This is a genomic window from Pantoea sp. alder81 (assembly GCF_020179835.1).
GTDB lineage: Bacteria > Pseudomonadota > Gammaproteobacteria > Enterobacterales > Enterobacteriaceae > Pantoea.
The window spans coordinates 1-205,095 of record NZ_JAIUDA010000010.1 but is presented as its reverse complement, the minus strand read 5'-3'; the positions used below and the strand labels follow the sequence as shown (position 1 = coordinate 205,095).

Genomic DNA, 205,095 nt, shown 5'->3' with positions numbered 1-205,095 from the left:
TAGCAGAGCCGCCGTAGGTTTTAGCCAGAACGGTGGTGATTGCTGCAGTCAGAGTGGTTTTACCATGGTCAACGTGACCGATGGTGCCGACGTTTACGTGCAGTTTGTTACGCTGAAATTGCTCTTTCGCCATGGCGATAATTCCTTACGTTGTGCCTTCATGAGTCATGAAGGCATCAGTTCACAATTTTTAAACCGTAGCTTATTTGCTACGAGCTTCAATAACGGCCTGAGCGACGTTGTTCGGCGCATCATCGTACTTCAGGAACTCCATGGAGTAAGAAGCACGGCCTTTGGTCAGAGAACGCAGCTGAGTTGCATATCCGAACATTTCGGACAGTGGAACTTCAGCATGGATCTGAACGCCAGTAGCGTTAGATTCCTGTCCTTTGAGCATACCACGACGACGGCTAAGGTCACCGATAACGTCACCGGTGTTCTCTTCCGGAGTCTCTACTTCAACCTTCATGATCGGCTCAAGCAGAACTGGAGTTGCTCTTTTAAAGCCTTCTTTGAACGCGATAGAAGCAGCAAGTTTAAACGCCAGCTCTGAGGAGTCGACATCATGGTATGAACCGAAGTGCAGACGAACACCCAAGTCAACTACCGGATAACCGGCCAGAGGACCTGACTTCAACTGCTCCTGAAGGCCTTTATCAACCGCAGGGATGTATTCAGTTGGAATCGTACCGCCCTTGATGTCGTTGATAAATTCGTAGCCTTTCGGGTTAACGCCCGGCTCCAGTGGGTACATGTCGATAACAACATGACCGTACTGACCACGACCACCAGACTGCTTGGCGTGTTTACCTTCGATATCGGTAACTTTCGCGCGAATCGCTTCACGGTAAGCAACCTGAGGTTTACCGACGTTCGCTTCAACGTTGAATTCACGCTTCATGCGGTCAACGATGATGTCGAGGTGCAGCTCACCCATACCAGCGATGATGGTCTGGTTGGTTTCTTCATCAGTCCATACGCGGAATGATGGATCTTCCTTCGCCAGACGACCCAGAGCCAGACCCATTTTTTCCTGGTCAGCTTTGGTTTTCGGCTCAACGGCGATAGAGATTACTGGCTCAGGGAATTCCATGCGCTCAAGGATGATGACGTTGTCTGGGTCACACAGGGTGTCACCAGTGGTCACATCTTTCAGGCCGATCGCAGCTGCGATGTCGCCCGCACGAACTTCTTTGATCTCTTCACGTTTGTTAGCGTGCATCTGAACGATACGGCCCAGACGCTCACGGTTTGACTTAACCGGGTTGAACACGGTGTCACCAGTGTTAACAACACCAGAGTAAACGCGGAAGAAGGTCAGGTTACCAACAAACGGGTCGGTTGCGATTTTGAACGCCAGAGCAGCAAACGGCTCGTTGTCGTCAGAATGACGCTCAGCCGGCGTGTCTTTACCGTCGTCCAGCATACCGTTGATCGCGGTAACGTCAGTCGGTGCTGGCAGGTATTCAACTACCGCATCCAGCATCGCCTGAACACCTTTGTTCTTAAATGCAGAACCACAGGTAACCAGGATGATTTCGTTATTCAGCACGCGCTTACGCAGAGAAGTTTTGATCTCTTCTTCTGTCAGCTCTTCACCGCCGAAGAATTTCTCCATCAGCTCGTCAGAACCTTCAGCAGCGGCTTCAACCAGCTTCGCGCGCCACTCTTCAGCCAGTTCCTGCATATCAGCTGGAATCTCTTCGTATTCGAAGGTGACGCCCTGATCGGCATCGTTCCAGTTGATAGCTTTCATTTTCACCAGGTCAACAACACCGGTGAATTTTTCTTCTGCGCCGATAGCCAGCTGAAGTGGAACTGGGTTTGCACCCAGACGCGCTTGCATCTGATCAACAACTTTCAGGAAGTTAGCACCCATGCGGTCCATTTTGTTAACGAACGCAATGCGTGGAACTTTATATTTGTTAGCCTGGCGCCATACGGTTTCAGACTGTGGCTGAACACCACCAACCGCACAGTAAACCATCACTGCGCCATCAAGCACACGCATAGAACGCTCAACTTCGATGGTGAAGTCAACGTGTCCTGGGGTGTCGATGATGTTTACGTGGTGTGGCTCAAACTGCTTAGCCATACCAGACCAGAAACAGGTGGTCGCAGCGGAAGTGATAGTAATACCACGTTCCTGTTCCTGCTCCATCCAGTCCATGGTAGCCGCGCCGTCATGTACTTCACCGATTTTGTGGTTTACACCGGTGTAGAACAGAACACGTTCGGTAGTGGTAGTTTTACCGGCGTCGATGTGCGCACTAATACCGATGTTACGATAGCGCTCAATGGGTGTTTTACGAGCCATTTGATTCCTCTGATTCTGAGACGTTCTAAGTTAAAAAAGCCCAGCAGGTAAGTCACTGGGACGCCCGCTGGGTTAATAACAACTACGTGGCTGTTACCAGCGGTAGTGTGCGAACGCCTTGTTGGCTTCAGCCATACGGTGAACGTCTTCACGTTTCTTAACTGCAGTACCTTTGTTCTCTGCAGCATCAGAAAGTTCGTTCGCCAGGCGAAGAGCCATTGATTTATCACCGCGTTTACGAGCAGCTTCAACGATCCAACGCATTGCCAGAGCATTACGACGAACCGGACGGACTTCAACTGGAACCTGGTAGGTTGAACCACCAACGCGACGTGACTTAACTTCTACAGTCGGACGTACGTTTTCGAGTGCAACTTCGAAAGCTTCCAGACCGTCTTTACCAGCACGTTGAGCCAGGGTATCAAGTGCGGTATAGACGATAGATTCTGCGGTAGATTTTTTACCATCAACCATCAGAATGTTTACAAATTTAGCCAGCAATTCTGATCCGAACTTAGGATCTGGCAGGATTTTACGCTGACCAATAACGCGACGACGTGGCATGGAAATACTCCGTTGTTAATTCAGGATTGTCCAAAACTCTACGAGTTTATTTTGACATTAAAGTGAAAATGTTTGGCCTTACTTAACGGAGAACCATTAAGCCTTTGGCTTCTTCACGCCGTACTTGGAGCGTGACTGCTTACGGTCTTTAACACCTGAGCAGTCAAGCGCGCCGCGAACGGTGTGGTAACGCACACCTGGCAAGTCTTTAACACGACCGCCACGGATCAGGATCACTGAGTGTTCCTGGAGGTTATGACCTTCACCGCCGATGTAGGAGGTAACTTCAAAACCGTTAGTCAAACGCACACGGCAAACTTTACGCAGTGCTGAGTTTGGTTTTTTAGGGGTAGTGGTGTACACACGAGTACATACGCCACGTTTCTGCGGGCAAGCTTCCAGCGCAGGCACGTTGCTCTTTGCAACTTTGCGTACGCGTGGTTTGCGAACCAGCTGGTTAACTGTTGCCATTAAATAGCTCCTGGGATTTAGCTTTTTGCTTCGTAAACACGTAATAAATCGCCTCGTATTACTACGAGGAGGCAGAATTTTAGGGCTGTGTCAAAAGGGTGTCAAGAAATAACCAGGTTTTCCTTCTTACCAGGCCACTTGTTGTTGGTGCTTCACCGTCATCGCAACGAAACCAGTATAGTCCAAACGTGCTACTTTGGTTGAAATTTGCTCAACCAATCCGCGTGCGTCCACATCTTCCTGAAGGACCCAAAGCGCGGCCGGAGAGGCTTGTAGCTTGATTAACATCTGGCTGCCCTCAAGCGCGGCCGTTACTCCATCCTGCATCAGCAGCAAATCGTCGCCCTCCTGCATGAGCAGTAACAGGCTATCGATATCGCATTGCCAGGGTGATTGCAGTAACGTGTAGAGCATGTTGGATTCTCAGAAACGAAGGATTCGATGATAAGTGGCGAGTTTCTGGCGCAGTGTATCGGCATCCAGGACTTCAGCCGCCATCACGCGTTCAGCCGTTAAACTTTGCCCACGCGCCTCAAGTGATTCGCGGCAAACGAAACACTGGTCGATGTCGTACAAATCCAGCACACCAAAAGTCGCAATATAGTTACGAGCCAGAATCTGCTCTGGACGCTGATCGCGATGAAGTTGCAGGACGCCATCGCCAATAAAGAACAGTGCAATATCCTCGCTGAGCGCGCCGGTGGCCAGAACCGCATCCAGCCCTTCCCTGCCCGCGCTGCTGCCGTGGGGTGCCTGAGTGAACAGAAATGCCACGCGATTCATCAGAACTGCACCAGACGATCGCAGCTGAGCGCGGCTTCTGCCAGCGCACCTAAGCCACTGAGTTCAAAACCGGGTTGCAAATTACTGCCTGCCAGTTGCAAGCGCGTGGCTTCCTGCGTATCTGTCACGCCACGGCGCAATGCGGCAGCCACGCAAATATTCAGCGCTGCACCGCTCTCTTCACGTAGTTGCTGCCATGCGCGCACCACATCCACTTCATCGCTGGCGGGAGCACTAAGCTGGTTGGCATTCAGCACGCCTTCTCTATAAAAGAAGACACTCTCTAACTGGTGACCTTCTTTAATCAGCGCACGAGCAAACAGCAAAGCGCTACTGGCATGCTGCGTACCGTATGCCGGCCCTGTCACCAGCAAGGTATAGCGCATTAGCGATCCTGCCCCTGGAAGTCACCACTCTTAAACTGGCGGATATAGAGGTAAACCGTGTGCTTGGAGATATTGAGACGATCGGCAACCTGGTTAATCGCGTCTTTGATATCGAAGATGCCCTTCTCATACATATTGAGCACAATCTGACGATTCTTCGCATTGTTCGACACGTTGCGGTCGTTGCTCACTTCCTCAATGGTAAATTCCAGCGTTTGCATCACCAGGTCTTCAACTGAGCTGGCAAAGTTAACATTAGAATCCACCTGCTGCATTTCCGGCGGCATAAAGGTCGACATAATCTGCGAGAACGGCACATCGAGGTTCATATTGATACACAGCAGGCCAATCACCCGCTGCTGACGATTACGAATCGCGATGGTGACAGATTTCATCAGCACGCCGCTTTTGGCGCGCGTGAAGTAAGCGCGGGAGACGTTGCTGTCGGCGCCATGCATATCATGCAGCATGCGCAGTGCCAAATCGGTAATCGGCGAGCCTACTTTGCGGCCGGTATGTTCACCATTGGCGATGCGCACGGCGGAGCATTTCAGATCTTCCAGCGAGTGAAGCACGATTTCGCAGTGCGAACCGATCAGCATCGCAAGACCATCGACGACGGCTTCGTAAGATTTGAGAATATCGTAGTCTGCTTGCTCGAACGGACGTTGCTCCAGTAAATCGAAGTCAGTCAGTTCACCGGGATTGAATGGATTAGACATCGAAGACATTACCCTAAATGGCTGGAGCCTGTCTCGACAGCTTTGGGGCAGACTCATATTGTGATAGTTGTGCAGGCGCTAGTCTGGCAAATGTCGGGGTGTTTAGCCAGAGCTTTACTCATTCCCCTAAACAATTTGGTTTGCTGAAAGACAGCACGTTCGCTCAGCCCTCAGCATGAGTGAGGATTGCGAGCACAGCCAGCGCATCTTCAGTCTGACTGACAAATAAAAACGCCGCCCGGAGGCGGCGTCAGATAAGCAAGCAGATTACTGTGCTTTCTTATCAGCAGCGGCCGGAGCCTGTGCTTTCTCATCCGCTTTTGGTGCTGGCTTGATATCCAGCAGCTCAACATCAAATACCAGTGTTGAGTTAGCCGGAATACCCGGAACGCCATTTTTGCCGTAAGCCAGGTTCGGTGGGATCACTAACTTGATCTTGCCGCCTTTCTTCACGTGCTTCAGACCTTCGGTCCAGCCTGGGATCACGCCGTCGAGACGGAATGACAGGGGCTCGCCACGGGTGTAAGAGTTGTCGAACTCGGTACCGTCGATCAACGTACCTTTATAGTTCACGACTACAGTGTCGCTGTCTTTAGGTGCGTCACCGGTGCCTTCTTTCTCAACCTGATACAGCAAGCCAGATTCAGTTTTCTTCACGCCTTTTTCTTTGGCGAATTTGTCAGCGTAAGCGGTACCCTTGTCAGAGTTCTCTTTCGCGTCTTTTTCCATCTTCGCCTGTGCAGCGCCTTTCACGCGGCCTTCGAAGGCTTGCAGGGTCTGCTCGATCTCTTGATCAGACAGCTTGCTCTTGCCACCGAATGCATCCTGAACACCCGCGATCAGCTGATCTTTGTCCAGTTTGATGCCCAGTTTCTCTTGTTCCTTCAGAGAGTTGTCCATGTAGCGACCCAAAGAAGCACCCAGCGCATAAGCTGACTGCTGGTCTTCGTTTTTGAAGGCAGCATTCTTCGGAGCCTGCGGCGCAGCCTGAGCAGCGTCAGTTGGAGCGGCGGTGGTTTCTGCTGCCATTGCCAGCGGTGCATTCAGCGCGATGGCCATGGTGGTAGCTAACAATGTGACTTTAAACAGTGATTTCATCCTTTCTCCAAAACCGAAGCATCTAAACCTCGGGAATCATTGCGGACAGTGGCCCACACTATAACTTTACGTGGCAGCGGCGAACACTCCCACAACGTAATTACCCGCTTAACATCCGACCTTTTTTGCATCAGGAAGTTTCACCAGAGATGAAGGCATTAGCGCCGTTTTCAACCATCAAGCCTCATAAAGGTTAAAAATCGGGTGATTCTGGCGCCAAAGACCGTAGAATCACGCCCGATACGCGCCAGGCGCAGCACCGTAACCGGAGAAGAGATGATGCAACAGGAAGAGTGGGAACAACGCCTTGAGGCGCTGGAGAGCAAGCTGGCTTTTCAGGAGCACACTATCGATCAGCTCAATCTGACAGTGACTCAACACGAACTGGAGATGAGTCGCATGCGCGAACAGGTGCGTTTATTAGTGGATAAAGTAAAAGCGGCGACACCGTCACCGATTGCCTCGCAGTCCGAAGAGACGCCACCACCGCACTATTAAAACCAAAAGGCCACCCGAAGGTGGCCTTTTGTTGTTCAACGCAGAACTTAGTGGCTGCAGCCGCAACCGCCAGTACCACAACCACCCTGGCCGTGATCGTGACCATGGTCGTGATCGTGGTCATGATGATGACCATCCGCGCCATGCACATGGCCGTGTGCGATTTCTTCTTCCGTTGCTTCACGGATCGCCACCACTTCCACGTTAAAGTTCAGGTTCTGACCCGCCAGCATGTGGTTACCATCAACCACGACGTGCTCGTCTTCCACTTCGGTGATTTCAACCGGCACTGGACCCTGATCGGTTTCAGCCAGGAAGCGCATGCCAACCTGCAGTTCGTCCACGCCCATGAACACATCTTTCGGAACGCGCTGAACCAGGTTGTCGTCGTACTGACCGTAAGCGTCGTTTGCTGGAATATGCACATCAAACTTATCGCCTACATCATGATTTTCCAGCGCTTTTTCCAGACCAGAAATCAGGGAACCATGACCGTGCAGATAGTCCAACGGTGCACTCACCGGTGACTCGTCAACCAACACACCGTCTTCGGTACGAACCTGATACGCCAGGCTCACCACCAGGTCTTTTGCTACTTTCATGATATCTCCTAACCGTTGAGAACTGAGATCCTGTCTCATTGGTCTATTTTCGTGCAATAACCAACCAGAAAGGTTCAAGACTGAGAATGCCAACAAATGTGTTGCTGCATACTGCTCAGCGTTAATGGCGCCGATTGTAGCGGAATTCAATCCCGCTGTAAGTTTAAGCTTAAAAAAAGCTGCGCCATTCCGCTACTCAGGATGAAAAATGCCGATCACTTGCTCATTACTGCGCACCTTATCGCGAACTTGTTTATCCGCTTCGCGCATTTGATGGCCGCACTGCACGCACTCCACCACTTCGACATTATTCTCACGCCACAACGCCAGCGTGTCTTTTTCCTGACATTGCGGACATACCGCACCAGCAATAAAACGTTTACGCATACTCTTTCCTGCCCGCTATTAAGCAACGGATATGTTAAGTGTAGTCTTACTCGTCATCCCAACCGTCAATCTGGCGTTTTTCATGCTGCATTTCGCGCTGGAAGATGTCCTCCAGCTCGCGACGCGCTTCACGCACGCGTGAAACCTGCGCACTGTCATCATGACTGGGCACCAGTTCACGCAGCATGCGCATATCGAGGCGACGGAAATGCTGCTGCGCGCGCTGTGCCTGATGCGGATGCATCCCCAATGAGATCAGCGTCTTGCGTCCTAATTCCAGCGCACTGGAAAAGGTTTCACGTGAGAACAGCGTCACGCCAGCCTGCAACAACTCATGCGCTTCTACACGTCCCCGCGCACGCGCCAGGATTTCCAGCTGTGGGAAATGCTGCTGGCAGAGATGCACAATGGTCATCGAATCCTCAGGATCGTTACAGGTGATCACGATGGATTGCGCATTCTCCGCGCCAGCTGCACGCAGTAACTCAAGCTCAGTGGCATCCCCATAGTAAACCTTATAGCCATACTTACGCATCAGGCTTACGGCGGAGATATCGCGTTCCAGCACGGTAATACGTTTATTATTGGCCATCAGTAAACGGCCAACAACCTGACCGAAACGACCAAAGCCCACCACAATCACCTGCGGCTGATCGTCTTCGACAAACGGCTTTTCACTGTCATCATCGGGCTCGTTGAAACGCCGCGCGAGAATTTTATCCACGCCCTGCATCAGCAGCGGTGTGGTCATCATCGATAGCGTCACTGTCACCAGTAACAGTGGCAATTGATCGCCGCTAAACAGTTTGGCCGACGAGGCCGCTGAGAACAGCACAAAGGCAAATTCACCGCCCTGGCTGAGCACGCTGGCAAATTGCAGGCGCTCGGAACTGCGTAAGCCATAAATACGGCCCAACACATAGAGCACCAGGGTTTTCACCGCCACCAGAATCACCACACCAAGGATGATCTCCACGATATGGGTATAAAGCACACCCAAATTCAGCGCCATGCCGACGGAAATAAAGAATAGCCCCAGCAGCAAACCTTTAAAGGGTTCGATGGCCACTTCCAGTTCGTGGCGATATTCACTCTCTGCCAGCAGGATACCGGCGATAAAGGTGCCAAGCGCCATCGACAGCCCCAACGCATCCATAAACAGCGCCGAGCCCAGCACCAGTAATAATGAGGCAGCAGTGAATACTTCACGCACACCGGAAGCGGCGATAAAGCGGAAAATCGGACGCAGCAGATAACGACCGCCCACCAGCATACCGGCGAAGGCCAACACCTTCATGCCGACCTTCAGCCAGTCAACATGACCACTGTCGCCACCGGCCAATAACGGTACTAATGCTAATGCGGGGATGACGGCCAGATCCTGGAACAGCAGCACCGAGAAGCCGAGCTGACCCGCTTCGCTGCGATTCATGCCTTTATCGCGCATCAACTGTAGTGCCATAGCCGTCGAAGACATTGCCAGACCGATCCCGCCGATCACCGCCGCTTGCCAGCTAAAGTTTGTCAGCCACAGCAGCACGCCCAGAATGGCGGCAGAAACCAATACCTGCGCAGCGCCCACGCCAAAGATTGAACGTCTCAAAGCCCAGAGCTTGGCGGGATTCAACTCCAGCCCGATGATAAACATCAGGAACACCACGCCGAGTTCTGAGAAGTGCAAAATCTCGTCGACGTCGCTAATAAAGCCTAAACCCCATGGGCCGATGGCAATACCCGCCAGCAGATAACCCAGTACTGCACCAATGCCGAGGCGCGCGGCGATGGGCACCACGATCACCGCAGCGACCAAATAAATGACGCCAGCCGTCAGTAAGGTTTGTCCTTCCATCACACCACTCCCTGCGGCAAGGGTGAAGAGAGCCAATCGCGGTAAGCATGCGCATAATTACGCATCACTTCTGGCGTTTGGCGACGTGCCCAGTGGATCACCATCGGCGTCATCCAGTGCATGCGACACATTTGCGCTGTCAGCTCAAACGGACGCATGATATCGCTCATCGGATAGCGATTCAGGCCACTGTGGTGATAAGCCGTTTCCGGCTCTCCGGTGGTCACGACGCTGCGCCAGTATTTCCCTTCCAGCGCATTACCATCCACACCACTGGCGAATCCACGCGACAGCACACGATCCAGCCACTCTTTCAGAAGCGCCGGGCAGCTGTAGGTGTAAAGCGGATGCTGGAAAACCACGATCTGATGTTCAAGCAGCAACTGCTGCTCATGGTGAATATCAATAAAAAAGTCCGGATAGTGGGCGTATAAATCGTGCACCGTGACGTGGTCCAGTTCCATAGCCGACTGCAGCAAAACCCGATTAGCAATCGAATCCTGAGTTTCCGGATGGGCGTAAAGCAGCAATATTTTGGGTGGCTGCGACATCGTTCCCCTCCAAAGCGTCGTCACCGCAGCGGAATTCCGCTACCATGCTCGACGCAACTAACCATTATTGAATTATGTTGCCGATAAATTAACATATTCTGACGATACGGCGCTTATGATTGTATTTTCCGCATTACAAATACGCCGCGGCACCAACGTGCTGCTGGATAACGCAACAGCCACCATTAATCCCGGCCAAAAAGTCGGTCTGGTGGGCAAAAACGGCTGTGGAAAATCCACGCTGCTGTCGCTGCTGAAGGGCGAAATCAGCAGTGATGCAGGCAACTTCACCTTTCCCAGCAGCTGGGCACTCGCGTGGGTGAATCAGGAAACCCCGGCGCTCAGTAAAGCCGCGCTGGAATATGTTATCGACGGCGACCGCGAATATCGTCAGCTCGAATCTGAATTAGCCGCAGCGAACGAAAAAGACGACGGCAACGCCATTGCGCTGTTGCACGGCAAGTTGGATGCGATTCAGGCATGGAGCATACATGCGCGCGCCTCCAGCCTGCTGCACGGATTGGGCTTTAGCCAGGAACAATTAATGCGGCCGGTGAGCGATTTCTCCGGTGGCTGGCGTATGCGCCTTAACCTTGCGCAGGCGCTGGTGTGTCGTTCTGATCTGCTGCTGCTGGATGAACCGACCAACCACTTAGATCTCGATGCGGTGATTTGGCTGGAGCGCTGGCTGAAAAGCTATGAAGGCACGCTGATCCTGATTTCGCACGACCGAGACTTCCTCGATCCGGTGGTGGATAAGATTATCCATATCGAACAGCAAACGATGTATGAATACACCGGTAACTACAGCTCGTTCGAACGCCAGCGCGTGGCCAAACTGGCGCAACAGCAGGCACTGTTCCAGAGCCAGCAGGAAAAAGTACAGCACCTGCAAAAGTACATCGATCGCTTCCGCGCTCAGGCCACTAAGGCCAAACAGGCGCAGAGCCGTATCAAGATGCTGGAGCGCATGGAGCTGATTGCGCCCGCTCATGTCGATAACCCGTTTAGTTTCAGCTTCCGCGCGCCAGAAAGCCTGCCGAATCCATTACTGAAAATGGAGAAAGTCACGGCGGGTTATGGCGAGCGTATCATTCTTGATGCCATCAAACTCAATCTGGTGCCGGGTTCACGCATCGGTCTACTCGGCCGTAACGGCGCGGGTAAATCAACGCTGATCAAATTGCTGGCCGGTGAGATTGAAGCGCTGGATGGCAAAGTCGGCCTGGCAAAAGGCATCAAGCTTGGTTACTTCGCTCAGCATCAGCTGGAATATCTGCGCGCTGACGAATCGCCGCTGCAGCATCTGGCCCGCATCGCGCCGCAAACGCTGGAACAGCAGCTGCGTGATTATCTGGGCGGCTTCGGCTTCCAGGGCGACAAAGTCAGTGAAATCACCGAGCGCTTCTCAGGCGGTGAAAAAGCGCGACTGGTGCTGGCGCTGATCGTATGGCAGCGCCCTAACCTGCTGCTGCTGGATGAACCGACGAACCACCTCGATCTCGATATGCGCCAGGCACTGACCGAAGCGTTGATTGATTTCGAAGGCGCACTGGTGGTGGTGTCGCATGACCGCCATTTACTGCGTTCAACTACCGATGACCTCTATCTGGTGCACGACCGCAAAGTCGATGTGTTTGAAGGCGATCTGGATGATTACCAGCAGTGGCTGAGCGATCTGCAAAAGCAGCAGGCCCAGCAGGATGCAACGCCAAAGCAGGATAACGCTAACAGCGCCCAGTCACGTAAAGATCAGAAGCGCCGTGATGCGGAGTTGCGCTCGCAAACGCAACCACTGCGTAAAGAGATTGAGAAGCTGGAAAAGCAGATGGCGAAGTGGCAAAGCCAGCTCAGCGAAGCGGAAGCACAACTTTCAGACAGCGCGATTTACGACCAGAGCCGTAAAGCGGATCTGACCTCGGCACTGCAACGTCAGGCCGAAAGCAAGTCCGCGCTGGAAGATGTTGAAATGGCATGGCTGGATGCTCAGGAACAGCTGGAGCAGATGCTGGCGAGTTAGAGGTCAGCATCGATGCTGACCTCTACATGCTAAGCGCCTGCTGAAAGGTCAGCATAAGTGTTGCCCCTACATGTTAAGTGCCTGTTGTAGGGTCGGCATTCATGCCGACCTGGCTCACCACCGCACACATTTAAAACGGAACATCCCCTAACACCGTCGCCCGATGCATCACTCGCCGCGCCGGATAATAATCGGCATTCGCATAATGTTGCGTCACGCGGTTATCCCAGATCGCCACATCATTCTCCTGCCAGCGCCAGCGCACCTGAAACTCCGGCTTCGCCGTGTGCCAGAACAGGAAATTCAGCAGCGCCTCACTCTCCTTCTCGCTCAATCCCAGTAACCGCGTTGTGAAGCCTTCATTGACGAACAGCGCCTTGCGCCCGCTCACCGGATGGGTACGAATCACCGGATGCTGCACCGGCGGATGTTTGGCTACCGCCTGCTGCCAGCGCTGATGCTCTTCTTCCGTCTTACGGTACTTATATTCCTGAAAAGACTTCTTAAAATCGTGCTCCGCCTGCAAGCCGCTCAGTAGTTGCTTAAACGGCTCTGACAGCGCTTCATAGGCCGCAATGCCCGTAGACCACAGCGTATCGCCACCGCTCTCCGGCAGCAGCTTCGACGCTAAAATTGCAATCGCCGGTGGCGTCTCGATAAAAGTGACATCAGTGTGCCAGTTATCATTATCTGGCGGATTATCCTGATGGGTGTCCAGCACGATAATTTCTTCCACGCCCTCGGCATGCGGATACACCGGATGGATGTGCAGATCGCCGAAGCGAATCGCCAGTGCACGATGCTGTTCCGGCGTGATCACCTGATTACGCAGGAATAACACTTGATGGCGCAACAGACCATGATAAAGCTGCTCAAACTGCGCGTCGCTTAACGGGCGGCTGAGATCGAGGTCGCTGACCTGCGCACCGATATACGGGCCCAGCGCGGTAAAGGTGACACGTTCGTTCATTGCTGTTCTCCATTCCAGGGTGTCAGGCGTCGCTGCAAAGCGCGCAGACCCAGTTCTAAACTAAAGGCAATCAAGGCAATCACCGCGATACCGGCCAGCACCACATCGGTGGCAAGGAATTCACCCGCCGACTGCACCATAAAGCCGAGACCTCGCGTGGCGGCGATCAGTTCAGCGGCCACCAGCGTCGACCAACCCACGCCAAGACCAATACGTAAACCGGTGAGAATTTCCGGCAGCGCGCCCGGCAGGATGACAAAGCGCAGCAGTTGCCAGCGCGAAGCGCCTAGAGCCTGTGCCGCGCGAATCCGTACCTGCTGAGCATTTTTCACCCCTGCCAGCGTCGAGAGCGTGACAGGCGCGAAGATTGCCAGATAGATCAGTAAGATTTTCGAGGTTTCGCCGATACCAAACCAAATCACCATCAGCGGCAAATAGGCCAGCGGCGGCACCGGACGATAGAGTTCAATTAACGGGTCGAGCAGCCCACGAATCGCCGGGCTCAGGCCCATCGCAATCCCCACCGGGATGCCAATCAGCGCCGCGAAGAACAGCGCCACCAGCATGCGTGCCAGGCTGGCACCCAAATGCTGCCATAAGGTCGCATCCATAAAGCCTTGCGGGCTGGCGATCAGCAGTAACTTTTTCAGCACCTGCTGAGGCGGCGGCAGAAACAGCGGCGCCACCAAACCCAGTGCCGTCACGCCCCACCACACCAGCAGCAGCACGGCTACACTCAGCAAGCTCAGGGAAAACTGTGGGGAAAAGGGCCAGCGCAGCGTGCGTCGGCGTGCCTAGGTTTTCTCATCAATCACCGCGCTCATATAAACGCCTCCCGCTGGGAAAAGACCTGGTTCAACACGTATTCACGGCGTTCGATAAAAGCCGGGTCGGATTTGATGCTGCGGCACGGCTCACCGGCGGCAAAACGCTGACCAAAGTCGAGTTTGATGCGCTCCACCACGCGGCCTGGTCCCGGCGATAGCAGCACCAGCTCGCTGGCAAGAAACACCGCTTCTTCGATGTCGTGGGTAATCAGCAAAATCTGTTTGCCGGTATCCCGCCATAGCGTCAGCAGCAGGGTTTGCATCTGTTCACGAGTGAAGGCATCCAGCGCGCCAAAGGGTTCATCTAACAGCAGCAACTGAGGATCAGCCGCCAGCGCACGCGCAATCCCCACGCGCTGACGTTGACCCCCAGAGAGCTGCCAGATAAAACGCTTTTCCGCCCCTTCCAGCCCGACTTTGCGGATCAAGCGGCGGGCGATGGCATGGCGTTCCGCCTTCTCCATTCCCGCCAGCTGCAAACCAAACGCCACGTTATCGATCACGTTACGCCACGGCAGTAACCCTTCGTTCTGAAACACCACGCCGCGTTCCGCGCCCGGTCCCTTCACCGCTTTGCCATCTAACGTGATGCTGCCTGACTCCAGCGGCAGGAAACCGGCAATCAAATTCAGTAAGGTGGTTTTGCCACAGCCGGACGGTCCCAGCACCACCAGCAGGTCGCGTTGGTCCAGCTGCAGGTTGATATCCTGCAGCGCGGGTTGTCCGGCGTAACGTGCATTCAGGTTGGTGATGCTGAGCATACGGCCTCCGTTACTTCGTCAAAGGCGCAACAAAGCGCGTGGTGACGTAGCTGCTGTAGTCGTTAGCGGCATCCGGCACTTTGCCCTGCTCTTTCAGGAAGTGTGCGGTATCGACGATCGCTTTGTTCACCGGTTTACCCAGTTGTTCCACCTGCTGCTGTGCGGTCAGGTAGGTGTTCCCTTTTACCAGTACCGGTACATCCGCTTCGGGTACGCCACTCAAACGCGACAGCTTGCTAAGGTTATCGGGCTGCTTGAGCCACTGTTCTGGATTGGTGATGTAGGACTGCTGTGCCTCAATCGCGCTGCGGGCAAAGGCGGTGACGATCTCCGGATGCTGCTGGGCGAAATCTTTGCGCACTACCCACACATCCAGCGTCGGTGAACCCCATTTGCCCACCTGAGAAGAGTCGGTCAGCACCGTGCCATCTTTTTCCAGCTCGTTAACCGCCGGTGACCAGACGTAAGCCCCATCGATATCGCCGCGTTTCCACGCCGCGATAATGGCAGGCGGCTGCAGGTTCACTAACTGAACCTGCGAAGGCTTAATGCCCCAATGCTTGAGCGCAGACAGCAGGCTGTAATGGGTGGTGGAGATGAAAGGCACTGCGATACGTTTGCCGATCAGATCTTTCGGGTTGGTGATGGATTTCTTCACCACCAGCGCTTCGGAATTTCCGAGCTGTGAGGCCAGCAGGAAAGCCTCGATAGGCAGTTGCTGAGTCGCGGCGACCGCCAGCGGGCTGGAACCAATATTGCCGATCTGCACATCGCCAGAAGCCAACGCGCGCAGTACGCTGGCACCGCTGTCGAACTTGCGCCAGTCAACAGTCGCGCCGCTCTCTTTAGCAAAGGTGTTGTCGGCCTGCGCCACTTTGGCCGGTTCCGCCGAGGTTTGATACGCCACGGTGACATTCACCGCCTGCGCCTGAAAAGCCATCAGGGCCAATGCTGCCGCCACTGCTGTTACTGTTTTTTTCACTGCCATCATCATTCACCCCAATGTTATGTCGTGACGGCAGTTTCTCCAGCGGCGGTAATTTCATAAAGGAATTAAAAATTATCCCTAATGAAAATCCGTTCTTAGATCAACATCGGGCAAGGCTATGCGAAATGCGCAAATGCAAAGAAGGCGTAAAGACGGAAATATGTCACACGCTCACATAACGTCTGTGCTATTGATAGGCTTCTGATTTTTCACCTCTACTGGCGGTACTGAAATCCATGTCGATTGAGAAAGTTGCCCGTCTTGCTGGCGTGTCTAAAGCCACGGTTTCTCGGGTGTTGAACCAGCATCCCGGCGTGCGTACAGATACGCGAGAAAAGGTGTTGGCGGCCATCAATCACTGTGACTATCAGCCCAATCTGCTGGCCCGTCAGCTGCGTACTGCCCAGAGTCATATGTTGCTGGTGTTAATTTCAGACATCACTAATCCCTTCTGCTCACGCGTGGTGCAAGGCATTGAAGCTGAAGCCGAAGCACAGGGTTATCACATCCTGTTGTGCAATTCGGCTTCGCAACTGCCGCGCGAAGCTGCCTATCTGGCGCTGCTGAGCGGCAAAGTGGTGGATGGCGTCATCACCATGGATGCCGCCGCCTGTTTGCAGGAATTGAAAGGCATGATTGGCGACGCGCCCTGGGTACAGTGTGCGGAATATGATCCATCGATCCCGGCCTCCAGCGTCACCATTGATAATAAAGAAGCCGCATTCGAAACCGTGCGTTATCTGGCCATCAAAGGCCGCCGCCGCATCGCGCTGGTGAATTGTGATATGCGCTATCTCTATTCGCATCAGCGTGAAGCCGGTTATCGCGAAGCGCTGGAGCAGCTGGAACTGAGTTGGGGTGGCGTGGCTTACGCGGAAAACATTTCGTGTGAAGCGGGCAGTGCCGCACTGCGTGAACTGCTGGCGCTACCGGAGCGACCAGACGCCGTATTTGCCGTTTCTGATGTGCTGGCGGTTGGCGTGATCCATGCAGCGCTGGAAGCGGGATTACGGGTACCAGAGGATTTGGCGGTAGTAGGATTCGATGGCATTCCTTTCACCAGCAGCCTCAATCCGCCACTGACCACCATCGAACAACCAATGAATCGGCTGGGCGCACGCAGTGTTCAGCTGTTACTAAACCGCATCCGCCAGCCGCACAGTGAAGTGGTGCGTGAGGTGTTACCCTGGAAGCGCGTTGAACGCGCCTCCAGTTAACTTAACGCCAGATCAGCAGTACACAGGCTGCTGTCAGCGCACCCATCGCCAGATTGAAGATTTTCCACGCGCGCGGACTGCGCAGAAAACGGCCAATCATGGAACCAAATCCCATCCAGATAACACCGGAGACCACGTTGACCAGCGCCATGCCGATACTGATGGCAATCACCGAATGCAGATAGGCGTCACCCGCAAGGCTAAAGCTGGCCACCGCACCCAACGCCATCAGCCAGGCTTTCGGGTTGATCAGCTGTAACAGGCCACCCTGCCAGAACGGCATCTGTTTCACCGTCGCGTCTTCGGTTTCCAGCTTCTCGTACTCGGCGGTGGCGATTTTCCACGCCAGCCACAGCAAGTAGAGGCTACCGGCAATCTTCAGCACCAGATGCAGCGAAGGATAAAGCAGGATCAAGCCGCCGATGCCAAATGCCACCATCAGCAACATGACTTGCATACCAATCATGATACCAATGAGCAGCGGGATGGTGCGCAGGAAGCCAAAATTAGCACCTGAGGCGGTAAGTAACATATTATTGGGCCCTGGCGTGATGGCAGCGACCCAAAGAAAACCTAACATTGATAAAAAAAGACTCAGTTCCATGTATATTCGGGTGCTCCTCACCCAGTAAAGCGAACAACCCATCGAAGCTATCAGCGAGTTATGCATCAGACAAGCCTTTACCCAAGCTATTTTGATCGCCTGAACGGCGAGCGATTTACACCGCTGCGCGGATTCAGTAACGCGCATCTGCAAACACTGCTGCCGCGCATACTGCGTCGGCGCGTAACCTTGCGCCCGCACTGGCAGCGACTTGACCTGCCGGACGGCGATTTTGTCGATCTCGCGTGGAGCGAAGACCCGGCACAGGCACGCCACAAGCCGCGTATGGTGATGTTCCATGGCCTGGAAGGCAGCTTCCGTAGCCCATATGCTCATGGCCTGATGCAAGCGTGCCAGGCCCGTGGCTGGCTGGCGGTGGTGATGCACTTTCGTGGCTGCAGCGGCGAGCCGAATCGCCTGGAGCGCATCTATCATTCCGGTGAAACCGAAGACGCGACTTATTTCCTGCACTGGCTACAGCGCGAATGGGGCACGGTGCCTACTGCAGCAGTGGGCGTTTCACTCGGTGGCAATATGCTGGCCTATTTATTGGGCATGCAGGGGAATGATGTGCCTGTGGATGCAGCCGTCGCGATTTCGGCTCCCTTTGCGCTCGAGCCCTGCAGCGAAAAGCTCGATGCCGGCTTCTCTCGTTTCTATCAGCACTATTTGCTGACCAAGCTGAAACAGAATGCCACGCGCAAACTGTTGGCCTGGCCCGGCACGTTGCCCGTTGAACTGAGCCAGCTACGGGCATTCCGCCGTATTCGTGAGTTTGATGATGCGATTACCGCCCGCGCGCACGGTTTTCTGGATGCCAACGACTATTATCAACGTGCCAGCGCCATGCCCTTGCTCACGGGCGTGCGCAAACCGTTGCTGATCATCCATGCTAAAGACGATCCCTTTATGACTGATGCGGTGATCCCGCAGCCGGAACAGCTGTCGCCTTCGATTGAATATCAGCTGACGCAAAAAGGCGGTCACGTTGGCTTTGTCGGCGGTACGTTAATGAAGCCAAAAATGTGGCTGGAACAACGTGTGCCTGACTGGCTCTCAACTTATCTGGATGTGTGATCGTGATTATTCCCTGGCAAGAACTTGAAGTCGCAACGCTGGAAAACCTGATTGAAACCTTCGTGCTGCGCGAAGGCACCGACTACGGTGAGCAGGAGCGCAGCCTGGAACAGAAAGTGGCCGACGTGCGCCGCCAGCTGGAACGCGGGGACGTCGTTCTGGTGTGGTCGGAACTGCATGAATCCGTCAACATTATGCCGAAAGGCGAATTTCGCGGTTAATGCACCGCACGATAATTCGTGGTAACAATGCTCATCGCCCGACCTCACAGGGAGTTCTGTTATGTCAGCCAGGCATCCAATCATTGCCGTGACCGGTTCAAGCGGTGCCGGTACTACCACCACCAGCGTTGCCTTCCGTAAAATATTTCAGCAGCTGGATTTGCACGCTGCGGAGCTGGAAGGTGACAGCTTCCATCGCTATACCCGTCCCGAAATGGACATGGCGATCCGTAAAGCGCGCGATCTGGGTCGCCATATCAGCTATTTCGGCCCGGAAGCCAACGACTTCGGTCTGTTAGAACACACCTTCAAGCACTACGGACAAACCGGGTTAGGTGAATCGCGCAAATATCTGCACACCTATGATGAAGCTGTACCCTGGAATCAGGTGCCCGGCACCTTCACGCCCTGGCAGCCATTGCCGGAAAACACCGATGTGTTGTTCTATGAAGGGCTGCATGGCGGCGTCGTCACGCAGCAGCAGAACGTGGCGGAGCATGTCGATCTGTTGGTCGGTGTGGTGCCGATCGTCAACCTGGAGTGGATTCAAAAGCTGGTGCGCGACACCGGCGAGCGTGGCCATTCGCGCGAAGCGGTGATGGATTCGGTGGTGCGTTCGATGGAGGATTACATCAACTTCATCACGCCGCAGTTCTCACGCACCCATATCAACTTCCAGCGCGTGCCGACCGTTGACACCTCCAACCCGTTTGCCGCACGTGAAATCCCTTCGCTCGATGAAAGTTTTGTGGTGATTCACTTCCGTGGACTGGAAGGCATTGCTTACCCTTATCTGCTGGCGATGATCCAGGGCTCGTTCATTTCACATATGAACACGCTGGTGGTGCCGGGCGGTAAAATGGGTCTAGCGATGGAGTTAATCATGACGCCACTGGTGCAGCGGCTGATTGAAGGTAAACGGATTGAATAATCCAGAAATTCTGTAGCGGCGGCCGTTTGGCCGCCCGCTGATGCTATCGCTCAATCACTTCGTAACTGTGCGTCATTTTCACACTATTGCCGAGCATGATCGCCACCGAGCAATACTTCTCCGCCGACAGATCGACAGCCCGCGCGACCGCTTTATCGCTTAGCGCCTTGCCGCTAACGATAAAATGCAGGTTGATTTGCGTGAAAATACGTGGCGCTTCTTCACGGCGCTCGGAGGTGAGTTTCACCTCGCAGTCAGCCACGTCATTTCGACCCTTTTGCAGGATCGACACCACGTCAATCGCGCTACAGCCGCCAGCTGCCATCAAAACCATCTCCATCGGGCTCGGCGCTTTGTCGCCCGAGTTACCGTCCATTAATACCTGATGGCCTGATGAGGATTCTCCGAGAAAGGTCAGCCCTTCCACCCATTTCACTCGTGCCTGCATTATTCTTTCTCCTGAAGTGGCGGTTTTGCCGCCAGAGTACGCTTTCACTTGATAAACAGCAATCCAGACACATCTGCCCTTTGCTGAAGCGAGACAACAGAAGACAGCTTGCAAAAGCTGTGCTACAAACAGTGCTGAAAATATTTTCGTCATAACAGACGAAGGCGGGAAGAATCAAAAGCGTAGCTTAAGAATCACCCGGAAATAATTTTCCTTTACTGGAAGCGCTCTACGATTACACCGCCTGACAGGGAAAACTGCCCCCTGTATTTTGGGCACGATTACAACAGAGGATAATAGCGAATGGTTCTCGGCAAACCGCAAACAGACCCTACACTCGAATGGTTCCTGTCCCATTGCCATATTCACAAATATCCGTCCAAAAGCACGCTCATCCATCAGGGTGAGAAAGCGGAAACGCTGTACTACATCGTGAAAGGTTCCGTCGCGGTACTGATCAAAGATGAAGAAGGCAAAGAGATGATCCTCTCCTACCTCAATCAGGGAGATTTCATCGGCGAACTCGGCCTGTTTGAAGAAGGTCAGGAACGTAGTGCCTGGGTACGTGCGAAAAGTGCCTGCGAAGTGGCTGAAATTTCCTACAAAAAATTCCGTCAGCTGATTCAGGTAAACCCGGATATTTTAATGCGACTCTCGTCGCAAATGGCGCGTCGTCTGCAAGTCACCTCCGAGAAAGTGGGCAACCTTGCCTTCCTCGATGTGACGGGCCGTATCGCGCAAACGCTGCTTAATCTGGCTAAACAACCAGATGCGATGACTCACCCGGACGGGATGCAAATCAAAATCACCCGTCAGGAGATTGGTCAAATCGTGGGTTGCTCACGCGAAACCGTGGGTCGTATCCTGAAAATGCTGGAAGATCAGAACCTGATCTCCGCACACGGTAAAACCATCGTCGTCTACGGCACCCGCTAATTTCTTATCACCCACGGCGTGATGGCAACATCGCGCCGTTTTTGTTTACGATGAGCTGATGTGGCGCCGAATCATCTATCATCCTGAGGTCAACTACGCACTGCGGCAAACGCTGGTGCTGTGCCTGCCTGTGGCTCTTGGCTGGCTGTTTGGCGATCTGCAAAAAGGCCTGCTCTTCTCCTTAGTCCCAGCCTGCTGCAACATGGCGGGTCTCGATACCCCGCATAAACGCTTCTTCAAACGCCTGATTGTCGGCGGCTCCCTGTTTGCCACCGCCAGTTTTTTGATCCAATTTCTCACCAGTGACGCGATTCCTTTACCGCTGATCCTGTTCGTGCTGCCGCTGCTGATAGGCGTGACCGGCGAAATCAGCCCGTTGCACGGCCGTTTGCTGCCCGCCACACTGATTGCCGCCATTTTTAGCCTCAGCCTGGTAGGACGCATGCCCATGTGGGTGCCGCCGCTACTGTATATCGGTGGCACGCTATGGTACGGCCTGTTTAACTGGTTCTGGTTCTGGCTGTGGAAAGAGCAGCCGATGCGTGAAACCCTCAGCCTGCTGTATCGGGAATTGGCGGATTACTGCGATGCCAAATACACCTTGCTGACGCAGCTCACCGATCCGGAAAAAGCGTTACCGCCGCTGCTGGCGCGCCAGCAAAAAGCCGTCGATCTGATCACCACCTGTTATCAGCAAATGCATATGCTGTCGGCCAGTCGTGATAACAGCCACAAACGCCTGACGCGCGCGTTCCAGGTGGCGCTGGATTTGCAGGAACACATCTCGGTGAGCCTGCACCAACCGGAAGAGGTGCAGAAGCTGGTGGAACAGAGTCACGCCGAAGCGGTGATCCGCTGGAATGCGAAAACCATCTCTGCGCGCCTGCGTCTGCTGGCCGATGCCATTCTCTATCATCAGTTGCCCGATCGTTTTCACATGGAGAAGCAGCTAGGTGCGCTGGAGAAGATTGCGCGTCAAAACCCCGATAATCCGGTGGGTAACTTCTGCTATTACCACTTCAGCCGTATCGCCCGCGTGCTGCGCACCCAGAAGCCGTTGTACACCCGTGACCTGATGGCCGATCGCCAGCGCCGTTTGCCGCTGTTTCCGGCGCTGCGCAGCTATCTGTCGCTGAAATCCGCCGCATTGCGCACCGCCGCGCGTATCTCGATGATGCTGATGTTTGGTAGTGCGCTGGCGCTGTTCTTCAATATTCCCAAGCCCTACTGGATTTTGATGACCATTATGTTCGTCAGCCAGAATGGCTACAGCGCCACACGGGTACGCATTCAGCACCGTGCGTTGGGCACCTTTGCCGGATTGCTGATCGCGGCCGGTTCGCTGCAGCTGGCGGTGCCCGAATCGATCACCTTGCTGTTTATGCTGGCCATCACCCTCGCCAGCTATCTGGTGACGCGCAAGTATTACGGCTGGTCGATGATTGGCTTTACCGTGACGGCAGTGTATTCGCTGCAGCTGCTGTCGCTGAACGGTGCGCAGTTCCTGTTACCGCGCATGATGGATACGCTGATGGGCTGCCTGATCGCCTTTGCCGGCATGATTTGGCTATGGCCGCAGTGGCAGAGTGGCTTGCTGCGCAGCAACGCACATGATGCACTGGATGCCTACCAGGAAGCGCTAAGAATGCTGCTGGGGCCGGAGCAATCCCCCGAAAAGCTGGCGTATCAACGCATGAAGGTTAATCAGGCGCACAATGCGCTGTTCAACTCCCTGAATCAGGCATCCAGCGAGCCGGGCTTTAATGCGCAGTACCTGAAAGATATGCGCATGTGGGTGACGCACAGTCAGTTTATCGTTGAGCATCTCAACGCAATGACCATTCTGGCGCGTGAGCACACCATGCTGACGCCTAAACTGGCGGAGCGTTATCTGCAATCCTGTGAAATTGCGCTGCAGCGCTGTCAGCAACGTCTGGCGTATGACGGGCCAGGCAATGACAGCAATATTCTGGAAGCGCCGGAGAATCTGAATGAGGGGCCGGTGACGATTGTGGAACAGCATGTGAAGCGGATTCTGCAACATCTGAACGTCATGCACACCATTTCTTCACTGGCGTGGAGCCAGCGGCCACATCATGGCAGCTGGCTCAAAGTACTGCGCCCGAAAAGCTAATCAGGCAGCCAGCACTTTCTCAATGGCTTTGGCGAAGCGCGCCATGCCTTCTTCGATATCGGTCGGTTCGATCACCAATGACGGCACGAAACGAATCACATCGGTGCCGGCGGTCAGGATCATCAATCCTTCTGCGGCTGATGCGTTGAGAATGTCGCGCGCCTTGCTGGCGTGCTGCGGTTTCAGCGCTGCCCCAATCAGCAAACCTTTGCCCCGAATCTCACTGAACAGATCGTATTTGCTGTCGATCGCCTGCAGCGCTTCAACGAACTGCTGACGACGGGCTTCCACACCACCCAGCACTTCAGGGGTGTTGATGATGTCCAGTGCGGTTTCGGCAATCGCACAGGCCAGCGGATTGCCGCCGTAGGTGGTGCCGTGCACGCCGGGCGCCATCACTGAAGCGATTTCATTGGTGGTCAGCATCGCGCTCACCGGGAATCCGCCGCCCAGCGCTTTCGCGGTGGTAATGATGTCTGGCTTGATGCCGTAATGTTCGTAGCTGAACAGCTTACCGCTACGACCCATGCCGCTCTGCACTTCATCCAGCACCAGCAACGCGTTGTGCTCATCACACAGTGCACGCAGGCCCTGCATAAATTCCTGCGTCGCCGCCACCACGCCACCTTCGCCCTGAATCGGCTCGACGACAATGGCGCAGGTGTGATCATCAATCACCGCTTTCACCGCATCCAGATCGTTAAACGGCACATGCACGATATCCGCCGGTTTGGGACCAAAGCCATCGGAGTATTTCGGCTGGCCGCCGACGGAAACGGTAAACAAGGTACGGCCGTGGAACGCATTGTGGAAGGCGATGATTTTGCTTTTAAACGGGCTGTGTTTTTTGCAGGCGTAATAGCGTGCCAGCTTGAAAGCAGCTTCGTTGGCTTCCGCGCCGGAGTTACCAAAGAACACGCGATCGGCAAAGGTCGCGGCAATCAGTTTACTCGCCAGACGCAGCGCAGGTTCATTGGTGAACACGTTGCTGGTATGCCACAAGGTTTCGCCCTGCGTTTTCAGCGTTTCCACCAGCGCCGGATGGCAATGGCCCAAAGCAGTCACCGCGATGCCGCCGGAGAAGTCGATATACTCTTTGCCCTGCTGATCCCAGACTCGGCTGCCTTTACCTTTCACCGGCACAAACTGCGCTGGTGCATAAACAGGCAAAATCACGTTATCGAACGTTTCCCGGGTTACCGCTAGTTTTTCCGCTGCCATTGCCGACCTCATTGGGTTATTTATTGAGCTTAAGTGAAATTATAATCACAAAATATGCATAAAAAATCACACGAAGGCAAACATAAGTTACGCGTTGAGGAAATTAGCCAACAGTTGATGGCCTTGCTCGCTGAGGATACTTTCAGGATGGAACTGCACCCCTTCCAGCGGCAAAGTGCGGTGGCGGAAGCCCATGATCTCATCGGGCTCGCCATCACGCAGGCTCCAGGCTGTCACTTCGAATTCTGCGGGCAGCGTATCGCGCGCCACAATCAGTGAATGATAGCGCGTGACGGTGAGCGGATTATTAAGGTCGCGAAATACGCCTTGATGAGTGTGCTGGATAACAGAGGTTTTGCCATGCATCACCTGACGTGCACGCACGACCTGTGCACCGTAGGCTTGCGCAATCGCCTGATGGCCGAGGCAGACACCGAGAATCGGCAAGCGTCCGGCAAAATGGCGGATGGCGTCCAGAGAAACACCGGACTGATCCGGCGTACAGGGGCCGGGGGAAATCACCAAATGGGTGAGTGGCAGCGTCTCCATCTCCGCTAGCGTGATGGCATCGTTACGCACCACGCGCACTTCTGCGCCCAGCTCACAGAAGTACTGGTAGAGATTCCAGGTGAAGGAGTCGTAGTTATCAATTAACAGCAGCATAGTGCCCTCAGGCCAGTCAAACCGCCGCTATTCTACGCATTTTAGCGTGCAGGGCTCACCACTTTCGCAAACTGCGCCGTCAGCGATGCCAAATCCCCCGACACACCGTTAAACAACGCGGTACGCCACGTCTCTCGCTCCAGTTTGTCCCACGTCAGCAGGTAGCCGGCATGCAGCGCCAGCTGTTCGAAGAAAATGCGCTGCGTGCGGTCATTGCCCGCGCGGAACGGATGCAATACGTAGATCTCACAGTAATAATGCGCCAGCCGCGCGACAAACTCATCCTGCGTCAGGTTTGTCAGCTGTTGCTCATCTTCCAGCGCGCTCATCAACGCATTGCCCTCTTTCTCGATGTATTCGCAATGGCAATAAGGCGTCTCATCACGCCAGATATCGATGCTACGCAACTCCCCCGCCCAGCTGTAGAGATCCTGAAACAGCGTGCGATGAATGTGGCATAACCACGGCATGCCGGTACTGCGCGGGCCGAGTTCCAGTGTCGCCAGACGTGCAGCGCTAAAGGCCAACTCCGCTTTAAGCAGTTGCGCTTCATCATGAATATCGAGACGATTTTTCAGCACCGTGTCGTTGTGCCAGACGTAAGGGTCGCGCACCGCCAGACTGTTATCCGCCATATTGCCTCCTTAGTGACTCAAGTCGCTCTTCATGCTGCTCAGCGCTGATATCGCTGAGTACGTAGCCGGCAAGACGGCAGCTGGCCTGATAACTGGCCATGCGGCGCTGTTGCCACAGGGTGGCTTTCTGTTTTTCGGTGAGTTGGCTGGTCATTGCGCCTCCGACAAGCAATTTGCCCTAAGTATAAGAGCAAATTTTAGCTTTGCCGGAGAGCAGCAGAACGCGCCAGCGAGCAGCGGCGCGTTAAATCATTAAGGCAGGACTTTAGCAGACAGGATAACAATCGGTTTTGACGGCACATTTTGGTACGGGCCGACATCTTTGGTAGGCACCTGAGCAATCTTGTCGATCACATCCTGACCTTTCACAACTTTACCAAATACCGCATACCCGAAGTCACGTTGGCCGTGATCGAGGAACGCGTTATCCGCGACGTTGAGGAAGAACTGGCTGGTGGCGCTATCTTTATCTGCAGTACGCGCCATCGAGATGGTGCCACGCAGGTTACGCAAACCGTTATCGGCTTCATTCTTGATGGGTGCCACGGTCTGCTTCTGCTGCATATCCGTAGTGAAACCGCCGCCCTGAACCATGAAACCAGGAATCACGCGGTGGAAGATGGTGTTGTTATAAAAACCGTTGTTGACGTAGTCGACAAAGTTTTTCACCGAGACCGGGGCTTTCTGGTTGTTCAGTTCGAGTTCGATATTGCCCGCAGAGGTGGTGAGCAGCACATGAGTATCCCCTTTGGCTGCCAGAGCGGTAGCGGATACAGAAGAGAGCGCTAACAGGGCGACTGCCGCTGTCAAAGTACGTTTAAACATGAAAGATTCCTTACCATGGAGTGCAAGCTCAAAAACGAGATCGATTGTAAAGAGCAAGTTATACAAGAGCCAGCGTTTTACCGATATTTACGCTGATGTTGCGATTGTCATACTTTCTGGGGCGCGCAATCATTTGCGTGATGAAAATCACACTATTAATGAAATATTTCGCGCTCGTTACACTCGTTGTTTATTAAGATCACAGTTGCATTTACAATTCATGACACTTTTTGCCAATCCCGGCGCTTCACAGGTTCAGAACATGACAAACCGTAATCGCATTGGCCTTACCTGGATCAGCTTTTTCTCCTACGCGCTCACCGGCGCGCTGGTGATCGTTACCGGTATGGTACTGGATAATATTGCCCAATATTTCCAGTTGCCCATCTCAGAAATGAGCAACACCTTCACCTTCCTGAATGCCGGTATCCTGGTGGCGGTATTCCTTAACGCCTGGCTGATGGTGATTGTGCCGTTGAAACGCCAGCTGATCTTTGGCTTTGTACTGATGATCCTCGCGGTGGCGGGCCTGATGACCAGCCATAACCTGAGCGTCTTCTCGCTGTGCATGTTTGTGCTCGGTGTGGTCAGCGGTATCACCATGTCGATCGGTACCTTCCTGATTACCCATCTGTACGATGGCCGTCAGCGTGGTTCGCGTCTGCTGTTTACCGACTCCTTCTTCAGCATGGCCGGTACCATTTTCCCGATCATCGCCGGTGTGTTGCTGGCTCGCATGCTGCCGTGGTACTGGGTTTACGCCTGTATTGGTGTGATTTACATCGCCATCTTCGTCCTGACGCTGATGGTGGAATTCCCTGTGCTGAAAAGCGAAGCTGCCGTACAAGGTGGCGAGAAAGAGAAATGGGGCATCGGCGTGCTGTTCCTGTCGATTGCGGCGCTATGCTATATCCTCGGTCAGCTGGGCTTCATCTCCTGGGTGCCAGAGTATGCGACCAAATCGATGGGTATGGATATTTCGGCAGCCGGTCAATTAGTGGGTAACTTCTGGACCGCGTACATGGTCGGCATGTGGGTGTTCAGCTTCCTGCTGCGCTTCTTCGATCTGCAGCGCATCCTGATGGTATTGGCGGCACTGGCGACGGGTTTAATGTACTGGTTTGTCACCACCAACGACGCCAGCATGCTGCACTGGATCATCATGATTCTCGGCTTCAGCTCCAGCGCCATTTACACCACCATCATCACGCTCGGTTCGCTGCAAACCAAAGTCTCTTCGCCGAAGCTGGTGAACTTTATCCTGACCTGCGGCACCGTTGGCACCATGTTGACCTTCGTGGTCACCGGCCCGATTGTGGCGAAAGGCGGCGCACATGCAGCGCTCTCTACCGCCAATGGCCTGTATGCCGTGGTGTTTGTGATGTGTGTGCTGCTCGGCTTTGTGACTAAACATCGCCAGCACGGCCATGTGACGCACTAACGAGTGATATGCAGGGGCGTACTAAAGGTTCGCCTTTGTTGCCTGGTGCAGTATTAAGAGAGTGCGCAGTGATGCGCACTCTTTTTTTGCAGCGATTATCGCCGGAACGTCACTGCTTCCGTCTCACCTAAATAGATTTCGCTGCTCGCGGGCTGCGTTGCCGCCACCACACTTCCCTGACGGATCGAATAGCGCACGGGCACTTGTCTGCGCACCGCATCAAAGCCGCTCTCAGCTGGCAGAATGATCAGACTAGCATGGTCACCCACCGCCAGGCCGTAATCCCTCAATTGCATGGTTTTCGCGCTGTTGGTGGTGATCAGGCTCAGGCCGTTGTCGATCTGCTCGTAGCCCATCAACTGGCAAACATGTAATCCCATATGCAGCACTTGCAGCATGCTGGCCGTACCCAGCGGATACCAGGGATCAAACACATCATCATGGCCAAAGCAGACGTTAATATCGGCTTCCAGCAACTCCTTTACCCGCGTGATACCGCGACGTTTGGGATAGCTGTCAAAACGTCCCTGCAGATGAATATTCACCAGCGGATTGGCGACAAAATTAATCTTCGACAGCTTCAGCAAGCGGAATAAGCGCGAGGTGTAGGCATTGTTGTAGGAATGCATCGCCGTGGTGTGGCTGGCAGTCACACGTTCACCATTGCCATCACGATGTGCCAGTGCCGCCACGGTTTCGACAAAGCGCGACTGCTCATCATCGATCTCATCACAGTGCACATCCACCATGCGGTCATAGCGGTTGGCGAGCGCGAAGGTTTTGTGCAGCGATTCCACACCGTACTCGCGCGTGAACTCAAAATGCGGAATGGCGCCTACCACATCTGCGCCGAGTCGCAACGCCTCTTCCAGCAGGGCTTCACCGTTGGGATAGGAGAGAATCCCCTCTTGCGGAAACGCCACGATTTGGATATCGATCCATGGCGCCATTTCCGCTTTCACTTCCAGCATCGCTTTTAACGCGGTCAGTGTGGGATCGGACACATCAACGTGAGTGCGCACATGCTGAATGCCGTTGGCAATTTGCCACTTCAGCGTCTGCTGTGCGCGTTGCTTCACATCTTCGTGACTGAGCAGCGCTTTGCGTTCGGCCCAGCGTTCAATACCTTCAAATAGCGTGCCGGATTGATTCCAGGCGGGCTGCCCGGCGGTTTGGGTGGTGTCGAGATGGATGTGTGGTTCGATAAATGGGGAACTTGCCAGTCCGCCTTCGGCATCCAGCGCATCATCCTGCTGCGTGATTTGCGGTGGCTGGAGGCGTAATGCCGTTATTTTGCCGCCGTTGATTTCCATCTGCCACAGACCCTGCTGGCCCGCCAGACGCAGGTTGTTAATCCACTTCAGTGACCGGTTCGCCATGCCTTCCTCCTGTTTCAAAGCAACAAGTTAAGCTAGCACGAAAATCCGTCCGTCAGCCTCATAGGTTTTTGGACTGCCAAAATCACCATCCGAAAACGTCCTCTGCTCAGTTTGCTGGTGCAGCACTGATGGCGACCGACGCAGCACAATATCCAACCAAATAAGCCACTTATCAATTTCTTTCGAAATCAATTACATACCTCGAAATGGGTATATAGCGGTGCGCTTGATGTGCATCAATAAGCGCCTGATGCAGCGCGCTATCGTAAGCGCAGATACCGCAATTTTTGAGGCAAGCATGAGCAAGCACAGTGTCGTGATTATTGGCAACGGCATGGTGGGCCACCGCTTTATAGAAGAACTGATCGACAAAGCCGAGCCCGGCCAATTCGCTATTACCGTCTTTTGTGAAGAACCGCGCGTCGCCTATGACCGCGTCCACCTTTCCGCCTATTTCTCCCATCACACCGCTGAAGAGCTGTCGCTGGTTCGCCCCGGCTATTATGAAAAACATCAGGTCAACCTGCTGATCGGTGAACGGGCCATTACCATCAACCGCGACGAAAAACTGATTCACTCCAATACCGGTCGCGCGGTGCATTACGACACGCTGATATTCGCCACCGGCTCTTATCCGTGGATACCGCCGATCAAAGGCTCAGAGGGTAGCGACTGTTTTGTCTACCGCACCATCGAAGATCTCAACGCCATTGAAGCCTGTGCGCGCCGCACTAAACGTGGTGCGGTGATTGGGGGTGGATTACTCGGCCTGGAAGCCGCAGGAGCACTAAAAAATCTCGGCATCGAAACCCATGTTATTGAGTTTGCGCCGGGGTTAATGGCCGAGCAATTGGATGTGCAAGGCGGCGAACAGCTACGCCGCAAAATCGAGCAGATGGGTGTGCAAGTGCACACTGGCAAAAACACTCAACAAATTGTGCATCACGCCAAAGGCGGTAAGACGCTGGAATTTGCGGATGGCAGCGCGCTGGATGTCGATTTCATTGTGTTCTCCACCGGCATTCGCCCACAAGACAAACTGGCGAAACAGTGCGGGCTGGATCTCGGCCAGCGCGGTGGTATCGCCATTGACGATCGCTGCCAAACCAGTGATACCGCGATTTATGCGATTGGTGAGTGTGCCGCCTGGCAGAACCGTCTTTTCGGCCTGGTGGCACCCGGCTACAAAATGGCACAGGTCGCCAGCGATGTGTTGCTGGGACGTGAGAATGTCTTCTCTGGCGCCGATATGAGCGCCAAACTCAAGCTGCTGGGCGTGGATGTCGGCGGCATTGGCGATGCGCATGGCCGCACGCCAGGTGCGCGTAGCTATATGTGGCTCGATGAACAGAAACACATCTACAAGCGCCTGATTGTCAGTGAAGACAATCGCACACTGCTTGGCGCGGTGTTGGTGGGTGACACCAGCGATTACGGCAATCTGCTGCAGCTGGCACTGAATAACATCGCGCTGCCTGAGAATCCCGAAGGTTTGATTCTGCCTGCAGGCAGCGGTGAGAAGCCGGTATTAGGCGTCGATTCCCTGCCGGATAGCGCGCAAATCTGCTCCTGCTTCGATGTCAGCAAAGGCGATATCGTCAAGGCGGTGCAAGGTGGTTGCCACACCGTGGCGATGCTAAAAAGCGAAACCCGCGCCGGCACTGGCTGCGGCGGTTGTATTCCACTGATCACCCAGGTGCTCAACGCGGAGCTGAGCCGTCAGGGCATCGAAGTCAACAATCACCTGTGCGAGCACTTCCCCTACTCACGCCAGGAGCTGTATCACCTGATTCGCGTCGAAGAGATCGCATCCTTCGATGCGTTGCTGGCGAAATACGGTCAGGGTTATGGCTGTGAGGTGTGTAAACCCACTGTGGCGTCGCTGCTGGCCTCCTGCTGGAACGACTATGTGCTCAAGCCTCAGCTGGCACCGCTACAAGACAGCAATGACCTGTTCCTCGGCAATATCCAGAAAGATGGCACCTACTCGGTGATCCCGCGCTCACCCGGCGGTGAAATCACACCTGAAGGTTTAATGGCCATCGGTGCCGTGGCCCGTCAGTACAATCTCTACACAAAAATCACCGGTTCACAGCGCATTGGCCTGTTTGGTGCCCAGCGCGACGATCTGCCCGCCATCTGGTCCCTGCTGATTGATGCCGGGTTTGAAACCGGTCAGGCGTATGCCAAAGCGCTGCGCATGGCGAAAACCTGCGTTGGCAGCAGCTGGTGCCGTTTCGGTGTGGGCGACAGTCTGGGCTTCGGCATTGAGCTGGAGAATCGTTACAAAGGCATCCGCACACCACACAAAATGAAGTTTGGTGTCTCAGGCTGCACCCGCGAATGCGCGGAAGCGCAGGGTAAAGACGTCGGCATCATCGCCACGGAGAAAGGCTGGAACCTGTATGTGTGTGGCAACGGCGGCATGAAACCGCGTCACGCCGATCTGCTGGCGGCGGATCTGGATCGCGATACCCTGCTCACCTACCTCGATCGTTTCATGATGTTCTATATCCGCACCGGCGATCGCGTGCAGCGCACCTCGCTGTGGCTGGAAAGCATGGAAGGCGGTATCGACTATCTGCGCAGCGTGATTGTTGACGACAAACTCAGCCTCAACGCGCAGCTGGAGAGTGAGATGACGCGCCTGCGCGGCAAAGTCGAATGTGAATGGGCCGCAACCGTCAAGGATCCGCAGCAGCAAATCCACTTCAGCACCTTTATCAATAGCGATCAGCGCGACCCGCTGGTGCAGCACATTAACCAGCGCGATCAGCATCGTCCGGCACGCCCTGCCGAGCGTATTGCGGTCACCCAGATTGAGGAGATCGACGCATGAGCCAGTGGCACTCAGTATGTGAACTCGAGCAAATCCTGCCTGCCACCGGCGTCTGCGCGCTGGTGAAAGGTCAACAGATTGCCATCTTCCGTCCACGAGACGATGAGCAACTGTATGCACTCAACAACATCGATCCTTTCGCCGAGGCCAGCGTGCTGTCACGTGGCCTGATTGCAGAGCACCAGCACACGCTATGGGTCGCCAGCCCGCTGAAAAAACAACGCTTCCGCTTGAGCGATGGCGTCTGCCTCGAAGATGCATCCCGATCGGTGGCGAGCTATCCGGTGCGCGTCACTGCGGGCCTGGTCGAAGTGTGCGCCTGACAGAATGCCTTCACTTTATGAGACGTCACTATGTTTACTGACACCCTGAACACCTGCGCCAACAACGCAGCACGCATTGTGCGAACGGCGCAGCACAGCCCGCTGGCCTTCTGGATTAGCTCGGCGATGGCGGGCGCTTACGTTGGCCTCGCCATCATTCTGATTTTCACCCTCGGCAACCTGGCCGATCCTGCCTGGCGTCCGCTGATTATGGGCGCAACCTTTGGTATCGCCCTGACGCTGGTGATCATTGCCGGGTCGGAGCTGTTTACCGGCCATACGATGTTCCTCACCGTCGGCGTCAAAGCTGGCACCATCAGCCAGGGTCAGATGTGGTGCGTGCTGCCGCAAACCTGGCTGGGCAACCTGATTGGCTCGGTGTTTGTCGCCCTGCTCTACTACTATGCAGCAGGTGCGATGCTGCCCAATGCCAGCGCCTTGATTCATAGCGCAGCGCTGGCGAAAACTACGCAGCCCGCCATGGCGCTGTTCTTCAAGGGCGCACTGTGTAACTGGCTGGTATGTCTGGCGATCTGGATGGCGGTGCGCACCGAAGGCACGGCGAAATTCCTTGCCATCTGGTGGTGCCTGCTGGCCTTTATCGCTTCAGGCTACGAACACTCCGTGGCGAACATGACGGTCTTTGCACTGTCGTGGTTTGGTCAGCATAATGCCGATCTGACCTTAAGCGGCATCGGTCATAATCTGCTGTGGGTGACGCTGGGTAACATGTTCTCTGGGATGATATTGATGGGCCTCGGATACTGGTACGCCACACCACAGGCACAACGACCGCAAGTGGCGCCACAAGCCACTGCGCTTAAATCGGTTTAACGTTTCTAAGCCCGCACATTGCGGGCTTTTTTGAGGATGAGCGATGGACTATTTTCCGCTGTTTTGCCGCCTGCAGGGCAAACGTTGTTTACTGGTCGGCGGCGGTGATGTGGCAGAACGCAAAGCGCGCCTGCTGCTGGATGCCGGAGCCGATCTGCACGTCGGCGCACTGGATTTTTCCCCTGTATTTCAACAGTGGGCTGAACAGGGAAAGTTACATTTACTCCCCGGCAGCTTTGAAGAGCAGTGGCTGGATGAGTGCTGGCTGGTGATTGCCGCCACCGACGATGACGCCGTGAATCAACAGGTGGGCGATGCTGCCGAACTGCGCCGCATCTTCTGTAATCTGGTGGATGCACCGCAGGAGGCCACCGCCATCATGCCGTCGATTGTCGATCGCTCCCCGCTGATGATTGCCGTGTCATCCGGCGGACGCGCGCCGGTGCTGGCTCGCCTGATGCGTGAAAAGCTGGAGGCGATGCTGCCGCAACATTTAGGCCAACTGGTCTCACTCGCCGGGTCACTACGCGGCCGGGTAAAGCAGACATTTGCGAGCATGGGACAGCGCCGGGCATTCTGGGAACGCTTCTTTGCCAGCGATCGTCTGGCGCAAACGCTGGCCAATGGTGATCAGCCGCGCGCCGATCATATCGTTGATACGCTGTTCGACGCGCCGCGGTCTCAACAAGGTGAAGTGGTGCTGGTGGGCGCGGGTCCAGGCGATGCCGGATTATTGACGCTTAAAGGCTTACAGTGCATCCAGCAGGCCGATGTGGTTGTTTATGACCGTCTGGTATCTGAACCGATTCTCAACCTGGTGCGGCGCGATGCTGAACGCATCTTCGTCGGTAAACAGGCCGGACATCACTGTGTGCCGCAGTCGCAAATCAATCAGCTGCTGCTGGAACAAGCGCAGAGCGGTAAACGTGTAGTGCGTCTGAAAGGCGGCGATCCCTTTATTTTCGGTCGCGGGGGTGAGGAACTGGAAGTACTGGCACAGCACAACATTCCGTTCAGCGTGGTGCCGGGTATTACCGCCGCCTCCGGCTGTGCCGCATACAGCGGCATTCCGCTGACGCACCGCGATCACGCACAGAGCGTGCGCTTTGTCACCGGTCATCTGCAACAGCAGGGTGAGATTGAGTGGAGTAAGCTGGCAGCAGAACAGCAAACGCTGGTGTTCTATATGGGCTTGAATCAGGCGCCAGAGATTCAGCGCCAGCTGTTGCAGCACGGGATGGATGCCGCGATGCCGGTCGCCATCGTGCAGAATGGCACGACGTCAGAGCAACGGGTGGATACCGCGACGTTAGCCGAACTCAGCACCCTGGCGCAGCAGTTTGCCAGCCCGGCGTTGATTATCGTTGGCCATGTGGTGAGCCTGCGTCGCCAGTTACGCTGGTTTTAAACATAAAAAAACGGCGAGTCATGACAACTCGCCGTTCTTAGTTCACGCAGTTAGCTGATTAAGGCTGAGCCACAAAGCCCACCGCTTCGTAGACTTTCTTCAGCGTTTCTTGCGCCTGTGCGCGGGCCTTGGTGGCGCCATCACGCATCACCTGATTCAGGAAAGCTTCATCGTTACGGAAACGGTGATAACGCTCCTGCAACTCAGTCAGCATGCCGGAAACCGCTTCCGCCACTTCGCCCTTCAGGTGGCCATACATCTTGCCTTCGAATTCCTGCTCCAGCTGCGGAATTGACTTACCGGTGACACCAGAAAGAATATCCAGCAGGTTAGATACACCGGCTTTTTCTTTCACGTCGTAACGCACCACTGGCGGCTCGGCGGAATCGGTTACCGCGCGCTTGATCTTCTTCACCACCGCTTTAGTGTCTTCCAGCAGACCAATCACGTTGTTGCGGTTGTCATCCGACTTCGACATCTTCTTGGTCGGTTCCAGCAACGACATCACGCGTGCGCCTGATTTCGGAATAAACGGCTCAGGGATTTTGAACACATCGCCATACAGCGCGTTGAAACGACCGGCGATATCACGGCTCAGTTCCAGATGCTGCTTCTGATCTTCGCCCACCGGTACCTGGTTGGTCTGATACAGCAGAATATCGGCTGCCATCAGCACCGGGTAATCGAACAGACCCGCAGTGATGTTCTCGGAATAACGCGCAGACTTGTCTTTGAACTGCGTCATGCGGCTCAGCTCGCCAAAGTAGGCGTAACAGTTCAGCACCCAGCTCAGCTGCGCGTGTTCTGGCACATGTGACTGAACAAAGATGGTGCTTTTCGCGGGATCGATACCGCAGGCCAGGTACAGCGCCAGAGTATCCAGCGTGGCTTTGCGCAGTGCAACAGGATCCTGACGAACGGTGATGGCGTGCAGATCGACGATGCAGTAAATGCAGTGGAAATCATCCTGCATCTGCACCCACTGACGCAGCGCACCCATGTAGTTGCCAATGGTCAGTTCACCGGAAGGCTGGGCGCCGCTGAAAACGATGGGTTTGCTCATGTTATATCCTGATAATTACAGCCCGAGAGCGGGCAAAAGTTCGCTAAAAGTATCGAGAGTTAAATCGGGTTGGCTGATAGCAATCGGCTCGCCGTAGTTGTAGCCGAAAGTCATGCCGATATTCGGCACGCCAGCGGCCTGAGCCGCGTGAATATCATTGCGAGAATCACCGACAAACAGTAATTCTTTTTGCAGTACACCAAAGTGACCCAAAACAAGGAAGATCGCTGCAGGATGCGGTTTTTTCACCACCACATCATCACCGCCGATAATCAGCGTGAAGAGATCGGCAATGCCCAGCGATTCCAGCAGTGGCGCAACAAACGGCGTCGGCTTGTTGGTGACGATGGCCATCGGCAGGCCTTTGGCGTGCAAAGCAACCAGCGTCTCTTTCACCTGCGGGAACAGCGTGCTGCCCGCTTCCACCGTTTCGGCGTAGTATTTATCAAACAGCGCACGTGCGTCACGCTGCTCTTCGGCATGCGGTTCGCGGCCTAAAGCCCAGGTCAGCGCGCGCGTCATCATCACGTCCGCGCCATTGCCAATCCAGGTGGAAGCCAGCGCCAGGCCAGGAGGCGGCAACTGCAAATCACCTAAAGCATGATCGATCGCCTGCGCCAGACCCGGTGCGCTATCAACCAGCGTGCCGTCGAGATCAAACGCCAGCGCGCGGATATCAGTGAAATGAGCCATTAACTTTCTCCAGTTCGCCGCGCATTTCGTCGATCACTTTTTTGTAATCGGGGTGACCGAAGATCGCAGAACCGGCCACAAACATATCCGCACCTGCTGCCGCGATCTGACCGATGTTGTCAATCTTCACGCCACCGTCCACTTCCAGACGGATGTTATAGCCGCTCTGATCAATCAGACGACGCGCCTGACGCAGTTTGTCCAGCGTGCCAGGAATAAAGGATTGGCCGCCAAAGCCAGGGTTCACTGACATCAGCAGAATGATGTCGAGTTTATCCATCACATAGTCGAGGTAATCGAGAGGCGTGGCTGGATTGAACACCAGGCCTGCTTTACAGCCGTGCTCTTTGATCAGTTGCAGCGTGCGATCAACATGCTCACTGGCTTCAGGATGGAAGGTAATGTAGGTCGCGCCCGCTTTGGCGAACTCTGGGATCAGCGCATCGACCGGTTTGACCATCAGATGCACATCAATCGGTGCCGTAATGCCATAGTCGCGCAGTGCTTTCAGCACCATCGGTCCCATGGTCAGGTTGGGCACATAGTGGTTATCCATCACGTCGAAATGCACCACATCCCCCCCTGCCGCCAGCGCTTTCGCGGTATCTTCGCCCAGGCGAGCAAAGTCAGCAGCAAGAATTGAAGGGGCCAGCAAAAATTGTTTCATCCGATTCTCCCAATTTTGTGCGCCAGCCTGAGCTGGCGTAATGCGTTGGTCGCGGACGAAACAGGCTAGCGGAAAAGCGCCAGCAGTTCGTCAACCTGAGTGCGACCACTTATGCTTCGGCTGATGGAACGCCGGGCTTTGACTACGTGTAAAACCGCATTCTGATACCACTCACGCGTCAGCAGCGTGTCATGGTTGGAAATCAGCACCGGTATGCTGTTTTCATAGGCCAGTTTGTTGGCCAGCTCGGCCAGATGCTGCTGCTCGCGCAGACTAAAGCTGTTGGTGTGGTATGCGGTAAAGTTCGCCGTCGCCGATAAGGGCGCATACGGCGGATCGCAATAAACCACTGAGCCAGCAAGGGCGTTGTTCAGAGTAACATCGTACGATTCACAGACAAAGGTCGCTTTTTGCGCCCGTTCGGCAAACCACAACAGCTCCGCTTCCGGAAAGTAAGGTTTGCGATAACGACCAAAAGGCACATTAAACTCACCGCGCAGATTGTAACGGCACAAACCGTTATAGCCATGGCGATTGAGATAGAGAAACAGCAGTGCGCGCTGATATTCATCTTTGCTGGCGTTAAAGGCCAGACGTTGCGCGTAATAGGTCTCTGCGATATTACCTTCAGGCGTGAACAGCTGCCGCGCGTCTTCGATGAACTCAGCCGTGCGGTTTTTGACGATGTTATAGAGATTGATCAGGTCACCGTTGATGTCCGCCAGGTGATAGCGGTCATAATCGGTGTTGAGGAACACGGAACCGGCACCCACAAAAGGTTCGACTAAACAGTCACCTTGTGGCAAATGACGACGGATATCGTCAAGCAGCGGGTATTTCCCTCCGGCCCATTTAAGGAAAGCGCGATTTTTCTTCATGCTGTCGTGGTTATTACATCTTAATTATTGGCTGTGGTGGAACCGACAGCAGCTCTGCGCTTTAAACGGGGCCACACGATCGCAGCCCCACATCAATTACTGACTTTCTTTCTTCACCTGACTCAGCGGTTTAACCCACGGATTCGCCGCACGCACTTCAGCAGGCAATGACGCCACTGCGCGTTTAGCATCGGCTGGCGTGGCGTAAGCGCCGCTCACCAACACATACCAGGGCTGACCATTACGCGTGGTTTTATACACGTGATAACCGCTCAGATTTTGTTTCTTCGCCCAGGCATTCAGGCTCTCTTCTTTCGACGCACCGCTCAGCTGCAGCGTGTAGCTGCCACCGGTTGGCAGTGACTTACTGGCACCGCTGCTGGCGCTCACCGGCGCATTGTGTGCGGCGGTGGTATGGGTTTTGCTCTCTTTAGCTACAGCTGCGGGTTTCGACGTTGCTGGCGCTTTGTGTCCGGTGTTGCTGTGCGCTTCACGCGAGCCATTGCTATTGGTACGAGCAGGCGTTTCAGAGCGCATAGCCGGAGGCGTTATCGCTTTACCGTTACCGCTCACCGTAGCAGGCGCGGTAGGCAATGAACTGTTGCCTTGTGCACCCTGTGCAGCGTTATCAACCTGGCCTTGCTGGTTGCTCAACGCGCTGTTGAGATCGCCCGGCAGCGTCACACGTTGCTGGTTGGCTGGCGTATCGACAGGCGCAGCCTGCGTCGGCGTTGAAGACACCGCTGGCATTGAAATCGAGTTGGGATCGCTGCCTGCTGGCGAGGATGATGAAGCTGGCGTCTGTGGTGCGCTTCCTTCCGCTGAAGGCGTGGCGTTTTGCTGGCCGCTCATGGACGTCGAACCGGAAAGGTCGATGTTCTTTTCACCGCCGGTTGCCGTCGGCGCCGCGTTACCATTGCTGGCCGTAGTTGCTGCGGGTTTCTTCTCATCCGGACCGGTCAATGCCGAACCGATACCCAGCACCACCAACAGCAGAACCAGGATGCCGATCCCCATCATCATATGTTGACGAGAAACAGGTACCTTCGCTTTCGGCGCAGAAGACGTTTTGCGAGGCCGCGTTGGACGGCGGTCACTGGCATCAGGTTTTAACTCGTCTTCCGGTTTGAACTCATCCATCTAGCCTCCTCCGTAAAACGGCACGCTTCCCACGCACCGCATCACCACTCACTGCTCTACCCGTCATACTTCAAACTGAAGCGGCACTGGCGGCACTCCTCAATCATCCCGTCGCTGACGCATATCAGCCTCTGGAAAGCTTGTGATGACCACCTTGCTGCAACTCGAATTACTCAGGATATCTTCAGTATTTTATACAATCGTTAATCGCAGCCAGCACCATATCATGAGCCACACCTGCGCGCACTTCAGAGCGGCCAATTGCGAGAGGCAGCACCAAACGCATTTCACCCGCCAGCACTTTTTTATCGCGCATCATGTGCGGAAGATACTCTTCTGCTTTCATGCTTGCTGGGCCATGCACCGGCAAACCGGCACGCAAAAAGAGCGCGATAATGCGATCGGTATCCGTCGATGAGAACTGACCTAGCCGTTCAGCGGTTCGTGCAGCCATCACCATACCTGCCGCAATCGCTTCGCCGTGCAGCCAGTTGCCATAGCCCATGTGCGCTTCAATCGCATGACCAAAAGTATGGCCCAGATTAAGCAGCGCGCGTTGACCGTTTTCACGCTCATCGGCGGCGACCACTTCAGCTTTGAGTTCACAGCAGCGACGGATGCAGTAGGCCAGGGCTTGCTGATCCAGTGCCAGCAGAGCATCAAGATTCTGCTCCAGCCACTGGAAGAATTCCCCATCGAGAATAATGCCGTATTTGATCACTTCCGCCAGACCGGACGCCAATTCGCGCGCCGGCAGCGTAGCAAGGCAATCGGTATCAACCACCACAGATGCAGGCTGGTAGAAGGCACCAATCATGTTTTTGCCCAGCGGATGGTTGACGGCTGTTTTACCGCCTACCGAAGAATCGACCTGAGACAGCAGCGTTGTCGGCACCTGGATAAAGCGCACACCACGTTGATAGCTCGCAGCGGCAAATCCAGTGAGATCACCAATTACACCGCCGCCGAGCGCAATCAGCGTGGTATCACGTCCATGCGGTTTCTGCAGCAGCGCGGTGAAGACATCGTCCATCACAGCGAGCGTCTTGTACTTTTCACCATCAGGCAAAATCACCTGATCCACCTTCACGCCCGCCTGCGAAAGCAGTGCTGATAGCTTGTCGAGGTAAATCGGTGCAAGCGTCTCATTGGTCACCAGCATGGCATTATCGCCTGCTTTTAGCGGCCAAAAAGAAGCCGGATCGTTAAACAGTCCGGCAGCGATGGTGATGGGGTAACTACGATCCCCGAGTGAGACAGTGATCTTCTCCATGATGACCGATACCTATTGCTGAGCCGTCAGGGCGCTGGATTAATTTTTTTCCAGCATGTTGATGATCTGATTGGCGACAACTTTTGCACTTTGATCATCAGTGCGAATGGTGACGTCAGCGATCTCTTCATAAAGTGGATTACGTTCGCCAGCTAAAGCTTCCAGTACTTCGCGCGGCGGCTCTTCAACCTGCAACAGCGGACGTTTTTTATCACGCTGCGTACGAGCAAGTTGCTTTTCGATGGTGGTTTCAAGATAAACGACCACGCCGCGGGCGGAGAGACGATTGCGGGTTTCACGGGATTTGACTGAACCACCACCAGTCGCCAGGACAATGCCTTGCTTCTCGGTGAGTTCATTAATGATCTTTTCTTCGCGATCGCGGAAACCGTCTTCGCCTTCCACATCAAATACCCAGCCTACATCCGCTCCGGTACGTCGCTCAATTTCCTGATCGGAATCGAAAAATTCCATATTGAGTTGCTGAGCTAACTGACGACCAATAGTGCTTTTGCCGGCACCCATCGGCCCAACCAGAAAGATATTGCGTTTCTCTGCCATTTTATCGGTATTACTAAGAATTCGTTGATGATACCCCGCGTTCAGCATAGTGCTGGCGGGACAGGAACTGAGACCTCATGAGCATTAACAAGAGTCAGACGGAAAATTATCTCAACACTCATGGCCGTTTGGCAACCGAATAAATTGCCCCCGGCGACCTTGTAACAGGACCGGTCTGTGGTTCGCGAGACGGTAACGCCCCTCCTGTTTTCCCTCACACTTCAAGCTACATGCGCGCTGGCCGTGTTTTCGCGTCCCTGAAACTTACAGATATAAGCTTAGGAATTAACGCTTTCACCGCCGTGCATTAACTCGAATTATTTAGGGAAAATATATTCTGACGTCAGTATCGCTTGTGACTGACGCCCATCGGAAGGTTATCCTGCCGCGTTCCGCTACACCGTTTTAAAAATCGCTAAACCTTGTAAGCTAATTCCTGCCCTGCGTCAACGCAGATGGCAAATCAGAGTGAATTTTCCGCTTTATCCGGCTGTAAGCGCTGCTTCCCTGACCAGTCTGGGGGTAATGAAGATCACCAACTCCTTCTTTTTATGTTCTTTGGTTTGCTGACGAAACAGATTCCCCAACAAAGGCATTTCACCCAGCCACGGCACCCGCTGTTCAGTCTGCATGCGCTGCTGCTGAAAAATGCCGCCCAGCGCCAACGTTTCGCCATCACGCAGCGTCACCTGCGTTTCAATCTCCTGCTTATCAATACTCAGCACATTGCTTTCGCCCACGTTCAGGCTGCGCCCTGGCATGTTTTGGCTTAAGCGCAGTTTTAGCTGAATCCGTCCATTCCCCAGCACCACCGGCGTCACTTCCATCCCTAACACCGCCTCTTTGAACTCAATCGCCGTTGCACCACTGCTACCCGACTTCACCTCGTAAGGAATCTCGGTGCCCTGCTTGATGGAAGCGGTTTGCTGATGAGAAGTAAAAAGCCGCGGGCTGGCGATGATTTCGATTTGGTTTTCCTGCTCCAGCGCACTGAGCTCCAGATTCAGCAATCCGCCACTGACCTGACCCAGCGTAACACCGGCACGCAATGCAGGATTATTCACGGCCAATGGGATCTCCAGCTGTGGATGATGCAATGCCGCCGTCACACTTTGGACCGGTGCGGTGTGCCAGTTCACTCCCAACTCACGCAGATGTTCTTCATTGATGGTGATGATGTGGGCAGACAACTCGACCTGTTCGAGCGGCATATCCAGCGCACGCAACCAGCGCGTGGCGTCACGCAATGCAGCGGCGGTGTCACGCAGCAACAAGCTGTTGGTACGGCTATCGACCGTCACACTGCCACGTGGAGTGAGGAGTGAGCGCTCCGCTTGCAGACTACGATAGACATCGCCGGCATTGGCGTAATGCAGCGTGACGGACTGCTGTTCGAGGGGAACCTGCTGTTGCCTCTCTTCGTGTTCTGTTTTCGCCTGTTGCACCTGCATCTGTTGCCAGCTTTCGGGATAAACCAGCAGCACCCCCTCTTCCTGCACCACGGTCAGTTTTGCCAGCCGGGTCACCAGCGCCAGTGCGCGCTCCCATCCGACATTTTCCAGGCGCAGTGATAAGCGCCCTTCAACGCCGGGTGCAATTAGCAGGTTGGTTTGTTGATAATCTGCCAGCGCCTGCAAAATACGTTCAACAGGGGCATCATCAAACACCAGGCTTAAGCGATCTTCATTTGCCTGCAGGGGCAGGCTCAAACTCAGGCAAAGCATCAGGGCCATCCATTTCATAATATCCTCCTTTTATTGACCAGGTGATTTGCTGTGGTGGGCAGCTTTGCGCGACATGCAAGGTAATGCGATTCGCCGTCAGCTCTGCCACCTGCCAGCTTGAGCGCGGTAATAGAGCCGAAAGACCCAGCCGATGATTTTTTCCTTCTGGCGAACGGAGCCAGGCGACATAGCGCGTGGGGGTGCCGATAATGCCCTGCAATCGCCAGCCATCCGGTTCAGCCACCTGCATTAGGCATTGCACATCCGCCTGTGGTTGAAAGGGATCGCGGGCCAGGGCAAAACCGCTCCACAGCAATACCAGCCAGGCACTATTCCGCATTGTCATCCTCCAGCCACAGCTGCGTGTGCAGCGCTCCCTGCTCCTCTTTGAGTTCAAAGCGCTGCGGCACAGGCAGACGCGTCAGCGCCAGCTCAGAAAACAGCGGAACAAATTGCATCCAGCCGAGTCGCAGCTGTAACTGCTGAGGCTGATTATCTGGCAGCCAGCTTTCCAGTTGATCGCCGCGCGCGGTAATCAGAGCTTCAAGCGTGGCTTGTTCAGCAACTTCAACCGCAGGCTGCTGCAACCGTGCGATTTCCAGTTCCAGTTCGTTAATCGCAGGCCGTGCAGCCAACAGCTGCTGGCGCTGCATCACCTGTTGTGACATCGCCGCCTGCTGGTGTAATTGAGACGCGCGTACCTGCTGTTGCGGCCGCAGCAAAACCCACCACGCCAGTATCAGGAGAAGCAGTGACATGCCCAACAGGCAAGCCATGCGCCACATCAGGGCTAACGCGATCCAGCGCTGTAATACATCATTCACTGACGTTCTCCTGCATCCGCGCGCGCAAGACAAAGCGATAGTGCCCAGCGGTTTGGCGCTGCACGCTAGCCGGTTTAACCGTGGCAAATAGCGGCTGCCCCATCAGTTGATGACGAAAGTCCTGAACCGCCATCATGCTGTGCGCCTGTCCTTCGAACAGCAGGATACTTCGGCGCCGTTCAACGCGCTTAAGCCAGAGCGTGTCCAGCATCAGCATGGGCAAGCGCTGCCAGAATTGTTGCCAGCGCTGATGCTCCTCCTTTTTTTGCTGCCGAATAAGCTGTGCCTGTAGCAGTTCATCGCGTTGCTGTATCAGCAATTGCTGTTGCGCCAGTTGCCGTTGCAACGCTTCATGCTGTTGGCTGATATCGGCTAACACCCGCAGCCCCTGCCCCTGCGCCTCGCTGCCCCGCCACCAGAGCGTCAGCACTATGATCCCGGTAACCAGTAGGACACATCCCAGCAGGGTCAAACTTTGCTGGCGGCGACGTTGCTGCAGCTGCATACGCCAGGGCAATAAGTTAACGGCCAGCATCATGCATCCTCCGGGCGCAGCGCCAGGCCCAGCGCGATGGCAAACTCACCTTCGTGCGCCGGCAAGGGCGGTTGCCGGTAATGCAGCAATGAAAGCGGTCGGCATTGCGTCACGCTGGGTTCATCCAGGCTAAAGGTCGAGGTGCAAAAGATCGATGATGCCTGAGGGAAGGTTTCACGCAGTTGCGCCAGCGTTAAGGGTTCTGTGGCCGCGCCTGAGGTGCCCGGTTCACCGGCTAACGTCCACAGCCAGTGATCGCTAAGAGGATGAATCAAAAGTTGTCCACGATGCAGCGGCATGCGCATGGCGATTTGCGTCAACGCCAGGCTACTTAGTTCAAAGACATCGGGCCGCAGGCCAGCCTGCTTTAACGGCGCCAGCCACTGTGCAATCACTTCACGTCGTGCCGCCGTAATGCACAGTTGCGTCGCATTTCGCGCCGAGCGGTAGTCAATCGACAGCGTGGCGGGCTCAACCGGAAACAGACGCGGTGCTGAAGACGCCACATAGCGGCTCATTGCCGGTTCACTGAGCGAGGTTTCTGGCAGCGGTAGTGTCCGCTGCAACACCAGTTGCGGGGGCAAGCCAACCCGTAGTGAATAGCGTTTCGGCAGATGGCGCTGCCAGCGCGTCAACATCTCCTGTAACAGTGGGGTAGTTTGCAACACGCCGTTGCGTAACGTATCGTGCGGCAGCGGTTGTTGCCACCAGTGGCGTAACTGCCAGCCATGACGTCGGCGTTCAATGCCCAGGGCGCAGAGTTGCCCGTTTTGGATGTCCAATCCAATTTGCCAGCGCTGAAAAGCCATATGCGCGATCTCCTTATCTTTTAAGGTAAAAAAAGAGATACCCTCAATCATTCGAGTGGCGGCAAGGCGAAAAACGAGCTGATTTTCAGGCGCTGACTGAAGTCAGTGTCTTAGGTGAGCTCGCGCAGCCGCAGCAGCTGCCGCTCGAAGTATGACGGGTATATCAAAGCGTCAGGCTTGCCTTTATACTACCGCGCGATTGTTTATAAACTGCCCAAACGACAACAGATGGGAATTCTCAGGTGAAGTTCGTAAAGTATTTATTGATTCTTACAGTGTGTTGCATTCTGCTGGGAGCAGGCACGGTTTATGGTTTGTACAAATACATAGAGCCGCAGCTGCCCGATGTGAACACGCTGAAAGACGTGCGTTTGCAAACCCCAATGCAGGTTTACAGCGCGGATGGCGAACTGATCGCCCAGTACGGTGAGAAGCGCCGCGTGCCGCTCACCTTGCAACAGATGCCGCCTGAGCTGATCAAAGCGTTCATTGCAACCGAAGACAGCCGTTTCTATGAGCACCATGGTGTCGATCCGGTGGGTATTTTCCGTGCCGCCAGCGTCGCGCTGGTGTCCGGTCATGCTTCGCAGGGGGCCAGTACCATCACCCAGCAGCTGGCGCGTAACTTCTTCCTCAGCCCTGAACGCACGCTGATGCGTAAGATTAAGGAAGCGTTCCTGGCGATTCGCATCGAACAGCTGCTGAGCAAAGATGAAATCCTCGAGCTCTACCTCAACAAAATCTATCTTGGCTACCGTGCATACGGTGTCGGTGCGGCAGCGCAGGTTTACTTCGGTAAGCCGGTTGATCAGCTATCACTGAGTGAGATGGCGATGATTGCCGGTCTGCCAAAGGCACCGTCAACCTTCAACCCGCTTTACTCGCATGCGCGCGCACTGTCGCGTCGTAATGTGGTACTGGCGCGTATGCTCGATCAGAACTACATCACGCAGCAACAGTATGATGCCGCGCGCAACACGCCGCTGGTCGCAACCTATCATGGTCCCGAAATTGCCTTCTCCGCGCCTTATCTGAGTGAGATGGTGCGTCAGGAGATGGTGAAACGCTACGGTGACGCCGCCTACGATGATGGCTACAAGGTTTACACCACCGTGACGCGTCATCTGCAGGAAGCCGCACAGCAAGCGGTGCGCAATAACGTGATGGCGTATGACATGCGTCATGGTTATCGTGGTCCGACTAATGTGCTGTGGAAAGTGGGCGAAGCAAGCTGGGATCAGAGCCGCATTCAAAAAGCGCTGAAAGATCTGCCCGCCTACGGTCCACTGAATGCTGCCGTGGTTACCACTGCCTCAGCCGATGAAGCCACGGCGATGTTGAAAGACGGCAGCAGTGTCTCACTGAATCTGGCAGGCGTTCGCTGGGCGCGCCCTTACAAATCCGACACGCTGCAAGGCCCGACGCCACGTAGCGTGACGCAGGTACTGCAGGCAGGTCAGCAGATTTGGGTGCGTAAAGTGAACAACGACTGGTGGTTAGGTCAGGTCCCGCTGGTTAACTCAGCGCTCGTCTCGCTTAACCCAGAAGATGGTGCGGTACGTGCACTGGTCGGTGGTTTCGACTTCAACCAAAGTATGTTCAACCGTGCGACGCAGGCGCTGCGCCAGGTCGGTTCAAACATCAAACCGTTCCTGTATACCGCCGCAATGGATCGTGGTCTGACGCTGGCATCTATTCTGAACGATGTGCCCATTTCACGTTGGGATGCAGGTGCCGGTGCGGACTGGCGCCCGAAAAACTCACCGCCGACCTATGCGGGACCTATCCGCTTGCGTCAGGGCCTGGGTGAGTCGAAAAACGTGGTGATGGTTCGTGCAATGCGTGCGATGGGTGTGGATTACGCCGCAGAATATCTGCAGCGCTTCGGCTTCCCGGCACAGAACATCATCCATACCGAATCACTGGCACTGGGTGCGGCTTCGTTTACCCCAATGCAGGTGGTGCGCGGTTATGCCGTGATGGCCAACGGCGGCTTCCTTGTCGATCCTTACTTCATTACCAAAATTGAAAATGAGCAAGGCGGCGTGGTGTTTGAAGAGAAACCGAAGATTGCCTGCCCGCAGTGCAATCTGCCGGTGATCTACGGCGACACCAAAAAATCGCTGGCGTTGAATGAAGAGAGCGTGGAAAACGTCGCAACCTCCGATCAATCGCAGAATCAGGCGGTACCACAGCCTGAGCTGGAGCAAGTGCCTGCTCAACCGCAACCCGCGGGTGACCAGCAATACGCACCGCATGTGATTAATACGCCGCTGTCGTTCCTGATCAAAAGCGCGCTGAACTCTAACGTGTTCGGTGAGCCAGGTTGGATGGGAACAGGCTGGCGTGCAGGTCGTGATCTGAAACGTAATGATATCGGCGGAAAAACCGGTACCACCAACAGCTCGAAGGATGCGTGGTTCTCTGGTTACGGTCCTGGTGTGGTGACCTCAGTGTGGATTGGTTTCGATGATTCACGCGCGCTAGGCCGCTCGACCATGTCAGGCGCGATTCCGGATCAGATTTCAGGCTATGAGGGCGGCGCGAAAAGTGCTCAGCCAGCGTGGGATGATTACATGAAATCTGCGCTGGATGGCGTACCGGTACAGCCGCTGACACCGCCAGATGGCGTTGTCACCGTGACCATCGATCGCGGTACGGGCAAGCTGGCCAACGGCGGCGGCAATACCCGTCAGGAGTACTTCATCAACGGCACACAGCCAACGGAGTATTCTGTGCATGATGTGGGAACCACACTCATGGACAACGGCCAAAGCCACGAACTGTTCTGATCAAAAAAGCCGGCGCATTCGCCGGCTTTTTTATTGCGCACTTGTCGTAATCAGTAGGTCAATCGTCCCTGCTTCACCAGCCATTCACGCACCAGGAACAGCGCGCTGACATTTCGGGCCTCGCGGAAATCGGGCTCTTCCAGCAACGCCAGCAGGTTATTCAGCGGCCAGCGATGCACAATCAGCGGTTCAGGTTCATCCCCTTCCAGCTTCTCTTCATACAGCCCTTCCGCCACCACAATATTCATTTTGCTGGAGAAGTAAGACGGCGCCATGGTGAGTTTGCCCAGCGTTTCTAATTCTCGGGCACCAAAGCCGGCTTCTTCTTTTAACTCACGGTCTGCGGCTTCAAACACGCTTTCGCCTGGATCGATTAAGCCCTTAGGAAAGCCCAGTTCGTAACTCTCCAGCCCTACGGCATATTCCTGAATCAGGATCACATCATCCCCCAGAATCGGCACGATCATCACCGCTTCCCGGTTGGAAGGTTTCATACGCTCATAGACACGGCGTGCACCGTTACTGAAGGCGAGATCAACCGCTTCAATAGTAAACAAGCGGGAGCGGGCCACCGCTTCCACGTTGAGGATGTCAGGTTTTTTCATTGGAATTTTCATATCAGCCTCAAACTTAGCACAACCTTGTGAATCGCGATGACGCCAGCATACCGAAGCCCGCAGCAATGTGCGACACGCAGTACAGGGAAAGCAAGATGCCACACATTTGCTTACGCCTGCTAACAACTTCTTGTTATCTATACACTTAAATTTTCACAATATGTCAATGGGGTTTTGTTAAATTCAGAAAATACCGATATTTAATTGAGTGCCCTGTGGTTAACATCCCATTAAGGAATAATCTAATAAATTATAATTCAATGATTTTGTGCGTTATTTTATCTGAGTTTTTTCTTGTAAGAATGACTTCTGCTCGCCAAAATTGACTTGTATTAACGGGTTCCGTCGGGAGCACATCGTAAACGTGAAGGCAGTTTTTTGGCTGGATTGAGCAAAGCATGAGCACTTTTATCATCATTCTGGCTGTCATGCTGGCCTGCTCCTTAGTAGCAGGGATAGGTTATTGGTACGCTATGCGGCATCGTCCGCCGTTGGCGAAACCTCTGCCGTTCATTAGTCCCCCCTGCCGCAAACTCACTGATGAAGAACGTCTCGCCGTTGAAGCGTACATTGCGTCTCTGGCGAAACAGCAAAAACAGAGCACAGCCCGCTCCACAAAGAAGTCGCGTGAGGCAGAATCCCTGACGCTCACGGCGCAGAGCAACAACGTCTATCCCGTCACGCGTTCCATTACTCGCTATGGCCTCTCAACCGATGATGCGCATCAATGGCGCTACTACCTCGATGAAGTAGAAGTGCATCTGCCGCCGTTGTGGGAGCAGCACATTGCGGAAGAGAATTATGTTGAGCTGATTCGCACCCAAACGCTGCCGCTGGTGATCTCACTTAACGGTCACTCGTTAGTGAACTACGCTGTAGAACAACCCGCCTTGCCACCGCTGGTGCGCTCAATGTCGACCAACGCCTCCATCCGTAAAGAGGAGAGCGAAAATGTCGAGCTGCTGCAGGTCCGTAAAGAATCGCCGGAAGAGTATCGCCTGTCGCGCGCGGATGGCACGCGCGAAGCCATCGCCATCTGTTTTGCCTTCCTGCTGTTCTTCCTCAGCCTGGTACTGCCCGGCAGTTTGATGGTGTGGATTGCGCTACCCGCCTGCGCCATGATCGCGGTCAGCCTGTGGTTCCTTTACCGTTTCCCCGGCGAAAAAGGGCTGCGCGATGTGCACTGCCTGCGCGGAGCACCCAAGCGCTGGGGCCTGTTTGGTGAATCCAATCAGGAGCAAAGCAATATCTCGCTGGGCATTATCGATTTGATTTATCCCGCCCATTGGCAGCCCTATGTGGCGCACGATTTGGGTCAGGTCACGGATGTCGACATCTACCTGAATCGGCAGGTGGTGCGCCAGGGGCGTTTCCTCTCCCTGCATGATGAAGTTCGCAATTTCCCGGTTCAGCGCTGGCGCAAAAATCTGGTGCTGGCATGTGGTTCATTGCTGGTGCTGGTGATGCTGTTTACCTGGATTCCGCTCAGCATGCCGATCAAGCTTAGCCTCGCGTGGGTGAAAGGCACCGAAAGCATCGAAGTGAATAGCGTGGATAAACTCAACGCCCTGCCGCTGCACATTGGTGACAACCTGAAGGTGAGCGGTACCGGTATGTGTTCCGTACCTGGCAACTATCAGAGCAACCGCAGCTATGCCTATATGCCGTTCGACTGCTCAGCCATTTACTGGAATAACGCAACGCCTCTGCCGCAGCCGCAGTCAGATATCATTGATAAAGCCGCCGCACTGCTTGATACCACCACGCGTCAACTGCATCCGGAAACCAACACCGATCCGAAACTCAACCCACAGCTCGCCTCAGCCATCCAGAAATCGGGCATGATCCTGCTGGATGATTTCTCCGACCTGGTGCTGAAAACTCAGGATCTGTGCAGCCAGCAGCAGGATTGTGTTCGACTAAAAAATGCATTGGTGAATCTTGGCAATGCGAAGGATTGGGATTCCCTGATTCACCGTGCAGACTCCGGCAAGCTCAACGGCATGAATGTGCTGCTACGCCCGGTCAGTGCGGAAGCGCTGGAAAACCTGGTGAATACCGCGACCTCAACCTTCTTCTCGCGTGAAACCCGTCGTGCAGCAGAAAATCTGAATAGCCCACCACCAGGCGGCTTCCTGATTATCAGTGATGAAGGCCGTCAGATGGTGACCCAGCCGCAGCCTTCCGTGTCGCTGTTTGATCTCGATGCAGCGTCTCAGTGGCGCGAATTGCAACGCATGTCCGGCATGCTGTTGCACACGCCATTTGCTGCTAATGGCATCATTACCAGCATCACCACTGACGCCAATGGCACTCGCCACATTGCCTTGCACAATGAACCGGATGCGATGGCGCAATGGCGCTACCTCGGTACCGCGTTATTGATGCTGGTGCTGCTCCTGTGCGGCGTCACCAATGGCCTGCTGGCGCTGCGTCGTGTGCATCGTAATCGTCTGCGCATGGTGGAAATTCAGCAGTATTACGACAAGTGCTTCAACCACAATCTGAGCACTATGCAGAGCGTGCGCTCCCTGTTCTGACCCCTCCCCTTCTGTGCTACCCTGTCGCCCTATTTTTTAGGGCGAGAGAGAATACGATGACGCTAAACTGGTCCGGGATTGATACCGTGCTGCTGGATATGGATGGCACGCTGCTCGATCTCGCCTTTGACCGCCATTTCTGGCTGGAACACGTTCCGGAAACCCTGAGCCGCGAGCGTGATATCACCCTGGCCGAGGCCCATCAGCTGATTCAGCAAAAGTATCAAGCCGTGGTGCATACGCTAAACTGGTATTGTCTTGATTACTGGTCGCAAGAGCTGGACTTAGATATCCGCGCCATGACATGGGAAAAACGTCACCGTGCGGCCATGCGCGAGGATACGCTGCCGCTACTCCAGGCACTGCGTGCTGCAGGTAAACGCACGATCCTGCTGACCAACGCGCATCCTTACAATCTCGAGGTAAAGCTGGAGCAAACCGGTTTGGCTCCCTACCTTGATTTATTACTTTCTACCCATACCTTTGGGTATCCGAAAGAGGATCCACGTCTCTGGCAGGCCGTTCAGCAGCAAACTGCATTCGATAGCGATCGCACCCTGTTTATTGATGACAGTGAAGCGATCCTCGATGCGGCGGCGCGCTGGGGCATTCGCTGGTGTTTAGGCGTCAGCAATCCGGATTCCGGTCGGCCCGATCAATCTTTCCAGCGTCATGCTGCAGTGCGAGACTATCGCCAGTTGTGTGAAACGCTGCGTTAAAGCAGGAGCCGCAATGAAAGAGAAAACCAGCGAAGGTGTCCGCCTTGATAAATGGCTGTGGGCTGCGCGTTTTTATAAAACGCGCGCGCTCGCTCGCGAAGTGATCGAAGGCGGTAAAGTGCATTACAACGGCCAGCGCAGCAAGCCGAGTAAAATCGTGGAATTGCATGCCGAGTTAACGCTGCGCCAGGGCAACGATGAGCGAACGGTGGTGATCACCGCCATTGGCGATCAACGTCGCCCTGCTACTGAAGCGCAAGAGATGTATGCGGAGACCGCCGCCAGCATTGAGAAGCGTGAAAAAATGGCACTGGCACGCAAAATGAATGCCCTGACCATGCCGCACCCCGATCGCCGCCCGGATAAAAAAGAGCGCCGCGATCTGATGAAATTTAAATTGTCGGGCGATGAATAACCGTCGCCCCAACGAGAGAAACACTATGTCTGTTCAAGATCAACTGCACCGTTACCTGTTCGAAAATGTTGCCGTGCGCGGCGAGCTGGTCAACGTATCCGAAACCTGGCGTGAGATTGTCAAAAACCACGATTACGCCGAGCCGGTGAAAATCCTGCTGGGTGAGTTGCTGGTTGCGACCAGCTTGTTGACCGCGACGCTGAAATTCGATGGCGACATCACCGTTCAGTTACAGGGCGATGGCCCACTGACGCTGGCGGTGATTAACGGCAACAACAAACAGGAATTACGTGGCGTTGCACGCGTGAAGGAAGACGCCGAAATCGCACCGGACAGCAGCCTGAAAGATATGGTGGGTAACGGTTATCTGGTGATTACCATTTCACCGGAAAAAGGTGAACGTTATCAGGGCGTCGTTGGTCTCGAAGCCGATACACTGGCTGGCTGCCTGGAAGATTACTTCATGCGTTCTGAGCAGCTGCCAACCCGCCTGTTTATTCGCACCAGCGATAAAGGCGCCGCCGGCATTCTGCTGCAGGTGCTGCCTGCGCAAGAGCCAAGCCAGGATGATTTTAATCATCTGGCCACTCTGACCGAGACAGTGAAAAGCGAAGAGCTGATTGAGCTGCCCGCAACAGATGTGCTGTGGCGTCTGTATCACCAGGAAGAAGCCACGGTGTTTGATCCGACTCCGGTCAGTTTCAAATGCACCTGTTCACGCGAACGCTGTGGCGAAGTACTGAATACGCTGCCTGTCGAAGAAGTGGATGAAATCCTCGAAGAGGATGGCAAGATCGATATGCACTGCGATTATTGCGGTTCGCATTATGTTTATGATGCCGTGGACATTGCCGCCATTCGTAACGCACCGACTAACAACAGCGATCAATTGCACTAATCCCCCCTACGGGCGGCATCGCCGCCCGCATTTCTGTCAGGTATGAATTCATCACTTTTCGCGTAATTTAACTAACTTACACTGACTTTAGTTTCTTAACTGGCAGATTTCACTGCTTGTCACGTTCCAGCTCGCATTTTTAACTCTCATCACTTTTACGCCCTGCTCAGACGTGTACACTGCGCGCGATCTGCCCTGCCTGGCTATGCACGACAGGACGCAGAACCCCTCATAAAAATGCTATGAAGCATCGATCTAAGGAGCAGCCACATGCGCGTTCACGGCCTGACATCGCAAGACCTTGCCGCTTTGGGCATCAGCGGCACCACAGAAGTGGTCTACAACCCTGACTTTGACACGCTGTTTCAGGAAGAAACCCGCCCGGAACTGGAAGGTTATGCGCGAGGCACCCTGACGCAGAGCGGCGCGATTGCCGTGGATACCGGCATCTTCACTGGGCGCTCGCCAAAAGATAAATACATCGTGCGCGATGACACCACGCGTGACACCTTGTGGTGGAATGATGTCGGCAACGGTAAAAATGACAACCAGCCGCTGTCGCAGGAAACCTGGCAGGCGCTGAAAGATCGCTGCACAGCACAACTCTCTGGCAAACGTCTGTTTGTCATCGACGCCTTCTGCGGTGCGAATCCGGATACCCGCCTGAGCGTGCGCTTTGTGATGGAAGTGGCCTGGCAGGCACACTTCGTCAAAAACATGTTTATCCGGCCTGATGAGGCTGAACTGGCATCCTTTAAGCCGGATTTCGTGGTGATGAACGCCGCGCAATGCACTAACCCGGACTGGCAGGCTCAGGGTTTACACTCAGAGAACTTTGTCGCCTTTAACCTCACCGAACGCATGCAGCTGATTGGCGGCACCTGGTACGGCGGCGAAATGAAGAAAGGCCTGTTCGCCATCATGAACTACCTGCTGCCGCTGAAGGGCATCGCGTCAATGCACTGCTCTGCGAACGTGGGTAAAGCGGGTGACGTCGCGGTGTTCTTCGGCTTGTCTGGCACCGGTAAAACCACGCTGTCCACCGATCCGGATCGTCAGCTGATTGGCGATGACGAACACGGTTGGGATGATGATGGCGTGTTTAACTTCGAAGGTGGCTGCTACGCCAAAACCATCAATCTGTCGGAGACAGCCGAGCCGGAAATTTATCGCGCTATCCGCCGCGATGCACTGCTGGAGAACGTGGTGGTGCGGGCGGATGGCAGCGTTGATTTTGCCGATGCCAGCAAAACGGAGAACACGCGTGTTTCCTATCCGATTGAGCACATTGAAAACATCGTGCAGCCGGTTTCCAAAGCGGGCCATGCGCAGCGCGTTATTTTCCTGACGGCTGATGCCTTTGGTGTACTGCCGCCGGTTTCGCGCTTAACGCCGGAACAGACCCAGTACCACTTCCTGTCGGGCTTCACCGCCAAACTGGCCGGTACCGAGCGCGGTGTCACACAGCCAACCCCGACCTTCTCAGCTTGCTTCGGCGCGGCCTTCCTGACGCTGCATCCAACGCAATATTCCGACGTGCTGGTTAAGCGTATGGAAGCGGCAGGAGCGAAAGCGTATCTGGTTAACACCGGCTGGAACGGCAGCGGCAAGCGTATTTCACTGAAAGACACCCGCGCGATCATCAATGCGATTCTGGCGGGCGAACTGGATAATGTGGAAACGGAAACGCTGCCGGTCTTTAACCTGCAGATCCCCACCACTCTGGCGAAAATCGATGACGCGATTCTGGATCCGCGTCGCAGCTGGCCGGATCAAGACGCGTGGCAAGCGGCGGCGCAGGATCTGGCGCAGCGTTTTATCACTAACTTTGAGAAGTACACCGATTACGATGCAGGCAAAGCGCTGGTTCAGGCTGGCCCGCAGTTGTGAAGTGAATGAGCCGCCAAATGGCGGCTCATTGAGATCCTGTCGGTAGCGACAGGTTTTGACGCGTAGAACCGCAGCGTTGTGGCTAAGGGCTAAGCAGCCAATCGCATATAGCAGCAGCCGTGTTGCTTAAGGTTAACAGTCAATCACCCCGCATCGTTCTGAGCGAGGCGTTAACTGTGATGCGTCGTGATTAACGCCGTACCGTTATTTTCCGGAATCGGCAACCACGCGCGAATACGCAATCCACCATGCTCGCTCTCACCTATCTCCAGCGATCCTTCATGCGCATCGATAATACGCTGCACAATCGCCAAACCTAAGCCAGTGCCGCTGGTGCTGCGCGCGCTATCGCCACGCACAAAGGGCTGGAACAGATGCTGAAGCTGATCGGGCTTAATACCCGGACCATCATCTTCTACCTGGAACCAGGCGCGATTCAGCTCCTGACCACTGCTGACTTTAATCCAGCCGTTGCCATAACGCGCCGCGTTCACCACCAGATTTGCCACCGCACGCTTAATCGACAGCGGATTGATATCCAGCATCAACTCTTCCGGCATCACCGCATTCTCAATCTCGCGTTCATAGCCGCTTTCTGCCGCCACCACTTCACCTAACACACCGTTGAGATCGGCACGTTCGGTCTGCATCTCCTGGCCCGTACGTAGATAGTCGATGAACTGCTCGATGATGGCATTGCACTCTTCGATATCTTTATTAATCGATTCCGCCAGATAGCCATCCTGTTCACTCATCATTTCGGTAGCGAGGCGAATGCGTGTCAGAGGCGTGCGCAAATCATGGCTCACACCCGCCATCAATAGCGTACGGTCGTCTGCGAGCTGTTTGACGCCCGCCGCCATCTGGTTAAAGGCCCGCGTCACGGAACGCACTTCCGATGCGCCATATTCACGCAGCGGTGGAGGAATGATGCCTTTACCGACCTGAAGCGCTGCATGCTCCAGGTCGACCAGGGGTCGGTTCTGAATGCGAATAAATAGCCAGGCCCCACCGATCGCCAGCAACATAATCGCCAGGGTATAGCGGAACAATGGCGAGAAATCGCCCTGATGGATTTCAGTCAGCGGCACGCGCACCCAGATATCTGGCGACAACCAGGTTTTCAGCCATACCACAGGAGAATTTTTGTTAACCTCGACACGGACATCGGTCGGGCCACCTAGCTGTTGCGCCATCTGCTCGCTAAGGAACTCGTAATGCTGTGCCCAGCGCAGGCCGCTCTCTTCCGCCGCCGCGTTGGTGTACAACGAAATACCCAGTTCACGATAAATTTCACGCCGGAAGGCCGGAGGCACTTCCAGTTGCGTGCCATCTTCCAGCTGCAATCGATCGGTCATCAGCATACGCACTTCGTAGGCGAGGACTTTATTGAACTGCTGCAAACTCGGAAGAATGGCGAAATTCAACACCACCAGATAGGTCGTTACCAGGCTGACGAACAGCAAGGTAACGATCAATAACAGGGTGCGGGCAAACGAACTGCGAGGAGAGAAGCGCAATCGCCTCATGCTTTACTGCCGTCCGGAACGAAGACGTAGCCAAGACCCCAAACGGTCTGAATGTAGCGTGGATGCGCCGGATCTTCTTCTACCATGCGGCGCAGACGAGAGATCTGCACATCGATAGAACGTTCCATTGCACTGTATTCACGGCCACGTGCCAGGTTCATCAGCTTATCGCGTGATAACGGTTCACGCGGATGGCTCACCAATGCTTTCAGCACCGCAAACTCACCACTGGTCAACGGCATTGGCTCATCTTCACGGAACATTTCACGCGTGCCGAGGTTCAGTTTGAACTTACCAAAGGCAATAACCGCTTCTTCCTGTGAAGGCGCACCCGGCAATTCATTGGCCTGACGACGCAGCACGGCACGAATACGTGCCAGCAGTTCACGTGGGTTAAACGGCTTCGGAATGTAGTCATCAGCACCGATTTCCAGTCCGACAATACGATCCACTTCTTCGCCTTTTGCCGTCACCATAATGATCGGCATTGGGTTGCTCTGACTGCGCAGACGACGGCAAATGGACAAGCCATCTTCGCCCGGCAACATCAGATCCAGCACCATTAAATGGAATGATTCACGGGTCAGCAGACGATCCATCTGCTCGGCGTTGGCGACACTGCGCACCTGAAAGCCCTGCTCGGTGAGATAGCGTTCGAGCAGTGCGCGCAAACGCATATCATCATCGACGACCAGAATTTTGTAGTTCTCTTGCATTGTTCAACTCCCAAAGGCGCCATTGCCTGAGTCAATATTGTGTAAAAAAGATGCCTGCATGTGACAGTTATTAATGGTTTATATTCTAGCCGAAATTGTTACAAAGCATATTAAACAGCAGCTTATATTTAATTTAAGCCTTGAAATGCGCGTTGTCTCGCGCTTTTTATCGGGGCTTTCCAGCCGCTTAGCGCTAATCCGAAAATTTCCGCGGTTTTCTTTTCGAAAATGGATCATTCGGCCGCATGCCGCTCGTTATCTCGGCATTTTGGACCATTTGACTTAAGTCAGCAGGCCAGAATCGTTCGATGACCGATCATTTGCAGCATAAAATCTGGCACTTTCCATTTTCAGTGCCCATCTGCTCTCGGAACAATACGCCCTTCACGCCAGACAAGACCAGCGTTAAATAAAGTCTGATTAATCAGTGATTAATCAGCACTTTCTTCTCGTGCGACGATCTCAGAAACTGCAAGGGTTCCTGCTGATATTGCGCATTTTTGGAGAGAAAAAAATGAAAAAAACTGCGGTCTTGCTGAGTGCACTGGTGCTGGTCAGCCTTTCTCAGGCTCATGCTGCCACTAGCGCGGGTGAAGCGGCGGGTGCCCAGGCCTCCACCACTGCCAAAGGCAACTCAGACGCGATTGGCGTGGGTGCGGTAGGTGCCCTGCTGGGTGTGGCATTAGCAACCATGGGCGGCGGTGACAAAGGCACCAGCAGCACATCCACCACCACTGCGACCACACCAGGCAAATAATCCAAATATTTAAGGCGCGGCAAGGCTGCGGCGCTTCCCCCTCTTACTGCCAGCCCTTTTCGCCACCGGAGAATAAGTTGCACCCAAGGCTTTTTTACCCAAGCCATTATTCTCCGCCTCTTTTTACTCTGGGTTTTTCACGTACTCGATGCGGTTAACAAACCAAACCTTCTGTCCTTCTGGGGTATTCACCACCACTTCGTCATCCACCTCTTTCTTGATTAACGCGCGAGCCATCGGTGAATCGATAGAGATGTAATCTTTCATCGCATCACCGTAGATTTCATCCGGCCCCACGATACGAAATCGCTTCGCATCGCCCTGCTCGTTTTCCACCTCAACCCAGGCGCCAAAGAACACCTTTCCTTCCTGCTGCGGCGCATAATCGACAATTTTCAGATCGGCGAGGCATTTGCGCAGATAACGCACGCGGCGGTCAATCTGACGCAACAGGCGCTTGTTATAGGTGAAATCGGCGTTTTCCGAACGATCGCCAAGGCTGGCCGCCCAGGAGACAATTTTGGTGATTTCCGGACGCTTTTCGTTCCACAAATGGTCGTGCTCGGCACGTAATTTGTTATAGCCTTCGCGGGTAATCAGTTGGGTTTTCATAACATCTACTCGTGGCAACAATGGGTCTTTACAGCAAAGAGGCCAACAATAAGCGACTGGATTGTTATCAGCAAGGTGCGCGCAACGATGTGCGTGCTGCATTCAGAAAAAGACGGATTCGCCTGTCCCCGGCTGGCAATTTGCCGCCCCAATCCGTATAACTGTCCCCTATTTTCCAACCCTGTGTAAGCATTGTTAATGATGATGAAAGATTCACTGAGCCAGATTATCGCAAGTGAGCTGAAGGCACGCGCCGACCAGGTTGACGCCGCCGTTCGCTTGCTGGATGAAGGGAACACCGTGCCGTTTATCGCACGTTATCGTAAGGAAGTGACCGGTGGGCTGGATGATACCCAGTTACGTCAGTTGGAAAGCCGCCTTGGCTACCTGCGTGAGCTGGAAGATCGCCGCCAGTCGATTCTGAAATCCATCGACGAGCAGGGGAAACTCACTCCCGAACTCGCCACCGCCATCAATGGCACGCTGAATAAAACCGAGCTGGAAGACCTTTATCTGCCGTATAAGCAGAAACGTCGCACGCGTGGGCAAATCGCCATTGAAGCAGGCCTTGAGCCGCTGGCTGAGACGCTGTGGAGCGATCCTTCACAAGAGCCTGAGTCATTGGCCGCAGGCTATGTTGATGCGGATAAAGGCGTGGCCGATGTGCGCGCAGCGCTGGACGGCGCGCGCTATATCCTGATGGAACGCTTCGCCGAAGATGCCACGCTGCTGGCAAAAGTCCGTGACTATCTGTGGAAGAACGCGCACCTGGTGGCCCGCGTGGTGGAAGGTAAAGAGGAAGAAGGCGCGAAATTCCGTGACTACTTCGACCACCACGAAGCACTCAGCACCGTTCCTTCCCACCGCGCCCTGGCGATGTTCCGTGGCCGCAATGAAGGCGTGCTGCAACTCTCTCTGAACGCTGATCCCCAATTCGAAGAAGCCCCGCGAGAAAGTCATGGTGAGACGCTAATTGCCGATCATCTGCAGTTGCGACTGAATAACGCCCCTGCTGATAGCTGGCGTAAAGCGGTTGTTAGCTGGACCTGGCGCATCAAGGTGTTGCTACACCTTGAAACGGAGTTGATGGGCACCATCCGTGAACGCGCTGAAGATGAAGCTATCAATGTCTTTGCCCGCAACCTCAACGATCTGCTGATGGCAGCACCGGCAGGTATGCGCGCCACCATGGGCCTCGATCCGGGCCTGCGCACCGGCGTGAAAGTCGCGGTGGTGGATGCCACGGGGAAACTGGTGGCGTATGACACCATCTATCCGCACACCGGTCAGGCAGCGAAAGCTGCATCCGCTGTCGCGGCGCTGTGCATCAAACATCAGGTTGAGTTGGTCGCGATCGGTAACGGCACCGCTTCACGTGAAACCGAGCGTTTCTTCCTCGACGTGCAGAAGCAGTTCCCGCAGATCAACGCGCAGAAAGTGATTGTCAGTGAGGCCGGCGCATCGGTCTATTCCGCATCGGAACTGGCAGCACTGGAATTCCCGGATCTGGATGTTTCTATTCGCGGTGCAGTCTCCATTGCACGTCGCTTGCAGGATCCGTTGGCCGAGCTGGTAAAAATTGATCCGAAATCCATCGGTGTCGGCCAGTATCAGCATGATGTGAGCCAAAGCCAGCTGGCGAAGAAGCTGGATGCGGTGGTTGAAGACTGTGTAAACGCCGTTGGTGTGGATCTGAATACTGCATCGGTGGCGTTACTGACGCGTGTGGCGGGATTAACCCGCATGATGGCGCAGAACATTGTCACCTGGCGTGATGAGAACGGCCGCTTCCAGAATCGTCAGCAGCTGTTGAAAGTCAGCCGGCTGGGGCCGAAAGCCTATGAACAGTGCGCTGGCTTCCTGCGCATCAACCACGGTGATAATCCGCTGGATGCATCCACCGTACACCCGGAAGCTTACCCGCTGGTCGAACGTATTCTTGCCGCAACCGAACAGGCACTGAATGAGTTGATGGGCAATCCGGGTGGATTACGCGATCTCAACGCGCGCGACTTCACCGATGAGCGTTTCGGTCTGCCAACCGTCACCGACATCATTAAAGAGCTGGAGAAACCGGGCCGCGATCCGCGTCCGGAATTCAAAACCGCGCAGTTTGCCGAAGGCGTGGAAACGCTAAACGATCTGCTGCCGGGGATGATTCTGGAAGGCGCGGTGACCAACGTCACCAACTTTGGTGCCTTTGTGGATATCGGCGTGCACCAGGATGGTCTGGTGCATATCTCTTCACTGTCAGACAAATTCGTCGAAGATCCACATCAGGTGGTGAAAGCGGGCGATATCGTCAAAGTGAAGGTGATGGAAGTGGATATGCAGCGTAAACGCATCGCCCTCACCATGCGTCTGGATGAGCAGCCTGGTGAAAGCAATGCGCGCGGCGGCAATAACCGCAGCAATGGCAAAGAGAATGCACGTCCTGCGGCCAATAACAAAGCACGCGGCAAACCGGCTAGTTCACCTGCTGGCAACAGCGCAATGGGTGATGCACTGGCCGCCGCGTTCGTTAAAAAACGTTAAGTTCCTGCCCTGAATCACGCGCGGAGGCCATCTTGCTTCCGCGCGTTTAAAGTTGAAAAATCCCTCCCCGCGTCTACGCTGAAAAAATCCGTGTGAAAAAATGACCTTCCGCGTGGCCCAACGATCTGATGGACATTATTAACGCCCTACTTGATGAGATTTACGAAGGCCGCTTCCCCGTCGCCGCACGTGAGCGTTTGCTTTCCCACATTCGTGCTGCGCGTGATACCGCTAAACTGCCGCGCAAAGCACACTGGGATGAAAAGGATGTGGTGCTGATCAGCTACGCCGATCAGTTCCGTGAACCCGATCAGCCCACGCTCGCCAGCTTCTCGCACTTCTATCAGCAACACCTGCAATCCACTTTCAGCCTGGTGCATCTGCTGCCTTTCTTCCCCTACTCATCCGACGATGGCTTCTCCGTGATTGATTATCACCAGGTGAATCCCCTTTGCGGCGAGTGGCAGCATATTGCAGCGCTGCACAGTGAAACCCGGCTGATGTTCGATTTTGTCTGCAATCATATGTCGGCACACAGCCAATGGTTCCGCCACTTTCTGGCGCAGGACCCCGGTTGGGATGACTTCTTTATCAGCATGCCACCGGCCACCGATCTCAGCGCGGTGACGCGTCCTCGCACCTCACCGTTGCTCACGCCTTTTGAAATGGCCAATGGTGAGACGCGCTTTATCTGGACCACCTTCAGCGCCGATCAAATCGACCTTAACTTTGCCCATCCTGAAGTGCTGATTCGCATGGCGGGCGTATTGCTGGATTATCTGATCAAAGGCGCCGATTACGTTCGCCTCGATGCGGTGGGATATATGTGGAAGACGCCGGGTACGAATTGCATTCACCTGCCGAAAACCCACCAGCTGGTGAAGCTGTTCCGCGCCATCGCTAATGAAGTGGCACCGGGCACGGTGATCGTCACCGAAACCAACGTGCCGCACAAAGACAACATCAGCTATTTCGGTAACGGGCGCGACGAAGCGCAGATGGTGTATCAATTTTCACTGCCACCGCTGGTGCTGCACGCCATTCATTCGGGATCGGCGCGCGCGCTGCGTCAATGGGCCAGCACGCTCGGCACCGGTAACGGCACCACCACTTTTTTCAACTTCCTCGCCTCGCACGATGGCATTGGCCTCAATCCTGCGCGCGGCATTTTGTCCGAAGTGGAGATCGTCGCTCTGGTGCGAGATTTGGCGCTGGAAGGGGCGCTGGTGTCATACAAAAACAATCCCGATGGCACCACCAGCCCTTACGAGATTAACGTCACCTATTTCGATGCCCTCAACCAGCAAAATGATGACGATGACACGCGTTTGCGTCGATTTCTGCTGGCACACGCCATTCTGCTCGCCTTTCCGGGCGTGCCAGCGATCTATATCCAAAGTATTTTAGGCTCTCGCAACGATAACGAAGGCGTGCGCGCGGCAGGACACAACCGCGCCATCAATCGTCAGAAATACAGTTTGCATGAGATGGAACAGTGGATCAGCGGCGATGATCCATTGCGTCAGCAGGTGTATGAACGACTCAGCGCGTTGATCCAGCTGCGCACCCGCCAGAGTGCATTCCATCCCGATAATGCGATGACGCTGCTGGAGAGTGAAAATACCCTGTTGATGTTGCGGCGACATCCGCCAGGCAGTGAAGATGGCTTATTGTGCGTGTTTAATCTCAGCAGCCGGGAAGTCATCACGCATCTGCCGCAGGCGAGACATTTTCAGGATGTGATCAGTGGCGAGAAAATCGATGGCAGCCAGCCAATGACGCTGGCTGCATGGCAATTTATGTGGTTGCGTGGCTGATTATTTGTAAACATCCGCCGTGGCGCTGAACTTGCCATGTTCGCGGCCCGCAATCACCAGAAAGTATTTGCCGCCTTTCTCATCGGCCGCTTTGGAGAGTTCGCGCTTCGCATCCATCGGTGAAGTGGTCTCCGCCGTGGTGGTCACCGTGCCGATTTTCTCCAGATTCATTTTCTGCACTTCTTCTTTAGTCACTTCCTTTGCGGCGAACGCTGAAAACGACACCGCACTCATCACCAGAGAAGCCACAGCCCATTTCATCATCTTCATAACAATACCCTCATCCATTTTTTGCATTATTGAGATGTCAGCGGCCGCGAAGCACAACAGGCGAGATAGCAACAGAACACACCGCGAAGCAGCTCAGCTCACGTCAAAAGTATTACCGCTGATGAAGGAATTTCCACTGCCACAATAGATTTAACGGGTAACCGCTTGGATGAATTCGGTAATATGCTGGCAAAATGTGTCAGGATGCGAAACAAATGGCGCATGCGCCGCTTTTTCCATCACAACTGAAGGTGAGCGCGGTAACGCTTCATCCAACTGCTTTGCAATGCGCCGCGGGACTAACCCATCCAGCGATCCATACAAACGCAATAAAGGCATTGCCAACTGCGGCAGCTGCGCGCGCAAATCCACTTCGCGTAATATTTCCAGCCCGCCCTCCAGTACATCGACCGAAGGCATCGGCTGCGACAACACCACTTCTTTGAGCTGGCGTGCATCCTGGCGCGCGTTTTCCGTGCCCATGGTTTGCAACGCCAGAAAACGTTCTACGGTGCGTTGGAAATCATTGCTCAACTGCTGCTGGAAGCTCTCCAGCGTCTCTGGCTTGATGCCCGGCCAATCCTCATGTGCGGTAAAACAGGGCGACGATGCCACGCTAATCAGCGCCGTGACGCGTTCAGGCTGCGTCAGCGCAATCTGGCTGGCAACCAATCCACCCAGCGACCAGCCGAGCAGCACAGCACGTTCAGGAAGCTGCGGCAGCAGCTGTTGAGCCATTTCGGCTAAGTTCAGTGGGCCAAAACCCTGACTGCGGCCAAAGCCAGGCAGATCCACCAGGTGCAGACGAAAATGCGGGCTGAGTCGCGGAACAATGTTCTGCCATACCTCGGCGTTCAAGCCCCAGCCGTGCAGCAGCACAAGATCGCGATCGACCGTGCCTGTGGTGTGCCAGTAAAGCGAACTCATCGGTTACACTCCCGAAAAGTGAAAAAGAGGCCGCTATGCTATCAATCCCTGCCCTGTGTTGGCTATGCCGCCTGCCATTACAGATTGCCAGACATGGGCTGTGCAGCCTCTGTATACAGCAGATTCCGGCGCTGCCCGCGATCTGCCCCTGTTGTGCACTGCCGGCCAACGGCACCGGCCTGTGCGGCCGTTGTTTGCATCGTCCGCCGCCGTGGCGCAGTCTGACCTGCGTCAGCGATTACCTGCCGCCGATGAGTGATTGGGTCATCCAGCTAAAATTTTCTCGGGCAACCGCACTCAGAGTGATGCTTGCACGGCTACTTTTGTTAAAATTGTTAAATAGTCGCCGCGATAACCTATTGCCGCGCATCGATCTGGTATTAAGCGTGCCGTTACATCGGCGTCGTGCCTGGCAGCGCGGCTATAATCAAGCTGAACTGCTGGCAAAACCGCTGGCACGCTGGCTAGGTTGTGAATATCGTGCAGGGGTGCGCCGCAGACGACGAGGGTTGGTTCAGCATGTGTTGCGGGCTTCAGCGCGGAAAAAGAATCTGCGCGGCGCCTTTTCCCTTGAAATACCGGTGTGCGGACGCCATATCCTGCTCATCGACGATGTGGTTACCACCGGAAGCACGGTGGCAGAAATCAGCCGCATTTTGCTGGCGCAAGGCGCGGCCAGCGTGCATATTGGCTGCCTGTGCCGTACCTTGTAGAGCGTCGGCGTTGGGCGTATTATAACCAGGTAATTTAGTCAACTATTGAGCAATCGCCATGATCGTTATTACTGATGCTGCGCAAGAGCACTTCTCAAAATTGCTGTCCAAACAAGAAGATGGCACACAAATTCGCGTATTCGTCATTAATCCGGGTACGCCAACCGCTGAATGCGGTGTTTCTTACTGCCCACCCGATGCAGTTGAAGCCACTGATACTGAAATGAAGTTCGAAAAGCTGTCAGCCTACATTGATGAGCTAAGCGCGCCTTATCTGGAAGATGCTGAGATCGATTTTGTCACCGATAACCTCGGTTCTCAGCTGACGCTGAAAGCGCCAAATGCCAAAATGCGTAAAGTGTCTGACGAAGCGCCGATGGTTGAGCGCGTGGAATATCTGCTGCAAGCGCAGATCAACCCACAGCTGGCTGGCCATGGCGGTCGTGTGTCGCTGATGGAAATTACCGATGACGGTATCGCCATTCTGCAGTTTGGCGGCGGCTGTAACGGCTGTTCAATGATCGACGTCACGCTGAAAGATGGCATCGAGAAAGAGCTGCTGGCGGCTTTCCCAGAGCTGAAAGGTGTGCGCGACCTCACTGAACACCAGCGCGGCGAGCACTCTTACTACTAATTTAACTGCGGCAGCACACCCGAGCTGCCGCAGATTTTACCTCTCTTTGCGCCCGTCATTCACCGCTTTCAATACCTGCTTCACCGCTTTATCGGCAAACATCGCTTCCAGCGTGACGCACAACTTGCGCCGCCAGTTTGGATACTCATCCACTGTACCCGGCACGTTCACCGGCATCGTCATGCCCAGCCAATCCTCTGGCTGCAATCCCAGTAATGCGCTTTCCGTCCGGGCCAGAAAACGGTGCATCGCCACATTCAGCGCCGGCGTCAGCGGCTGTTTCTCGGCCAGCTGGCGACCGCGTGCCGGCATTGCCCCCGCCTGATGTAAGGCATCCAGTAATGCCTGCTTTTGTGAAGCGCGCTGCTGTTGCAGGGAATGCAGCACGCTATCGTGGTACATGCCGAGCTTTTCACCCAATGCCAAATCTTCCGCCTGCCAGAATCCGCTTAACGTGGGCAAATCATGGGTACTGGCGCTGGCAATCGACTGACGAGGATAAGCCGCAGGCAGGCGGTAGCGGCCATCGCGCTCCTGCTCGAAGAACAGCACTTTCCACGAGAAAATGCCGTGGCTACGCATCATGCGGACAATGGCCGGCGGCACAATGCCCAGATCCTCGCCAATCACCATACAGCGATGGCGCTGACTCTCCAGCGCCAGAATCGCCATCAAATCTTCCACCGGATACGAAACGTAAGCGCCTTTATCCGCTGTCTCACCGTACGGAATCCACCACAGCCGCAATAATGCCATCACGTGGTCGATACGCAACGCGCCGCAATCGCGCATATTGGCGCGCAGTAAATCGATAAAAGGCTGATAGCCACGCGCGCGCATCTCGTGCGGATCAAGCGGTGGCAACGCCCAGTTTTGCCCCAACGGACCCAATCGATCCGGCGGTGCACCCACTGAAGCACCCAGTTTATATAACTGCGGATCCTGCCAGGTTTCTGCACTGTGCTGCGCCACACCCACCGCCAAATCCCGGTACAATCCCACCGTCATGCCGAGCTGCTGGCTACGCTGCCAGCAGGCCGCGAACTGCTGCTGCGCCAACCACTGCAGCCAGCGCCAAAACTGAATTTCATCCTCATGTGCGGCACACCACTGCTGCACCTCTGGCTGATGGGCATTGCGCCAGGTTTCCGGCCACGACGCCCAACCCCACTCCTTCGCCTGCTGCGAACTGCGTTCTGCAAGAATGCCGTCAAAAGCCGCCTGATAACGCAGGTGATCGCCGCCCTCAGCCACAAATTGCTGAAACGCAGGATCAGGCTGCCAGGTTTTCCAGGCCAGACGCAGCGCCGTGATTTTCAACTCAGCCACCGCTCGATAATCGACATAGTCTGTCGCGCGCGCGGCTTGTACAGCCTTGCGCGTTTTGGCGAGTTTCCACCAGCGCTGTGCTTCAGCGCTTTGTGTGAATGCCACCACCTGATTGACGTCGATATAGAGCATATTCAGCCAGCGACGAGAGGTAGGGCTGTAAGGGCTGGCGTGCTCAGGTTGCGCCGGATAGAGCGCATGCAGGGGATTCAGGCCGACAAAATCCCCGCCGTGAGCGGCGACCTGCTCCAGCATCTGCGTAAGATCGCCAAAATCGCCGATTCCCCAATTGCCCTCGGATCGCAGTGTATAAAGCTGTACCAGCGCCCCCCAGCGTTTGTCGCCCTGCGCCAGCGGTTCAGATAAATAGCAGCGACGCGGTGCGATAATGATGCGCGAGTGCCACTGCTGACGTCCTTGCCGTAAGGTTAAACGGTGATAACCCTGCGGCAGACGCGGTGGCAATGTGAGGGGCTCTCCTGCCTGAAGCAGGCCACTGTAAGTTTTGCCCCGTTCGGTCTCAAGCTGCCAGCTAAACTCGCCTTTGCCCTGCGGGCAACATTGGCGCGGACGGCGCGGAGTGAAAACCAGCACCGGCGGCAACGGTGGCGCTTTACCTTCCGGCGTATTCATCACTGCCAGCAGTGCGCGCTTGGTGTCGTCGTGAATACGCACCTGCTCGCCGTTCGCGTTGGTAAAATCTATCGCAATGCCTGCGTCCTGCGCGGCCTGATCCAGTTTGCTGAGCGTCATCACGTCTCCTTGGGTGCGGTGCGCATCAATGCGCACCTGACGAATACCTTATCGAAACCATGTCGAGCGGCCATCAATAGCGAGCTGGAAATCAGCGCGCGGCCTGCCAGATACGCTGCTGGTAATCGCGAATCGAACGATCGGAGCTGAAGCGCCCGGTGCGCGCGGTGTTGAGAATCGCCGCTTTGGTCCAGGCTTCCGGGTTCTTCCACAAAGCTTCAACTTGTTGCTGCGCCTCGAGATACGCCTCGAAATCGGCCAGCACCAGCCAGGGATCGCCACCTCTGGTCAGGCTGGTGAGCAGCATATCGAATGCCTGCTTGTCACCTTCGCTGAACTTGCCCTTCTCCAAATCTTTCAGCAGACCATCCAGATACTTGTTCTGCTTGCGCAGTTTTTTCGGGCTGTAACCGTTGGCTTTGAGCGCCTTCACCTCATCCACCGTATTACCGAAGATAAAGATGTTCTTCTCGCCCACCGCTTCGGCGATTTCGACGTTCGCGCCATCCAGCGTGCCGATGGTCAGCGCGCCGTTCAGCGCCAGCTTCATATTGCCGGTGCCTGACGCTTCATAACCGGCGGTCGAGATTTGCTCCGAGAGATCGGCTGCCGGAATCATCAACTCGGCGGCGGTAATACGATAATCAGGAATAAACACCACTTTTAACCGATCGCCGACTTTCGGATCGTTATTGATCACTTCAGCGACTTTGTTAATGGCGTAGATGATGTTCTTAGCAAGGTAGTAGCCCGGCGCGGCCTTGGCACCGAACAGGAACACGCGCGGCACGAAGTCAGGGTTATCGGGATTGTCCCGCAGTTGACGATAACAGTGCAGCATATGCAGCAGGCTGAGGTGCTGGCGTTTGTATTCGTGCAGCCGCTTAATCTGCACATCGAACAGCGCATCGGGATTCACATCAATACCGGTCACGCGTTTGATGTACACGGTCAGGCGCAGCTTGTTTTGCTGCTTGATGGTGCGAAACTGCTGGCGGAAAACTTTCTTACGCGCATAGGGCGCCAGCCACTCAAGCGCATCCAGATCGTTGGCCCACTCCACCTGCAACGTTTCGTCAATCAGGTTCGACAGCAACGGATTGCACTGCTTCAACCAGCGGCGCGGCGTGATGCCGTTGGTGACATTATGGAATTTGTTCGGCCACAGTTGGTGGTATTCCGGGAATAGATCCTTCACCACCAGTTCAGAGTGCAGCGCGGCCACGCCATTTACCGCGAAGCAACTCACCACACACAGGTTCGCCATACGCACCTGCCCCTCGGCCACCACCGCCAGCTTTTGCCATGTCGCGCTATCGCCGGGCCACTGCTTCTTGACGATTTTTTTCAGACGCTGGTTAATTTCGCGGATGATCAGCATATGGCGCGGCAGCAGATCGCGCACCAGCGACTCATCCCAACGCTCCAGCGCTTCCGGCATCAACGTGTGATTGGTATAGGCGAAAACGCGGCTGGTGATATGCCAGGCTTCATCCCAACCCAGCTGATGCTCATCCAGCAGGATACGCAGCATCTCCGGGATGGCGATGGTGGGATGGGTATCGTTGAGCTGGATGACTTCAAAATCGGGCAAGGTGTGAATCGAGCGCCCGGCAAGATGGTGGCGGCGCAGAATATCCCCCACCGCACAAGCGCACTGGAAATATTGCTGCATCAGGCGCAGACGCTTGCCTTCGGCGTGATTATCGTTGGGATACAGCACTTTGGTGAGTTTGTCAGCATCAATACCTGGCTGTTCAGCCTGCAGGAACTTACCATCATTAAACAGAGTCAGATCGAACGGATGTACGCTGGTCGCTTTCCACAATCGCAGCGGCAGTGTCACGCCATTGCGATAGCCCACGACCGGCAGATCCCAGGCCTCACCTTTGAGATGAAATTTAGGCCGCCACTGCAGGGTTCCATCGCTGTTTTTCTTCACTTTACCGCCGATGCCAACCTGCACATCCTGCGCGGCGTTATGGCGGAACCATGGATAACTGTTGCGCTGCCAGTCGTCCGGCGCCTCTTTTTGCTGACCATCGTCAAAGGTCTGGCGGAACAAACCGTACTGATAATTGAGGCCATGCCCCATCGCGGCCTGCCCGACAGTGGCCATCGAGTCCATGTAGCATGCGGCCAAACGCCCTAATCCACCGTTGCCGAGCGCCGGATCCACCTCTTCCTCCAGCAACTCACTGAGTTCTACCTGATGCGCCGCCAGCGCTTCCTTCACTTCGTCGTACCAACCCAAATTCAGCAAATTATTGCCGGTCAGGCGTCCGATAAGAAACTCCATCGACAGATAGTTCACATGGCGTTGGCCTGCACGCGCTGTAGCGGGCGGCTGTGTGGCGAGCATCTCTGTTAGTACACGGCTTAATGCCTGCCACCACTGATGCGGTGTCATTTGCTGAGCGGAGGTGAGTCCAAGGTGCTGCCATTGGCGGGTAAGAGCGGCGTCGAAACGTGTTTTATTAAATTTTTGCTGCGACATATCAATCCCTTCGAGTCCGTTAACGGTAAAGACGGGCGAGCGCATAACCAGAAAGAATAAGTAAAGCCGGGGGCGAAGAAAAAAGCGACAGGGAAATGCGGATGGATGGAAAAAAAGTGGATTTATGCGTGGCGCTCAACCTCATGCGTCCACTCAACACTGCGGGCGACCCAATGGACGCCCAGGCAGAATCGATTAGCAGAGTTCGAGATGGACTTCGTGTTGCTCGATCACCTTCAGCACGGTGGCGGGTGGCGTTTGATCGGTATACATGTAATCAATCAGGCTCATGTTACCGAGGTTCACCATGGCATTTCGGCCAAATTTCGAATGGTCCACCACCAGCATCACGCAGCGGGAGTTTTCGATAATCGCGCGTTTGGTGCGGACTTCGTGGTAATCGAACTCCAGCAGTGAGCCATCCATATCGATGCCGCTGATGCCGAGAATGCCGTAATCGAGGCGGAACTGGGAGATGAAATCCAGCGTCGCTTCGCCCATGATGCCGCCATCACGCGTACGCACTTCGCCGCCGGCGATGATCACACGGAAATCCGGCTTCGCCATCAGCAAAATTGCCACGTTGAGGTTGTTGGTGACCACACGCAGATTGTTGTGATTCAGCAAGGCATGCGCCACCGCTTCCGGCGTGGTGCCGATATCGATAAACAGCGTGGCACCATCCGGGATCTGGCTCGCCACACGCTCGGCAATGCGCGCCTTTTCCGCCGACCACATCATTTTGCGGTCTTGCCATGCGGTGTTTTCAGAGCTGGAAGGCAGCGCCGCGCCACCGTGATGGCGCTGGATTTTGTTCTGATCGGCCAGATCGTTCAGGTCACGCCGAATGGTTTGCGGGCTCACCTCAAAGTGATCCACCAGCTCTTCCGTACTGACATATCCCTGGCGTCGCACCAAATCGATAATGGCGTCATGACGTTGCGTCTGCTTCACATCTCTCTCCTCGGCTCAAAGCCGTTTTCTTTTTATTTCTGCTAACGTCGCGCAACGTTGCGCGTATCGACAAACGCCATGGCCAGGCCCACCAGTAAGCCGGTGACGTGGGCAGCGTTAGCAATCGACAGGCCAAATGCGCCGTACCAGCCAATAATCAGCCATACAATAGCGAAGCCCATCAGACCGCGCTCCAGATAAATACCACTTTCGGGATCGCGCTCGCCTCGTAGCCAGCAATAACCCATCAATGCATACACCACGCCCGACAAGCCACCGAACAGTACGCCACTGAATTTGGCCTGCATCCAGCCGCTCAATAGCGCGGAAATGAGCATAATCACAAACAGCTTACCGCTGCCAATACGCTTTTCCACTGCCCCGCCGAGATACCACCACCACATCAGGTTGAAAAGGATGTGCAACAGCGAGAAGTGCAGCAGTGCATGGCTAAACCAGCGCCACACCTGGAAATACTGTGAGGAGTCGGCGGGCCAGGCCAGCCAATCCAGTGCCACATCATCACCAACAATCTGCATCATGATAAACACCGCCACACAGGCGATCATGATGGTCATAGTGAGCGGACCTGCGCGTTCGCGAATGTTGGTCCAGATATTGGCGCGCTCATAGCGTAAGCCGCTTTCGGTACTGCCGGTGTGCCAGCTGGCGGCCTGATAGCGTGGATGATTAGGGTCGCGTACGAACTGGGCAAGTTCGTTTTCAACCATCTCCAGCCTGGCTTCATCATCCAGCATAATCACATAGTGGCTTTCGCGCTCAATCCGCAGCGTGACGCCGCGCGTCGCCATGTAATCCACAAACGCCTGAGCCATACGTGGGTTGTTGAACTGAGTGATGCGCATCGTGCGGGTTCTCCTTCCTTTATGTGATCGTCTCAGACGCTGCCCGTGGCCACCTGCGTGGGGAACACGGCACGCCAGGCGTCAAAACCGCCATCAATGCTATACGCGGCGTTAAATCCCTGTCCTAGCAGGAACTGCGCAGCACCTTTACTGCTGTTGCCGTGATAGCACATCACCAGCACTGGCAAATCATGATTAGCCTGCGCGATAAAGTCTGCCAGATTGTCATTCGACAGGTGTAACGAGCCTGCTGCATGGCCCATGGCATAGCTTTGTGGGTCGCGAATGTCCACCAGCTGCGCGCCTTGTGCCAGGTGCTCGTTAGCCTGCTGAACCGAAATACATTCGAAATTTTCCATGGTGTCTCTCATAAGGTCGTCACAATTAGCGCCTAGTTTAACCTGAGAATCCGTCGCGATAACCTGACAAAAGTTATGGCTATGGATTTTTTTTCCTGCAGGAATGTTAGCTATATCACGCAAAAATGTTTTTATTGAGTTAAGCGCTGGCGTCAATGTTGCTTTCCGATTATTATTACGCTCGAAAACGAACATTTAAGAACTATTCCGAACATCGGAGGAGATGACGTGGAAACCAAAGACCTGATCGTGATCGGCGGCGGCATTAACGGAGCCGGCATTGCAGTGGACGCTGCAGGACGCGGACTGTCAGTGCTGATGCTGGAGGCGCGAGATTTGGCCTGTGCCACCTCCTCCAATAGCTCGAAGCTGATTCACGGTGGCCTGCGCTACCTGGAACATTACGAATTTCGCCTGGTGGGCGAAGCGCTGGCCGAACGCGAAGTACTGCTGAAAATGGCCCCGCACATTGCCTTCCCTATGCGCTTCCGTTTGCCACACCGCCCGCATCTGCGCCCGGCGTGGATGATTCGCCTTGGCCTGTTTATGTACGATCGCTTAGGTAAACGCACCACGCTGCCAGGCAGTAAAGGCCTGCGTTTTGGCGCGGAATCGGCCCTCAAGCCTGAAATCACGCGCGGATTCGAATATTCCGACTGCTGGGTGGACGATGCGCGCATGGTAGTACTGAACGCGCAGGAAGTGGTGAAACAGGGCGGCGAAGTGCGCACCCGCACCCGCGTGACGCGTGCATGGCGTGAAAGCGGCCTGTGGATGGTGGAAGCAGAAGATATTGATACCGGCAAAACCTTCACATGGCGTGCCAAAGGCCTGGTCAATGCCGCTGGACCTTGGGTAAAAGAATTCTTTGATGATGGCCTGAAGCTGAAATCGCCGTACGGTATTCGCCTGATCAAAGGCAGCCACATCGTGGTGCCGCGCGTGCATCGCGAAAAGCAGGCGTACATCCTGCAGAACGAAGATAACCGTATCGTGTTTGTCATTCCGTGGATGGATGAATTCTCCATCATCGGTACCACCGACGTGGAGTACAAAGGCGATCCGAAAGACGTGAAGATTGATGACAACGAAATCAGCTATCTGCTGAAGGTGTTCAACGGACACTTCAAACAGCAGCTGAGCAAAGACGACATCGTCTGGACTTATTCTGGTGTGCGTCCGCTGTGTGATGACGAGTCCGATTCACCGCAGGCGATCACCCGTGATTACACGCTGGATGTGCATGACGACAATGGCCAGGCGCCGCTGCTGTCAGTGTTTGGCGGTAAGTTGACCACCTATCGTAAACTGGCAGAACACGCGCTGGAGAAACTGGCGAAGTACTATCCAAACGCTGGTCCAGCATGGACTAAATCAGCAGTACTGCCAGGCGGTGATTTCTCGGGTTCACGTGAAGATTACGCTGCAGGTCTGCGCCGTCGTTATCCGTTTATCAGCGAAGGTATGGCACGCCACTTTGCCCGCACTTACGGCAGCCGCACTGAAGAGTTGCTGGCGGGCGCAAGCAGTCTGGCAGACCTGGGCGAGAACTTCGGTCACGAGTTCTATGAAGCCGAACTGCGCTACCTGGTGAAAAACGAATGGGTGCGTGAACTGGATGATGCAATCTGGCGTCGTACTAAACAAGGTATGTGGCTGACAGAAGCTGAGCAGGCGCGCATTAGCGAGTGGCTGGCAGAACACGGTCAGAAACCGGCGCTGTCGCTGGCATCGTAATCCTGGCCAAATAAAAGGCCGTTATCCTGAGAGGGATAACGGCCTTTTTTATTGTGCATCAATTAACTTATAAGCCGGTATTCTCGCGAATATATTTGCGCGCTTTCACCGCATATTCGAACGGGTTAGCCAGCGCCGGATCCTGTTCCGCTTCCACCACCATCCAGCCTTTGTAGCCGTAATCGTCTAGGATTTTAAACACCGGTTTGAAATCAATCACGCCATCGCCCGGTACGGTGAAGGTGCCTTTCTTCACACCATCGAGGAACGACAGGGATTTCTCGCGCACCTCAGCTACCACGCTGTCACGCACATCTTTCAGGTGCACGTGGAAAATGCGCGGCAGGTATTTGGTCAGCACGTCCAGCATCGCCTGCTGCGAACCTTCGGAGTAGTAGATGTGGCCAGTGTCATACAGCAGGCCGACATTCTGATTAGTCGATTCCATAAAGCGATCGATTTCCGCTGGCGTCTGAATGCCGGTGCCCATGTGATGGTGCAGCGTCAAACGCATACCTTTCTTCGCGGCGATCTCCGCCAGCTCGTTGTAGCCTTCCGCCGTCAGACGCCACTCTTCATCGGTGAAAATCGGCTTCTGCTCCAGCACCGCCAGCGTGGTGCCCTGAATGCTCTTACTCTGCTCAGAGCAGCCAATCACGCGCGCGCCCATAGCGTGCAGGAAGTTCATGTGATTGGTGAACTCGTCGATGGTTTTCGCCTTGTCGCCGTTGGCGAAGAAGGTACTGAACCAGGCGTTGCAGATCTGAATACCGCGAATCTCCAGCATTGGCTTCAGCACCGCCGGATCTTTCGGGTATTTGCTGCCCACTTCACTGCCGGTGAAGCCGGCCAGCGCCATTTCACTCACGGTCTGCTGGAATGTGTTTTCGCTGCCCAGCTCTGGCATGTCATCGTTGGTCCAGCCGATTGGCGCAATCGCCAGTTTTACATTGTCTTTGTTCATTTCAATTCCCTGATTCTGAGAGAGAAGTGTTAGCGCACGGGCTCAGTTATTTGGCGTAAAAGTCTGGACGCGCTGGCATGGTCACCGGCTCGATAGCGCCGCTGTTCTGCGCTTTATGGCAGGCATCCGCCGCAACGGAAGCGGCAAAACCATCCCAGGCGGAAGGCCCGGTCAACTTACCTGCGGTGGCGTCATTGATGAAGGCTTGCAGCTCAACGTCGTAAGCTTCGATAAAGCGGTCTTTCCAGTCAGTGAGCAGCGCATTGCCCAAACGCGCGTTTTTGCGCATTTGAATCGCGGAAGGCTCAGGCAGTTTGGCAATGCCTTCTTCGCCCACCACTTCACATTGAATGTCATAGCCGTAAGCGCAGTTCACGAAGATCTCGACATCGATACGAATGCCCTTCTGGGTTTCGAACAATACGATTTGCGGATCTTTCAATTTGGCGTGGGTCTTCGAGGTGGAGCGCGGGAACACTACCTGCACCGATTTGTAATCGTCTTCGGTCAGCCAGCGCAGCACATCCAGCTCGTGAATCAGGGTGTTGGTGATCGCCATATCGGTGGTGTAATTTTCGCCCACGCTCTGGTTGCGGTGCGCGCAGTGCAGCATCAGCGGCTCACCGATTTCACCGTCAGTGATCACTTTCTTCAGTGCGCGATAGCCTGAATCGTACGGACGCATAAAGCCCACCTGCACCAGGCGTTTACCGTGTTTGATTTCCGCATCCACGATGCGGCGGCAGCCATCGGCGCTCATCGCTAACGGCTTCTCGCAGAACACCGGCTTCCCGGCAGCAATCGCAGCGAGGGTGAACTCTTCGTGGGTGGGATCCCATGACGTCACCAGAATGGCATCCACGTCCGGCGAGTTAATCACCTGATGGCCATCCTGATACACCTCAGCTTCGATATTCAGACGTTGCAGCGCTGCACGAGCCCCTTCCACGTTGATGTCTGAAACCGCCACCACCTTCGCACCCTGCAACACATTGTTGCAGCGACGAATGTGATCCTGACCAATTGCACCGGCACCAATTACACCGAGTTTGAGCGTCATAATTACACCTGTAGAGTCGGATAAGTATCCCCTTCATACTTCAAGATGCAGATGCGTTGGCTGCTCTCATTCACCCGAATCACTGACTTAAGTCAGCTCATCGGGATTCTTTCGTTGGCCGCCTTCCTGCATCTCGAATTATTTTGGGTATACAGGGTTAATAAAAGCCGACGAACGCCGGCCTAAAGGGTGTTAGTACTTACGTGCTTGTTCGATATGCACGTTAAGGTTGTCGGCCACTTCCTGCGTGCGCTCGCAGGTGGAGGTTTGCGCCACGCCCACGTGCCACCAGCTGAAGTATTTGTGGATCATGGTTTTTGGCAGCACTTTGATGTCGAACAGCACCGAAACGGTCTGCTTCTGCGCATCGATCAGCGCGGCTTCTAACTGTGCCAGCGTGGTAATGCGATAAGTTTTACAGCCGTAGCCACCGGCAATCGCCGCGAAATCGACCGGCACAAAGCCGCCGTCCAGCTTGCCGCCTTCCGGGTTACGGAAGCGGAACTCGGTGGTGAAGCTGTCCATGCCGTGTTCCATCTGCAGATTGTTGATACAGCCGTTGGTCATGTTATCCAGCAGCACCACGTTGATTTTGGCCCCTTCCTGAATCGAGGTGACCAGCTCGGAGTGCAGCATCATGAATGAGCCATCACCGACCATCACGTAGACTTCACGCTGCGGCTGCGCCAGCTTCACGCCCAGTGCGGCGTTGACTTCATAGCCCATGCAGGAATAACCGTACTCAACGTGGTACGAGTTGTAATCTTTGGTGCGCCACATGCGTTGCAGGTCGCCCGGCAGACTGCCCGCTGCCGCGACAATCACTGCATCCTTTGGGAGCTGCTCGTTTAAGGTGCCCAGCACGCTGCTCTGCGTCAGTACCGATTGCGTCAGGCGCTCGAACTCCGCAAACAGCGCTTCACGATCGATGTGGTCGGCGATTTCAGGAATGAAATCGTCGGTGTTGTAAGTGGCGGCATACACGCGCTGCGTCTCTTTCAACAGCTTGCTTTGAGCCTGCTCAACCTGACCGCCCCAGTGGTTTTCAAAGCCTTTCAGGCCGCTCTCCAGTGCGGTCAGACCTTCACGCGCATCGGCCAACAGCTGCACTGCATCGAGCTTGTAGCTGTCGAAGTTGCTGACGTTGATATTGAGGTAGTTCACTTCTGGATTCTGGAAAATCCATTTCGAGGCGGTGGTGAAATCGGTGTAGCGCGTACCGATACCAATCACCAGATCGGCTTCTTTCGCCAGTAGGTTGGCCGCCAGACAGCCGGTTTCGCCAACGCCACCAACATTCAGTGGATGATCAGAAACGATGGTGCCTTTGCCCGCCTGCGTTTCAGCAAACGGAATATTGAAACGCTCGGCGAACTTCAGCAGCGCTGCGCCGGCGTCGGAATATTTCAGACCGCCGCCCACGATGATCAGCGGCTTATGTTTGCGCGCAATCAGCGACAGCGCATCTTCCAGCTGGGCAGCGGTGGGCAGACGGCGATCCAGACGATGTACACGTTTCTGGAAGAAGTATTCCGGGAAATCCCAGGCTTCACCCTGCACATCCTGCGGCAGTGCAATCGTGACCGCGCCGGTTTCTGCCGGATCGGTCAGCACACGCAAGGCGTTGATGCAGGCGGTCATCAGCTGTTCCGGACGGCTGACGCGGTCCCAGTATTTGCTTACGGCGCGGAAGGCATCGTTGGTGCTGATGCTGAGATCGTGGCTCTGTTCAATCTGCTGCAGCACCGGATCCGGCTGGCGCGTGGCGAACACATCACCCGGCAGCAGCAGTAAAGGAATACGGTTGGCGGTGGCGGTGGCCGCGGCGGTGATCATGTTTGCCGCGCCCGGCCCAACAGAAGAAGTACAGGCGATAATCTGGCGACGCAGTGACTGCTTGGCAAAACCAATGGCCGCATGCGCCATGCCCTGCTCGTTACGCCCCTGATGCACCACCAGATCGCCGCTGTCCTGCTCCAGCGCCTGTCCCAATCCCAGCACGTTGCCGTGACCGAAAATGGCAAAAATGCCTTTCACAAATTTGGTTTCAACGCCGTCAACGTTCAGATACTGGTTATCAAGAAATTTCACCAGCGCCTGTGCCGTGGTAAGTCTGATTGTGCCCATATGCTTCTTCCTTTACATGCTGGTACCTGACGTGAGGTACAACGCGGTTCGGGTTTTCGCTGCCGTTACGGCACCCGCGGATAAGTGAAACGTGAGGCGATTATAAACAAATAATTTTTTCATTAAACGAGATTACAGAAGAAACATTTCATTTTGCGATGGAGATCAAATTCAGCGATGAAACGTTGGCCACGAAGGCAGTTGCAGGGGTAAAAGTGGAACAACAAAATAGCATTTCAGTGAGAGAGTGAAATTTCATTTCACTTCAGTAGCTTCCTTTATTCCCAGCCATTTTCCTGCGACCTGGCTCACAAGCCAGAGCAACAGTGAAACTCATACCAAATAGAGTGCCGTTATACCGCATGGCACAGAGTTTTACCTGGCTCACAAAATCGCGATGAATGTTTCATTTCATATTGTATTTGGAATTTTCATTCCTCATACTGCATCCATAGCCAATCAGGCACCTTGAGAACCCGGAAGCATAGCGCTTGATGTTGGGCGTTTTCGCCCCAGTGTCTGCTTATCACAAAGGAAACCACAGGTATGAGTACACAACAGAAGCGGCTTGATGTGATTTGTATCGGACGCATCGCCGTCGACCTCTACGGTCAGCAAATCGGATCACGTCTGGAGGATATGACCAGCTTTAATAAATATCTGGGCGGTTCTTCCGGTAACGTGGCTTATGGAACGGCTATTCAGGGTCTGAAATCGGCCATGCTGGCGCGCGTAGGGGATGAACACAACGGCCGTTTTCTGCGTGAAGCATTGCAGCGCGTGGGTTGCAACACCGATGGATTGATTACCGATAAAGACCGTCTGACGGGGTTAGTGATCCTCGGTATTAAAGATGAAGACACCTTCCCGCTGATCTTCTACCGCGACAACTGCGCCGATATGGGTCTGGTGCCGGAAGATATTCAAGAGGAGTTCATCACCTCTTCCCGTGCGGTGGCTGTAACCGGCACGCATCTGTCACATCCGCAAACCCGTGCTGCGGTATTGAAAGCCCTGGATATCGCTAAACGGAACGGCCTGCGCACAGCACTGGATATCGACTATCGCCCGGTGCTGTGGGGTCTGACCTCCCTGGGCGATGGCGAAACCCGTTTCGTTGAATCCGGTGAAGTCACCAAACAGCTGCAGGAAGTGCTGCACTATTTCGATTTGGTGGTCGGAACGGAAGAAGAGTTCCATATTGCCGGCGGCAGCACTGATACACTGACGGCACTAAAAAATGTGCGTCAGGCGAGTAAAGCGACGCTGGTGTGCAAACGCGGTCCGCTTGGTTGCGTGGTGTTCGAAGGTGATATTCCAGACAGCTGGGAGCAGACTAAACTGCAAACCGGCGTGCGCGTTGAAGTACTGAACGTATTGGGTGCAGGCGATGCCTTTATGTCTGGCCTGTTGCGCGGCTGGCTTAACGATGAGAGCTGGGAACAGGCTTGCCGCTACGCCAATGCCTGCGGCGCACTGGTGGTGTCTCGCCACGGCTGCGCACCAGCAATGCCAACCAAAGAAGAGCTGGACGATTTCCTCGGCCGCGATAAAGATGTGAAACGTCCTGACCTGGATGCGCGTCTGAACCACCTGCACCGCGTTACCACGCGCAAACAGCAGTGGCCTGAGTTGAACGTGTTCGCCTTCGACCATCGCAAGCAGTTGGCCGATATGGCGCGCGAAGCCGGCGTCAGTGAAGATAAGATCCCACAGTTGAAACTGCTGCTGTTGCAGGCCGCGCAGGAAGCCGCTAATGAAGCCGGTTTAAATGAGAAAAGCGGCATCCTTGCGGATACTACATACGGTCAGAAAGCGCTGAATGCCATCACCGGCAATAACTGGTGGATTGGCCGCCCGATCGAGCTTCCAAGCTCACGCCCACTGCGTCTCGAGCACGGCAACATTGGTTCGCAGCTGGTCGACTGGCCGGCAGAACACGTGGTGAAATGCCTGGTGTTCTACCATCCGCACGACAGCGCCGAACTGCGTAAAGAGCAGGATGAGTTGGTACTCGACGTCTGGAACGGCTGTAACAAGAGCGGGCATGAACTGCTGCTAGAGCTGATTCTGCCTGAGAGCAATCCAGACCGTAACGAATCCTACTACTACGACATGCTGAGCCACTTCTACAGCCTCGGTATTCAGCCGGACTGGTGGAAACTGCCACCGCTGTCGGCAGAGAGCTGGCAGGCCATCAGCGGGCTGATCGAGCAGAACGATCCCCACTGCCGCGGCATTTTGCTGCTCGGCCTTGATGCACCAGAAGAGACGCTGAAAGCCGGTTTCGCCGCTGCAGCGCAGGCTCCGTGGGTGAAAGGCTTCGCCGTCGGCCGTACCATCTTCGGCCAGCCGTCACGCCAATGGCTCAACGGCGAGCTGGATGACAAAGCGCTGATTGAAACGGTGAAAGGCAACTATCTGCGACTGATTGGCTACTGGCGCGCGGCGCGTGGCTGATTGGTTATAAAGCAGGACAAAAGCGGCTCGTCAGGGCCGCTTTTTTATTGGCATCAGCACTGCCGCTAATCAATTCTTTTTGTGAGGCATTTCATAAACCGATGAAATAAGCGTCACGATAGCGTCAAACAAATGAAATTTTCCATCCATCTGGTACTATAGCGCTCATTATCCAGCCATATTTTCTTTTTTGACGGGCCGAAGTCATGACCAATAATCCAACCCAATTAACCCTGTTGCAGGACGATATCCGTCGTCGCTATGAGACGCTGAGTAAACGCCTGAAGCAGGTGGCTCGTTATATTCTTGATAACAGTAACAGCATTGCTTTCGATACCGTGGCTTCCATCGCGCAACAAGCTGATGTGCCACCCTCGACGCTGATCCGCTTTGCCAACGCATTTGGCTTCAGCGGTTTCAATGAAATGAAACAGGTTTTCCGTCAGCATCTGATGGAAGAAACCGTGAACTACACCGAGCGCGCGCGTCTGTTCCGTCAGACGGCGACCGATGACAGCGCCAGCTCACCGGAAAGCCCGGTTGAAATCCTGAACGTGTTCACTATGGTCAACAGCCAGGCATTGCAGCAGTTGGCGATGCAAACCAATCCGGACCAGTTGAATAAAGCAGTGAAAATGCTCGATGAAGCGGAGAACATCTACATCATTGGTCTGCGCCGTTCGTTTAGCGTTGCTTCCTATCTGGTGTACGCACTGCGCCATCTTGAGCGCCGCGCATTCCTGATCGACGGTCTGGGTGGCATGTTTACCGAGCAGTTGAGCATGGTGAATCCGAAAGACGTGGTGATTGCCATTAGCTATTCGCCGTATGCGCGTGAAGCGGTTGAGCTGGTGGAGCTGGGTGCCAAACGCGGTGCACACCTGATTGCCATCACCGACAGCCAGGTGAGCCCACTGGCCGCCTTCAGCGACGTGTGCTTCGTGGTCCGTGAAGCGCAGGTTGATGGCTTCCGTTCGCAGGTGGCGTCACTTTGCCTGGCGCAGACGCTGGCAGTTTCATTAGCGTTGAACAATACCAACACCGGCGAATAACCCCGCCGGACGTTGCAGATAAAAAAGGGCAGCCACATGGCTGCCCTTCTGCTTTCTTCGATACGGATTATTTGCTGCGCGGATACTTATCGCTGTTCACCCAGGCGTGATCTTTCTCCCAGGTGAACTTCCACAGACGTTCCGGACCGGCCATCACGTTCAGATAGTAGTTATCGTAACCCGCAATCGTCGCCACCGGATGATAGCCACGCGGGACGGTCACCACATCGCGGTTATACGGCGCCATGCACTCGTCGAGTGAACGGTCGTCGGTATACACGCGCTGCATCGCGAAGCCTGACTCTGGATCGAAACGGTGATAATAGGTCTCTTCCAGATAGGTCTCGTCCGGACTGGTTTTCTGATCGTGCTTATGGCTCGGGTACGAACTGGTCGCGCCCTCGTCGGTATACACTTCCACCACCAGCAGGCTGTCGGCTTCTTTATTGTCCGGCAGAATGTTGTGCACCAGACGCTGATTGCGTCCTTTACCACGCTGCTCCACGCCGACATCTTCCGGCGCAATCAGGCGCGCAGGCAGATTACCTTTGCTCGGCGCGTTACAGACGGCGAGCTCCAGATCGCTGTCCGCATACACTTCCACTTCATCGTTGTGCGGCACATATACCGAGTACGGTGGGATGCGCTCGAACGGTGACAGGCGCTTACCGAGGTTCGGGAACTCTGCATGGCGAGTTTTCACCGAGGCAAAACCCGCCACCAGCACCAGACACAGCTCTTTATCGCCGCTGCTGAGCTTCAGGCTTTGGCCCTTCTTCAGCAGGTAAGCATCAAAACCGACGTACTCCCAGCCCGCACTTTCTGGCGTGACGTGCTGGATACGACCGTTACTGTCTGGCTGCTGTGCTTTCGAAATCAAAGACATCATCGATCTCCTTGTTTGAGCGAGATTAGCCCAGCGTTGGCATGCTGAACTCTGAAACAGTCTGCTGACCGCTCGGCCAACGCACGGTAGCGGTTTTCATGCGGGTGTAGAAACGTACGCCATCTGGACCGTGCACATTCAGCGCACCAAACACCGAACGCTTCCAGCCGCCAAAGCTGTGGAACGCCATTGGCACTGGCACCGGCACGTTAACGCCGACCATGCCCGCTTCCACGTTCTGCACGAATTCACGTGCGGTGTGGCCGTTGCTGGTGAAGATGGCGCTGCCGTTGCCGAACTCATGGCTGTTGACCAGTTTCAGCGCGCTGTCGAAATCAGTAGAACGCATGATGCTCAGCACCGGTCCAAAGATCTCTTCGCGCCAGATCACCATGTCTGGAGTGACGTTATCAAACAGCGTGCCGCCAACGTAGTAACCTTCTTCGTGACCCGCGACTTTCACGCCACGGCCATCCACCACCAGTTTTGCGCCCTCGGCTTCACCTTTGTCGATGTAGCCCAGCACTTTCTTCTGATGCGCGGCAGAAACCACCGGGCCCATTTCGTTCTCTTCAGCACCTTTCTGGATGCCAGGACCGACGCGCAGCGCTTTGATCAGCGGCGTCAGACGCGCAATCAGTTTGTCGGCGGTGTCATTACCGACCGCCACAACCACTGGCAATGCCATGCAGCGCTCACCAGCAGAACCAAACGCACCGCCCATAATGGCATTCACGGTGGCATCCAGGTCGGCATCTGGCATCACGATGGCGTGGTTTTTGGCTGCACCAAACGCCTGCACGCGTTTACCGTGGGCGCTGGCGGTTTTGTAGATGTGCTCAGCCACGCCGGAAGAACCGACGAAGCTCACCGCAGCAATGCGCGGGTCTTTATACAGCTGCTCAGCATCTTCGTTTGAAGAGTGCACCACGTTGAACACGCCATCTGGCAGGCCCGCTTCTTTCAGCAACTCGGCCATGCGCACAGAGGCTGATGGATCCAGAGCCGGTGGCTTGAGGATAAAGGTGTTACCGCACGCCAGGGCGATTGGGAACATCCACAGTGGCACCATCGCCGGGAAGTTGAACGGCGTGATACCCGCGACCACGCCCACCGGTTGCATCAGTGAGTAGCTGTCTACACCGGTACCCACGGTAGGTGAGTTTTCACCTTTGATCAGGTGCGGAATACCACAGGCATATTCGATCACTTCAATACCGCGTGTCAGTTCACCCAGTGCATCCGACCAGACTTTGCCGTGCTCAGACACAATCAGCGCCGCCAGCTCTTCACGGTGCTTTTCCATCAGTGCTTTGAAATTGAACATCACACGGGCACGACGCAACGGCGCAGTTTTCGACCATTCAGGGAACGCGGCATGGGCGATCTCAATCGCTTTTTCCACTTCAGCAGCGGTGCTCTGCGTCAGTTCACGCGCCACTTTGCCAGTGGCAGGATCGTATACCGGGATGGTTTCATTGCTGGCGCTGTGAGTAATCTTGCCGCCGATAAAGTTTCCTACGATAGTCATGTCGTTGCCTCTTTGATGTGAAGTTCCCTGCAGGCAGTCGGTTAACACTGCAATGCTACCTGACCAGGCAATACGAAAAGCGTGCTATGAAGCTATTACAATGAAATAAATTTTTCAAATACTTCTTTTTGGAAAATTTCCTTTTAGCGGCATGGATCGCATTTTTCCCGGCTTCCCTGCAACATGGCGATAAACCCCGCTCGTTCGGCGCTCTGCCTCTCTTGCTGACACGCAATCATAACCCTCTGTGACCACACAATTTCCACTGAGATCACGCCAGCATGATGTTACGCGAAACGAAATATGAAATTTTTGCGAGAGAGATCCAATATCTGATATTTCATAATTCACTAACAATGAAATAAATGTTCTCTTTGTGGCATCTGATCCGTATCCTATTACAGGAGCCACTCATGGCCATCGATCCAACCCGTTTCTGTATCAACCGTAAAATTGCCCCTGCACTCTCCCTTGAAGCCTTCTTCCAGTTGGTTCAGCGACTGGGTTTGAGCAAAGTGGAACTGCGTAATGATATGTCGGGCGGCAAGGTGACCGATGACCTGAGTGCGGTGCAGTTACGTGCATTGGCGGACAAGTATCATATTGAGATTGAAACCATTAACGCGCTTTACCCGTTTAACCGCGCCGATGATGCGTTGCTGGCGAAGGCCGAGGCGATGCTGCAGGAAGCCAGGGCGATTGGCGCCAAAGCGTTGGTGATGTGCCCGCTGAATGAAGGCATCGCCATCGCGCCAGAACAGACGCTGGCAGCGCTGCAAAAGCTGGCACCACTGTTTGCCGAGTATGGTGTTCAGGGTTTGGTTGAGCCGCTGGGCTTCCCGGTCAGTTCACTGCGCTCTGCGGTGCAGACACAAAAGCTGATTAAGCAGTCCGGCGCACCGTTCAAGTTGCTGCTGGATACCTTCCATCATCATCTTTATGAGAACGCCGAGCAGGAGTTCCCTCAGGAGATTGATGTTAACCAGATTGGTTTAGTGCATCTCTCTGCCGTGGAGGATACCCGTCCCACTGCTGAACTGACCGATGAAGAGCGCATTATGCTGAGCGACCGCGATGTGCTGAACAGCGTGGCGCAGGTGAAACGTCTGGAGATGCTTGGCTATAAGGGCATTTACGCCTTTGAGCCGTTCTCCTCTGAGCTGGAGAAGTGGGGCGCAAAAGAGATTGAGCGCGAAATTCGCCAGAGTATTGAGTTGCTGCAAGCCTGATTTAAAACGGCGGCTGAGGGTCCGTGCCGCCGCTTCCCCTACCCTTATCTGTGTCCTTAACAAGACACACTTTGTTAGTGTTGGCCTCGGTCGGAGGCCTTTTTTTCCATCCTCGTCATATTTTACGCCATAGCTGCGTTGGCTGCGTTTGCGCGCCCCAGTCACTTACGGGCGTAAGCTCCCGGGGATTCGCGCGTTTGCCGCCTTGCTCTGACTTAAACTATTTAGGGTATGCCTGAGCGCCATAACAACGTTTGCTCTTACTTGCGGGCGTAAGCTCCTGGGGACTTACAAACTTGCCGCCTTGCTCTGACGTAAACTATTTAGAGGATGCCTGAGCGATTGAACACCCTGTTTAGAGGGTGCCTGAGCTATTGACATGAATAATTTGATGATGCCTTGTTAATTGAAAATCAGGCATTTTCTTTAATTTCTACACTCACTTCTTCCGGCATGCGTCTCATCATTCTGATAGTGCAGAACAGCGCCAGGCACACCAGCAGCGCGGTGAGCAGATAGACCAGCGAGACCCCAGCGTAACTCATGATAAAGCCCGCAATCGGGCCGGTGATGCCCAATGACAGATCCATAAACGCGGTGTAAGTCGCCAGCGCGCTGCCCTGGTTCTGCTGCGGCACCACTTTTACTGCCACCACGCCAATCGCCGGGAATACCAGCGAGAATCCTGCTCCGGTTAAGAACGCACCCGCTTTTGCCATCCACGGGTCAAACGATCCGGCCACCAGAAACAGCCCGACGGCCTCTACCGCAAAGCAAATACTGGCGACGCGCAGGCCGCCGAGCTTATTAATCGCATTGGGGAACAGCAGTCGCGTGCCGACAAAGGCTGCGCTGAACATCGTTAAGGCAAAGGCAGCACCATCCCAGCCCTTATCCTGATAGAACAGGGTGATAAAGGTGGCGATGACGCCAAAGCCCGCCGATCCCATCGCCAGGATCAGGCCAAAGCCGTAGATTTTTCCCAGCACATCGCGGAACGGCAGCGGTTTGGCTTTGCTGCCTTTCACCGGCGCACGCGGCAACGCCAGCGCAATCGCCAACACGCAAATGGCAATAATGATGCTGGAGAGCAGCAGTAAACCACCGCTGCGGAAAATCACCACGCCGAGCGGCGCACCGATCGCCATCGCGCCGTAAGTGACAATGCCGTTCCATGAAATCACTCGGCCAATATGCAGCGACCCAACGCGCGCCACGCCCCACAAGGAGGTGCCAGTGCCGGAGAAACTTTGCCCCACGCCCAATATCACGCGCCCCAGACACAGCAAGATCAGACTCAGTACCCCCTGCCCCTCAGTAAGCGCCGAGAGCAAGATGCAGATGCCACTGATCAGACAGCCCACCAATCCCAGCACCACCACTTTTTTCGGTCCCCACATATCGGCATAGCGCCCGGCATGCGGGCGGCTCAGCAGCGTGGCGATGTATTGCAGGCTGATCACTACCCCGGCCCAAAAGGCGCTGTAGCCCAATCCGTCATGGACAAAGCCCGGCAGCACCGCCAGAGGCAGACCAATAGTGAGATAGCTGGCGAAGTTGAACTTCACGATGGAGAGGATCAGGAGATTCAGGCGAAGTCGGCCGTGTTCTGGGGCGGCGGCAGGCTGGTCAGGCATGAGTGATTGCGCTCGTGGGTGACTAAATATTTGTATAGAAGGCTAACTATACGCCTTTTCCAGCGGACTGCATCCGGCGATCGCCCTAATTTATGGTCATCATTTCGTCATATCACCCACTTACACTCGCGCCCATCAAATCCCAAAGAGGATACACAATCTGATGCTGCTCCTGATTTGCTGTCAGGCGCGCGTGCCGCAGTGCCACTCCTTTACCGGAGGTGGCCAGTGACGCATGCCGTGCCTATCGAACTGAAAAATCTCAGATGGTCGGTGAACAACCTGACTATTCTGCACGATCTCTCCCTGACCATCTCTCCAGGCGAAATTGTCGCGCTACTCGGCCCAAGCGGCTGTGGCAAAAGCACGCTGCTAAAACTGCTGGCGGGCTTGCTGCAACCTACTGCAGGCGAATTGTGGATTGGCGAGCGCTGCGCCGCCTCCGCACGTCATTGCGATGCGCCGGAGATGCGTAACCTCGGCATGGTTTTCCAGGATTACGCTCTGTGGCCGCACATGACCGTGGCGCAGAACGTTGCCTTTCCGCTCAGGATGCGCGGAGTGAAGAAAGCCGCTGCGCGTGAACAGGCCGATGCCGCACTGGCGCAGGTCGGCCTCGCCGATTTTGGCGATCGCAAACCCGCCTTGCTCTCCGGCGGACAGCAGCAGCGCGTGGCCCTCGCCCGTGCTTTGGTCGCTAAACCGGCGATTTTGTTGTTCGACGAACCGCTCTCCAACCTTGACCGCGACCTGCGCGAAACCCTGGTGCACACCATGGCCGATCTGCTGCGCAGCGCGGGCATTACCGCTGTTTATGTCACGCATGACCGCGAGGAAGCCAACACGCTCGCCGACCGCATTATTCACCTGGCACAGGGCCAGATCGTTTCCGTTACTCACCTCTCAGGGGACCGCAATGCCATCTCTCAAGTCAGTTAAAACAGGAGCCATCAGCGCGATGATTTTGACCTCCGCCATGATGATCAACGATGCCCAGGCGCTGACGGTGTACACCGCCGGTCCGGGTTCGCTATCAAAAAGTCTGGCCACCGGATTCGAAAAGCAAACCGGTATCAAAGTGAATATCTTCCAGGCCACCACCGGCAAGGTGATGGCGCGTCTGGAAGCCGAACAGGCCAATCCGCAAGCGGATGTGCTGATCTCTGCCTCATGGGATACCGCTGAAGATCTGCAACATCGTGGCTGGCTGCTGCCGTACGAAAGTGCCAATGCGGCCAAAGTGCCGGATCAGTTCAAAACTGCCAACTACGTGGCGCAGGGCATTTCGGCGCTGGGCATCGTGTGGAATACCAAGAGCGATACCCCGGAACCTAAAACCTGGCAGGATCTCACCGCGCCCGCGTTTAAAGACAAAGTCACCACGCCGGACCCGGCCCTTTCCGGTGCCTCACTCGACTTGCTGATTGGCCTGCAAAACAGCGAAGGTGAAAAAGCCTGGCAGCTGTTTGATCAGTTGAAAGCCAACGGCATGGTGATGAGCGGCCCGAATGCCCAGGCGGTGACGCCGGTATTGCAAGGTGCGAAAGCGGCGGTGTTTGGTGCAGTGGATTACGTCACCTATAACAACATTGCCCAGGGTGAAAGCGTCAAAGTGATCTTCCCGGAGAACGGCACCGTGGTGGCGCCGCGTCCGATGATGATTCTGAAGAGCAGCCAGCATGCCGATGACGCGAAAAAGTTCGTCGATTATGTGCTGTCGGATGAAGGTCAGGAGCAAGTGGCTAAAGCCTGGCTGATGCCGGCGCGTACCGATATCAAAGCGCAGCGTCCGCTGTTCACCGAGATTAAACTGCTGCCAGCCAATAGTGATGGCAGCAGCGAGCGCTCGGCGGTGCTGAAGCGCTTTGGCGCCCTGTTCGGACAGTAAATGATGTCGCGTGCCCTGAATGGATTGATTCTGCTGGCGCTGATACTGCTGGTGGCGCTGCCGCTGCTGTTTATCGTGCTGCAGGCGCTATTTCCGCAGCTTGGCGAGGGGAACTGGAGTGGGGCTTTCAGCGCGTTACCGGCGCTGTTTGAGGACCCGCAGCTGGTGCCAATGTGGCTGGGCACGCTGAAAATCGGCGGCGGCGTGGCGCTGTGCAGTTTGCTGCTGGGCTTACCGCTCGGCGCGCTGCGCGGCCTGTTCCGCCTGCCGGGTGCGGCGATGTGGGATCTGCTGTTCCTGATCCCCTTCCTCACGCCGCCCTATATCGTGGCGCTGTCCTGGACGCTGGCGCTGCAACGCAACGGCTATCTGCAACAACTCACTGGCTTCAACCTTGATAGCCTGCTGTTTAGCAGCACCGGGATGACGTTGGTGATGACGCTAAATATCTTTCCGGTGGTCTATTTTGCGGTGTCGCGATCGCTGATGGCGAGCGGACAGCGTCTCGCCTGGGTCGCGCGCGTGCACGGTGCATCGGCCTGGCGTGCTTTTGTTCAGATCACACTGCCGCTGACGCTTCCGGCATTAGCAGGTGGCGTGCTGCTGGCGTTTACCCTGGCGATTGAAGAGTACGGCGTGCCTGCGGCGCTCGGCACTCAGGCGCATCTGACGCTAATGACCGTCGGCATCGAAACCAAACTGGCAGACTGGCCCATTGACTTACCGGGCGCAGCATCGCTCTCGTTGATGTTGAGCCTGGTGGCACTGACCGCCTGGTTCCTGCAACGGAAACTGACCGGCAGCAGCGATGTGACGGCAGTGAACGGCAAACCAGTGGTGCAGGAACTGGCTGAGGGCGGACGCTGGCTGCCACTCATGATGTTGCCGTTTATTCTCACCGTTTTACTCGCTGTGGTGCTGCCGCTGGGCGCGATGACGCTGAGTGGATTGCTGAACACGCTTTCCGGCGGCCTGCATCTGGATAACCTGACGCTGCGCCACTTCGGTGCGCTGTTCAGTCAACAGGGTGATGCGCTAGCGGCGTTCTCCACCAGCATTGGGCTGGCGTTGGGTGCGGCACTGCTCACCGGGTTGCTCGGCTTCCTGATCGCCTGGCGCGTGTCAGAAGGCAAAACCCGTCTTCTTGCAATGATGGACGGCCTGGCGCTGCTGCCTGCCGCCATGCCGGGCGTGGTGGTCGGCGTCGGTTTGATTCTGCTGTGGAACCGCGGCTTCTGGCCGGTTTCCCCTTACAACACGATGTTTATCCTGCTGCTTTCCTACAGCTGCCTGCTATTGCCCTGGCCGGTGCGCTATGTCAGCAGCGCGCTGCGCCAGGTGGCTCCTACGCTGGAACCGGCGGCACGCGTGCATGGCGCGTCACGCATGCAGGCATTGCGCTTGATTGTGTTACCGCTGGTGGCGCCGAGTCTGCTGGCGGCGATGATGATGGTGTTTGCCGTGGCCTCACGCGAACTGGTGACCTCGCTGCTGCTGGCACCCGCCGGCACGCAGACCGTGGCGATCTTTATCTGGCGGCAGTTCGAACAGGGCTCCGTGGGACAAGGGATGGCAATGGCCACCGTGACGCTACTCGCCAGCCTCACCTTGATGCTGGGTGCCACCGTGCTGATGCAGCGCCAGGGGAATAAATAGCGCGATGAATCGCGCCGCTACAAATCAGGTGCACATGCCAGTAGCGGCGCAATCTATTGCGCATTACACAGCACCTTTGCCGAAAGACGCATTCAACACGTTTCGCTTATTCCTAAATAAACAATCACTTAATCTCGTTCAACTACACTCTCCTGAGCCATTGATGACTCAGGAGAGTAAATGAACAACCTGCCCCAGGAAAAAATTGGCCAGAACATGCTGGTCAAGATGGCGATGCTGGTGATCATTCTGGCGGGCATTCGCGCCGCGTCAGAGATTCTGGTGCCCTTCCTGCTCGCCAGTTTTCTGGCGATTGTGTTGAATCCGCTGGTGACTCTGCTGATGCGTCGCGGCGTGCCGCGCGGTCTGGCGATCACTGCGGTAATCACCGTGATATTCATCGTTATCCTGTTGCTGGTTGGCGTGATGGCCAGTTCAGCCAGTGACTTCAGCGATACCTATCCGCAAATCCGGAGCATGCTGGAGCAAAAGCTCGGCGTGGTGCAGCACTTTGCCGCTCGCTTTCATATCAATATCTCCACGGAAGCTTTAGCCGCGCGACTCGATCCCAACGTGATGATGGATATGGCCACCACGCTGCTGAAACAGTTTTCCGGCGCCATGACCAACGTGCTGCTGCTGATCCTCACCGTGGTGTTTATGCTGTTTGAAGTGCGTCATCTGCCGTACAAAATGCGTAACGCTATGGTGAATCCACAAATCCGCATTGCCGGACTCCACAAAGCGTTCAAAGGTGTGACTCACTATCTGGCGCTGAAAACCTTAGTCAGCGCCATCACCGGCCTCGCGGTATGGCTGGTGCTGGAATTGATCGGCGTGAAATTCGCGCTGTTTTGGGGCGTGGTGGCGTTTATCCTCAACTTCGTGCCCAACATCGGTCCCATCATCGCCGGCATCCCACCGTTTATTCAGGCGCTGGTGTTAAATGGCGTCTACGATGCGCTGTTTGTAGTCGCGCTGTTTAGTGCGATTCATATGCTGTTTGGCAATATGCTGGAGCCAAAGCTGATGGGCCGCGGCTTAGGGCTTTCCACGCTGGTGGTGTTTCTGTCGCTGATTTTCTGGGGCTGGCTATTGGGACCGGTGGGCATGCTGCTGTCGGTGCCGCTGACCAGCGTCACCAAAATATTAATGGAGACCACGCCAGGCGGCAGCCGATTGGCGATTATGCTGGGCAATGGGCGGCCGGGATCGCGTCCGCGTTAAAACGACATTGACTCCCGATTTGGTGAAGGTGCGCCCGCGTGCGCACCGGCCAATTCGCCCCGCGCCTGATCCGCTGGACAACAGCCCTCTCCGAATTACCATTACCCTTTTTTAACCCGCATTTCGGTTCAATATGCTTTCCCAACATCGTGGCACAGCGCTTTTCCCGCTGGGAAATGCCAATAACGGCAAAACATTGTCAATTAACGCAAAGCGACGCCGATATTTGACCTGAGTCAGTCCAGAGCAAAATCAAAACGCTAATATGCACGGCCCCTGGAAGTGTTATGCTGCTGACGCCGCAGCTTAGCCCTCATCTGCTGCTTAAAATGACCGAGGAAAGTCAGGTGCCACCGCAAAAAAGAAATCGCGATTTTGGCTGGCTGTTAATTGTCTGTGCCGGGTTATTACCGCTGGTACTGGGCATCCTTTGTACAGCCATTGAAGCGCGGCACACGGTGAGCCAGCAGCAGATTTCCACGGCCAACTCCCTCTTAACGCAAGCTGAAAAGATGAGTGATAACGCCTGGGATATGATCACCCAGTTGCGTCAGTACCATTATCAGCCTTGCGAGAAAATCGAAGACCAGCTGCAGCGTGCTGGCACTCTTAACGCCTATTTCCGTTCCGTCGGTCTGTTGAATGGCGAGAACATCAGTTGCTCATCGGCCTTTGGTTTGGTGCATGGCACCCTGACCCAGATGATGATGCAACCGCCGCCAATCACCGGCAAAGCCTGGTGGAGTATCTCGATTCGTGGCACTTACGGCGTGCCCAATCGTCCTGCCGTGGTATTTGTGCGCCAGCTACCCGACAGCACCGGCTTCTGGGCGGTGATTGACGGTCAGTATCTGATGGACTTTATGCATGCGATCGGCGAGTCACGCGGCTACCAGATGAGCCTGCGCTTTAGCGGCGGTGCGGCGATCACCAGCGGCCCTGCCGATATCGAACCCGAGCTGTATTTCAAGAGTGAGCCTTATCAAGCGGAGTCGAGCCGCTACCCGATCAGCGTCAACGTCACGGTCCCCGCCTCCGAGTTGCTAAAAGCCTGGCGCCAGGCGCTGTTTATCTTCCTGCCGATGGCCGCGATTTTCTCTATTCTGCTGATGGTGCTGACCGCCAACTGGCTACGCCGCCGCATTTCCTGGGGCGATGAAATCCGTCGCGCCATACGTAATCGTCAGTTCTCGGTGCATTACCAGCCGGTTTACAGTACTGAGATCGAGCGCTGCAAAGGCGCGGAGGCCTTATTACGCTGGCAATTGCCGAATGGCGAGATGATTCGTCCGGATATTTTTATTAGCCATGCTGAAGCAGAGGGCGTAATTGTCCCGCTCACCCAGCATTTACTGGATCTGATGGCGGAAGATATTCAGGGCTGGCAGGTGGAACCCGGTTTCCATATCGGTCTGAACGTGGCAGCAGAGCATTTGCAACATGCCGATTTCGTGCAGGATATTCAGCGCTTTGCCCGCCGGATTAAAGATAAGCAAATGGTGGTCACGCTGGAGTTGACCGAACGCAGCCTGATTGATGACGGCGAACTGGTGGCACGCAAGCTGCGCCATCTGCAGTCACACGGCATGAAGGTGGCGATCGATGATTTTGGTACCGGTCACTGCTCTCTCTCTTACCTGCTGACCTTCCCACTCGATTACCTGAAAATCGATCGTGGCTTTATTAACGCGATTGAAGGTCTGGAGGTGGAAACGCCGGTGCTGGATGCCATCATTAACCTGTGCCACAAACTCAAGCTGGATGTGCTCGGTGAAGGGGTGGAAACCTCGTTACAATATGACTATCTGCGACAGCGTGGCGTGGTGCTGATTCAGGGCTATTATTATGCCCGTCCGATGGATAATGACCGGCTCCGCGCCTGGCTCAACGAGCAAGGGTGCCAGCCGCTTCTTGTTGAGGAACCCCATGAGCCTGCATTGCCTGATTCTTGATGATTACCAGAACGTTGCCCTGTCGCTGGCCGATTGGACATCGCTTCAACCTACCGTACAGACCACCGCACTGACCCAGCATTTTGACAATGAAGATGAGCTGGTGCGCCATATCGAACACGCCGATATCCTCGTTGTTATGCGCGAGCGCACACCGCTGACTGCGGAGCTGATTGGCCGCTTACCTAACCTCAAACTGGTGGTCACTTCCGGCATGCGCAATGCGTCAATTGATCTGCACGCCTGCGCCGAGCGCTACATCGCGGTGTGCGGTACCGCCAGCAGCAGCGCCGCGCCGATGGAGCTGAGCTGGGGCTTGCTGATCGGGCTGGCGCGTCACATCGGCGTGGAGAGTCAGGCACTGCGCAATAACGGGCCGTGGCAGCAAACGCTGGGGCTCGGTTTGCAGGGCAAAACGCTGGGCTTAGTGGGGCTGGGAAAAATTGGTGGCGAGATGGCCAAAGTGGCACAGGCTTTTGGCATGCGCGTTTGCGCGTGGAGCCAGAATCTCACCGACGCGCGTGCGGCCGAATGCGGTGTCGAGCGGATGGACTCGTTACATGCGCTAATGCGGATCAGCGATTTCGTTTCCGTGCATCTGGTGCTTAGCGAGCGCTCGCGTCATCTGATTGATAGCGATGCGCTGGCACAGATGAAGCCGGGTGCGCTGTTGATTAACACCTCGCGCGCCGCGATTGTCGACCAGCAGGCGATGATTGCGGCGCTGCAATCCGGCCAGTTGGCGGGTGTCGGGATCGATGTGTTTGAACAGGAACCGTTACCCGCTGATCATCCGCTGCGCCATCTGCCCACCGTGCTCGCCACACCGCATCTTGGCTACGTTGCAGATAGCAACTACCGCACCTACTTTACGCAGGCCGTGGAAGATATTCAGGGATGGGTGACGGGTGCTCCGCTGCGCTCGTTACTCTGAACGGCGGCGCTTCTCCGCGATGCGCAATGCCACTTCCAGGCTGTCTTCCGCCAAATTGGCGGACTGGCGTTGCGCGTTTAGGCGTTGGTTAATGCGCTCCAGCGTCGGCGTTAATTGCCCCACCAACTGCTGATACTCTTCAAGCTGCGTAATCGGTTGGTTACGCGCAATACTGGTTTGCGTCAGACGCTGCAACTGACGAAAGCTCTCCGCGGCCTGGCTGGTCAGCAATCCCGCCTGCCTCCAGCTTTTCAAACGCTTCACCAGCTCATCGGGCCGTTGTGCCAACAGTGTCAGCTGTGCATCGGCCCGCTCACCGCACTCAATCCACCCCACCGGCACGATGGAAACAGGAGCAATTCGCCGTGCATCAGGCGCATAATTGATAAGATTCCTTTCTACACTGTCGATTTGCGACAGCCAGGGATTCTCAAACAATCGGGCGTTTTTTTTCGACATGAACACTCCACCTGAGCCAGGCGGCAGAGTATTACCGAATGATGTCAGGCTGGCAAGCAAAGCTTGCCGCTTCGCTTATTGGTAAGCTTTTCTTATTTATTTGCGCAACAATCAGGTGTGGAAACAAAGCCACGATTTAGCAGAACAATGGATTAATTTAAAGGTGGTGCGCAGTTGATACCACTGATAACCATCAGGATTTCCTTACTCCGCAGGAGCGCTAAAATAATTTTTTCGTTATCAAAGCCCCTCGCCCCTCACCGCTTCGATAAAAAGCAGGCAATACGCGCCTCTTCGCCCCGTTTATGTGATTTTATTTGCTGCGTTTCGGCCCGCTTTCAACCGTATCTTTAGCCAAAAAATAGCCAGTTGCCGGCCGAAACATGACAAATATCACACAAAATCGGTATACTCTGTCGCGGGACGTAATCATTTCGCCCCTAATTATTACCCAAGCAACGCCGGATAAAACCATCTTTCACGGCTATGCTTAAATTTTCTCAACGCCGTTGACTGGCCACAAAATGTAGTCTGCAGCGTTGAGGATTTTTCGAATTCCAATACAGGGTTACATCATGAAACTACGTAGGAAGCGTGTAAAACCTATCGGGCTGGATGACGTCACGATTATCGATGACGCCCGTTTACGTAAAGCCATTACCGCCGCGTCTCTGGGCAACGCGATGGAGTGGTTTGATTTCGGTGTTTATGGCTTTGTGGCTTATGCACTGGGTAAGGTGTTCTTCCCGGATGCATCGCCTAGCGTGCAGATGATTGCTGCACTGGGTACCTTCTCAGTTCCCTTCCTGATTCGTCCACTGGGTGGACTGTTCTTCGGTATGCTCGGCGACAAATACGGTCGTCAGAAAATCCTCTCCATCACCATTGTCATCATGTCGATCAGTACCTTCTGTATCGGCCTGATCCCCTCTTATGCCTCTATTGGCATCTGGGCACCGATTCTGCTGCTGCTGGCCAAAATGGCGCAGGGCTTCTCGGTGGGCGGTGAATACACCGGTGCGTCGATATTCGTCGCAGAGTATTCGCCAGACCGTAAACGTGGCTTTATGGGTAGCTGGCTCGACTTCGGCTCGATCGCCGGCTTCGTGCTGGGTGCGGGCGTCGTTGTACTGATTTCCACCGTCATCGGTGAAGCGAAATTCCTTGAGTGGGGCTGGCGTCTGCCGTTCTTCCTTGCCTTGCCGTTGGGCCTGATTGGTCTTTATCTGCGTCATGCTCTGGAAGAGACACCGGCGTTCCAGCAGCACGTTGAGAAGCTGGAGCAAGGCGACCGTGAAGGTCTGCGCGACGGCCCGAAAGTGTCGTTCAAAGAGATCGCCACTAAGCACTGGAAGAGTCTGTTGGCCTGTGTCGGTTTGGTGATTGCCACCAACGTGACCTACTACATGCTGCTGACCTACATGCCGAGCTACCTGTCGCATAACCTGCACTATTCAGAAGATCACGGCGTGCTGATCATTATCGCCATCATGATGGGTATGCTGTTTGTCCAGCCGGTGATGGGTATGCTGAGTGACCGCTTTGGTCGTCGTCCGTTTATCATCATTGGTAGTATCGCGCTGTTTGCCTGCGCAATTCCGGCCTTCATGCTGATTAACAGCGGCGTGCTGGGTCTGATTTTTGCTGGTCTGCTGCTGCTTGCGGTAATCCTTAACGCCTTTACCGGCGTGATGGCTTCGTCGCTGCCGGCGATGTTCCCAACGCACATTCGTTACAGTGCGCTGGCGAGTGCCTTTAACATCTCAGTATTGATTGCCGGTTTAACCCCAACCTTCGCCGCGTGGCTGGTGGAGACAACCAACAATCTGTATATGCCGGCTTACTACCTGATGGTGGTGGCGGTGATTGGTTTGATCACCGGTATCTACATGAAAGAGACCGCCAACAAGCCGCTGCGCGGTGCCACTCCGGCGGCTTCGGATATTGAAGAAGCGCGTGAAATCCTGCAGGAGCATCACGACAATATTGAGCAGAAAATTGAAGATATTGATGATGAGATCGCCAAGCTAGAGGCGAAACGTAAAAACCTGGTGCAGCAGCACCCGGACATCAACGAGTAATCTTCCCCACTCCCGCCGTCCGGCGGGAGTTTTCGTTTCCGCACACAATCCTTCATCCCCGCTGGCGAAAAGGGGTAAACTATTGTCACTTTTTTCACCAGCAAAAGTTGTACGAACATGTCTGAATTCAATCTGCTCCAGCGTCCAAGAAGACTGCGCAAAAGCGCGTCAATGCGTGAAATGTTCCAGGAATCCAACCTCAGCCTGAACGATTTGGCCCTTCCGATCTTCGTTGAAGAAGGCGTGGACGATTACGTGCCAATCAACGCCATGCCGGGTGTGATGCGTATTCCTGAGAAACGTCTGGCGTATGAAATTGAGCGTATCGCTAAAGCCGGTATTCGCTCGGTGATGACCTTCGGTATCTCGCATCACACCGATGCGACCGGCAGCGATGCATGGAATGAAAATGGCCTGGTGGCGCGTATGTCGCGCATCTGCAAAGACACCGTGCCAGAGATGATCGTGATGTCCGATACCTGCTTCTGCGAATACACCAGCCACGGTCACTGTGGCGTGCTGTGCGATCACGGCGTGGACAACGACCAGACGTTGATTAACCTTGGCAAACAGGCCGTGGTGGCTGCACAGGCCGGCGCTGATTTCATCGCCCCTTCAGCGGCAATGGATGGCCAGGTGAAAGCTATTCGCCAGGCGCTGGATGCGGCAGGCTTCACCGATACCGCCATCATGTCTTACTCCACCAAGTTCGCCTCCTCGTTCTACGGTCCATTCCGTGAAGCGGCGGGAACGGCGCTGAAAGGCGATCGTAAAACTTATCAGATGAATCCGATGAACCGTCGTGAAGCGATTCGCGAGTCTCTGATCGATGAAGCCGAAGGGGCCGATTCACTGATGGTGAAACCGGCGGGCGCCTACCTCGATATTCTGCGTGATATCCGCGAGCGCACTACTCTGCCGCTGGCTGCATACCAGGTCAGTGGTGAATACGCGATGATCAAATTCGCCGCGCAGGCGGGTGCCATCGACGAACGTAATGTGGTTCTGGAGAGTCTTGGTGCGATTAAACGTGCCGGTGCCGACCTGATTTTCAGCTATTTTGCCCTTGATCTCGCCGAGCAAAAAGTGCTCTGATATCCGTTACGCTTGGCAGTGGATATCGCTACCATTGCCAGGCGCTTTATGCCTTTGTGGCACCAAAACACCAGTGTTGTTGTACCCGAATAATTCAAAAGAAAGAGTAACGCGATGAAAGCACCTGCACTGCCTGCGGACGAAGCGATTCGTCTGGCCCAGTTACGTGCGCTCAACATTCTGCACACGCCTGCAGAAGAGCGTTTTGACCGTTTAACCCGCCTTGCCCGTCGTTTGTTCGGCGTGCCGGTTGCGCTGGTTAGCCTGCTGGAGGAGGACCATCAGTGGTTCAAATCTGTCGCGGGGCCAGGCGCGGCGACCGCACCCCGCAATACGTCGTTCTGTGGCCACGCCATCTTACAAGATGATGTGATGGTGGTGGAGAACGCCCTCGAAGATGAGCGCTTCCACGATAATCCGTTGGTGAATACCTCAGACAGCCCTGTGCGCTTCTACGCCGGTTGTCCGTTGCGTACGCCTTCTGGCGCTAAAGTCGGCACGCTGTGCATCGTCGATCACCATGCCCGCGAGTTCAACGAAGACGATATGCATACGCTGCGCGATCTGGCAGCGATGGCAGAAGCCGAGCTGGTGGCGTTTCAAACCGCTACCTCAGATGAGCTGACCCAAATCACCAACCGTCGCGGCTTTATGACGCTCGGACAGCTTGCGCTGAATGAGTGCCAGGTGAAGCAACTGCCGGCGAGCCTGACCTTCCTCGATCTCGACCGCTTTAAAGCCATTAACGATACGCTGGGCCACCGTGAAGGCGACCGCGCGCTGATGGATTTTGCCGATGCGATGAAGGTGAGCTTCCGTCATGCCGATATCTTTGCCCGTCTGGGCGGCGATGAATTTGTTGTGCTGTTTAACGGCTTACAGCACCACGATGCCGAAGGTGTGCTCGCGCGCTTTGACCATTTCCTGCAGAAGCAGACTCAGGATCTCGACCGCCGCTACGCCCTGCACTTCTCTTCGGGCATCGTGGAGTTTGATCCTGACCAACCGCAATCGCTGGAGCAGTTGCTGGAAGGCAGCGATGCACGCATGTACGAAGCCAAGAACGGCAAGAAAAAACTGGCGCAGTAATGTGAGGGCGTGCCTGGGCACGGCCATTTGCCACCGTCCCTTACAGCGGACGCGCCAAATCGCTAATCAGTGTCTGATTAAATTTCTGCGGCTCTTCCATCTGAGGCGCGTGTCCCATACCAGGGAATTCCACTAAGCGCGCGCCAGGAATCATCTTCGCTACCTGCTTGCCCAAAACATTGTAATGACCCAACTGCGCTTTCACTGCCGGTGGTGCGATATCGCTACCGATCGCCGTGGTATCCGCTGTACCGATCATCAACGTCGTGGGTACTTTGAGGTCTTTGAATTCGTAATATACCGGCTGGGTGAAAATCATGTCGTAAATCAGCGCCGAGTTCCATGCCACCTTCTTGTGGCCCGGTCCGCTGTTGAGACCCGCCAGCATATCCACCCATTTGTCATACTCCGGCTTCCACTGACCGCTGTAGTAAGTAGCTTGCTCATACTTTTTAATGCCCGCCGCATTGAGCTTCAGCTCACGCTGATACCACTGATCCACCGAACGCCACGGCGCGCCTTTGGCTTTCCAGTCCTCCAGCCCAATCGGATTCACCAGCACCAGCTTCTGCGTCTGCTGCGGATACATCAGCGCATAGCGCGTGGCCAGCATCCCGCCGGTAGAATGCCCGACAATCACCGCCTTATCGATACCGAGCTGTTGCAGCAGTTGATGGGTATTCAGCGCAAGCTGCTGGAAGCTGTACTGGTAATTGGCGGGTTTCGTCGAACTGCAGAAACCAATCTGGTCCGGTGCAATCACGCGATAACCCTGCTGACTCAGCGCCTTGATGGTGTCTTCCCAGGTTGCGCCACAGAAGTTCTTACCGTGCAGCAGCACCACCGTCTGACCATTGGGCTGTTGAGCGGGCTTCACATCCATATACCCCATGCTCAGCGTTTGCTGCTGAGAAGAGAAATTAAAATGCTCAAGTGAATAAGGATACTGAAAACCTTCCAGCTGCTCGCCATACTCATTGGCCGCTAACGCGGAGGTGGTAGGTAGTACGGCCATCGCGGTCAAAATCACGGCAAGTGACTGTTTTAGCGGGAAACGAAAAGCCATGCGCACTTCTCCTGAGCTATGCAAAAGCCCTCAGTCTGGCACGGTATGCACCAAAGCGTATTGATGAGGTGTGCCAGCGGTATGCTTTTCTCAGACTGTTAAGCGCGACAAAGCGATGGAGAATTTGAGTTAAAAATAACGGGCGTGATTACGCCAAACATTCAACATCGGCTCAACAAAAAAGGCTTTAATTTCACTAAATACAAGACCCGTCTTGATGACAAATAATAAAACAGCCAATTCCTTATAAAACTTTACGTTAATCGGATGATTGGAAAGATTAATTATTTTACACTGTGTCCAGTTAATGGAGGATCATAAAGATGCCGCAAAAATACAACGAAGGGGTTATTGATTCGGTGACCAAATGGATTATGGACAACCTGGATCAGCGTTTAAGTATTGATGATATCGCAGTGAAATCTGGTTATTCCAAATGGTATTTGCAGAAATTATTTGCCCGCTATCATAACGAAACGCTGGCCCGCTATATCCGTAAAAAGAAACTGGCATGCTGTGTCAGCGAGCTGAAATACAGCAATGCACCGATCATCGGCCTGGCAGTAAAATACCATTTTGAAAGCCAGCAATCGTTCACTCGCTCCTTTAAGCAAGTGATGGGCTGCACCCCGCTCTTCTGCCGTAAGCGCCAGCTGGGGAGTGAAGCCCAGCAGCAACTGAAAGAGAGCGCTGACCCGTGCGTGATTTGCCGAAGGCATGAATTTAACAGCAGCGATCAATTGAAAGAGGTGAGAACGCCAACGCTGCGTTCAGGCCAATTCCCCTCGCGCATCGATTGTGTGATGCGTTAATAAACCGCGTAACTATTTTTCTTCACGCTATATTTATCACAACGGATGGTTCACCATCCGTTGATAAGATTAGCCATCATTTATGCAAAAATATGCACATCATCAGGCAACCTGCCAAAATCAATTCAGTGGATTATAGGATCCGTTATATTCTCACTGCATTTTATTAATGGATTGATTTAACGACCATTACTTCAAATCCGACCACGAAAAGTTTTCCGATACTGTAACGGAGAAGTATTCAAATTCTTTTTAAAATGTCGTCTTAACATTAACGGCGAAGAGAATCCGGCTTTTTCAGCGATCAGTTCAATCGGCTGATCGGTTTTTTCTAAAAATCGCTGCGCCAGCGCCAGGCGCTGATTGACTAACCAATCACTGAAACAACTGCCGGTGGTCTGATTAAAACGGCGTGTAAAGCTACGACGACTCATCAGCGCCCTTTCGGCTAGCTGCTCCAGCGTCAGTGCCTGCTGCAAGTTTTCCGTTGCCCAACTCAGTGCCGACATAAAGCGATCGTTACCCGCCGAGTGATACACCGGCTGCTCGATATATTGCGCCTGGCCACCCTGCCGATGTGGCGGCACCACCAGCATGCGCGCCACACTGTTGGCGACATCCACCCCGCACTGCTCACGTACCAGATGCAGGCAGCAATCAATGCTCGCCGCAGTGCCTGCCGAGGTCACAATTTGCCCTTCATCGATATACAGCACGTCGCGATCAATCGTTACATCAGGATAGAGACGTTCAAAATCGCTCATCCAGCGCCAGTGCGTGGTGGCGCGCTGCTGTTGCAGCAAGCCAGCCGCTCCCAGCACAAAGGCGCCCAGACACAAGCCCACAATCTGTGCACCGCGCTGTGCAGCTTGCTGCAGGGCCACTATCAGCGCTGCAGGCGGAGCCACCGCGGGATCGCTCCAGCTTGGCACCACCACCATATCGGCCTGTGCCAGTTGCTCCAGTCCATGTTCCGCCACAATGGAAAAGCCGCTGTTGGTTTTCAGCGGGCCGGGATGGGTGGCGCAGATCAGTAACTGATAAAACGGCGTACCATCGTCATTTTCTGCTTTTTCGAACACCGCGCAGGGCACTGACAGGTGAAACGGAATGATGTCGTCAAACACCACCACACCCACTTTAATCGGGGCATGGGCATGCGCGGTTTTTGGCGCAAAGTGAACGTTTTTTGTCATCAGCCGTACTCCTTCACTGTCGGTCAAATCGCCATACTGCTGAGTATCGGAGGTCAGCCTGACCTCTGGCATTCGCTCACTGACAAAGGATTATCATCGATGAAAAACATGATTGCTTCAGGAACCTTAGCACTGGCTATGGCCATTTCCGGCAATGCATTTGCGGAAGACCGTCAGGCCGGTCAGGCACCAACGATTCGCACGCTCAGCGGTGCCACCGCGACAACGCAACTCACGGCCAAACAAACGGCGGTCATCGTCATTGATATTCAGAATGAATACTTTCCAGGCGGCAAGATGCCGATCCCAGATGGTATGCAAGCCCTGCAAAACAGTAAACGTATTGTGGAACATGCCCACAAAAATGGGATGCCCGTCTTCTTTGTACAGCATCTTGGCGCGGCAGATGGTCCGCTGTTCGCTAAAGGCAGCCGCTTTGCCGATTTCCACAAGGATTTACAACCGGGTAAGAATGACCGGGTGATTACCAAAGCCACCCCCAGCTCCTTCGTCGGCACTGACCTGCAACAGCAGCTGGATGCGCTCGGCATTAAACAGCTGATTGTCACTGGCCTGATGACTCACATGTGCGTGTCATCCACCGCGCGTGATGCCGTGCCTCTCGGCTATGCGGTGATCATTCCGGAAGATGCCACCGCGACGCGCGATCTGGCGACCTGGGATAACAAGGTGGTCGATCACAAGGTGCTGCAGCAGAGCGCATTAGCAGGCGTTGCCGATGTGTTTGCTGAGATCAAAACCACCGACGCGGTATTAGCGCTGCCGCTGCGTTAATCACTGCACCGCTTTACCCGGTAATAACTTTTCCGACATCACCTTGCGGCAGGAAAGCGCTTCCTGCCGCGCCTGCTGCTGCTGCTCCACTGTCAAATCCTGCCACACTGTTTGCAGATGTTCTGCCAGCCCCGACTGGAAATGGATTTTCTGCAACGCGTAATCGGAATTACTGCCTTCAATGATCTGCTGCATCGCTTGTGGTGAGTTATCGCGCCCGTCATGCGTCAGGGTGCAGAACATGGCGATGTAATAGCCTTTGTCTTCATCGCTATAGTGTGGCATCAGCCACCAGACAGCCGCGCTGATGACGATAAGCACGGGCAGAAGGAATTTAAGTTTGAACATAGAATCATGGGCCGGTTAGAAAAAAACGCGGCGATCTTAACAGATTCGCCGGTCAACAGCCCTTAAACACCCGCTTCAACGGCACGCCTGGCAAACGCCGCCTGCGTATTCTCTTAAAGTGACGCTTTCAGCGTTTATTTATTGAGCAGTCCGGCGCTGTTTGTTAATTTTGAGGCACTTTTCGCGCCATTAGCGCTTCATCGTGCCCGCTGTCACAGGGCCAGTTTTTCGCCTGAAAGTGGCAAAAGCTGGGATAGCGGCCGACCGGGTTACAGGAATGACCATGTCTGACCATATACTTAAAATGCATTTGATTTCACTGGCGTTGCTGGCGGAAAAAAAGCTGACCACACGCAAGCGCCTTCCCGCCTATCACGCCTTGGCCGAGCAGGATATTAACCTGCAGGCTCGCGCTAATCCGCCTGCGCCAATTCCGCGACAAATTTGGATGTACTGGGAAAGTGAAAAGCTCCCGGCTGAAGTCCAGATTTTTGTCGATAAAATTGCCCGTGAAAATCCTGGCTATGCGCTGACGGTGATCAACAATCTCAATCTGCACGAATATTTGCCAGACCTGAAATTTGTTCACGCGGGGATGCGGGCTTCGCATAAAAGCGATGTTATTCGTCTGGAGTTGCTGCATCGCTATGGTGGGATCTGGATGGATGCCACCATCATCCTTAACTGCACCCTTGATGAGTTGCTGGCGGTAAATTCGGATGACGGTTACGACCTGATCGCCTTTTATCGCGATGAATCCACCCGCGATCGCGCCTATCCGGTGATTGAATCCTGGTTTCTTGCCGCGCCGAAAAACAATGCCTTTATCGGTCGATGGCTGCACTGCTTCCGCCCGATTGTCGAGTTAGGCTCAGAAGCCTTCTTCCAGCAATTGCTGGCGTTGCCGAACTACGACACGATTTTGCAGGGCATCAAAACGCCGGACTATCTGGTGGTGTATATCGCTCAGCAGCAGGCGCTGCGGGAAGAGAATCACTACAACTTCTACTTACGCAGAGCGGAAGCCGGTGCGTTGTTGTATCAAACCCTGAGCGGCTGGCGTCCGGTGAAATTGAGCCGCATGCTGATGGTGGATGCTTTACCGGAGGTTTTGCCGCCGGTGTATAAACTCACCAGCTTTGACCGCAAATATATCGTGACGCATCTTAAATATGGTGTGGTGAACAGCGATAGCCTGCTGGGGCAAGTGTTGCTGCACGACCAGTCGAAAACCCTGACACCCGCAGCAGCGTTAGCGGGCAAAGCCGCTCAATAATACCAGGTGCGCATGAATGCGCACCCTACGAAAATCCGCGCATTTGGGTTGTCGCGTCGCCATTACGCCAATCTACGCATTAGCCTTGTAGCGTCGCCATTACGCTGACCCGCGCATTAACCCTGTAGCGTCGCCATTACGCTGACCCGCGCATTAACCCTGTAGCGTCGCCATTACGCTGACCCGCGCATTAACCCTGTAGCGTCGCCATTGATGGCGACGTGATAACTCACAGCGCCTGCGCGCACGCCCAGGCTGAGCTCCATGCCCACTGGAAGTTATATCCGCCGAGCCAGCCGGTGACATCCACTACTTCGCCAATAAAGTACAAACCGGGCACGTCACGCGCTTCCATGGTTTTGGAGGAGAGCTGGGTAGTATCGACGCCGCCCATCGTCACTTCGGCAGTGCGATACCCTTCGGTGCCATTCGGCTGCACGCGCCACTGATGCAACGTGGTGACCAACTCGGCCTGCTGCTTGCTGTTAAGCTGCTTCAGCGTCACATCCGGAATCTGCTTCAACTCCTGCAACACTTCCACCAGACGCTTTGGCAGGATTTTCGCCAGACTATTTTTCAGGCTGAGATTCGGATGCGCCTCGCGCTGCACATTGATGAAATCTTCCAGCGAGGTTTCCGGCGACAGGTTGATGGTGACAAATTCCCCCGGCTGCCAGTAGCTGGAGATTTGCAGAACCGCCGGGCCCGACAAGCCGCGATGGGTAAACAGCATCGCTTCTTTAAACAGCATACCATCCTGCGCGGTGATGGTGGTGGGCAGTGCCACACCCGACAGCGTGTTTAACTGCTCCAGCAGCGGCTTATGCAAAGTGAATGGCACCAGCGCAGCCCGCGTCGGGAAGACTTTCAAACCAAACTGCTCAGCCACTTTATAGCCAAACGGTGTCGCCCCCAGGCCCGGCATTGATAAGCCACCGCTGGCGATCACCAGCTTCTCTGCCTGCACCTCTGAACCGTTCAGCTGCAGCGTGTAGCCATTTTCATCACGCGTCACACTCAGCACTTCACTGCGCAAACGCACCGTGACCTGCCCGTCTTCGCACTCTTTTAATAGCAGATCAACAATCTGCTGCGCCGAGTCATCGCAGAACAGCTGACCGAGGGTTTTCTCGTGATAGGCAATCTTGTGGCGATTCACCAGATCGATGAAGTCCCACTGGGTGTAACGCGCCAGCGCCGATTTACTGAAGTGCGGGTTGTGCGAGAGGTACGCCGCCGGTTCGGTGTACATATTGGTGAAGTTACAGCGACCGCCGCCAGACATCAGGATTTTACGCCCTGCCTTTTTGCCGTTATCCAGCAGCAGCACGCGGCGGCCCAGTTGCCCTGCCTGCGCTGCACAGAACATGCCGGCAGCGCCTGCACCTATTACGATAACGTCAAACTTGTCCACTGCGCTTAATCCACTCAATTGAAAGGCGGTGATTGTAGAGATCTGCGGCATTTCGCGCCAGCGTCAAAAAAATGCCGTAAATATGTCATATTGTAACTCGCTTATTTTTCAGCCTTTTTACCCAATCGCAGCGCTTAAATGGCAAATTTAAGTCAAAAAAGGACTATATTTTCCTTTCACATCATGCGGGTTGTCGCAGATAATGCGCCGCGTTCATGTCCTCCAAAAAATGGCGTAACGTTTATGCTACATCTGTTCGCTGGTCTTGACCTCAGTACCGGCCTGTTTTTGGTAATAGCTCTGCTGTTCGTATTGTTCTATGAGGCAATCAACGGTTTCCACGACACTGCTAACGCAGTCGCTACCGTCATCTATACCCGTGCGATGCGGGCGCAATTGGCGGTTGTGATGGCGGGTGTTTTCAACTTCTTAGGCGTTTTGCTGGGCGGCTTAAGCGTGGCTTATGCCATCGTGCATATGCTGCCAACCGATTTACTGCTGAATGTGGGTTCCGCGCACGGCCTCGCCATGGTGTTCTCCATGTTGCTGGCGGCCATCATCTGGAACCTCGGCACCTGGTATCTGGGTTTGCCGGCATCCAGTTCCCACACCCTGATTGGCGCCATTATCGGTATTGGTCTCACCAATGCGCTGATGACCGGCACCTCGGTGGTTGATGCGCTCAACCTGCCGAAAGTGATCAATATTTTCCTGTCACTGATTCTGTCGCCGATTGTTGGCCTGGTGATTGCGGGTTCGCTGATTTTCATCCTGCGTCGTTACTGGAGTGGAACCCCTAAACGTTCGCGCATCCATATGACGCCGGCTGACCGTGAAAAGATCGATGGCAAAAAGAAGCCACCGTTCTGGACGCGTATTGCCTTGATCGTTTCAGCGATTGGCGTGAGCTACTCCCACGGTGCGAACGACGGTCAGAAAGGCATTGGCCTGATTATGTTAGTACTGATTGGTGTGGCACCTGCTGGTTTCGTGGTCAACATGAATGCCTCAGGTTATGACATCACGCGTACTCGCGATGCGGTCAATCATCTGGAACAGTATTATCAGCAACACAGCGATTCACTCACGCATATCATCCAGATGGCACCGCCTGCTGTGCCTTCACCGGAAGAAGCCGTGGGCGGTCCGCATGAGTTCCATTGCGACAGCAGTCGCGCGCTGCAAGCCATTGACCGTGCGCAGGTGCTGCTGACTAATCTGAACAGCTATGACCAACTGACAGTTGATCAGCGCAGCCAGATGCGTCGCCTGCTAATGTGCGTCTCGGACACCGCCGATAAAGCCGCGAAACTGCCAGAGACCACTCCGGATGATAAGCGCTTCCTCAACAAGCTGAAGGGCGATCTGCTGGGCACCGTGGAATATGCACCAATCTGGATCATCATGGCCGTGGCGTTAGCTCTGGGCATCGGTACCATGATTGGCTGGCGTCGTGTGGCGACCACCATCGGCGAGAAAATCGGTAAGAAAGGCATGACTTACGCGCAGGGTATGTCAGCACAGGTGACCGCTGCGGTGTCGATTGGGGTTGCCAGTTATACCGGTATGCCGGTTTCCACCACGCATATCCTGTCATCGTCCGTTGCCGGTACCATGCTGGTAGATGGCGGTGGCTTGCAGAGCCGCACCATTAAAAATATCGCCATGGCGTGGGTGTTCACCCTGCCGGTGTGTATTGTGCTGTCAGGTTCGCTCTACTGGATCGCGCTGAAAATTATCTAGGCCGCTATCAGCAAACAAGAGGGCGACTGTTCACACAGGTCGCCCTTTTTTATTGCCGCTGATTAATGCCAAATCGCCAGACCAATCAGGCTCACCACCACCACAAAACACAGACCGCTGGTCAGGACAAACTGCCTGCGCACGCGTTCGCAGCGGCGAATAAATTCGTCGTCGTGGTGATCGCGATAGCGTTTATCCCAGATATAACGCACCAGCCGCACCTGCTTGCTCGGCTGACCATGAGACGTGAAGAAACCCGCCCCATCCACATATTGATACAACAGCGGATCGCATCCGCGCAGCACAGCCAATAGCGAGCGTAAAGAAGAGAAGTAGCGCGCCATATTCACCAGACAAACCACACACAGAGCCCAAAAAAGCGCGATAGTGCTGATCATGTTCCCCTCCCAGCTGGAGCCGTAATGACGTCGAAGGCAGCGGGGAAATGCTGCTGACGCCCCACGGGAAATTAACCAGCCACAGATGAATCGAATTGCATTGTTGTTATGCGAACCCGAGCGCGTCACCCAGACGGCAGTGGCACTCATTTTCAGTGTAGGAGATCTGTTCAATTTTTTTCCAGCGATGATTTTCGTTCACCGCGAGTGAAAATCGCGATAGCGCTTGATCTTCCTCACAAGCGAGCCGTGGATTGCAGCATTTGTTAACAACTCTGGCTATACTCAAAGCATAACAACATACGCCTGATGGCATAAATTATGGCTGGCGGCGCTTCATCGCCATTGTGCGCAAAGGACAACGCCTGCCGTGAAGGCAAACAACGGGTTGCCCCCAGAATCTTGAGAAGGAGTTTTATCATGGCCTATAAACACATCCTGATTGCCGTAGACCTTTCCCCGGAAAGCCAGTTGTTGGTTGATAAAGCCGTTTCACTGGCCCGCCCTTACGATGCAAAAATCTCGCTGATCCACGTTGATGTGAATTACTCAGACCTTTACACCGGGCTGATTGACGTCAATCTGGGCGATATGCAGAAACGCATTTCTGAAGAGACGCACACCGCGCTGAAAGAGCTTTCCACCAACGCCGGTTATCCGATCAGTGAAACCCTGAGCGGCAGCGGCGATCTCGGCCAGGTGCTGGTGGATGCGATTAAGAAATACGATGTGGATTTGGTGGTCTGTGGCCATCACCAGGATTTCTGGAGCAAGCTGATGTCATCAGCGCGCCAGCTGATTAACACGGTACATATCGATATGTTGATTGTGCCGTTGCGTGACGAAGAAGACGAATAAGAGCAGGGCCAGCTTAGCTGGCCCTGTTTTTTTTAAACCAACGGCGGATAGATATCAAAGCGATGGCTTTTGGTGACCACCGCCGATTGCGTTGCCACACCGGCTAACGGCGGCGCGTAATCCGGACGCTTCACCACGATGCGTTTCTTCGCCAGACGGCGCGCCGGTTCCAGCAGCGCATCGGCATCCTCATCGGATCCCACCAGCGACTGAAATACGCGCATCTCCTTCTTCACCATCGCGCTCTTTTGACGATGGGGATACATTGGATCGAGGTACACCACATCCGGCGCGGGCGTGATATCACTCAATGCCTGCTGGCTTACCACATGCAGCAGCGTCAGACGCTCACGCAGCCAGCCACCGATTTCCGCATCGGCATAACCGCGGCGTAAACCATCGTCCAGCAAAGCCGCGACCACCGGATGGCGTTCCAGCATGCGCACCCGACAGCCTAATGCCGCCAGCACAAAGGCATCACGCCCCAGTCCTGCCGTCGCGTCGATCACATCCGGCAGATAGCCGCCCTTAATGCCCACCGCTTTTGCCACCGCCTCGCCGCGACCACCGCCAAATTTACGGCGATGCGCCATGGCACCGGTGACGAAATCCACAAAGATGCCGCCCAGTTTAGGCTCATCCAGCTTACGCAGCTCAAGGCGCTCCGGCGTCAGCACCAGCGCCATCAGCGCCTGATCGTCATGCTCTAAGCCCCAGCGCTGCGCCAGATGTAATAAGGCGCCGTCTCCGGCGCCTGATTCATCGATTAAACCGATTTTCACAAGCAGGCTTATCCCTGAATTCCGTAGTGTTCCAGCATCGCATCCAGCTGCGGTTCACGGCCACGGAAGCGTTTGAACAGCTCCATTGGCTCTTCAGAACCGCCGCGCGTCAGGATGTTGTCGAGGAACGACTGACCGGTTTCACGGTTGAAGATGCCCTCTTCTTCAAAGCGTGAGTAGGCATCCGCCGCCAGCACGTCAGCCCATAGATAGCTGTAGTAGCCCGCTGCATAACCGCCGGCGAAGACATGGCTAAACGCATGCGGGAAGCGGCCCCATTCCGGGCTTGGCACCACGGCAACCTGCTTCTTCACTTCACGCAGGGTTTCGAGGATCTGCGCGCCTTTTTCCGGATTGAATTCGGTGTGCATGCGGAAGTCGAACAGGCCGAACTCCAGCTGACGCAGGATAAACAGCGCTGCCTGATAGTTTTTCGCTGCCAGCATTTTATCCAGCAGATCTTTCGGCAGCGGTTCGCCAGTTTCATAGTGACCAGAGATAAACGCCAGCGCGTCCGGCTCCCAGCACCAGTTTTCCATAAACTGGCTCGGCAGCTCGACTGCATCCCATGGCACACCGCTGATACCCGACACGCCCGGCGCTTCGATGCGCGTCAGCATGTGGTGCAAGCCATGGCCAAACTCGTGGAACAGGGTGGTGACTTCATCGTGGGTAAACAGCGCAGGCTTGCCCTGGACCGGACGGTTGAAGTTACAGGTGAGATAGGCCACCGGCTTCTGCAGGCTGCCATCGGCTTTACGCATCTGGCCGACGCAATCGTCCATCCAGGCACCGCCACGCTTGTGCTCACGCGCATACAGGTCGAGGTAGAAACTGCCGCGCAGCTCGCCGCTTTCATCGAACAGGTCGAAGAAGCGCACGTCCGGATGATAAACATCAACGTCTTTGCGCTCTTTGGCGGTGATGCCGTAAATGCGTTTCACCACTTCAAACAGGCCGCTCACCGCGCGCTCTTCCGGGAAGTACGGACGCAGCTGCTCGTCGCTGATGGTGTAGAGATGTTGCTTCTGCTTCTCGCCGTAATAAGTGAGATCCCACGGATTCATCTCGTCCACGCCACACTCTTTTTTGGCGAAGGCGCGCAGCTGAGCTAGCTCTTTCTCACCCTGCGGACGGGCACGTTTGGCGAGATCGGTCAGGAAGTCGATCACCTGTGCCGGATTCTCAGCCATTTTGGTCGCCAGTGATTTGTGCGCGAAGGAGTCAAAGCCCAGCAACTGTGCCAGCTCGTGACGCAGCGCCAGCTCTTCCGCCATGATTGGGCCATTATCCCATTTGCCGGCATTAGGGCCCTGCTCAGAAGCACGCGTTGAATAAGCACGATACATCTCTTCGCGCAGCGCGGCGTTATCGCAATAAGTCATGACGGGTAGATAACTTGGGATATCCAGCGTCAGCAGCCAGCCCTCTTGTTCTTTGGCTTCGGCCTGCGCTTTGGCCGCAGCCAGCGCGCTTTCCGGCATGCCAGCAAGCTCGGCTTCATCGGTGATCAACTTGCTCCAACCCATGGTGGCGTCAAGCACGTTGTTGCTGTAGGTCGAACCGAGTTCAGACAGACGCGCGGCGATTTCGCCGTAGCGTTTCTGCTTCTCTTTATCGAGGCCGATACCGGAGAGTTCGAAATCACGCAGTGCGTTATCCACCGCTTTCTTCTGCGCAATATCCAGTGCGGCGTAGTTGTCGCCCTGTTTCAAATCACGGTAAGCCTGATACAGACCTTCGTTCTGTCCCACCCAGGTGCTGTATTCAGACAGCAGCGGCAGCGTTTGCTCATAGGCTTCACGCAGTTCCGGGCTGTTTTTAACGGAATTCAGATGGCTCACCGGGGAGAAAATACGGCTCAGACGGTCATCCACTTCGGCCAGCGGCTGCACCAGATTATCCCAGGAGTAAGGCGCACCCTGGGCCACAACGCGTTCCACTTCGGCACGACAGTTGTTCAGCGCTTCAGTCACAGCGGGAACCACGTGCTCAGGTTTGATAGCGGAAAAAGGCGGTAGCGAATAAGGGGTGAGTAATGGATTGGTCATCAGCGCAGTCCTTTCATCATAGAGTTCGGGCGCGAGGTTTCGCGCGACGCAATGCTTCTAACATGCGGTCAGCATGCATGAAAATCAATGCCAGTAAGGATGGACTCGTTAAGAAAAAAGCGCGAGAGCCAAAACGTCAGCAATTTTTACGCAGCGCGGCTATAATCGCGCCACACACGATGTTTTATCTCCTTTGATCCAACCGCGGACCCCTCTTTTTTATGCTGAGTTATCGCCACAGTTTTCATGCCGGCAACCATGCCGACGTGCTCAAACATACCGTTGAAAGCCTGATCCTCACCGCCCTGATGGAGAAGGAAAAACCTTTCCTCTATCTGGATACCCACGCCGGTGCTGGACGTTACCAGCTGAGCGGAGAGCACGCCGAGCGCACCGGTGAATATCTGGAAGGCATTGGCCGCATCTGGCAGCAGCCGGACGCACCGGAACTGCTGAAGCCGTATCTGACGGCCGTTCGCAACCTCAACCCACATGGCACCTTGCGCTACTATCCGGGCTCACCGCTGATCGCCCGCTACTTGCTGCGTGAAGAGGACAAACTGGAATTAACCGAACTGCACTCCAGCGACTACCCACTGTTGCGTAATGAGTTCAGCAAAGATGACCGCGCGCGCGTGGCGCGTGGCGACGGTTATCAGCAGTTGAAAGCCAAGCTGCCACCGCTGAGCCGTCGCGGTTTGATTCTGATCGATCCGCCGTATGAAATGAAAAGCGATTATCAGGATGTGGTGAAAGGCATTCAGGAAGGTCACAAGCGCTTCGCCACCGGCGTGTTCGCACTGTGGTATCCGGTAGTGATGCGCCAGCAGATCAAACACATGGTGAGAGATTTGCAGGCGACCAATATCCGCAACATCCTGCAGATTGAACTGGCCGTTCGTCCGGACAGCGATCAGCGCGGCATGACTGCATCGGGCATGATCGTGATTAACCCGCCGTGGAAGTTGAAAGCGCAGATGGAAGAGCTGTTGCCGTGGCTGCATCAGAAGCTGGTTCCAGCGGGCACCGGTCACTATAGCGTGACGCAGATCGTTCCAGAATAACGTGCTGACAGGGTGCGGCTCCTGAGCCGCCCTTTGCCGTTGCCCTTCTAAGGACACTATTTATGTGGATCATTCTGGCTGGCGCACTCACCGTGCTATCGCCTGCCAAACGTCTTGCCGTATTGCTGTTGTTACTGGCAACGCTATTGGGCTTATTCCAGGATGTGCTGGACTGGCCTGCTCTCGCCATTTTGGGGGCCATCGCTTTGCTGGCGTGGGTGCGGGTGGAAAACCCTACCAACCGCGCGGTACTGCTGATCAGCGAGGCGTTGCTGGTGCTGATTGCCGGCGGCCTGTTCCTGCATCTGCTGCCGGGCTTTAACAACCCGCGCCAGATCGAGGAAATGCAGGTTGGCCCCAATAGCCAGCCTTTTAGCTTCTACTACAACTTCGATAAAGCACTGATTCCATTTGTGCTGCTGGCTGCATTGCCCACGTTGTTCCGTGCGCAGAAGTTTCCCGCGCCGCACAAGATTCTATGGCTGCTATTACTGGCGGCGATTCCGCTGCTGCTGTATGTCGCGGTGCTGTTGGGTGGACTGGCGATTGAGCCGCATTGGCCGGAGTGGCTCGGCAGCTTTATGTTGGCAAACCTGTTCTTTGTCTCGCTGGCCGAAGAGGCGTTCTTCCGCGGCTATGTGCAACAGCGCCTGCGCCAGAAAATCGGTGGCGTGGCGGCGCTGTTGATTGCGTCAGTGCTGTTTGGGCTGGCGCACTTCCCAGGCGGCATGATGCTGGTTGCCTTCGCTACCCTGGCCGGGTTGATTTACGGTCTGGCGTGGCATTGGAGTGGCCGCGTGTGGGTCGCCACCGGCGTCCATTTCCTGTTCAACATGACACACCTGCTGTTCTTCACCTATCCGGCGTTGCAGCACTAAATCTCGAACACCGCGAAATCTCGTGCCAGCTCGGTAGCCGCAAACACCGACTGGCACTCCGCCAGCAATCTTTCCCTATCGCCCGACAAATACCGCGAACTGAAGTGCGTGGCAATCATGCGTTTTGCGCCTGCTAGTTTTGCCACTTCGGCCGCCTGAATCGTGGTGGAGTGGCCGCGACCGTTGGCTTTCTCCGCCATCGCCGCTTCCATGGTAGTTTCATGAACCATCACATCTGCATCCGCCGCCAGCAGCAGTGCCACCTCAGTCGGGCCGGTGTCACCGAAGATCGCCACCACTTTGCCTTTGGTGCCGGGACCGAGATACTCCGCGCCGTTGATTTCACGCCCATCGTCTAACTGAATCTTTTTGCCGTCCTTCAGATCCTGATACCACGGCCCGCGTGGCACCCCTTCCGCTTTCAGGCGTGGCGCGTCGAGGAAGCCCGGTTTGTCATGCTCTTCGATGCGATAGCCATAGCACTCCACCACATGATTCATCGGATAGGCCGTGACGCGATAATCACCATCATCCAGCACTTCGCCAGCTTCAATTTCAACGATCTCCAGCGGGTAGCCGGTGTAAGAGCCACTGAGACTGAGGGTTGTTTCGACAAATTGTCTGATGCCTTTCGGGCCATAAATCGTCAGCGGCTCCAGCAGGCCGGCCATCGAACGGCTGGTGAGTAAACCTGGCAGACCGAAAATGTGGTCACCGTGCAGATGAGTAATGAAGATTTTTTCCAGCTTGCTCGGCTTGAGTGCGGAGCGCATAAACTGATGCTGCGTCGCTTCACCGCAGTCGAACAGCCAGGTGTCGCCACGTTTCGACAGCGTCAGCGCAATGGCGGTGACGTTACGTTGCAGGCTCGGCGCACCCGCGCCGGTGCCGAGAAAAGTCAGGTGCATAATGTCTTCCATGTTAGCGGAACCGAGATTTAACCCTATCATAATCATAGGCTGAACCTTTGCGCCGCTTGCGCAAGCAGCGTTACACTCTATGCCAATTTTCTTCCAACTGATGGACACAACGGATGACCAGACATTTTGACTACCTCGCCATCGGCGGCGGCAGCGGCGGTATCGCCTCGATAAACCGTGCAGCGATGCATGGCCAGAAGTGCGCGCTGATTGAAGCGAAAGAGCTGGGCGGCACCTGTGTCAACGTCGGCTGCGTACCGAAAAAGGTGATGTGGCACGCGGCGCAGATTGCTGAAGCCATCCACCTGTATGGCCCGGATTACGGTTTCGATACCACCGTGAACCACTTTGACTGGTCGGTGCTGGTGAAAAACCGCAGCGCCTATATCGATCGCATCCACACCTCTTACGACAACGTGCTGGGTAAGAATAACGTTGAAGTGATCAAAGGCTTCGCGCGCTTTATCGATGCGAACACCGTGGAAGTGAACGGCGAGACCATCACGGCCGATCACATCCTGATCGCCACCGGTGGCCGTCCAAGCCATCCGCAAGTGCCTGGCGCGGAATACGGTATCGACTCTGACGGCTTCTTTGAACTGGATACGCTGCCAAAGCGTGTGGCAGTGGTTGGCGCAGGTTATATCGCAGTGGAGCTGGCCGGTGTGGTCAACGCGCTCGGTGCCGAAACTCATCTGTTTGTGCGTAAGCATGCACCGCTGCGCAGCTTTGATCCGCTGATTGTCGATACGCTGGTGGAAGTGATGCAGGCCGAAGGTCCCACGCTGCACACCGAATCGATCCCGAAAGCAGTAATCAAGAACGCTGACGGTAGCCTGACGCTGCAGCTGGAAAACGGTCATGAGCAAACCGTCGATTGCCTGGTATGGGCGATTGGGCGCGAACCGGCGACCGACAATCTCAACCTGTCCGTGACCGGCGTGGCGCTGAACGACAAAGGCTATATCAACGTTGATAAGTTCCAGAACACCAACGTGCAAGGCATCTATGCAGTGGGCGACAACACCGGTGCGGTGGAACTGACTCCCGTCGCCGTGGCTGCCGGTCGCCGCCTGTCCGAGCGTCTGTTTAACAACAAACCGGACGAGCATCTGGATTACAGCAACGTGCCAACTGTGGTGTTCACCCATCCACCCATTGGTACTGTCGGCCTGACTGAACCGCAGGCGCGCGAGCAGTACGGTGACGATCAGGTGAAAGTGTATAAATCCTCGTTCACCGCGATGTACACCGCCGTCACCCAACACCGCCAGCCGTGCCGCATGAAACTGGTATGCGTCGGTGCAGAAGAGAAGATTGTCGGCATCCACGGTATCGGTAACGGTATGGATGAGATGCTGCAGGGCTTCGCGGTGGCACTGAAGATGGGCGCCACCAAGAAAGACTTCGACAACACCGTAGCGATTCACCCGACTGCGGCGGAAGAATTTGTGACCATGCGATAAGGGATTCCCTGGTACGCATAAATGCGCACCCTACAGCAGCACCTGACTGCTGTAGGGTCGCCATTAATGGCGACCAATGATGAGGCGGTATTAAATCCGCCCTTTTACTGCATCCGCAGCACCGGCACTTCCACCACCGTAACATCCTGCTCACCGCTCTCCATCAGGCGAAACACCGACTCCATCATGCCGGCCACATCCTGCTTCACCATGATGATGTCTTTGCACAACAGCGCGACAAACGGGTCCCAGTCGAAACAGCCAATCGCCGGATGCTTATCATCAGACAGTAGATCCGCCGCACGCAGAAACTGCACCACCCCTTCCAGCGAAATAGTCGAGTTCACAAACAGGCCAAATTGCCCCGTTTCATGCTGCTGAAAGTAGCTTTTCAACGCCGTTTGCGCTTTTTCCGGCTCATAGTCACACAACAGCAGGTTCTCCTCCGGCACCGAAACACCTCGCTCCTTATGTGCTGCCAAAAAACCGCGCAGACGCTCCTTACCGTTATGATCGCTGGCACGTCCGCCGACAAAAATCAGCGGCTGCGGGCATTTCTCCAGCAGGCTGCGCGTCAGGCTCAACGCACCCTGAAAGTTATCCGAAATCACTGAAGGTGCCAGCGAACCGGGCAGATCCAGATTCAGCGACGGCACGCCTGCGGCCTGGCAGAGTGCAGTGATGCGATCGGGATCGGTCGCTCCTGTCACCACCATGTAATCCACCTGCCAGGAGAGCATGGTGCGTGCCGCTTCCAGTTCCAAATCCGGATCGCGCTGCGTGCAGGTAATCACCGGGAACAGGCCGCGATCGCGCGCCATCTGCTCAAACTTCTCAACGATTGAGCCAAAATAACGGTTGTCATATTTTGGCACGATCATGCCGATGGTTTTCGAGCGCGTGCTGCGCAGCATGCTGGCCTGCCGATTCAGCGCATAGCCCTGTTCTTGCGCAATCCGGTTCACTTTCTCTGCAGTGCTGGCACTGATGCGCCGCTTCTTCCAGTTGCCACTCAAAATCGCGCTCACCGCACTCGCCGAAACGCCCGTGAGTTCCGCCAGGTCATAAATGGTGGTTTTCTTGTTTTTGCCGATCCCCGTCACAGAACCCATCCCTTTATTGCGCTTTTTGTTGCTGGTTAAAAGTCGGGGTGATAGTTGTGCTTCATCGATTGAGCATCACCTAAAACACCATTGATAAAGGATTATAAGATGAACTCTAACCTCTTCTCCATGCATAACCCTCTCAACGGAAAAGTCGCCGCCATTACCGGCGCAGCTTCCGGCATCGGCCTTGAATGCAGCAAAGTGCTGCTGCAAGCCGGGGCTAAAGTCGTTCTGATCGATCGCGACGGCGACAAGTTGCAGCAGCTGGTGGCGGAACTGGGCCCACAGGCATTGCCGCTGCAGATTGACCTGATGGACGGCAAACAGGTTGATGGGATTCTCGATGACATTCTCAAGCTGGCGGGCCGTCTGGATATTTTCCACGCCAACGCCGGTGCCTACATTGGCGGCCCGGTGGCGGAAGGCGATCCGGACATCTGGGATCGCGTACTGAAACTCAACACCAGCGCGGCCTTCCGCTGCGTACGTTCGGTGCTGCCGCATCTGATCGCACAGAAATCGGGTGACATCATTTTTACCAGCTCGATTGCCGGCGTGGTGCCGGTGATCTGGGAACCCATCTACACCGCGTCAAAATTTGCGGTGCAGGCCTTTGTGCATTCAACACGTCGTCAGGTGGCGCAGTATGGCGTGCGCGTCGGTGCGGTGCTGCCGGGTCCAGTGGTCACCGCCCTGCTCGATGACTGGCCAAAAGATAAACTGGAGGACGCGCTGGCCAACGGCAGCCTGATGCAACCGATCGAAGTGGCGGAATCGGTGCTATTTATGGTGACGCGTTCGCCGGGTGTCACGGTGCGCGATATCGTGATCCTGCCTAACAGCGTTGACCTGTAACCAGCCGAGGTGCAGCAGCATGAGTAACGAAAAATATCTGATAGGTGTCGATGTCGGTTCTGCCAGCGCCCGTGCCGGGGTGTTTGATGGCAAAGGCAATTTACTCGGCCATGCAAAGCAGTCCATCACCACCTTCCGCGCTCACGGCAATGTGGTTGAGCAATCCGCCAATGAGATTTGGCAGGCCGTCAGCCATTGCGTGCGCGAGGCGGTGACACAAGCCGCCATCGATCCGGCGGCGGTGGCCGGTATTGGCTTCGACGCCACCTGCTCACTGGTGGTGATTGATCAACAAGGTAAGCCATTGCCGGTCAGCGCGGATGGCGAAGCGGAACGCAATATCATTGTATGGATGGATCATCGCGCCACGCAGCAGGCCGATGCGATTAACGCGACGAAACATCCGGTGCTCGACTACGTGGGCGGACGCATCTCACCCGAGATGGAGATGCCAAAACTGTTGTGGCTGAAAACCCACAATCCACAGACGTTCCAGTCCGCCGCGCACTTCTTCGATCTCACCGATTACCTGAGCTGGCGCGCATCGGGCGATACGGCGCGCTCATCCTGCACTGTCACCTGTAAGTGGAACTATCTGGCGCACGAACAGCGCTGGGATGCCGACTATTTCAGCGCCATTGGTTTGCCGGAGTTTGCCCAGGAGAAATTTGCGCGCATTGGGCAGCGGATCGTTGAACCTGGCACGCCGTGCGGCAGCGGTTTAACCGCGCAAGCGGCCGCCGACTTTGGTTTGCCTACAGGCACGCCCGTGGCTGCCGGGTTAATTGATGCCCATGCAGGCGGCGTCGGTACGCTGGGCGCGGATGGCACCCCGGAAGATAAACTCGCTTACGTGTTCGGCACCTCGTCCTGCACCATGACGCCGACGCGTGAAGCCGCGTTTGTGCCCGGCGTGTGGGGGCCGTATTACTCCGCAATGGTGCCGGGATTATGGCTGAGTGAAGGCGGACAGAGCGCTGCGGGCGCGGCCATCGATCGCCTGCTGGAGATGCATCCGGCTGTCACTAAAGCACAGCAGGCCGCCGATGCCGCAGGCCTTGCACTGCCGGTGTATCTCGCGGAGCAGGCCTTGCAGCAAGCCCGCAGTGAGTCGGCAACGTTGGATTTAGTCGAAGGTCTGCATATCGTGCCGGAGTTCGCTGGTAATCGCGCCCCGTTTGGCGACCCTTACGCGCGAGCGGTGATTTGCGGTCTTGGAATGGACAACGATGAAGCCAGCCTGATCGCGCTGTATATCGCCGGCTTGTGCAGCCTCGGCTACGGCCTGCGCCAAATTATTGAGGCGCAAACCAGCAAAGGGATTACTACGCGTTCGATTGTGATCAGTGGCGGTGCCGGACAGCATTCGCTGGTGCGCCAACTGTTAGCAGACAGTTGCCAGCTTCCGGTGCAGTCCACCCACTGTCCTGAACCGGTATTATTAGGTTCGGCGATTCTTGCCGCTGCTGCCAGTGGCGTATATCCCGACGTAACCTCGGCGATGGCAAACATGACCACCGATGAAAAGCGCTGGCATCCTGAGCCATCGTTTTCCGAGCTGCATCAGCACCGTTATGATGCATTTAAATTATTGCAGAGTACCGCGCGCAATATTCGCCAGATGAGCGAATAAACGTCGAATAATATTCCAGTGCGCCGCACAAACGTCGGCGCACGGTTATTTCCCTCTCTCATTTCCTGCAAGATAAAATTTATTTTCTTCACTACTCAAGTTTACGCCGCCGGGATACTATTTATCCCTTTGCTGGCGCCCTTCGCGCTGGCATTTTTATGCGTATTTCAAGGCAAGGGGAGCAGCATGTTTGTCGGTATTAAGCAGTGGTTCGAGGTTCAGGCAACCGCATGAATATCATCAGCATTATTATGTCTGCGGGCAAAGCTTCGGTCGATGTCGCGCTGTATACGCTTATTCCTATCATGGTGGTGATGTTATTCATCATGAAATACCTGGAAGTGAAAGGCGTGCTGGATTTTGTGGTACGTCATTCCACACCGTTATTAAAACCTTTAGGAATTACCGGACTGGCGTTATTTGCGCTGATTCAGCTTAACTTCGTGAGTTTCGCTGCGCCGTTAGCGGCATTAGCGATTATGGAAAAACGCGGCACCTCCGATCGCCATATGGCAGCCACGCTAGCGATGCTGTTTGCCATGGGACAAGCCAATGCTTTTTACCCGTTGATTCCGGCGGGCCTGAACTGGAGCGCCGCGTTGCTGATCTCCATCTGCGGCGGGGTGTTGGCGGCGGCAGCGACCTACCACTTCTTTGCCCGCAAACTCTCGGATGCATCGCTACTGAATGAAGATGAAACCGTCGCCAACAATGAAAGCAAAATGGGGCTGATTGCCATTATCAACAGTGCCGGCGCCGATGCGATTCGCCTGGCGCTGGGCTCGTTGCCGATGCTGATTCTCTCGTTGTCGGTGGTGGGTATTTTGAAGGAATCCGGCGGGATTGAGATGCTTACCCGGCTGGTTTCTCCGCTGCTGGACAGATTCAACATCTCTGAGGTGTACATTCTGCCTGCACTGACTAAATGCCTGGCAGGCGGCACCGCCTATTACGGCGTGGTAGCCGGGCTGGTGGAGAAAGGCTTATACAGCGCGCACAATATTAATGCCTCGGCGGGTTGGCTGATTCAGACCTTTGATTTGCCGGGTATTGGTATTTTCCTGGGCCTATCGAGTCGTTTCCCGCGCCTGTTCCGTTTCGCCGTGCCGGGCATCATCCTCGGCATCGCACTGCGCGGTGTAGCACACGCCCTGATATTTTAATTAACGCTGGCGCTGAAACACTTATTCAGCGCCAACTTAAATAACACTACAATTCCCGCGTGTTATTTTAAATTAACCCTATTCCTTTCATCGTTATTTTCATCAGTTGCATCACCTTTAATTATCGTACTATTATCACCAGCATGGTTTTACACCAGAAAATTAATCCTGATGAATTATCCGGTTAATTAAATCCTTAATTATATTGCAGGTAATATTCCTGTACGTCATCTATTGATACGCAGATAGGGTAGATCCATGAGCGGTAAGCAAATAACGTGGAATGGCGGGTTACAACCTGAAGCCATCGAGATTCTGTCACAAGACGGCGGCATGATCGTAAGCCCAACCAAAGTGGGTTACATCATCATGACCTCCGATAAAGCCGGGCTGGAACGTAAGTTCGAAGCCAAGCAGCGCAAGCGCAACAAGCCAGGCGTGGTGCTGTGTGGCTCGCTGGAGCAGCTGCGTTCTCTGGCTCAGCTGACACCGGAAATTGATCAGCTTTATCAGCAGCATTGGGATCAGGATATTTTGCTGGGCTGTATCTTACCGTGGCGCGATGATGCGCTGGCGCGTATTCCGGCTGATGGTTCAAAAGAGCTGATGATGGATGGCCGCCAGACCAGCTGCTTCGTGATTAAATTTGGCCGCCCAGGCGAAAATATCGCGAAAGCCCTGTGGGAAGATCACGGGAAATTCTCTTTCGCCAGTTCTGCGAACCCATCTGGTCAGGGTAACCGTGGATTGGTTGAAGGAATTGGCGAACGTATTGCATCGCGTGCTGATTTAATTATCGAAGCCAATGATTACGTGAAATCTATTCAGCCCAACGACGAAAATAAGGTGCGCTACGAACAGGGCGTGATGGTATCGATGGTCGACAGCGAAGGTCGTCTGATTCCACAGCAGAACGGCGAGCGTAAAATTACGCCGTGCCCGGTGCTGATCCGCAAAGGCCTTGATGTCGATAAAATCATGGCGCTGCTGTCGGATATCTTCCCGTCATGGGACTACCGCCACGGCGATTACTACTGATGTAATAAGCCTGTTTCCCGATGTGGGAAACAGGCTTCCCCGCTACCACTCCACGGTGATTTTGCCGAAGTGTCCCGCCGACTGCTGATGCTGGAAAGCCGCAGGCAGATCGCTCAACGCACCGTAACTGTCGCTGATCACCGGACGAATACCGGTGTGTTCCAGTGCGCGCACAAAGTCCTGCTGCTGACGACGATGGCCGACAATCAACCCCTGAATACGCGCCTGCTTCGCCATCAATAGCGAGGTCGGGATAACGCCTTCGAACCCGGTCAGCACGCCAATCAACGCGATATGGCCGCCGACGCGCACCGCCTCAATCGACTGCGCCATGGTGCCCGGCCCGCCGAGTTCCACTACCACATCGGCACCTTTGCCCTCAGTGAGCTGCTGTACCTCTTTGCCCCACTCCGGCGTACTGCGATAGTTGATACCCGCATCGGCCCCCAACTCTTTGGCTCTGGCCAGCTTCTCATCAGAAGATGAAGTGACGATCACGCGCGCACCCATCGCTTTGGCGATTTGCAGCGCGGTAATCGACACGCCGCCGGTGCCCAGCGTGACGATGGTATCGCCCGCTTTGATCTGTGCATCGCCCACCAGGGCACGCCAAGCCGTCAGGCCCGAAGTGGTGATGGTAGCTGCTTCCGCATGACGCCAGCCGCGTGGAGCCAGAGTGAAATGATTCGCCGGACGCACTACCACTTCAGCGGCAAAACCATCAGCGCCATCACCTGGCGTTTGGGTGAAGTTGCCGACCTGAGCGAGAGGCAGCCCGTCCTGCCATTGCGGGAAGAAGCAGGAAACCACGTGGTCGCCAGGCTTGAAGTCCGTGACGCCTGCACCGACCTCTTCAACCACGCCCGCGCCGTCCGCCATCATGATGCGATCTTGCTTGGTGGGGATCGATCCGTTAGCCACCAGCAGATCGTGGAAGTTGAGTGATGTGGCATGGATCGCCACGCGGATCTCTCCGGCGCCCGGTTTACCGGGATCGGGCCGATCCGCCAGCTGCAGATGCTCTAAACCGCCAGGTTGTTTCAGGATCATCGCTTTCATAACCACTTTCTCCTTAGCAAAATGCTCAATACACAGCATGCCGCTGCGAAACGTGCATGCCTTCTGTTGTGCGCTAAGTTTGGCAGCGATGCTGCTTCCCTGCCTGTTACTCCGTGCGGTAATGCGAACAGCTTCTACACATCCGCACGATAGGCTATCGCTTTTTGTGAACGCAATTCTGCCAGGCGTCGTTCCAGTGCGGCTTCGATATTGTCATAAGCCGTACTGCCCAGCGCCAGACGCAGCGGCATGGCGGGTTGATCCAGTGTGGCGATCATCGCCGTGACAGATTTTGCGGCATCACCTTTGATCGCGAACTCGCCGGACATAATCGCGCGGCGCACTTCACCGGAGGCGGTGTCCTGGTAAACCTCCTGCGCCTCAGCAACATCCAGCCCGGCACCAAAGTTGGTAGCGGTCGGGCCCGGCTCCACTAGCAGAAAATCGATACCAAAGCTGGCGACTTCCTGTCGCACCGCTTCAACAAACCCTTCGATGCCCCACTTGCTGGCGTGATACAGGCTAAAATTGGGATAGGCTACCTGCCCGCCCTCTGAGGAAACTTGCACAATGCGCCCGCCGCCCTGCTGGCGCAACAATGGAATGACCGCGCGGATCAGCTGGATTGAGCCGGTAAGATTGGTAGCGATCTGGCGATCAATCTGCGCATCGCTCAGCTCTTCTGCCGCACCAAACAAACCGTAGGCGGCATTACTCACCACCACATCAACGCGTTCCACCTGCGCAAAGGCTTTGGCGATAGCGGGCGCGATGCTGACAGTGTTCGCCAAATCCAGTGCGATCACTTGTAGCTGTTCGCCGTATTGCTCCTGCAAATCTGCCATCGCTGCAGTGCGGCGTACACATGCCTGTACGCGATCGCCGCGTGCCAGTAACTCTTCACTCATCAAACGGCCCAGCCCACTGCTGGCACCGGTAATTAACCAGGTTTTCATTTTCACGCCCTCCAGTTGAAAACCTGATGGTAGATCGCTTTACTGGTGGTTATCGTCTCCCTAATCGCGCATGACCTGGTGAGGAAATACCACCAATGAGAAGACCTTCCTGGCATGAACTGCAGGCCATTAAAACGCTGGGTGAACAGCGCAGCTTTCGGCGCGCCGCCGAAATGCTCGGCCTGAAGCGATCTTCACTCAGCCATTTGGTGAAAACGCTGGAGCACAACCTCGGCGTGCAGCTGTTTCAGCGCACTACCCGCAGCGTGTCGCTCACCGATGCCGGGCAACAACTGTTGGATCGGCTGGCACCGCTGCTAAATGAGATGGATGAGGTGCTGCACGATGTCAGCGCCCGCCGCCAACAGCATGTGGGCACGTTGCGCATCAGCGCCAGCGACGCCGCGATCGGAATCCTGCTGGAAAAGGTGGTGCCCGGATTTTGCGCTGATTACCCCAATATCCAGCTCGATTTTGCCGCGCAGGGTGAACTGGTGGATATCACTGCCGCCGGGTTCGATGCCGGTATTCGGTTATTGGAAGATGTGCCGCAGGATATGGTGGCGATTGCACTGGGCGGCCCACTGAACTTTATCACCGTAGCTTCACCGGATTATCTTGCTGAGTACAACCCCATAGAGCAGCCGCAGGATTTATTGCAACAGCAGTGCATTCGTCATCGTTTACCGAGCGGGAAACGCTATCGCTGGGAGTATGAAAATGCGGGAGAACGCTGCGAGCTGGATGTGCCGGGCACGATAACGTTAGACAACAACGCGCTGATGACCCGTGCGGCCATCAGCGGATTGGGTATTGCTTATGTGCCATCGCTTTACGCCGAAGCGGCGCTGCAATCCGGCCAGTTAGTGGAACTGCTCGCCGACTGGCGGGTGCAGTCGGCAGGTCTGGCCTTGTGGTTCCCGCCTAACCAGCATCAGTCGATGGCGCTGCGGCTGTTTATCGATGCACTGAAAAGCAGCCTGCCGCGCCAACCGTAACTTAAGCCTGACGCTGTGGTGCTTTGTGCACCATGGTGTAAGCGTAATCCACGCCCATACCGTAAGCGCCGCTGTGTTCACGTACCAGATCCATCACCGCGTCGTAGGTCTCTTTACGTGACCAGTCACGCTGATACTCCAGCAACACTTGCTGCCAGGTGACCGGCACTGCCCCAGCCTGCACCATGCGTTGAATTGAACGTTCATGGGCATCGACGCTGGTGCCGCCGGACGTATCGGTCACGACGTACACTTCAAAGCCCTCTTTCAGCGCCATCAGTGCCGGGAAGGTCAGGCACACTTCAGTCCACAGCGCAGAGATGATTAGCTTCTTACGGCCGGTTTTCTTCACCGCTTCAACGAATTTGGCATCTTCCCACGAGTTCATCGAGGTACGTTCGATTGGCTTGGATTCCGGGTGCACCGCCAGCAGTTCTGGCCAGATGTAGCCGCTAAAGCTTTCGGTTTCTACAGAGGTATAAATCACCGGCACGTCGAAAACTTTGCCCGCTTTTGCCAAAGCGACGGTGTTATTTTTGAGCTGCTGGCGATCAATGTTAGCGACGCCGAAAGCCATCTGCGGCTGGTGGTCGATAAAAATCAGGGTTGAGTTCTGTGGGTCGAGCAGGTCAAGTTTAGACATGGTGTATTCCTCTAAAGTGTTTTTAAATTTGTATGATGTGCTGCTGGAATAAACTTTAGAGAAAGGGGCCGGAAAGAGATAACGCAAAGAATTTTACAACTTGTTCAAAGTGTTTTTAGAAGGCTGATTTAAAAAGAAAAATCCATCCATAACACACCGTTTTTCGCCTTAAATCACCCGATTTTCACATTGCGTCCGGTGTAATAGCGGGCGTAACCTGTGCCAACAAAATCATAAAAAACACCATCGCAAAATGATCGTACGTCCTCATCAACACTGGTTCCTCCGGCTGTTCGACTGGCACGGCTCGGTACTGGTAAGCATTGTCTTTCGCCTGTCACTCAACCTGCTGATGTCGGTGATCGCCATCCTCGGCTATCCGTGGTACTCCACTTTTGGCATCCACCTTACTACTGCGCCGTTTAGCTTGATTGGTGTGTCGATTGCGGTTTTCCTCGGCTTTCGCAACAACGCCAGCTATGCGCGCTTTATCGAGGCCCGCACATTGTGGGGCAATATGCACATCACTCAGCGCTCGCTGCTGCGCCAGATAAAATGCATACGCGGAATCAGTGAAGTGCAGGTGCAGGAGTTTATCGGGCTACAGCTGGCGTTTAGCTGGGCATTGAAACACCGGTTACGTCAAACCGATGCCAGGACGGACTTAGCGCGCTTGCTGCCGGAAAAATGGCGCGGTGCAGTGCTTGGCAATCCGATGCCAACCTCGCAGACGTTGTTATGTATGGGGGAATGGCTGGCGCAGCGGCGTGATGAGGGTCTGGTGTCGGATATTGTCTGGCAGAGTATTGATGACAATCTCAATCATCTGTCGGCTTATCTGGGCGGCTGCGATCGCCTTGCCAGCACGCCGATTCCATTTGCCTACAGCCTGATTCTGCATCGCACCGTGTACCTGTTCTGCACCCTGCTGCCGTTTGCGCTGGTGGCAGATCTGCATCTGATGACGCCGCTGGTGTCGGTGTTTATCTCGTACACCTTCCTGTCGCTGGAGTCACTGGCGGAAGAGCTGGAAGATCCGTTCGGCACTGCGCCCAACCATCTGCCACTGGATGCGCTGTGCGTGAATATCGAACGTAATTTGAAGGCGATGAACAATGATTTCCCGCTGCCGGAACCGCGCCAGCCGGATGAGCATTATAATTTGACGTAATGCGTCCAATTGCCCGATGCGCATAAATGCGCACCCTACGAAAACCGTACAATATCGTCGTAGGGTTGCCATTCAAGGCGACCACAGCTCAGTTAACTGTGCAGATCCAGCCAGCGCACATACGCCTGATCCCAGAGCGCAGCAGGCGTACCCGCTTTCCCCAGACCAAAGCCGTGCCCGCCGCTGCTCAGTTCAATCAACTCCACCGGCACCTGCATACGACGGCAGGCATCGCGCATCATTTCGGTGTTGTGCGGATTCGAGGTGTGATCGTCTTCCGCCTGAGCGAGGAACGTCGGCGGATACTGGCGTGTCACGTAGTTTTGCACTGACCAGTTGGCTTCCTGGGTTGGCGTGGCGTGTTCACCGACCATCATCAGGTGCGTTTTGGTGTTCTGATAAGGCGCTTCGAGGGTGATCACCGGATAGATTAGCCCGACGCTATCCCCCGTTGGCCGGATTTGATCGAGCGGGTCTTGCGCCGGGTAAGTGACAAAATCGGGACGCGCCGCGGCCATACCGAGCAGGTGCCCACCCGCGGAGAAGCCAAGCAGATGCACTTTGCTCTCCATCGAACGCACCAGGCGAATCGCGCGCTGCGCATCCTGCAGCGGCGCAAGATTCCCTGCCTGCCATTTCTCGCCCGGCAAGCGATAACTCAGCACATACACGGTGTAACCGTTGGCATTCAACCAGCGCGCCACCGGCCAGGCTTCACGCCCCATGCCGACAAAGCGGTAGCCGCCGCCGGCCGCCACGATCACTGCTTCGCCGTTGGGGTTTTCCGGGCGGAAACGCTGAATCGCGGGGGAGACGATGTTGGTCCATGAGCCATTCATACTGACTTTCAATAGCCCAGATGGCCCACCGCCGCCCGGCGGATCGTCTGGCCACAATGGGATGATGTCATCGCGGGCAAACAGTTTGCCCGTGGTCATCGACAGGGCCGTTGCCCCGGTTGCCAACAAAAAGTGACGCCGTGTGAGTTTCATGCCCGGTAGCCAGTATTGAAAAATATGTCAGCCTTGTGGGCTGCGTCTCGTTATGTGATACGTGTCAACTTTCAACGCTGGCGATTATGTACGCATTTTGTACAAAAGATCCATAGAAAAAGCGCCCATAAAGGCGCTTATTTTATAGTGAATCCGCCAAACTTTTGCCGCTACATTAAAGCGGGCACTCGAGATAACGTTATTAGTTAGACGCTGAAATCCCCTAAATAATTCGAGCTGTGGCAAGGCGGCAAGTGCGTGAGTCCCCGGGAGCTTACTGCAGTGAGTGACCGGGGCGAGCAAACGCAGCCAACGCCGCCACAGTTCGAAGTATGACGGGGATTTAATCCTGCTGCTGGAATTGGGTCATCACTGTTTGCTCACACTGCTGCTGATTATGACGCAGCTGCGTGCGTTCGTCCTCGCCCAGTTCCAGCCAGGCGCTAATCACTTCCTGCGCGATTTCTTCATTAAATTCAGGCTTATCCACCGCAGACGAAGACTGACTGGCGGCCAGCTGAGACTTCATCTTCGCAGTATAAGTATCCAGGTCGCTGGTCTTCTTTTCGCTGCTCACCAGATGACACAGCTGGCTGGCATACACATTCTCTTCGCTGGTGTTATCGCCATCGGCGGCGAAGACGCTGGCGGAGAGTGAGAGCCCCACAAGGGCAATGAACAAGGCTTTCATAACAGGCTCCAGTAATTTCCAGAAAATCACTTTTGATGATGTTGCGCACGTGCCGCCTGACGGGCTGCACGCCAGTTTAACAACGGCGTCACCGTGATGCCGTGCAGCACGATGCTGCACACCACTAACGTCAACGCCATATCCACCATTTGCTCCGCCTGTGGGCCGCGCATGCCGTGCACCCAGGCGTAAGCAATGTAATTGATACTGCCGATGCCGCGAATCCCTAACCAACCGATCATCAAACGGCGCATCAATGGGATGTCGCAGCGCCAGGTGGTGATCCACACGGCTAGCGGTCGCACCACCACAAACAGCAGCAGCGCCAGCCCAATCCCGGTGAGATTCCAGTGCTGCGCCAGCGTGATGCCTAATACCACCATCATGCCCGCGGCCAGCAGGCGTTCGATGGTATCACCAAACGACAACGCATCGCCGACCACCAAACCCATTGATTTGACCATACCGCTGCCACCGTGCGCCAGTCGTTGGTTGGGATTGACGCGCGCTTCTGCTGGCAGGTATTGCTCCTCTTCTGACAACTCTTCTTGTGGATAGTGCTTCACCACTCGCAGTTCGGCTCGACGAAGCCCGACGCCCGCTGCAAAGGTGGCGAGGAAGCCAGAAGCATCCAGTGATTGCGCGGCGGCATAACTCAACGCAATCAGCGCCAGCGTGAGGAAATCATTGGGCGCGATATCCTCATGGGCACTGCGCAGATGCGTCGCCAGTTGACCGATTAATCGCCCCAGCAAATACCCTATCGCCAACCCGCCCGCAATGGCCCACACCACATCCTTGAGCGCCCACTCGCCCAGGTGGCTGAGGCTCATGCTATCAGGTGCCAGCAACAGCAGCGCCAGCATCAGCAACGGCAGCGCCGATCCGTCGTTCATCCCCGCTTCGCTGGAGAGCGCCACGCGCAGCGCATCATCATCACGCGCATCGTTGACGGAAATCAGACTCGCCAACACCGGATCGGTCGGTGCCACAATGGCACCAAACGCCAGCGACAGCGCCCAGTCAAAGCCGGTAATCCAATGCACCAGCAGCGTCATGCCACCCACAGTCAGCAGCATGGCGGGAAAAGCTAAACGGACACCCACCCGCCAGGCATGCGCCTTGAGCGGCAGACGCAGTTTGAGCCCGGTAATAAACAGCGAGGCTGCCATGGCGATTTCAGTGAGGTGGGCGGCCAGGTTGGCATGACCAATGATGTCGAGCTGCAGAAGATTGAGCATCCACGGGCCACACAAGATGCCCGCGAACAGATAAAGCCCAAATGAAGTCACTGGCCCACGGTGTATCCAACCGGAAGCCAGTGACATGAGAAGTAGCAGACCACCGGTGGCGGCGGTCCAGGCCAGGAAGTTCATAACGCTCCGTTTTTAAATAACATTCTCCCTTAAGCCTGGCACAAGATACTCGATCAGTTTTTCAGATGGCGGCTCGCCAGACGGATCATCAGTGCAAGCGCAGCGGCAAGTGTGGAAAGTGCTACCACACCGCTCCAGCCAAAGTGGGCCAACGCCAGACTGCCGAGCGCCGCACCGGTTGCCATGCCAATAAACACCACGGTAAACATCAGCGCATTCAGTCGGCTACGTGCTTCCGGTGCGAGGCTGTACACCAGCGTCTGATGCGCCACCAGCGTGGCCTGCACACCCAAATCGAAACCAATGGTACTGATGATAATCAGGCCGATTTGAGCTGGAACCGGCAAGAGTGGCAGCAGGAACATCAGCGCAAAGGAGACCATCACCAGCGAAGCACCATACTGAGTCACGCGCGCTGGACCAATGCGGTCCGCCACGCTTCCCGCTAGCGGTGCGGCCAGCGCACCCGCTGCACCTGCCAGACCAAATGCACCCGCGACGGCACTGTCAAAATGGAAGCGCTCACTCAGCATTAGCGCCAGCGTCGACCAGAAGGCGCTGAAAGCGACTGACAGCAAACCCTGTGCCAGCGCAGCACGGCGCAGCGTCTGGTGGTGTTGCCACAGGTGCGCCAGCGACAGCAGCAGACGCGGATAGCTGACAGAGGTGCCCGGTTTGAAGCGCGGCAACACACGCCACAGCGCGAGGCTAATCAACAGCACGGCCACCGCCGCCACCATGTACATGGTGCGCCAGCCCAGATACTCCGCCACCACGCCGCTCACCACGCGTGACAGCAGAATACCGACCAGCAAGCCGGTCATCACCGTACCAACGGTTTTACCTCGACTGCGCTCCGGCGCTAGCGCCGCCGAAGCGGGCACGATGTCCTGCGCTACTGTCGCGGTTAAGCCGGTGACAAAGCTGGCGATCAGTAATGCGTTGATGCCGCCAGAGAAGCCACACAGCAGCAGCGCGGCGACCAGCATCAGGCCTTTAATCAGGATAATGGTGCGGCGGTCGTGACGATCGCCGAGCGGCGCCAACAGCAGGATGCCCAGCGCATATCCGGCTTGCGTCAGCATGGGCACCATGCCGACGCTACCAATCCCGACGTTAAATTGTTTGCTGATGATATCCAGCATCGGCTGGCTGTAGTAAATCGATGCCACGCTAAGCCCGGCACCTGCGGCGAGCGTAAACACCAGCGGCGCTGGCAGTTTTTCAGCTGGCAATGCAGTAGATTGCGATATGGCTGACATAGTGAATTCCCCCGTGAAAGTGCGCTTATTAAAGCGCGTCCTTGCCATACGCGGTAGACTGGTCAAACACAGAACTGTTATGCACGGTGCGTATGAGCAATCCAACCAGTATTGACCGCATTGAACTGATGCAGACCTTTATTCGCATTGTCGAAAGTGGATCGCTGTCAGCCGCCGCTGCCCAGCTCGGTACCACGCAGCCTACCATCAGCCGCCGCCTGCAGGCGCTGGAACAGCGGTTAGGGCTGAAACTGATTCTGCGCACCACCCATGCACTCAAACTCACCGACGATGGCGAGCGTTGCTATGCGCAGGCGCGGCAGTTACTGGCCACCTGGCACGCGCTGGAAGATGAGCTAACCGGTTCTAATGACGATCCGATTGGCACACTGCGCGTGCGCGCGCCGCATGCTTTTGGCCAGGACCAGCTCATCGATCCCCTGGTGGCCTATTTACAGCGCTATCCGCGTCTGACGGTGGAGTGGATGCTCAATGACCGCACACCCGACTTCATCAGTGAAAACGTCGACTGCGCGATTCAGGTGGGTGCAGTGAATGATCCCTCGCTGGTGGCGATTCTGCTGGCAGAAGTGCCACGCTTTGTGGTTGCCGCCCCTTCACTGCTGGCACAGCATAAGGCGATTGAGGATGTTAGCCAGCTCACCGAATTACCCTGGCTGGCATTAACCAGCTTTTACCGTAATGAACTCGCGTTACAACGTTTGAGTGATAACCAACCGGTGAACCTGCCGATTGCCCCGCGCCTCGCCAGCGACAGTTTGTACGCCATCCGCAAAGCGGTATTGGCCGGCATGGGGGCAGCAATTGTGTCGTCGTGGGTGGTGCAGGAGGATTTGGCGAAAGGAGAGTTAATTCAGCTGGTGCCCGAGTGGCAAGCCCCGCCGTTGCCGGTGTGGCTGACCTATCCGTGGGCCAGTTATTATCCCGCTCGTATGCGGCATTTTTTCGCGATGATCAGGGAAGTGATGCCGAAACTGGCGGGCACGCAGCCGGTGCGGTGATTAGCCAGGGTGCAATATCATTGCGGTGTTTGACCAGGGCGCCATGAATGGCGCCCCTACGGGGAATGATGCGGATTTTCGTAGGGTGCAGATTATCGGGATTATGTGGATTTTTCGTAGGGTGCGCATTCATGCGCACCTGGAAAACGACATTACTTCTTCTCCACCTTCGACATATTATCCAGCCAGCCCATCACAAAGGCTGACAGCACAAAGGTCAGGTGGATAATCACGTACCACATCAGCTTGCTGTCATCGACATTGCGCGCGTCCATAAAGATGCGCAGCAAGTGGATCGATGAAATCGCGACAATCGAGGCCGCGACTTTGTTCTTCAGCGAGCCGGAATCCATCTTGCCCAGCCAGCTCAGTTTCTCTTTGTTCTCATCAATATCCAGCTTAGAAACAAAGTTCTCATAGCCAGAGAGCATCACCATCACCAGCAATCCGCCGACCAGCGTCATGTCCACCAGCGACAGCAGTAGCAGAATCAGATCGTTCTCAGCAATGCTGAGAATGTTGGGCAACAGGTGAAAAATTTCCTGGAAAAATTTAACGGTCAGCGCCAGCAGCCCCAGCGAAAGTCCAATGTAAACCGGTGCCAGCAACCAGCGCGATGAATACATCAGGTTCTCGATAAAACGTTCCATAATTTCCCATTAATCAACAAACAAGTGGCCGAGTATAACCGAACTTGTGTGAAGTTATTTCAGCGCTTCTTCAGAAATTTCAGGCGCAGCGGGCAGAGGCAGCGACAAGCGAAACTCCGCGCCGCCTTGCGGTCGGTTTTCTGCCCAGATGCGCCCGCGATGGGATTCAATAATGGTTTTGCTGATCGCCAAACCGAGGCCAACGCCCGGCACTGCCGACTCCTTATCCCCGCGCGCAAACTTGTCGAAAATGCGTGTCATGTTCTCCTCGGCAATCCCTGGGCCGTTGTCCCAGACGGCAATCTCCAGCCGCTCTTTGTCACGCCAGGCGCGAATGCCGTGCTGCGCGGCGTTACCGGCATATTTCAGGCTGTTTTCAATCAGGTTGGTAAACACGCGCTCGAGCATCGCGCTATCGCCTTTGATCAGCACCAGCTCCGTCGGCAGATCCAGCGCGAAATCATGCCCTTTTAACGACGGCCCCATACTGCTCAGCGCCCCGCCAACCACTTCATCCAGCGCCACCCACTCTTCGCGCAGGTTAAGCCCGCCAGACTGAATGCGCGCCATATCCAGCATGTTGCTCACCAGCCGAATGGTGCTTAAGGTCTGTTCCCGAATCTGGTTCGCCTGGCCGACATATTTTGAGTTATCACCTGCCAGATCCAGCATCAACATTTCGGCCTGACCAAACAGCACCGTCAGCGGCGTGCGCAGGTCATGCGACAGCGCGGATAATAGCGCATTACGCAACTGCTCACGTTCCGCCGCTAATCTTGAAGCGGCTTCACTTTGCGACAACGCCATGCGTTCCAGCGCATTGGCGATCAGCACCGTGAAGGTTTCGACCAGTCGCTGCTGTTCAGGGATCATCAGCTGGCGCAGGTTTTCCGGCTCCACTACCAATAGCCCACGACAGTGATTGCCGCTCTTTAAGGGCAGAATTTGGTATGGCACCGCAGGCAGCGTATCCGTGCCCGCACCGGCCGGTTGCGCTTTGCTATAACTCCATTTGGCGATGCCAAGATCCGGTGGCGTGCCAACCGTGCTGTCACCCACCGCCTGTAACTCGCCCTGCTCATCCGGCAGCAGCAGTTGGCTGCGCGCCTGCAAGGTGACATCAATCACTCGCTGGCTGGTGGCGGCAATATCCTGCGGCGTGAGCGCGCTGCCGAGGGATTTTGCCATCTCATACAGATGCCGAGCGCGCTGTTCGCGGTAACGCGCCACTTTAGCCTGATAACGCACGCCCGCCGTCAGATTCCCGACGATCACCCCCACCGCCAGCATCACCGCGAAGGTCACCAGATACTGCAAATCTGACACCGCCACCGTGCCGGTAGGGGCAACGAAAAACAGGTCAAAGGCGAGGATGTTGATCACCGTGGCGAACACCGACGGCCAGCGTCCGTAACGCAGCGCCACCAGTACCACCGCCAGTAAATAGATCATCACGCCGTTGGCCGGGTCAAACTCCACCAGCAGCCAGCGGCCGACAAGGGTGACCAGAATGCACAGCGCAATCGCCATCAGGCAGCCGCGCAAGTGCAGCCGCCATTTCTCACTGGTGACACGCTGGCCGGTCAGCGGATGCGGCGCATCGCGTACCGGTTCATCCAGCGCCACCACCAGAAGATCGAGATCCGGACCCAGTTGCCCTAACCGTTGGGCAAAGCTGTCGCGCCGCCAGCGCCGCTGCGGTTGACGACCGGTGACGATTTTGCCGAGATTGTGCTCGCGCGCATAACGCAGCACGGCGCGGGCTTCATCGGGATCGGACAAAGTGGCGGTTTCCGCACCCAGCTCTTGCGCCAGTTGCAGCGTGCGTAAAATGGCACGACGACGCGCTTCCGGCAGGCGGTTGAGACGCGGCGTTTCTACGTACACCGCGTGCCATTCGCTGCCGAGGCGCGCGGCTAAACGCGCCGCGGTGCGTACCAGTTTTTCACTGCCGGTGTCGTCGCCGATGCAGAGTAAAATGGCGTCACGCGTATGCCAGACTTTGTCGCGGCCTTGCTGATCGCGCCAGGCACGCATCTGGTCATCCACGCGATCCGCGGTGCGGCGCAGCGCCAGTTCGCGCAGGGCAAACAGGTTGCCTTTACGGAAGAAGTTTTCAATCGCGCGCTCAGCGCGATCGCCGACGTAGACTTTGCCCTCTTTCAAACGCTGACGCAGATCGTCCGGCGGCAGATCCACCAGCACCACCTCATCGGCGCTATCAAAGAATGGATCGGGCACGGTTTCGCGCACCTGAATGCCGGTCACGCCGCCGACCACATCGTTGAGGCTTTCCAGATGCTGCACGTTGACGGTGGTGATCACGTCGATGCCCGCTTCCAGCAGCTCTTCGATGTCCTGCCAGCGTTTGGGATGGCGCGAACCCTGCACGTTGGTGTGTGCCAGTTCATCCATCAGGATCACCGCCGGATGGCGTGCTAGTGCTGCATCGAGGTCGAATTCCGCGTGACGTGAACGCCCGGTGGCGCGGCGCGGCAATACCGCCAGGCCGTTGAGCAGCGCCGCCGTTTCTTCACGTCCGTGGGTTTCCACCACGCCCGCCAGCACATCAAGGCCCTGCGCGCGTAAGCGTTGTGCCTCCTGCAGCATGGCAAAGGTTTTCCCCACGCCCGCACAGGCGCCGAAGTAGATTTTCAGCTTACCGCGATGGCTGTCGCTGTGATTCAGCAACAGCGCATCGGGATCGGGGCGGGTGATTTCGTCGTTCATCAGTTATCCGTCGTGAAAAGCGCGATAAATCGCGCTATCGATCAATTATCCCTGCAGCGCATCCAGCGCCATATTCAGTCGCAGCACGTTCACGGTCTCTTCGCCGATAAACGGCAGCAGCGGACGCTCGGTATTGCGCGCAATCAGCGCTTCCACATCTTTCAGCGCCATATTGCGTGCCGCGGCGATACGCGGTGCCTGCCACAGTGCCGCTTCCGGTGAAATATCCGGATCAAGCCCGCTCGCCGATGCCGTGACCAGCTCAACTGGCACCGCAGTTGGGGCCTGTGGATTGGCGGTGCGCAGTGCAGCCACGCGCTCGGCCACCGCTTTATCCAGTGCCGGATTGCTCGCCGCCAGGTTGCTGCCGCTGGAGGCCAATGCGTTGTAAGGTGTATCGCCGGTTGCCGATGGACGGCCCCAAAAATGGCCGGGCTGAGTAAACACCTGGCCAATCAGATCAGAACCGCGCTCCACGCCATCCTGCTCAAGCAACGAACCATTAGCCTGCGACGGGAACCACCTCTGCGCCAGACCGGTGGTCAGCAGCGGATAGACCGCGCCGGTTAACAGCGTCAGCAGTATTAACAATACAATAGCCGGACGTAACTGACTCATTTCTCTTCTCCTTAAACCAGACCAAACAGCGTCAGCAGCAGGTCGATGGCTTTAATACCAATAAACGGCACCACTAATCCGCCGACACCGTAAACCCACAGGTTGCGACGCAGCAGTGCGGCGGCACTCATCGGGCGGTAGCTCACGCCTTTCAGCGCCAGCGGGATCAGGAACACAATCACCAGCGCGTTGAATATCACCGCCGACAGAATCGCTGAGTTTGGTGAGTGCAGATGCATCACGTTCAGCATATTGAGCTGCGGATAGGTGGCCGCAAACGCTGCCGGGATGATGGCAAAGTACTTCGCCACGTCGTTGGCAATACTGAAGGTGGTCAGCGAACCGCGCGTCATCAGCATCTGTTTACCGATGTGCACCACTTCCAGCAGTTTGGTCGGGTTGGAGTCGAGATCGACCATGTTCCCGGCTTCTTTCGCCGCCTGCGTGCCCGAGTTCATCGCCACTGCCACATCCGCTTGCGCCAGTGCAGGGGCGTCGTTGGTGCCGTCGCCGGTCATTGCCACCAATCGCCCTTCCGCCTGATACTGACGAATCAATGCCAGCTTGGCTTCCGGTGTCGCTTCCGAAAGGAAATCATCCACGCCCGCTTCAGCGGCAATCGCGGCTGCCGTCAACGGGTTGTCGCCGGTGATCATCACCGTCTTGATACCCATTTTGCGCAGCTCGGCAAAACGCTCTTTGATGCCGCCTTTGACGATATCTTTCAGCGCCACCACGCCGAGTACCTGTGCACCTTCGGCCACCACCAGCGGCGTACCCCCGGCACGCGCCACTTCTTCGACGCTGGCGTTGACTTCCGCCGGGAAACGACCGTTGTTGGCTTCGATATGGCGGCGAACCGCGTCAACTGCCCCTTTACGAATCAGACGATCCTGCACGTTGACGCCGCTCATGCGCGTTTGCGCCGAGAACGGAATAAAACTCGCGCCCATGCTGCTGAGATCGCGTTCGCGCAGGTTAAATTTCTGCTTTGCCAGCACCACGATGCTGCGCCCTTCCGGGGTTTCATCCGCCAGCGAGGCCAGCTGTGCCGCATCCGCCAACTGCTGCTCGGTGACGCCAGGCGCAGGCATAAACTGCGTCGCCTGACGGTTACCCAGCGTGATGGTGCCGGTCTTATCCAGCATCAGCACATCAACATCACCCGCCGCTTCCACCGCACGACCGCTAGTGGCGATGACGTTCGCCCCGAGCATGCGGCTCATCCCCGCCACGCCAATCGCCGACAACAAGCCGCCGATGGTGGTCGGAATCAGACATACCAGCAGCGCCACCAGCACCGTCACGCTCACTGGCGTCCCGCCGTAAGCAGAGAACGGCCACAGGGTTGCCGTCGCCAGCAGGAACACGATAGTCAGCGACACCAGCAGAATGGTCAGCGCGATTTCGTTCGGCGTTTTGCGACGTTTAGCGCCCTCGACCATGGCGATCATGCGATCGAGGAAGGTTTCGCCCGGATTGACGCTGCACTGGATCACCAGCCAGTCAGAGAGAATGCGCGTACCGCCCGTCACCGACGAAAAATCGCCGCCGGACTCGCGGATCACCGGAGCCGATTCGCCGGTAATCGCACTCTCATCCACTGAAGCGCCGCCTTCCAGCACTTCGCCGTCACAGGGGATGATGTCACCCGCTTCCACCAGCACCACGTCGCCTTTACGCAAGGTGTCCGCCGCTACCGGTTTCCACTGCGCGCCGTAGCGCGGTTCAGCCAGCTTTTTCGCATCGCTGGTTTTGCTGATGCCTTTTAGGCTGTTGGCCTGCGCCTTGCTGCGTCCTTCCGCCAGCGCTTCAGCGAAGTTGGCAAACAACACCGTGAACCACAGCCAGATCGCGACACCCGCCGTAAATCCGGCGTTGCCGCTCAGATGACCGGTGAGCATACCGATGGCCAGCAGCGAGGTCAGCACGCTACCCAGCCACACCAGGAACATCACCGGGTTGCGAAACTGCACGCGCGGATCGAGTTTCTTCACTGCATCCAGCACGGCGGTTTTCGTCAGCGCTGCATCAAACAGCGCCAGTTGTTGACGACTCATGATTCCGTTATCCCTGAATTAATTGCAGATGTTCCGCCACCGGGCCGAGTGCCAGCGCGGGGATAAAGGTCAGTGCCCCCACCAGCAATACAGTGCCAATCAGCAGCGCGATAAACAGTGGACCGTGGGTCGGTAACGTACCGTTGCCCACCGGCTGGATCTTCTTCGCCGCCAGCGAACCGGCAATCGCCATCACCGGAATGATGATGCCGAAGCGTCCCACCAACATGCAGAAGGCCAGCAACAGGTTCCAGAACGGGGTGTTGGCGCTCAAACCGGCAAAAGCACTGCCGTTGTTATTGGCTGCCGACGAGACGGCATACAGCACTTCGCTAAAGCCGTGGATGCCAGGATTCGCCATACCGGCGCGCCCTGCATCGGTCATCATCGCCAGCGCGGTGCCCAGCAACACCAGGGTGGGCGTCACCAGAATCGCCAGTGCGGTCATTTTCATCTCCCACACGTCGATTTTTTTACCCATGTACTCTGGTGTGCGACCAATCATCAGGCCAGCGATAAACACCCCGAGCAGCACGAACAGCAGCATGCCGTACAACCCAGCACCGACGCCGCCGAACACCACTTCACCCAGCTGCATCAGCCACATCGGCACCATGCCGCCCAGTGCAGTAAAGGAGTCATGCATGGCATTCACTGCACCGCAGGAGGCCGCCGTGGTGATCACAGCAAACAGGCTGGAGTTGAGAATGCCAAAGCGCGTCTCTTTGCCTTCCATATTGATGGCGCTGTCTGCACCGAGCGTCAGGAAGTGCGGATTACCGCGCAGTTCTGCCCACATGACGGTGACGACCGCCAGCACAAACATGATGGTCATCGCCCACAGCAGCATGTGGCCCTGACGACGGTCGCCCAGATGCTGACCAAAGGTGAAGCACAGCGCGGCCGGGATCAGGAAGATACTCAGCATCTGCACAAAGTTGGTCAGCGCAGTCGGGTTCTCAAACGGGTGGGCGGAGTTAACGTTAAAGAAGCCCCCACCGTTGGTGCCGAGCATTTTTATCGCTTCCTGCGAAGCCACCGGACCGAGCGGCAGCGTCTGTCGCGCCCCCTCCAGCGTGGTGAGTGCGTGATAAGGCTCAAAGGTCTGGATGCTGCCCTGATAAACAAAGAACAGCGCGATCAGCAGGCTGATTGGTAACAGGACATACACCGTGATGCGCGTCAGGTCGCGCCAGGCGTTGCCGAGCGTCGCCAGCGAGCGATTGGCAAAACCGCGGATCAGCGCAAAGGCCACCGCAATACCGGTCGCCGCCGACAGGAAGTTCTGCACCGTGAGACCGGCCATCTGGCTGAAATAGCTCACCGTGCTTTCGCCCGCATACGCCTGCCAGTTGGTGTTGGTAACAAAGCTGACGGCAGTGTTGAGCGCCAGATCCCAGCTCAGATTTGGCAAGTGTTGTGGGTTGAGCGGCAGCGATCCCTGCAGCATTAAAATCGACAGCAGCAAGATAAAACCGAGCGCGTTGAACAGCAGAATCGCCAGCAAGTAGTGCGGCCAGCGCATTGCCTCGCCATCAGCACCGGCCAGCCGCCACAGCACCCGCTCCGTGCGCGGCAGCAGTGGTTTGTCGGCCACCAGCACCGCAAGAAAACGCCCCAGCGGTTGTGCCAGCACCATCAACACCAGCAGATAACCCGCAATCAGTAAAAACGCATTCGCAGCCATCAGAATGCCTCCGCATTAAGCAGGGCATAAATCAGGTAGCCCAACAGTATAAAGACCAGCACGATGCCGGCAATCACGCCCACGCTCACAGCAACCTCCAGAGGATTTGGTAGTGCTGCAAGCATGCGCGGCGCGGTATAAAGAAGGGGTAAAAAGGCGGGAATCCGGCGTAAAGAAAGTATAAAAATGCTGTCGAATTAGGCGGTTTCCAGTGCCCAGATGCGATTAAGGTCGACGTTCTGCCACAGGCCACTGTCCTCGGCACCGGTAATGCTGTCAGTGCAGAATGAATCACCCAGATCCAGCTCTTCCGGCTTCAGTTCACGCTGGGCGTGTAGCGACCAAAACACATGCACTTTGGGTTTCAGTAATGATTTTTCACCGGCCTGCACCACCAGCGCCACGCGCCCGGATGCCAGTCTTACCAGCGATCCCACCGGATAAATGCCGATGGTGCGCACGAAGGCGTGCAACAGCGTGTTGTCGAAGTGACCGCGCCAGCTCAGCATGTTGTGCATGGCTTCGGCGGGCGTCCAGCCTTTGCGATAGGGGCGAGTAGAGGTCACGGCATCATAGACATCGCACACCGCGGCCATGCGCGCAAACAATGAGATTTCCTCCCCTTTTAACTTGTGGGGATAACCGCTGCCGTCGACTTTTTCGTGGTGATGCAGTGCAATATCCAGCAGGTCTTCTCCTGCATCGGCCTCCATCAACATCTGCGCACCAACAATCGGGTGCTCGCGCATGATGGTGAACTCCTCGTCGGTGAGCTTGCCGGGTTTGTTGAGGATTTCCAGCGGCACCGCCGATTTCCCCACATCATGCAGCAAACCGCCCATGCCCACGCGCCGCTGCTGGTGCTCATCGAGCCCCATTTTTTTGCCTAGCGAGATCATCAAGCCGCACACCGCCATCGAGTGCAAATAGGTGTAATCGTCGTGATTTTTCAGCCGCGCCACGCTAAGCAGTGCAGTGGGTTCACGGGTAATCGACCCGGCAATTTCGTCCACCAGGTCCATTGTATAGTCGAGGTCCAGCCCCTGCCCCATACGGGCTTCGTTGAACATCGCCAGCACCTGCGGCTTGCCCTGATTGAAGATGGTTTGCGCCTGATCCAGCTCTTTGAAAAACGACGTTTGCGGAATGGCTTTTTTCGGCGCAGGTTTGGCAGGTGCCTGCACCGACTTATCAATGTCGATCCAGATCTGCTGGATCCCTTCGTTGCGGATCATGGAGATCTGGCGTTTATCAGTGATCAGCATTTGGTTGCGAATGCGTTTGTCCTTGAGCCACCAAACCTCCAGTTTGTGGATGAACATTCCCTGACGCAGTTCGTCAACGGTAATCAGCTTTATCACGATATCTCTCCTTAATATCAGTGGATGGTAAGGAGAGGTATCGGCAGCTGAGCAAATAATCTTCAGGAGTGATTTGTGCGATCTGTGAAGGGGGAAGTGATTTGGATGAGTGCAATAAATTCGTAGCGCTACGCCTATCTGTGCACATTTGTAGCGGAACGATGCATCACATAATGGCTGGAACTAATTAGGCAACCTGAATACCGCGCTGTGCCATAAAAGTGCTCAAAGGCGTGACACGACTTAATTCTTCTTGCATGCGGGCATCGTTTTCAACCTCCCATTGGTCCTGATAACGCTGCAGGTTGAGCCAAAAATCAACGGAAGTATCAAAAACGGCCGCTAAACGGTATGCCATCTCGGTCGTCAGTTTGCGATTGTTATTGACCATCGCGCTGGCGGTGTTTCTGTGCACATTCAGCATTTCAGCCAGGTCATTCACTTTGAGGTGAAGGGGTTCGAGGAACTCGTATTGCAGCACATCACCAACACTGGTGGGTTTACGTTTTGCCTGATTCATTTTTGGTTCTCTTTGCTGGTAATTTTCGTCCACGTGCAGTGGTTATCGGTGATTTTTGTAACGGTGCGGATCGAGATAAAGATCGCTAGCCTCGCCATTCATCCAGCGAAATATGAGTCGATATTGCTCATTAACGCGGATGGAGTAATAACCCAGCAAAGGGGGCTTCAGGGCTTCAAAACAATTTCCAGGCGGCGATCGCAGATCATGATGCGTTTTAGCGGCATTGATGATATCGAGTTTACGCGCGAGCGCGGATTCAATGGTTTTGGGGAGACACCTGTGCGGTAAGGCATAAATAAAAAACTGCTCAAGCCAATCATCCCGAAAATGTCTAATTGCACCCTTCATCTGCTTCCCTGCCTGAAAATAAATCAGGCAGGCAAGTTACTTCCAAAACGCACAGCAACCAAGTGCAATATTTAACATTATAAAGAATGTTCCAGCTGGATTACAAAATTATTTTGAAATTAAGGAAAACATCATGAGAACTGTGAGCGTCTTAGCATTAAGCAGCCGCTACGATTGCCCGTAAAGAAGCTACACCACCCGCGTTAACACCGCTTCACCCTGCGAAAACGCCAGCAGGTTTTCAAACACCAAATCCGCCATCGCCGCCATGGTTTCATGGGTGCTGCTGGCAAGATGCGGGGTGATCACCACATCATCACGCTTCAGCAATTCGGCAGGCACCGCCGGTTCATGCTCGAACACATCCAAACCGGCACCTGCAATCTCACCGGCTTGGAGCGCCGCAATCAACGCCTGCTCATCCACCACGCTGCCACGCGCAATGTTGATTAAAAAGCCTTTCGGCCCCAGCGCACGCAACACCTCAGCATTCACCAGATGATGCGTGGCGGCTCCGCCCGGTATGGTCAGCACCAGAAAATCAGCCTGCTTTGCCAGTGACAACAGCGAATCGTGGCGCGTATAGGGCACATCCGGGCGCGATCGTGGATTAAAGAAATGCACATCCATATCAAATGCCTGTGCGCGTTTTGCCAGCTCTTTCCCGATGCCGCCAAGCCCGACAATCCCGCACACTTTACCGCCCACTTTGGTGGTCAGCGGGTAGCGGCCTTTCGCTTGCCACTCACCAGCGCGCACATAACGATCCGATGCGCTGATACGGCGCGCCACGTCCAGCAGCAGCGCCATGCCGGTATCGGCTACGCAGCTGTTCAGTACTCCCGGCGTATTGGTCACCACGATGCCACGCGCTTCGGCGGCGGCAATGTCTATCGCGTCATAGCCCACACCGTTACTGCAAATCACTTTCAGGTTGGGCAACTGCGCCAGTAGCTCCGCATTCGCCCCCATTAAGGCATTACCGCTGGTCACCAGCGCATCGATGCTGGCACCGTGCTCGGCCAGCCAGGCGGCCTGATCCTCCTGCTGCCATAAACGCGAGGTGGTGAAGTGCGCATCCAGATTATCCTGCAGTCGCGGCGGCAACAGCGGCCCTTTTAGCAATACGTTAAACAGCTTTGATCCCATCATGTTTCCCCTGAGTTTCGTAGGATGTTGCAGACGAATCCTGCTCGTTGCCGACACGTTCAATCGGCCCCATTACCAGCAGGAACAGCAGCGCCGCGACGATGCAGTGCGCGCCAACGAACACCAATCCAATGCTATAGCTGCCGGTCAAACCGACGATGATGCCGAACAGCAGTGGTGTGATAAATCCGGCCATATTGCCAATACCATTGAAGATCGCGCCCGCCAGACCTACGGCCTCTTTCGGTGCGGTATCGCTGACAATGGTCCAGGTCCCTGCGCCCGCCGCCACGCCTTTGCCAAAGAAGGCAAACGACATAATGGCGATAATGCCGGCATTGGTCGGGATCACCGCGGCCAGAATCAGTGAGGCCGCCATCAACATCCCGACGATATACGGCGTTTTGCGCGCCCACGACAGGCTCCAGCCGCTGGCCAGTAACTTGTCAGAGATGTAACCGCCGCTGATACCGCCGACAAAGCCAAACAGCGCCGGGGCGATGGTGGCAAAGCCCGCTTCCATGATGTTCATGCCGCGAGCCTGCACCAGATAGATCGGGAACCAGGTGATGAAGAAGTAGCTAAGTGCGATGATGCAGTATTGCCCGATATAGGCGCACCACAACATGCGATTGCTGAGCAGGGTTTTGAACATCGCTTTGCTGAGCGGTTGACGTGCTTTGAGGGTTTGCGCCGAGTCGATATCCACCAGCGCGCCGCCCTCTTCAATGTATTTCAACTCTGCAGCTGACACATGCGGATGTTGTTTGGGACTGCGCATATACCAGCTCCATACGAACACCGCCAGCACGCCAATGCCACCCAGCACAAAAAACGGCCACTCCCAGCCGAAGCGCGACACCAGCCAGCCGGATAGCGGCGAGAAGATGGCGACTGCAAAGTACTGCGCCGAGGCAAACAGTGACGATGCCCGGCCACGTTCAGCGCCGGGAAACCACATGATCACGGTACGGGCGTGGGCCGGAAAACTCGGCGCTTCAATCAGCCCAAGTGCAAAGCGCAGCACAAACATCAGCGTCAGCGCCATGGTCATGCCGCTGGAAAACTCGCCGATAAATCCCATCAAAATGGTGGAAACCGACCACAGCGCCAGCGTCACGCCATAGACTTTTTTGGTGCCGAAACGGTCGAGGAAAATCCCACCGGGGATCTGGCCGATCACATAGGCCCAGCTAAACGCCGAAAGGATCAGACCCAACTGGATCGCCGACAGGCCGAACTCATCTTTGATCGCCGATCCTGAGATCGACAGGATCGAACGGTCGGCATAGGCCACGACGGACAGGAACAGGATCAGACAGAGGATCCAGATACGCACATGACTGTTCTGATTGCGGTTTTTGCTTTGTAACATGGCTGAACCCCTTGATGGAGGAGCATCCTGCCCCGAAGCGATGATGTGCAGGAATACCGCTTTAATTTCACTGTTTAGCCACTATAGAGAGCCAGATACATGCTGGTCATTGTGCGGATGGAGGAATCCGCGCGGTTAATTTGCGCTGGTTTTGGCATCTGCCACAAAGCAGGGTGCGGCGCTGCACAGAACCTTAAATAAGCCGATGCTTTTGCACCGGAATGTGCGCCAGCTCTGAGAAAAAGCTTCGCAACATCACTATGAGGCTGCAAATCATCTTCCGCCCGCTCGCCATATGAAGCCGCAAAGCACTATGCACCGGCTCGTCAAATGAGGCTGCTGAGCATCATGCACCCGCGAGCAAAGTGTGCGCTTCACTGCAAAATCCAATCATGCCGATTGTCAGCGCGAAAGCCGCCTCGTAGTCTGAAAATGATTTCAATGATCCATTTTTATTATCATTGAAACATTCATTCTAATAACAAGCTTACCCTGGAGTCCGCGATGAAAACCCTCAAGGCGATACTGTTGCTTGGCCTGCTGTCCAGTTCTGCCTCGGCTTTGGCTGAGAAAATCGGCGTATCGATGGCGTATTTCGATCAGAACTTTTTAACCATTATTCGCCAGTCGATTGATAAAGAAGCCAAAGCGCGTGGGCTTGATGCGCAGTTTGAGGATGCACGCGGTGATGTTGGCCGTCAGACCGATCAGGTGCAGAGTTTTATCGGAGCAGGCGTTGACGCCATCATTGTCGATCCGGTGGATTCTGCCAGCACGCCACAGCTGACCAAGCTGGCGCAGCAGGCGAAGATTCCGCTGGTGTATGTGAATCGCACGCCGGGGGATAAGACTCTGCCTGCGGGAGTGGTGTTCGTCGGTTCTGATGAACGCGAATCTGGCACGCTGCAGATGGAAGCGCTGGCGAAAATGGCCAACTACAAAGGCAATGTGGCGATCATGATCGGTAACCTCACCGACGCGGGCGCACTGCAACGCACCAAAGATGTCGAGCAGGTCGTCGCGAAATATCCGGGCATGAAGGTGGTACAGAAGCAGCCCGCGAATTATGCGCGTAATGAAGGCATGGATCTGATGCTCAACTGGATCGGCAACGGCGAAGCGATTGATATCGTCGCGGCCAACAATGATGAAATGGCGATTGGTGCCGCGATGGCACTGGCTAAGAGCAACAAGAAGATTCTGGTGGGTGGTATTGATGCCACGCCGGATGGCCTGAAAGCCATGGCGCAGGACAAGATGCAGGTCACCGTGTTCCAGGACGCGATCGGTCAGGGCAAAACATCGGTGGATGTGGCGCAGAAGCTGATCAAAGGCGAGAAAGTGGATTCACATGTGTGGATCCCGTTTGAGCTGGTGACCAAAGAGAATATGCAGAAGTATGTGGAGAAGAGTCAGTAAGGTGTTCACGGTCGCCATAAATGGCGACCCTACACCGTAGGGTGCGCATTTATGCGCACCTGGCAAAACACCGCACAAGACGTAATGACGCATTTATGCGCACCTGCCCATAAACGGCACAAAGCTCACTCCCGCAGTTTCGCCATCACCACGATGTCGTGATACTCGCCTTCACGCAGACAGGCTTTACGCTTGATGCCCTCTTGCTCAAAACCGAGGCGCTGATACAAACGCAACGCACGCGCATTGTCATGGAACGCTTCCAGCTCAATGCGCACCACGCCGAGCCAATTAAACGCATAGTCGATAGCGTTACGAATCAGTTTCTCGCCAATACCCCGCCCGCCAAACGCCGGATCGACGCTGATACCGAAACTGATGCTATGACGTGTACGTGGGCGCTGTTCAACGAACAACGTCAACTCGCCCACCATTTGCCCGTCAATCTCCGCCACAAAGCCGATATAGCCTGCCGCGTCCATGTTCTCAAATTTTTTCTGCCAGGTTTGTACGCTGGGAAACGGCAGCTGCGTGGTCCAGCGATAGACCTCAGGGTGGCTGTAGAGGCGTTGATAAGCGGCAGCATCGGTTGGTTCGCGACCGCGAATGATCAGATCCATGTCAGTAATCCCTTTCACTTGCACTAAGCTGTTAACTCTCACCAAACGGAAAGAGTGACTTTATGTTGTATCGTCGTTTTGAACGTTTTATCAATATTTTCCAGGATGCACCAACCGATTCTCCACCCTCCAGCGTCTGGCCGTTTTACCTCTACTATCTGCGTCAGGTGTGGCCGAGTTTTGTCGCGCTTTTGATCGTCGGACTGGCCCAGGCACTGATTGAGGTGGCACTGTTCAGCTATCTCAGTCGCATCATCGATCTGGTCAATCACTCAACGCCCGCCACGCTGTTTACCGACAACTGGCAGGTGCTGCTGTGGATGGGATTTGTTGCGCTGATTCTGCGGCCAATTGTCATCGCCGCGCACGATATGCTGGTGCATCAAAGCATTAACCCGAGCATGACCAGCATGATCCGTTGGCAGCATCATAACTACGTGCTGCGTCAGAGCCTGAACTTCTTCCAGAACGATTTCGCCGGGCGCATCGCTCAGCGCATTATGCAGACCGGCAACTCCCTGCGCGATTCTGCGGTTCAGCTGGTGGACGCCATCTGGCATGTGGTGATTTACGCCGTCACCTCACTGGTACTGTTCGCCGAAGCCGACTGGCGTTTGATGATTCCGCTGATCATCTGGATTGTCGCGTATAGCGTATCGCTGAGCTTCTTTGTGCCGCGCGTGAAGCAGCGTTCGGTGGTCTCTTCCGAGGCGCGCTCCAAGCTGATGGGCACCATCGTCGATGGCTACACCAATATCGCCACCATCAAACTGTTCGCGCACAACGATCTGGAAAAACGCTACGCGCGTGAGGCGATTCAGGAACAGACCGACAAAACCCAGCACGCCAGCCGCATGGTCACCACCATGGACATCACGCTGTCGACGCTGAATGGTCTGCTGATTGTCAGCACTTCTGGCCTGGCACTGTGGCTGTGGAGCCAGTCGCTGATCAGCGTCGGTGCGATTGCCTTAGCCACCGGTCTGGTGATCCGTTTAGTGAACATGTCCGGCTGGATCATGTGGGTAGTGAACGGCATCTTTGAAAACATCGGCATGGTGCAGGATGGCTTGAACACCATCGCGCAGCCGCTCAGCGTGCAGGATGAGCCGCAGGCGAAAAACCTGAAGGTGACGCAAGGTCAGATCCGCTTCGAAGATGTTCGCTTTGATTACGGCGGCAGCCGCCAGGTAATCAACCGTCTCAACCTGAATATCAAACCGGGCGAGAAAATCGGTCTGATTGGGCCATCCGGCGCGGGTAAATCGACAATGGTGAATCTGCTGCTGCGTCTTTACGACATCAACGGTGGGCGCATCCTGATTGACGATCACAACATCGCCGAAGTGACGCAGGAGAGCCTGCGCAGCCAGATTGGCATGATCACTCAGGATACTTCGCTGCTGCACCGTTCGATTCGTGAAAACCTGCTGTACGGACGCCCGAACGCCACTGAAGACGAGCTGCAGGCGGCGATTATCCGCGCCCGCGCCGATGAGTTCATTCCGCTGCTGTCCGATCCGCAAGGGCGTACCGGGCTGGATGCGCATGTTGGTGAGCGCGGGGTGAAATTGTCAGGCGGTCAGCGTCAACGTATCGCCATCGCCCGCGTGCTACTGAAAGATGCACCGATTCTGATCATGGATGAGGCCACCTCCGCGCTGGATTCCGAAGTCGAAGCGGCGATTCAGGAAAGTCTGGAGACCTTGATGCAGGGCAAAACGGTAATTGCCATCGCGCACCGTCTTTCTACTATCGCTAAAATGGATCGACTGGTGGTGCTGGACAAAGGCGAGATTGTTGAGATGGGTAACCACCGCGAACTGCTGGCGCATAATGGACTCTACGCGCGCCTGTGGCAGCATCAGACCGGTGGTTTTGTCGGCGAGGATTAATCGCCGCGTCGATACGGCAGGGCTTCGCGCGCTTCAATGGCATAGGCGCGAATCCCTGCCCGCTCCTGCACTAAATATTCTTCTACGGCTTCGCGCAATCCCGGATGGCACAAGTAGTGCCACGAGTGAGTGATCTGCGGTTCGAAGCCGCGCACCAGTTTATGCTCGCCCTGCGCTCCCGCATCAAAACGCTGCAATCCTTCCGCAATGGCAAAATCCATGCCCTGATAGAAACAGCTTTCAAAGTGCAGGCGATCGAACTCCGCCAGACAGCCCCAGTAACGCCCATACAGCGAATTGCCATCCACCAAATAGAACGCCATGGCCGCCGGATGCCCCTGCAGCGTGGCGATCACCACGCGAATGGATCGCGGCATGCGTTCGGCCAGCAGGCTGAAGAACTGCCGCGTGAGATAGGGCCGCTGCCCGCGCACCGCATAAGTGTTGGCGTAACAGGTATAGACAAAATCCCACTGATCTTCTTGCAGTTCATCACCGCGATACCAGTTGAACTCAAAGCCGCTGCTCGCCACCTGCTCGCGCTCTTTGCGCAGCTGTTTACGCTTGCGCGACATCAGCGTGTCGAGGAAATCCTGAAAATCGCGATAGCCTTTGTTGTGCCAGTGATACTGGATGCCGAGACGCGCCAGCCAGTCAGGTTGCTGCTCCATCACATCGTTGGCGAATGGCGTGGTGAAATTGATGTGCGCGCCGCTCAGGCCGTGTTGCAGCAGTTCATCGGGCAACGCTGCGAGCAGCTGGTTGATGGCGGCTTGCTCACCCAATAAACGCGCACCAGTAACCGGGCTGAACGGAATCGCCCCCAGCCATTTTGGATAGTATGGAATGCCGGCGCGGTGACAGGCATCAGCCCACGCGTGATCAAAGACGTATTCACCTTGCGAATTGCGTTTGCGATAGCCCGGCAGCGCGGCGCTCAGCACGCCATTTTCGCGCCACAGCAGGTGATCCGGCTGCCAGCCGTTTTCCGGCCGCACGCTGCCACTCTCTTCCAGCGTGAGCAGAAAGGCATGGCGTAAAAACGGTTGATCGTCAGGTAACAGCGCATCCCATTCGAGGGCGGAAATCTCCGCCAGCGATGACAGGTGAAGCAAAGACATGCATGGCTCCCGGCCAGCTTAAGGCGAACAGCTAGTTCAACAGGTTTTGTTGCGGGGGAAAAGAGGGGGCGCACTGAATGTGCATCGGCCATCTATTGGCATGAATCCCGCCGAGGGGAGTTTGGATTGGAAAGTACGCTTCCACTGCTTAGGGAAGCGACTCTGTTAGCCGATGAGTTTCAGGTCGTTTTTACGATGTTGCTTCTGGTCGTCATAGTAATTTTCGTGCGTACCGAGGCTCAGAAGATAGATTTCCAGTCTCTGATCGACCCAACTGTAACCCAATAGATATTGCTGCTTGCTCAGGTAAAACTTGTGCACCCAGAGATAGCTCAGGTCGCCCTTTTTGCGTTCACCAATCTCTGGGTTGGCAATAATGCGGTCAATCTCTTGATCAACGCCATCCTGATCCAGTTCTGTCAGGCGGTTAAAAGCCTTCTCAAAACGGCGGGTCTGATAAATCTCAACTTCCTGTCCGGTCTTTTCTGCGCACATATTTTTTGACCTTGCCGTTATCCATTTCTGCTTTAGCCAGTAAGATTTCGTTGATGAATGAGAAGGTCAGATCGGGATTATCCTCTGCGATGCGACCAATCTTCGCCCAATGTTCAATCTGTTTTGGCACGCTGCGGCTCATAGCTTCTGCATGTGTTTTCACATCTTCAACAAAATCATCGTCTAAGCGGACGCTGGTTGCCATATTTAAACCTCTTGTTGTCGTCACCCGATACGTTGTTGTGAGGGGGTTCCATTGATACGTCATTGCCAGACGTGCAATAGATGAGATTGTGCGACATATTGTCGCATTTAGCAATCATTGATAGCGGCACGATTTACCGTGCTTTGATAACGAATGTGTATACTCACCTTTTCCGCTGAGCAGGAACCGCCATGGATCGTCTTGATTGTGACCGCATGTTCGTTGCGGTGCTGGAAGTGGGCAGTTTTGCCGGGGCGGCGGAGCGACTGGGCACCAGCAGCGGTCAGGCGTCCAAGCTGGTTTCACGGCTGGAGCAGGAACTTGGCGTGCAGTTGTTTAAGCGCAGCACGCGAGCATTGTCAGCCACTGAAGTAGGCCGCGCCTATTACGAACGGGTAAAAACCCTGCTGGATGCCTTCGACACGCTCGATGCCACGGTACGCGAAAATGCCACCACGCCGACCGGCCGCTTAAAAATCAGCGCACCCGGCACCTTTGGTACGGCGGTGCTCGCCAGCGTATTAGTAGCATTTGCCCGTCACTATCCGCTGATTGAGCTGGACGTTAACTTCTCGGATCGCGCGGTGAACATCGTCGATGAAGGCTTCGATATGGCAATTCGCATCGGCAAGCTGGATGACAGCAGCCTGATCGCACGTCGTCTGGGCGACGTACCGATTCGCGTAGCCGCTTCGCCGGGCTATCTTCTGCAGCACAACACGCCGCAACACTGGCGCGACCTGGCGACGCATCAATGTATTAGCGACACCAATTTCCGCGATCCGTGGCACTGGCCGTTTGTCACGCCGTGCGGAGACAGCGTTTCCATGCCGATTCGCGGTCGCCTGTGTTTCTCCAACACAGAAGCCTGTTTACAAGCCGCCATCGCCGGATTGGGCATCGCACGTCTGCCCGGTTTTATCGCCGCACCCGCGTTGCAGCGCGGGGATATCGTCTCGTTGCTCGATAATTTCGCCACGCCGCCGATGGGCTTGTTTGCACTCTATCCGCCCGCTCGCCATCTGGCGCAGAAGACCCGCTTACTGATCGATTTCCTCGCCGATCATTTCCAGCAGCATCCTCCCGGCTGATTCCTTCCAATTTGGAAGTAATGAAAGCCATTTTGCCCGGATTATCACCTAACCAGCAGCGCGGTATGCTCACTCCATCACCAGAGAGGAGTCGAGCATATGTTGGTCAACGGTAAGTGGAGCGCAGAGTGGCACCCGGTTCAAGCCACCGATAAACAGGGCGGATTTGTCCGTCAAACGTCCAGTTTTCGCCACTGGATCACCGCAGACGGCTCCAGCGAGTTTGCCGCCGAGCCGGATCGCTATCATCTGTATGTCGCGCTAATCTGCCCGTGGGCTTCACGCACGCTGGTGGCACGCAGTCTGAAAGGACTGGAGAAAGTGATCAGCGTATCAGTGGTAGAGCCGCAACTGGGTGCGCAGGGCTGGCACTTCGGTGACTATCCGGGATCCGACCGTGACTGGCTCAACAAAGCCGAGTACATCCACGAGATTTATACCCGCGCTGATGCTGACTTCACCGGCCGCGCGACCGTGCCGGTGCTGTGGGATAAGAAAACGCAGACCATTGTGAACAATGAGTCAGCTGACATCCTGCGTATGCTCAACAGCGGTTTTGGCGATCTGGCGGACAACAGCCTCGATCTTTATCCGGAGGATCTGCGCACAGAGATCGACGCGATCAACGAATCGATCTATCCACGTCTCAACAACGGCGTCTACCGCACCGGCTTTGCCACCACGCAGGTGAGCTATCAGCAGGCGTTTAATGATGTGTTCAGCCAGTTAGACGAACTGGAACAGCGTCTGAAAGATGGCCGCACTTTCCTGCTGGGCGAGCGCCTCACCGAAGCCGATATCCGTTTGTTCGTGACGCTGGTACGTTTTGACGTCGCCTATCATGGCCTGTTCAAATGCAACCTGCGCCGTCTGCGCGACTATCCGCTGCTCGATCGCTATCTGAAGAGTATGCTGGCAGTTTCGGGTGTGCGTCAGACAGTGAATATCGACCATATCAAACAGGGCTACTATTCGATTAAGGCGCTGAACCCGAACGGGATTGTGCCGGCGGGCCCGGATATGGCGGATTACGGACTTTAAGGAGCAGGACGATGGCAAAAGCGTTGGTGATTTTTTTACATGGTGTGGGCAGTAATGGCGACGATCTGGCAGGGCTCGGCCAGCATTGGGCCAGCCTGCTGCCGGATGTGGCTTTTGCCTCGCCGAACGCGCCCTATCCCTTTGAACATGCGATGGGTTATCAGTGGTTTAGCCTGACGGGTATTACTCCACAAAACCGTCCGGCGCGGGTGCGTGAAGCGCGGGCAGCGTTTGATGAAACCGTGCAGCAACTGATGGCGCAGCACGACATGGCGGGCGCGTGGGATAAAGTGATTCTGGTGGGCTTTTCTCAGGGCTCGATCATGGCGCTGGATGCGCTGGCATCTGGCCGTTATCCGCTGGCAGGCGTGGTGGCGTTTTCCGGTCGGTTGTCTTTTGAAGGTGCATTAACACCCAACCCGCAGACCCCGGCCCTGCTGATTCACGGCAAAGTGGATGACGTGATTCCGTTCGGCGAGAGCGAATCTGCGGTTGAGCGCCTGCAAGCGGCGGGCGTGACGGTGGAAGCGCGCTTTGAGGCCGCCACCGGACACACCATCTCCTCACAAGGTGCGATGCAGGCGGTAACGTTTATCGCTCAATGTCTGCAGGATTAAGGCCAGTAGCGATTCAATGCGCGCCAGGCTTTTTGCGCGGCCACTTCCGGCGGCTGCGCTTTTAGCCCATCGTTAAACACTTCAATACCGACCGGACCACGATAGCTGGCACTTTTCAGCTTATCGACAAAGCGTTCCACTTCAATAATGCCGTCGCCAGGCAATAAACGCTGGTGACGCGCAAAATCGCTTAACGCGCCCTTATCCTGCGGTGGCATCTCCGCCATATCGCACAGTTGCACTTCATAAATACGATCGGCTGGAATGCCATCCAGCTGCGAGGCATCGCCGCCCAAAGCACAGATGTGGAACAGATCGACCACCAGTCCGATATTCGGTTGGTCCAGCCGCTGCAAGCGTTCCCACGCCAGCGGCAGAGTGTTATCGACGCTGCACCACGCCATCGGTTCGTACATGATGCGCATGTTATAGCGTGCGGCCTCTGAGGCCATCCAACGCAGATCTTCATCGATACGCTCAGGCACACAATCTTCACGTGTGGTTGCGGGTGCCTGAATGGTATTGCAGCCAAGGGATTGCGCTATCTGAATAAACTGTCGCAGTTCTTCGCGCTTCTGCAGACGTTCGCGATCCGGCGTACCGGTAAAGTCGCGCAGCACCTGCAGATTGGTAAAGCCAAGATTTAACTGTTTGGCCAGCTCTGGTGTGCTGGCCTCGACATCTTCCCGCCAGATTTCAACCTGCTCAAAACCGGCCGCCTGTGCGGCACGCAACTTCTGCTCAGGTTCACCGTTTAACAACACCAGGTTAAGGAATTTGGGGTTACTTTGCATCAACGGGCTCCCTAATCGTCCGGATAAATCGGTGACAGGTTCTGCTTGTCACGCAAACAGAACACCGACCAGTATCTACCTCTTAGGAGTTATTTCAAGCCCGTGATGCGCCGGGGTTTTTAACCCAGCAAGTTGACCACGGCAAAACCGGCGAAGGTCATCAGCAGTGAGCCAATCACATGCACCATCACGCTCGACATTGCCCACAGGTATTTACCAGTTTGCAGCAAGCCGACAATTTCCGCTGAGAAGGTAGAGAAGGTGGTTAAGCCGCCGCATAAACCGGTGACGATCAGCAATTTCCAGAAGGGGTCAATATGCGGATTACGGACAAAGAACGCCAATGCGGCACCGATGATAAACCCGCCAACCAGATTCACCATAAGTGTGCCCGGAGGCAGATTTGGGAATAAGGCATTGAAACGAAGGGAAATTAGCCAGCGCAGCGAGCAGCCCACAGCACCACCGAGCACAACAGCCAATAACGACTTCACCATAATTTGGAGCTCCTGAAATGAGTTACGCGCAGGGCCGCGGCAGGACAGAAAAACGCCTGACACACCGCCGTCTCCCGCGCAGGGATACGAGTGTTGTCAGGCGTCATCAGCCGTCTGTTTCCAGAACGGCGGTTGGGGAAGGTGGCACGCCATCACCTTAGCGGCACGATAATACGCTGGCGCAGCGGGGGTGACAATATTGAAGAGCTAACCCGTCGTGACCTGGATAAGGTCTTTCAACAACTCTTCGCGCGTCATTCCCATATTTGCCACTTTATCTTTCTCTGAGAGAGCAAGTAAGGTGAGTAAAGCACAGAGTTCTTGATAACGCTGGCCTTGACCTGATGGCGCAATAAATATCAGCGATTTTATTATCATGCTTACTCCTGATTAATTTTCGCGTTTATAGCACATTCATCATCTTGATATTTTTGCTTCACTTCCATTAATACAAAATTGGAGATCCCGATGCGTACCCTGATTTTTGATACTGATATTGGCGTAGATGATGCTTTTGCGCTGGCGTATGCGGCGCGAACGCAGCGGTTGCTGGGGATTACCACGGTGTTTGGCAATGTGGCGGTCGGGCAGGCGGTGAAAAACGCCCGGCTGTTCTGCGAGAAGATGGGGATTGAGGCACAGGTGTATCGCGGCTGCTCGCGGCCGCTGGCATTAGCCCCTTCTGCGCCCGCCACGCTGCACGGCCTGGATGGATTGGGTGATGCGTTCGAGAACTCACACAGTGAAGCAGCCCCCAGCGCGGTGCAGTTCATTATTGATAGCGTGCGCGCGCAACCGCATGCCATCACCATCGTGGCGATTGGGCCGCTGACCAATATCGCCAGCGCCATCAATCAGGCACCGGATATTATTTCGCTGGTGAAAGAGCTGGTGATCATGGGTGGCGCATTTGGCACCGACGGCCATTCCGGCAACGTCTCGCCGTTTGCCGAATTCAATATCTGGAAGGATCCGCATGCTGCCGATCAGGTGCTGGCCTCGGCGCTGCCGGTTGTCGTATTGCCGCTGGATGTCACGCATAAAGTGCTGATAACGGGCGATGAAGTGCGGCAGTTAAATCAGCCGGTATTGAGCGCGATATGCCGTCCGTATCTGGCGTACAGTCTGCAAAAAGAAGGGTTTGATGGTATGGCGCTGCACGACACGTTGACGCTCTCCTGGCTGGCGTTACCACAGGCGTTTGAAGTCATCGAAGCGTCAGTGCGCGTGATAACGGAAGGCATCAGCCGTGGTCAAACAGTACGACGTCTCAGCGCCCTCGCCTCACGTGAAGATCCGTTCGCCGGATTGCGCCCACAGCGTTTGTGCCTCGGCGTGGATGCCGAAGCGGTGCGGGAACACTTTTTTGCCGCATTGCAGGCATGAGATGGGTGGTCGCTATCAATGGCGTAATGCTTGCCAGTTAAGCGCCGGGTGATCACGCAGTCTGTTAAAAGGACACTATGGTTGAGGCCAGAGCGCGCCTCTTCCCCTGAACAGCCCCAGCACGCTCTTCAGCTTCAGTGCGTGCTGTCAAAAACGGCACGATGGTTGAGGCCAGAGCGCCTCTGCTGCTGCAAGGGCTATCCGCAGCGCTGAGGCTTTTACGTTGGGCCAGGAGCCTGGCGCATGGATGCGCAAGGCAGTTCGGGTTGGCCAGGACGGGCTTACCCGAACGGTCCGTAGGCACGACGTGGAAGCCGAGGGCACCGCGTCAGCGGCGCGAGGACGGCCCGGCAGCAGCAGAGGTGCTCAGGCCCGCATTCGCGCAGAGTGAGCGCACCGACTACCTCGAAAAATGAATCACACCTTTGATCAGCTCACGATTATTAATCACTTCAGGCTCAAAGGTCTCCGCTAAAGTAGAAAAGTCATAATGCCGATTGAGCATAATGTCGGCACGAAGCTGACCCGAAGCCATCAGTTCGCCCACTTTCGCGAAATCTTCGTGCGTGGCATTGCGGCTGCCCATCAAGGTGGTTTCGCGTTTGTGGAACTCGATATCCGGGATCACTAAATCCCCCTTGTGCAGGCCGACAAACACGATGGTGCCACCATGACGAATCAGCTTCACCGCACCGTTCATCGCAGCCGGGCTGCCGGTGGCATCAATCACCTTCGCGGCCAGACGCCCGCCAAATTCAGCACGCAGTGAGGCTTCGAAATCCTCGGCCAGCGGGTTGATGGTCGCGAGCCCGAGCTTTTCGGCGACATGCGCGCGTCGCGGTTCGCTGGTATCGGCTACCACCACCTGCGCACCCGCTGCCGCCGCAATCGCGGCTACGCCTAATCCAATCGGTCCGGCGCCGACCACCAGAACCTGCTCATCCGCCGCCACCGCCGCACGTCTTACCGCATGTGCACTGATAGCAAAAGGCTCGATCAGCGCCGCCGCTTCTGGTGCCACATCATCCACCGCCAGCAGGTTGCTTGCGGGCACGCTGAGAAACTCGCAGAAACCGCCGTCCTGGTGTACACCAATCACCGAGATATTCTCGCAGCAGTTGGTTTTACCGCTCAGGCAAGCGTCGCACTGCTGACAAGCCACATAGGGAATCAGCGCCACACGCTGGCCCACTTTAAAATCCGTGACCCGGTTGCCCAATTCCACCACTTCACCGCACAGCTCATGGCCCAGTACCCGTGGATAGCTAAAGAACGGTTGATTGCCCGCCCATGCATGGATATCAGTGCCGCAAATCCCGGCGGCAATCGGTTTAATCAGAACCTCCTGGGCGGCCGGGGTCGGTTTCTCACGCTGCTGCCACACCATATTGCGCGGCTCGGCAACCACCAGGGTTTTCATTGTTGTCATGGGCTTCTCCTGTGCTGATGTCGCAGTTTTGGCGAAAATCAGCCACCCGCGTCGTTTGCACATTCCGAACTGTGAGGCAGCGCCCTTTTTTTGGGCTTTGTGTGGTTTTTAATAAATAAAAAACCGGAGAACCGCATGAGCCGAAGCCTGAATTTACGCCAGAACGTGATCAATCAAATGCTGGAAGGCATCGCCAAACGCCACATCCGTTCTCCGCTGCCACCGCAAGCCGCGCTGGCTGAGATGTTCAATATCAGCCGCACCACTGTGCGCCATACCCTGCAGCATCTGCATGAGCGCGGCGTACTGGATAAAGTTGAAGAAACCTACGTCATCGTGCGCGATCCCAGTGAAGAAGACGGTTTCAGTGCTTTAACACCGCCGATCGATCAGCAAGCGCGTCTGTTTGAACAGGCGTTTTTTAATCTGATAAACCAGCGTCAGCTGATGCCCGGCGACAGCTTTAGTGAGTTGCAGTTGGCACAGCAGGTCAAGGCCAGCCCGGTAGTGGTGCGTGAGTTTCTGCTGCGGTTTATGCGGTATGACCTGCTGGAACCGGTGAAGCGGGGTCACTGGCGCATGAAAAAGTTTGATCAACCCTACGCCGAAAACCTGTTCGAACTGCGCGAAATGCTGGAAACACATGCACTTACTCGCTTTCTGAATCTGCCTTCCCAGGATGAACGCTGGATACAGGCGCGTGACCTGCTGGATCGCCACCGTTCCATGCGTGACACCATTGCCAGCAACTATCGCCACTTTGCCGCGTTGGATAAAGAGATGCACACGCTGATTCTGTCGGCGGCGAACAACCCGTTTTTCAATCAGTCACTGGAAATCATCTCCGTGATTTTTCATTCGCATTATCAATGGGATGAAACGGACTTAAAGCAGCGCAATATCGTGGCGCTGGAGGAGCATATGGCCATTCTCACCGCGCTGATCAGCCGACGGGATGTTGAAGCCCTGTGCGCCTTGCATAACCATCTCGGAACAGCCAAATCATCGATGATCCGTTGTATTCGTCAGTACAATTAAAAACCGATTAAAAACCACAATTCTTAAGCGCCCGCACGAATCTGAAACATCCTCGCAACATCGCGACCGGTTTACTTCTAGTCTCCAAAGCAATCTGTTGTGGCAGCACCGTTTCGCTGCCGCAGGACCCCAACCCTCGATAACGATAAGACCCCATACCTGGGAGGTTGCAATGGAAAATACATCTGCACGTGGCCGTGACGCCGCGCCAACATCCGCAGTAGACGGGCAAGACTTTGTCCCGGCACGCGGCGACGTGGTGCGCTCACCGCGCATTAAAAAGATTCAGGTTACTGCCATGTTGCTGCTGCTGTTTGCGGCCATTATCAACTATCTCGACCGTAGCTCGCTATCGGTGGCCAATATGACCATTCGCGGTGAGCTGGGCTTATCGGCCACGGAGATCGGCGTGCTGCTGTCGGCATTTTCGCTGGCCTACGGTTTAGCACAATTGCCTTGTGGTGCGCTGCTGGATCGCAAAGGGCCACGCATCATGCTGGCGCTCGGCATGTTTGTCTGGTCACTGTTCCAGGCCGCTGCCGGTCTGGTGCATAACTTCACGCAGTTTGTGCTGGTGCGTATCGGACTCGGTATCGGTGAAGCACCGATGAACCCGTGCGGCGTTAAAGTGATCAACGACTGGTTCAACATCAAAGATCGCGGTATGCCGATGGGGATGTTTAATGCCGCGTCGATGATTGGGCTGTCGATTGCGCCACCGATTCTGGCGGCGATGATGTTGGTGATGGGCTGGCGTGGCATGTTCGTCACCATCGGCGTGCTGGGCATGTTCCTCGCCATTGGCTGGTATCTGATGTACCGCAACCGCGACAACAGCAAACTGAGCGGCGAAGAGATTCACTACCTGCAGGCGGGCAGCGTGGCATCACGCAAAGAGCCGCTGAGCTTTGCCGAGTGGCGCGGTCTGTTCAAGCAGCGCACCATGTGGGGCATGATGATTGGCTTCAGCGGCATCAACTACACCGCGTGGCTCTATATCGCGTGGCTGCCAGGCTATCTGCAATCGACCTACCATCTGGATCTGAAAAGCACCGGTTTGCTGGCGGCGATTCCGTTCCTGTTTGGTGCGGCGGGCATGCTGCTGAACGGCTACGTGGTGGATGCGCTAGTGCGTCGCGGAATGGATGCGGTGAAAGTGCGTAAAGTATCGATTGTCAGCGGCATGCTGCTGTCTGCGGCCTTCACCACCCTGGTCACGCGTGCCACAGACACCACCAGCGCAGTGACGCTGATTGGCATGGCGCTGTTCTGTATCCACTTTGCCGGCACATCCTGCTGGGGTCTGATTCACGCCAACGTGACGGCACGCATGACAGCATCGGTGGGCAGTATCCAGAACTTCGCCAGCTTTGTGTTTGCTTCGTTCGCGCCGGTGATCACCGGTTGGGTGCTGGATACCACTAAATCATTCAGCCTCGCGCTGATGATCTGTGCAGGCGTTACTGTGGTGGGTGCGCTGGCGTATTTGCTGCTGGTGCGTAAACCGATTACGGATGGGGTGTAATTCCAGGTGCGCATTAATGCGCACCCTACGCAGGTACAATGTGGTTTCGTAGGGTCGGCATTGATGAACTGCACCCTGCACTGGTTCAATGGGGTTCGTAGGGTCGGCATTTATGCCGACCGGGTAAAAAACCGCGTTTCACACTGCCGCGCGATCTCCCACAGCTTATTGCGAATCACCTGTTTTAACTGCAAGGTGGATTGCGATTGTGGCTGGTCGCGGCGGCTGATCAGCATCACTTCAAACGGCAGCGGTTGTGCCACTGGCAGCAGTTTTAACTGATCGGCATACCGGCAAGCAGTAAACAGATCCACCACCCCCACGCCGCCGCCCGCCAGCACCATATCGGCAATCACAGAATAGGTTTTGATCGACAGCGACACCGCTGGATCCAACCCTTTATCCCGCAATGCGCGATGCAAGACGCGCCCGAGCGGGTCCTGATTCTGCATCATCAACAGATTATTGGCGCACAGCCACTCCAGCGTGGCGGGTTCGTTATGAGTGTGATGCTGAGGCAGTAATGCCACCATCGACGATTGAAATAGCGGCTCGGCCAGCAGATCGGCATCCACCTGCTGACCAAACACCAGCGCGAAATCGAGCTGGTTATCCATGATCATCTGGCACAGCGTGCTGAAGTGCTCGGTGACCAACTCCACGCTCACCGATGCCGCTTGTTGCCGCCACTGCACCAGTGCGGGCGCTAACACCATCTGACCAAATGCATGGGCTGCCCCAACGCGCACCGTTTGCCCTTCACCGCGTCGAAGCTGCTCGGTGAGCTGGGTTATAGTCTGCAAACGCTGATAGAGATCTTCCACTTCCGGCAGCAAACGTCGTCCTTCGGCCGTGACCACCATGCCCTGTGCACGTCGCTCAAACAGGGCAAAACCCAGCTGCTGCTCGGCGTGCGTCAATACACGGCTGACATTCGGCTGCGACACATTGAGCAATCGCGCCGCCGCACTGATGCTGCCGGTCTGCACAATCGCCTGAAAAACTTCAATGTGTCGCAATCGCATCGTTACTCGCCCCAGGTCGCTTCAAGCACGCGCAGCCAGTTGCCGTGGCAAATTTTTTCCAGCAGCTCGCGCGAATAGCCGCGTGCCGCCAGCGCGTTGACCACCAGCGGGAAACCGGCCACATCTTTCATATCGCCCGGCATGGTGGCGCCATCCAGATCCGAGCCAAAGCCGACGCCATCTTCACCGACTTTTTCCAGCAGGTATTCCACATGCTGCACGATGGCATCCACGGTGGTCGGCGCATGACGATCGCCATCTTCACGCAGGAACGGCACGGCGAAGTTCACGCCGACAAAGCCGTGGGTTTCTTTAATGGCCGCCAGCTGGCGATCGGTAAGGTTGCGCGACTGCGCACTGATGACATGGGCATTGGAGTGGCTGGCCACCAGCGGCGCATCGCTGATCTCTGCGGTATGCCAGAAGCCCTTCTCATCCATGTGCGACAGGTCAACCATGATGCGGCGTTGATTACAGTCGCGCACCAGTTGCTTGCCCGCCGCCGTTAAGCCGTTGCCGACATCCGGCGATGACGGATACAGGAACGGTACGCCCTCACCAAACTGATTCGGGCGACTCCACAGTGGCCCCAATGTCCGCAGGCCACTGGCATACAGGATATCCAGCAATTCACCATGGGTATCCAGCGCTTCGGCCCCTTCCACGTGCATCACCACCGCCAGCACGCCCTTTGCCATGCAGTCACGAATATCGCGCACGCTGCGGCAAATTTTCACTTGTCCCTCAGAGGTCTGCTCAATCCGCAACAGCAGCGCCAGCATCGAAAAAGTGGCATCACGCGCAGCGCCAATAATTTCCTGAGGAAAATTTGCGAGGTCTGGCGCACTTCTTGCAATCAGAGGGTGAGACGGCACCCAGGTGGCAAATATCCCACCTACCATATTTCCCTGACGGATACGCGGAAGATCCATCTGACCGCGTCCAGTGCCTTGCAGAAAAGCCTGCACCGCGTTGGGTTGATGGTGCTGCCAGAGTTTATTGAGCACATCGTTGTGACCGTCAAAGACCGGAATATTGAAGATGTCAGACATGTTGTATCGATTCCATGTTCGGGAGAAAGCGCAAGCGCTGCCTGCTGGCGGAGCAAATTGCACCAAAAAGAGGCAAGACTTCACGCATGAAACAAATGACTTAATCCCATTATTAATCCTCTCGCACAGCGGGAAAGTCAAGACAAAAAACAGCAAAATAAATAATTTTAATTATAATAATCAATAACTTGGAGTTGTCATGGTAACCAGAAGACGTTTTCTCGCAGGATGCGCCGCCGCCCCTGCTTTTTCTTATCTGAGTCTCAATACCGCCTTCGCTGATACGCCACCGAGTATGTTTGTGATGGCGATGCAGCTGGACAACATCACCAGCCTCGATCCCCATGAAAGCTTTGAAGCCACCGGCGGCCAGATCTGCGGCAACATGTACCAGAAGCTGGTGATGCCCGATCCACAACATGCCGAGAAAATCGTCGGTCAGCTGGCAACAAGCTGGGATGTGAGCAGCGATAACAGCACCTACACCTTCCATCTCGATCCGGCGGCAAAATTCGCCGACGGCACACCGCTCACCGCGGAAGATGTCGCCTACTCAATTGAGCGCATCGTTAAACTGGATAAAAGCCCGGCGTTTATCATCAACCAGTTTGGCTTTACCAAAGACAATGTCGCCCAACTGGTGACCGCGAAAGATGCGCATACCGTGGAGATGAAACTGGGCGCGCCAGCAGCCGAAACCTTCCTGCTGTATTGCCTATCCGCTACCGTCGGCAGCATCGTGTCGAAGAAAGCCTGTGAAGCCAATCAGCAGAACAACGATTTCGGCAATGCGTGGCTGAAGCAGCACAGCGCCGGTTCAGGAGCCTTCACCCTGCGCACCTGGAAGGCCAGTGAAACGGTGATCCTGGAACTGAGCCCGCTGTATGCCGATAAGAGCAAGATTAAGCGCGTGATCCTGAAGCACATCACCGACCCGGCCGCTCAGGCGCTGATGGTGAAGAAAGGCGATGTGGATGCGGCCTACGATCTCACTACCGAGCAGCTGTTACAGGTGAAGAACGACAGCAACGTGTCGCTGGTGAATCAGTCGCTGTCAGCCATCATGCTGATGTCCTGCAACACCAATAATGAGTACCTGAAAAAGCCGCAGGTATGGCAAGCCCTTAAGTGGGCGCTGGATTACGACAGCATCCAGAAAAATATCCTGTCGATGAGCTTTATTACGCATCAAAGCTTCCTGCCAAGCGGCTTCCCGGCAGCGCTGGATGACACGCCATTCCACAAAGATGTGGCGAAAGCCAAGTCACTGCTGGCGGAAGCGGGTTATCCCGATGGATTTGAAATCACCCTCGACCACTACTCGATGCAGCCGTATCCCGATATCGCTCAGGCGATCCAGACTCAGCTGGGCGCCATTGGCATCAAGGTGTCGCTGATCGCGGCCGAAAACCGCCAGGTGTTGACCAAAATGCGTGCGCGTCAGCATCAGCTGGCCCTGACCGTGTGGGGCGCGGACTATTTCGATCCGAACTCCAACACCGAAGCCTTCTGTGTGAATACCGACAACAGCGAAAATGCCCGCAGCCGCACACTGGCCTGGCGCTGCAGCTGGTCAGATGAAGAGTTCAACAAGCTGACCGAGCAGGCGCTGCACGAGCCGGATCCGGCGAAGCGTATTGCGCTCTATCAGCAGATTCAGCAGCTGGGCCGCGAGAAGAGTCCGTTCATCTACATGATGCAGAAAACTAAGAATGTCGCCTGCGGTAAAAACATCGCGGATGTGCACATGACGGTACTGGAGCAGTGGCCATACGATCAGGTGAAAAAAGCCTGATGCCTTTACTGAAGAAAATCGTCAGCACCCTGGGAAGCCTGGTGCTGACGCTGTTTGGTCTGTCTGTACTGACCTTTTTTATTGGTCGAGTGATGCCCACCGATCCGGTGCTGGCGGCGGTGGGCGATAACGCACCGCAGTCCGTGGTGGATCGCGTGCGTATCGAAATGGGGCTGGATCAGCCCCTCTACATCCAGTTCGGCCACTATCTCAATCAACTATTGCACGGCGATCTCGGTAAATCGATTCTCACCTCGAATCCGGTAACCACCGATATTGCCCGCTTCTTCCCGGCCACCATGGAGTTGGCGACCGCGGCGATTATTATCGCGGCGCTGGTCGGCATTCCTTTGGGCGTCTGGGCCGCAGTGCGCCAAAATTCCTGGGTCGATCAGACGATTCGCGTGGTGTGTCTGGCGGGACATTCATTGCCGGTGTTTGTGCTGGCGCTGCTGAGCCTGCTGGTGTTCTACGCAGTACTGGGGATTGCTCCCGGCCCAGGGCGTCAAGACATCATCTGGCAGGATATGGTGCCGCAGGTCACCGGCTTTCTCACCATCGACTCATTGCTCGCTGGAGAAACGGATGCCTTCTGGGATGCGCTGGCACACATGGCGCAGCCGGTACTGATCCTCGCCTACTTCAGCATGGCCTACATCACGCGTATGACGCGCACCTTTATGCTCAATGCCTTGAGCGGCGAGTTCGTGATCACCGCGCGTGCGAAAGGGTTGTCATCGCGCCGGGTCATCTGGCGGCATGCCTTTCCGACCGTGGCGGTGCAGCTGGTGACGGTGCTGGCACTGACCTATGCCGGATTGCTGGAGGGCGCGGTCGTGACCGAAAACGTCTTCTCCTGGCCTGGCCTCGGGCAGTATCTCACCACCTCGCTGATGAACGCCGACATGAACCCGGTGGTCGGTGCCACGCTGCTGGTCGGCACCCTGTATGTGCTGCTCAATCTGCTGGCTGACCTTCTTTATCGACTTTGGGACCCACGCGTAAAATGATCTTCTTCTCTCGTGACTGGCTGCTCGACGATACGCCAGCTAATCGCCGTCAGGCGGTGTGGGGCCGACGCTATCGTTTGTGGCTGAGCCTGCGCAGCAACCCGCTGGCGATGGCAGGATTGGCGGTCATCGCCGTCATGCTGTTGTTGGCGCTGTTTGCCCCGTGGCTGACGCCGTTTGACCCTGGCACACAGCATCTGGAAAACCGTCTGGCGCTGCCTTCTGTCGCACACTGGCTCGGCACCGATGAACTCGGCCGCGATGTCTGGACGCGCATAATTTATGGCGGGCGAACCACGCTCGGCATGGTGATCGCCGTGGTGCTGCTCACCGCCCCGCTCGGTCTGCTGATTGGCTGTATCGCGGGCTACGCGGGTGGGATTGTGGATAAGACGCTGATGCGTATTACCGACATCTTTCTCGCTTTTCCGCGTTTGATTCTGGCGCTGGCATTCGTTGCCGCACTTAAACCCGGTGTGGAGAGCGCTATTCTGGCGATTGCCTTAACCGCCTGGCCGCCGTATGCGCGTCTGGCACGTGCCGAAACCATGCAGTTCCGCCACAGCGATTTTATCGCCGCCAGCCGACTCACCGGCGCATCGCCGTTACGTATTATCCTGCGCCACATCATGCCACTGTGCGTACCGAGCCTGATTGTGCGCGTCACGCTGGATATGAGCTCCATCATTATCACCGCCGCCAGCCTCGGTTTCCTCGGCATGGGCGCACAACCGCCATCACCCGAATGGGGCACCATGATTGCCACCGCGCGCCGTTTCCTGTTCAGCGAATGGTGGGTGCCGCTGATGCCGTGTATCGCCATCTTCCTGACCTCATTGGCGTTTAACTTTCTCGGCGACGGTCTGCGCGACGTGCTGGATCCTAAGGAGCGCTAAATGCTGGTGGAAATCGAAAACCTGCGCATTGCTTTTCGCAGTCGCACGGAAACCTTTGAAGCCGTTCGCGGCGTGAGTTTCAGCGTTGGCCGCGAGAAGTTTGCCATTGTTGGCGAGAGCGGATCGGGTAAGTCGCTGACCGCACGCTGTTTGATGCAATTACTGCCGGGCAATGCCGAAGTGACTGCCGACGTATTGCGTTTTGACGGTATCGATCTGCGCGGTGCCAGCGAAAAAGTGCTGCGTAAAATCCGCGGTAAACGCGTCGGATTTATCCTGCAGGACCCGAAATATTCACTCAATCCGGTGATGACCATTGGCCAGCAGATTGCGGAAGCCTGGCGCGAGCACAAAGGTGGCAGCTGGAAAGCCGCGATGCTGGCGGCCATTGATCTGCTGGAGCAGGTGAAAATTCGTGATGCCGCCGCGGTGGCGAAACGCTATCCGCATGAAGTTTCCGGCGGGATGGGCCAGCGCGTGATGATTGCCATGATGCTGGCGCCGGATCCGGAACTGCTGATCGCCGATGAGCCCACCAGCGCGCTGGATGCCACGGTGCAGGCGGAGATCCTCAAGCTGATTGACGATCTGGTTTCCGCGCGCGGCATGGGGTTGATCCTGATCAGTCACGATCTGCCGCTGGTCTCGCACTTTTGCGATCGCGTGGCGGTGATGTACGCCGGGCGCATCGTTGAGCTGCTGGACGCCGGGCAGTTGCAGCAGGCACAGCATCCGTATACGCGCGGACTGCTGGCCTGTTTGCCATCGTTAAAACATCCACGCGAACGTTTACCGGTACTCCAGCGCGATGCCGCGTGGCGGGAATAGCGCAATGCCCATCTACGCGGTTGTCCAACTCTACGCCCGCAGGATGCGCACCGTTCAACGAACGCAAAGAATTTACAGGCAGCTTCATGATTGAAATCGATAAACTGCGCATCGCCTTTGGTGCGCATCAGGTTGTGAAAGACGTTAGCTTTGCCGTGGCCAACGGTGAAAGCTTTGGCATGGTCGGCGAAAGTGGCTCAGGCAAATCCACCATTCTGCGCGCCCTCGCCGGGCTCAATGCCGACTGGCAAGGCAGCATGAAATTTGGCGGTATGGAACTGAGTGCCAAGCGCAGCCGCGCTTTCTATCGCCAGGTGCAGATGGTGTTTCAGGACCCGTTTGGTTCGCTGCATCCCCGTCAGACCATCGACCGCATCCTGCATGAGCCACTGCTGGTGCATCAGCTGGATCGGGCCGAACAGCGCATCAGCCAGGCGCTGAGCGAAGTCGGCTTAACGGCCGCCGTGCGTTTCCGTTATCCGCATCAGCTTTCTGGCGGTCAGCGTCAGCGCGTAGCGATTGCCCGTGCCTTGATCGCCGAGCCAGAAGTGCTGCTGTTGGATGAACCCACCTCAGCGCTGGATGTCTCGGTGCAGGCAGAAATCCTGAATTTACTCAGCGATCTACGCACTGAACGCAAACTCACCTACATTATGGTGACGCATAACCTCGCGGTGGTGACGCATCTGTGCCAGCGCATCGGGGTGATGCAGCACGGTGAGATGGTGGAGCAGTTGAGCGCGGAGGATTTACGTGCGCGGCGCATCCAGCATCCGCATACCGCTCAACTGTTTGATCTCAGCATGACGCTGGAGGAACCGGCATGACCGCGAACTGGCAACAGGCCGCCGAGGTGGCACAGCAGATTACCCAGGGCTGGCAGCAGCCTGGCGCGCCGGGTGGTGCGATAGTCCTGTTTGATGCCCATCAGATTCACTCGACACACTGCGCCGGATTGGCCGACTTGGCGCAACAGACGCCGTTCAGCGCCGACAGCGTGGTGCGTTTTGCCTCGATTACCAAGCATCTGTTTGCCGCACTGGTCACCGGACCGGGGCGCCGTTACCTGCAACTGGACGATAAGCTGGTGCAGCATCTGCCGCAGCTTACAGGCGCCAACGGCCAGATCACCGTCGGTCAGGCGCTGGATATGAGCAGCGGCTTGCCCGACGTGCGTGAAACCCTTTCGCTGCTGGGCTTGTCAGTGTACAACGCCACCCGCGCCGCCGACCTGCTGGATTTTGTCGCACAGGAAGGCGACCTCAGCTATCCGCCGGGCAGCGAGATCTCTTACACCAACACCGGTTACCGCCTGGTGGAAGAGGCGCTGAAAGCCAAAGGCGTGCTGTTCAACGATCTGTTGCAGCAATATGTCTGCGAACCGCTGGATATCAATTTGATCGCGCCGGAAACCTGGTTCGATATCGTGCCGGGACTGGTGCCGGGTTACTGGCAAAACGGTGAACAGTGGCAGCTCTCCAGCGCCGGTTTACACCTTTCCGCTTCGGGCAGCGTCACCGGCAGCATCAATCATCTGACGCGCTGGCTGCAAAGCCTGCTGGCGGACAACGGCCCTGGCGCGGGCGTACTGCAACGCCTGAGCGCCCCGCGCAATCTCAATGACGGTCGCACCAGCGGCTACGGGCTGGGCATTACCAGTTCCACGCTGGGCAGCCAGACGCTGTTTGGTCACGGCGGTTCGCACGCGGGCTATAAAAGCTATTTCCTGCTGCATCCGGAGCTGGAGCTGGGCGTGGCGATTGTTGCCAACCGCGAAGATGTGGCGACCTCAGAAAGTGCACTGCGGGTAATGGCGGCGCTGCTGAATCGCACGCTGCCGGAAAAAGGGCATGATCTGACGCCAGGCTTATACGTGGCGGAAAACGCCGCCGACTGGCTGGAGATTCAGGGTGTGACCGCCACCTGGTTGGGGGCCGGTGAAACGCTGTGGCGCGCCGATCCTCACGGTGATGCGGTATCGCTCTCCAGCACTTTCCCGATCAAACTGCGTCATGAAGGTGCAGCGATTGTCGGTGAGATTGGCCATGCGCCGCGCCGTTTTGTGCCGGTTCAGGCGGACAGCGCCAGCCTTGAGCATCTGCAAGGCCGCTGGTTTGCGCAGCCGTGGCGCAGCGAAATGGTGATTGAGGGCGACCGCCTGGTGATGGGCATCGGTCCGGCGGCGATTCATGCCAGTTTGCAATCGCTGGGTGGGGATCGCGTGCTCGCCACCGCACAGGATGGGCCTTGGGAAAAGCGTTTTGTGATGGCGCGGGATGGTGACAAGGTGCGGCTGCTGCTGAATCGCAGCCGCGTGGTGACCTTTACGCGATAAGCGGCCGCCATAACACGTTAGACGGTCGCCATAAATGGCGACCCTACAGGTGATCTACACATTTGATGTAGGGTGCGCACCGAGTTAAAACCCGCATTGTCTCCACGACGCATTTATGCGCACGGGGTTAAACAATGTGGTGGCGCAGACGGCCGATCTTTTCGATTTCCACTTCAATCACATCGCCGGGGAACATAAACAGCGGTGGCGTGCGTTTTTTACCGACGCCGCCCGGTGAACCGGTGATGATCACATCGCCTGCGGACAGCGGGCTAAATGCCGAAATGTATTCAATAATCTTCGCCACCGGATGCACCATGCTGGCGGTGGTATCGTTCTGCACTTCACGCTGATTCAACCAGGTTTTGATCGCCAGCTGCTGCGGATCGGGGATCTCATCTGAGGTGGTCATCCACGGGCCAAAGCCACCGGTTTGCTGCCAGTTTTTTCCGGCGGTAAACCAGGTGAACTGCATGTCGCGCACCGTGGCATCCATAAAGCAGCTGTAACCGGCAACATGTTGCAGCGCATCGGCCGCTTTAACCTGATAGGCTGCTTTGCCGATAATGACCGCTAGTTCGCCTTCGTAATCAAACTCCTGGGTGGTGGTCGGTTTCAGCAGCGGCTGCTCGTGTCCCGCCAGCGAATCGCTAAAACGGACAAACAGCGTTGGAGCTTCGATAGTCTCAGCAAACTCTTTGCGCTTGTCCGCGTAGTTCATGCCAACACAGAACACTTTGCCAGGATTTTCCACTACCGGAAGGAAACGGATAGCGCTGAATGGGTGATCTACTGGTTGAGAACGAAAGACTTCCAGGTCGCTGACCGCGCCGCGTTGTAACAAAGATTTCAGGTCCGGGCATTCCGCACCGAGTCGCGAACCGACATCAATCACGCCCTCTTCCCGCACGATTCCGTAACTTTTTCTTTCCTGGTCAATAAGATAAAAACTGCAGAGCTGCATGACTGCCTCGTTGTTATATATAAATTGCGCGCAGGTTACCAAAAGCCAGCAGGAAATGCGGTACGACCTGCCAATATTATGCCTAAGCGTTGATGCGTGATTGCTGATCTATTGATTGCCATCCATGGCAACCCTGCAAACATCAGTTGAGTGCGCAGTCGTGGCAACCCTGCGAGCATCAGTTTGGTGCGCTGTCATGGCAACCCTGCGAGCATCAGTTTGGTGCGCTGTCATGGCAACCCTGCGAGCATCTGTAGGGTGCGCATTCATGCGCACCAAAACTACGACTGCGTACTCGCCAGATAGGAGAATGCACTCAGCAGACTGATCAGCGTGCCCATCTGGTCGGCGCGATAGCCCACAGTGACGCCATCAATGCGGGTGACGCCGGGAATCAGACAGAACAGATCCGCGAGCACGGGTTTGCTGGCTTGTAACTGCATATCATAAGGTGCGGTCAAACGCGTGGTGCTGACCTGCCGTGCACGTTGTACCGCAGCGGTGGCAGCAGCGCGAATGGCGTTTTGCGCGGCTTGCGGGCTGATGGATTCGGCGCAGGTGTGGGAAATCGCGCGTTTCACACAGACGTAATCCACCGACGGATAGTGTTCTGCGATCCAGCCTTGCAGCTGATCGTCACCGCTCACCAGCCACAGCGGCGTGCCCTGTTCGGCGGCGGCGGCAGCGTAGATGTCGCTTTCGCCCATCACTTTACCGTTGATATGGATGCGCCAAAACGCACGGCCGTTGATGGTATGCGCCAGCACGCCAGGTTCGCCCGCCGCGCTGTGATAGCCGATAAAGAACAGGCCATCGAAAGGCTGCTGCTCAATACCTTCTACCATTGATAACCCACGCGGCTTGCCTTGCACCATGCGCGCACGCGGATCGATGTTTTCCGCGCGCAGGTTGGTCATTTGCGCATGGCTGTCGGCCACCACCACTTCGGTGGCTCCGCCTGCAAACGCGCCGTCGATGGCGGCGTTCACTTCCTGTTCCATCAGCCCGCGTGCCAGCTGGTGTTCCGCATGGCCGGGTGAGCACTGTTCCGGACGCATCACGCCCGCAATACCTTCAATGTCAGCAGAGATGAATATTTTCATAAGTCAGGCAAATTCCGTGCGGGTTGAAACACGGTCGCCATAAATGGCGACCCTACGGGGAACTGTGCGTCAGAGGCAGCATTGAAGCTGACCGCAGATGCTGATGAAAGAGTCGCCATAAATGGCGACACTACGGTTAACTTAGCGTCACAGGTGGCTTTCAAGCCGATCACAGGCGCTGCTGAAAGAGGGGCCATAAGGGGCGATCGCGTCATTAGCAGTAAAGCTGATGGCGGCACTACGGTTTGGCCAGTTCATCCAGCACCTGCGTCAATGACGGGCGATGATGGCCGCGAAAACCCGTAACCGCTTCGGCGCTTAACAACGCATCCAGCACCGCGTGTTCCGTGGCATCGGCAGCGGCGGCAAGCAGCGGTTCCAGCGCCGCATCGTCCGGCGGGTTTGGCTGCGTTTGCGTGGAGAAGGCCACGGCAATATCGCCTGATCCATGTCCCCAATAACTGCCTAAACGACCTAATCCGGCACCGGCGCGTTTGGCGATACGCTTGAGCTGGCGCGCATCCAGTGGTGCATCGGTGGCCATGATAATGATGATGGAGCCGGCATCGCGCTGCGGCGTCAGTTCTGGCAGCAGCGGCCCAATCATCTCGCCGAGGCGCACACCATCCAGCGTCAATGCGTTCAGCGCACCAAAGTTGGCCAGCACCAGCACGCCCAGGGTGGCATCCAGTGAAGGGATTAACCGCGATGCACTGCCAATCCCGCCTTTCAAACTGAAACAGCTCATACCGCGTCCGGCTCCGACGCTGCCTCGCGCAAAATCGGCTTGTGCGGAATTCAATGCATCCTGCGCCATGGCTTCGGTCACCGCTAACGCCTGAATGTCATTCAGCCAGCCATCGTTGCACTCCAGCGCCAGTGGATTCACCGTCGGTAGGCTGCGGCCCAGCTCAGGGTTACGGCTGATCGCATCGCGCACCAGCGTGGTAAACAGCGTGCCGACTGCCAGCGTGTTGCTAAGTAAAATCGGCGTTTGCAGCACGCCCAACTCTTCTATTTGCACCAACCCGACCGGCTTGGCAAAGCCATTGAATACCGACGCGCCGCAAGGCAATGGGCTCAGAAACAGGTTATCGCCTGGCGGAACAATCGCCGTCACACCGGTTTGTCTCTCACCGTCTGCCAGCGTGTGATGGCCGACGCGCACGCCGGGCACATCGCTGATGAGATTGGTGGCGCCGCAGGCACTGCGCGGTTGCCCGAGCTGGCGATCAGTGCGCCAGCGTTGCAGCAGCAGATCGCGCTGCAGTTGTTGGAAATCCATGTTTAGCTCTTCAGTTTGGGATCGAGCGTATCGCGCAGCGCATCACCCAACAGGTTAAACGCCAGCACGGTGATAAAAATGGCCAGGCCGGGGAACACGCTGACGTGCCATAAGCCCGCCATCATCATGCTACGGCTCATCGCCAGGATATTGCCCCACTCCGGCACATCCGGTTCTGGACCAAGGCCGATAAAGCTCAAGCCTGCCGCAGTGAGAATACTGGTGCCGATACGCATGGTAAAATAGACAATCACATTTGAGAGCGTGCCCGGCAAAATATGGCGCAGCATAATCACGCGGTCAGGCGCGCCAGCACAGCGCACGGCTTCCACATACGCAGCCTGCTTGAGTGATAACGTTGAAGCCCGCACGATGCGCGCAAACACCGGCACACTGAAGACTGCGACCGCGATAATCACGTTATTCAGCCCTGGACCAAGAATTGCTACCACCGCAATCGCCAGCAGCATGCCGGGAAAGGCAAACAGCACGTCGGAGCCACGCATGATCAGCATATCGACCCAGCGACCGTAATAGCCCGCCAGCAAGCCGAGCAGTACGCCCACCACCATGCCCAGCGTCACCGACAGCACGCCAACGTAAAGCGAGATACGTGCGCCATAGATAATGCGGCTCAGCAGGTCGCGCCCCAGATCGTCAGTGCCCATCCAGTGTGCGGCTGACGGCGGTGAAGACAAAGCCATCCAGTCTGGGGCCATCGGATCCCACGGCGCCAGCCACGGAGCGAAAATCGCCACCAGCACCAGCAGCAAGACAAAACCGCCTGAGACCAGTGCCAGTGGGTTACGCACAAAGGCATGCAGGAAATCGCGCCACGGCGAACGAATGGTCTGTGGCGTTGCGGCAGAGAGAGATTGTGTACTCATCACGACTCCTGTCGCAGGCGAATGGCTGGGTTGACCACGGCGTACAGCAGATCCACCAGCAGGTTAATCACAATAAATTCAAACACGAACAGCATCACCAGCGCCTGGATCACCGGCTGATCCTGCGCTTTGATCGACTCGATCAATAGCCAGCCCAGGCCCGGCCAGTTGAAGACGCTCTCCACCACGATCGATCCGCCGAGCAGAAAACCGAACTGCAAACCGAGCATGGTGATCACCGGGATCAACGCGTTGCGCATCACGTGTTTCCACGTCACCAGCCGATTACGCAGCCCTTTGGCCTTGGCGGTGCGCACGTAATCTTCCTGCGCCACTTCAAGGAAAGCCGAACGGGTGAAACGCGCCATGACGGCGGCCACAGAAGAGCCGAGCGTAATCGCGGGCAGAATGATGTCGCTGGCTTTATTGAAGCCACTCACTGAGAACAGGCCAAAGGGCATGGCGACGAACTGGATCAGCAGCAAACCGAGCCAGAAGGTCGGCATCGAGATGCCGCCGACGGCCACGCTCATCAACGTCCAGTCCTGCCATTTGCCGCGCTTCAACGCTGCCAGCACACCAAGGAACAAGCCGAGGATCACCGACCAGGCGAAGCCCGCCAGCGCCAGCCACATCGTTGGCATAAAGCCTTGTTTGATCACCTCCAGCACCGGTTGCTGGGTGCGGTAGGTGACGCCGAGATCGCCACGTAACAGTCCGCCAATCCAGTTAACGTACTGTTGTGGCAGCGGATCGTTGAGTCCAAGATGCTGGCGTGCGGCTTCCACCGCCTCGATTGGGGCATCTGGCCCGGCGTAAATGCGCGCCGGATCGCCGGGTAGCAGCTTGATAAAGCCGAATACCAGGAGCGAGACCACCAGCAGGACGGGGATCATCTCCAGCAGCCGACGAATGATGTATGCGAACATGCGGTTCCTTTTGGATGGGTGTCCAGGTGCGCCATCAATGCGCACCCTTCAATTTAAGGCCGCCATTGATGACGACCATTACCGCATCTCTACTTAAATGAAGCTTGGGTATAAATGAAATTGCCATCTGCCAGCATCGACACACCGCTCAGGTTGCTGCGCTTGCCGACCAGGTTGTCCGGCGTGCCGAGGAACGCGACGGGCGCCTCTTTCCACAGCAGTTTCTGTGCTTCGGCATAAGACTCACCGCGCCTGGCCGGATCCGCTGTGGCTAACCCACCGGCAATCGCCTTATCGACGTCCGGATTGCTGAAGTACGAGACGTTGTACGAGGTCGGTACCCAGGATTCGGTGGCATACAGTGGACGCAGCGCCCAATCTGCATCGCCGGTCGAGGTTGACCAGCCGCCGTAGTAGAGGTCGAACTCGGCTGCTTTAGGATCCTTCACACCCCACAATTTGGCATTACGCGTGCCGGAATCCATTGGCGTCACCGTGGCGCGAATACCGACGGTAGCCAGCTGGGCTTTCAGCACCTGTGCCGCACGCACGCTGGCGGTAGCATTGGTGGTCCACAGTTTCAGATCCAGACCGTTCGGGTAACCTGCCGCTTTCAGCAACGCTTTGGCTTCATCCGGCGCATAGCGATAATTCGGCTCGCTCTGCTTCTGATAGAACTGTACGCCTTCCGGAATCGCGGACGTGGCGGGTTTCCCCATGCCGGCAAACGCCACTTTCAACCACAGATTGCGGTCGATGGCGTAGTTGATCGCCTGACGCACGCGCACATCCGCCAAAGGTTTATGCTGGGTGTTGATCGCCATGTAATAGAGATAAATGCTCGGATCGCGCTGGATCGCTAATTTACTGTCGCTCTGAACGGTGGCGATCAGATCCGATGGCAGCGGCCAGATCGCATCAACCTGTCCTGATTTCAGTGCGGCGACGCGCGTGGCATCTTCCGGGCTTGGCGAGAAGGTCACTTTATCCACCTTCGGCCAGCCTTTCTGCCAGTAGGCGTCGTACTTCACCAGCGAAACGGCTTTACCCGGCTGCCACTCCACAAATTTGAACGGACCGGTGCCGACCGGATGCAGGCGCAGCTGGGCCTCTTCCGGATACTGTTTGAGCGTGGTCGGGCTCCACATCACCGCCGACGGGTGCGCGAGAGTGTTGATGAAGGCACCAAAGGATTGGTTCAGATCGACTTTAACCTGATCCGGCGCAAGTACGGTGACCCTGGCAATCATCTTGTACAGGCTGTTGCGCTTCAGGCCTTTGGTCTGATCGGCAAGGCGATCGAGGTTGGCTTTCACCGCCTCGGCATCAAACGGCGTGCCGTCCTGGAAAGTGACGCCTTTGCGCAGCGTCAGGGTAAATTCGGTGGCGCTGTCATTGCTGGTATAGCTGGTCGCCAGCCAGGGTTGCAGCTTCATCTGCGCATCGAACTGGAACAGGCGTTCAAAGATACCGCTCTGTACCGAGTAACTGACGTTATCCGAGGTATCGTGTGGATCGAGTCCGGTGATATCGGCGTACATCGAAATGCGCAGATCCTGCGCCTGCGCGGCAGCAGCCAGCGCGAGGGTCAAGCCAAAAGCCAGTGACGAGCGGCGAAAAATCGATTTCATGAAATCTCCTGGTATTGAGCGTTAGCGCGATGCAATGTCGTCAGCGACCCAGTGTTGCGGCGCAACCTGGCGGTAACGGGGTTTAATGACCGTTTCACCCACCTTGCGCAGCGGCGATGGAATTTCGCTGTCTTCGAAAGTGCGGGGTTGACGGTTCTGGGGATCGGCTACCGGCACCGAGGCCAGCAGACGTTGGGTATAAGGGTGTTGCGGTTGATTGAACACCGACTGGCGCGGCCCGAGTTCGACAATCTGGCCGAGATACATCACCGCCACGCGATTGGCGATACGCTCCACCACCGCCATGTCATGCGAGATGAAAATCCACGCTACGCCGGTCTGCTTTTGCAGGTCCATCATCAGATTGACCACCTGCGCCTGAATCGACACATCCAGCGCCGAGACAGCTTCATCGGCGATAATGACTTTCGGTTTCAGCGCCATGGCGCGGGCAATCGCAATACGCTGGCGCTGGCCGCCGGAAAATTCGTGCGGATAGCGCTGCGCATGTTCTGGCAGCAGGCCAACGCTTTTCAGTAAGGCCTCAACCTGTGGCGTGGCTTCCTCCAGCGATTTCACCAGGCCATGCAGCATTAACGGCTCGGCAATGGTGAAGCCGACGGTCAAACGCGGATTGAGTGAGGCGTACGGATCCTGAAATACCATCTGGATTTCGCGTCGCAGCGGCTGGAACTCTGCTTCTTTCAGGTTGGCAATTTCACTGCCCTGGAAATGAATGCTATCGGCATGACTCTTAATCAGGCGCATCAGCGCACGGCCAGTGGTGGATTTGCCACAGCCGCTTTCGCCAACAATCGCCAGAGTTTCGCCCGGCCACAGGCTGAAATCGATCTGCTCTACCGCGTGCACCTGATGGGTGAGCGCCGAAAAGATGCCGCTGCGAATCGGGTAGTAAACTTTTAGACCGCGCACATCCAGCAGTGGCGTTTCGTCATAACGCGCGGTGCGCTGTTCACCGCTATCGGTAGGCTGCGCGCCGACCAGTGGAAAACGCTGTGGCCACGCGTGTTCACGCATATCACCCAGTTTGGGTACGGCGGCGAGTAACGCTTGAGTGTAGGGATGCTGCGGCGCGTTGAAGATCTCCGCGACCGTGCCCTGTTCTACCACTTCACCGCGCAGCATCACCACCACACGGTCTGCAATTTCCGCCACCACGCCCATGTCGTGGGTGATAAACAGCACCGCCATCTGCTTCTCGCGTTGCAGATCGCGCAGGATGTGGAGAATACGCGCCTGCACCGTCACATCCAGTGCGGTAGTCGGCTCATCGGCAATCAGCAGTTGTGGATCGCACACCAGCGCTTGAGCAATCATCACGCGCTGACGCATGCCGCCTGACAGCGAGTGCGGATAGCTTTTCATTACGCGATCGACATCGGCAATACGCACCTGACGCAGCAGATCACGCGCCCGCGCCATGGCAGTAGGTTTGTCACACAGCTGCTGATCACGCAGGGCTTCGGTGAGCTGATCGCCCACGCGCAGCACCGGATTGAGCGAGGTCATCGGCTCCTGAAATATCATCGCCATTTCACGACCGCGCAAGGTGCGGCGCTGGTTTTCATCCAGCTTCTCCAGCGCGTGTGTTTTGCCCTGACGATCGCGGAACTGCATATTGCCGCGATCGATCCGGCCTGACGCCGGCAGTAAGCCCATCACCGCCAGAGAAGTGACCGATTTTCCTGAGCCGCTTTCACCCACCACCGCGACAATTTCACCGGGGTGAATGGCAAAGCTGATGCCTTTAAGCGCCTGGTTTTCGCCGCTACGACCGCGAAACGAGACGCTGAGATCCTGAATCGCGAGTACCGGCGCGGAACCGGCAACGCTGGCGGCGTTGGGAGAGAGTAAAGTGTCCGTCATCGTTGCCTCTTGCGGTTACAGCCAGATTCGGCCCTGAGAGTAAGAAAGGAAGGGGGAGCTGTCGGCTGCCAGCCAAATCGGGCCATCCAGATCGATATGTTCTGCGGCAATCGCCACAGGTAACGCCGCTTCCATCGCCAGTGAAGAGCCCAGCATGCAGCCCACCATCAGACGCATATCCAGCTTTTGCGCTTCTTCGACCATCGCTAACGCTTCGGTCAGGCCGCCGCACTTATCCAGCTTGATGTTGATCATCTCGTAGCGATTACGCAGCCCGGCGATGTCTTCACGCGTGTGGCAGCTCTCGTCGGCACAAATCGGAATGGGATGGGCAAAGCGCTGCAGGTCCTGATCCTGTCCGGCAGGCAACGGCTGTTCGACCATGGCGATGTTGAAGGCTTGCAACGCGGTGAGCAGGCTTTGCAGATCCACGCCGGACCAGGCTTCGTTGGCATCAATGATCAGAGTGGCGCGCGGTGCCGCTTTTCTGATGGCTGCCACCTTCTCTAAAATCTCGTCACGGTTGAGTTTGATTTTCAGCAGGATGGCGCCGCGCGATACCGCATCAGCGGCGGCGGAAGCCATGTTTTCGATGGAGTCGAGACTTAAGGTTTCGGCGGTGATCACCGAAGGCGGTGCAGCGCGGTCGCACTGCTGCCACAGCGTCTGTTTTGCCAGCGCGGCATCAAGACGCCACAGCGCACAGTCCAGCGCATTACGCGCTGAACCGGCAGATAAACGGCGTTGCAGATCGAGTCGACTTAAGCCCGCTTCGACATCCTCACGTATCGCTTCCAGCTGCGCTTGCACACTGTCTGGCGTCTCATCGTAACGCGGCGTCGGCGTGCACTCGCCACGACCAATAAAGCCGTTTTGCTCCAGCGTCACACGGATGACGGTGACGGCCGTACGCGTGCCACGCGAGATAGCGAAAGGACGCGCCAGCGGCAGCTCGATCACTTCAATCTGCATGCGCCGCATCTTAGCCACGCTCCTGCAGCAGTGCGGCGATATCAGCAATTCCGAAACGCACCGGGTCGGTGGCAGGCACGCCGAATTCCGCACTGACTTCCGCACAGAAGGCACGGGCTTCTTCTTCGCTATAGTTGGAGGTGTTGATGGCAAAACCAGCCAGTTGCACGTTGTCGCTGGTGACGTGTGCCGCGCGCAGGTTGGCTTCTACGCAATCTTTCAGGCTGACCATCGGTTGATGCGGCAAGTGGCGCATATGAGGACGGCCCATTTCGTGGCACATCACCAGCCAGTGCGGCTGGGCACCGTGAATCAGGCCCATGCTGACGCCCGCGTAAGAAGGATGGAACAGCGAACCCTGACCTTCGACGATATCCCAGTGGTCGGCATCATTGGCTGGCGACAGGGCTTCGACCGCACCGGCGATGAAATCGGCAATCACCGCATCGATAGCAATACCTTCACCCGCCACCAGAATGCCGGTTTGGCCAGTGGCGCGGAAATCCGCTTTCATGCCGCGCTCACGCATCGCAGCTTCGAGTGCCAGCGAGGTGTACATCTTTCCGACTGAGCAGTCTGTACCGACAGTAAGCACACGCTTACCTGTACGCTTTTTACCGCTGCCGACGTTCAGTTTTGGACGCATATGGCGCAGGTCAAACAGCTCAACGCCAAACTCCTGGGCTAACGCCACCAGCTCGGGCTCATCGACCAGCCGGTGGTGCAAGCCGCTCGCCACGTTCATACCGGCTTTGATCGCGCCTTTGACGGTGTCGAGCCAGTGCTCCGGCAGATAACCACCGGCATTGGCGGTGCCCAGTACCAGGGTTTTCGCGCCACGTTGTTTCGCTGTAGCGATGTCGAGCACGTCCAGACCTAAGCTGACGGTGCAGCCTGGCAGTTTGATTTCGCCCACGCACTGCTCTGGTCGCCAGACGTGAATGCCGCGTGCGGTTTTAGCAGCCAGGGGATCGGTGACATCACCAAGGAAAAGTAAGTAGGGTTGTGGGATCAGCATGATGTTTCTCGTTTCAGACGGGTTAGAGGGCCTGAATCGACTATTCCATGCGGGTTAAGAGGTGACGAATGCTTGTTTGGTAGCGGGGTATAACATCAGGCTATAGCCAGATCGAAAACTGATGGTGAGTGGCACTAAGCCATTGATAGGAGTTAGATTCGAGGAATAAATAGACGGGAGAGATAAGAAAATCATTGATAACCACAGGTCGTTCCCTGACCGCGATTATCGAGGGTATTCGTCGTACTTAGTGAAGCGCACCGGGTGGGACGTGTTTAAAGGTCTCAACATAGGTACGGAACACGTAACGGAAAAAGCGTTTCATTAGCTACCTGGCTCAAAATTTGTTGAAGAATTACGCGAAAATTATAACTAACGCGCGTTTTTCACGCAAATAAATTTGAGCCAGATCACAAAAAAGAGGGTTAATGCGGATACCTGAGTTTAGCCGAAGAGGTTGAGATGTTGATTCAGAATGGTGCAGCCGATGCTGATCAGTACCAGTCCGCCCAGCACTTCAGCCCATTTACCCATCACCGGACCGATAAAGCGTCCCACCATCACTCCGGTGGTGGCCATAATCGTGGTGGCCGCGCCGATGGTCAGCGCAGTAAGCACGATATTCACCTGCAGGAATGCCAGGCCCACGCCCACGGCCAGCGCATCAAGACTGGTTGCCACCGCGGTCAGCGCTAAAACCATGAAGCCATGACGCTGTGGCGCTTCGCACGGTTCATCTGCCGTTTGACGGAAACCTTCCATCATCATGCGGCCGCCCAGCACGGTTAACAGGCCAAACGCCACCCAGTGATCCCATGCCATGATATAGCGGCTTGCCGCCAGACCAATCGCCCAGCCAATCAGCGGCGTCAGCATTTCAATGACACCAAAGATCAGACCGGTGCGCAGCGCTTCTTTGAAATTCGGGCGATTCAAGGATGCGCCTTTGCCCAGTGCTGCGGCGAAGGCGTCCATCGACATACCAAAGGCCAGAATCAGAGTTGCGATAAATGTCATGGGTTTTCAATCAATGCCGCGGAAAAAGCGTTCAAACCAGCGATTTTCCGCATCTATTGTTCAGTAATGAAAAAGTGCGCGCAGTCTAGCACGCAAAATCACCAAAAAAAAGACAGTAAAATCATGGATTTAAGTATAGCAAAGGCTATAACTCTTAACTGACGCTATTTATTACGCTAAGTGGATGGAATAGAAGAATTTTCTTAGGGTTATCCGGCACAGGGATTGCACCACGCCGCCGTTTTGTGCGCTAATGCCCGCGCTCATTGATAGGAATATTGTGATGAAAAACCCGTTTGAAACGCTGATCATCCCTGGCGGAATTCTGCTGCTGGGCTTTCTCTCCGCGCTATTGCTGCCTGCGCCGCAGTTCGGCCTGGATCTGTCCAGACGGATTCAGGAGATGCTGCATTTGCAGGACCTCAATCAGCTTTACACTATCGTGTTTTGCCTGTGGTTCCTGCTGCTGGGCGCGATTGAGTTTTTTGTCATCCGCTTTGCATGGCGTCTGCTCGCTAAGAAGTGATCCCCCACCGCCGCGTAATGCATTTTTCCTCTGACCTCTGTCTGTCGCGGCGGAGAAATTAACACCCACAAAAATGTAACATTAGTTTTACACGATCTGGCGAAATATCACGCAACATAAAAACCGCATAAATAATCAATTCATCACAAACTCAATATTATCATGCAGTTAATATGTGACGCCGCTCACTCTCTGAACATTACCCTGCTCATTCCTCTCACAATATCGCAACAACTGCATTACCATAACTCTCTGATTAAGAGATAAAAATCCCTTATGACAGCGGGGTCGAACTGATTAATTCTTATGCTGAATCATTTCGGCCTTTAAAAAATAAACAAACGTTTAATTCCGATACGAGAATGTTATATTCAAATGCATATGCATAACGTGCAGTTAATCGTTATCGTCCCCTGACTTAAACCTGAGTCTTAACCTTTGAGAAATAGCGCGACGCGCTCGAAAGAAGCGTGGCTGTTTCGCCTGCGAACCTGTTGAACTTCAGGTCAACAGAGAGAGGAGATGTCGCCTCATGAGCACTACTGCGGTAAACCTGGCGCTCGCCGCCGCTGGTATGGATAGCGCAAACCTTCAGGAACGAAAGGATGTCGACGTACTGCTGATCGGCGCAGGCGTGATGAGTGCCACCTTAGGTGCATGGCTGCAGGATCTGGAGCCGGACTGGTCTATTGAGATGGTGGAACGCCTCGACGATGTCGCGGTGGAATCCTCCAATGGCTGGAATAATGCCGGGACCGGTCACGCTGCGTTGGCCGAGCTGAACTATACGCCGCAGAAGGCGGATGGCAGCATCGACATTACGAAAGCGGTAGCGATCAACGAATCGTTCCAGATCTCTCGTCAGTTCTGGGCGTACCACGTTCAGAAAGGCAACCTGCGCAATCCAAAAAGCTTTATCCACAGTACGCCGCACATGAGCTTCGTCTGGGGCGACGATAACGTTGAGTTCCTGCGCAAACGTTTCCAGGCGCTGCAAAAAAGCACCCTGTTCCGTGGCATGAACTATTCCGAAGATCGCGACCAGATTACCCAGTGGATTCCGCTGGTGATGAACGGCCGTGACAGCAAACAGAAAGTGGCCGCCACCTGGACCGAAATGGGTACCGACGTTAACTTCGGTGAAGTGACGCGTCAGCTGATCGCTTCTTTACAGAAGAAAACCAATTTCCGCCTGCGTCTGCGTCAGGAAGTACGTGATATCAAGCGCCTGAGCGATGGCCGCTGGCAGGTGACGCTGCACAATCTGGCCAGCGGTGAAAATCGCCTGCTGACCACGCGCCAGCTGTTTATCGGTGCGGGCGGTGCGGCGTTGCCACTGCTGCAAAAATCCGGCATTCCGGAAGTGAAAGGCTACGCCGGTTTCCCGGTGGGAGGCTCCTTCCTCGTGACCGAGAATCCAGAAGTGGTGCAGCAGCACATGGCGAAGGTGTACGGTAAAGCCAGCGTTGGCGCGCCGCCGATGTCGGTACCACACGTCGATACTCGCGTGCTGGATGGCAAGCAGGTGCTGCTATTTGGCCCGTTTGCCACCTTCTCGACCAAATTCCTGAAACAGGGTTCGCTGCTGGATATGTTCGGCGCGATGAACAGCAGTAACCTGTTGCCGATGATGCAGGTTGGCCTGAAGAGTTTTGATCTGGTGAAATACCTGGTCGATCAGGTGCTGCAGAGTGAAGATGATCGCATGGAGGCGCTGCGTGCCTATGTGCCACAGGCGAAGCAGGAAGACTGGCGTTTAGTCACTGCCGGCCAGCGTGTGCAGATCATCAAGAACGATGAAAAAGAGGGCGGCGTGCTGCGCTTGGGCACTGAAGTGGTCACCTCTGAAGACGGTACGATTTCTGCATTGCTCGGCGCTTCACCGGGTGCCTCAACGGCTGCGCCAATCATGCTGGAATTGATGGCGAAGGCCTTCCCAGAGCAGATGCGCTCACCGGAATGGCAGACCAAAATCCGCGCGGTCATCCCGACCTGGGGCCGTAAAATGAACGGTGATGTGGCGCTGACCGAGAAGATTCTGGCGGAAACCAGCCGCGTACTGCAGCTCGACTACGCACCGATCGTTACGCCTGACGCGGCGAACGACGAAGCCCGCGAGACGGCGCACGTGGTGGGGAAGTAACCAGGCAATCCTGATTGCCCGTGAATAATGATGAGGCCGCGCAAGCGGCCTTTTTTATGGGTGCACTGCAATTCAGCTTAGCAGCACCGCGTCGTACAACATCCATCCCGTTGTGGCCACCAGCGACAGCGCCATCAGGCTGTTAAACGCCTGACGTTTCCACGCCACCTGCAGGTGACTGCGCAGACGATCGCCCAGGGCGGCCCAAATCAGGATGCAAGGCAAGTTCAGCGCGGCAAACCCCAGCAACACGGTGATGACTCCGTTGCTGTTGGCATACATCAAGGCAACGTTGGTGACCATCAGCCAGGCTTTCGGGTTGACCGCCTGGAAGCAGATGCCGCCCACCAGCGTCATTGGCCGCGGACGTTCACGCGCTTCTGGCGCACCGGCACGAAAGATTTTCCATGATAGCCAGAGCAAGTAACTGCACCCCACCACCGTGAGCGGCAGGCGAATGGCGCCCATCCAATGCAGCAAGATGTCTAAGGCCACACTCGCCAGCAGCATCTGTATCGCGCAGCCGAGCAGAATGCCAAACAGCATTGGCAGCGTGCGCTTAAAGCCAAAATTAACGCCCGATGTCGCAAGCAGCAGATTGTTCGGGCCGGGGGTAATCGACATTACCGTGACGTAGCTGAAGAATGAAGGGTCGAGCATGATGCGCTTCCTGATGGTCCAAAGTTAACATCATGCTAATGCGTACACGCCAATGGAAACAGAGACACAAAACGACTATTGTGATGGATACAGTTGCCATTAATTTAGATTGTACTCATCGCACGCGGAGGCTTTTGTGTCCCTTCCACTTTCATCCGGTCAAACGCTGTATCAGCAGCTGGCAGATAGCTTTGCCGAGTCAATTCATCAGGGCACGCTGAAGCCGGGGAAGCGGCTTCCCGCCATCCGCCGCGTGGCACAATCGCATCAGGTTAGCGTCAATACGGTGCTTAATGCCTGGCAAATTCTCGAAGATCGCGGCTTAATCGAAGCGCGTCCGCAATCGGGATATTACGTGCGCGGCGTGATGCCCGCCGTGACGCGTCCGGTCAAACCGCTGCCCGCGAAAATCAATGATCCGAGCACGCAGAAACTGGAACTGATTGAGCAGGTGTTTGCAGCGCAGAACAATGCCGATTACACCAATATCTCTTTGGCCTGTCCGCAGGATGGCACCTTTTATCCGGCAGCACGCCTGGGCCGAATTACCTCAGGCATTTTACGGCACAATCCCGATATCATTGGGCGCTATGCGCTTCCGCCGGGTAGTGAGCGCTTACGGGAGGAGATTGCACGTCGCAGTCTGCACACCGGCATCAATCTGACCGCGCAAGAGATCACCCTCACCCACGGCTGTATGGAAGCGCTGCAACTGGCGCTGCGGGCAGTGACGAAGCCTGGCGACTGCATTGGGCTGGAATCCCCCACTTACTTCTTCCTGTTTCCGCTGCTGGCGTCACTGGGCCTGAAAGCACTGGAGATTCCCACTGATCCACAGCAAGGGCTGTCGCTGGATGCGCTGGAGATGTTGTTGCAGGAGAAGCGTATTCAGGCGCTGATCGCTATGCCCGGCGCGCAAAATCCGCTGGGCTATGTGATGCCCCTGGAAAATAAGAAGCGGCTGGCAAAGTTAGTGAATACTTACCACGTTCCAATGCTGGAAGATGGGCTGTATGACGAGCTGCAGTTCGACTGGCCGCTCTCGCCGCCGGTAAAGGCCTTTGATAGCGATGGCTGGGTGATTTACTGCACCAGCTTTACCAAAACCGTGGCGCCGGATTTCCGCGTGGGCTGGACCGCTGCCGGTCGCTTCCATCAGACCATCGCTCGTCTGAAAGCTGTCTCTTCTATGTCTGAATCGCGGCTGTTGTGTGAGACGCTCGCCGAATTTCTTGCCAGCGGTGGGTACGATCATCATCTGCGCTCGCTGCGCCGCCGCTATGCCGCCAATCTTGATGCGGCGCGCGGCATCATGGCACGCCATTTTCCGCAGGGAACACGCGCGACCCTTCCAAAAGGCGGCTTTGTGTTTTGGGTAGAGCTACCGGGCAAGGTGGATACTGTAGAGATGTTCCATCGGTTATTGCAGGAGCAGATCTGTGTCACACCGGGCGCGCTCTACACGCTGAGCGATCGCTACAAGCACGCATTGCGTCTCTCCTGCTGTTACCCGTTTGATGAACGTTACACGTGGGCATTAAAACGCACCGGCGCGCTGGCCTGTGAAATCACAGGGCTGGCGCCGGGACAGGATCAGGGTTTGCCGTTGCGGCCCCAGGTGGTGTAACCCTCACGCTCGGTCAGGCGTTCATAATAGAGTTGCACGGCCGGAAATTCAGGGTGCTCAAGTGGGGTTTCAAACCAGCGGTTAACGGCGAGACCGACCGGGATGTCTGCCAGCGAGAAATTACGTCCTGCGACATAGCGCCCGGTTTTTTGCAGATGCTGGTCGAGAATGTTCATGGTGTGCGTCCAGCCTTTAACCGCGGCGGCCAGTAAACGCGGATCCTGATGAGCTGGCGAGTTACGCACCAGTGACATAAACGCATAGCGCCATGAGGTGTTGAGCTCGGTGGCTTGCCAGTCCATCCATTGATCCACCGGTGCGCGCGCACGTGGATTTTCGGGATAGAGCCAGTCACCGCCGTTGCTGTTGGCAAGGTAGCGCAGAATCGCGTTGGATTCCCACATCACGAAGTCATCTTCGATGATCACCGGCACCATGGCATTGGGGTTCAGCGCCATAAATTCCGCCGAGTGCAGGGATTGTGGATCCTCACCCCAGGGTTCGAGCTCATAAGCGATATCCAGTTCTGAGCATAGCCACAGAACTTTGCGCACGTTGATTGAAGAAGTACGACCAAGAACTTTTAACATAGCGGACTCCGATTCCAGAATTCTTAACCTATTCATAGTCCTGTTGGCTGCTATTAGCAATCAGTAGGGTGTAAATCCGGATTTCATAGTGCCTCAACAAACAAGGAGTGAAAATGAAAGTCGCGTTTAAGCAGGTGGATGTTTTTACCTCATCAGCGTTTAAAGGTAATCCGCTGGCAGTGATCATGGATGCACAGGGATTAAGTGACGCCCAGCTGGCCGCCATCGCCCGTTGGACCAATTTATCGGAAACCACCTTTGTCCTGCCGCCACAAGATGCCGCAGCCGATTACCGCGTGCGCATTTTCACTACCGAAGGGGAACTGCCGTTTGCCGGTCATCCAACACTGGGTACGGCTCATGCCTTGCTGGAAGCGGGATGGACCGTAAAAACGCCCGGCAAGATCGTGCAGGAGTGCGGCGTTGGCCTGGTGGATGTGCGCATCAGCGAGGATGGCTCGCTGGCCTTTGCGGCACCCAACGTGACGTTAACGCCATTTGATGATGCGTTGATGAGCAGCGCACTGAACAGCGAGGCCTTTGACGTCAGCCAGACGCCGACCATTGTCGATATGGGTATTCGCTGGCTGCTGATTCCGATGAGCAGCGCGCAGGCAGTACTGGATGTGCAGGCCAGCGCAGCGGATTTGCTGCGTTTGCAAAAGCACGCCGATGTGAATGGCACCGCGATTTTTGGCCCACTGCCCGAGGATTGCAGCGAACAGTACGAAGTGCGCGCGCTGCTGGTTGAGAACGGCAGCCTGACCGAAGATCCGGTGACGGGCAGCGCCAACGCCTGTCTGGCCCGCTACTTTGCGGCGCAGGGGAAAACCGAGGATTATCGCGCACGTCAGGGCAGCGCCATTCAGCGCGAAGGACGGATTCAGGTGAGTTTTAGTGGTGAGACCATCTGGATTGGCGGCCAGACGGTGACCGTGATTGATGGGACGATCCAGTTGTAGCTGATCTATGCGCGTGCTTGATAGGACGATCCAGTTGTAGCTAACCTGTGCGCGTACTGGACCAGGTCAGCATAAATGCTGACCCTACAAAGTTTGTCACGCTATGCAGTCATCCGCACAGAGCCCCATCATCATTTGTAGGGTGCGCATTCATGCGCACCTGAAAAAAATCAAATCAATTACAGCGCCTGCCCACCTGAAGCTTCAATACGCTGCGCGGTGATCCAGCCGGTTTCTTCACTCAGGATGGCGCTGATGGCGTCACCGATATCATCTGGCTGGCCAACGCGACCCAGGGAGGTCACCGAGGCAATGTGATCGTTGAGATCTTTGGTGTCGCGCACACGCCCACCGCCAAAATCAGTTTCGATCGCACCCGGTGCCAGAATATTGACGCGAATACGACGCTCGCCCAGCTCTTTGGCCTGATAACGCGTCAGCACTTCCATCGCCCCTTTCACCGAAGCATAGGTGCCAGAGCCCGGCAGCGTCATGCGCGTTAATCCGCTGGAGACGTTCAGAATGCGGCCACCATCGATAATCAGTGGCAGCAGCTTCTGCGTCAGGAAGTAAGGCCCTTTAAAGTGCACATTGATCAGTGCATCAAATTCCTCTTCCGTGGTTTCTGCAAACAGCTTGTAGTGACCGTGACCGGCGTTGTTCACTAAATAATCAAAGTTGTCGCGCTGCCAGGTGTTTTGCAGTGTCTCTTTCACCTGCGCCACGAAGCTGTCGAAGGTGCTGCTGTCGCCCACATCCAGCTGCAGCGCCACCGCACGTGCGCCCAGGGCTTCAATCTCTTTTACCACAGCCTGTGCTTCATCCACATGACCACGATAGGTAAAAAGGATATCCACGCCTTTAGCCGCCAATTTCAGCGCACCATTCTTGCCCAAACCGCGGTTACCGCCGGTAATCAATGCAATTTTATGACTCATGTTTTGCTCCAGATGGAAAATTGAACACGGGATAAGGATATTCGCTATAAATTGATCTATAAACGCAGAGGAATACGCAGCACTGTTTCACTAACAACAACAATCGGTGAACAACATGGATAAAATTCACGCAATGCAGGTTTTTGTGCGGGTGGCAGAAATGGGCAGTTTTACCCGTGCGGCTGAAAGTCTTGGACTACCGAAAGGCAGCGTATCGCGCCAGCTACAGGCGCTGGAAAATCAAATGGGCACACGTCTGCTGCATCGCACCACGCGACGTGTGCATCTCACCCAGGATGGGCTGGTGTATTACGATCGCTGTCTCGATTTGTTGTCGATGCTCGATGATATGGACAGCCTGTTCCAGCACGATCCCGGCACGCTAAGCGGCAAGCTGCGTGTCGATATGTCGGTCGCCATGGCCACCGGATTTATCCTGCCGCGTTTACCGGAATTCCTGCAGCACTATCCCGGCATCGAAATTGAGCTTAGCAGCAGCGATCGCCAGGTGGATGTGATTCGTGAAGGCTTTGACTGCGTAATTCGCGTCGGCGAGCTGAAAGATTCGGGTCTGATTGCGCGAAAAATCGGATCACATGCCTTGATTAACTGCGCCAGTCCCGACTACCTTTCCCGCTTCGGCATGCCGGTGCGGCTGGAAGACCTCGCACAGCACGCCATGGTGCATTACACCCAGCAGTTGGGGCAGCCCTCTTTGGGTTTTGAATATTTTGATGGTAAGCAGTGTCATTACGTCCAGACCGGCGGCGTGGTGACGGTGAACAGCACTGAAACCTACCGTGCCGCCTGCATTGCCGGGCTGGGCATTATCCAGGTGCCGGCGATTGGCGTGCAGCCATTACTGGAATCGGGGCAGTTAGTGGAAGTGCTGCATCATTTCCCGGCCAAGCCGATGCCGATTTCGTTGCTTTATCCGCATCGCCGCAACGTGGCACGCCGTGTGCGGGTGTTTATGGAGTGGTTAAGCCAGGTACTACAGGAGTATGTCACCTGACGAGCTATAATTTTAATTTCGCAGTGAACAGGATGCTAATCGTCTATGACAGACAAACCTAACAAAGAACCCGCGGCTGGGCAGAAGCCGCTGATTGATATCAAGACCGGCAATAAAACCGTGGATGGCTCGATCCAGAACGTGTCGCGCTTTGCGGCCTGGTTCCAGGCCATCCCGGCGGTGGCGCATTTTATGCGCGCGCTGGATCGGTTTAACGATCGCCTCGGCAGCCAGTTTGGTGCGGCGATCACTTACTTCTCTTTCCTCTCTCTGATACCGATTTTGATGGTCTCCTTTGCGGCAGTCGGTTTTGTGCTGGCGTCGAATCAGGATTTACTCACCGAGTTGATCAACAAAATCGTCAACAGTATCAGTGACCCGACGCTGGCCACCACGCTGAAGAACACCGTGAACACCGCAATTCAGCAGCGTGCAACGGTCGGATTAACCGGGTTACTGCTGGCGCTCTACTCCGGGATCAACTGGATGGGCAATCTGCGCGAGGCGGTGCGTGCCCAGTCGCGCGATGTGTGGGAGCGTACACCGGACGACCAGGAGAAGTTGTGGAAGAAATACGCGCGTGATTTGCTGTCGCTGCTGGGCCTGATGCTGGCGCTGGTGATTACGCTGTCGCTGACCTCCATTGCCGGTGCCGCCCAGAATGCCATCGTCAACGCGTTAGGATTGGAAGATATCGAGTGGCTGCGCCCGGCGATGACCATCATTGCGCTGTCGATCTCCATCTTTGCTAACTATCTGTTGTTCCTGTGGATCTTCTGGATTCTGCCGCGCCACAAGCCGCGTAAGAAGGCGTTGTTCCGCGGTACGCTGCTGGCGGCGATTGGCTTTGAAGTAATTAAGTTTGTGATGACATTGACGTTACCGAAGCTGGCGACCTCACCGTCAGGCGCAGCCTTTGGTTCAGTGCTGGGTTTGATGGCATTCTTCTACTTCTTTGCCCGTCTGACGCTGTTCTGCGCCGCGTGGATTGCAACGGCAAAATACAAAGACGATGTGGAGATGCCGCAGCCGCACCAGGGCAAATAACATCGCAAAAATGTTACATTTGCCGCAACAGCTAAAAATGTTTCCTGCTGGCTACTATTTCAGCAAAAACCAGCAGGAAACGCTAAAGGGTCACTTTAATTTGGCCATTTTGCAGAGATTCCCGCCAAAAAAGTGACACTTCCCGTTCCCATCACCCGCCGATTGCCGCAACTCAGAGATTATCCACTTTTTCACCGAAAATGCCTGTTCTGACGCGGGTTTTCGCCATTGAATGCCGCAAAACAGGTGCGTAAGATTCTCTGTCTACATTTACAATTAAGAAACAGTCATGCAAGCCTCCATCACAGAAACACTCGACAAAAAACACGACGACACGCCCGTAAATTCACGCGGAAAAGTGGTCGTGGCATCGCTTGTCGGCACCGCGATCGAATTCTTCGATTTCTATATTTATGCCACTGCGGCCGTGATCATCTTCCCGCATATCTTCTTTCCGCAAGGTGACCCGACGGTTGCCACGCTACAGTCACTCGCGACCTTCGCTATCGCCTTCGTTGCGCGCCCGATTGGTTCTGCGCTGTTCGGTCACTTTGGCGACCGCGTAGGCCGTAAAGCCACACTGGTGGCCTCACTGCTGACCATGGGTGTTTCCACCGTATTGATCGGCCTACTGCCGAGCTATCAAACCATTGGCGTTGCTGCTCCGCTGCTGCTGGCGCTGGCGCGCTTTGGTCAGGGTCTCGGCTTGGGCGGCGAATGGGGCGGTGCCGCTCTGTTGGCCACTGAAAATGCGCCAGCGAAAAAACGTGCGCTTTATGGTTCATTCCCGCAGCTTGGCGCACCGATTGGCTTCTTCTTCGCCAACGGCACCTTCCTGCTGCTCTCCTGGCTGCTGACCGATGAGCAGTTCATGAACTGGGGCTGGCGCGTGCCGTTTATCCTTTCTGCAGTACTGGTATTGATTGGCCTGTATGTGCGCGTTTCGCTGCATGAGAGCCCGGTATTTGCCAAAGTGCAGAAAGAGAATAAGCAGGTCAAAATGCCTATCGGCACACTGCTGAGCAAGCATATGACCGCCACTATTCTTGGCACCTTCATCATGCTGGCCACTTACACGCTGTTCTACATCATGACCGTGTACTCCATGAGCTACGGCACGGCACCTGCGCCAGCGGGCCTGGGTTATTCGCGTAACAGCTTCCTGTGGATGCTGATGGTGGCGGTGATTGGTTTTGGTGTGATGGTGCCGATTGCGGGCCTGTTGGCGGATCGTTATGGCCGTCGTCGCACCATGATCACCATTACCTTGATGATCATCGCTTTCGCGCTGATGTTCCCGGTGCTGCTGGGTTCAGGCTCACAGATTCTGGTGATGGGCTTCCTGTTGCTGGGTCTGAGCATCATGGGCCTGACGTTTGGTCCGATGGGCGCGCTGCTGCCAGAGCTGTTCCCAACCGAAGTGCGTTATACCGGCGCATCCTTCTCTTACAATCTGTCGTCGATTTTGGGTGCGTCTGTTGCGCCGTATATCGCGACCTGGTTGAACGCTCATTACGGTTTGCAGGCGGTCGGTTTCTATCTGGCTTCAATGGCGGTACTGACACTGATTGCGTTGATTGCCTGTAAAGAGACGCGTGATCAGACACTGTACGACGCAGTTTGATGGTGACGGATTGATGTGATGAACCCGGCTCAGGCCGGGTTTTTTATTGGGTGAGAATTGAGATACGGGCGAATGACGTGAGGGCACCGCGTTAGCGGCGCGAGAACGCCAGATCCTAAGCGGGCCCGGGCTGCGTTATCGCCATGGCATTGCGTCTTAGTCGCATTTTTTAGTTACTGAGTGCGGGAAGCTATCTGTTCAGGCATAAAAAAACCCCGGCAAGCCGGGGTTTTTCTTGTGCTGAAAACCGTATTGCGTGTGGCTTAGCCAGCAACCGCGATACGTTTCATATCGGTCATGTAGCCACGCAGTTTGCGGCCAACGGCTTCGATTGGGTGCTGACGAACGGCTTCGTTAACATCACGCAGCTGCGCGTTATCAACCTGAGTGCCTTCAATCGCTTTGCCCAGATCGCCCGGCTGCAGAGTGGTCATGAACTCTTTCAGCAGTGGAACTGCCGCGAAGGAGAACAGGTAGTTACCGTATTCTGCGGTATCGGAGATTACCACGTTCATTTCATACAGACGCTTACGCGCGATGGTGTTCGCGATCAGCGGCAGCTCGTGCAGAGACTCGTAATAAGCAGATTCTTCGATGATGCCTGCATCGATCATGGTTTCAAAGGCCAGCTCAACGCCCGCTTTCACCATCGCAACCATCACAACGCCTTTATCGTAGTATTCCTGCTCTTCGATTTTACCGTCGAACTGTGGTGCGTTTTCGAATGCGGTAGCACCGGTCTCTTCACGCCAGGTCAGCAGGTTTTTGTCGTCGTTCGCCCAGTCAGCCATCATACCGGAAGAGAATTCACCCGAGATGATGTCATCCATGTGCTTCTGGAACAGCGGAGCCATGATGGTTTTCAGCTGCTCAGACAACGCGTAAGCACGAACTTTCGCCGGGTTAGACAGACGATCCATCATCAGAGTGATGCCGCCGAACTTCAGTGATTCGGTGATGGTTTCCCAGCCGAACTGAATCAGTTTTTCGGTGTAAGCCACGTCGTGACCTTCAGCCACCAGCTTATCGAAGCACAGCAGAGAACCGGCCTGCAGCATACCGCACAGGATAGTCTGCTCACCCATCAGGTCAGATTTCACTTCGGCAACGAAGGAAGATTCCAGTACGCCTGCACGGTCGCCGCCAGTTGCAGCAGCCCATGCCTTGGCAATCGCCAGGCCTTCGCCTTTTGGATCGTTTTCCGGGTGAACCGCGATCAGCGTTGGCACACCGAAACCACGCTTGTACTCTTCACGCACTTCAGTACCTGGGCACTTCGGCGCAACCATCACCACGGTGATGTCTTTACGGATGGTTTCACCAGATTCAACGATGTTGAAACCGTGCGAGTAGCCCAGCGCCGCGCCATCTTTCATCAGAGGCTGTACCGCTTTAACCACCGCTGAGTGCTGCTTGTCTGGCGTCAGGTTAACCACCAAATCTGCCTGCGGGATCAGCTCTTCGTAAGTGCCCACTTTGAAACCGTTATCGGTCGCTTTACGGAAAGAAGCACGCTTCTCAGCAATCGCTTCAGCACGCAGTGCATAAGCAATATCCAGACCGGAGTCACGCATGTTCAGGCCCTGGTTCAGACCCTGTGCGCCACAGCCAACGATAACGACTTTCTTACCTTTCAGGAAGCTTGCGCCGTCTGCGAACTCTTCGCGTGACATGAAACGACATTTGCCCAGCTGCGCTAACTGGTTGCGCAAGTTCAATGTGTTGAAGTAGTTAGACATGGGTACTCCGGTTAGATGTTGTGTTTGCTTTTGTTCGGTAACGACACCGTGTTCAGTGCCGCGAATGACCCCATCATATGACAGGAAATCCATTGCTTAAATTGATATATTAGCAAGGTTACATTGCAGAATTTGCAACAACACGTTGAGGTGAAATACGCATGGATTTACGAGACCTGAAACTCTTTCTTCATCTGGCCGAAAGCTGCCACTTTGGTCGCACTGCGCGTGCTATGCACGTCAGCCCTTCCACGCTATCTCGCCAGATTCAGCGTCTTGAAGAGGATGTCGGTCACGCGCTGTTCCTGCGTGATAACCGCACCGTGACCCTCACTGAAGCCGGCGAGCGCCTCAAGCAATTTGCTCAGCAAACCTTGTTGCAATATCAACAGTTGCGCCACGTGATGGATCTGAACGGCCCTTCACTGAGCGGCGAGCTGCGTCTGTTCTGCTCGGTGACCGCCGCTTACAGCCATCTGCCACCGATTCTCGATCGCTTCCGTGCAGAGCATCCACAGGTGGAAATCAAACTCACCACCGGTGACGCCGCCGACGCGATTGAGATGGTGCAGTCGGGTGAAGCGGATTTAGCGATTGCCGGTCGTCCTGAATCGCTGCCTGCCAGCATAGATTTTACGCCATTAGGCATCATTCCGCTGGTGCTGATCGCCCCGGCGCTGCCTTGCCCGGTGCGAGGCCAGGCGACGCAGGACAATCCTGACTGGTCACAGATTCCGTTTATCGTGCCGGAACAAGGGCCTGCACGACGCGGTATTGATTTGTGGTTCCGCCGCCATCGCATTCCCAATCCACAGATTTACGCTACGGTTTCCGGGCATGAGGCGATTGTGTCGATGGTGGCGCTGGGATGTGGCATTGCACTGCTGCCTGATGTGGTACTGGAGAACAGCCCGGAGCCGGTGCGTAATCGCGTGCTGACACTGGAGAATGTCGAGTCGGTCGCGCCGCTGGAACTCGGCGTGTGCGTACAAAAAAAGCGGCTCGGGGAGCCGCTTATCAGTGCTTTCTGGAACCTGCTGTAATTACTGCCCGGCGAGGAAGAAGCGGAACGCCGGGTTATTCGCTTCATCGTGCCATTCGTAGCCCAACGCCGTGAGATGGGTTTCGAAATCCGGCTCTTGATCGTTGGCTTCAAAGGCTGCCAGCACGCGACCAAAATCGGTGCCGTGGCTGCGATAGTGGAACAGCGAGATATTCCAGTGCGCACCCAGCGTCTGCAGGAATTTCAGCAGCGCGCCCGGTGCTTCCGGGAATTCAAAGCTGAACAAACGCTCGCGCAGCGGCTTCGATGGTCGACCGCCCACCATGTAGCGCACGTGCAGTTTCGCCATCTCATCATCTGACAGATCCACCACCTGATAGCCGCCTTCGCTGAGCTGGCTGATGATCTCACTGCGCTCTTCCAGACCACGCGTTAAGCGCACGCCGACAAAGATGCAGGCGTTGTCAGCATCCGCATAACGATAGTTGAACTCAGTGATGGAACGACCACCCAGCGTCTGACAGAAACGCAGGAAACTGCCCTGCTGTTCTGGAATCGTTACCGCCAGCAACGCCTCGCGCTGTTCACCAATTTCACACCGTTCTGATACATAGCGCAGACCGTGGAAGTTGACGTTGGCGCCCGACAAGACGTGCGCGAGGCGCTCGCCTTTGATGTCGTGCTGCTGGATGTACTTCTTCATCCCTGCCAGCGCCAGCGCGCCAGAAGGCTCCGCCACCGCACGCACATCTTCAAACAGGTCTTTCACTGCCGCGCAGATGGCATCGCTATCCACGGTGATGATGTCGTCGAGGTACTCTTTGCACAGACGGAAGGTTTCGCTGCCGATGCGCTTCACCGCCACACCTTCAGCGAACAAACCAACACGCGCCAGGTCCACCGGTTCACCGGCATCCAGCGCCGCTTTCAGGCAGGCCGAATCTTCCGACTCCACCGCGATCACTTTGATCTGCGGCATCAGCTGTTTGATCAGCACCGCCACGCCCGCTGCCAGCCCGCCACCACCGACCGGCACAAACACGCGATCGAGATGCGCATCCTGCTGCAGCAGTTCCATCGCCAGCGTGCCCTGCCCGGCAATCACTGCCGGATGGTCAAACGGGTGTACAAAGGTGTAACCCTGCTGCTCGGACAGCTCAATCGCTTTGGCTTTCGCCTCGTCGAAGTTAGCACCAAACAGATAAACCTCACCGCCAAATGCGCGCACTGCATCAACCTTGATGTCTGCCGTGGCCAGCGGCATCACAATCAGTGATTTGATGCCAAGCGTGCTGGCCGAAAGCGCCACACCCTGCGCGTGGTTACCGGCCGAAGCCGTAATCACGCCGCGTGCTTTTTGCTCTTCAGTCAGCCCGGCAATCATCGCGTACGCCCCGCGCAGCTTGAAGCTGTGCACCGGTTGGCGATCCTCACGCTTCACCAGAATGGTGTTGCCGAGACGCGATGAAATTTTTTCCATTTTCTGCAGCGGTGTCACCTGAGCAATTTCGTACACAGGCGAACGCAGCACTGCGCGCAAATACTCCGCGCCGTTGGGCGACGCGGGTAGCGGTTGAGACTCAGCCATCAGTTGTTAGCCTCCCAGCTTGGACTTATCGCGCACCGCGCCTTTGTCAGCGCTGGTCGCGAGGGATGCATAAGCACGTAGCGCGAAGGACACGGCACGTTCGCGGTTGTGTGGCGTATACGCCGCTTCGCCACGCGCCTGTTCTTTTTCACGACGAGCATGGATTTCGTTGTCTGGCAGATCCAGATGGATACGACGGTTCGGGATATCCAGTTCGATCATGTCGCCATCCTGGATCAGCGCGATGGTGCCGCCGCTGCCCGCTTCTGGCGAGATGTGACCGACAGAGAGGCCGGAAGATCCACCGGAGAAACGACCATCAGTGATCAGTGCGCAGGCTTTACCCAGACCCATCGATTTCAGATAAGTGGTCGGATAGAGCATTTCCTGCATGCCAGGACCACCTTTCGGGCCTTCGTAGCGGATCACCACGCAATCGCCGGCAACAACTTTGCCACCGAGGATCGCGGCAACCGCATCATCCTGGCTTTCGTAGACTTTCGCGGGGCCTTTGAAGGTCAGCAGCTCAGCGTCCACGCTGGCGGTTTTCACGATACAGCCATCTTCAGAGATGTTGCCGTACAGTACAGCCAGACCACCATCCTGCGAGAAAGCATGCTCACGAGTACGGATACAACCCTCTACACGGTCATCATCCAGCGTGTCCCAGCGGCAATCCTGTGAGAATGCCTGAGTGGTACGAATACCGGCTGGGCCTGCGCGGAACATCTTCTTCACCGCTTCGTCTTTGGTCAGCATGATGTCGTACTGATCCAGCGTTTCACGCATCGTCTGCTGCAGAACGTTGCGGGTGGAGGTGTCGATCAATCCGGCACGATCCAGCTCGCCCAGAATCGCGATAACACCACCTGCACGGTGCACGTCTTCCATATGATATTTCGGCGTACTCGGTGCCACTTTGCACAGGTGTGGCACTTTGCGTGACAGGCGATCGATATCCGACATGTTGAATTCGATCTCGCCTTCCTGCGCCGCTGCCAGCAAGTGCAGAACGGTGTTGGTGGAACCGCCCATGGCGATATCCAGCGTCATCGCGTTCTCGAACGCCGCTTTGGTCGCGATGTTACGCGGCAGCATGTTGACGTCATCCTGCTCGTAGTAGCGTTTGGTCAGGCTAACAATGCGCTTACCGGCATTGAGGAACAGCTCTTTACGATCGGCGTGAGTCGCCAGCAGTGAACCGTTGCCCGGCTGTGCCAGACCCAGCGCTTCGGCCAGACAGTTCATCGAGTTGGCGGTGAACATCCCTGAGCAAGAACCGCAGGTCGGACAGGCAGAACGTTCGATTTTATCGCTGTCTTCATCGCTGACATTCGGGTTGGCACCCTGAATCATTGCATCAACCAGATCCAGCTTGATGATTTTGTCGGACAGCTTGGTCTTACCGGCTTCCATTGGGCCGCCGGACACAAAGATTACCGGGATATTGAGGCGCAGTGCTGCCATCAACATGCCGGGGGTGATTTTGTCGCAGTTGGAGATACACACCATGGCATCGGCGCAGTGCGCATTGACCATGTACTCCACGGAATCGGCGATCAGCTCGCGCGAAGGCAGTGAATACAGCATGCCGCCATGACCCATGGCGATACCGTCATCCACCGCGATGGTGTTGAACTCTTTAGCAACCCCACCGACAGCTTCGATTTGCTCAGCCACCAGCTTGCCCATATCGCGCAGGTGCACGTGGCCCGGTACGAACTGGGTGAATGAGTTAACTACGGCGATAATCGGCTTGCCGAAATCATCATCGGTCATCCCTGTGGCGCGCCACAGGGCGCGGGCACCCGCCATATTACGGCCGTGGGTGGTAGTGGCAGAACGGTACTTAGGCATGCTCTATTTACTCCAGTCTGAAATATGACGCGGGCGCAGCTGCACCCGCGTAACTGTCTTGTTATGGATTAACTTGATCCAACCAGCCGTACTTGTCTTCGGTTTCACCTGTGAACAGGCCGAAGAATGCGCTCTGAATTTTGGTGGTGACTGGACCACGTTTACCTGCACCCACCTGGATACCATCAACGCTGCGTACCGGGGTGATTTCTGCTGCCGTACCGGACATGAACACTTCGTCAGCCAGATACAGGGATTCACGCGACAGGGTTTGCTCACGCACTTCGATACCTTGGTCGATCGCCAGCTTAATGATGGCGTCACGGGTGATGCCTGGCAGGGCTGAAGAAGTGAATGGCGGCGTGAACAGAATGCCATCTTTCACTTCGAACAAGTTTTCGCCAGCACCTTCTGAAATATAGCCGTTGGTGTCGAGAGCGATACCTTCCTGATAACCGTGGCGGCGCGCTTCGCTACCCACCAGCAGAGAAGAAAGGTAGTTACCACCGGCTTTGGCGGCGGTTGGCAGGGTATTCGGTGCGACACGGTTCCATGAAGACACCATCGCATCGATACCATTTTCCAGTGCTTCAGCACCCAGGTAAGCACCCCATGGGAAAGCAGCGATGATCACGTCGGTGGTGTAGCCATCTGGCGGGTTTACACCCAGACCCACATCGCCCACGAAGGCCAGCGGACGGATGTAAGCGCTTTTCAGTTTGTTCACGCGAATCACTTCGCGGCACGCATCCATCAACTCATCAACGCTGGCGGCGATTGGGAAACGATAAATTTTGGCGGAGTCGTGCAGACGCTGCATGTGTTCACGGTGACGGAACACCACTGGGCCTTTGTGTGAGTCGTAGCAACGTACGCCTTCAAAAACGGAAGTACCGTAATGCAGTGCGTGGGACATGACGCTAACCTTGGCGTCTTCCCACTTAACCATCTCCCCGTTGAACCAAATAAAGTCTGCTTTCTTCGTACTCATTGCTATTTCCTTTGGCGACTAAGCGCGGATTTGTTGTGATGTCTGTTGCTGGATCTCGACACAGGCGACATCCAAAAGTTTGCTTAACTGCGAAGACAGTAAATCGACCGAGCGCTGGCTGGCAACGGTCATCTCAATGTTAATGTTCTCGGCGTTGGTCGCAGATGCCATGTTCATCGCGCACACCTGGAAGCCACGGTGACGGACAACACGCAAAATGCGCTCCAATATTTCAGGGCGGAAGCGGGCTTCGATAGACAATTGATGCTGGTTCATGCGGTTTTCTCCATCATGTTTGCGTTGCTGGCACCCGGCGGTACCAATGGCCAGACGTTCTCATGCTCATCAATCGAAACATGCAGGAAGTAAGGACCTTCACTGTTCAGCAGAGCATCTATCGCGGCGTCGACCTGATCTTTACGGGTAATACGCTGGCCTGGGATATCAAACGCGCTGGCCAGCGTGAGGAAATCGGGGTTATCGGTGAGGATGGTTTCGCTGTAACGACCATCAAAGAAGAGCTGCTGCCACTGGCGCACCATGCCCAAACGTTGGTTATCCAGCAGCAGGATTTTCACCGGCAGCTTACCGCGTTTGATGGTGCCCAGCTCCTGGATGTTCATCATGATCGAACCATCGCCTGACACGCAGATCACGGTGTCTTGCGGGCGGGCAACCTGCGCGCCGATGGCAGCCGGCAAACCGAAGCCCATGGTGCCCAAGCCGCTGGAGGTGATGAAGTTCTCTGGCTGAGTGAAGCTCATGTGCTGTGCAGCCCACATCTGGTGCTGGCCTACATCAGTGGTCACCACAGCGCTGTCTGCTTTGCGGTCGGAGAGCTGCTTCAGCAGCAGCGGCGCGTAAATCGCCTCGCCTGGATGATCGTAACGCCAATCAAACTCAGCTTTCATCGCTTTGACTTCGGTGCGCCAGCCCTCAATCTGCATGGGCATGCTCAACGCGGGCAGCACTTGATTGAGATCGCCCTGCAGTGAAACATGGGCTCGACGCAGTTTGTTCAGCTCGGCCGGATCGATATCGATATGAATAACGTTCGCGTGCGGGGCGAAGGTGTCTAATTTGCCGGTGACGCGGTCGTCAAAGCGCGCCCCCACTGCAATCAGTAAATCACAGGATTGCACGGCCAGGTTGGCGGCTTTGGTGCCGTGCATACCCAGCATGCCAAGGTAGACATCGCTGCTGGCATCGGCGCTGCCCAAACCTTTCAGCGTGGCAACCATCGGAATACCGGTTTCTTCTGCCATGGCACGTAATGCAGGCACCGCTTGCGCCATGCCAACTCCGCCGCCGATATACAGCATCGGCTTGTGCGACTGCGCCATCAATGCGCGGGCTTCCGCAATATGCTCCGGCGAGTGGCTGATCGCTTCTTCAACCGGCAACAAATGTGGCGTTAAATCGGCACTGGCAATTTGAATGTCTTTCGGGATATCAACCAGCACCGGGCCGGGACGACCAGACTGGGCGATGGCAAACGCTTCGGCCATCACGGAAGGTAAATCTTCGAGGGATTCAACCAGGAAGCTGTGCTTAGTGCAGGCTAACGACAGGCCGAGAACGTCGATTTCCTGGAAGGCGTCAGTACCGATAAAGGCAGATGAAACCTGACCAGTGATCGCGACAACCGGGATGGAATCCATAAATGCATCCGCTAACCCGGTGATCAGGTTAGTGGCGCCGGGACCGGAAGTGGCGATACATACGCCGGTTTTACCGGTGGCACGGGCATAACCGATTGCCGCCATCACTGCACCTTGCTCATGACGACACAGTAGGTGTTCCACGCCGCCATCGTAGAGCGCATCGTACACTGGCATGATTGCGCCGCCAGGATAGCCAAACACTGTGTCGACACTCTGCGCGCGTAAAGCCTGAACTACCCACTGTGCACCTGTCATCGTTATTCTCCTGTATTCCTGGGGGAACAACAGAATTTTATGCTACTGCTCATAATCTGTTCCTCGCTGATTCGCTGATATTTAGCCAGGTCGAAAAAAAACCCCCGGACCTTTCGGTGCGGGGGTTTTTGGAATTCCGGGCTTGATTTTTAAGCCTTTCTTTCTCCAAGCGATGCCCCGCACGGTGGGATAATAATCACCACCACGCTAATCACGACTAGGCTAATCACTTGTAGAAGGGCTTTCATGTGTTGTCTGTTTTTTCGATTGTTCGAAGTAATACCTACAGAGTTACCATAGTTATCCACGTATTGACAATTATTTTCATAATGTTTTTTTATGACGCAAGCAATCGGCGTGGGTTATCGCGTTGTAAGTTAAAGGTTATTTTTAGTTGTGAAAATTTTTCATTACGTACGCGGCGTAATCGCCCTGTTAATTTTGCGATATTGCCCTCAATTGCAGTGAACATCCTGTAAAAACCGCTGATTCGCTGGAATCAGGCACAGATATTTTTTAATCGCATTCGTATTTTGAATTTGCCCCCCGCATGATGAAGACAACAAGGAGTCGTTATGTCTTTATCAAAGGTTTTAACACGCGCGGCGCTCGGTGTGCAGGCGCCATTGGTGACAGTAGAAGTTCATATTAGTAAGGGCTTGCCCGCTTTAACGCTGGTTGGCCTGCCTGAAACCACGGTGAAGGAGGCCCGGGAACGGGTGCGCAGTGCCATTATCAATAGTGGGTTTACCTTCCCGGCGAAACGCGTAACCATCAATTTGGCCCCTGCTGACCTGCCTAAAGAGGGAGGGCGCTACGACCTTCCCATCGCCATTGCGATTCTCGCGGCCTCAGAGCAGCTTCCTGACGCGAAACTGGCGCACTATGAGTTCCTGGGGGAGCTAGCACTTAACGGCGCGCTCTGTGGCGTTCAGGCCTCTATTCCTGCAGCAATGGCTGCCTTGCAGGCCGGCAGGCAGATGGTGTTAGCTGAAGAGAATCAACAGGATGTCGGATTGATTCAACAAGGTGAGACCCTTGTCGGTAAACATTTGCTCGAGATTTGCGCCTTTCTCCACAACCAATCACCTCTCACCGTTGCGCATTATCAACCTGAGCCGCTGCAGCAGGAAAAGCAGGATCTCTCTGAGATTATTGGGCAGGAACAAGGAAGACGTGCACTGGAGATCACCGCCGCTGGCGGACATAACCTGTTACTGCTCGGACCGCCCGGCACGGGCAAAACCATGCTGGCGACTCGCCTGCCTGGCATTATGCCTCCATTAGACGACCAGGAAGCGCTGGAGTGCGCAGCGATTAATAGCCTGGTCAGCAGCCGAAATCTCCATCATCAGTGGCGCAGAAGGCCATTCAGAGCACCTCATCACAGTGCGTCGCTGTATGCATTAGTCGGAGGTGGGGCACTCCCGCGGCCTGGTGAAATCTCGCTGGCGCATAATGGCGTCTTGTTTTTGGATGAACTCCCGGAATTTGACCGCAAAGTACTGGATGCATTACGTGAGCCCATTGAATCCGGAGAGATCGCGATTTCCCGTACACGCGCCAAAGTTACTTATCCTGCCCGCTTTCAGTTAATTGGCGCCATGAACCCCAGCCCTACGGGGCATTATCAAGGCAGTCACAACCGATGCACACCGCAACAGGTGCTGCGCTATTTGAGCCGGCTCTCAGGCCCGTTTCTTGATCGCTTTGATTTGTCATTGGAAATCCCGCTGCTACCCAGTGGAACCTTAAGCCATAAACAGGAAGCCAGTGAGAGTAGCGAGAGCGTACTTAAGCGCGTCCTTGCCGCGCGTCAGCGACAGATCCAGCGATCTGGCAAAGTAAACGCTCATTTATCCAATCTGGAGATCGCCCAGTGCTGTGAGTTGAAGCAGGAGGATGCTGTATGGCTGGAAGCGGTATTGAACTCTTTGGGTCTTTCCGTGCGCGCGTGGCAACGTATCTTGAAAGTGGCCAGGACAATTGCCGATTTGGCGGAGGAACAGAGGATTTCGCGACAGCATTTGCAGGAGGCGGTGGGGTATCGCAGCATTGACCGATTGCTAATCTATCTGCATAAAAATCTTGAATAAAAAACGGGGCTTTAGAAGCCCCGCTATTTTTAATCATCGCTGTCGCTAAAGTCTTCCACAGTGTCCATCTGCGGCTTACCGCCAGACAATGTGTGGAAACGCTTAGGACGCTTAATACGTGCGGTGTATTTCGACCAGACACGCTCTGCTTCCGTTTGCGGCTCACGCAGACCACGACATACTTCTAAAAACGAACGCTCTTCTTCTGTCGTGGGTTCACGCTTGGCGAGGTCCAGTTCATTGAAGGCATAACCGTGGCGTTCCAGAAGCTGAGCTTCTTTAATGGTGAAGTCACCATGACGTGAAAAACCACGAGGGTAATGTTTGTTATCAAAGAAACGATTTGTTGTTGCGAAGCTATCCGCCATTTTACACGCTCCCGACTCTCTTATGGCCGTGCTATTTATGGCGCGGAGTATTAGATAGGCTTGACAGAGTGTAAAACAAAACATTTAAATCAGTACGACAAACAAATTTTGGGAGAATGCTGTGGATACGGAATTACTGAAAACTTTCCTCGAAGTGAGCAGAACACGCCATTTCGGGCGTGCTGCTGAAGCGCTTTACCTCACGCAATCTGCCGTTAGTTTTCGCATTCGCCAGCTGGAAAATCAGCTGGGCGTTAACCTTTTTACTCGCCATCGTAATAATATTCGTCTGACTTCTGCGGGTGAGCGTTTATTACCCTATGCAGAGAGTTTGATGAGTACCTGGCTGATGGCTAAAAAGGAAGTTTCGCATACACAACAGCATCATGAGCTATCGATAGGCGCGAGCGCATCGTTGTGGGAAGCGTATCTAACTCCTTGGTTAAAAACGCTTTATGAGAATCGTGAAAGCCTTCATCTTGAAGCACGTATCGCACAACGGCATTTGTTGGTAAAGCAGTTACATGAGCGTCAGTTGGATCTTTTGATCACCACCGAAGCGCCAAAAATGGATGAATTAACCAGCCAACAGATTGGTCATATTTCACTCGCACTCTTCCGTGCACGTAAGACCGAGAAGCGTGAAAAATATGATTACATTAAACTGGAATGGGGTGCGGATTTTCATCAACACGAAAGTTATTTGTCCAGTGATGACGTGCCAGTATTGACCACAACTTCAGCGCATGTGACGCGTGAATTACTCCACACTACCGGTGCTTGTGCATTTTTACCGGATTCATGGCACAGCATTTATAGTGATTTGATGGTTATTCCAGATACACCCGTTGCCGTTCGGCCACTCTATGCGGTGTGGCTGCAGAATAGCGATCAACAAGCACATATTCGTCAGCTGCTTAAATTTCCAGTGTTGACGCAATAAAGCAGAAAATTGAGAGGGGTTTGAGTGTCGCGCAGTGAAACTCAAACCCTTTTCACTGACGAATTTATGAGGTAAATGCCAAATTTTGGACAAAAAAAATCCTTTGCCGAAGCAAAGGATTGTTTTCTGGCAGGGGCGGAGGGACTCGAACCCCCAACACCCGGTTTTGGAGACCGGTGCTCTACCAATTGAACTACGCCCCTAAATAGGGTGGCGGAACGGACGGGGCTCGAACCCGCGACCCCCTGCGTGACAGGCAGGTATTCTAACCAACTGAACTACCGCTCCACCGATACTGTACCAAAATCAGAAAATCGTTCTGAATTCGGGTGTTTCGCCCTTTCAGCGTCACTTGAAAGGTCACGACTCACGAATGAGTCTTAAATTGATGCCTGGCAGTTCCCTACTCTCGCATGGGGAGACCCCACACTACCATCGGCGCTACGGCGTTTCACTTCTGAGTTCGGCATGGGGTCAGGTGGGACCACCGCGCTAAAGCCGCCAGGCAAATCTTGGTGCACGAAACGAATCTTTTACGCCGTGGCTGCGTTGCTCTCCCTCGCGCTGCTCAGTCACATACTTCAGTATGCTCCTTCACATCGTCTCGGTCGGCGCCTTGCCCCTGCGCAAAATCTTTCGTTTCCGCTAAATCTTATCCGGATGAATCAAGCTGAAAATCTACTGCGTCTCTCAAAAACGCCTCTGGCGTTGTAAGGTTAAGCCTCACGGGTCATTAGTACCGGTTAGCTCAATGCATCGCTGCACTTACACATCCGGCCTATCAACGTCGTAGTCTTCAACGTCCCTTCAGGACTCTCA

191 protein-coding genes, 2 tRNA genes, 2 rRNA genes and 1 riboswitch are annotated in these 205,095 nt (G+C 55.4%); of the genes, 77 read left to right on the top strand and 118 right to left on the bottom strand.

Going from position 1 to position 205,095, the window contains the following annotated elements:
• The 9 genes from LBW88_RS23070 to fkpA form a co-directional block, all read right to left on the bottom strand.
• Positions 1-133 (bottom strand): GTP-binding protein (locus tag LBW88_RS23070; RefSeq protein WP_265112695.1); only part of this gene is annotated, 133 nt, incomplete at its 3' end.
• A gap of 69 nt (positions 134-202) precedes the next feature.
• Positions 203-2,317, bottom strand: a complete 2,115-nt coding sequence (fusA, locus tag LBW88_RS23065) for an elongation factor G (protein ID WP_224934433.1) — start codon at positions 2,315-2,317, stop codon at positions 203-205.
• 93 nt (positions 2,318-2,410) lie between these two features.
• Positions 2,411-2,881, bottom strand: a complete 471-nt coding sequence (gene rpsG, locus LBW88_RS23060; RefSeq protein ID WP_007886246.1) for a 30S ribosomal protein S7 — start codon at positions 2,879-2,881, stop codon at positions 2,411-2,413.
• 96 nt (positions 2,882-2,977) lie between these two features.
• Positions 2,978-3,352 carry a 30S ribosomal protein S12 gene (gene rpsL, locus LBW88_RS23055; RefSeq protein ID WP_006120575.1) on the bottom strand — a complete coding sequence of 125 codons (375 nt, stop codon included), beginning with the start codon at positions 3,350-3,352 and terminating at the stop codon, positions 2,978-2,980.
• 126 nt (positions 3,353-3,478) lie between these two features.
• Positions 3,479-3,766 (bottom strand): sulfurtransferase complex subunit TusB, encoded by a 288-nt coding sequence (tusB, locus tag LBW88_RS23050; protein ID WP_224934431.1) that lies wholly within the window; start codon positions 3,764-3,766, stop codon positions 3,479-3,481.
• 9 nt (positions 3,767-3,775) lie between these two features.
• Complete coding sequence (tusC, locus tag LBW88_RS23045) at positions 3,776-4,135, bottom strand: sulfurtransferase complex subunit TusC (RefSeq protein ID WP_224934429.1); 360 nt, start codon at positions 4,133-4,135, stop codon at positions 3,776-3,778.
• Entirely contained in the window at positions 4,135-4,521 is a 387-nt protein-coding gene (gene tusD, locus LBW88_RS23040; RefSeq protein ID WP_224934427.1) for a sulfurtransferase complex subunit TusD, read from the bottom strand. The genes tusC and tusD overlap by 1 nt, the downstream gene beginning before the upstream one ends.
• On the bottom strand, positions 4,521-5,243 hold the full coding sequence (locus tag LBW88_RS23035) for a transcriptional regulator (protein WP_224934425.1): 723 nt from the start codon (positions 5,241-5,243) through the stop codon (positions 4,521-4,523). Before LBW88_RS23035 ends, tusD begins: the two co-directional genes overlap by 1 nt.
• A 267-nt stretch (positions 5,244-5,510) precedes the next feature.
• The gene (gene fkpA / locus LBW88_RS23030) at positions 5,511-6,341 is read right to left on the bottom strand and encodes an FKBP-type peptidyl-prolyl cis-trans isomerase (protein WP_224934423.1); all 831 of its coding nucleotides are present in this window, start codon (positions 6,339-6,341) and stop codon (positions 5,511-5,513) included.
• 279 nt (positions 6,342-6,620) lie between these two features.
• Between fkpA and LBW88_RS23025 the strand changes: the two genes are divergently transcribed.
• Entirely contained in the window at positions 6,621-6,839 is a 219-nt protein-coding gene (locus LBW88_RS23025; protein ID WP_224934449.1) for a SlyX family protein, read from the top strand.
• Positions 6,840-6,886: 47 nt separating this feature from the next.
• On the opposite strand, the gene slyD is transcribed toward LBW88_RS23025, so the two are convergent.
• From slyD to kefG, 4 genes are all read right to left on the bottom strand, one after another.
• The gene (gene slyD / locus LBW88_RS23020) at positions 6,887-7,441 is read right to left on the bottom strand and encodes a peptidylprolyl isomerase (RefSeq protein WP_100701764.1); all 555 of its coding nucleotides are present in this window, start codon (positions 7,439-7,441) and stop codon (positions 6,887-6,889) included.
• 192 nt (positions 7,442-7,633) lie between these two features.
• Positions 7,634-7,828 carry a YheV family putative zinc ribbon protein gene (locus LBW88_RS23015; protein WP_034830784.1) on the bottom strand — a complete coding sequence of 65 codons (195 nt, stop codon included), beginning with the start codon at positions 7,826-7,828 and terminating at the stop codon, positions 7,634-7,636.
• 46 nt (positions 7,829-7,874) lie between these two features.
• Positions 7,875-9,677 carry a glutathione-regulated potassium-efflux system protein KefB gene (gene kefB, locus LBW88_RS23010; protein WP_224934421.1) on the bottom strand — a complete coding sequence of 601 codons (1,803 nt, stop codon included), beginning with the start codon at positions 9,675-9,677 and terminating at the stop codon, positions 7,875-7,877.
• A complete protein-coding gene (gene kefG / locus LBW88_RS23005; RefSeq protein ID WP_224934419.1) occupies positions 9,677-10,228 on the bottom strand; it encodes a glutathione-regulated potassium-efflux system ancillary protein KefG in 552 nt (183 codons plus the stop codon). The genes kefB and kefG overlap by 1 nt, the downstream gene beginning before the upstream one ends.
• A gap of 115 nt (positions 10,229-10,343) precedes the next feature.
• Between kefG and LBW88_RS23000 the strand changes: the two genes are divergently transcribed.
• Entirely contained in the window at positions 10,344-12,248 is a 1,905-nt protein-coding gene (locus LBW88_RS23000) for an ABC transporter ATP-binding protein (RefSeq protein WP_224934417.1), read from the top strand.
• Positions 12,249-12,378: 130 nt separating this feature from the next.
• Here LBW88_RS23000 and tauD read toward each other — a convergent pair whose 3' ends face one another.
• From tauD to tauA, 4 genes are read right to left on the bottom strand one after another with little or no spacing between them, the layout of a single operon-like run.
• Positions 12,379-13,218 (bottom strand): taurine dioxygenase, encoded by an 840-nt coding sequence (gene tauD / locus LBW88_RS22995; protein ID WP_100701767.1) that lies wholly within the window; start codon positions 13,216-13,218, stop codon positions 12,379-12,381.
• Complete coding sequence (tauC, locus tag LBW88_RS22990; protein WP_224934447.1) at positions 13,215-13,997, bottom strand: taurine ABC transporter permease TauC; 783 nt, start codon at positions 13,995-13,997, stop codon at positions 13,215-13,217. Before tauC ends, tauD begins: the two co-directional genes overlap by 4 nt.
• Positions 13,998-14,038: 41 nt before the next feature.
• Complete coding sequence (tauB, locus tag LBW88_RS22985; RefSeq protein WP_224934414.1) at positions 14,039-14,806, bottom strand: taurine ABC transporter ATP-binding subunit; 768 nt, start codon at positions 14,804-14,806, stop codon at positions 14,039-14,041.
• Between the two features lie 10 nt (positions 14,807-14,816).
• Positions 14,817-15,797, bottom strand: coding sequence for a taurine ABC transporter substrate-binding protein (gene tauA / locus LBW88_RS22980; RefSeq protein ID WP_414004108.1), 981 nt, complete (start codon positions 15,795-15,797; stop codon positions 14,817-14,819).
• 233 nt (positions 15,798-16,030) lie between these two features.
• Between tauA and LBW88_RS22975 the strand changes: the two genes are divergently transcribed.
• On the top strand, positions 16,031-17,011 hold the full coding sequence (locus tag LBW88_RS22975) for a LacI family DNA-binding transcriptional regulator (RefSeq protein WP_224934410.1): 981 nt from the start codon (positions 16,031-16,033) through the stop codon (positions 17,009-17,011).
• A gap of 1 nt (position 17,012) precedes the next feature.
• On the opposite strand, the gene LBW88_RS22970 is transcribed toward LBW88_RS22975, so the two are convergent.
• The gene (locus LBW88_RS22970; protein ID WP_224934408.1) at positions 17,013-17,615 is read right to left on the bottom strand and encodes a LysE family translocator; all 603 of its coding nucleotides are present in this window, start codon (positions 17,613-17,615) and stop codon (positions 17,013-17,015) included.
• A 60-nt stretch (positions 17,616-17,675) separates the two neighbouring features.
• Here LBW88_RS22970 and LBW88_RS22965 point away from each other — a divergent pair, with 60 nt between their 5' ends.
• The 3 genes from LBW88_RS22965 to LBW88_RS22955 all read left to right on the top strand — a co-directional run bounded on the left by LBW88_RS22965 (position 17,676) and on the right by LBW88_RS22955 (position 19,844).
• Entirely contained in the window at positions 17,676-18,692 is a 1,017-nt protein-coding gene (locus LBW88_RS22965; protein ID WP_224934406.1) for a hydrolase, read from the top strand.
• 2 nt (positions 18,693-18,694) lie between these two features.
• On the top strand, positions 18,695-18,913 hold the full coding sequence (locus LBW88_RS22960; protein WP_034820041.1) for a YheU family protein: 219 nt from the start codon (positions 18,695-18,697) through the stop codon (positions 18,911-18,913).
• 61 nt (positions 18,914-18,974) lie between these two features.
• A complete protein-coding gene (locus LBW88_RS22955) occupies positions 18,975-19,844 on the top strand; it encodes a phosphoribulokinase (RefSeq protein WP_100701775.1) in 870 nt (289 codons plus the stop codon).
• Between the two features lie 43 nt (positions 19,845-19,887).
• Here the strand turns inward: LBW88_RS22955 and LBW88_RS22950 are convergent, their stop codons facing one another.
• Positions 19,888-20,292 carry an OsmC family protein gene (locus LBW88_RS22950; RefSeq protein ID WP_224934404.1) on the bottom strand — a complete coding sequence of 135 codons (405 nt, stop codon included), beginning with the start codon at positions 20,290-20,292 and terminating at the stop codon, positions 19,888-19,890.
• Between the two features lie 303 nt (positions 20,293-20,595).
• Between LBW88_RS22950 and crp the strand changes: the two genes are divergently transcribed.
• Together crp and LBW88_RS22940 are read left to right on the top strand one after the other, a co-directional pair.
• Positions 20,596-21,228, top strand: a complete 633-nt coding sequence (gene crp, locus LBW88_RS22945; protein WP_003852956.1) for a cAMP-activated global transcriptional regulator CRP — start codon at positions 20,596-20,598, stop codon at positions 21,226-21,228.
• Positions 21,229-21,286: 58 nt separating this feature from the next.
• The gene (locus tag LBW88_RS22940) at positions 21,287-23,362 is read left to right on the top strand and encodes a YccS/YhfK family putative transporter (RefSeq protein ID WP_224934402.1); all 2,076 of its coding nucleotides are present in this window, start codon (positions 21,287-21,289) and stop codon (positions 23,360-23,362) included.
• Here LBW88_RS22940 and argD read toward each other — a convergent pair whose 3' ends face one another.
• The 5 genes from argD to ppiA all read right to left on the bottom strand — a co-directional run bounded on the left by argD (position 23,363) and on the right by ppiA (position 26,706).
• Positions 23,363-24,583 carry a bifunctional acetylornithine/succinyldiaminopimelate transaminase gene (gene argD, locus LBW88_RS22935; protein ID WP_224934400.1) on the bottom strand — a complete coding sequence of 407 codons (1,221 nt, stop codon included), beginning with the start codon at positions 24,581-24,583 and terminating at the stop codon, positions 23,363-23,365.
• An 87-nt stretch (positions 24,584-24,670) separates the two neighbouring features.
• Positions 24,671-25,246 (bottom strand): aminodeoxychorismate synthase component II, encoded by a 576-nt coding sequence (locus LBW88_RS22930; protein ID WP_224934398.1) that lies wholly within the window; start codon positions 25,244-25,246, stop codon positions 24,671-24,673.
• Positions 25,247-25,287: 41 nt separating this feature from the next.
• Positions 25,288-25,881: a putative adenosine monophosphate-protein transferase Fic gene (locus LBW88_RS22925; protein ID WP_224934396.1), complete on the bottom strand. Its 594-nt coding sequence runs from the start codon at positions 25,879-25,881 to the stop codon at positions 25,288-25,290.
• Positions 25,871-26,035 carry a YhfG family protein gene (locus LBW88_RS22920; protein ID WP_072016960.1) on the bottom strand — a complete coding sequence of 55 codons (165 nt, stop codon included), beginning with the start codon at positions 26,033-26,035 and terminating at the stop codon, positions 25,871-25,873. Before LBW88_RS22920 ends, LBW88_RS22925 begins: the two co-directional genes overlap by 11 nt.
• 98 nt (positions 26,036-26,133) lie before the next feature.
• Entirely contained in the window at positions 26,134-26,706 is a 573-nt protein-coding gene (gene ppiA / locus LBW88_RS22915) for a peptidylprolyl isomerase A (RefSeq protein ID WP_100701782.1), read from the bottom strand.
• A gap of 262 nt (positions 26,707-26,968) precedes the next feature.
• Here ppiA and tsgA point away from each other — a divergent pair, with 262 nt between their 5' ends.
• Positions 26,969-28,147, top strand: coding sequence for an MFS transporter TsgA (tsgA, locus tag LBW88_RS22910; RefSeq protein ID WP_224934394.1), 1,179 nt, complete (start codon positions 26,969-26,971; stop codon positions 28,145-28,147).
• 95 nt (positions 28,148-28,242) lie between these two features.
• On the opposite strand, the gene LBW88_RS22905 is transcribed toward tsgA, so the two are convergent.
• A complete protein-coding gene (locus LBW88_RS22905) occupies positions 28,243-29,526 on the bottom strand; it encodes a cytosine deaminase (RefSeq protein ID WP_224934392.1) in 1,284 nt (427 codons plus the stop codon).
• A gap of 298 nt (positions 29,527-29,824) precedes the next feature.
• Between LBW88_RS22905 and nirB the strand changes: the two genes are divergently transcribed.
• The 4 genes from nirB to cysG are packed head-to-tail and all read left to right on the top strand — an operon-like array spanning position 29,825 to position 34,930.
• On the top strand, positions 29,825-32,365 hold the full coding sequence (gene nirB / locus LBW88_RS22900; protein WP_224934390.1) for a nitrite reductase large subunit NirB: 2,541 nt from the start codon (positions 29,825-29,827) through the stop codon (positions 32,363-32,365).
• Positions 32,362-32,688, top strand: coding sequence for a nitrite reductase small subunit NirD (nirD, locus tag LBW88_RS22895; RefSeq protein WP_224934388.1), 327 nt, complete (start codon positions 32,362-32,364; stop codon positions 32,686-32,688). The genes nirB and nirD overlap by 4 nt, the downstream gene beginning before the upstream one ends.
• A 30-nt stretch (positions 32,689-32,718) precedes the next feature.
• Positions 32,719-33,522: a nitrite transporter NirC gene (gene nirC / locus LBW88_RS22890; RefSeq protein ID WP_224934386.1), complete on the top strand. Its 804-nt coding sequence runs from the start codon at positions 32,719-32,721 to the stop codon at positions 33,520-33,522.
• Between the two features lie 43 nt (positions 33,523-33,565).
• Entirely contained in the window at positions 33,566-34,930 is a 1,365-nt protein-coding gene (gene cysG / locus LBW88_RS22885; RefSeq protein WP_224934384.1) for a siroheme synthase CysG, read from the top strand.
• A gap of 58 nt (positions 34,931-34,988) precedes the next feature.
• Here the strand turns inward: cysG and trpS are convergent, their stop codons facing one another.
• The 12 genes from trpS to pilM form a co-directional block, all read right to left on the bottom strand.
• Positions 34,989-35,993 carry a tryptophan--tRNA ligase gene (trpS, locus tag LBW88_RS22880; protein WP_224934382.1) on the bottom strand — a complete coding sequence of 335 codons (1,005 nt, stop codon included), beginning with the start codon at positions 35,991-35,993 and terminating at the stop codon, positions 34,989-34,991.
• Between the two features lie 15 nt (positions 35,994-36,008).
• Positions 36,009-36,686: a phosphoglycolate phosphatase gene (locus LBW88_RS22875; protein WP_224934381.1), complete on the bottom strand. Its 678-nt coding sequence runs from the start codon at positions 36,684-36,686 to the stop codon at positions 36,009-36,011.
• Positions 36,670-37,353, bottom strand: a complete 684-nt coding sequence (rpe, locus tag LBW88_RS22870; RefSeq protein WP_224934380.1) for a ribulose-phosphate 3-epimerase — start codon at positions 37,351-37,353, stop codon at positions 36,670-36,672. The genes LBW88_RS22875 and rpe overlap by 17 nt, the downstream gene beginning before the upstream one ends.
• 65 nt (positions 37,354-37,418) lie before the next feature.
• Positions 37,419-38,231, bottom strand: a complete 813-nt coding sequence (gene dam / locus LBW88_RS22865) for an adenine-specific DNA-methyltransferase (RefSeq protein WP_224934379.1) — start codon at positions 38,229-38,231, stop codon at positions 37,419-37,421.
• Positions 38,232-38,327: 96 nt separating this feature from the next.
• Entirely contained in the window at positions 38,328-39,371 is a 1,044-nt protein-coding gene (locus LBW88_RS22860) for an SPOR domain-containing protein (protein WP_224934378.1), read from the bottom strand.
• 184 nt (positions 39,372-39,555) lie between these two features.
• Positions 39,556-40,644 (bottom strand): 3-dehydroquinate synthase, encoded by a 1,089-nt coding sequence (aroB, locus tag LBW88_RS22855; protein WP_224934377.1) that lies wholly within the window; start codon positions 40,642-40,644, stop codon positions 39,556-39,558.
• 39 nt (positions 40,645-40,683) lie between these two features.
• Positions 40,684-41,205 carry a shikimate kinase AroK gene (gene aroK, locus LBW88_RS22850; protein ID WP_034820046.1) on the bottom strand — a complete coding sequence of 174 codons (522 nt, stop codon included), beginning with the start codon at positions 41,203-41,205 and terminating at the stop codon, positions 40,684-40,686.
• Positions 41,206-41,687: 482 nt separating this feature from the next.
• Positions 41,688-42,947, bottom strand: a complete 1,260-nt coding sequence (gene hofQ / locus LBW88_RS22845) for a DNA uptake porin HofQ (protein WP_224934376.1) — start codon at positions 42,945-42,947, stop codon at positions 41,688-41,690.
• Positions 42,889-43,269: a HofP DNA utilization family protein gene (locus LBW88_RS22840; protein ID WP_224934375.1), complete on the bottom strand. Its 381-nt coding sequence runs from the start codon at positions 43,267-43,269 to the stop codon at positions 42,889-42,891. Before LBW88_RS22840 ends, hofQ begins: the two co-directional genes overlap by 59 nt.
• On the bottom strand, positions 43,259-43,753 hold the full coding sequence (locus tag LBW88_RS22835) for a hypothetical protein (RefSeq protein WP_224934374.1): 495 nt from the start codon (positions 43,751-43,753) through the stop codon (positions 43,259-43,261). Before LBW88_RS22835 ends, LBW88_RS22840 begins: the two co-directional genes overlap by 11 nt.
• Complete coding sequence (locus LBW88_RS22830) at positions 43,746-44,291, bottom strand: PilN domain-containing protein (protein WP_224934373.1); 546 nt, start codon at positions 44,289-44,291, stop codon at positions 43,746-43,748. The genes LBW88_RS22835 and LBW88_RS22830 overlap by 8 nt, the downstream gene beginning before the upstream one ends.
• Positions 44,288-45,097: a pilus assembly protein PilM gene (gene pilM, locus LBW88_RS22825; RefSeq protein WP_224934372.1), complete on the bottom strand. Its 810-nt coding sequence runs from the start codon at positions 45,095-45,097 to the stop codon at positions 44,288-44,290. The genes LBW88_RS22830 and pilM overlap by 4 nt, the downstream gene beginning before the upstream one ends.
• 242 nt (positions 45,098-45,339) lie before the next feature.
• Between pilM and mrcA the strand changes: the two genes are divergently transcribed.
• A complete protein-coding gene (mrcA, locus tag LBW88_RS22820; RefSeq protein ID WP_224934371.1) occupies positions 45,340-47,889 on the top strand; it encodes a peptidoglycan glycosyltransferase/peptidoglycan DD-transpeptidase MrcA in 2,550 nt (849 codons plus the stop codon).
• 50 nt (positions 47,890-47,939) lie between these two features.
• Here the strand turns inward: mrcA and nudE are convergent, their stop codons facing one another.
• Complete coding sequence (gene nudE / locus LBW88_RS22815) at positions 47,940-48,506, bottom strand: ADP compounds hydrolase NudE (RefSeq protein WP_224934370.1); 567 nt, start codon at positions 48,504-48,506, stop codon at positions 47,940-47,942.
• A 398-nt stretch (positions 48,507-48,904) separates the two neighbouring features.
• On the opposite strand from nudE, the gene LBW88_RS22810 reads away from it, so the two are divergent.
• The 5 genes from LBW88_RS22810 to pckA all read left to right on the top strand — a co-directional run bounded on the left by LBW88_RS22810 (position 48,905) and on the right by pckA (position 54,968).
• Positions 48,905-51,046, top strand: a complete 2,142-nt coding sequence (locus tag LBW88_RS22810) for an intracellular growth attenuator family protein (protein WP_224934369.1) — start codon at positions 48,905-48,907, stop codon at positions 51,044-51,046.
• A 56-nt stretch (positions 51,047-51,102) separates the two neighbouring features.
• Positions 51,103-51,765, top strand: a complete 663-nt coding sequence (gene yrfG, locus LBW88_RS22805; protein WP_224934368.1) for a GMP/IMP nucleotidase — start codon at positions 51,103-51,105, stop codon at positions 51,763-51,765.
• A 13-nt stretch (positions 51,766-51,778) separates the two neighbouring features.
• Positions 51,779-52,180, top strand: coding sequence for a ribosome-associated heat shock protein Hsp15 (gene hslR / locus LBW88_RS22800; protein WP_224934367.1), 402 nt, complete (start codon positions 51,779-51,781; stop codon positions 52,178-52,180).
• A gap of 25 nt (positions 52,181-52,205) precedes the next feature.
• On the top strand, positions 52,206-53,078 hold the full coding sequence (gene hslO, locus LBW88_RS22795; protein ID WP_224934366.1) for an Hsp33 family molecular chaperone HslO: 873 nt from the start codon (positions 52,206-52,208) through the stop codon (positions 53,076-53,078).
• A 270-nt stretch (positions 53,079-53,348) separates the two neighbouring features.
• Positions 53,349-54,968, top strand: coding sequence for a phosphoenolpyruvate carboxykinase (ATP) (pckA, locus tag LBW88_RS22790; RefSeq protein ID WP_224934365.1), 1,620 nt, complete (start codon positions 53,349-53,351; stop codon positions 54,966-54,968).
• A gap of 170 nt (positions 54,969-55,138) precedes the next feature.
• On the opposite strand, the gene envZ is transcribed toward pckA, so the two are convergent.
• Both envZ and ompR read right to left on the bottom strand, forming a co-directional pair.
• On the bottom strand, positions 55,139-56,497 hold the full coding sequence (gene envZ, locus LBW88_RS22785) for a two-component system sensor histidine kinase EnvZ (protein ID WP_224934364.1): 1,359 nt from the start codon (positions 56,495-56,497) through the stop codon (positions 55,139-55,141).
• Complete coding sequence (gene ompR / locus LBW88_RS22780) at positions 56,494-57,213, bottom strand: two-component system response regulator OmpR (protein ID WP_001157751.1); 720 nt, start codon at positions 57,211-57,213, stop codon at positions 56,494-56,496. The genes envZ and ompR overlap by 4 nt, the downstream gene beginning before the upstream one ends.
• Positions 57,214-57,727: 514 nt before the next feature.
• Here ompR and yjbE point away from each other — a divergent pair.
• Positions 57,728-57,970, top strand: a complete 243-nt coding sequence (gene yjbE, locus LBW88_RS22775; protein ID WP_038644267.1) for an exopolysaccharide production protein YjbE — start codon at positions 57,728-57,730, stop codon at positions 57,968-57,970.
• Between the two features lie 123 nt (positions 57,971-58,093).
• Here the strand turns inward: yjbE and greB are convergent, their stop codons facing one another.
• On the bottom strand, positions 58,094-58,582 hold the full coding sequence (greB, locus tag LBW88_RS22770) for a transcription elongation factor GreB (RefSeq protein ID WP_224934363.1): 489 nt from the start codon (positions 58,580-58,582) through the stop codon (positions 58,094-58,096).
• 204 nt (positions 58,583-58,786) lie between these two features.
• Here greB and LBW88_RS22765 point away from each other — a divergent pair, with 204 nt between their 5' ends.
• Together LBW88_RS22765 and LBW88_RS22760 are read left to right on the top strand one after the other, a co-directional pair.
• Positions 58,787-61,117 (top strand): Tex family protein, encoded by a 2,331-nt coding sequence (locus LBW88_RS22765; protein WP_414004110.1) that lies wholly within the window; start codon positions 58,787-58,789, stop codon positions 61,115-61,117.
• 128 nt (positions 61,118-61,245) lie between these two features.
• A complete protein-coding gene (locus tag LBW88_RS22760) occupies positions 61,246-62,934 on the top strand; it encodes an alpha-amylase family glycosyl hydrolase (RefSeq protein ID WP_224934362.1) in 1,689 nt (562 codons plus the stop codon).
• On the opposite strand, the gene LBW88_RS22755 is transcribed toward LBW88_RS22760, so the two are convergent.
• A complete protein-coding gene (locus LBW88_RS22755; protein ID WP_034820058.1) occupies positions 62,935-63,204 on the bottom strand; it encodes a DUF1471 domain-containing protein in 270 nt (89 codons plus the stop codon).
• Between the two features lie 150 nt (positions 63,205-63,354).
• On the bottom strand, positions 63,355-64,131 hold the full coding sequence (gene bioH / locus LBW88_RS22750; protein WP_224934361.1) for a pimeloyl-ACP methyl ester esterase BioH: 777 nt from the start codon (positions 64,129-64,131) through the stop codon (positions 63,355-63,357).
• A 35-nt stretch (positions 64,132-64,166) separates the two neighbouring features.
• Here bioH and LBW88_RS22745 point away from each other — a divergent pair, with 35 nt between their 5' ends.
• Positions 64,167-64,844 carry a phosphoribosyltransferase family protein gene (locus LBW88_RS22745; RefSeq protein ID WP_224934360.1) on the top strand — a complete coding sequence of 226 codons (678 nt, stop codon included), beginning with the start codon at positions 64,167-64,169 and terminating at the stop codon, positions 64,842-64,844.
• Between the two features lie 58 nt (positions 64,845-64,902).
• The gene (gene nfuA, locus LBW88_RS22740; protein WP_224934359.1) at positions 64,903-65,478 is read left to right on the top strand and encodes a Fe-S biogenesis protein NfuA; all 576 of its coding nucleotides are present in this window, start codon (positions 64,903-64,905) and stop codon (positions 65,476-65,478) included.
• Positions 65,479-65,514: 36 nt separating this feature from the next.
• Here the strand turns inward: nfuA and malQ are convergent, their stop codons facing one another.
• The 5 genes from malQ to glpE form a co-directional block, all read right to left on the bottom strand.
• Positions 65,515-67,560 (bottom strand): 4-alpha-glucanotransferase, encoded by a 2,046-nt coding sequence (gene malQ, locus LBW88_RS22735; protein WP_224934358.1) that lies wholly within the window; start codon positions 67,558-67,560, stop codon positions 65,515-65,517.
• A 91-nt stretch (positions 67,561-67,651) separates the two neighbouring features.
• Positions 67,652-70,057, bottom strand: a complete 2,406-nt coding sequence (malP, locus tag LBW88_RS22730; protein ID WP_224934357.1) for a maltodextrin phosphorylase — start codon at positions 70,055-70,057, stop codon at positions 67,652-67,654.
• A 195-nt stretch (positions 70,058-70,252) separates the two neighbouring features.
• Complete coding sequence (locus LBW88_RS22725) at positions 70,253-71,011, bottom strand: DeoR/GlpR family transcriptional regulator (protein ID WP_224934356.1); 759 nt, start codon at positions 71,009-71,011, stop codon at positions 70,253-70,255.
• Between the two features lie 41 nt (positions 71,012-71,052).
• Positions 71,053-71,877 carry a rhomboid family intramembrane serine protease GlpG gene (glpG, locus tag LBW88_RS22720; RefSeq protein ID WP_224934355.1) on the bottom strand — a complete coding sequence of 275 codons (825 nt, stop codon included), beginning with the start codon at positions 71,875-71,877 and terminating at the stop codon, positions 71,053-71,055.
• Positions 71,878-71,909: 32 nt separating this feature from the next.
• The gene (glpE, locus tag LBW88_RS22715; RefSeq protein WP_224934354.1) at positions 71,910-72,236 is read right to left on the bottom strand and encodes a thiosulfate sulfurtransferase GlpE; all 327 of its coding nucleotides are present in this window, start codon (positions 72,234-72,236) and stop codon (positions 71,910-71,912) included.
• Between the two features lie 228 nt (positions 72,237-72,464).
• Between glpE and glpD the strand changes: the two genes are divergently transcribed.
• On the top strand, positions 72,465-73,973 hold the full coding sequence (gene glpD, locus LBW88_RS22710) for a glycerol-3-phosphate dehydrogenase (RefSeq protein ID WP_224934353.1): 1,509 nt from the start codon (positions 72,465-72,467) through the stop codon (positions 73,971-73,973).
• 67 nt (positions 73,974-74,040) lie between these two features.
• Here glpD and iolE read toward each other — a convergent pair whose 3' ends face one another.
• The 3 genes from iolE to iolD all read right to left on the bottom strand — a co-directional run bounded on the left by iolE (position 74,041) and on the right by iolD (position 78,124).
• The gene (iolE, locus tag LBW88_RS22705; protein WP_224934352.1) at positions 74,041-74,937 is read right to left on the bottom strand and encodes a myo-inosose-2 dehydratase; all 897 of its coding nucleotides are present in this window, start codon (positions 74,935-74,937) and stop codon (positions 74,041-74,043) included.
• A gap of 46 nt (positions 74,938-74,983) precedes the next feature.
• Positions 74,984-75,997: a Gfo/Idh/MocA family protein gene (locus LBW88_RS22700; RefSeq protein ID WP_224934351.1), complete on the bottom strand. Its 1,014-nt coding sequence runs from the start codon at positions 75,995-75,997 to the stop codon at positions 74,984-74,986.
• A 192-nt stretch (positions 75,998-76,189) separates the two neighbouring features.
• Positions 76,190-78,124 (bottom strand): 3D-(3,5/4)-trihydroxycyclohexane-1,2-dione acylhydrolase (decyclizing), encoded by a 1,935-nt coding sequence (gene iolD, locus LBW88_RS22695; protein WP_224934350.1) that lies wholly within the window; start codon positions 78,122-78,124, stop codon positions 76,190-76,192.
• 546 nt (positions 78,125-78,670) lie between these two features.
• On the opposite strand from iolD, the gene LBW88_RS22690 reads away from it, so the two are divergent.
• Both LBW88_RS22690 and LBW88_RS22685 read left to right on the top strand, forming a co-directional pair.
• Positions 78,671-80,584, top strand: a complete 1,914-nt coding sequence (locus LBW88_RS22690; protein ID WP_224934349.1) for a bifunctional 5-dehydro-2-deoxygluconokinase/5-dehydro-2-deoxyphosphogluconate aldolase — start codon at positions 78,671-78,673, stop codon at positions 80,582-80,584.
• A gap of 206 nt (positions 80,585-80,790) precedes the next feature.
• A complete protein-coding gene (locus LBW88_RS22685; RefSeq protein WP_224934348.1) occupies positions 80,791-81,636 on the top strand; it encodes a MurR/RpiR family transcriptional regulator in 846 nt (281 codons plus the stop codon).
• A 67-nt stretch (positions 81,637-81,703) separates the two neighbouring features.
• Here LBW88_RS22685 and iolB read toward each other — a convergent pair whose 3' ends face one another.
• Both iolB and LBW88_RS22675 read right to left on the bottom strand, forming a co-directional pair.
• Positions 81,704-82,522, bottom strand: coding sequence for a 5-deoxy-glucuronate isomerase (iolB, locus tag LBW88_RS22680; RefSeq protein ID WP_224934347.1), 819 nt, complete (start codon positions 82,520-82,522; stop codon positions 81,704-81,706).
• A 25-nt stretch (positions 82,523-82,547) separates the two neighbouring features.
• Entirely contained in the window at positions 82,548-84,053 is a 1,506-nt protein-coding gene (locus LBW88_RS22675; RefSeq protein ID WP_224934346.1) for a CoA-acylating methylmalonate-semialdehyde dehydrogenase, read from the bottom strand.
• Between the two features lie 413 nt (positions 84,054-84,466).
• Between LBW88_RS22675 and LBW88_RS22670 the strand changes: the two genes are divergently transcribed.
• A complete protein-coding gene (locus LBW88_RS22670; protein ID WP_224934345.1) occupies positions 84,467-85,282 on the top strand; it encodes a TIM barrel protein in 816 nt (271 codons plus the stop codon).
• Between the two features lie 413 nt (positions 85,283-85,695).
• On the opposite strand, the gene LBW88_RS22665 is transcribed toward LBW88_RS22670, so the two are convergent.
• A complete protein-coding gene (locus LBW88_RS22665; RefSeq protein ID WP_224934344.1) occupies positions 85,696-86,919 on the bottom strand; it encodes an MFS transporter in 1,224 nt (407 codons plus the stop codon).
• 228 nt (positions 86,920-87,147) lie between these two features.
• On the opposite strand from LBW88_RS22665, the gene LBW88_RS22660 reads away from it, so the two are divergent.
• The 7 genes from LBW88_RS22660 (at position 87,148) to LBW88_RS22630 (ending at position 94,576) form a co-directional block, all read left to right on the top strand.
• On the top strand, positions 87,148-87,858 hold the full coding sequence (locus tag LBW88_RS22660) for an ABC transporter ATP-binding protein (RefSeq protein ID WP_224934343.1): 711 nt from the start codon (positions 87,148-87,150) through the stop codon (positions 87,856-87,858).
• The gene (locus LBW88_RS22655; RefSeq protein WP_224934342.1) at positions 87,836-88,807 is read left to right on the top strand and encodes an ABC transporter substrate-binding protein; all 972 of its coding nucleotides are present in this window, start codon (positions 87,836-87,838) and stop codon (positions 88,805-88,807) included. Before LBW88_RS22660 ends, LBW88_RS22655 begins: the two co-directional genes overlap by 23 nt.
• Positions 88,808-90,463 (top strand): ABC transporter permease, encoded by a 1,656-nt coding sequence (locus LBW88_RS22650; RefSeq protein ID WP_224934341.1) that lies wholly within the window; start codon positions 88,808-88,810, stop codon positions 90,461-90,463.
• 180 nt (positions 90,464-90,643) lie between these two features.
• Positions 90,644-91,690: an AI-2E family transporter gene (locus LBW88_RS22645; protein ID WP_224934340.1), complete on the top strand. Its 1,047-nt coding sequence runs from the start codon at positions 90,644-90,646 to the stop codon at positions 91,688-91,690.
• Between the two features lie 38 nt (positions 91,691-91,728).
• A complete protein-coding gene (locus tag LBW88_RS22640) occupies positions 91,729-91,920 on the top strand; it encodes a hypothetical protein (RefSeq protein ID WP_224934339.1) in 192 nt (63 codons plus the stop codon).
• A 117-nt stretch (positions 91,921-92,037) separates the two neighbouring features.
• A complete protein-coding gene (locus LBW88_RS22635; protein ID WP_224934443.1) occupies positions 92,038-93,642 on the top strand; it encodes an EAL domain-containing protein in 1,605 nt (534 codons plus the stop codon).
• Positions 93,617-94,576: a D-2-hydroxyacid dehydrogenase family protein gene (locus LBW88_RS22630; RefSeq protein ID WP_224934338.1), complete on the top strand. Its 960-nt coding sequence runs from the start codon at positions 93,617-93,619 to the stop codon at positions 94,574-94,576. Before LBW88_RS22635 ends, LBW88_RS22630 begins: the two co-directional genes overlap by 26 nt.
• Here LBW88_RS22630 and LBW88_RS22625 read toward each other — a convergent pair.
• Positions 94,568-95,035 carry a hypothetical protein gene (locus LBW88_RS22625; RefSeq protein ID WP_224934337.1) on the bottom strand — a complete coding sequence of 156 codons (468 nt, stop codon included), beginning with the start codon at positions 95,033-95,035 and terminating at the stop codon, positions 94,568-94,570. The two genes, LBW88_RS22630 and LBW88_RS22625, sit on opposite strands and share 9 nt — an antisense overlap.
• A 575-nt stretch (positions 95,036-95,610) precedes the next feature.
• On the opposite strand from LBW88_RS22625, the gene proP reads away from it, so the two are divergent.
• The 3 genes from proP to LBW88_RS22610 all read left to right on the top strand — a co-directional run bounded on the left by proP (position 95,611) and on the right by LBW88_RS22610 (position 99,300).
• Positions 95,611-97,116 carry a glycine betaine/L-proline transporter ProP gene (proP, locus tag LBW88_RS22620; RefSeq protein WP_224934336.1) on the top strand — a complete coding sequence of 502 codons (1,506 nt, stop codon included), beginning with the start codon at positions 95,611-95,613 and terminating at the stop codon, positions 97,114-97,116.
• 117 nt (positions 97,117-97,233) lie between these two features.
• Positions 97,234-98,211: a porphobilinogen synthase gene (hemB, locus tag LBW88_RS22615; RefSeq protein WP_224934335.1), complete on the top strand. Its 978-nt coding sequence runs from the start codon at positions 97,234-97,236 to the stop codon at positions 98,209-98,211.
• Between the two features lie 114 nt (positions 98,212-98,325).
• The gene (locus LBW88_RS22610; RefSeq protein ID WP_224934334.1) at positions 98,326-99,300 is read left to right on the top strand and encodes a sensor domain-containing diguanylate cyclase; all 975 of its coding nucleotides are present in this window, start codon (positions 98,326-98,328) and stop codon (positions 99,298-99,300) included.
• 40 nt (positions 99,301-99,340) lie between these two features.
• Here LBW88_RS22610 and LBW88_RS22605 read toward each other — a convergent pair whose 3' ends face one another.
• The gene (locus LBW88_RS22605) at positions 99,341-100,366 is read right to left on the bottom strand and encodes an alpha/beta fold hydrolase (RefSeq protein WP_224934333.1); all 1,026 of its coding nucleotides are present in this window, start codon (positions 100,364-100,366) and stop codon (positions 99,341-99,343) included.
• Between the two features lie 323 nt (positions 100,367-100,689).
• Between LBW88_RS22605 and LBW88_RS22600 the strand changes: the two genes are divergently transcribed.
• Positions 100,690-101,178 (top strand): helix-turn-helix domain-containing protein, encoded by a 489-nt coding sequence (locus LBW88_RS22600; protein ID WP_224934332.1) that lies wholly within the window; start codon positions 100,690-100,692, stop codon positions 101,176-101,178.
• A 194-nt stretch (positions 101,179-101,372) separates the two neighbouring features.
• On the opposite strand, the gene LBW88_RS22595 is transcribed toward LBW88_RS22600, so the two are convergent.
• Positions 101,373-102,374 carry a GlxA family transcriptional regulator gene (locus tag LBW88_RS22595; protein WP_224934331.1) on the bottom strand — a complete coding sequence of 334 codons (1,002 nt, stop codon included), beginning with the start codon at positions 102,372-102,374 and terminating at the stop codon, positions 101,373-101,375.
• Between the two features lie 99 nt (positions 102,375-102,473).
• Between LBW88_RS22595 and LBW88_RS22590 the strand changes: the two genes are divergently transcribed.
• Positions 102,474-103,169, top strand: a complete 696-nt coding sequence (locus LBW88_RS22590) for a cysteine hydrolase family protein (RefSeq protein ID WP_224934330.1) — start codon at positions 102,474-102,476, stop codon at positions 103,167-103,169.
• Here the strand turns inward: LBW88_RS22590 and LBW88_RS22585 are convergent, their stop codons facing one another.
• On the bottom strand, positions 103,170-103,517 hold the full coding sequence (locus LBW88_RS22585) for a hypothetical protein (RefSeq protein ID WP_224934329.1): 348 nt from the start codon (positions 103,515-103,517) through the stop codon (positions 103,170-103,172).
• A gap of 283 nt (positions 103,518-103,800) precedes the next feature.
• On the opposite strand from LBW88_RS22585, the gene LBW88_RS22580 reads away from it, so the two are divergent.
• A complete protein-coding gene (locus tag LBW88_RS22580) occupies positions 103,801-104,793 on the top strand; it encodes a glycosyltransferase family 32 protein (RefSeq protein WP_224934328.1) in 993 nt (330 codons plus the stop codon).
• 229 nt (positions 104,794-105,022) lie between these two features.
• Here the strand turns inward: LBW88_RS22580 and LBW88_RS22575 are convergent, their stop codons facing one another.
• On the bottom strand, positions 105,023-106,207 hold the full coding sequence (locus LBW88_RS22575; protein ID WP_224934441.1) for an NAD(P)/FAD-dependent oxidoreductase: 1,185 nt from the start codon (positions 106,205-106,207) through the stop codon (positions 105,023-105,025).
• 243 nt (positions 106,208-106,450) lie between these two features.
• On the opposite strand from LBW88_RS22575, the gene pitA reads away from it, so the two are divergent.
• Positions 106,451-107,950, top strand: coding sequence for an inorganic phosphate transporter PitA (gene pitA / locus LBW88_RS22570; RefSeq protein ID WP_224934327.1), 1,500 nt, complete (start codon positions 106,451-106,453; stop codon positions 107,948-107,950).
• Positions 107,951-108,012: 62 nt separating this feature from the next.
• Here pitA and uspB read toward each other — a convergent pair whose 3' ends face one another.
• Positions 108,013-108,348: a universal stress protein UspB gene (uspB, locus tag LBW88_RS22565; protein ID WP_100701850.1), complete on the bottom strand. Its 336-nt coding sequence runs from the start codon at positions 108,346-108,348 to the stop codon at positions 108,013-108,015.
• A 420-nt stretch (positions 108,349-108,768) separates the two neighbouring features.
• On the opposite strand from uspB, the gene uspA reads away from it, so the two are divergent.
• Positions 108,769-109,206, top strand: a complete 438-nt coding sequence (uspA, locus tag LBW88_RS22560) for a universal stress protein UspA (protein WP_034819767.1) — start codon at positions 108,769-108,771, stop codon at positions 109,204-109,206.
• A 32-nt stretch (positions 109,207-109,238) separates the two neighbouring features.
• Here the strand turns inward: uspA and rsmJ are convergent, their stop codons facing one another.
• Together rsmJ and prlC are read right to left on the bottom strand one after the other, a co-directional pair.
• Positions 109,239-109,988 carry a 16S rRNA (guanine(1516)-N(2))-methyltransferase RsmJ gene (rsmJ, locus tag LBW88_RS22555; RefSeq protein WP_224934326.1) on the bottom strand — a complete coding sequence of 250 codons (750 nt, stop codon included), beginning with the start codon at positions 109,986-109,988 and terminating at the stop codon, positions 109,239-109,241.
• An 8-nt stretch (positions 109,989-109,996) separates the two neighbouring features.
• A complete protein-coding gene (gene prlC, locus LBW88_RS22550; protein WP_224934325.1) occupies positions 109,997-112,039 on the bottom strand; it encodes an oligopeptidase A in 2,043 nt (680 codons plus the stop codon).
• 221 nt (positions 112,040-112,260) lie between these two features.
• On the opposite strand from prlC, the gene LBW88_RS22545 reads away from it, so the two are divergent.
• Together LBW88_RS22545 and LBW88_RS22540 are read left to right on the top strand one after the other, a co-directional pair.
• Positions 112,261-113,103, top strand: coding sequence for a 23S rRNA (adenine(2030)-N(6))-methyltransferase RlmJ (locus LBW88_RS22545; protein ID WP_224934324.1), 843 nt, complete (start codon positions 112,261-112,263; stop codon positions 113,101-113,103).
• Between the two features lie 62 nt (positions 113,104-113,165).
• Complete coding sequence (locus LBW88_RS22540; RefSeq protein ID WP_224934323.1) at positions 113,166-113,981, top strand: CPBP family intramembrane glutamic endopeptidase; 816 nt, start codon at positions 113,166-113,168, stop codon at positions 113,979-113,981.
• Here the strand turns inward: LBW88_RS22540 and rnz are convergent.
• On the bottom strand, positions 113,978-114,889 hold the full coding sequence (gene rnz, locus LBW88_RS22535) for a ribonuclease Z (RefSeq protein ID WP_224934322.1): 912 nt from the start codon (positions 114,887-114,889) through the stop codon (positions 113,978-113,980). The two genes, LBW88_RS22540 and rnz, sit on opposite strands and share 4 nt — an antisense overlap.
• Positions 114,890-115,014: 125 nt before the next feature.
• Between rnz and gorA the strand changes: the two genes are divergently transcribed.
• On the top strand, positions 115,015-116,367 hold the full coding sequence (gene gorA / locus LBW88_RS22530; protein WP_224934321.1) for a glutathione-disulfide reductase: 1,353 nt from the start codon (positions 115,015-115,017) through the stop codon (positions 116,365-116,367).
• Between the two features lie 104 nt (positions 116,368-116,471).
• Here the strand turns inward: gorA and LBW88_RS22525 are convergent, their stop codons facing one another.
• Positions 116,472-117,470 carry a substrate-binding domain-containing protein gene (locus LBW88_RS22525; RefSeq protein ID WP_224934320.1) on the bottom strand — a complete coding sequence of 333 codons (999 nt, stop codon included), beginning with the start codon at positions 117,468-117,470 and terminating at the stop codon, positions 116,472-116,474.
• Positions 117,471-117,578: 108 nt separating this feature from the next.
• Here LBW88_RS22525 and LBW88_RS22520 point away from each other — a divergent pair, with 108 nt between their 5' ends.
• From LBW88_RS22520 to LBW88_RS22505, 4 genes are all read left to right on the top strand, one after another.
• Positions 117,579-118,328 (top strand): SDR family oxidoreductase, encoded by a 750-nt coding sequence (locus tag LBW88_RS22520; protein ID WP_224934319.1) that lies wholly within the window; start codon positions 117,579-117,581, stop codon positions 118,326-118,328.
• A gap of 19 nt (positions 118,329-118,347) precedes the next feature.
• On the top strand, positions 118,348-119,961 hold the full coding sequence (locus LBW88_RS22515; protein WP_224934318.1) for an FGGY-family carbohydrate kinase: 1,614 nt from the start codon (positions 118,348-118,350) through the stop codon (positions 119,959-119,961).
• Between the two features lie 230 nt (positions 119,962-120,191).
• Positions 120,192-121,124, top strand: coding sequence for a nucleoside recognition family protein (locus tag LBW88_RS22510; RefSeq protein ID WP_224934317.1), 933 nt, complete (start codon positions 120,192-120,194; stop codon positions 121,122-121,124).
• Positions 121,125-121,382: 258 nt separating this feature from the next.
• On the top strand, positions 121,383-122,162 hold the full coding sequence (locus LBW88_RS22505; protein ID WP_224934316.1) for an L-threonylcarbamoyladenylate synthase: 780 nt from the start codon (positions 121,383-121,385) through the stop codon (positions 122,160-122,162).
• 42 nt (positions 122,163-122,204) lie between these two features.
• On the opposite strand, the gene LBW88_RS22500 is transcribed toward LBW88_RS22505, so the two are convergent.
• Positions 122,205-123,221: a zinc-dependent alcohol dehydrogenase family protein gene (locus LBW88_RS22500; RefSeq protein WP_224934315.1), complete on the bottom strand. Its 1,017-nt coding sequence runs from the start codon at positions 123,219-123,221 to the stop codon at positions 122,205-122,207.
• 134 nt (positions 123,222-123,355) lie between these two features.
• Positions 123,356-124,177 carry an SDR family oxidoreductase gene (locus LBW88_RS22495; protein WP_224934314.1) on the bottom strand — a complete coding sequence of 274 codons (822 nt, stop codon included), beginning with the start codon at positions 124,175-124,177 and terminating at the stop codon, positions 123,356-123,358.
• 95 nt (positions 124,178-124,272) lie between these two features.
• On the opposite strand from LBW88_RS22495, the gene LBW88_RS22490 reads away from it, so the two are divergent.
• Complete coding sequence (locus LBW88_RS22490; protein WP_224934313.1) at positions 124,273-125,175, top strand: LysR family transcriptional regulator; 903 nt, start codon at positions 124,273-124,275, stop codon at positions 125,173-125,175.
• 1 nt (position 125,176) lies between these two features.
• Here the strand turns inward: LBW88_RS22490 and LBW88_RS22485 are convergent, their stop codons facing one another.
• A complete protein-coding gene (locus tag LBW88_RS22485) occupies positions 125,177-125,818 on the bottom strand; it encodes a hydrolase (RefSeq protein WP_034819796.1) in 642 nt (213 codons plus the stop codon).
• A gap of 253 nt (positions 125,819-126,071) precedes the next feature.
• Here LBW88_RS22485 and LBW88_RS22480 point away from each other — a divergent pair, with 253 nt between their 5' ends.
• Positions 126,072-126,989, top strand: coding sequence for a bestrophin family protein (locus tag LBW88_RS22480; protein ID WP_224934312.1), 918 nt, complete (start codon positions 126,072-126,074; stop codon positions 126,987-126,989).
• A 92-nt stretch (positions 126,990-127,081) separates the two neighbouring features.
• Here the strand turns inward: LBW88_RS22480 and LBW88_RS22475 are convergent, their stop codons facing one another.
• The 4 genes from LBW88_RS22475 to LBW88_RS22460 all read right to left on the bottom strand — a co-directional run bounded on the left by LBW88_RS22475 (position 127,082) and on the right by LBW88_RS22460 (position 131,310).
• Positions 127,082-127,927: an alpha/beta hydrolase gene (locus LBW88_RS22475; protein ID WP_224934439.1), complete on the bottom strand. Its 846-nt coding sequence runs from the start codon at positions 127,925-127,927 to the stop codon at positions 127,082-127,084.
• 397 nt (positions 127,928-128,324) lie between these two features.
• Complete coding sequence (locus LBW88_RS22470; protein WP_224934311.1) at positions 128,325-128,672, bottom strand: hypothetical protein; 348 nt, start codon at positions 128,670-128,672, stop codon at positions 128,325-128,327.
• Between the two features lie 26 nt (positions 128,673-128,698).
• Positions 128,699-130,048: a cation:proton antiporter gene (locus LBW88_RS22465; RefSeq protein ID WP_224934310.1), complete on the bottom strand. Its 1,350-nt coding sequence runs from the start codon at positions 130,046-130,048 to the stop codon at positions 128,699-128,701.
• A gap of 53 nt (positions 130,049-130,101) precedes the next feature.
• Positions 130,102-131,310 carry an MFS transporter gene (locus LBW88_RS22460; protein ID WP_224934309.1) on the bottom strand — a complete coding sequence of 403 codons (1,209 nt, stop codon included), beginning with the start codon at positions 131,308-131,310 and terminating at the stop codon, positions 130,102-130,104.
• Positions 131,311-131,402: 92 nt separating this feature from the next.
• Here LBW88_RS22460 and LBW88_RS22455 point away from each other — a divergent pair, with 92 nt between their 5' ends.
• Positions 131,403-132,332 (top strand): LysR family transcriptional regulator, encoded by a 930-nt coding sequence (locus tag LBW88_RS22455; RefSeq protein ID WP_224934308.1) that lies wholly within the window; start codon positions 131,403-131,405, stop codon positions 132,330-132,332.
• 152 nt (positions 132,333-132,484) lie between these two features.
• Here LBW88_RS22455 and LBW88_RS22450 read toward each other — a convergent pair whose 3' ends face one another.
• From LBW88_RS22450 to LBW88_RS22400, 11 genes are all read right to left on the bottom strand, one after another.
• Positions 132,485-132,982 carry a TIGR00645 family protein gene (locus LBW88_RS22450; protein ID WP_034819827.1) on the bottom strand — a complete coding sequence of 166 codons (498 nt, stop codon included), beginning with the start codon at positions 132,980-132,982 and terminating at the stop codon, positions 132,485-132,487.
• A gap of 54 nt (positions 132,983-133,036) precedes the next feature.
• Positions 133,037-135,712 carry a two-component system sensor histidine kinase KdpD gene (kdpD, locus tag LBW88_RS22445; protein ID WP_224934307.1) on the bottom strand — a complete coding sequence of 892 codons (2,676 nt, stop codon included), beginning with the start codon at positions 135,710-135,712 and terminating at the stop codon, positions 133,037-133,039.
• A 45-nt stretch (positions 135,713-135,757) separates the two neighbouring features.
• A complete protein-coding gene (gene kdpC, locus LBW88_RS22440) occupies positions 135,758-136,330 on the bottom strand; it encodes a potassium-transporting ATPase subunit KdpC (RefSeq protein WP_224934306.1) in 573 nt (190 codons plus the stop codon).
• Between the two features lie 11 nt (positions 136,331-136,341).
• Positions 136,342-138,390: a potassium-transporting ATPase subunit KdpB gene (gene kdpB / locus LBW88_RS22435; RefSeq protein ID WP_224934305.1), complete on the bottom strand. Its 2,049-nt coding sequence runs from the start codon at positions 138,388-138,390 to the stop codon at positions 136,342-136,344.
• A gap of 7 nt (positions 138,391-138,397) precedes the next feature.
• Positions 138,398-140,077, bottom strand: a complete 1,680-nt coding sequence (gene kdpA, locus LBW88_RS22430; protein WP_224934304.1) for a potassium-transporting ATPase subunit KdpA — start codon at positions 140,075-140,077, stop codon at positions 138,398-138,400.
• On the bottom strand, positions 140,077-140,166 hold the full coding sequence (gene kdpF, locus LBW88_RS22425; RefSeq protein WP_100701897.1) for a K(+)-transporting ATPase subunit F: 90 nt from the start codon (positions 140,164-140,166) through the stop codon (positions 140,077-140,079). The genes kdpA and kdpF overlap by 1 nt, the downstream gene beginning before the upstream one ends.
• A 108-nt stretch (positions 140,167-140,274) precedes the next feature.
• Positions 140,275-141,438, bottom strand: a complete 1,164-nt coding sequence (locus LBW88_RS22420; RefSeq protein WP_224934303.1) for an HD-GYP domain-containing protein — start codon at positions 141,436-141,438, stop codon at positions 140,275-140,277.
• A 187-nt stretch (positions 141,439-141,625) separates the two neighbouring features.
• Complete coding sequence (locus tag LBW88_RS22415) at positions 141,626-141,958, bottom strand: HigA family addiction module antitoxin (protein WP_224934437.1); 333 nt, start codon at positions 141,956-141,958, stop codon at positions 141,626-141,628.
• Positions 141,959-142,000: 42 nt separating this feature from the next.
• Positions 142,001-142,309, bottom strand: coding sequence for a type II toxin-antitoxin system RelE/ParE family toxin (locus tag LBW88_RS22410; protein WP_182056595.1), 309 nt, complete (start codon positions 142,307-142,309; stop codon positions 142,001-142,003).
• 189 nt (positions 142,310-142,498) lie between these two features.
• Positions 142,499-143,458 carry a 2-hydroxyacid dehydrogenase gene (locus LBW88_RS22405; protein WP_414004109.1) on the bottom strand — a complete coding sequence of 320 codons (960 nt, stop codon included), beginning with the start codon at positions 143,456-143,458 and terminating at the stop codon, positions 142,499-142,501.
• Positions 143,439-144,833 (bottom strand): MFS transporter, encoded by a 1,395-nt coding sequence (locus LBW88_RS22400; RefSeq protein ID WP_224934301.1) that lies wholly within the window; start codon positions 144,831-144,833, stop codon positions 143,439-143,441. Before LBW88_RS22400 ends, LBW88_RS22405 begins: the two co-directional genes overlap by 20 nt.
• 504 nt (positions 144,834-145,337) lie before the next feature.
• On the opposite strand from LBW88_RS22400, the gene LBW88_RS22395 reads away from it, so the two are divergent.
• The gene (locus LBW88_RS22395; protein ID WP_224934300.1) at positions 145,338-146,252 is read left to right on the top strand and encodes a sugar ABC transporter substrate-binding protein; all 915 of its coding nucleotides are present in this window, start codon (positions 145,338-145,340) and stop codon (positions 146,250-146,252) included.
• Positions 146,253-146,377: 125 nt separating this feature from the next.
• Here the strand turns inward: LBW88_RS22395 and LBW88_RS22390 are convergent, their stop codons facing one another.
• Entirely contained in the window at positions 146,378-146,872 is a 495-nt protein-coding gene (locus LBW88_RS22390; RefSeq protein WP_224934299.1) for a GNAT family N-acetyltransferase, read from the bottom strand.
• Between the two features lie 62 nt (positions 146,873-146,934).
• Here LBW88_RS22390 and LBW88_RS22385 point away from each other — a divergent pair, with 62 nt between their 5' ends.
• Positions 146,935-148,767: an ABC transporter ATP-binding protein gene (locus tag LBW88_RS22385; RefSeq protein WP_224934298.1), complete on the top strand. Its 1,833-nt coding sequence runs from the start codon at positions 146,935-146,937 to the stop codon at positions 148,765-148,767.
• Here the strand turns inward: LBW88_RS22385 and LBW88_RS22380 are convergent.
• From LBW88_RS22380 to LBW88_RS22370, 3 genes are all read right to left on the bottom strand, one after another.
• On the bottom strand, positions 148,764-149,888 hold the full coding sequence (locus tag LBW88_RS22380) for a GNAT family N-acetyltransferase (RefSeq protein WP_224934297.1): 1,125 nt from the start codon (positions 149,886-149,888) through the stop codon (positions 148,764-148,766). The genes LBW88_RS22385 and LBW88_RS22380 overlap by 4 nt on opposite strands.
• Positions 149,889-150,053: 165 nt before the next feature.
• Positions 150,054-150,383 (bottom strand): type II toxin-antitoxin system RelE/ParE family toxin, encoded by a 330-nt coding sequence (locus LBW88_RS22375; protein ID WP_224934296.1) that lies wholly within the window; start codon positions 150,381-150,383, stop codon positions 150,054-150,056.
• On the bottom strand, positions 150,352-150,588 hold the full coding sequence (locus LBW88_RS22370) for a ParD-like family protein (protein ID WP_034819879.1): 237 nt from the start codon (positions 150,586-150,588) through the stop codon (positions 150,352-150,354). The genes LBW88_RS22375 and LBW88_RS22370 overlap by 32 nt, the downstream gene beginning before the upstream one ends.
• 191 nt (positions 150,589-150,779) lie before the next feature.
• Here LBW88_RS22370 and LBW88_RS22365 point away from each other — a divergent pair, with 191 nt between their 5' ends.
• The 3 genes from LBW88_RS22365 (at position 150,780) to LBW88_RS22355 (ending at position 153,337) form a co-directional block, all read left to right on the top strand.
• On the top strand, positions 150,780-151,679 hold the full coding sequence (locus LBW88_RS22365) for a LysR family transcriptional regulator (RefSeq protein WP_224934295.1): 900 nt from the start codon (positions 150,780-150,782) through the stop codon (positions 151,677-151,679).
• 99 nt (positions 151,680-151,778) lie between these two features.
• Positions 151,779-152,720, top strand: coding sequence for a glutathione S-transferase family protein (locus tag LBW88_RS22360; RefSeq protein WP_224934294.1), 942 nt, complete (start codon positions 151,779-151,781; stop codon positions 152,718-152,720).
• 11 nt (positions 152,721-152,731) lie between these two features.
• Positions 152,732-153,337, top strand: a complete 606-nt coding sequence (locus tag LBW88_RS22355; RefSeq protein WP_224934293.1) for an alpha/beta hydrolase — start codon at positions 152,732-152,734, stop codon at positions 153,335-153,337.
• Here LBW88_RS22355 and LBW88_RS22350 read toward each other — a convergent pair.
• The 3 genes from LBW88_RS22350 to LBW88_RS22340 all read right to left on the bottom strand — a co-directional run bounded on the left by LBW88_RS22350 (position 153,334) and on the right by LBW88_RS22340 (position 155,006).
• Positions 153,334-154,131: a sugar phosphate isomerase/epimerase family protein gene (locus tag LBW88_RS22350; protein ID WP_224934292.1), complete on the bottom strand. Its 798-nt coding sequence runs from the start codon at positions 154,129-154,131 to the stop codon at positions 153,334-153,336. The two genes, LBW88_RS22355 and LBW88_RS22350, sit on opposite strands and share 4 nt — an antisense overlap.
• A 119-nt stretch (positions 154,132-154,250) precedes the next feature.
• Complete coding sequence (gene crcB, locus LBW88_RS22345; protein WP_100701912.1) at positions 154,251-154,628, bottom strand: fluoride efflux transporter CrcB; 378 nt, start codon at positions 154,626-154,628, stop codon at positions 154,251-154,253.
• 90 nt (positions 154,629-154,718) lie between these two features.
• Positions 154,719-154,794, bottom strand: a riboswitch (Fluoride riboswitch).
• 41 nt (positions 154,795-154,835) lie between these two features.
• Complete coding sequence (locus tag LBW88_RS22340) at positions 154,836-155,006, bottom strand: hypothetical protein (protein WP_224934291.1); 171 nt, start codon at positions 155,004-155,006, stop codon at positions 154,836-154,838.
• A 90-nt stretch (positions 155,007-155,096) separates the two neighbouring features.
• On the opposite strand from LBW88_RS22340, the gene LBW88_RS22335 reads away from it, so the two are divergent.
• On the top strand, positions 155,097-156,014 hold the full coding sequence (locus tag LBW88_RS22335; protein ID WP_224934290.1) for a nucleoside hydrolase: 918 nt from the start codon (positions 155,097-155,099) through the stop codon (positions 156,012-156,014).
• 400 nt (positions 156,015-156,414) lie between these two features.
• Here the strand turns inward: LBW88_RS22335 and LBW88_RS22330 are convergent, their stop codons facing one another.
• On the bottom strand, positions 156,415-157,443 hold the full coding sequence (locus LBW88_RS22330) for a zinc-binding alcohol dehydrogenase family protein (protein ID WP_224934289.1): 1,029 nt from the start codon (positions 157,441-157,443) through the stop codon (positions 156,415-156,417).
• 135 nt (positions 157,444-157,578) lie between these two features.
• Here LBW88_RS22330 and LBW88_RS22325 point away from each other — a divergent pair, with 135 nt between their 5' ends.
• Together LBW88_RS22325 and LBW88_RS22320 are read left to right on the top strand one after the other, a co-directional pair.
• Positions 157,579-158,481, top strand: coding sequence for a GntR family transcriptional regulator (locus tag LBW88_RS22325; RefSeq protein WP_224934288.1), 903 nt, complete (start codon positions 157,579-157,581; stop codon positions 158,479-158,481).
• A 172-nt stretch (positions 158,482-158,653) separates the two neighbouring features.
• The gene (locus tag LBW88_RS22320) at positions 158,654-160,006 is read left to right on the top strand and encodes an MFS transporter (RefSeq protein WP_224934287.1); all 1,353 of its coding nucleotides are present in this window, start codon (positions 158,654-158,656) and stop codon (positions 160,004-160,006) included.
• Positions 160,007-160,116: 110 nt separating this feature from the next.
• On the opposite strand, the gene LBW88_RS22315 is transcribed toward LBW88_RS22320, so the two are convergent.
• Together LBW88_RS22315 and LBW88_RS22310 are read right to left on the bottom strand one after the other, a co-directional pair.
• Positions 160,117-161,031 (bottom strand): LysR family transcriptional regulator, encoded by a 915-nt coding sequence (locus LBW88_RS22315; RefSeq protein ID WP_224934286.1) that lies wholly within the window; start codon positions 161,029-161,031, stop codon positions 160,117-160,119.
• 2 nt (positions 161,032-161,033) lie between these two features.
• The gene (locus LBW88_RS22310; protein ID WP_224934285.1) at positions 161,034-162,083 is read right to left on the bottom strand and encodes a dipeptidase; all 1,050 of its coding nucleotides are present in this window, start codon (positions 162,081-162,083) and stop codon (positions 161,034-161,036) included.
• Between the two features lie 199 nt (positions 162,084-162,282).
• Here LBW88_RS22310 and LBW88_RS22305 point away from each other — a divergent pair, with 199 nt between their 5' ends.
• The 6 genes from LBW88_RS22305 (at position 162,283) to LBW88_RS22280 (ending at position 168,947) form a co-directional block, all read left to right on the top strand.
• The gene (locus LBW88_RS22305) at positions 162,283-163,878 is read left to right on the top strand and encodes an ABC transporter substrate-binding protein (RefSeq protein WP_224934284.1); all 1,596 of its coding nucleotides are present in this window, start codon (positions 162,283-162,285) and stop codon (positions 163,876-163,878) included.
• Positions 163,878-164,888, top strand: a complete 1,011-nt coding sequence (locus tag LBW88_RS22300; RefSeq protein ID WP_224934283.1) for an ABC transporter permease — start codon at positions 163,878-163,880, stop codon at positions 164,886-164,888. The genes LBW88_RS22305 and LBW88_RS22300 overlap by 1 nt, the downstream gene beginning before the upstream one ends.
• Positions 164,885-165,784 carry an ABC transporter permease gene (locus tag LBW88_RS22295; protein WP_224934282.1) on the top strand — a complete coding sequence of 300 codons (900 nt, stop codon included), beginning with the start codon at positions 164,885-164,887 and terminating at the stop codon, positions 165,782-165,784. The genes LBW88_RS22300 and LBW88_RS22295 overlap by 4 nt, the downstream gene beginning before the upstream one ends.
• Positions 165,785-166,612, top strand: a complete 828-nt coding sequence (locus tag LBW88_RS22290) for an ABC transporter ATP-binding protein (protein WP_100701922.1) — start codon at positions 165,785-165,787, stop codon at positions 166,610-166,612.
• Between the two features lie 86 nt (positions 166,613-166,698).
• Complete coding sequence (locus tag LBW88_RS22285) at positions 166,699-167,439, top strand: ABC transporter ATP-binding protein (RefSeq protein WP_224934281.1); 741 nt, start codon at positions 166,699-166,701, stop codon at positions 167,437-167,439.
• On the top strand, positions 167,436-168,947 hold the full coding sequence (locus LBW88_RS22280) for a serine hydrolase domain-containing protein (protein WP_224934280.1): 1,512 nt from the start codon (positions 167,436-167,438) through the stop codon (positions 168,945-168,947). The genes LBW88_RS22285 and LBW88_RS22280 overlap by 4 nt, the downstream gene beginning before the upstream one ends.
• 127 nt (positions 168,948-169,074) lie before the next feature.
• On the opposite strand, the gene LBW88_RS22275 is transcribed toward LBW88_RS22280, so the two are convergent.
• The 11 genes from LBW88_RS22275 to mntP form a co-directional block, all read right to left on the bottom strand.
• Positions 169,075-169,911: a fumarylacetoacetate hydrolase family protein gene (locus LBW88_RS22275; RefSeq protein ID WP_224934279.1), complete on the bottom strand. Its 837-nt coding sequence runs from the start codon at positions 169,909-169,911 to the stop codon at positions 169,075-169,077.
• Positions 169,912-170,192: 281 nt separating this feature from the next.
• Positions 170,193-171,014, bottom strand: coding sequence for a M55 family metallopeptidase (locus tag LBW88_RS22270; protein WP_224934278.1), 822 nt, complete (start codon positions 171,012-171,014; stop codon positions 170,193-170,195).
• 238 nt (positions 171,015-171,252) lie between these two features.
• Positions 171,253-172,299 (bottom strand): P1 family peptidase, encoded by a 1,047-nt coding sequence (locus tag LBW88_RS22265; protein ID WP_224934277.1) that lies wholly within the window; start codon positions 172,297-172,299, stop codon positions 171,253-171,255.
• A 2-nt stretch (positions 172,300-172,301) separates the two neighbouring features.
• Entirely contained in the window at positions 172,302-173,186 is an 885-nt protein-coding gene (locus LBW88_RS22260; RefSeq protein ID WP_224934276.1) for an ABC transporter permease subunit, read from the bottom strand.
• Positions 173,186-174,115 carry an ABC transporter permease gene (locus LBW88_RS22255; protein WP_224934275.1) on the bottom strand — a complete coding sequence of 310 codons (930 nt, stop codon included), beginning with the start codon at positions 174,113-174,115 and terminating at the stop codon, positions 173,186-173,188. The genes LBW88_RS22260 and LBW88_RS22255 overlap by 1 nt, the downstream gene beginning before the upstream one ends.
• Before the next feature lie 89 nt (positions 174,116-174,204).
• A complete protein-coding gene (locus LBW88_RS22250) occupies positions 174,205-175,746 on the bottom strand; it encodes a glutathione ABC transporter substrate-binding protein (RefSeq protein WP_224934274.1) in 1,542 nt (513 codons plus the stop codon).
• A gap of 21 nt (positions 175,747-175,767) precedes the next feature.
• On the bottom strand, positions 175,768-177,633 hold the full coding sequence (locus LBW88_RS22245) for an ABC transporter ATP-binding protein (protein ID WP_224934273.1): 1,866 nt from the start codon (positions 177,631-177,633) through the stop codon (positions 175,768-175,770).
• 15 nt (positions 177,634-177,648) lie between these two features.
• On the bottom strand, positions 177,649-178,614 hold the full coding sequence (gene dgcA, locus LBW88_RS22240) for an N-acetyl-D-Glu racemase DgcA (protein ID WP_224934272.1): 966 nt from the start codon (positions 178,612-178,614) through the stop codon (positions 177,649-177,651).
• Between the two features lies 1 nt (position 178,615).
• The gene (dgcN, locus tag LBW88_RS22235) at positions 178,616-179,623 is read right to left on the bottom strand and encodes an N-acetyltransferase DgcN (protein ID WP_224934271.1); all 1,008 of its coding nucleotides are present in this window, start codon (positions 179,621-179,623) and stop codon (positions 178,616-178,618) included.
• Between the two features lie 247 nt (positions 179,624-179,870).
• On the bottom strand, positions 179,871-179,948 hold the full coding sequence (gene azuC / locus LBW88_RS26665) for a stress response protein AzuC (RefSeq protein ID WP_224934435.1): 78 nt from the start codon (positions 179,946-179,948) through the stop codon (positions 179,871-179,873).
• A 119-nt stretch (positions 179,949-180,067) separates the two neighbouring features.
• A complete protein-coding gene (gene mntP, locus LBW88_RS22225) occupies positions 180,068-180,640 on the bottom strand; it encodes a manganese efflux pump MntP (RefSeq protein ID WP_224934270.1) in 573 nt (190 codons plus the stop codon).
• A 283-nt stretch (positions 180,641-180,923) separates the two neighbouring features.
• Between mntP and LBW88_RS22220 the strand changes: the two genes are divergently transcribed.
• Both LBW88_RS22220 and mqo read left to right on the top strand, forming a co-directional pair.
• Positions 180,924-181,166 (top strand): DUF1158 family protein, encoded by a 243-nt coding sequence (locus LBW88_RS22220; protein ID WP_200576115.1) that lies wholly within the window; start codon positions 180,924-180,926, stop codon positions 181,164-181,166.
• A gap of 532 nt (positions 181,167-181,698) precedes the next feature.
• On the top strand, positions 181,699-183,309 hold the full coding sequence (mqo, locus tag LBW88_RS22215; protein WP_224934269.1) for a malate dehydrogenase (quinone): 1,611 nt from the start codon (positions 181,699-181,701) through the stop codon (positions 183,307-183,309).
• A 72-nt stretch (positions 183,310-183,381) separates the two neighbouring features.
• Here mqo and LBW88_RS22210 read toward each other — a convergent pair whose 3' ends face one another.
• The gene (locus tag LBW88_RS22210) at positions 183,382-183,969 is read right to left on the bottom strand and encodes a LysE family translocator (RefSeq protein ID WP_224934268.1); all 588 of its coding nucleotides are present in this window, start codon (positions 183,967-183,969) and stop codon (positions 183,382-183,384) included.
• A 136-nt stretch (positions 183,970-184,105) separates the two neighbouring features.
• Between LBW88_RS22210 and LBW88_RS22205 the strand changes: the two genes are divergently transcribed.
• A complete protein-coding gene (locus LBW88_RS22205; RefSeq protein WP_034819992.1) occupies positions 184,106-185,596 on the top strand; it encodes a PLP-dependent aminotransferase family protein in 1,491 nt (496 codons plus the stop codon).
• Here the strand turns inward: LBW88_RS22205 and LBW88_RS22200 are convergent.
• Positions 185,563-186,186: a glutathione S-transferase family protein gene (locus LBW88_RS22200; protein ID WP_224934267.1), complete on the bottom strand. Its 624-nt coding sequence runs from the start codon at positions 186,184-186,186 to the stop codon at positions 185,563-185,565. The genes LBW88_RS22205 and LBW88_RS22200 overlap by 34 nt on opposite strands.
• Positions 186,187-186,299: 113 nt before the next feature.
• On the opposite strand from LBW88_RS22200, the gene LBW88_RS22195 reads away from it, so the two are divergent.
• Positions 186,300-187,148 (top strand): PhzF family phenazine biosynthesis protein, encoded by an 849-nt coding sequence (locus LBW88_RS22195; protein ID WP_224934266.1) that lies wholly within the window; start codon positions 186,300-186,302, stop codon positions 187,146-187,148.
• A gap of 179 nt (positions 187,149-187,327) precedes the next feature.
• Here LBW88_RS22195 and LBW88_RS22190 read toward each other — a convergent pair whose 3' ends face one another.
• On the bottom strand, positions 187,328-188,086 hold the full coding sequence (locus tag LBW88_RS22190; RefSeq protein WP_224934265.1) for an SDR family NAD(P)-dependent oxidoreductase: 759 nt from the start codon (positions 188,084-188,086) through the stop codon (positions 187,328-187,330).
• Positions 188,087-188,201: 115 nt separating this feature from the next.
• On the opposite strand from LBW88_RS22190, the gene LBW88_RS22185 reads away from it, so the two are divergent.
• The 3 genes from LBW88_RS22185 to LBW88_RS22175 all read left to right on the top strand — a co-directional run bounded on the left by LBW88_RS22185 (position 188,202) and on the right by LBW88_RS22175 (position 191,772).
• Positions 188,202-189,101 (top strand): LysR family transcriptional regulator, encoded by a 900-nt coding sequence (locus tag LBW88_RS22185; RefSeq protein ID WP_034820092.1) that lies wholly within the window; start codon positions 188,202-188,204, stop codon positions 189,099-189,101.
• A gap of 45 nt (positions 189,102-189,146) precedes the next feature.
• Positions 189,147-190,148 carry an inner membrane protein YhjD gene (gene yhjD, locus LBW88_RS22180; RefSeq protein ID WP_224934264.1) on the top strand — a complete coding sequence of 334 codons (1,002 nt, stop codon included), beginning with the start codon at positions 189,147-189,149 and terminating at the stop codon, positions 190,146-190,148.
• Between the two features lie 289 nt (positions 190,149-190,437).
• Positions 190,438-191,772, top strand: a complete 1,335-nt coding sequence (locus tag LBW88_RS22175; RefSeq protein WP_224934263.1) for an MFS transporter — start codon at positions 190,438-190,440, stop codon at positions 191,770-191,772.
• 263 nt (positions 191,773-192,035) lie between these two features.
• Here LBW88_RS22175 and ilvC read toward each other — a convergent pair whose 3' ends face one another.
• The gene (ilvC, locus tag LBW88_RS22170; protein WP_100701946.1) at positions 192,036-193,511 is read right to left on the bottom strand and encodes a ketol-acid reductoisomerase; all 1,476 of its coding nucleotides are present in this window, start codon (positions 193,509-193,511) and stop codon (positions 192,036-192,038) included.
• A 161-nt stretch (positions 193,512-193,672) separates the two neighbouring features.
• On the opposite strand from ilvC, the gene ilvY reads away from it, so the two are divergent.
• The gene (gene ilvY, locus LBW88_RS22165; RefSeq protein WP_160869936.1) at positions 193,673-194,554 is read left to right on the top strand and encodes an HTH-type transcriptional activator IlvY; all 882 of its coding nucleotides are present in this window, start codon (positions 193,673-193,675) and stop codon (positions 194,552-194,554) included.
• Here ilvY and ilvA read toward each other — a convergent pair whose 3' ends face one another.
• The 6 genes from ilvA to ilvL all read right to left on the bottom strand — a co-directional run bounded on the left by ilvA (position 194,555) and on the right by ilvL (position 201,117).
• Positions 194,555-196,102 (bottom strand): threonine ammonia-lyase, biosynthetic, encoded by a 1,548-nt coding sequence (ilvA, locus tag LBW88_RS22160; RefSeq protein WP_224934262.1) that lies wholly within the window; start codon positions 196,100-196,102, stop codon positions 194,555-194,557.
• A gap of 6 nt (positions 196,103-196,108) precedes the next feature.
• On the bottom strand, positions 196,109-197,959 hold the full coding sequence (gene ilvD / locus LBW88_RS22155; protein WP_224934261.1) for a dihydroxy-acid dehydratase: 1,851 nt from the start codon (positions 197,957-197,959) through the stop codon (positions 196,109-196,111).
• 61 nt (positions 197,960-198,020) lie between these two features.
• Positions 198,021-198,950 carry a branched-chain amino acid transaminase gene (locus tag LBW88_RS22150; protein ID WP_224934260.1) on the bottom strand — a complete coding sequence of 310 codons (930 nt, stop codon included), beginning with the start codon at positions 198,948-198,950 and terminating at the stop codon, positions 198,021-198,023.
• 18 nt (positions 198,951-198,968) lie between these two features.
• A complete protein-coding gene (ilvM, locus tag LBW88_RS22145; RefSeq protein WP_224934259.1) occupies positions 198,969-199,226 on the bottom strand; it encodes an acetolactate synthase 2 small subunit in 258 nt (85 codons plus the stop codon).
• Positions 199,223-200,869: an acetolactate synthase 2 catalytic subunit gene (gene ilvG / locus LBW88_RS22140; protein ID WP_224934258.1), complete on the bottom strand. Its 1,647-nt coding sequence runs from the start codon at positions 200,867-200,869 to the stop codon at positions 199,223-199,225. Before ilvG ends, ilvM begins: the two co-directional genes overlap by 4 nt.
• A gap of 149 nt (positions 200,870-201,018) precedes the next feature.
• Positions 201,019-201,117, bottom strand: a complete 99-nt coding sequence (gene ilvL, locus LBW88_RS22135) for an ilv operon leader peptide (protein ID WP_071531048.1) — start codon at positions 201,115-201,117, stop codon at positions 201,019-201,021.
• A gap of 327 nt (positions 201,118-201,444) precedes the next feature.
• On the opposite strand from ilvL, the gene LBW88_RS22130 reads away from it, so the two are divergent.
• Complete coding sequence (locus LBW88_RS22130; protein ID WP_224934257.1) at positions 201,445-202,965, top strand: YifB family Mg chelatase-like AAA ATPase; 1,521 nt, start codon at positions 201,445-201,447, stop codon at positions 202,963-202,965.
• A 29-nt stretch (positions 202,966-202,994) separates the two neighbouring features.
• Here the strand turns inward: LBW88_RS22130 and LBW88_RS22125 are convergent, their stop codons facing one another.
• The gene (locus LBW88_RS22125) at positions 202,995-203,333 is read right to left on the bottom strand and encodes a DUF413 domain-containing protein (RefSeq protein ID WP_007888811.1); all 339 of its coding nucleotides are present in this window, start codon (positions 203,331-203,333) and stop codon (positions 202,995-202,997) included.
• Positions 203,334-203,454: 121 nt separating this feature from the next.
• Here LBW88_RS22125 and hdfR point away from each other — a divergent pair, with 121 nt between their 5' ends.
• The gene (hdfR, locus tag LBW88_RS22120; RefSeq protein WP_034820037.1) at positions 203,455-204,276 is read left to right on the top strand and encodes an HTH-type transcriptional regulator HdfR; all 822 of its coding nucleotides are present in this window, start codon (positions 203,455-203,457) and stop codon (positions 204,274-204,276) included.
• A 127-nt stretch (positions 204,277-204,403) separates the two neighbouring features.
• Here hdfR and LBW88_RS22115 read toward each other — a convergent pair.
• The 4 genes from LBW88_RS22115 to LBW88_RS22100 all read right to left on the bottom strand — a co-directional run.
• Positions 204,404-204,479, bottom strand: a tRNA-Trp gene (locus LBW88_RS22115).
• 8 nt (positions 204,480-204,487) lie between these two features.
• A tRNA-Asp gene (locus tag LBW88_RS22110) sits at positions 204,488-204,564 on the bottom strand.
• Positions 204,565-204,666: 102 nt separating this feature from the next.
• A 5S ribosomal RNA gene (gene rrf, locus LBW88_RS22105) occupies positions 204,667-204,782 on the bottom strand.
• A 206-nt stretch (positions 204,783-204,988) separates the two neighbouring features.
• Positions 204,989-205,095, bottom strand: a 23S ribosomal RNA gene (locus LBW88_RS22100); the annotation flags it as partial.

Coding starts and splice junctions, on each gene's coding strand:
- iolB (WP_224934347.1), bottom strand. CDS start 82,522: ATGTCTTTGATTTCGAAAGCACAGCAGCCAGACAGTAACGGTCGTATC.
- tusB (WP_224934431.1), bottom strand. CDS start 3,766: ATGCTCTACACGTTACTGCAATCACCCTGGCAATGCGATATCGATAGC.
- tsgA (WP_224934394.1), top strand. CDS start 26,969: ATGACAAACCGTAATCGCATTGGCCTTACCTGGATCAGCTTTTTCTCC.
- aroK (WP_034820046.1), bottom strand. CDS start 41,205: ATGGCAGAGAAACGCAATATCTTTCTGGTTGGGCCGATGGGTGCCGGC.
- LBW88_RS22405 (WP_414004109.1), bottom strand. CDS start 143,458: ATGGGATCAAAGCTGTTTAACGTATTGCTAAAAGGGCCGCTGTTGCCG.
- rpsG (WP_007886246.1), bottom strand. CDS start 2,881: ATGCCACGTCGTCGCGTTATTGGTCAGCGTAAAATCCTGCCAGATCCT.
- tauD (WP_100701767.1), bottom strand. CDS start 13,218: ATGAACGAACGTGTCACCTTTACCGCGCTGGGCCCGTATATCGGTGCG.
- ilvD (WP_224934261.1), bottom strand. CDS start 197,959: ATGCCTAAGTACCGTTCTGCCACTACCACCCACGGCCGTAATATGGCG.
- yrfG (WP_224934368.1), top strand. CDS start 51,103: ATGACGCTAAACTGGTCCGGGATTGATACCGTGCTGCTGGATATGGAT.
- LBW88_RS22185 (WP_034820092.1), top strand. CDS start 188,202: ATGGATAAAATTCACGCAATGCAGGTTTTTGTGCGGGTGGCAGAAATG.
- LBW88_RS22255 (WP_224934275.1), bottom strand. CDS start 174,115: ATGTTCGCATACATCATTCGTCGGCTGCTGGAGATGATCCCCGTCCTG.
- LBW88_RS22590 (WP_224934330.1), top strand. CDS start 102,474: ATGAAAAACATGATTGCTTCAGGAACCTTAGCACTGGCTATGGCCATT.
- LBW88_RS22335 (WP_224934290.1), top strand. CDS start 155,097: ATGCGTACCCTGATTTTTGATACTGATATTGGCGTAGATGATGCTTTT.
- LBW88_RS22810 (WP_224934369.1), top strand. CDS start 48,905: ATGAGCACTTTTATCATCATTCTGGCTGTCATGCTGGCCTGCTCCTTA.
- ilvA (WP_224934262.1), bottom strand. CDS start 196,102: ATGGCTGAGTCTCAACCGCTACCCGCGTCGCCCAACGGCGCGGAGTAT.
- fusA (WP_224934433.1), bottom strand. CDS start 2,317: ATGGCTCGTAAAACACCCATTGAGCGCTATCGTAACATCGGTATTAGT.
- LBW88_RS22690 (WP_224934349.1), top strand. CDS start 78,671: ATGAGTACACAACAGAAGCGGCTTGATGTGATTTGTATCGGACGCATC.
- ppiA (WP_100701782.1), bottom strand. CDS start 26,706: ATGTTTAAACGTACTTTGACAGCGGCAGTCGCCCTGTTAGCGCTCTCT.
- LBW88_RS22765 (WP_414004110.1), top strand. CDS start 58,787: ATGAAAGATTCACTGAGCCAGATTATCGCAAGTGAGCTGAAGGCACGC.
- hslR (WP_224934367.1), top strand. CDS start 51,779: ATGAAAGAGAAAACCAGCGAAGGTGTCCGCCTTGATAAATGGCTGTGG.
- LBW88_RS22130 (WP_224934257.1), top strand. CDS start 201,445: ATGTCTTTATCAAAGGTTTTAACACGCGCGGCGCTCGGTGTGCAGGCG.
- LBW88_RS22755 (WP_034820058.1), bottom strand. CDS start 63,204: ATGAAGATGATGAAATGGGCTGTGGCTTCTCTGGTGATGAGTGCGGTG.
- LBW88_RS22650 (WP_224934341.1), top strand. CDS start 88,808: ATGATGTCGCGTGCCCTGAATGGATTGATTCTGCTGGCGCTGATACTG.
- kdpD (WP_224934307.1), bottom strand. CDS start 135,712: ATGAACGACGAAATCACCCGCCCCGATCCCGATGCGCTGTTGCTGAAT.
- LBW88_RS22370 (WP_034819879.1), bottom strand. CDS start 150,588: ATGGCAACCAGCGTCCGCTTAGACGATGATTTTGTTGAAGATGTGAAA.
- LBW88_RS22465 (WP_224934310.1), bottom strand. CDS start 130,048: ATGAACTTCCTGGCCTGGACCGCCGCCACCGGTGGTCTGCTACTTCTC.
- LBW88_RS22360 (WP_224934294.1), top strand. CDS start 151,779: ATGTTGGTCAACGGTAAGTGGAGCGCAGAGTGGCACCCGGTTCAAGCC.
- LBW88_RS22955 (WP_100701775.1), top strand. CDS start 18,975: ATGTCAGCCAGGCATCCAATCATTGCCGTGACCGGTTCAAGCGGTGCC.
- LBW88_RS22245 (WP_224934273.1), bottom strand. CDS start 177,633: ATGACGGACACTTTACTCTCTCCCAACGCCGCCAGCGTTGCCGGTTCC.
- LBW88_RS22665 (WP_224934344.1), bottom strand. CDS start 86,919: ATGCCTGACCAGCCTGCCGCCGCCCCAGAACACGGCCGACTTCGCCTG.
- kefG (WP_224934419.1), bottom strand. CDS start 10,228: ATGTCGCAGCCACCCAAAATATTGCTGCTTTACGCCCATCCGGAAACT.
- LBW88_RS22600 (WP_224934332.1), top strand. CDS start 100,690: ATGCCGCAAAAATACAACGAAGGGGTTATTGATTCGGTGACCAAATGG.
- kefB (WP_224934421.1), bottom strand. CDS start 9,677: ATGGAAGGACAAACCTTACTGACGGCTGGCGTCATTTATTTGGTCGCT.
- LBW88_RS22210 (WP_224934268.1), bottom strand. CDS start 183,969: ATGCTCGACCCTTCATTCTTCAGCTACGTCACGGTAATGTCGATTACC.
- tusD (WP_224934427.1), bottom strand. CDS start 4,521: ATGCGCTATACCTTGCTGGTGACAGGGCCGGCATACGGTACGCAGCAT.
- nfuA (WP_224934359.1), top strand. CDS start 64,903: ATGATCGTTATTACTGATGCTGCGCAAGAGCACTTCTCAAAATTGCTG.
- dgcA (WP_224934272.1), bottom strand. CDS start 178,614: ATGCGGCGCATGCAGATTGAAGTGATCGAGCTGCCGCTGGCGCGTCCT.
- LBW88_RS22400 (WP_224934301.1), bottom strand. CDS start 144,833: ATGTTACAAAGCAAAAACCGCAATCAGAACAGTCATGTGCGTATCTGG.
- LBW88_RS22390 (WP_224934299.1), bottom strand. CDS start 146,872: ATGGATCTGATCATTCGCGGTCGCGAACCAACCGATGCTGCCGCTTAT.
- LBW88_RS22480 (WP_224934312.1), top strand. CDS start 126,072: ATGATCGTACGTCCTCATCAACACTGGTTCCTCCGGCTGTTCGACTGG.
- LBW88_RS22410 (WP_182056595.1), bottom strand. CDS start 142,309: ATGAAGGGTGCAATTAGACATTTTCGGGATGATTGGCTTGAGCAGTTT.
- LBW88_RS22700 (WP_224934351.1), bottom strand. CDS start 75,997: ATGACGCTCAAACTCGGTGTAATTGGTGCCGGTGCAATTGGTCAGGAT.
- azuC (WP_224934435.1), bottom strand. CDS start 179,948: ATGAAACGCTTTTTCCGTTACGTGTTCCGTACCTATGTTGAGACCTTT.
- LBW88_RS22670 (WP_224934345.1), top strand. CDS start 84,467: ATGGCCATCGATCCAACCCGTTTCTGTATCAACCGTAAAATTGCCCCT.
- tauB (WP_224934414.1), bottom strand. CDS start 14,806: ATGCTCAGCATCACCAACCTGAATGCACGTTACGCCGGACAACCCGCG.
- LBW88_RS22655 (WP_224934342.1), top strand. CDS start 87,836: ATGCCATCTCTCAAGTCAGTTAAAACAGGAGCCATCAGCGCGATGATT.
- LBW88_RS22195 (WP_224934266.1), top strand. CDS start 186,300: ATGAAAGTCGCGTTTAAGCAGGTGGATGTTTTTACCTCATCAGCGTTT.
- LBW88_RS22585 (WP_224934329.1), bottom strand. CDS start 103,517: ATGTTCAAACTTAAATTCCTTCTGCCCGTGCTTATCGTCATCAGCGCG.
- yjbE (WP_038644267.1), top strand. CDS start 57,728: ATGAAAAAAACTGCGGTCTTGCTGAGTGCACTGGTGCTGGTCAGCCTT.
- LBW88_RS22325 (WP_224934288.1), top strand. CDS start 157,579: ATGAGCCGAAGCCTGAATTTACGCCAGAACGTGATCAATCAAATGCTG.
- gorA (WP_224934321.1), top strand. CDS start 115,015: ATGACCAGACATTTTGACTACCTCGCCATCGGCGGCGGCAGCGGCGGT.
- LBW88_RS22495 (WP_224934314.1), bottom strand. CDS start 124,177: ATGAAAACCTGGTTAATTACCGGTGCCAGCAGTGGGCTGGGCCGTTTG.
- ilvC (WP_100701946.1), bottom strand. CDS start 193,511: ATGTCTAACTACTTCAACACATTGAACTTGCGCAACCAGTTAGCGCAG.
- LBW88_RS22350 (WP_224934292.1), bottom strand. CDS start 154,131: ATGCAAAGTAACCCCAAATTCCTTAACCTGGTGTTGTTAAACGGTGAA.
- glpE (WP_224934354.1), bottom strand. CDS start 72,236: ATGGAAAATTTCGAATGTATTTCGGTTCAGCAGGCTAACGAGCACCTG.
- LBW88_RS22305 (WP_224934284.1), top strand. CDS start 162,283: ATGGTAACCAGAAGACGTTTTCTCGCAGGATGCGCCGCCGCCCCTGCT.
- LBW88_RS22965 (WP_224934406.1), top strand. CDS start 17,676: ATGCATCAGACAAGCCTTTACCCAAGCTATTTTGATCGCCTGAACGGC.
- LBW88_RS22330 (WP_224934289.1), bottom strand. CDS start 157,443: ATGACAACAATGAAAACCCTGGTGGTTGCCGAGCCGCGCAATATGGTG.
- LBW88_RS22595 (WP_224934331.1), bottom strand. CDS start 102,374: ATGACAAAAAACGTTCACTTTGCGCCAAAAACCGCGCATGCCCATGCC.
- LBW88_RS23015 (WP_034830784.1), bottom strand. CDS start 7,828: ATGCGTAAACGTTTTATTGCTGGTGCGGTATGTCCGCAATGTCAGGAA.
- mntP (WP_224934270.1), bottom strand. CDS start 180,640: ATGACATTTATCGCAACTCTGATTCTGGCCTTTGGTATGTCGATGGAC.
- uspA (WP_034819767.1), top strand. CDS start 108,769: ATGGCCTATAAACACATCCTGATTGCCGTAGACCTTTCCCCGGAAAGC.
- mqo (WP_224934269.1), top strand. CDS start 181,699: ATGAGCACTACTGCGGTAAACCTGGCGCTCGCCGCCGCTGGTATGGAT.
- hslO (WP_224934366.1), top strand. CDS start 52,206: ATGTCTGTTCAAGATCAACTGCACCGTTACCTGTTCGAAAATGTTGCC.
- LBW88_RS22395 (WP_224934300.1), top strand. CDS start 145,338: ATGAAAACCCTCAAGGCGATACTGTTGCTTGGCCTGCTGTCCAGTTCT.
- LBW88_RS22200 (WP_224934267.1), bottom strand. CDS start 186,186: ATGTTAAAAGTTCTTGGTCGTACTTCTTCAATCAACGTGCGCAAAGTT.
- iolD (WP_224934350.1), bottom strand. CDS start 78,124: ATGGGCACAATCAGACTTACCACGGCACAGGCGCTGGTGAAATTTCTT.
- LBW88_RS22505 (WP_224934316.1), top strand. CDS start 121,383: ATGAGCGGTAAGCAAATAACGTGGAATGGCGGGTTACAACCTGAAGCC.
- proP (WP_224934336.1), top strand. CDS start 95,611: ATGAAACTACGTAGGAAGCGTGTAAAACCTATCGGGCTGGATGACGTC.
- LBW88_RS22450 (WP_034819827.1), bottom strand. CDS start 132,982: ATGGAACGTTTTATCGAGAACCTGATGTATTCATCGCGCTGGTTGCTG.
- LBW88_RS22760 (WP_224934362.1), top strand. CDS start 61,246: ATGGACATTATTAACGCCCTACTTGATGAGATTTACGAAGGCCGCTTC.
- LBW88_RS23035 (WP_224934425.1), bottom strand. CDS start 5,243: ATGTCTAATCCATTCAATCCCGGTGAACTGACTGACTTCGATTTACTG.
- LBW88_RS22905 (WP_224934392.1), bottom strand. CDS start 29,526: ATGGCGAACCGGTCACTGAAGTGGATTAACAACCTGCGTCTGGCGGGC.
- malQ (WP_224934358.1), bottom strand. CDS start 67,560: ATGACGCTCAGCAAACTGGATCAGGCCGCGCAGGACGCAGGCATTGCG.
- LBW88_RS22685 (WP_224934348.1), top strand. CDS start 80,791: ATGACCAATAATCCAACCCAATTAACCCTGTTGCAGGACGATATCCGT.
- LBW88_RS22275 (WP_224934279.1), bottom strand. CDS start 169,911: ATGCAGCTCTGCAGTTTTTATCTTATTGACCAGGAAAGAAAAAGTTAC.
- hemB (WP_224934335.1), top strand. CDS start 97,234: ATGTCTGAATTCAATCTGCTCCAGCGTCCAAGAAGACTGCGCAAAAGC.
- kdpB (WP_224934305.1), bottom strand. CDS start 138,390: ATGAGTCGTCAACAACTGGCGCTGTTTGATGCAGCGCTGACGAAAACC.
- rnz (WP_224934322.1), bottom strand. CDS start 114,889: ATGCACCTGACTTTTCTCGGCACCGGCGCGGGTGCGCCGAGCCTGCAA.
- LBW88_RS22315 (WP_224934286.1), bottom strand. CDS start 161,031: ATGCGATTGCGACACATTGAAGTTTTTCAGGCGATTGTGCAGACCGGC.
- LBW88_RS22150 (WP_224934260.1), bottom strand. CDS start 198,950: ATGAGTACGAAGAAAGCAGACTTTATTTGGTTCAACGGGGAGATGGTT.
- envZ (WP_224934364.1), bottom strand. CDS start 56,497: ATGAGGCGATTGCGCTTCTCTCCTCGCAGTTCGTTTGCCCGCACCCTG.
- crp (WP_003852956.1), top strand. CDS start 20,596: ATGGTTCTCGGCAAACCGCAAACAGACCCTACACTCGAATGGTTCCTG.
- LBW88_RS22875 (WP_224934381.1), bottom strand. CDS start 36,686: ATGGCTCATTTCACTGATATCCGCGCGCTGGCGTTTGATCTCGACGGC.
- LBW88_RS22295 (WP_224934282.1), top strand. CDS start 164,885: ATGATCTTCTTCTCTCGTGACTGGCTGCTCGACGATACGCCAGCTAAT.
- LBW88_RS22190 (WP_224934265.1), bottom strand. CDS start 188,086: ATGAGTCATAAAATTGCATTGATTACCGGCGGTAACCGCGGTTTGGGC.
- slyD (WP_100701764.1), bottom strand. CDS start 7,441: ATGAAAGTAGCAAAAGACCTGGTGGTGAGCCTGGCGTATCAGGTTCGT.
- LBW88_RS22280 (WP_224934280.1), top strand. CDS start 167,436: ATGACCGCGAACTGGCAACAGGCCGCCGAGGTGGCACAGCAGATTACC.
- LBW88_RS22745 (WP_224934360.1), top strand. CDS start 64,167: ATGCTATCAATCCCTGCCCTGTGTTGGCTATGCCGCCTGCCATTACAG.
- LBW88_RS22950 (WP_224934404.1), bottom strand. CDS start 20,292: ATGCAGGCACGAGTGAAATGGGTGGAAGGGCTGACCTTTCTCGGAGAA.
- iolE (WP_224934352.1), bottom strand. CDS start 74,937: ATGAACAAAGACAATGTAAAACTGGCGATTGCGCCAATCGGCTGGACC.
- hofQ (WP_224934376.1), bottom strand. CDS start 42,947: ATGAAATGGATGGCCCTGATGCTTTGCCTGAGTTTGAGCCTGCCCCTG.
- yhjD (WP_224934264.1), top strand. CDS start 189,147: ATGACAGACAAACCTAACAAAGAACCCGCGGCTGGGCAGAAGCCGCTG.
- LBW88_RS22510 (WP_224934317.1), top strand. CDS start 120,192: ATGAATATCATCAGCATTATTATGTCTGCGGGCAAAGCTTCGGTCGAT.
- LBW88_RS22975 (WP_224934410.1), top strand. CDS start 16,031: ATGTCGATTGAGAAAGTTGCCCGTCTTGCTGGCGTGTCTAAAGCCACG.
- greB (WP_224934363.1), bottom strand. CDS start 58,582: ATGAAAACCCAACTGATTACCCGCGAAGGCTATAACAAATTACGTGCC.
- LBW88_RS22175 (WP_224934263.1), top strand. CDS start 190,438: ATGCAAGCCTCCATCACAGAAACACTCGACAAAAAACACGACGACACG.
- LBW88_RS22605 (WP_224934333.1), bottom strand. CDS start 100,366: ATGGCTTTTCGTTTCCCGCTAAAACAGTCACTTGCCGTGATTTTGACC.
- ilvY (WP_160869936.1), top strand. CDS start 193,673: ATGGATTTACGAGACCTGAAACTCTTTCTTCATCTGGCCGAAAGCTGC.
- LBW88_RS22310 (WP_224934285.1), bottom strand. CDS start 162,083: ATGTCTGACATCTTCAATATTCCGGTCTTTGACGGTCACAACGATGTG.
- argD (WP_224934400.1), bottom strand. CDS start 24,583: ATGGCAGCGGAAAAACTAGCGGTAACCCGGGAAACGTTCGATAACGTG.
- LBW88_RS22515 (WP_224934318.1), top strand. CDS start 118,348: ATGAGTAACGAAAAATATCTGATAGGTGTCGATGTCGGTTCTGCCAGC.
- LBW88_RS22355 (WP_224934293.1), top strand. CDS start 152,732: ATGGCAAAAGCGTTGGTGATTTTTTTACATGGTGTGGGCAGTAATGGC.
- cysG (WP_224934384.1), top strand. CDS start 33,566: ATGGACTATTTTCCGCTGTTTTGCCGCCTGCAGGGCAAACGTTGTTTA.
- pilM (WP_224934372.1), bottom strand. CDS start 45,097: ATGGCTTTTCAGCGCTGGCAAATTGGATTGGACATCCAAAACGGGCAA.
- kdpA (WP_224934304.1), bottom strand. CDS start 140,077: ATGGCTGCGAATGCGTTTTTACTGATTGCGGGTTATCTGCTGGTGTTG.
- LBW88_RS22265 (WP_224934277.1), bottom strand. CDS start 172,299: ATGGATTTCCAACAACTGCAGCGCGATCTGCTGCTGCAACGCTGGCGC.
- LBW88_RS22285 (WP_224934281.1), top strand. CDS start 166,699: ATGATTGAAATCGATAAACTGCGCATCGCCTTTGGTGCGCATCAGGTT.
- LBW88_RS22580 (WP_224934328.1), top strand. CDS start 103,801: ATGTCTGACCATATACTTAAAATGCATTTGATTTCACTGGCGTTGCTG.
- prlC (WP_224934325.1), bottom strand. CDS start 112,039: ATGACCAATCCATTACTCACCCCTTATTCGCTACCGCCTTTTTCCGCT.
- LBW88_RS22380 (WP_224934297.1), bottom strand. CDS start 149,888: ATGTCTTTGCTTCACCTGTCATCGCTGGCGGAGATTTCCGCCCTCGAA.
- tusC (WP_224934429.1), bottom strand. CDS start 4,135: ATGAATCGCGTGGCATTTCTGTTCACTCAGGCACCCCACGGCAGCAGC.
- dgcN (WP_224934271.1), bottom strand. CDS start 179,623: ATGCTGATCCCACAACCCTACTTACTTTTCCTTGGTGATGTCACCGAT.
- LBW88_RS23025 (WP_224934449.1), top strand. CDS start 6,621: ATGCAACAGGAAGAGTGGGAACAACGCCTTGAGGCGCTGGAGAGCAAG.
- bioH (WP_224934361.1), bottom strand. CDS start 64,131: ATGAGTTCGCTTTACTGGCACACCACAGGCACGGTCGATCGCGATCTT.
- LBW88_RS22460 (WP_224934309.1), bottom strand. CDS start 131,310: ATGTCAGCCATATCGCAATCTACTGCATTGCCAGCTGAAAAACTGCCA.
- LBW88_RS22545 (WP_224934324.1), top strand. CDS start 112,261: ATGCTGAGTTATCGCCACAGTTTTCATGCCGGCAACCATGCCGACGTG.
- LBW88_RS22475 (WP_224934439.1), bottom strand. CDS start 127,927: ATGACCACGGGCAAACTGTTTGCCCGCGATGACATCATCCCATTGTGG.
- pitA (WP_224934327.1), top strand. CDS start 106,451: ATGCTACATCTGTTCGCTGGTCTTGACCTCAGTACCGGCCTGTTTTTG.
- LBW88_RS22320 (WP_224934287.1), top strand. CDS start 158,654: ATGGAAAATACATCTGCACGTGGCCGTGACGCCGCGCCAACATCCGCA.
- pckA (WP_224934365.1), top strand. CDS start 53,349: ATGCGCGTTCACGGCCTGACATCGCAAGACCTTGCCGCTTTGGGCATC.
- rpsL (WP_006120575.1), bottom strand. CDS start 3,352: ATGGCAACAGTTAACCAGCTGGTTCGCAAACCACGCGTACGCAAAGTT.
- LBW88_RS22385 (WP_224934298.1), top strand. CDS start 146,935: ATGTTGTATCGTCGTTTTGAACGTTTTATCAATATTTTCCAGGATGCA.
- LBW88_RS22300 (WP_224934283.1), top strand. CDS start 163,878: ATGCCTTTACTGAAGAAAATCGTCAGCACCCTGGGAAGCCTGGTGCTG.
- ilvG (WP_224934258.1), bottom strand. CDS start 200,869: ATGACAGGTGCACAGTGGGTAGTTCAGGCTTTACGCGCGCAGAGTGTC.
- LBW88_RS22625 (WP_224934337.1), bottom strand. CDS start 95,035: ATGTCGAAAAAAAACGCCCGATTGTTTGAGAATCCCTGGCTGTCGCAA.
- LBW88_RS22860 (WP_224934378.1), bottom strand. CDS start 39,371: ATGGATGAGTTCAAACCGGAAGACGAGTTAAAACCTGATGCCAGTGAC.
- LBW88_RS22470 (WP_224934311.1), bottom strand. CDS start 128,672: ATGAAAGCCTTGTTCATTGCCCTTGTGGGGCTCTCACTCTCCGCCAGC.
- LBW88_RS22415 (WP_224934437.1), bottom strand. CDS start 141,958: ATGAATCAGGCAAAACGTAAACCCACCAGTGTTGGTGATGTGCTGCAA.
- LBW88_RS22250 (WP_224934274.1), bottom strand. CDS start 175,746: ATGAAATCGATTTTTCGCCGCTCGTCACTGGCTTTTGGCTTGACCCTC.
- fkpA (WP_224934423.1), bottom strand. CDS start 6,341: ATGAAATCACTGTTTAAAGTCACATTGTTAGCTACCACCATGGCCATC.
- LBW88_RS22340 (WP_224934291.1), bottom strand. CDS start 155,006: ATGATAATAAAATCGCTGATATTTATTGCGCCATCAGGTCAAGGCCAG.
- LBW88_RS22520 (WP_224934319.1), top strand. CDS start 117,579: ATGAACTCTAACCTCTTCTCCATGCATAACCCTCTCAACGGAAAAGTC.
- trpS (WP_224934382.1), bottom strand. CDS start 35,993: ATGAGCAAACCCATCGTTTTCAGCGGCGCCCAGCCTTCCGGTGAACTG.
- dam (WP_224934379.1), bottom strand. CDS start 38,231: ATGAAGAAAAATCGCGCTTTCCTTAAATGGGCCGGAGGGAAATACCCG.
- LBW88_RS22940 (WP_224934402.1), top strand. CDS start 21,287: ATGTGGCGCCGAATCATCTATCATCCTGAGGTCAACTACGCACTGCGG.
- nirB (WP_224934390.1), top strand. CDS start 29,825: ATGAGCAAGCACAGTGTCGTGATTATTGGCAACGGCATGGTGGGCCAC.
- tauA (WP_414004108.1), bottom strand. CDS start 15,797: ATGATGGCAGTGAAAAAAACAGTAACAGCAGTGGCGGCAGCATTGGCC.
- LBW88_RS22260 (WP_224934276.1), bottom strand. CDS start 173,186: ATGAGTACACAATCTCTCTCTGCCGCAACGCCACAGACCATTCGTTCG.
- LBW88_RS22830 (WP_224934373.1), bottom strand. CDS start 44,291: ATGATGCTGGCCGTTAACTTATTGCCCTGGCGTATGCAGCTGCAGCAA.
- glpG (WP_224934355.1), bottom strand. CDS start 71,877: ATGCGCATCACTCAGTTCAACAACCCACGTATGGCTCAGGCGTTTGTG.
- aroB (WP_224934377.1), bottom strand. CDS start 40,644: ATGGAGAAGATCACTGTCTCACTCGGGGATCGTAGTTACCCCATCACC.
- LBW88_RS22490 (WP_224934313.1), top strand. CDS start 124,273: ATGAGAAGACCTTCCTGGCATGAACTGCAGGCCATTAAAACGCTGGGT.
- LBW88_RS22455 (WP_224934308.1), top strand. CDS start 131,403: ATGAGCAATCCAACCAGTATTGACCGCATTGAACTGATGCAGACCTTT.
- LBW88_RS22125 (WP_007888811.1), bottom strand. CDS start 203,333: ATGGCGGATAGCTTCGCAACAACAAATCGTTTCTTTGATAACAAACAT.
- uspB (WP_100701850.1), bottom strand. CDS start 108,348: ATGATCAGCACTATCGCGCTTTTTTGGGCTCTGTGTGTGGTTTGTCTG.
- LBW88_RS22930 (WP_224934398.1), bottom strand. CDS start 25,246: ATGCTGCTGTTAATTGATAACTACGACTCCTTCACCTGGAATCTCTAC.
- LBW88_RS22920 (WP_072016960.1), bottom strand. CDS start 26,035: ATGACCAGCCAACTCACCGAAAAACAGAAAGCCACCCTGTGGCAACAG.
- LBW88_RS22500 (WP_224934315.1), bottom strand. CDS start 123,221: ATGAAAGCGATGATCCTGAAACAACCTGGCGGTTTAGAGCATCTGCAG.
- LBW88_RS22365 (WP_224934295.1), top strand. CDS start 150,780: ATGGATCGTCTTGATTGTGACCGCATGTTCGTTGCGGTGCTGGAAGTG.
- LBW88_RS22540 (WP_224934323.1), top strand. CDS start 113,166: ATGTGGATCATTCTGGCTGGCGCACTCACCGTGCTATCGCCTGCCAAA.
- LBW88_RS22610 (WP_224934334.1), top strand. CDS start 98,326: ATGAAAGCACCTGCACTGCCTGCGGACGAAGCGATTCGTCTGGCCCAG.
- LBW88_RS22840 (WP_224934375.1), bottom strand. CDS start 43,269: ATGCGGAATAGTGCCTGGCTGGTATTGCTGTGGAGCGGTTTTGCCCTG.
- LBW88_RS22485 (WP_034819796.1), bottom strand. CDS start 125,818: ATGTCTAAACTTGACCTGCTCGACCCACAGAACTCAACCCTGATTTTT.
- ilvL (WP_071531048.1), bottom strand. CDS start 201,117: ATGAAAGCCCTTCTACAAGTGATTAGCCTAGTCGTGATTAGCGTGGTG.
- kdpC (WP_224934306.1), bottom strand. CDS start 136,330: ATGAGTCAGTTACGTCCGGCTATTGTATTGTTAATACTGCTGACGCTG.
- rpe (WP_224934380.1), bottom strand. CDS start 37,353: ATGAAACAATTTTTGCTGGCCCCTTCAATTCTTGCTGCTGACTTTGCT.
- LBW88_RS22375 (WP_224934296.1), bottom strand. CDS start 150,383: ATGTGCGCAGAAAAGACCGGACAGGAAGTTGAGATTTATCAGACCCGC.
- ilvM (WP_224934259.1), bottom strand. CDS start 199,226: ATGAACCAGCATCAATTGTCTATCGAAGCCCGCTTCCGCCCTGAAATA.
- LBW88_RS22970 (WP_224934408.1), bottom strand. CDS start 17,615: ATGGAACTGAGTCTTTTTTTATCAATGTTAGGTTTTCTTTGGGTCGCT.
- nirC (WP_224934386.1), top strand. CDS start 32,719: ATGTTTACTGACACCCTGAACACCTGCGCCAACAACGCAGCACGCATT.
- crcB (WP_100701912.1), bottom strand. CDS start 154,628: ATGGTGAAGTCGTTATTGGCTGTTGTGCTCGGTGGTGCTGTGGGCTGC.
- LBW88_RS22645 (WP_224934340.1), top strand. CDS start 90,644: ATGAACAACCTGCCCCAGGAAAAAATTGGCCAGAACATGCTGGTCAAG.
- LBW88_RS22220 (WP_200576115.1), top strand. CDS start 180,924: ATGAAAAACCCGTTTGAAACGCTGATCATCCCTGGCGGAATTCTGCTG.
- LBW88_RS22270 (WP_224934278.1), bottom strand. CDS start 171,014: ATGAAAATATTCATCTCTGCTGACATTGAAGGTATTGCGGGCGTGATG.
- nirD (WP_224934388.1), top strand. CDS start 32,362: ATGAGCCAGTGGCACTCAGTATGTGAACTCGAGCAAATCCTGCCTGCC.
- LBW88_RS22290 (WP_100701922.1), top strand. CDS start 165,785: ATGCTGGTGGAAATCGAAAACCTGCGCATTGCTTTTCGCAGTCGCACG.
- nudE (WP_224934370.1), bottom strand. CDS start 48,506: ATGAAAATTCCAATGAAAAAACCTGACATCCTCAACGTGGAAGCGGTG.
- LBW88_RS22630 (WP_224934338.1), top strand. CDS start 93,617: ATGAGCCTGCATTGCCTGATTCTTGATGATTACCAGAACGTTGCCCTG.
- LBW88_RS22925 (WP_224934396.1), bottom strand. CDS start 25,881: ATGGCGGATAACAGTCTGGCGGTGCGCGACCCTTACGTCTGGCACAAC.
- LBW88_RS23000 (WP_224934417.1), top strand. CDS start 10,344: ATGATTGTATTTTCCGCATTACAAATACGCCGCGGCACCAACGTGCTG.
- LBW88_RS22675 (WP_224934346.1), bottom strand. CDS start 84,053: ATGACTATCGTAGGAAACTTTATCGGCGGCAAGATTACTCACAGCGCC.
- malP (WP_224934357.1), bottom strand. CDS start 70,057: ATGTCGCAGCAAAAATTTAATAAAACACGTTTCGACGCCGCTCTTACC.
- ompR (WP_001157751.1), bottom strand. CDS start 57,213: ATGCAAGAGAACTACAAAATTCTGGTCGTCGATGATGATATGCGTTTG.